This is a genomic window from Marinobacterium sedimentorum, from assembly GCF_024267675.1.
GTDB classification, from domain to species: Bacteria; Pseudomonadota; Gammaproteobacteria; order Pseudomonadales; family Balneatricaceae; genus Marinobacterium_A; species Marinobacterium_A sedimentorum.
The window spans coordinates 1-165,532 of record NZ_JALDYX010000009.1; the positions used below are offsets into that span (position 1 = coordinate 1).

The 165,532-nt window shown below is 60.2% G+C and carries 158 protein-coding genes and 2 pseudogenes; 92 read left to right on the top strand and 68 right to left on the bottom strand.

The window, feature by feature from the left end:
• Positions 1 to 196: 196 nt before the first annotated feature.
• Complete coding sequence (locus MRS74_RS09865) at positions 197 to 1,369, bottom strand: acetylornithine transaminase (protein WP_254580119.1); 1,173 nt, start codon at positions 1,367 to 1,369, stop codon at positions 197 to 199.
• 407 nt (positions 1,370 to 1,776) lie between these two features.
• Here MRS74_RS09865 and MRS74_RS09870 point away from each other — a divergent pair, with 407 nt between their 5' ends.
• Together MRS74_RS09870 and MRS74_RS09875 are read left to right on the top strand one after the other, a co-directional pair.
• On the top strand, positions 1,777 to 2,184 hold the full coding sequence (locus MRS74_RS09870) for a GNAT family N-acetyltransferase (protein WP_254580120.1): 408 nt from the start codon (positions 1,777 to 1,779) through the stop codon (positions 2,182 to 2,184).
• Positions 2,185 to 2,555: 371 nt separating this feature from the next.
• A complete protein-coding gene (locus MRS74_RS09875; protein ID WP_254580121.1) occupies positions 2,556 to 3,134 on the top strand; it encodes an HD domain-containing protein in 579 nt (192 codons plus the stop codon).
• Between the two features lie 146 nt (positions 3,135 to 3,280).
• On the opposite strand, the gene MRS74_RS09880 is transcribed toward MRS74_RS09875, so the two are convergent.
• The 4 genes from MRS74_RS09880 to MRS74_RS09895 form a co-directional block, all read right to left on the bottom strand.
• Positions 3,281 to 4,747 (bottom strand): alanine/glycine:cation symporter family protein, encoded by a 1,467-nt coding sequence (locus MRS74_RS09880; protein WP_254580122.1) that lies wholly within the window; start codon positions 4,745 to 4,747, stop codon positions 3,281 to 3,283.
• Between the two features lie 502 nt (positions 4,748 to 5,249).
• Complete coding sequence (locus MRS74_RS09885) at positions 5,250 to 6,272, bottom strand: XdhC family protein (protein ID WP_254580123.1); 1,023 nt, start codon at positions 6,270 to 6,272, stop codon at positions 5,250 to 5,252.
• Between the two features lie 73 nt (positions 6,273 to 6,345).
• On the bottom strand, positions 6,346 to 8,538 hold the full coding sequence (locus MRS74_RS09890) for a xanthine dehydrogenase family protein molybdopterin-binding subunit (RefSeq protein WP_254580124.1): 2,193 nt from the start codon (positions 8,536 to 8,538) through the stop codon (positions 6,346 to 6,348).
• Positions 8,539 to 8,551: 13 nt separating this feature from the next.
• Complete coding sequence (locus tag MRS74_RS09895; protein ID WP_438362327.1) at positions 8,552 to 8,890, bottom strand: (2Fe-2S)-binding protein; 339 nt, start codon at positions 8,888 to 8,890, stop codon at positions 8,552 to 8,554.
• Positions 8,891 to 9,392: 502 nt separating this feature from the next.
• On the opposite strand from MRS74_RS09895, the pseudogene MRS74_RS24220 reads away from it, so the two are divergent.
• A pseudogene (locus tag MRS74_RS24220) lies at positions 9,393 to 9,926 on the top strand (AraC family transcriptional regulator); the annotation flags it as partial.
• An 81-nt stretch (positions 9,927 to 10,007) separates the two neighbouring features.
• Here the strand turns inward: MRS74_RS24220 and MRS74_RS09905 are convergent.
• Positions 10,008 to 11,168 (bottom strand): acyl-CoA dehydrogenase family protein, encoded by a 1,161-nt coding sequence (locus MRS74_RS09905; RefSeq protein WP_254580126.1) that lies wholly within the window; start codon positions 11,166 to 11,168, stop codon positions 10,008 to 10,010.
• Between the two features lie 173 nt (positions 11,169 to 11,341).
• Between MRS74_RS09905 and MRS74_RS09910 the strand changes: the two genes are divergently transcribed.
• Positions 11,342 to 12,418, top strand: a complete 1,077-nt coding sequence (locus tag MRS74_RS09910) for a TIGR04552 family protein (RefSeq protein ID WP_254580127.1) — start codon at positions 11,342 to 11,344, stop codon at positions 12,416 to 12,418.
• Positions 12,419 to 12,549: 131 nt separating this feature from the next.
• A complete protein-coding gene (gene mobA, locus MRS74_RS09915; protein ID WP_254580128.1) occupies positions 12,550 to 13,146 on the top strand; it encodes a molybdenum cofactor guanylyltransferase in 597 nt (198 codons plus the stop codon).
• Between the two features lie 76 nt (positions 13,147 to 13,222).
• Here mobA and MRS74_RS09920 read toward each other — a convergent pair whose 3' ends face one another.
• The 4 genes from MRS74_RS09920 to MRS74_RS09935 all read right to left on the bottom strand — a co-directional run bounded on the left by MRS74_RS09920 (position 13,223) and on the right by MRS74_RS09935 (position 16,960).
• Positions 13,223 to 14,527 carry a TRAP transporter large permease gene (locus MRS74_RS09920; RefSeq protein WP_254580129.1) on the bottom strand — a complete coding sequence of 435 codons (1,305 nt, stop codon included), beginning with the start codon at positions 14,525 to 14,527 and terminating at the stop codon, positions 13,223 to 13,225.
• Positions 14,527 to 15,111 carry a TRAP transporter small permease subunit gene (locus tag MRS74_RS09925; RefSeq protein WP_438362328.1) on the bottom strand — a complete coding sequence of 195 codons (585 nt, stop codon included), beginning with the start codon at positions 15,109 to 15,111 and terminating at the stop codon, positions 14,527 to 14,529. The genes MRS74_RS09920 and MRS74_RS09925 overlap by 1 nt, the downstream gene beginning before the upstream one ends.
• A 236-nt stretch (positions 15,112 to 15,347) precedes the next feature.
• Complete coding sequence (locus tag MRS74_RS09930; protein WP_254580130.1) at positions 15,348 to 16,388, bottom strand: TRAP transporter substrate-binding protein; 1,041 nt, start codon at positions 16,386 to 16,388, stop codon at positions 15,348 to 15,350.
• An 80-nt stretch (positions 16,389 to 16,468) separates the two neighbouring features.
• A complete protein-coding gene (locus MRS74_RS09935) occupies positions 16,469 to 16,960 on the bottom strand; it encodes a gluconokinase (RefSeq protein WP_254580131.1) in 492 nt (163 codons plus the stop codon).
• Between the two features lie 205 nt (positions 16,961 to 17,165).
• Between MRS74_RS09935 and gntR the strand changes: the two genes are divergently transcribed.
• Positions 17,166 to 18,200 (top strand): HTH-type transcriptional regulator GntR, encoded by a 1,035-nt coding sequence (gntR, locus tag MRS74_RS09940; protein ID WP_254580132.1) that lies wholly within the window; start codon positions 17,166 to 17,168, stop codon positions 18,198 to 18,200.
• Between the two features lie 89 nt (positions 18,201 to 18,289).
• Positions 18,290 to 18,853, top strand: a complete 564-nt coding sequence (locus MRS74_RS09945; protein ID WP_254580133.1) for a PhnA domain-containing protein — start codon at positions 18,290 to 18,292, stop codon at positions 18,851 to 18,853.
• An 87-nt stretch (positions 18,854 to 18,940) separates the two neighbouring features.
• Here MRS74_RS09945 and MRS74_RS09950 read toward each other — a convergent pair whose 3' ends face one another.
• The 4 genes from MRS74_RS09950 to gatC all read right to left on the bottom strand — a co-directional run bounded on the left by MRS74_RS09950 (position 18,941) and on the right by gatC (position 22,931).
• Positions 18,941 to 19,444, bottom strand: a complete 504-nt coding sequence (locus MRS74_RS09950) for a DNA-deoxyinosine glycosylase (protein ID WP_254580134.1) — start codon at positions 19,442 to 19,444, stop codon at positions 18,941 to 18,943.
• Between the two features lie 240 nt (positions 19,445 to 19,684).
• Complete coding sequence (gatB, locus tag MRS74_RS09955; RefSeq protein WP_254580135.1) at positions 19,685 to 21,139, bottom strand: Asp-tRNA(Asn)/Glu-tRNA(Gln) amidotransferase subunit GatB; 1,455 nt, start codon at positions 21,137 to 21,139, stop codon at positions 19,685 to 19,687.
• Positions 21,140 to 21,145: 6 nt separating this feature from the next.
• On the bottom strand, positions 21,146 to 22,603 hold the full coding sequence (gene gatA, locus MRS74_RS09960) for an Asp-tRNA(Asn)/Glu-tRNA(Gln) amidotransferase subunit GatA (RefSeq protein WP_254580136.1): 1,458 nt from the start codon (positions 22,601 to 22,603) through the stop codon (positions 21,146 to 21,148).
• Positions 22,604 to 22,643: 40 nt separating this feature from the next.
• Complete coding sequence (gene gatC / locus MRS74_RS09965) at positions 22,644 to 22,931, bottom strand: Asp-tRNA(Asn)/Glu-tRNA(Gln) amidotransferase subunit GatC (protein ID WP_254580137.1); 288 nt, start codon at positions 22,929 to 22,931, stop codon at positions 22,644 to 22,646.
• 165 nt (positions 22,932 to 23,096) lie between these two features.
• Between gatC and MRS74_RS09970 the strand changes: the two genes are divergently transcribed.
• The 7 genes from MRS74_RS09970 to MRS74_RS10000 all read left to right on the top strand — a co-directional run bounded on the left by MRS74_RS09970 (position 23,097) and on the right by MRS74_RS10000 (position 32,567).
• A complete protein-coding gene (locus MRS74_RS09970; RefSeq protein WP_020683090.1) occupies positions 23,097 to 24,134 on the top strand; it encodes a rod shape-determining protein in 1,038 nt (345 codons plus the stop codon).
• A gap of 113 nt (positions 24,135 to 24,247) precedes the next feature.
• Positions 24,248 to 25,063 (top strand): rod shape-determining protein MreC, encoded by an 816-nt coding sequence (gene mreC, locus MRS74_RS09975; protein ID WP_368671261.1) that lies wholly within the window; start codon positions 24,248 to 24,250, stop codon positions 25,061 to 25,063.
• Positions 25,056 to 25,544, top strand: coding sequence for a rod shape-determining protein MreD (gene mreD, locus MRS74_RS09980; RefSeq protein WP_254580139.1), 489 nt, complete (start codon positions 25,056 to 25,058; stop codon positions 25,542 to 25,544). Before mreC ends, mreD begins: the two co-directional genes overlap by 8 nt.
• A gap of 65 nt (positions 25,545 to 25,609) precedes the next feature.
• Positions 25,610 to 26,194, top strand: coding sequence for a Maf family protein (locus MRS74_RS09985; RefSeq protein ID WP_254580140.1), 585 nt, complete (start codon positions 25,610 to 25,612; stop codon positions 26,192 to 26,194).
• Positions 26,195 to 26,327: 133 nt separating this feature from the next.
• Positions 26,328 to 27,797, top strand: coding sequence for a ribonuclease G (rng, locus tag MRS74_RS09990; RefSeq protein WP_254580141.1), 1,470 nt, complete (start codon positions 26,328 to 26,330; stop codon positions 27,795 to 27,797).
• Positions 27,798 to 27,809: 12 nt separating this feature from the next.
• Positions 27,810 to 31,652, top strand: coding sequence for a YhdP family protein (locus tag MRS74_RS09995; RefSeq protein WP_254580142.1), 3,843 nt, complete (start codon positions 27,810 to 27,812; stop codon positions 31,650 to 31,652).
• 81 nt (positions 31,653 to 31,733) lie between these two features.
• Positions 31,734 to 32,567 carry a carbon-nitrogen hydrolase family protein gene (locus tag MRS74_RS10000; RefSeq protein ID WP_254580143.1) on the top strand — a complete coding sequence of 278 codons (834 nt, stop codon included), beginning with the start codon at positions 31,734 to 31,736 and terminating at the stop codon, positions 32,565 to 32,567.
• Positions 32,568 to 32,652: 85 nt separating this feature from the next.
• On the opposite strand, the gene yjgA is transcribed toward MRS74_RS10000, so the two are convergent.
• From yjgA to MRS74_RS10060, 12 genes are all read right to left on the bottom strand, one after another.
• Complete coding sequence (gene yjgA / locus MRS74_RS10005; protein WP_254580144.1) at positions 32,653 to 33,186, bottom strand: ribosome biogenesis factor YjgA; 534 nt, start codon at positions 33,184 to 33,186, stop codon at positions 32,653 to 32,655.
• 11 nt (positions 33,187 to 33,197) lie between these two features.
• Positions 33,198 to 34,547 (bottom strand): magnesium transporter, encoded by a 1,350-nt coding sequence (gene mgtE, locus MRS74_RS10010; RefSeq protein WP_254580145.1) that lies wholly within the window; start codon positions 34,545 to 34,547, stop codon positions 33,198 to 33,200.
• Between the two features lie 174 nt (positions 34,548 to 34,721).
• Complete coding sequence (locus MRS74_RS10015) at positions 34,722 to 34,991, bottom strand: HPr family phosphocarrier protein (RefSeq protein WP_067379345.1); 270 nt, start codon at positions 34,989 to 34,991, stop codon at positions 34,722 to 34,724.
• A 42-nt stretch (positions 34,992 to 35,033) separates the two neighbouring features.
• Positions 35,034 to 35,894 (bottom strand): RNase adapter RapZ, encoded by an 861-nt coding sequence (gene rapZ / locus MRS74_RS10020; protein ID WP_254580146.1) that lies wholly within the window; start codon positions 35,892 to 35,894, stop codon positions 35,034 to 35,036.
• Positions 35,895 to 35,961: 67 nt separating this feature from the next.
• A complete protein-coding gene (ptsN, locus tag MRS74_RS10025; protein ID WP_067379348.1) occupies positions 35,962 to 36,420 on the bottom strand; it encodes a PTS IIA-like nitrogen regulatory protein PtsN in 459 nt (152 codons plus the stop codon).
• A gap of 18 nt (positions 36,421 to 36,438) precedes the next feature.
• Positions 36,439 to 36,729, bottom strand: a complete 291-nt coding sequence (hpf, locus tag MRS74_RS10030) for a ribosome hibernation promoting factor (protein ID WP_254580147.1) — start codon at positions 36,727 to 36,729, stop codon at positions 36,439 to 36,441.
• A 50-nt stretch (positions 36,730 to 36,779) separates the two neighbouring features.
• Positions 36,780 to 38,300, bottom strand: a complete 1,521-nt coding sequence (locus MRS74_RS10035; RefSeq protein WP_254580148.1) for an RNA polymerase factor sigma-54 — start codon at positions 38,298 to 38,300, stop codon at positions 36,780 to 36,782.
• A 153-nt stretch (positions 38,301 to 38,453) separates the two neighbouring features.
• A complete protein-coding gene (lptB, locus tag MRS74_RS10040) occupies positions 38,454 to 39,182 on the bottom strand; it encodes an LPS export ABC transporter ATP-binding protein (RefSeq protein WP_254580149.1) in 729 nt (242 codons plus the stop codon).
• On the bottom strand, positions 39,179 to 39,685 hold the full coding sequence (lptA, locus tag MRS74_RS10045; protein ID WP_254580150.1) for a lipopolysaccharide transport periplasmic protein LptA: 507 nt from the start codon (positions 39,683 to 39,685) through the stop codon (positions 39,179 to 39,181). Before lptA ends, lptB begins: the two co-directional genes overlap by 4 nt.
• The gene (lptC, locus tag MRS74_RS10050; protein ID WP_254580151.1) at positions 39,672 to 40,250 is read right to left on the bottom strand and encodes an LPS export ABC transporter periplasmic protein LptC; all 579 of its coding nucleotides are present in this window, start codon (positions 40,248 to 40,250) and stop codon (positions 39,672 to 39,674) included. Before lptC ends, lptA begins: the two co-directional genes overlap by 14 nt.
• 3 nt (positions 40,251 to 40,253) lie before the next feature.
• Entirely contained in the window at positions 40,254 to 40,805 is a 552-nt protein-coding gene (locus MRS74_RS10055) for a KdsC family phosphatase (protein ID WP_254580152.1), read from the bottom strand.
• The gene (locus tag MRS74_RS10060; protein WP_254580153.1) at positions 40,805 to 41,779 is read right to left on the bottom strand and encodes a KpsF/GutQ family sugar-phosphate isomerase; all 975 of its coding nucleotides are present in this window, start codon (positions 41,777 to 41,779) and stop codon (positions 40,805 to 40,807) included. Before MRS74_RS10060 ends, MRS74_RS10055 begins: the two co-directional genes overlap by 1 nt.
• 420 nt (positions 41,780 to 42,199) lie before the next feature.
• On the opposite strand from MRS74_RS10060, the gene MRS74_RS10065 reads away from it, so the two are divergent.
• From MRS74_RS10065 to hisD, 9 genes are all read left to right on the top strand, one after another.
• Positions 42,200 to 43,009, top strand: a complete 810-nt coding sequence (locus MRS74_RS10065; RefSeq protein WP_254580154.1) for an ATP-binding cassette domain-containing protein — start codon at positions 42,200 to 42,202, stop codon at positions 43,007 to 43,009.
• Between the two features lie 3 nt (positions 43,010 to 43,012).
• Positions 43,013 to 43,795, top strand: a complete 783-nt coding sequence (gene mlaE, locus MRS74_RS10070; RefSeq protein WP_254580155.1) for a lipid asymmetry maintenance ABC transporter permease subunit MlaE — start codon at positions 43,013 to 43,015, stop codon at positions 43,793 to 43,795.
• Position 43,796: 1 nt separating this feature from the next.
• On the top strand, positions 43,797 to 44,255 hold the full coding sequence (mlaD, locus tag MRS74_RS10075; RefSeq protein WP_254580156.1) for an outer membrane lipid asymmetry maintenance protein MlaD: 459 nt from the start codon (positions 43,797 to 43,799) through the stop codon (positions 44,253 to 44,255).
• A gap of 8 nt (positions 44,256 to 44,263) precedes the next feature.
• Positions 44,264 to 44,905: an MlaC/ttg2D family ABC transporter substrate-binding protein gene (locus tag MRS74_RS10080; RefSeq protein ID WP_254580157.1), complete on the top strand. Its 642-nt coding sequence runs from the start codon at positions 44,264 to 44,266 to the stop codon at positions 44,903 to 44,905.
• The gene (locus tag MRS74_RS10085; protein WP_254580158.1) at positions 44,905 to 45,219 is read left to right on the top strand and encodes an STAS domain-containing protein; all 315 of its coding nucleotides are present in this window, start codon (positions 44,905 to 44,907) and stop codon (positions 45,217 to 45,219) included. The genes MRS74_RS10080 and MRS74_RS10085 overlap by 1 nt, the downstream gene beginning before the upstream one ends.
• 108 nt (positions 45,220 to 45,327) lie before the next feature.
• Positions 45,328 to 45,570 carry a BolA family protein gene (locus MRS74_RS10090; RefSeq protein ID WP_254580159.1) on the top strand — a complete coding sequence of 81 codons (243 nt, stop codon included), beginning with the start codon at positions 45,328 to 45,330 and terminating at the stop codon, positions 45,568 to 45,570.
• A 25-nt stretch (positions 45,571 to 45,595) separates the two neighbouring features.
• Positions 45,596 to 46,858 carry a UDP-N-acetylglucosamine 1-carboxyvinyltransferase gene (gene murA / locus MRS74_RS10095; RefSeq protein ID WP_254580160.1) on the top strand — a complete coding sequence of 421 codons (1,263 nt, stop codon included), beginning with the start codon at positions 45,596 to 45,598 and terminating at the stop codon, positions 46,856 to 46,858.
• Between the two features lie 18 nt (positions 46,859 to 46,876).
• A complete protein-coding gene (hisG, locus tag MRS74_RS10100) occupies positions 46,877 to 47,521 on the top strand; it encodes an ATP phosphoribosyltransferase (protein WP_067298643.1) in 645 nt (214 codons plus the stop codon).
• Between the two features lie 3 nt (positions 47,522 to 47,524).
• Entirely contained in the window at positions 47,525 to 48,835 is a 1,311-nt protein-coding gene (hisD, locus tag MRS74_RS10105) for a histidinol dehydrogenase (protein ID WP_254580161.1), read from the top strand.
• Positions 48,836 to 49,187: 352 nt separating this feature from the next.
• On the opposite strand, the gene MRS74_RS10110 is transcribed toward hisD, so the two are convergent.
• The gene (locus tag MRS74_RS10110; protein ID WP_254580162.1) at positions 49,188 to 50,342 is read right to left on the bottom strand and encodes a Do family serine endopeptidase; all 1,155 of its coding nucleotides are present in this window, start codon (positions 50,340 to 50,342) and stop codon (positions 49,188 to 49,190) included.
• A gap of 247 nt (positions 50,343 to 50,589) precedes the next feature.
• Here MRS74_RS10110 and MRS74_RS10115 point away from each other — a divergent pair, with 247 nt between their 5' ends.
• Positions 50,590 to 51,351 carry a Nif3-like dinuclear metal center hexameric protein gene (locus MRS74_RS10115; protein ID WP_254580163.1) on the top strand — a complete coding sequence of 254 codons (762 nt, stop codon included), beginning with the start codon at positions 50,590 to 50,592 and terminating at the stop codon, positions 51,349 to 51,351.
• Positions 51,352 to 51,430: 79 nt separating this feature from the next.
• Here the strand turns inward: MRS74_RS10115 and MRS74_RS10120 are convergent, their stop codons facing one another.
• Positions 51,431 to 52,039, bottom strand: coding sequence for a Z-ring associated ZapG family protein (locus tag MRS74_RS10120; protein WP_254580164.1), 609 nt, complete (start codon positions 52,037 to 52,039; stop codon positions 51,431 to 51,433).
• A 116-nt stretch (positions 52,040 to 52,155) separates the two neighbouring features.
• The gene (locus tag MRS74_RS10125; RefSeq protein WP_254580165.1) at positions 52,156 to 52,875 is read right to left on the bottom strand and encodes a FadR/GntR family transcriptional regulator; all 720 of its coding nucleotides are present in this window, start codon (positions 52,873 to 52,875) and stop codon (positions 52,156 to 52,158) included.
• A gap of 126 nt (positions 52,876 to 53,001) precedes the next feature.
• Here MRS74_RS10125 and acuI point away from each other — a divergent pair, with 126 nt between their 5' ends.
• Complete coding sequence (gene acuI, locus MRS74_RS10130; RefSeq protein WP_254580166.1) at positions 53,002 to 53,985, top strand: acrylyl-CoA reductase (NADPH); 984 nt, start codon at positions 53,002 to 53,004, stop codon at positions 53,983 to 53,985.
• A gap of 5 nt (positions 53,986 to 53,990) precedes the next feature.
• Here acuI and MRS74_RS10135 read toward each other — a convergent pair whose 3' ends face one another.
• A complete protein-coding gene (locus tag MRS74_RS10135; RefSeq protein WP_254580167.1) occupies positions 53,991 to 55,166 on the bottom strand; it encodes an NnrS family protein in 1,176 nt (391 codons plus the stop codon).
• 53 nt (positions 55,167 to 55,219) lie between these two features.
• Between MRS74_RS10135 and MRS74_RS10140 the strand changes: the two genes are divergently transcribed.
• From MRS74_RS10140 to MRS74_RS10160, 5 genes are read left to right on the top strand one after another with little or no spacing between them, the layout of a single operon-like run.
• A complete protein-coding gene (locus tag MRS74_RS10140) occupies positions 55,220 to 56,116 on the top strand; it encodes a cobalamin-binding protein (RefSeq protein ID WP_254580168.1) in 897 nt (298 codons plus the stop codon).
• A gap of 18 nt (positions 56,117 to 56,134) precedes the next feature.
• On the top strand, positions 56,135 to 56,647 hold the full coding sequence (cobU, locus tag MRS74_RS10145; protein ID WP_254580169.1) for a bifunctional adenosylcobinamide kinase/adenosylcobinamide-phosphate guanylyltransferase: 513 nt from the start codon (positions 56,135 to 56,137) through the stop codon (positions 56,645 to 56,647).
• Entirely contained in the window at positions 56,647 to 57,714 is a 1,068-nt protein-coding gene (gene cobT, locus MRS74_RS10150; RefSeq protein WP_254580170.1) for a nicotinate-nucleotide--dimethylbenzimidazole phosphoribosyltransferase, read from the top strand. The genes cobU and cobT overlap by 1 nt, the downstream gene beginning before the upstream one ends.
• Entirely contained in the window at positions 57,711 to 58,343 is a 633-nt protein-coding gene (locus MRS74_RS10155) for a histidine phosphatase family protein (RefSeq protein ID WP_254580171.1), read from the top strand. The genes cobT and MRS74_RS10155 overlap by 4 nt, the downstream gene beginning before the upstream one ends.
• Positions 58,344 to 58,383: 40 nt before the next feature.
• Positions 58,384 to 59,934, top strand: a complete 1,551-nt coding sequence (locus MRS74_RS10160) for an HDOD domain-containing protein (RefSeq protein ID WP_254580172.1) — start codon at positions 58,384 to 58,386, stop codon at positions 59,932 to 59,934.
• Between the two features lie 15 nt (positions 59,935 to 59,949).
• On the opposite strand, the gene MRS74_RS10165 is transcribed toward MRS74_RS10160, so the two are convergent.
• The 3 genes from MRS74_RS10165 to MRS74_RS10175 form a co-directional block, all read right to left on the bottom strand.
• Positions 59,950 to 60,246: a hypothetical protein gene (locus tag MRS74_RS10165; protein WP_254580173.1), complete on the bottom strand. Its 297-nt coding sequence runs from the start codon at positions 60,244 to 60,246 to the stop codon at positions 59,950 to 59,952.
• 76 nt (positions 60,247 to 60,322) lie between these two features.
• Positions 60,323 to 60,883 carry a cob(I)yrinic acid a,c-diamide adenosyltransferase gene (locus tag MRS74_RS10170; protein WP_254580174.1) on the bottom strand — a complete coding sequence of 187 codons (561 nt, stop codon included), beginning with the start codon at positions 60,881 to 60,883 and terminating at the stop codon, positions 60,323 to 60,325.
• 34 nt (positions 60,884 to 60,917) lie between these two features.
• Complete coding sequence (locus tag MRS74_RS10175) at positions 60,918 to 61,868, bottom strand: ketopantoate reductase family protein (protein WP_254580175.1); 951 nt, start codon at positions 61,866 to 61,868, stop codon at positions 60,918 to 60,920.
• A 328-nt stretch (positions 61,869 to 62,196) separates the two neighbouring features.
• On the opposite strand from MRS74_RS10175, the gene MRS74_RS10180 reads away from it, so the two are divergent.
• On the top strand, positions 62,197 to 62,679 hold the full coding sequence (locus tag MRS74_RS10180; RefSeq protein WP_254580176.1) for a YajQ family cyclic di-GMP-binding protein: 483 nt from the start codon (positions 62,197 to 62,199) through the stop codon (positions 62,677 to 62,679).
• Positions 62,680 to 63,226: 547 nt separating this feature from the next.
• On the opposite strand, the gene MRS74_RS10185 is transcribed toward MRS74_RS10180, so the two are convergent.
• From MRS74_RS10185 to MRS74_RS10195, 3 genes are all read right to left on the bottom strand, one after another.
• Positions 63,227 to 63,481 carry a PA4570 family protein gene (locus MRS74_RS10185; RefSeq protein WP_254580177.1) on the bottom strand — a complete coding sequence of 85 codons (255 nt, stop codon included), beginning with the start codon at positions 63,479 to 63,481 and terminating at the stop codon, positions 63,227 to 63,229.
• Positions 63,482 to 63,551: 70 nt separating this feature from the next.
• The gene (locus tag MRS74_RS10190; protein ID WP_254580178.1) at positions 63,552 to 64,955 is read right to left on the bottom strand and encodes an AmpG family muropeptide MFS transporter; all 1,404 of its coding nucleotides are present in this window, start codon (positions 64,953 to 64,955) and stop codon (positions 63,552 to 63,554) included.
• Positions 64,956 to 65,154: 199 nt separating this feature from the next.
• Positions 65,155 to 65,916: an SDR family oxidoreductase gene (locus MRS74_RS10195; RefSeq protein ID WP_254580179.1), complete on the bottom strand. Its 762-nt coding sequence runs from the start codon at positions 65,914 to 65,916 to the stop codon at positions 65,155 to 65,157.
• A gap of 377 nt (positions 65,917 to 66,293) precedes the next feature.
• Here MRS74_RS10195 and MRS74_RS10200 point away from each other — a divergent pair, with 377 nt between their 5' ends.
• From MRS74_RS10200 to MRS74_RS10265, 14 genes are all read left to right on the top strand, one after another.
• The gene (locus MRS74_RS10200; protein ID WP_254580180.1) at positions 66,294 to 66,785 is read left to right on the top strand and encodes an FxsA family protein; all 492 of its coding nucleotides are present in this window, start codon (positions 66,294 to 66,296) and stop codon (positions 66,783 to 66,785) included.
• Positions 66,772 to 67,029 carry a hypothetical protein gene (locus MRS74_RS10205; protein WP_254580181.1) on the top strand — a complete coding sequence of 86 codons (258 nt, stop codon included), beginning with the start codon at positions 66,772 to 66,774 and terminating at the stop codon, positions 67,027 to 67,029. The genes MRS74_RS10200 and MRS74_RS10205 overlap by 14 nt, the downstream gene beginning before the upstream one ends.
• A gap of 22 nt (positions 67,030 to 67,051) precedes the next feature.
• Complete coding sequence (locus tag MRS74_RS10210; RefSeq protein WP_254580182.1) at positions 67,052 to 67,345, top strand: co-chaperone GroES; 294 nt, start codon at positions 67,052 to 67,054, stop codon at positions 67,343 to 67,345.
• Positions 67,346 to 67,404: 59 nt separating this feature from the next.
• Positions 67,405 to 69,048 carry a chaperonin GroEL gene (gene groL / locus MRS74_RS10215; RefSeq protein WP_254580183.1) on the top strand — a complete coding sequence of 548 codons (1,644 nt, stop codon included), beginning with the start codon at positions 67,405 to 67,407 and terminating at the stop codon, positions 69,046 to 69,048.
• Between the two features lie 256 nt (positions 69,049 to 69,304).
• Entirely contained in the window at positions 69,305 to 70,858 is a 1,554-nt protein-coding gene (locus MRS74_RS10220) for an ABC transporter substrate-binding protein (protein ID WP_254580184.1), read from the top strand.
• 147 nt (positions 70,859 to 71,005) lie between these two features.
• Positions 71,006 to 71,986 (top strand): ABC transporter permease, encoded by a 981-nt coding sequence (locus MRS74_RS10225; protein ID WP_254580185.1) that lies wholly within the window; start codon positions 71,006 to 71,008, stop codon positions 71,984 to 71,986.
• 103 nt (positions 71,987 to 72,089) lie between these two features.
• Positions 72,090 to 73,040 carry an ABC transporter permease gene (locus MRS74_RS10230; protein ID WP_254580186.1) on the top strand — a complete coding sequence of 317 codons (951 nt, stop codon included), beginning with the start codon at positions 72,090 to 72,092 and terminating at the stop codon, positions 73,038 to 73,040.
• Between the two features lie 4 nt (positions 73,041 to 73,044).
• Positions 73,045 to 74,049 carry an ABC transporter ATP-binding protein gene (locus tag MRS74_RS10235; RefSeq protein WP_254580187.1) on the top strand — a complete coding sequence of 335 codons (1,005 nt, stop codon included), beginning with the start codon at positions 73,045 to 73,047 and terminating at the stop codon, positions 74,047 to 74,049.
• 1 nt (position 74,050) lies between these two features.
• Complete coding sequence (locus MRS74_RS10240; RefSeq protein ID WP_254580188.1) at positions 74,051 to 75,070, top strand: ABC transporter ATP-binding protein; 1,020 nt, start codon at positions 74,051 to 74,053, stop codon at positions 75,068 to 75,070.
• A 1-nt stretch (position 75,071) separates the two neighbouring features.
• Positions 75,072 to 76,208, top strand: a complete 1,137-nt coding sequence (locus MRS74_RS10245; protein ID WP_254580189.1) for a M14 family metallopeptidase — start codon at positions 75,072 to 75,074, stop codon at positions 76,206 to 76,208.
• 10 nt (positions 76,209 to 76,218) lie between these two features.
• Complete coding sequence (locus MRS74_RS10250; RefSeq protein WP_254580190.1) at positions 76,219 to 77,160, top strand: LysR family transcriptional regulator; 942 nt, start codon at positions 76,219 to 76,221, stop codon at positions 77,158 to 77,160.
• A gap of 29 nt (positions 77,161 to 77,189) precedes the next feature.
• Positions 77,190 to 78,518: a Xaa-Pro dipeptidase gene (pepQ, locus tag MRS74_RS10255; protein WP_254580191.1), complete on the top strand. Its 1,329-nt coding sequence runs from the start codon at positions 77,190 to 77,192 to the stop codon at positions 78,516 to 78,518.
• A gap of 35 nt (positions 78,519 to 78,553) precedes the next feature.
• Positions 78,554 to 80,488: a RecQ family ATP-dependent DNA helicase gene (locus MRS74_RS10260; RefSeq protein ID WP_254580192.1), complete on the top strand. Its 1,935-nt coding sequence runs from the start codon at positions 78,554 to 78,556 to the stop codon at positions 80,486 to 80,488.
• Between the two features lie 298 nt (positions 80,489 to 80,786).
• Positions 80,787 to 81,425, top strand: coding sequence for an FMN-binding negative transcriptional regulator (locus tag MRS74_RS10265; protein ID WP_254580193.1), 639 nt, complete (start codon positions 80,787 to 80,789; stop codon positions 81,423 to 81,425).
• 41 nt (positions 81,426 to 81,466) lie between these two features.
• Here the strand turns inward: MRS74_RS10265 and MRS74_RS10270 are convergent, their stop codons facing one another.
• Together MRS74_RS10270 and MRS74_RS10275 are read right to left on the bottom strand one after the other, a co-directional pair.
• The gene (locus tag MRS74_RS10270; RefSeq protein WP_254580194.1) at positions 81,467 to 84,520 is read right to left on the bottom strand and encodes a transglycosylase domain-containing protein; all 3,054 of its coding nucleotides are present in this window, start codon (positions 84,518 to 84,520) and stop codon (positions 81,467 to 81,469) included.
• Between the two features lie 35 nt (positions 84,521 to 84,555).
• The gene (locus MRS74_RS10275) at positions 84,556 to 84,954 is read right to left on the bottom strand and encodes a hypothetical protein (RefSeq protein WP_254580195.1); all 399 of its coding nucleotides are present in this window, start codon (positions 84,952 to 84,954) and stop codon (positions 84,556 to 84,558) included.
• A gap of 35 nt (positions 84,955 to 84,989) precedes the next feature.
• Between MRS74_RS10275 and MRS74_RS10280 the strand changes: the two genes are divergently transcribed.
• From MRS74_RS10280 to MRS74_RS10320, 9 genes are all read left to right on the top strand, one after another.
• The gene (locus tag MRS74_RS10280; RefSeq protein ID WP_254580196.1) at positions 84,990 to 86,633 is read left to right on the top strand and encodes a fatty acid--CoA ligase; all 1,644 of its coding nucleotides are present in this window, start codon (positions 84,990 to 84,992) and stop codon (positions 86,631 to 86,633) included.
• A gap of 266 nt (positions 86,634 to 86,899) precedes the next feature.
• Complete coding sequence (locus MRS74_RS10285) at positions 86,900 to 88,306, top strand: sodium-dependent transporter (RefSeq protein ID WP_254580197.1); 1,407 nt, start codon at positions 86,900 to 86,902, stop codon at positions 88,304 to 88,306.
• 81 nt (positions 88,307 to 88,387) lie between these two features.
• Positions 88,388 to 89,413 carry a coiled-coil domain-containing protein gene (locus tag MRS74_RS10290; protein WP_254580198.1) on the top strand — a complete coding sequence of 342 codons (1,026 nt, stop codon included), beginning with the start codon at positions 88,388 to 88,390 and terminating at the stop codon, positions 89,411 to 89,413.
• 151 nt (positions 89,414 to 89,564) lie between these two features.
• Positions 89,565 to 90,146, top strand: coding sequence for an RNA 2',3'-cyclic phosphodiesterase (thpR, locus tag MRS74_RS10295; protein WP_254580199.1), 582 nt, complete (start codon positions 89,565 to 89,567; stop codon positions 90,144 to 90,146).
• A gap of 603 nt (positions 90,147 to 90,749) precedes the next feature.
• Entirely contained in the window at positions 90,750 to 92,021 is a 1,272-nt protein-coding gene (locus MRS74_RS10300; protein WP_254580200.1) for a M24 family metallopeptidase, read from the top strand.
• Positions 92,022 to 92,046: 25 nt separating this feature from the next.
• Positions 92,047 to 93,093, top strand: coding sequence for a threonine aldolase family protein (locus tag MRS74_RS10305; protein ID WP_254580201.1), 1,047 nt, complete (start codon positions 92,047 to 92,049; stop codon positions 93,091 to 93,093).
• Between the two features lie 174 nt (positions 93,094 to 93,267).
• Complete coding sequence (locus MRS74_RS10310; protein WP_254580202.1) at positions 93,268 to 94,695, top strand: aldehyde dehydrogenase family protein; 1,428 nt, start codon at positions 93,268 to 93,270, stop codon at positions 94,693 to 94,695.
• A 43-nt stretch (positions 94,696 to 94,738) separates the two neighbouring features.
• Positions 94,739 to 96,043 carry an amidohydrolase gene (locus tag MRS74_RS10315; protein WP_254580203.1) on the top strand — a complete coding sequence of 435 codons (1,305 nt, stop codon included), beginning with the start codon at positions 94,739 to 94,741 and terminating at the stop codon, positions 96,041 to 96,043.
• A 192-nt stretch (positions 96,044 to 96,235) separates the two neighbouring features.
• Positions 96,236 to 97,741 (top strand): fumarate hydratase, encoded by a 1,506-nt coding sequence (locus MRS74_RS10320; RefSeq protein ID WP_254580204.1) that lies wholly within the window; start codon positions 96,236 to 96,238, stop codon positions 97,739 to 97,741.
• 195 nt (positions 97,742 to 97,936) lie between these two features.
• On the opposite strand, the gene MRS74_RS10325 is transcribed toward MRS74_RS10320, so the two are convergent.
• Positions 97,937 to 98,266, bottom strand: a complete 330-nt coding sequence (locus MRS74_RS10325) for a hypothetical protein (protein ID WP_254580205.1) — start codon at positions 98,264 to 98,266, stop codon at positions 97,937 to 97,939.
• A 172-nt stretch (positions 98,267 to 98,438) separates the two neighbouring features.
• Between MRS74_RS10325 and MRS74_RS10330 the strand changes: the two genes are divergently transcribed.
• On the top strand, positions 98,439 to 98,885 hold the full coding sequence (locus tag MRS74_RS10330; RefSeq protein WP_254580206.1) for a flavodoxin domain-containing protein: 447 nt from the start codon (positions 98,439 to 98,441) through the stop codon (positions 98,883 to 98,885).
• A gap of 56 nt (positions 98,886 to 98,941) precedes the next feature.
• Here MRS74_RS10330 and nfsA read toward each other — a convergent pair whose 3' ends face one another.
• The 4 genes from nfsA to MRS74_RS10350 all read right to left on the bottom strand — a co-directional run bounded on the left by nfsA (position 98,942) and on the right by MRS74_RS10350 (position 102,765).
• Positions 98,942 to 99,679 (bottom strand): oxygen-insensitive NADPH nitroreductase, encoded by a 738-nt coding sequence (gene nfsA, locus MRS74_RS10335; RefSeq protein WP_254580207.1) that lies wholly within the window; start codon positions 99,677 to 99,679, stop codon positions 98,942 to 98,944.
• A gap of 82 nt (positions 99,680 to 99,761) precedes the next feature.
• A complete protein-coding gene (locus tag MRS74_RS10340; protein WP_254580208.1) occupies positions 99,762 to 100,352 on the bottom strand; it encodes an alpha-ketoglutarate-dependent dioxygenase AlkB family protein in 591 nt (196 codons plus the stop codon).
• Positions 100,352 to 101,236 carry a ribose-phosphate pyrophosphokinase gene (locus MRS74_RS10345; protein ID WP_254580209.1) on the bottom strand — a complete coding sequence of 295 codons (885 nt, stop codon included), beginning with the start codon at positions 101,234 to 101,236 and terminating at the stop codon, positions 100,352 to 100,354. The genes MRS74_RS10340 and MRS74_RS10345 overlap by 1 nt, the downstream gene beginning before the upstream one ends.
• On the bottom strand, positions 101,233 to 102,765 hold the full coding sequence (locus MRS74_RS10350; RefSeq protein ID WP_254580210.1) for a thymidine phosphorylase family protein: 1,533 nt from the start codon (positions 102,763 to 102,765) through the stop codon (positions 101,233 to 101,235). The genes MRS74_RS10345 and MRS74_RS10350 overlap by 4 nt, the downstream gene beginning before the upstream one ends.
• A gap of 271 nt (positions 102,766 to 103,036) precedes the next feature.
• Here MRS74_RS10350 and MRS74_RS10355 point away from each other — a divergent pair, with 271 nt between their 5' ends.
• The 3 genes from MRS74_RS10355 to MRS74_RS10365 all read left to right on the top strand — a co-directional run bounded on the left by MRS74_RS10355 (position 103,037) and on the right by MRS74_RS10365 (position 105,400).
• The gene (locus MRS74_RS10355; RefSeq protein ID WP_254580211.1) at positions 103,037 to 103,444 is read left to right on the top strand and encodes a CBS domain-containing protein; all 408 of its coding nucleotides are present in this window, start codon (positions 103,037 to 103,039) and stop codon (positions 103,442 to 103,444) included.
• Positions 103,445 to 103,530: 86 nt separating this feature from the next.
• Entirely contained in the window at positions 103,531 to 104,679 is a 1,149-nt protein-coding gene (locus MRS74_RS10360; RefSeq protein WP_254580212.1) for a DnaT-like ssDNA-binding domain-containing protein, read from the top strand.
• A gap of 31 nt (positions 104,680 to 104,710) precedes the next feature.
• Positions 104,711 to 105,400 (top strand): replication protein P, encoded by a 690-nt coding sequence (locus MRS74_RS10365; protein WP_254580213.1) that lies wholly within the window; start codon positions 104,711 to 104,713, stop codon positions 105,398 to 105,400.
• 41 nt (positions 105,401 to 105,441) lie between these two features.
• Here MRS74_RS10365 and MRS74_RS10370 read toward each other — a convergent pair whose 3' ends face one another.
• From MRS74_RS10370 to MRS74_RS10385, 4 genes are all read right to left on the bottom strand, one after another.
• Positions 105,442 to 106,485 (bottom strand): DUF3549 family protein, encoded by a 1,044-nt coding sequence (locus MRS74_RS10370; protein ID WP_254580214.1) that lies wholly within the window; start codon positions 106,483 to 106,485, stop codon positions 105,442 to 105,444.
• Between the two features lie 74 nt (positions 106,486 to 106,559).
• Positions 106,560 to 108,530 carry a monovalent cation:proton antiporter family protein gene (locus tag MRS74_RS10375; RefSeq protein ID WP_254580215.1) on the bottom strand — a complete coding sequence of 657 codons (1,971 nt, stop codon included), beginning with the start codon at positions 108,528 to 108,530 and terminating at the stop codon, positions 106,560 to 106,562.
• Between the two features lie 156 nt (positions 108,531 to 108,686).
• Positions 108,687 to 109,013, bottom strand: a complete 327-nt coding sequence (locus MRS74_RS10380) for a YqcC family protein (protein WP_254580216.1) — start codon at positions 109,011 to 109,013, stop codon at positions 108,687 to 108,689.
• Complete coding sequence (locus MRS74_RS10385) at positions 109,010 to 110,368, bottom strand: class II 3-deoxy-7-phosphoheptulonate synthase (RefSeq protein WP_254580217.1); 1,359 nt, start codon at positions 110,366 to 110,368, stop codon at positions 109,010 to 109,012. The genes MRS74_RS10380 and MRS74_RS10385 overlap by 4 nt, the downstream gene beginning before the upstream one ends.
• Before the next feature lie 264 nt (positions 110,369 to 110,632).
• Here MRS74_RS10385 and MRS74_RS10390 point away from each other — a divergent pair, with 264 nt between their 5' ends.
• Positions 110,633 to 111,022 (top strand): carboxymuconolactone decarboxylase family protein, encoded by a 390-nt coding sequence (locus MRS74_RS10390; protein ID WP_254580218.1) that lies wholly within the window; start codon positions 110,633 to 110,635, stop codon positions 111,020 to 111,022.
• A gap of 4 nt (positions 111,023 to 111,026) precedes the next feature.
• Here the strand turns inward: MRS74_RS10390 and MRS74_RS10395 are convergent, their stop codons facing one another.
• The 3 genes from MRS74_RS10395 to MRS74_RS10405 form a co-directional block, all read right to left on the bottom strand.
• The gene (locus MRS74_RS10395) at positions 111,027 to 111,941 is read right to left on the bottom strand and encodes a LysR family transcriptional regulator (protein ID WP_254580219.1); all 915 of its coding nucleotides are present in this window, start codon (positions 111,939 to 111,941) and stop codon (positions 111,027 to 111,029) included.
• Between the two features lie 158 nt (positions 111,942 to 112,099).
• On the bottom strand, positions 112,100 to 113,005 hold the full coding sequence (gene argF / locus MRS74_RS10400) for an ornithine carbamoyltransferase (RefSeq protein ID WP_254580220.1): 906 nt from the start codon (positions 113,003 to 113,005) through the stop codon (positions 112,100 to 112,102).
• A gap of 45 nt (positions 113,006 to 113,050) precedes the next feature.
• Positions 113,051 to 114,244, bottom strand: a complete 1,194-nt coding sequence (locus MRS74_RS10405) for an aspartate aminotransferase family protein (RefSeq protein WP_254580221.1) — start codon at positions 114,242 to 114,244, stop codon at positions 113,051 to 113,053.
• A 327-nt stretch (positions 114,245 to 114,571) separates the two neighbouring features.
• Here MRS74_RS10405 and grxD point away from each other — a divergent pair, with 327 nt between their 5' ends.
• Positions 114,572 to 114,910, top strand: a complete 339-nt coding sequence (grxD, locus tag MRS74_RS10410) for a Grx4 family monothiol glutaredoxin (RefSeq protein ID WP_254580222.1) — start codon at positions 114,572 to 114,574, stop codon at positions 114,908 to 114,910.
• 97 nt (positions 114,911 to 115,007) lie between these two features.
• Positions 115,008 to 115,610 (top strand): peroxiredoxin, encoded by a 603-nt coding sequence (locus MRS74_RS10415; protein ID WP_254580223.1) that lies wholly within the window; start codon positions 115,008 to 115,010, stop codon positions 115,608 to 115,610.
• Positions 115,611 to 115,875: 265 nt separating this feature from the next.
• Here MRS74_RS10415 and rnt read toward each other — a convergent pair whose 3' ends face one another.
• Entirely contained in the window at positions 115,876 to 116,532 is a 657-nt protein-coding gene (gene rnt / locus MRS74_RS10420; RefSeq protein WP_438362330.1) for a ribonuclease T, read from the bottom strand.
• A gap of 241 nt (positions 116,533 to 116,773) precedes the next feature.
• On the opposite strand from rnt, the gene MRS74_RS10425 reads away from it, so the two are divergent.
• Both MRS74_RS10425 and MRS74_RS10430 read left to right on the top strand, forming a co-directional pair.
• Positions 116,774 to 117,613 carry a flagellar protein MotY gene (locus MRS74_RS10425; protein WP_254580224.1) on the top strand — a complete coding sequence of 280 codons (840 nt, stop codon included), beginning with the start codon at positions 116,774 to 116,776 and terminating at the stop codon, positions 117,611 to 117,613.
• Positions 117,614 to 117,720: 107 nt separating this feature from the next.
• Positions 117,721 to 118,947: an argininosuccinate synthase gene (locus MRS74_RS10430; RefSeq protein WP_254580225.1), complete on the top strand. Its 1,227-nt coding sequence runs from the start codon at positions 117,721 to 117,723 to the stop codon at positions 118,945 to 118,947.
• Between the two features lie 324 nt (positions 118,948 to 119,271).
• Here the strand turns inward: MRS74_RS10430 and MRS74_RS10435 are convergent, their stop codons facing one another.
• Entirely contained in the window at positions 119,272 to 120,084 is an 813-nt protein-coding gene (locus tag MRS74_RS10435; RefSeq protein ID WP_254580226.1) for an inositol monophosphatase family protein, read from the bottom strand.
• Positions 120,085 to 120,216: 132 nt separating this feature from the next.
• Here MRS74_RS10435 and MRS74_RS10440 point away from each other — a divergent pair, with 132 nt between their 5' ends.
• From MRS74_RS10440 to iscX, 9 genes are all read left to right on the top strand, one after another.
• Complete coding sequence (locus MRS74_RS10440; RefSeq protein WP_254580227.1) at positions 120,217 to 120,954, top strand: RNA methyltransferase; 738 nt, start codon at positions 120,217 to 120,219, stop codon at positions 120,952 to 120,954.
• Between the two features lie 125 nt (positions 120,955 to 121,079).
• Positions 121,080 to 121,580: a Fe-S cluster assembly transcriptional regulator IscR gene (gene iscR / locus MRS74_RS10445; RefSeq protein WP_254580228.1), complete on the top strand. Its 501-nt coding sequence runs from the start codon at positions 121,080 to 121,082 to the stop codon at positions 121,578 to 121,580.
• Between the two features lie 23 nt (positions 121,581 to 121,603).
• Entirely contained in the window at positions 121,604 to 122,818 is a 1,215-nt protein-coding gene (locus MRS74_RS10450) for an IscS subfamily cysteine desulfurase (RefSeq protein ID WP_254580229.1), read from the top strand.
• Positions 122,819 to 122,849: 31 nt separating this feature from the next.
• Positions 122,850 to 123,233 carry a Fe-S cluster assembly scaffold IscU gene (iscU, locus tag MRS74_RS10455; protein ID WP_254580230.1) on the top strand — a complete coding sequence of 128 codons (384 nt, stop codon included), beginning with the start codon at positions 122,850 to 122,852 and terminating at the stop codon, positions 123,231 to 123,233.
• Positions 123,234 to 123,291: 58 nt separating this feature from the next.
• On the top strand, positions 123,292 to 123,615 hold the full coding sequence (gene iscA, locus MRS74_RS10460) for an iron-sulfur cluster assembly protein IscA (protein ID WP_254580231.1): 324 nt from the start codon (positions 123,292 to 123,294) through the stop codon (positions 123,613 to 123,615).
• Between the two features lie 20 nt (positions 123,616 to 123,635).
• The gene (gene hscB / locus MRS74_RS10465; protein ID WP_254580232.1) at positions 123,636 to 124,169 is read left to right on the top strand and encodes a Fe-S protein assembly co-chaperone HscB; all 534 of its coding nucleotides are present in this window, start codon (positions 123,636 to 123,638) and stop codon (positions 124,167 to 124,169) included.
• A gap of 15 nt (positions 124,170 to 124,184) precedes the next feature.
• Positions 124,185 to 126,065 (top strand): Fe-S protein assembly chaperone HscA, encoded by a 1,881-nt coding sequence (gene hscA, locus MRS74_RS10470; protein WP_254580233.1) that lies wholly within the window; start codon positions 124,185 to 124,187, stop codon positions 126,063 to 126,065.
• Entirely contained in the window at positions 126,065 to 126,403 is a 339-nt protein-coding gene (fdx, locus tag MRS74_RS10475) for an ISC system 2Fe-2S type ferredoxin (RefSeq protein ID WP_254580234.1), read from the top strand. Before hscA ends, fdx begins: the two co-directional genes overlap by 1 nt.
• A 14-nt stretch (positions 126,404 to 126,417) precedes the next feature.
• Complete coding sequence (iscX, locus tag MRS74_RS10480; RefSeq protein ID WP_254580235.1) at positions 126,418 to 126,618, top strand: Fe-S cluster assembly protein IscX; 201 nt, start codon at positions 126,418 to 126,420, stop codon at positions 126,616 to 126,618.
• Between the two features lie 256 nt (positions 126,619 to 126,874).
• Here iscX and MRS74_RS10485 read toward each other — a convergent pair whose 3' ends face one another.
• Positions 126,875 to 127,288, bottom strand: coding sequence for a hypothetical protein (locus tag MRS74_RS10485; RefSeq protein ID WP_254580236.1), 414 nt, complete (start codon positions 127,286 to 127,288; stop codon positions 126,875 to 126,877).
• Positions 127,289 to 127,325: 37 nt separating this feature from the next.
• Between MRS74_RS10485 and MRS74_RS10490 the strand changes: the two genes are divergently transcribed.
• The 11 genes from MRS74_RS10490 (at position 127,326) to MRS74_RS10540 (ending at position 141,561) form a co-directional block, all read left to right on the top strand.
• Complete coding sequence (locus tag MRS74_RS10490; RefSeq protein ID WP_254580237.1) at positions 127,326 to 129,446, top strand: type I secretion system permease/ATPase; 2,121 nt, start codon at positions 127,326 to 127,328, stop codon at positions 129,444 to 129,446.
• Positions 129,447 to 129,455: 9 nt separating this feature from the next.
• On the top strand, positions 129,456 to 130,781 hold the full coding sequence (locus MRS74_RS10495; RefSeq protein WP_254580238.1) for an HlyD family type I secretion periplasmic adaptor subunit: 1,326 nt from the start codon (positions 129,456 to 129,458) through the stop codon (positions 130,779 to 130,781).
• 1 nt (position 130,782) lies between these two features.
• A complete protein-coding gene (locus MRS74_RS10500; protein ID WP_254580239.1) occupies positions 130,783 to 131,415 on the top strand; it encodes a response regulator transcription factor in 633 nt (210 codons plus the stop codon).
• Positions 131,416 to 131,452: 37 nt separating this feature from the next.
• Positions 131,453 to 132,805 (top strand): TolC family outer membrane protein, encoded by a 1,353-nt coding sequence (locus MRS74_RS10505; RefSeq protein ID WP_254580240.1) that lies wholly within the window; start codon positions 131,453 to 131,455, stop codon positions 132,803 to 132,805.
• A 115-nt stretch (positions 132,806 to 132,920) separates the two neighbouring features.
• A complete protein-coding gene (locus tag MRS74_RS10510; protein WP_254580241.1) occupies positions 132,921 to 133,955 on the top strand; it encodes a hydroxymethylglutaryl-coenzyme A reductase family protein in 1,035 nt (344 codons plus the stop codon).
• Positions 133,955 to 134,986 (top strand): type 2 isopentenyl-diphosphate Delta-isomerase, encoded by a 1,032-nt coding sequence (gene fni / locus MRS74_RS10515; protein WP_254580242.1) that lies wholly within the window; start codon positions 133,955 to 133,957, stop codon positions 134,984 to 134,986. Before MRS74_RS10510 ends, fni begins: the two co-directional genes overlap by 1 nt.
• Positions 134,987 to 135,001: 15 nt before the next feature.
• The gene (locus tag MRS74_RS10520; protein WP_254580243.1) at positions 135,002 to 136,168 is read left to right on the top strand and encodes a hydroxymethylglutaryl-CoA synthase; all 1,167 of its coding nucleotides are present in this window, start codon (positions 135,002 to 135,004) and stop codon (positions 136,166 to 136,168) included.
• On the top strand, positions 136,162 to 137,166 hold the full coding sequence (locus MRS74_RS10525; protein WP_254580244.1) for a mevalonate kinase family protein: 1,005 nt from the start codon (positions 136,162 to 136,164) through the stop codon (positions 137,164 to 137,166). Before MRS74_RS10520 ends, MRS74_RS10525 begins: the two co-directional genes overlap by 7 nt.
• 49 nt (positions 137,167 to 137,215) lie before the next feature.
• A complete protein-coding gene (locus tag MRS74_RS10530) occupies positions 137,216 to 138,154 on the top strand; it encodes a mevalonate kinase family protein (RefSeq protein ID WP_254580245.1) in 939 nt (312 codons plus the stop codon).
• 54 nt (positions 138,155 to 138,208) lie between these two features.
• On the top strand, positions 138,209 to 139,219 hold the full coding sequence (gene mvaD, locus MRS74_RS10535) for a diphosphomevalonate decarboxylase (RefSeq protein WP_254580246.1): 1,011 nt from the start codon (positions 138,209 to 138,211) through the stop codon (positions 139,217 to 139,219).
• Entirely contained in the window at positions 139,216 to 141,561 is a 2,346-nt protein-coding gene (locus MRS74_RS10540; protein WP_254580247.1) for a DNA polymerase II, read from the top strand. The genes mvaD and MRS74_RS10540 overlap by 4 nt, the downstream gene beginning before the upstream one ends.
• A 51-nt stretch (positions 141,562 to 141,612) precedes the next feature.
• Here MRS74_RS10540 and MRS74_RS10545 read toward each other — a convergent pair whose 3' ends face one another.
• The 3 genes from MRS74_RS10545 to MRS74_RS10555 all read right to left on the bottom strand — a co-directional run bounded on the left by MRS74_RS10545 (position 141,613) and on the right by MRS74_RS10555 (position 144,795).
• Positions 141,613 to 142,623: an adenosine deaminase gene (locus MRS74_RS10545; protein ID WP_254580248.1), complete on the bottom strand. Its 1,011-nt coding sequence runs from the start codon at positions 142,621 to 142,623 to the stop codon at positions 141,613 to 141,615.
• A gap of 156 nt (positions 142,624 to 142,779) precedes the next feature.
• Positions 142,780 to 143,277, bottom strand: coding sequence for a xanthine phosphoribosyltransferase (gpt, locus tag MRS74_RS10550; protein WP_254580249.1), 498 nt, complete (start codon positions 143,275 to 143,277; stop codon positions 142,780 to 142,782).
• 150 nt (positions 143,278 to 143,427) lie between these two features.
• Entirely contained in the window at positions 143,428 to 144,795 is a 1,368-nt protein-coding gene (locus MRS74_RS10555) for an 8-oxoguanine deaminase (RefSeq protein WP_254580250.1), read from the bottom strand.
• 333 nt (positions 144,796 to 145,128) lie between these two features.
• Between MRS74_RS10555 and MRS74_RS10560 the strand changes: the two genes are divergently transcribed.
• A complete protein-coding gene (locus MRS74_RS10560) occupies positions 145,129 to 145,749 on the top strand; it encodes a hypothetical protein (protein WP_254580251.1) in 621 nt (206 codons plus the stop codon).
• A 135-nt stretch (positions 145,750 to 145,884) separates the two neighbouring features.
• Here the strand turns inward: MRS74_RS10560 and hmpA are convergent, their stop codons facing one another.
• Positions 145,885 to 147,090, bottom strand: a complete 1,206-nt coding sequence (gene hmpA, locus MRS74_RS10565) for an NO-inducible flavohemoprotein (protein ID WP_254580252.1) — start codon at positions 147,088 to 147,090, stop codon at positions 145,885 to 145,887.
• 235 nt (positions 147,091 to 147,325) lie between these two features.
• On the opposite strand from hmpA, the gene MRS74_RS10570 reads away from it, so the two are divergent.
• Positions 147,326 to 148,594 carry a GGDEF domain-containing protein gene (locus tag MRS74_RS10570; RefSeq protein WP_254580253.1) on the top strand — a complete coding sequence of 423 codons (1,269 nt, stop codon included), beginning with the start codon at positions 147,326 to 147,328 and terminating at the stop codon, positions 148,592 to 148,594.
• Positions 148,595 to 148,629: 35 nt separating this feature from the next.
• On the opposite strand, the gene MRS74_RS10575 is transcribed toward MRS74_RS10570, so the two are convergent.
• On the bottom strand, positions 148,630 to 149,280 hold the full coding sequence (locus MRS74_RS10575; protein WP_254580254.1) for a TetR/AcrR family transcriptional regulator: 651 nt from the start codon (positions 149,278 to 149,280) through the stop codon (positions 148,630 to 148,632).
• Between the two features lie 227 nt (positions 149,281 to 149,507).
• Between MRS74_RS10575 and MRS74_RS10580 the strand changes: the two genes are divergently transcribed.
• A complete protein-coding gene (locus tag MRS74_RS10580) occupies positions 149,508 to 150,380 on the top strand; it encodes a DMT family transporter (protein WP_254580255.1) in 873 nt (290 codons plus the stop codon).
• Positions 150,381 to 150,414: 34 nt separating this feature from the next.
• Here the strand turns inward: MRS74_RS10580 and MRS74_RS10585 are convergent, their stop codons facing one another.
• The 4 genes from MRS74_RS10585 to MRS74_RS10600 form a co-directional block, all read right to left on the bottom strand.
• Entirely contained in the window at positions 150,415 to 151,026 is a 612-nt protein-coding gene (locus MRS74_RS10585; protein ID WP_254580256.1) for a flavin reductase family protein, read from the bottom strand.
• A gap of 104 nt (positions 151,027 to 151,130) precedes the next feature.
• Positions 151,131 to 151,925 (bottom strand): anti-sigma factor family protein, encoded by a 795-nt coding sequence (locus tag MRS74_RS10590; RefSeq protein WP_254580257.1) that lies wholly within the window; start codon positions 151,923 to 151,925, stop codon positions 151,131 to 151,133.
• The gene (locus MRS74_RS10595; protein WP_254580258.1) at positions 151,922 to 152,419 is read right to left on the bottom strand and encodes an RNA polymerase sigma factor; all 498 of its coding nucleotides are present in this window, start codon (positions 152,417 to 152,419) and stop codon (positions 151,922 to 151,924) included. The genes MRS74_RS10590 and MRS74_RS10595 overlap by 4 nt, the downstream gene beginning before the upstream one ends.
• Before the next feature lie 239 nt (positions 152,420 to 152,658).
• Entirely contained in the window at positions 152,659 to 153,030 is a 372-nt protein-coding gene (locus MRS74_RS10600) for a COG4315 family predicted lipoprotein (protein ID WP_254580259.1), read from the bottom strand.
• Positions 153,031 to 153,210: 180 nt separating this feature from the next.
• Between MRS74_RS10600 and MRS74_RS10605 the strand changes: the two genes are divergently transcribed.
• From MRS74_RS10605 to MRS74_RS10630, 6 genes are all read left to right on the top strand, one after another.
• Positions 153,211 to 154,038 (top strand): sterol desaturase family protein, encoded by an 828-nt coding sequence (locus tag MRS74_RS10605; protein WP_254580260.1) that lies wholly within the window; start codon positions 153,211 to 153,213, stop codon positions 154,036 to 154,038.
• A gap of 521 nt (positions 154,039 to 154,559) precedes the next feature.
• Positions 154,560 to 156,821: a class 1a ribonucleoside-diphosphate reductase subunit alpha gene (gene nrdA, locus MRS74_RS10610; RefSeq protein WP_254580261.1), complete on the top strand. Its 2,262-nt coding sequence runs from the start codon at positions 154,560 to 154,562 to the stop codon at positions 156,819 to 156,821.
• Positions 156,822 to 156,915: 94 nt separating this feature from the next.
• Positions 156,916 to 158,046, top strand: coding sequence for a class Ia ribonucleoside-diphosphate reductase subunit beta (gene nrdB / locus MRS74_RS10615; RefSeq protein ID WP_254580262.1), 1,131 nt, complete (start codon positions 156,916 to 156,918; stop codon positions 158,044 to 158,046).
• 31 nt (positions 158,047 to 158,077) lie between these two features.
• Entirely contained in the window at positions 158,078 to 158,344 is a 267-nt protein-coding gene (gene yfaE / locus MRS74_RS10620) for a class I ribonucleotide reductase maintenance protein YfaE (protein ID WP_254580263.1), read from the top strand.
• Positions 158,345 to 158,533: a 2Fe-2S iron-sulfur cluster-binding family protein gene (locus tag MRS74_RS10625; protein WP_254580264.1), complete on the top strand. Its 189-nt coding sequence runs from the start codon at positions 158,345 to 158,347 to the stop codon at positions 158,531 to 158,533.
• Between the two features lie 740 nt (positions 158,534 to 159,273).
• The gene (locus MRS74_RS10630; RefSeq protein ID WP_254580265.1) at positions 159,274 to 160,284 is read left to right on the top strand and encodes a cysteine synthase A; all 1,011 of its coding nucleotides are present in this window, start codon (positions 159,274 to 159,276) and stop codon (positions 160,282 to 160,284) included.
• 1,121 nt (positions 160,285 to 161,405) lie between these two features.
• On the opposite strand, the gene MRS74_RS10635 is transcribed toward MRS74_RS10630, so the two are convergent.
• The 6 genes and pseudogenes from MRS74_RS10635 to MRS74_RS10660 form a co-directional block, all read right to left on the bottom strand.
• A complete protein-coding gene (locus MRS74_RS10635; RefSeq protein WP_254580266.1) occupies positions 161,406 to 161,858 on the bottom strand; it encodes a hypothetical protein in 453 nt (150 codons plus the stop codon).
• A 74-nt stretch (positions 161,859 to 161,932) separates the two neighbouring features.
• Positions 161,933 to 162,571 (bottom strand): endonuclease III, encoded by a 639-nt coding sequence (nth, locus tag MRS74_RS10640; RefSeq protein ID WP_254580267.1) that lies wholly within the window; start codon positions 162,569 to 162,571, stop codon positions 161,933 to 161,935.
• 15 nt (positions 162,572 to 162,586) lie between these two features.
• Positions 162,587 to 163,297 (bottom strand): electron transport complex subunit E, encoded by a 711-nt coding sequence (locus MRS74_RS10645; RefSeq protein ID WP_254580268.1) that lies wholly within the window; start codon positions 163,295 to 163,297, stop codon positions 162,587 to 162,589.
• The gene (rsxG, locus tag MRS74_RS10650) at positions 163,290 to 163,940 is read right to left on the bottom strand and encodes an electron transport complex subunit RsxG (RefSeq protein WP_254580269.1); all 651 of its coding nucleotides are present in this window, start codon (positions 163,938 to 163,940) and stop codon (positions 163,290 to 163,292) included. Before rsxG ends, MRS74_RS10645 begins: the two co-directional genes overlap by 8 nt.
• Positions 163,940 to 164,998, bottom strand: coding sequence for an electron transport complex subunit RsxD (rsxD, locus tag MRS74_RS10655; RefSeq protein WP_254580270.1), 1,059 nt, complete (start codon positions 164,996 to 164,998; stop codon positions 163,940 to 163,942). Before rsxD ends, rsxG begins: the two co-directional genes overlap by 1 nt.
• A gap of 13 nt (positions 164,999 to 165,011) precedes the next feature.
• Positions 165,012 to 165,532 (bottom strand): annotated as a pseudogene (locus MRS74_RS10660) (electron transport complex subunit RsxC); the annotation flags it as partial.

A 165,532-nucleotide genomic window follows, 5' to 3' on the forward strand; every position in this document is an offset into this window, starting at 1 on the left:
ATTGGCTTTACGAAAAAGGCTCGAAGTTGATAAAACTTCGAGCCTTTTTCGTGTTGGTACAGAAAAACCAAATCGTCGGGCTCGCTCTTTATAACCCCGGGCGAAGATCATAGGTTCAAACCCTGTCCCGATACCCTATTTAGCATGTAGGTTGGGTCGAGCCGCGTAGCGGCGGACCCAACACTCTCCGGTCAGGCTAGTGGTGGCTGCGCATCAGCAGCGCGCCAAGCAGGCTAAGCATCTCGTCGACTTCGGATGCGCTGACGTTCAGCGCCGGCATGAAGCGCAGCGTATGGAGCCGCGGCGCATTGAGCAGCAGACCCGTCTCGAACGCTGCCCCGACCAGGGCGGGGGCGTCGAGCGGTGCGATGTCCAGCGCGATCAGCAGGCCTTCGCCGCGCACCTCACCGAGCCCGTACCGTGCGGATAGCGCCTTGAGTCCGGTAACAAGTTGCTCGCTGCGCTCCATTACCCGGCCCAGAAACCCCGGCGCGGTCACAGCATCCAGCACCGCCAGCGCGGCGGCCGTGACCACAGGGTTGCCGTTGAAGGTGCCGCCCTGGTCGCCGTACTCGAAACAGCAGGCGTCGGCTTTGGCCAGCAGCGCCGCGATCGGCATGCCGCCGCCGAGTCCCTTGCCGAGCGTCACCACATCTGGTTCGATTCCGTGCCGCTGGTAGCAGAACGGGACGCCGGTTCGGCCGATGCCGGTCTGCACCTCGTCGAGCATCAGCAGCAGGCCGTGGCGGTCGGCCAGCTGCCGCAGGCCCTGCAGGAAGGCGCTGCCGGCCGGGATCACGCCGGCTTCGCCCTGGATCGGCTCCAGCAGAATCGCCACGGTCTCGTCATCGATTGCACTCGCGACTGCTGCCAGGTCGCCGTAGGGCACCTTGGTGAAGCCCGGCACCTTGGGGTTGAACAGCGGCTCGAACGCCGGCTTGCCGGTGGCGGACATCGTCGCCAGGGTGCGGCCGTGGAAACCGTTGTGGAAGCAGATGATCTTCCAGGCACCGCTGCGGTGCTTCTGGCCCCACTTTCTCGCCAGCTTGATGGCGCCCTCGTTGGCTTCGGCGCCGCTGTTGGCAAAGAACGTCTGGTCCAGCCCGCTTAGCGCGGCCAGCCGGTTCGCCAGCGCCAGCGCGGGTGCGTTGTAGAAGGCGGGACCGGGGTTGATCAGGCGCCGGCTTTGCGCGCAGATGGCGTCGCTGACGGCCTCGGGGCAGTGGCCGAGGGTGTTCACCGCCCAGCCCTGGACGAAGTCCAGCCAGACGTTGTCCTGCTGATCGTAGAGGCGGCTGCCCTGGCCGCGCACAAAGGTGACCTCGGGCCTTGCGGCGATCTGCATCAGGGCGCTGTATTCGGTATTCATCTTGTCTCCGGGATATTCATCAAGGGTTTTCGGGAGCCGCCGGCTGGCAATCCCCAGGAGCCCGGAATCCCGCGGTGAGCCTTGTCTGTACAGAACCGTACAAACGAAAAAGGCCACCGGGGATACCGGTGGCCTTCTGTCGACTCGGATTGCCTGAAATATCGGATCAGGCGCAGTTCGATGTCGCGGACGGACAGGGGCAGTCCCACAGCAAGCTGTGAAGGCGTCGTACCTGTCGTCGGATCGAAGTTAGAGTCATCATGGGCTGCAGTATCGCAGAGAACTGGGTGACTAAAAACAATTTTTTGCCCGCTCCCGATTGAGTGCATCCAGCCGGGTAGGGTAGCCTGACAGCAACCTGCCCGGCTTCATGCCGAAGCCCCAAACTCGCTATTCAGGGAAGAACCATGCCGCTCGAAATCCGCTTCGATGATCAGCTCCGGGACGACGAGGTGATCGAACTTTATCGCGCCAATGCATGGTCGTCGGCGGACAAGCCGCGACAACTGATCGCGGCGCTGCGTAACTCCCACAGCCTGGTCACCGCACGCCTGGACGACCGACTGGTGGGCCTTGGCAATGCCATCTCGGACGGCCATCTGGTCGTCTACTATCCGCATCTGCTGGTGCATCCGGACTGCCAGGGCCAGGGCATTGGCCGCCGCCTCGTGGAAGCGATGCTAAGCCGCTACGCCGGTTTCCATCAGCAGATGCTCACCGCCGACGGCGATGCGGTCGGTTTCTACCGCTCGGTTGGCTTCGAGCGAGCGGGCAAAACGGAGCCGATGTGGATCTACGCCGGCACGGATCACTGAAAATGTAATGGAGTCCGGGCTATGGATGTCAGCTTTACCAGGGCCGGGACAGGGCCGTCGCCGAGAGCCTGATCTGAACGAATATGCGACCGTACTGCGAAGGGCGTTCCATCCTGTGGGACAGCGCGGGGTTCGCGAAAGACGGGCAGGCGTAAGAGCGTTACGAAATTGTCCGCGCAGCGCTTGGCCGTGGCTTGCCCCGGCTGCGGCTCAAGGTGTTCCGCGACAATCCGGCTGTGAAGCTGTACCGCCGATGCGGTTTTGCAGTCGTCCGGGAGGATGCCGACTTTTACTGGATGGAATCCATACTGTCGCCCCGATGAAGGATAGGACCGATCGGTATTACCGCCATTTTTAACGAGAGAAGCATCGTGAAAGAGATCGCACAGATACTGGCGTTCGTCGTCGAGATTGAGAAACTCAAGGGCGTGCACCGCAAGACCCGCCCTGTGGGGCTCGAGCGCGTCGAGAATTCGGCCGAGCACAGCTGGCATGTCTGCCTGACGGCGCTGATGCTGAAGGAGTATGCCGATGAGCCGATCGATATCGATCGCGTCATCAGGATGCTGCTGATCCACGACCTCGGCGAGATCGATGCCGGTGACACCATTATCTACCAGAGCGAAACGGCCGAGAACAAGGCCGCGGAGGCGGCGGGTGTCGCTCGTGTCCTGCGGATGCTGCCGGACGGCCAGGGTGACGCCTACCTGGCGCTCTGGCACGAGTTCGAGGCCGGCGAGACCGCCGATTCCCGCTATGCCCGCGCCATCGACCGGGTGCCGCCGCTGCTGCACAACCTGCACAGCGAGGGGTACAGCTGGCGCGAAAACGGGGTGCCGAAAGACAAGGTCTTCGCGCTCAACGCGCGCATCGGCCAGGGCAGTCGTGCGCTCTGGGACGAAATCCGCATGCGGCTGGATGGTGCCGTGGACAAGGGCTGGCTCGAATAGGGGGCCACGATACGGTGATGTGAGAGGACGGAGGCCCTGAGGCCTCCTCCTGCTCGATTAGGCATTGTCTATCTGTGCGCCGGGTTGCCGCACTCGGGCAAGGCGACGCGCGAGTGCGTTGTCGGCGGACAGGTGCGCCATGGAACTTAGCGCTGCGTTTCGACGCCGTCTGGCAGGCTGTCCTGGGTCGCGGTGCCGGCCACGCGGTGCTTGTGTTCGTTCCAGATGTTCAGATCGATCTGGCTTGCCACCTCGGGGTAGTCGGCCGGGTCGAAGACGGGTGTCTGCTCGCGGCTTTGCGAGAAGTAGTCACGGGTCAGCTTGACCACCAGTCCCGACAGCATCAGGATCGCGATCAGGTTGATGGTGGCCATCAGACCCATGGCGGCATCGGCGGCATTGAACACGGTGGCTACGCTCTCGTAGGCGCCCCAGACCACCATCAGCAGTCCCAGGCTGCGCAGTACCGTCAGGCCGGCGCGATTGCCCAGTTTCAGGAAGACCATGGCGTTTTCGGCATAGGTATAGTTGCCGATGATCGAGGTGAAGGCGAAGAAGAAGATCGCGATGGCGATGAAATACTGCCCGGCAGCACCAATATGAACACTCATCGCGGTCTGCGTCAGCGGTATGCCGGACAACTCTGGATCGGCGCCCATGACGCCGGACAGCAGGATCATCAGGGCGGTAGCGGTGCAGATCAGCAGTGTATCGATGAACACCCCGAGTGCCTGCACCATGCCCTGGGACGACGGGTGGTGCGGGTTGGGGGTGGCGACAGCGGCAATGTTCGGGGCCGAGCCCATGCCGGCTTCATTGGAGAACAGGCCGCGCTTGATGCCGTTCAGCATGGCGCCGGCAATACCGCCTGCGGCCTGTTCCAGGCCAAAGGCACTCTTGACGATCAAGGCAAATACGGCGGGAACCTCGCTCAGGTTGAGCGCGATCACGTACAGTGCCACCAGCAGGTAGGCGCCGGCCATGAAGGGCACGACCAGTTCGGCACAGCGGGCAATTTTCTTGATGCCGCCAAAGATAACGACACCGGCGAGGATCGCGAGAATGACGCCCGTGCCGAGCTTCGGCATGCCGAAGGCGCCTTGCATGGCATCGGCGATGGAATTGGCCTGGACGGCATTGAAGATCAGGCCGAAGGTCAGAATCAGGGCGATGGAAAAAACCGCACCAGCCCAGGGGGCATTTAGTCCCCTGGCGATATAGAAGGCCGGCCCGCCGCGTAGCTGACCATTGTCGTCACGTACCTTGTACAACTGCGCCAGGGTGCTCTCGGCGTAGGCGGTGGCCATGCCGACCAGCGCCACCATCCACATCCAGAAGATAGCGCCGGGACCGCCAAGGGACAGGGCGACCGCGACCCCGGCCAGATTGCCGGTGCCGACGCGCGACGCCAGGCTGGTGCACAGTGCCTGGAACGGCGAGATGCCGCCGCGATCGCTCTGCGGTGCTTTCAGGACGGTGCGAATGAATTCGGGGAAATGGCGAAATTGCATAAAGCCCAGGCGCAACGTGAAGTAAATGCCGACCGCCAGCAGGCCGTAGATCAGTATGTAACCCCAGAAAACGGTGTTGAGAAAGTCGATAACAGTATTCATGCGGTGAGATCCTTGTGAAGCATGTCTTGTTATTTTCGCTGTGTGTTGGTGCATCCTGCCGGGATGCCTGAATGGCAAAAGTGCCGCGGCACCAGGGGTGAACACGCCTTTCCCGGTGTGTTCAGTAAACGATTACGTTGATGCCGCCAGGTATCATGCAGTTATTATGCCGGGGGGCTTCAGGCAAGCGGACAATCGGGGCCTTAAGCGTGCAAAGCGCCGGCAGGCGGCGGCGTGCTTGTACTGTCGGTCGCGGGACAAGCGCCAGATGAGACTGCCGCCGGATGGTCGAGCGGCGTTGCAACGGGCGATACGGTGCACCGGTCTGCGTCTGTGACCAAAGCGGTGCAGTCTGTTTCAGCGTCTGGTGCCGCAGAATGTGGTTTTTTCAGGCCATGACGGCACGGCCGTCCGCGGTGTTGCATTTCCTCGAAAATGCGCCGTGCGGCCAACCTCCTGGCGACTCGCTAAAAGCGCCTCTAAGAGCGAAGCAGTACACTAGCTATTCGGCAAGGATCTTGCTGAGCGAGCGGGCGCTGCGATGCTTGAGGGCAGCATGGCACTCGGCGAGGATGGCGAGTGCGATACCTTCTGGCAGCTCTGCACCCAGGTCCAGGCCGGCAGGTCCGGCCAGCGGGATCTGCAGGTCGGCCTGCGTCAGGCCGGCCTGCTGCAGCACCTGGATTCGGCGATTCTGTGGGCCGAGCAGGGCGCAATAGCGCAGCGATACTGCGTTCAGCGCCTGCAGGGCGGCGGCATCCAGTGAGATATTGTGGGTCATCAGGACAGCGGCGTCGATCTGCTGGGTCCTGGCATAGTCGGTCAGGCCGGTGGCCGGTCCCTTGAAAAGGCCGCTGGCGGTGGCGAAGTGTTCGCGCCGGGCATTGGCCGGGCGCGGGTCCCACAGGCTGACTTCCCAGCCCAGCTGGTGAGCCATCGATACCAGTGGCCGGGCGTCCAGGCCGCCACCGGCCACCAGCAGGTGAGGAGCGGGGCGAATACGGCTGACCAGCCATTGCTGGTCACCTTCGGTGATGAGGCTGGACGCGGGACTGCTGCCGTGGTCCGCAACCGGTTGTGCCGGCAGGAAGCGGTTTTGCACCTCGCCGGTCCCCTCCGGGATGCGCTGGTAATAGTAGCCGCCTGCACGGTTGTTGAGGGTCTGGTGCAGGGTGTCGAGCTGCAGGTACTGCTGCCGGGCCAGAATGGGCTGCGGCAGTATGTGCACAGTGCCGCCGCAGCCAATGCCCAGCTGATACGACAGGTCGTCCTCGTCGCTGCCATCGTAGCAGAGGGTTACGGCCCTGTGGCTGTGCATGACCTGGCGGGCATGGCGGTGGATATCGGATTCCAGGCAGCCGCCGCTGAGCAGCCCGAACTGCTGCCCCAGACTGTTGAACAGCATGCTGGCGCCGGGCTTGCGGTAGCAGGGGCCCTGGGTCTGGTAAACGGTGCCCAGCACCCAGTCCGCACTGTCCCGTTGCGGGTACCATTGCTGCAGCAGGTGTGGAAGGTCATTCGCCATGATCAAGGTGCTCGTAGCTTGAATAACGAAAGGATCCTGACCGGGCGCAGCTTTCGGGCGCCCGGTCAGGCGGTCAGACGGCGAGCTTGAGTGGCAGGCGCCGGAAGTGCTGGCCGGTGGCGGCGCTCAGTGCATTGGCCACGGCTGGCGCGATGGGCGGCGTGCCTGGTTCGCCAACGCCGGTGGGGGCTTCTGCCGAGGGCACTATATGCACTTCGATGGCTGGCATCTGGTTGATCCGCAGCACCTGGTAGTCGTGGAAGTTGGATTGCACGACCTGGCCGTCGTTGAGCGTGATTTCGCTCACCAGCGCAGGTGACAGGCCAAAACCGATGCCGCCTTCCATCTGGGCGCGGATCACATCGGGATTGATGGCCAGGCCACAATCCACCGCGCAGACAACGCGCTCCACCCTGAAGCTGCCATCATCCTGTACCGAGACCTCGGCGACCTGGGCGACGAAGCTGTTAAAGGATTCATGTACCGCAACGCCGCGACCCCAGCCCTTGGGCAGTTCCGATCCCCAGCCGGCCTTCTCGGCCGCCAGTTTCAAGACTCCAAGGTGGCGCGGGTGCCGGGCCAGCAGCTTGAGCCGGAACTCGACCGGGTCCTGCTTTGTCGCCCGTGCCAGCTCATCCACCATGACTTCCGTCGAGAAGGCGGTGTGGCTGTGGCCAACGGAGCGCCACCACTGCACCGGTACTGGGTGATCTACGCTATGCAGTTCCACCTGCAAATTCGGAATCTGGTAGGGCAGGCTGGATGCACCCTCGACCGAGGTGGAGTCGACGCCATCCTTGATCGCGAAGTTCTCGAAGGCCGTGCCCTTCATGATGGACTGACCGACAATGCGCTGCTCCCAGGCGAGGGGGTTGCCGCTGGCGTCCAGGCCTGCACGCACTTTATGCACGTACATCGGACGGTAATAGCCGGCGCGGGTGTCGTCTTCGCGGGTCCAGACCAGCTTCACCGGGGTGCCGCGTTTTGCCTGGGCGATCAAGGCGGCTTCGATCAGGTAGTCTGAATGCGGGTTGGCCCGGCGCCCGAAACTGCCGCCGGCAAACAGCATGTTGATCTTCACCTGTTCAGGTTTGAGGCCCAGGGCGGAGGCCACGGCCGACTGGTCGATGGTCTGGAACTGCTCACCGTTCCACATTTCACAGCCCTGGTCGTTCACCAGCGCCACGGCATTCATGGGCTCCATCGGAGCATGGGCCAGGTAGGGCACTTCGAATACGGCTTCGATCAGGGTCGTGGCATTGGCCAGCGCTGCAGTGGCGTCGCCATCGGCACGGGCCACCAGGCCGGGCTGTTCGGCCAGCGCCCTGTACTTGCGCAGCATGTCATCTCTGCTGCCGGTAAAGGCGGCGCTTTGGTCCCATTCAATGCTGAGCAGATCGCGGCCTTTCTTGGCGCTCCAGAAATCCTTTGCCAGTACGGCGATGCCATTGGGGATCTGCACCACCTCGACCACGCCCGGCGATGCCAGTGCCTTGCTGGCGTCAAACCGGCTGACCTTGCCACCAAAGCGTGGCGGATGGGCGACCAGGGCGGTGAGCATGCCGTCCAGTTGTATATCCTGGGTGAAGCGTGCACTGCCGTCGGTTTTGCCCCGGTCCAGACGAGGCAGTTTTTGACCAATGTAGGAAAAGTCGGCCGGATCTTTCAGACGCAGCGATTGCGGATCCGGAATGGCCTGCAGGGCGGCGAGCTCTGCCAGCTCGCCAAAGCCCGCGCTCTTGCCGGAGGCGACATGGCTGAGAATGCCCTGGCTGACCTGAATCTCGGCGGCGGGGACTTTCCAGAGCTTCGCTGCGGCGGCTACCAGCATGGCCCTGGCGGTGGCGCCGGCCGTGCGCATTTGCATAAAGGAGTTGGCCATGGCGGAGCTGCCGCCGGTGCCCTGCACCGGGCCCCAGCTGAGGTTGTTGTAACGTGAGGCATCGGCCGGTGCGCCTTCGCTGCGCAGCTGTGACCAGTCGGCATCCAGCTCTTCGGCGACCAGGGTGGCAAGGCCGGTAAAGCTGCCCTGACCCATTTCCAGGTGTTTCATGATCACCGTGACACTGTTGTCGGTGCCGATGCGGACGAAGGCATTGGGTGCGAAGACGCCAGCCTCGGTCGCTGCATTCGTGGTATCTGCGGCCAGAGCCACGGGCAGGTTCAGCGCCAGCGTCAGGCCGGCTCCGACGCTGGTGACCAGCTTGAGGAAATCCCGGCGACTGGACAGCGGGCCCTGATGATCGTTGGATAGGTTGCGGCGCATCTTGATCCTCTCCTTATGCGAGCTGTTCGGCGGCTTGCTTGATGGCGCTGCGGATTCGAGCGTAGGTAGCGCAGCGGCAGATATTGCCCGCCATGGCAGCGTCTATGTCGGCGTCGCTGGGCTGGCGGTGTTTTTCCAGCAGGGCGGTGGCGGACATGATCTGGCCCGACTGGCAGTAGCCGCACTGAGGTACTTCCAGCTCGGTCCAGGCCTGCTGTATTGTCTGGGCAACCACCGATTCGATACCCTCGATGGTCGTGATTGCCTTGCCCTGGACCGCCGAAATCGGGGTGACGCAGGAACGGGTCGGCTGGCCATCGATATGCAGGGTACAGGCACCGCACAGAGACATGCCGCAGCCAAATTTTGTGCCGGTCAGGCGGACTTGGTCGCGGATGGCCCAGAGCAGGGGGTGTCGGGTGTGGTGTCCAGCACATGGCTGACACCGTTTACCTGGATCGTAACGGGCATGGGATTCTCCTGATCAGTCGGTACTTTTACTCGGTGGCGGGCAGACCACCGCGCTCTATCTAATGTAGTTTTGATCGCGGGCCAGCCATTAGTGCAATCATCCGAACTACTTGCCCAAAACTCCAGAATGTCGATTAATACGTGGCAAGCGGCCAGCGCGCCGAGACATACTTTGAACAGGTACTGGAGCCTGTTTACGGGCGGTTTCGAGGGGTATAACACTGTTGCTGCAGATTCCCGGATAGACGGAGGCACAATTGACGTTCGAGTCTGAACTGGCGCATGCAGTCGCCGGGCTCTGTGAAACTGATGGCGCCCGTAGCACGGCCTTGGCGGGGCTCTCGTTGTATCGATCCGGTTTCGATTCGCCGCGCACACCGGTGGTGTATGAGCCGTCGATCTGCGTGATCGCCAGGGGCCGCAAACAGATTATTTATGGCGAACATTGCTGCAACTACGACCAGGACAACTACCTGATCAGTTCACTGACGCTGCCGGTGGACGTGCAGGTGCTGGATGCAACCGCGGATGCGCCTTTTCTGGGGCTATGCCTGGCGGTTGATCGGGATATTGTCGGTCAGCTGATGCTGGTGATGGAAGCGCTGGGGTGTCTGCCCCAGGCGGAGGAGTCGCTGCAGATCATCAGTTCCAGTGTACTGACCGAACGCTTGCGGCAGAGTTTCGTGCAGCTGCTCGCAACGCTCGCGGACCCGGTGGATCGGCAGGTGCTGGGCCCCGTACTGCAGCGGCAGATTTTCTACGAGGTCTTGAAGGGCCCCAGCGGACATTTGCTGCGCAACTGTGTGACCCGTCACGCCGGGGCCAACAGAATTGCGCCGGTGGTGCATTTTATCGAGGAGAACTTTCACCAGTCGCTGGATATCGATACCATCAGCCGCTTTGCCGGCATGAGTGCGTCGTCCCTGCATGAGCATTTCAAGCAGATCACCTCGATGTCGCCCATGCAGTTCGTCAAGAGCCTGCGTCTGCATCGCGCCTTAGTTACGGTACTGGCGCAGTATGTCCCTGGCGATCACGATGCGCTGCACTTCGCTGGTGCCCTCGTAAATACTGGTGATGCGCGCATCCCGTGTCATGCGCTCCAGCGGGTATTCGCACATGTAGCCGTAACCGCCGAGCAGTTGCAGCGCGCTGTAGCAGGCCTGATTGGCTTTTTCGCTGGCGAACAGCTTGGCCATGGAGGCCTCCCTGGCAAAGCTTTGCCCTTTTTCCTTGCGATCGGCCGCGCTCATCAACAGCAGGCGTGCGGCTTCAAGCTCAGTGGCACGATCGGCAATGATCCACTGCAGTCCCTGAAAGTCGGCGATGGCGTGGCCGAACTGCCTGCGTTCGGTGGCGTAGCGGGTGGCGTAGTCCATTGCTGCCAGACCAATCCCCAGCGCCAGCGAGCCAACGCCGATACGCCCGCCTGCCAGTTCTGCTACCGCAATGCGAAAGCCATCGTTGAGCTTGCCCAGAAGTGCGCCCTGGGGGATTTCTACGTCGTCAAAATGCACTTCGTTGGTGGCTGATCCGCACTGTCCCATCTTGTGTTCGGCCGGACCTATGCTGATGCCGGGCCTGTTCGCTTCCACCAGAAAGCAGCTGATGCCCTTGCCTTTGGCGGCCGCAGGGTCGGTGACCGCCCAGACTACAAAAACACCGGCAAATTCTGCGCTGGTAATCCACTGCTTGGTGCCGCTGATGCGCCAGCCGTCGGCGGTTTGCTCGGCGCGGGTGCGCATGGAGGCGGGGTCTGAGCCTGCGCCGGCTTCGGTCAGGCAGAAACTGCCACTGAGGTACTCACCACTGCAAAGCCTGGGCAGATAAGTTGCTCTCTGTGCGTCGTTCCCCACCGCCTGGATGACTTCGGCCACCATGTTGGTCACCGACATGGTGACGGCCGTGGCGGCGCAGGCCTTGGCGATTTCGGTAATGGCGAGGCTAAAGGCCACCACGCCGGCCTCGGTGCCGCCGTACTCGCTGTCGATGTTAAGGCCCATGAAACCGAGCTCTGCGAGTTTGGCGCAGTGTCCTTTGAGCAGTGCATGATTGGCGGTGCGATCAAGCTCGGCGGCGACGGGTGCCAGTTCTGCCTCTGCAAAACGGCGCGCCGTGTCCTGGATCAGGCGTTGTTCTTCGGTCAGTGACAGGTCCATGGCGGGCTCCGCAGTTTTATTGGGGGAGGGTAGTAAGGGAAAGTACCTATTTATACTTGAGCTTTACCTTAACGTAAAGTTTGCTGTTGCTGACGCTTCTGCAGGCTTGACAGTGTCTTTTATCGGCAGCATGGTGGGACAGAGCATTCCTAGGCTGTAAATGGAAAGACGCGATGGCAAAACGCGAAGAGAGGGCCGCCCTGGCGCCCCGACTCAGCAGTGCGGCGGAGCTTGATATTCCCTGGTCCACGCTTGAAACCCTGATCGGCGGCCGTTCAGTAGTGGATCTGCAACAATTGCCGGTGGCAGACGATCGCTCTGCCGCCCGTTTCCTGCAGGCTTATGGCTTCGATCCCAACGACCCTGGTGACTGCCGCGCCATGGAGCAGATTCATGCGCGCGCCATTCGCTATCTGGATGAAGTGGTGTTGCCCTGGCAGTGGCTCGGGGCTGTGCCTGAGCCCTGGCGCAGCATGCCGATCGAGGACCTGCTGGTCGCCGCTGCCAAGCCGCCGAGCGGTGAGTGGCCCAACTGGCCCTGTATCCTGCTCAAGGTGCTGCACTGTACCACCCATGCGCTCTTCAGCTTGGATGTCGAAGCGCACCAGGCCGCACTCGAAAGCGTGCGCGCACGCTTTCTGCCGTTTCTGTTCGAGCAGGCGGGTCAGCAGTGGATTGGCGATGAGAACTGCAAGATTCCGCTGGTGGATTTCCACATCAAGGAGGAAAAACCCTTCGACCGCTTTATGACCAAGCTGCTGCACAAGCCCGGCAACCTGGCGCTGGAGGTATTCGACCGCCTGGGGGTGCGGCTGGTGACGCACGATATCTTTTCAGCGGTGCTACTGATCAAGTTCCTGCGCAGCCGCAATATCATCATGTTTGCCAATCAGCTGCCCGAACGCAGCCGCAACTCCCTTGCCGAGCTCGATGAGATACATCGGCTCTACGGCGTCAGTGCGCCGCCCTTTATTCTTGAGCAGTCGGCGGGCGCCATGCTGCCATCACCGGAGCTGTCCGGTGACAATCCCTTCAGTGATCGCGCCTTTCGCATGTTCAAGTTTGTCGAACGGCTGATCGTGAAACTGCCGGATGGCCGGCGCAGCATCTACCCCTATGAAATCCAGCTGCTTGACTGCAATGCCTGGGAGTCGTCGCTCAGTGGTGATGCCACGCACTCAGCCTATGAAGCCCGACAGCTGAAACGGGTGCGTCAGCGCTTGTTCGGTCACCCGGCGCCGGGCGCCTAAGCCAATCGTTTGGGTGCCGGTGTCGCTTGAGTCGCGTCGGCGGCTGGTATAAGGTCGCGAATCTGCGCCGCTGGCAGCGGACTCTTCGGGCTCTGCCCGGGCACTTTCTTATCTGATGACAGGGGTTGGGCGTGAAGCTGGATGCGCTGATTCTGGCCGGTGGTGAAGGCCGGCGAATGGGGGGGAGCGACAAGGGGCTGCTCAGTCTGGCGGGGCGCCCCATGATCGATCATCTTGGGGCGCGGCTGCGGGGCTGTGCCGAGCATGTCTGGATCAGCTGTCGTGCCGATCAGGCGGCGGACTATACGGCTGTTGCCGATGGTCTGCTGCTGGACGAGGGCGACAGTCTTGGCCCCCTCAGTGGTATCAGCCGGGCGCTGCAGGAGCTGAGCTGCAGCCACCTGCTGATCACGCCCTGTGACACGCCGCTGGTGTCGCTGGCAAGCTTCAGGCAGATGATCGCCCACAGCCAGGCGGCGCCCGATCAGATCGTGGTGGTGCATGATGGTGACTATCTGCAGACCCTGCACCTGATCGTGCCGGTGGCGAAGGCCGCATCGCTGGACCGGTTTCGTGCCACAGGACGGCGGGCGGTACGGGGCTGGCTGGAGCAGGAGGGCTATGTTGAATGTCACTGCCAGCCTGCGCTGGAGTTCATGAATATCAATACGCTCGAGGCCCTGGCCGAGGCGCGCAGTCTGTTGCGGGAATCTGCCCATAAGGGGTGAGTGCGCCGCGACCTTGCTTGAAAAGTACGCAAAACGCCGGGGCTATCCCCGGCGTTTGTGCGAACCGGTACTCTTTTTAGTTGAGCATCCAGAGTGCAGTTTGCGGCCAGGCCAGCAGCAGGGCCAGTACGCACAGTTGTAGCGCGATAAAGGGCAGCACGGCCACAAAGATATCCTTGAGGCTGACTTCTGGCGGCGCCACGCCCTTGAGGTAAAATGCGGCCGGTCCGAAGGGCGGTGACAGGAAGGATACCTGCATGTTGACCGCGAACAGAATGCCGAACCAGATGGGATCGAAGCCCAGCTGCACCACTATGGGTACGAAGATGGGCAGGGCCAGCATGGCGATGCCGATCCAGTCCAGGAAGAGTCCCAGCACCAGCAGTATGGCCATCATCACCAGTATGATCACGATCGGCGCCACATCCAGCCCCTGAATCATGCCGGAGACAAAACGGTTGCCGCCCATCAGGTTGTAGACCCCAACCAGGGCTGCGGCACCGATGCCTATCCAGATAATCATGCCGCAGGTGATCATGGTCTGACCCAGGCTGATATGCATCACCTTGAGCGAAAACTCGCCGCGCAGCACTATGGCCAGCAAGACACCAAACACACCCATGGCAGCCGCTTCAGTGACCGAGGCAATGCCGCCGTAAATGGTGCCCAGTACCAGACCCGCGATCAGCCCCGGCACGAGAATGGCCTTGAGTGCCTCCTTCTTGCTGCTAAAAACGGTATTCGCATCTTCCGGGCGCAGCGGTGGACCCATGGCGGGGTTGCGCATGCAGCGTACCAGCACATAGGCGATGTAGGAGGCCATCAGAATAACCGCAGGCGTAATGGCGGCGGTGAACAGATCCGCGATCGAAACGCTGGCGATCATGCCGTAGATGATCAGCACGATGGAGGGCGGCATCATGGTGCCCAGGGCTCCGCCGGCGCAGACCACACCGATGGACAGATGCTTGTCATAGCCCAGGCGCAGCATCTGTGGCAGGGCAAGAATGCCGAGCAGCACAATTTCACCGCCAATAATGCCGGACAGTGCGGCGAGGAAAAAGGCCACGACTATGGTCTGTACCGCCACGCCACCGGGCAGGCGACCGGCAAACATGCGCATGGCATTGAACAGATCCTTGGCGATGCCGGAGCGATCCAGCAGGGACGCCATGAGCACGAACATGGGCACCGCGACCAGCGAGTATTCGGTAATAAAACCGTAGACCCGGCTGGTGACCAGTGGCAGGGCATTGCCGCCGAACCAGCCAAAGGTAAAGGCCATGGCAATCAGGCCCGTAATAAAGGCCAGTGGCAGGCCGGTGACCAGCAGGGCGAAAATCAGCCCGACCATCAAGAAGGTAGCGTTGGCGATATCCATTAGCGGGGCTCCTTGTTGCCTGGCGCGCGCTGGCAGGACTGGATCAGGTGTAATAGCGCCTGCAGTGTCATCAGGGCCAGGGCGAACAGGATCAGCCCCTTGGTCAGTGCGGGCATGGGCGGATTCCAGGACGTGCCCGAACGCTCCAGTTGCCATTCACCGAGCGGATTGTGGGATGCGCGCCAGAACATGTGGAAAGCCGCATAGGACATGGCGACACAAAAGCCCAGGGTCACCAGGTCATTGAAACGGTCAAACCAGATGCGAAACCCCGGTTTGACACTGTCGTACAGGACCCGTACCCGGATATGCCGGTTCTTGGCCAGGGTGGCCGGGCCGCCCAGGGCAAAGCTCACGGCGACCAGAAAGACCACGGATTCGTGTACCCAGGATGTGGGCGAATCGAAGGCATAGCGCATGATGACTTCAAACACGCTGATGGCCATGGCCAGAAAAACCAGCCAGGCTGCCAGGGCACCACCGCGGGAAATGATCCGGTCCAGGCCATTGCGCTCGCCACCGACCATGGAGTCGTGTGCCGGGTTGTCTTCGGCGGGTGTTGGGGTGTTGGAAAGGGTAGACATGAAGCCTCCGCACGGGCTGCAGTGCAGCCCGTCATTCGGATTGAGAACGAAGCGGGTGAAGGAGGTTGTCCGACAACACTCAACCGACTGCGAACCAGCTGAGTTTGGCTGCTTCCTGTGCTGTTTTGCGTTGAATAGAACCACTATTCGCCTTAAAACAGCACAACAAACCGCTCAAATCAGCCGTCTCTCGCTACGGCCAGCATTCTCGGACAGCCTCCTTGCGGCCCGCCGGTTTACATCAGGTTGCGATCGGACAGGAAGGCGACCACAGAGTCATAGATTTTCTGGTTCAGCGCGCTTTTCTCGGCCCAGACTTTCCACTCGTCCTTGGCGATATTGCGGAACTTGGCCCGTTCTTCCGGGGCCATGTCGATAATGGTGATGGAGGCATCTTCACGGGCCTTTTTCACCGCGACCAGATCGCGGGCTTTCAGCTTGGCGACCATTTCGTAGGCCATGGAGTCGACCGAGGTTTTCAGAATGGCTTGCAGATCCGCCGGCAGGCCATCCCAGATTTCCTTGTTCAGCGATACCGATACCATCGGCAGGGAATGGAAGCCCGGGTAGTTGGGGTACTTGGCGAAGCTGTGCAGGCCCTGGTCGTGGTTGGTGGAAAATACGGTGTAGTCGGCGGCATCGATTACGCCTTTCTCCAGCGCGGTATAGACCTCGGACCCCGGCAGGTTCACAGGCGTAGCGCCGGCTTTTTCGAAGATGTTGTAGACCATGCCCTCAGGTGCACGCAGTTTCAGGCCCTTCATGTCGGCCACGGTACGGATGGGTTTCTTGGAGACAAAGGCTTCCAGGCCAGTGGCCGCAGCGCCAATCAGGTGCACGCCATAGGGCTCGACCAGTTCGTTATAGAGTTCTTCGCCACCGTTGTATTTCATGTATTCGAGGAATTCCAGCGGATCACCCCAGGCACCGACCAGGTTACCGAGCATGCCGAAGGCTGGATCACGGCCGGAGAAATAGCTCGGATCGGTCAGGTGACCCTGCAGAATGCCGGAACTGACGGCGTCCAGGGTCTGGTTGGCCTGAACCACGGCATTGACCGGCAGGATTTCGATCTCGATACGTCCGCTGGACATGGTCTTGACGTTGTCGGCCCACTTTTTCTTTATTTCAAACTGCGGCTCACCGGTGTTTTCCGATGTCTGGAAGGTCCAGTTGAAGTCAGCTGCCTGGGCAGTGCCCAGCAGCAGGCCGGCGCTAATGATGGCGCCGGTCAGCAGGCGCTTGGAAGACGTTAGCAGGGGTGTTGTTATTTTCATGCTTCACCTATCAGTGGTTTTCAGATTACAAGTCCGTCCATCGACCCGGACAAGGTTAGTCGATGGCGGGCTCTGGGGGATTATCGGGGTAATTTTGCGAGAATTTCCTGCACGATCTGCGGCACGCTCTGCAGCACAGAGACGCGAACACAGGCTTCATCGGCGCCGGGTTCTTCCAGGGTTTCGAACTGGCTGTCCACCAGGGTGGCCACCATAAAATGATTCTGGCGCAGCGCCATGCGCCGCTCGATTTCACCGCGCTCCGCCTGCAGGTAGACAAAGATCAGCGGGCCACTGGCGGCCAGCGTCTGGCGGTAGCTTTGCTTCAGCGCCGAGCAGGACAGCACGGCCTGGCTGCCCTGAGCATGGGTGGCGCTCAGCTCATCGCGCAGCCGCTCCAGCCAGGGGCCGCGATCGGCGTCGGTGAGGGGAATGCCGGCGGACATGCGCTGCACGCTGTCTGGTGAGTGGAAGCTGTCGCCTTCGATAAAGCGCGCATCCAGTGCATCGGCCAGCAGTTTGCCGATGGTGCTTTTGCCGCAACCGCACACACCCATGATGACTAGATTCATATTGTTATATTCAATTCGGTAGTGAGTTTAGCGCTAACATTCCGCAGCTTAAAAAAACCGCCATGAAGCGGAACCTGTCTAGGTGTTTAAGACTATAGGAGTCATTTTCAGAGGTCAATAATTATTTTAGCGCTAACATGGGGCCGTATTGTCGCCGAAAGAATGCTGTTAGAATGGCGCCATGTTTCGTGCAGGAGCGATCAAGATGACGACCAGGCAAGGCCAGCCCGGCAGCCGCAGCAAGGGGCGCGTTACCCTCAATGACGTGGCCCGCATGTCGGGCGTCAGCGCCATGACGGTGTCGCGGGCACTGAACGAGCCGCAGCGGGTCTCCGAACAGGTGCGCGAACGGGTGGAGCAGGCCGTCGCAGCGCTGGGTTATATCCCTAACCGGGCCGCACGATCCCTGGCCGGTAGCCGCAGCCACACCATTGCTGTGGTAATTCCGTCGGTGTCCAATGCCGTGTTCAATAACGTCATCCGGGGTATCTATGACATCTGCGCCCCGGCCGGTTATGAAATGCTGATGGGTAATACCTATTACTCGGTGCAGCAGGAATCCAGCCTGATTTCCAAGTTTCTCACCCACCATCCCGATGGCATGATAGTCACCGGGCTGGATATGGCCGACAGCACGCGGCGTCAGCTGGAAGCCGCCGCCATTCCGCTGGTGCAGATCATGGAAGTCGGCACCTCGGCGCCGCTGGACATGAATGTCGGCATCTCCCACAGCGAAGCCGGCGCTGCCATGGCGCGCTACATGCTCAAGCGCGGTTACCGGCGTATCGGCGTGATCGGCGCCCAGATGGATTATCGCTCCCAGCGCCGCATTCAGGGCTTTATCGATGTGCTGGTGGAGGCAGGGCTGGCGGATGACAAGCGCTTCATGACGACATCGGAGCCGTCGACGGTACGCCTGGGGGGGCAGCTGCTGGCGGATCTGCTGGTCGTCAATCCGGATCTGGATGCCGTTTTCTGCTGTAACGATGACCTGGCCTATGGCGCCATTTACGAATGCCAGCGCCGCCATATCCGCATCCCGCAGCAGCTGGCGATCGCCGGCTTCAATGACCTGGAGGGGTCGGCCTGTATCAATCCGTCACTGACCTCCATCCAGACACCGCTGTACGATATCGGCAAAACCGCCGCCCAGATGCTGATGCGCCGTCTTGCCGGTGAAGTCTTGCAGCCGTCGGTGGTGGATCTTGGTTTTCGGCTGCAGGCACGGGACAGTGCCTGAGATTGTATGCAGCTTGAGAAGCCGGGCGTAACGCCCTGCGGTTTCCCGTGTTATAGTGCGCCGGAAATTTTTATACCCGGACAAAAAACATGACTATTGATCAGCAACTTTTGGAGCGCAGCGGCGGAAAATGCGAGCTGTGCGGCAGTGACCAGGCGCTGACGGCCTGCGAAGTTTCCCATGCGCCCAGTGGCGCCGATAACCAGGCGGTGCTCTGCGAAACCTGCAGCAGCCAGATTGATGAGCCGCAGGATGTGCACCACTGGCGCTGTCTGGGCGAGAGCATGTGGAGCCAGGTGCCCGCGGTGCAGGTGCTGGCCTGGCGCCAGCTCAAGCGGCTGTCCGTTGAGCCCTGGGCCCAGGATCTGCTGGACATGCTGTATCTGGATCCCGAGCTTGAAGCCTGGGCGCAGGCGGCGATCCCCGAAGAGGATGACGACAGTGAGCCGACCCTGGACAGCAACGGCACCCGCCTGCAGGAAGGCGATTCGGTGACGCTGATCAAGGATCTGGATGTAAAGGGTGCAGGCTTTACCGCCAAGCGCGGTACCGCGGTGCGGGATATTCGCCTGACGTCCAATCCCAAACACATAGAGGGCAAGGTCAACGGTGTGCAGATTGTGCTGGTGGCGGCTTACCTGAAGAAAGCCTGACGGCCAATCAACCCAGGCATATTGCAGGCAAGGTCAACGGTGTGCAGATGGTGCTGGTGGCGGCCTATCTCAAGAAAGCCTGACCTGTCACTTTAGAATCACCCGCCAGTGTTCAAGCTTCTGCTCCAGGCGCAGTCCGGCGTTGGCCGGGCTCGTCGAGGGCAGGCGGTTCATCCTGAGAGTAGCGGGCAGCGGGGTGCCGCCACGGATCACGTGGCGCTTGAACAGGGTCTCGGCGGTGCCGCCGTTGAAGAATACGGCCCGTACCTGCGGGTGTTCCCGAAAGAACGTTGCGAAATCATTGGCCTCGACGCTGTCGCCCGCGATGTTCTGGTCCAGGCTTCCGGGGCGGTGGCAGCGGTGCACCACGTCCCAGAGGGCAATGCCTGCCCGTTTCAAATGGTCCAGGCGTTCGGCGTAGGGTAGGGCCGGGGCGAAATCCAGCAGCTGAGCCATGATCGGCCAGAAGCTGTTGCGCGGGTGCGCGTAATATTGCACCTCCTGCAGTGATTTCACACCGGGGATCGAGCCCAGGATCAGGATCCGGGCGTCGGGTGCGGCGACGCAGTCGAAGCTTTGGATGTGGCTCATGGCGGCTGCTCCTGGAGCGCTGTCAGGGTGGTGAGGCCGGTGGGATCGGGAAAGGTCGTCAGGGGGGAGAGGCGCGTGACGGGTGCTCCCTGAGAGCGCAGGAGCGCTGCACCCAAAGGGTACGTCCCCGGTGCGAACGGGATGGGCACGGTGCCAAATCGTTCGCTGCGGGGCGCAGCTCCTACGTCCAGGTTACCTCCCCGGAGTATTCCGGGGAGGTAACCCCTTAGGCTTCACGCCTCAGTCGCAGAGCGCGTCGAGTTTCTGCTTCAGAATGCCGGTCACGGCGCCGGGATTGGCCTTGCCGCCGCTGGCTTTCATCACCTGGCCCATAAAGAAGCCCAGCATCTTGCCGCGCTTGTCGGGCTCGGCTGCCTTGTACTGTTCCACCTGCTTGTCGCTGCTGGCGATCACCTGATCGACGATGCCTTCGATGGCACCGCTGTCGGTCACCTGTTTCAGGCCCTTGGCCTCGATGATTTCGTCGGCCGTGCCGCCATCAAGCCACATGGCTTCGAACACCTTCTTGGCGATATTGCCGGAGATGGTATCGTCCTTGATGCGCTCCAGCAGGCCACCGAGCTGTTCGGCACTGACCGGCGACGCCTTGATATCGGTGTCGTGCTGGTTCAGGAGCCGGGCCAGCTCGCCCATGACCCAGTTGGCGGCCAGCTTGCCGTCACCGCAGCGCCTGGCGACCTGATCAAAGTAGGCGGCCTGGACATTGTTGGACGACAGTACGCTGGCGTCGTAGTCCGACAGGCCGTACTGTTCGATGAAGGTGGCTTTCCACTGTGCCGGCAGAATCGGCAGGGAGGCGCGCACGGCTTCGATATAGGCATCGTCGATAACGATGGGCAGCAGATCCGGGCAGGGGAAGTAGCGGTAGTCGTTGGCTTCTTCCTTGCTGCGCATGGCGCGGGCCACCTTGGTGTCGCCGTTGTACAGGCGGGTTTCCTGGCGGATTTCGCCGCCGCCTTCAATCACTTCGATCTGACGTTCGACTTCGAGCTCAATGGCTTCTTCCATAAAGCGGAAGGAGTTGAGGTTCTTGGTCTCGGTGCGGGTGCCCAGCGTCTCGGTGCCTTTGGGGCGTACCGATACGTTGACGTCGAAGCGCAGCGAGCCTTCGGCCATGTTGCCGTCGCAGATGCCCAGGGAGGTCACCAGCGAGTGCAGCTTGCGGGCAAAGGCCACGGCTTGCTCGGCAGTGCGCATGTCCGGCTCGGTGACGATTTCGATCAGGGGCGTGCCGGCACGGTTCAGGTCGATGCCGGTCATGCCGTGGAAGTCTTCATGCAGCGACTTGCCGGCGTCTTCTTCCAGGTGCGCATGGTGAATGCGTACCCGCTGGGTGCGGCCATCGGCCAGTTCGATATCCACATGGCCGCGGCCCACGACGGGTTCCGCCAGCTGGGTGGTCTGGTAGCCCTTGGGCAGGTCGGGATAGAAATAGTTCTTGCGCTCGAACACCGAGCGTTTGCCGATCTCGGCGTCGATGGCCAGGCCGAACATCACCGCCATGCGCAGGGCATTTTCATTGAAGACAGGCAGTGTCCCCGGCAGCGCCAGGTCGACGGCGCTGGCCTGGGTGTTGGGCTCGGCACCGAAGGCGGTACTGGAGCCGGAAAAGATTTTGGTCTTGGTGGCGAGCTGAACGTGAATTTCCAGCCCGATTACTGTTTCCCATTCCATCGTGCTTTACCCCTTGATGCTCGCAGGTGCCTGTGTGTGCCAGTCGGTCGCCTGCTGGAAGCGGTGCGCGACATTGAGTAATTTCGCTTCGGCAAAGTAGTTGCCGATAATCTGCAGGCCTACCGGCAGTCCCTGGACCTGGCCACAGGGTACGGACATGCCGGGCAGGCCCGCCAGGTTCAGTGCCAGGGTGTAGATGTCTTCCATGTACATCTGTACCGGATCCGAGGTCTTCTCGCCGATGCGAAAGGCCGGTTGCGGCGTGGTCGGGCCCATGATGACATCGACCTCGGACAGTGCCTGGATAAAGTCCTGCTGAATCAGGCGGCGTGCCTGCTGCGCCTTGCGGTAGTAGGCATCGTAGTAGCCGGCGGACAGGGCATAGGTGCCCACCATGATGCGGCGCTTGACCTCGTCGCCAAAGCCTTCGCCACGGCTGCGCTTGTACAGATCTTCCAGATCGACGGGGTTGTCGCAGCGATAGCCGTAGCGTACGCCATCAAAGCGGGACAGGTTGGTGGAGGCTTCGGCCGGGGCGATGATGTAGTAGGCCGGTACCGCCAGCGCCGTATTGGGCAGGCTGATTTCCTTTACGGTGGCGCCGAGTTTTTCAAATTCACGCACCGCGTTCTGTACCTGTTCGGCGATAGCCGGGTTCAGGTTGTCGGCGAAGTACTCCTTTGGCAGGCCGATGCGCAGGCCTTCGAGGCTGTCGTTCAGGCTGGCGCTGTAATCAGGTACATCCTGTTCGACGCATGTAGAGTCCATGGGATCGAAGCCGGCCATGACCTTGAGCATCAGGGCGGCATCTTCGGCGGTGCGGGCCATGGGGCCGGCCTGGTCCAGCGACGAGGCAAAGGCAATCATGCCGTAGCGCGACACCCGGCCATAGGTAGGCTTGAGACCGGTAATGCCGCACAGGGCCGCGGGCTGGCGGATGGAGCCGCCGGTGTCGGTGCCGGTGGCGGCCGGTACCAGGCGAGCGGCGATGGCTGCGGCCGAGCCGCCGGACGAGCCACCGGGTACGCGGTCGGTGTCCCAGGGATTGCGCGAGGGGCCATAGAAGCTCGATTCATTGGACGAGCCCATGGCGAATTCGTCCATGTTGGTCTTGCCCAGGGTGACGGCACCGGCTTCATTGAACTTGCGCACCAGGGTGGCGTCATAGGGAGCGATGAAGTTGTCGAGCATGCGTGAGGCGCAGCTGGTGCGAACGCCCTGGGTGCAGAAGATGTCCTTGTGGGCCAGCGGCAGGCCGGTGAACATGCCGGCCTTGCCGGCGGCGCGCAGGCTGTCCGCCGCCCGGGCCTGGCCCAGGGCCAGTTCTTCGGTGACGGTAATAAAGCTGTTGTAGGCGGCATCCTGGGACTTGATGCGGCTCAGGCAGGATTCGGTCAGCTCAAGGCTGCTGAAGTCGCCTGCGGCCAGTCCGCCGGCCAGTTCGGCCAGTGTCTTGTCAAACATGGGGTTGGGTATCCTTCACAAATTCGGAACGTGGCGGTATTTACTCGATAACCCTGGGGACCAGGAACAGGCCGTTCTCCACCGCCGGCGCCACGCTTTGCAGCTGCTCGCGCTGGTTGGTTTCGCTGACAACGTCGGCGCGCAGGCGCTGCACGGCATCCAGCGGGTGGGCCATGGGCTCCACATCGGTGGTGTCAGTGGCCTGCAGCTGATCGACCAGCGCAAGGATATCGGACAGCGTCTGGGTGTAGCCCGGGACTTCATCTTCACGGATTTGCAGCCGCGCCAGGTGGGCGATTTTTTCCACGTCGGAACGCTCTAGAGCCATGTTGCAATTCTCAATGATTTTTTTAAGGTTTTCGGCACTCGGCGGTGCTTGGGAAGACGGCTAAGTTAACATATTTGTTCCTTGCTCTAAATCCCTGCCATTGCTAGAGTTACGTGTTTTCAGAATCAGCGCGTCGCGCGGCATCTGTTTAGGTATCCCATCCCCATGTTCAAGAAAATCCGAGGTCTTTTTTCCAGCGATCTGTCCATAGACCTGGGCACGGCGAACACGCTTATTTATGTTCGTGATAAAGATATAGTGCTGAACGAACCTTCTGTTGTTGCCATTAGACATAACGGTAATCACAAGTCAGTCGCCGCAGTGGGGATGGATGCCAAGCGCATGCTGGGGAAAACTCCCGGTAACATCACCGCCATTCGTCCGATGAAAGACGGCGTTATTGCCGACTTCCACGTCACCGAAAAAATGCTGCAGTATTTTATCGCCAAGGTACATGAAGGCAACTTCCTGACGCCCAGCCCTCGTGTGCTGGTGTGTGTGCCCTGCAAGTCAACCCAGGTTGAGCGTCGCGCCATCAAGGAATCGGCGCTGGGCGCCGGTGCCCGCGAGGTGTACCTGATCGAAGAACCCATGGCCGCAGCCATAGGCGCCGGCCTGCCGGTGGACGAAGCGCGCGGCTCCATGGTGGTGGATATCGGTGGTGGTACCACTGAGATCGCCGTCATTTCGCTCAACGGTATCGTCTATGCCGAATCCGTGCGGGTTGGTGGTGACCGTTTCGACGAGGCCATCGTGACCTATGTGCGTCGCAACTACGGATCCCTCATCGGGGATGCCACGGCGGAGCGCATCAAGCAGGAAGTGGGTACAGCCTACCCGACCTCCGAAGTGCTCGAAATTGACGTGCGTGGCCGCAATCTGGCCGAGGGCATTCCGCGTCGCTTCACTCTCAACAGCAACGAGATTCTCGAAGCGCTGCAGGAGCCCCTGGCGGCGATCGTGCAGGCGGTGAAAAGCGCGCTGGAGCAGTGCCCGCCGGAGCTGGCGGCTGATATTGCCGAATTCGGTATCGTGATCACCGGTGGTGGCGCGCTGCTGCGTAACATCGACCGCCTGATCAGCGAAGAGTCTGGCCTGCCTGTGATCATTGCCGAGGATCCGCTGACCTGTGTTGCCCGTGGTGGTGGCAAGGCGCTGGAAATGCTCGACAATCGTGCTTTCGAGTTACTCTCCTACGAATAGTGGTTTGATGCTCTGCTCAGTCTTTTCAACCCGGCCGGGACGCTGCGGCAGCCGCCGAGAGGTGTCCCATTAAGCTGATCTTCAGGGGCGGGTCGCCCCGTGCCCTCTTTGTTGTGCTGGTGCTGATGGCCTTGCTGCTCATCATCGCCGACCTCAACTGGTCAAAAATGCGCGATACGCGTGGCTATCTGTCTCTGCTTATCACGCCCCTGCAATGGCTGGTCGACGTGCCCGGACGGGTGGCGGACGATCTGTCCGGCGTGCTGGTGGATCGCACCACCCTGCTGAAGGAAAACGAGCGCCTCAAGTCAGAGGCCTTGCTGCTGGAGCGCAAGGTGCAGCAGATCGCGGCCCTGACGGCCGAGAATCTGCGCCTGCGTGAACTGCTCGATGGCAAGGAAAGAGTCAAGGACGAGGTCATGCTGGCCGAGCTGATCGGCGTCAACCCCGACCCCTTCCTGCATCAGGTCATCATCAACCGGGGTGTCGAAGATCGTGCCTACATTGGGCAGGCCGTACTGGATGCCGGTGGCGTGATCGGTCAGGTGGTCGAAGCCAGTCACTATACCAGCCGCGTCATGATGATTACCGATGCCCGCCATGCCATTCCGGTGGAAATCAATCGCAACGGCCTGCGCGCCATTGCGCTGGGCAAGGGTGTCTACGATGAGATCGAACTTGAGCATGTGCCCGATACCGCCGATGTGCGCGAGGGCGATCTGCTGATCAGTTCGGGCCTGGGTGGGCGTTTCCCGCGGGGGTATCCGGTTGCGGTAGTGACAGGCGTTATTCGCGATCCGGGTCGACCCTTCTCGCTGGTAACGGCAAAGCCCACGGCGCGCCTGGACAAGAGCAGGCACCTGTTGCTGGTGCGCGGGCCCAGAGAGGTTCCACAGGAACCCCCGGCGGCCGGGGTGATTGATGAGTGAGGTGCGTCCTGGCGGTTTTCTGATTATCGTCGGAACCTTCCTCGTGGGGCTGACCCTGAGTCAGCTGCCGTTGCCGGTGCAGTTCGAGTGGGTGCGCCCGGAGTGGGTGCCCATGATCCTGATCTACTGGGTACTGGCATTGCCGCATCGGGTGAGCATAGGCACCGCCTGGATGCTTGGCCTGACGCTGGATCTGCTCAAGGGCAGCGCCCTGGGGCTCAATGCCCTGGCGCTGACCCTGATCGCCTTTCTGACCCTGCTGATTCACCAGCGCCTGCGCATGTTTCCATTATGGAAGCAGGCCATGATGGTGCTGGTGCTGGTGGGTATCAACCAACTGACCTTTCACTGGATGCAATCCATTGCCGGCAACACCCGGGACAGCCTGATGTTCATGCTGCCGTCCCTGGTGAGTGCGGCGCTCTGGCCCTGCGTCTTTGTACTGCTGCGTAGCATTCGGCGTACCTTCCGGGTAACCTGACGGCAGGCTCGTCCGGGCGCTTCAATCCTGCCTGGCGGCGCCACTCAAGGGAATTCAATAGCACCATGACAAGCCTGATTCTGGCCTCCGCATCGCCGCGGCGCAGCGAGCTGCTGACACAGATCGGCGTCGCCTTTGAGGTCTGTGCGCCCCATCTGCCCGAGCAGCTATTGCCGGGGGAAGCGCCGCAAAGCTATGTGCGCCGGCTGGCACTTGAAAAGGCGCAGGCCGGTTTTGAGCAGGGTGGCGCCCGGTGCCCGGCGCTGGGATCCGATACTGCAGTGGTCTGCGGCGATGAGATACTGGGCAAGCCCGGCGATGAAGAGGATGCGGTGCGCATGCTGCTGTTGCTGTCGGGCCGGCGCCACCAGGTCATGACCGGTGTTGCGCTGGTGGATGAGCACCGGGCCGAGGCGCGGGTTGTGACCACCGAAGTGGAGTTTCGGGTGCTGGACGAGGCGCAGTGTAGGCGTTACTGGGCCAGTGGCGAGCCGCTGGACAAGGCGGGTGCCTATGCCATTCAGGGGCTGGGCGCTGTTTTCGTGACGGCCATCAACGGCAGTTATTCGTCGGTGGTGGGTTTGCCGCTGGCGGAAACCGCACAGTTGCTGACGCAGTTTGGCGTGCCGCTCTGGTACAGTGCTGAATAATACAGAATATGCTTGCGCAGGTGAGGCTAGCTGTGCGCGACAAGGGTCATGGGGCCCGACCGGGCGGTAAACGGATCTGGAGATCGGTTTCACGGTCAGCTTAACTGAGAGTCGAAGGAGCAGGCGGTAAGCGATGGGCGAAGAAATTCTGATCAACTTTACGCCAATGGAGACCCGCGTAGCGGTGATCGAGAACGGTGTCCCGCAGGAAATCTACATTGAGCGGGCCAAGCGTCGCGGTCTTGTGGGTAACATCTATAACGGCAAGGTGGTACGCGTGCTGCCAGGCATGCAGGCGGCCTTTGTCGATATCGGACTTGAGCGTGCGGCCTTTATTCATGTCGAGGAAGTACTGGGCCAATCCGCCACGGCGGAGGAACGCAGCAATACCTCCATCGCCCAGGTACTGCGTGAGGGGCAGGGGCTGCTGGTGCAGGTGACCAAGGACCCGATCGGCACCAAGGGAGCGCGCCTGACGACCCATCTGTCCATTCCGTCCCGTTACCTGGTGTATATGCCGGGCAATGAGCACATAGGCGTGTCTCAGCGTATCGAGGACAATGAAGAGCGCGATCGTCTGCGCAGCCTGATTGAGTCGCTGGCCGAAGAGGCCGGTGAGGAAAGTCGTGGCGGCTTCATTTTGCGTACAGTGGCCGAGGGGGCCAACGAAACCGAGCTGCGCGCCGACCTGCTGTTCCTGTATCGCTTGTGGAAGGCCATACAGAGCAAGATCGAGGGGGCCGGCCTGCCGGAAATCGTCTACGAAGACCTGCCGCTGAACATGCGTGCGCTGCGGGACATGGCCCACGCCGGTGTCGAGCGCATTCGGATTGATTCGCGCGAAACCTACCAGAAGGCGCAGGAATTCGTGCAGGCGCTGGTGCCGGAAATCCGGGATAAGCTGGAGTACTATCCCGGTGAGCGGCCGATCTTCGACCTGTTCAATGTGGAAGAGGAAATCAAGCGGGGTCTGGGTCGCAAGGTCGAGCTCAAGTCCGGTGGTTATCTGATTTTTGATCAGACCGAAGCCATGACCACGGTGGATATCAACACCGGTGCCTTTGTCGGCCACCGCAATCTGGAAGAGACCATCTTCAAGACCAACCTGGAGGCGGCTACCGCCATCGGGCGTCAGCTGCGGCTGCGTAATCTGGGCGGCATCATCATTATCGACTTTATCGATATGGAAGATTCCGATCATCAGCGCCAGGTGCTGCGTACGCTGGAGCGGGTGCTGGAAAAGGACCACGCCAAGTGCAAGGTCACCGGCGTCTCGGAGCTGGGTCTGGTGGAAATGACCCGCAAGCGCACACGGGAGAGTCTCGAACAGGTGCTGTGTGATGCCTGCTCCCAGTGTCAGGGACGCGGCATGATAAAAACGCCGGAAACCGTCTGCTACGACATTTTCCGTGAAATCCTGCGCCAGCACCGTGCCTATGATACCGACTCCTATCTGGTACTCGGGGCCCAGTCGGTGGTGGATTATCTGCTGGACGATGCATCCGAGCATCTGGCGGAGCTTGAAGCCTTTATCGGCAAAACCATTCGTTTTCAGGTCGAAACGCTCTACAGTCCAGAGCAGTTCGATGTCGTGCTGCGCTAAGCGGAGCGCGGCGTGAACATCAGGCTGGGGCTTGTGCTGGGTAGGCTGGGCTGGTTCTGTGCCGGCCTGCTGTTGCTGATCGCCCTGCTGGTAACGCTGCTGCGCCAGTTTCTGCCGGCGGTGAGTGAATATCGCGAGGAACTGACCGTGCTGCTCAGTGAGCAGCTCGGCGTGCCGCTGGATATCGAACGCATTGATGCACACTGGAGCGGCCGCTGGCCACAGCTGTCGGTGACTGGTGTGCGTTTTTTTGCCGATACCGATTCAGGCCCCGAAGTGCGTGCCCGGTTTGACCATCTCAGTGTTGAACTCGACCTTCCTGCCTCACTTTTCAATTTCACTCCAGTCTTCCGTCAGGCACAGCTGAGCGGTTTGCAGCTGACCTGGCGCGAGCGCGACGGTCGCTGGATGCATCGCCCCGGCGAAGGTGACGGCGGCAGTGGTTTCAAGGCCGACGCCTGGAACCGCATACTGGGGCTGGCCATGATTCAGCCCAATGTCACCCTTTCCGATCTGGAGCTCACCCTGCTGCCAGAAGCAGGAGATCCCCGCGTGTTGCGCGCCCCCGAACTGCTGCTGCAGAACAGCAGTCGCGAGCACCAGTTGGGTGGCTCTCTGGTGCTGCCGGCGGCGGGCGACAAGGGAGCCGTACGTTTTGCCATCGAAACCCGCGGGGCCGGCGATAACCTGCTGCACGCACCCTATGATTTTTACCTGTCGCTGGATGAGCTGGGCCCGGATCTGCTGAACCTGGAGCTGTTGCCGTTTCAGATCGACAGCCTGCGTGCCAGCACTGAGTTTTGGGGCCATTTCTCCGAGGGTCGACTGGAGCGTCTGCAGGGATCTGTCGCGGTGGCGGAGTTCTCCGCTGCATCCCCTGATCTGCCGGATATCAGTGACGCCCGTACCGGTTTTGCGCTCCTGCGCAGCGGTGATCGTTACCAGCTGCAGCTCAACGAGCTGAGGCTGAACAGTGCCGGCGCCGGGCTTGCCGTGCCACAGTTGCTGCTGGAGGCGCTTTGGCAGGACGGACAGCTCAAGCCCGGCCAGATTGCCGGCTCAGGCATTGATCTGGCCCCGCTGGCGCACTGGCTGCAGCAGCAGCCCTTCCTGCCCCAGGGGCTGAAGGACGCGTTGCTGCCGCTGGCGCCTACCGGTGTGCTGACCCGTTTTCGCGCCAACTGGCCTGAAAATGACGACTGGAGCGCCTTCGAATTGCAGGCGGATCTCGATCGTCTGTCGAGCGAGGCGGCCTGGGGCGCGCCCCGTGTCAGTGGTGTCAGCGGCCGTCTGGATGCGAACCTGAGCGGCGGCCGTATTCACCTGGACACGACTGATTTTGAGCTGTTTTTTCCCGATCTCTACGACCGTGGCTGGGCGTATGACAAGGCCGACGGCATAGTGCGCTGGTCGCTGGAGCCGGATGCAGTGGTGATCGGCAGCGAACTGCTGCACCTGACCAACGCCTCGGTATCGGCGGCGGGGCGGTTCAGCATGCGCCTGCCCTATGTGCATGAGGAGCAGACCGAGCTGACCCTTATGATCGGCATGACCGACAGCGACGCCCTGCAAACGGCAAACTATGTGCCGCCGGATGAGGTCGGACGCAGCCTGTATGACTGGCTGGCCGGTGCCATTCAGGGGGGCAGGGTGCAGCAGGGCGGGTTTCTGCTGCACGGCGGAACCCGGCGGCTGGGCGGGGGCGTGGCGCCCACGGTGCAGATGTTCTTCGATGTGGAGCAGGCCGATATGACCTATCAGCCCGGCTGGCCGGCGGTAAAGGACGGCAAGGTTTTTGTCATGCTGCGTGACGGGGCACTGCTGGTGGAGGTGGAGCAGGGACAGCTGATGGACTCCCGGGTTGAGCGCGCCCGCGTCTATCTGCAGGGGCCGGATGCGCCTCTGCAGATAGACGGGCTGCTTGCGGGGGATGCCGCCGATATTCATCGCCTGCTGATGGAGTCGCCGCTGCGCCCGCTGGTGGGGGACGCGCTGGCACAGTGGAAGCTCAAGGGATCTGCAGATACTGCGCTGCGACTTAAAATCCCGCTCAATGGCAAGCTGCTGCCCAGTGTCGGGGTTGCGACGCGTCTGGCTAATGGCACCCTTGCGTCCGAGTCGCTGCGTCTGTCATTTTCCGACCTGCACGGCGATCTGCACTACAGCACAGAGAAGGGTCTGCGCACTGAACGGCTCGATGGCAAAATGCTCGGCCAGCCAGTGCGGGCCCAGATCAGCACCGCAGGCACCGAGCCCTGGCGTACCCGTGTCAGCCTGGCCGGTGAGCTGCCCATGACGCAGCTAGCCCAGTGGAGCGAGCTGAATATTCTGCAGGATCTCACCGGTAAAGCGGCCTATAACGCCCGCCTTGAGCTGTGCAGCGGTGCCGACGACTGCAATCGGCTGGTGATTGGCAGTGACCTTGCCGGCGTTGCGGTGCCCTGGCCCGGCTTTCTCGGCAAGCCGGCAGCAGAGCCGCGTGCCCTGTCGGTGGTGCTGGAGCTGAATGAGGGGGCGGTACGGCTGAACTACGACGAGCGTCTGCGGGCCGTGTTCGGGTTAGCGCCGCCGCTGCTGGGCCGTGGTCGGGTGACATTCGGCGGCGCCCGGCCCGAGCTGCCGTTGTCGGCCGGACTCTGGGTTGATGGGCGTGTCGAGTCTCTGAACACCGATCAGCTGGAGGCCTTCCTGCAGTCGCAGGGCTGGCTGGGTGACCTGGCTGGCGAGGCGGCGAGTTCGGCTGCAGATGTCGCCGATGAGACTCTGGCGCTGCGGGCGGTGGATGTGCAGGTCGGTCAGCTGGATGTGCGCGGCATGCCATTTAGCCAGGCCAGTGTGCACCTGGGCACGGCGCCCTGGCAGTTGTATGTGCAGAGTACGCAAATGGATGCCACCCTGGACTGGCCGGCGCAGTCAGGGCAGCCCTATCGACTGCAGGTCAAGGCGCTGAACCTGCCTGAGCCCGAGTCCAGCTCCACTGTGGCTCAGTCAGCAGCCGGGCAAGCGGGGTCCGCCCCGGAACCGATTGACCTCAGTGGCATGCCGGCGGTGGATGTCAGCATCAGTAGCCTGAGCCTGGGAGCGCGGAATCTCGGGCGCTGGCAGTTTGCGCTGCGCCCGCAAAGCGGACGTCTGGCGATTGAGGCGATTGAAGGGCGTATCGGCGGGCTGGATGTTCGCGGTGAGGGTAGCTGGCGCGAGCTGCCGGCTATCAGTACGGAGCTGACCCTCAAGCTGCAGGGGGGGGATATCGGTGCCCTGCTCGAGGTCTGGGGCAGCGGGCGGGTGCTCAGGTCCGACGCGACCGATGCCTATCTGCAGCTAGGCTGGCTAAGCCGGCCCTGGGATATATCGCTGGCCCAGGCGCAGGGCGAGCTGGCCTTCAGGCTTGAGGACGGGCGCATCATCGAAAGCGGGGGTGCCAGCAATATATTGCGCATTTTCGGTATTCTGAACCTCAACAGCCTGGCGCGGCGCTTCAAGCTGGATTTTTCCGACTTGCTGAAAAGCGGCCTGGCCTACGACAGCCTGTCGGGGCGTTATCGCTTTGAACGTGGCCTGGCCAGAACCCTTGAGCCGCTGCGCCTGCAGGGCCCTTCCGCCGACATGACCATGACCGGCAGCCTGAATCTGCTGAGTGAAACTGTGGAGCAGGAAATGGAAGTGACCCTGCCGCTGACCAGCAATATACCGCTGGCGGCGGTGCTGCTGGGGGCACCCCAGGTGGCCGGCGCAATGTTCCTGATCGACAAGCTCATTGGTGACAAGCTGGAAAAGGTGACCACGATTCGCTACCGCGTGTCCGGTGACTGGAATGATCCCGAGGTGTCGGTCATGCGATCAGGGTCGCCTTAGCAGGGGCCCTTGGGGGGCTGAGCGTTGGGGTCTGCCGCTCGACAGATCAGCGGTAAATCAAGTTTCAAACTGGAGGTGAAGATGTCGCGCTGCGCTCTAGTACAGATGGTGTCGGGGCCCGATTTTGAGGCTAATCTCAGCGCCGCCGAGCGGCTGGTGCGTGCGGCCGCCGCCGAAGGCGCTCGTCTGGTGCTGCTGCCGGAAAATTTCGCCCTGTTCGACTCATCCGGCTTGCGAGCCCTTGCCTGTGCCCAGGGTCAGGGCGAGCTGCAGCACCGCCTCAGTGCTTTGGCCAGGGATGCCGGTGTCTGGCTGGTCGCGGGTTCTGTGCCGCTCATGCGGCGCAAGGATGGCGGCGAGGTGGCCGATGGGCGGGTGCGTTCCGCCAGTCTCGTATTTGATGATCAGGGTCAGCAGCGGGCGCGTTACGACAAGCGGCACCTGTTTGATGTCGATGTGGCGGATGCCCAGCAGAGTTATCGCGAATCCGCCTATATCGAGCCTGGCAGTGAGATAGTGCTTGTAGACACGCCCTGTGGGCGCCTGGGGCTGAGTATCTGTTACGACCTGCGCTTTGCTGATCATTACCAGCGTTTGCGCGATGCTGGCGCCGAGTTGATCAGCGTGCCCTCGGCCTTTACGGCCGTCACTGGCGCTGCGCACTGGGAGTTGCTGTTGCGGGCCCGGGCGGTGGAGTTCCAGTGTTATGTGCTGGGGGCCAATCAGGGGGGCCAGCATGGCGGGGGGCGTGAAACCTGGGGGCATTCCATGATTGTCGATCCCTGGGGGGCGGTGAGCGCCTCACTGTCCCTGGGCGAGGGCTGGTGCAGTGCCGAGATCAATCTGGATGAGCTGCAACGCCTGCGCCAGCGCATGCCGGTGAGCGAGCATCGCCGCAGGGCGCTTATCGGATAACGCCTGAGCTGCACAGTAAAAAGCCGGAGCTGCACAGTGCAACTCCGGCTTTTTTGTCTGCGCTCCCGGCGAGGCCTGGTCCGATTCAGCTGGGTTCTTCAGCCAGTTCGCGCAGGTACTTGAACAGCTTGCGGGAGCTGGCCGGCGGCTTCTGCTGCTGGGCCTCGCGCTGTGCATTGCGTATCAGCTGGCGCAGATGCTGAATATCGGCGTGGGGAAAGGCGGCCACATAGTCGGTCAGATCGTCGGGCGTACCGTTGATCAGGCGGTCGCGCCAGCGCTCCAGGCGATGGAAGTGGGCGTCGTGGGCCTGCTTGCCAGCCTCGAAGCTATCCATCGTCTGGCTGATACCATCGGTATCGGCGAGGCGCATCAGGCGGCCGATGTATTGCAGCTGGCGGCGAATGGCCTCGCCCTTTTTCAGCCGGCGGCATTCGTCCACCGCTTCGCGCAGGGTCTCGTCCATCGGGACCTTGGCCAGCTGATCCTTGTTCAGCGCGACCAGCTTCTTGCCCAGTTCCTGCAGCGCGTGCATGTCGCGTTTGGCCTGGCTTTTACTGACCCACTCTTCGTCCTGGTCGGTGGGGTCTATGTGATCAAAATCTTCTTCGTTGGTCATAGGTCGGTTCTTTAGCTGTAAAAGTAGGTAGCCAGTCCGAGGAAGGCGAAGAAGCCTACAACATCGGTAATGGTGGTGAGCAGAACGCTGCCGGCCAGGGCCGGGTCTATGCCGGCGGCCTTGAGGCCGATGGGCAGCAGAGTGCCGGCAAGAGCGCCGGCAATCAGGTTGATAACGATGGCGGCGGCGATAATGCCACCGATATAGATATCCTGAAACCAGATAATGGCGACAGCGGCGACCACGGCGGCCCAGAGCAGGCCGTTGAGGGCGCCGGCGACCAGCTCGCGATTCAGCAGCCAGCCGATGTTGCTTCGCTCCACGTGGCCCAGCGCCTGGCCGCGAATCACCAGCGTCAGCGTCTGGCTGCCGGCGATACCGCCCATGGAGGCGACGATCGGCATCAGCACGGCCAGTGCAACGACTTTCTCGATGGTCGCTTCAAACACGCCGATCACGGCCGAGGCGATAAAAGCGGTGAGCAGGTTGATACCCAGCCAGATGGCGCGGTTGCGCGTCGTTCGCAGCAGCGGTGCAAAGGTGTCGGCGTCTTCCCCCAGACCCGCCATGCTCATCAGGGAGTGGTCGGCATCTTCACGGATAACGTCGACCACGTCATCGATGGTAATACGGCCGAGCAGTTTGCCGTCTTCGTCTATTACCGGCGCGGAAACCAGGTCGTGCTGCTCGAACAGCTGGGCGACTTCGCTGTCCGTCATGGTGGCTTCAATGGGCTCAATGTCGGTGCTCATGATTTCGCGCACCAGCATGTCGGGATCCGACACCAGCAGTTTGGTCAGGGGCAGGATGCCGATGTAGGCGTCTCTGCGGCTGACCACGAACAGACTGTCGGTCATGTCCGGTATTTCCTTGTGGCGGCGAATATAGCGCAGCGCCGTTTCAACCGTGATGTCCGGCCGGATCGTCACGGTGTCGGTGTTCATCAGCCCGCCGGCGGTGTCCTCGTCGTAGGACAGCACCTGCTCGACCCGGGCACGGTTTTGAATATCCATGGTCTGCAGCAGTTCGCGCATGATGCGCTCCGGCAGCTGCTGCAGCAGGTCGGCCATGTCGTCAATATCCAGGCCTTCAGTGATTTCCAGGACTTCCCGGGTTTCCATGCGGCTGAGGATTTCGGCCTGGACGTCATAGCCCAGGTGCTGCAGCACATCACCTTCCAGGTCCTTGTTGACCAGGCCCCAGAGCAGCTGGCGCTCTTTGGGCGGGGACTTGTCCAGCAGATGGGCGATCTCCACCGGGCGCATGCTGTTATTCAGCGTATAGCGCACCTGACGCAGTTCACCGCTGTCCATGGCGGCGTTCAGTCGTTCAATTGGGGAGAGAGGCTCTTTGCTGCTCATGACATCCTTGCGCTGTCCAGGGGCTGGTCGGGAAGGGAAACTCAACTGGCTTTGCCCCGGGTGCCGTGCTGGACGGCTCGGGCCTTTAGGCCGGTCCGGGGGGCACAGTATACCGGAATCAGGGGGCGGGTATCAGCGGAGGCGGGCGTCGGGCGGGGTGCAAAAACAGGTTTTTTATTCGCCTTCGCCAAAATAGTCATCGATGAGGGCGGTGACGGCATCAATGGCAGCCTGTTCGTCTTCTCCCTCGGCGCGAATCAGTAGTTCGGTGCCCTTGCTGGCGGCGAGCATCATGACGGACATGATGCTTTTTCCGTCGACTTCGCGGCCATCCTTGTTGATGCGGATCTGGCTGGAAAATTTCCCGGTGGTGCTGATGAGCTTGGCGGCAGCACGGGCATGGAGCCCGAGCTTATTTATAATTGTGACGTGCTTTTCGATCATGCCGGGGCTAGTCCTCGATCAATATATCCATTTGTCCCGCGGTTAATTCAGTTCGCGATGACGGACATGCACATTATCCACAGACCGCCGGAAATGACCAGCGAGTTGCTCTGCGATAAAGACCGAGCGGTGCTGCCCGCCGGTACAGCCGATGCCGACGGTGATATAGCTGCGGTTGTTGCTCTTGAAGCGGGGTAGCCATTTAGCGATGAAGTCGCGGATGTCGCCGGTCATTTCCGCCACTTCCGGTGCCTGTTCGAGAAAGCGGATGACGGGGTCATCAAGGCCGGTAAAGCCGCGCAGTTCCGGAATCCAGAAGGGGTTGGGCAGCACCCGCACGTCGAAGGTGAAATCGACATCCAGCGGCACGCCGTGCTTGAAGCCAAAGGATTCGAACTGAATCGAGAGCTGCTGCTCGGTGCGCTGGGACACGCGCAGCTTGATGCTGTCCCGCAGGTCATACAGCTTGAGGCGGGTGGTGTCGATGCGCAGGTCAGCCATGTTGGCAATGGGTTCGAGCAGTAACCGCTCGTTTTCAATCGCCTGCTGCAGACCGGTGTTATCGCCGGACAGTGGGTGTTTGCGCCGCGTGGCACTGTAGCGTTTGAGCAGCGTCGGGTCCGAGGCATCCAGGTAAAGGACCTCGGTATTGACCTCGCTATAGCGGGTGCGCATGTTCTTGAGCAGCTTGGGAAGCTGGCGCAGGTTGCTCAACAGGTTGCGGGCATCAATGCTGACCGCCAGTTTTTCCGGCGGCATCGGGTCCTTTAGCATCTGCTCGATCAGGCTGGGCAGCAGCAGGGCGGGAAGGTTGTCGATACAGTAGAAATCGACATCTTCCAGTGCCTGCAGCGCGGTGCTTTTGCCGGAGCCGGACAGGCCACTGATGACCACCAGCTTCATGCGGGTGCCATCCGGCGGGATACTGTGGGAAGTAATGCCTGCAAGGCCTGTGACATGGGATTTGTACTCAGTGCGATGCCAGACGCAGGGCAGTATCAAAGAGCTGCTGGTCAGAGGTGGTATCGCGAAGCGCCGTCAGTACTTCTGCGCGGCTGAAGAGTTCGGCCAGCATGGCCAGGGTTTGCAAATGCTCATCGCTGGCCTCGGAGGGCACCAGCAGTACAAAAAGCAGATCCACCGGCTGGTTGTCGATGGCGTCAAAGTCAATGGGTTCGGCGAGCTTGATCATCATGCCGCTGGCCTGGGTGGCGTTCTCAAGCCTGCAGTGCGGAATGGCGATGCCGCTGCCAATACCGGTGCTGCCAAGCCGTTCCCGGCCAATCAGGCCGCTGAAGATTTCTTCAGCGGCCAGCCCTTGTGCCTGCTCGGCGATCAGGTTACTGGCTGTTTCCAGTACACGTTTTTTGCTGCCCCCATCAAGGTTGCAGAATGTCAGGGCGGGGGTCAGCAGTTCATGCAGATACATGGGCGTATTTGTATACCGTTATTTGTGGTTTTTGATTTTTTCTTTGTGCTTGATGATTTGACGGTCAAGCTTGTCGGTCAGACCATCGATGGCGGCGTACATGTCCTGGTGTTCGTGAGTCGCAAACAACTTGCCTCCTGCAAGATGGACATCGGCTTCGGCCTGCTGGCGTAGCTTTTCTACACTCAGGGTAACCTGGACGTTGGTGATGTTATCAAAGTGCCGCTCAAGCTTGCCGAATTTACTATGTACATACTCGTGCAGTGCATCGGTGAGTTCGACGTGATGTCCTGTGATGTTGATCTGCATAGTCTTCTCCTAGTCAACAGCGGCGAAAGATCGCCTTGTTCGCATCTCAATTAAACCAGACGCTTGCGCTCATTAGAAGGTGCAATATTCATTGCTTCACGGTATTTCGCCACTGTACGCCTTGCGACCTGAAAACCCTGCTCGTCAAGCAGCTGGGCGATCTTGCTGTCGCTCAGTGGTTTGGTGGTACTTTCGGCTGCCACCAGGCGCTTTATCAGCGCCCGAATGGCGGTAGAGGAGGCGGCGCCGCCGTCGCTGGTGCCGACGTGGCTGGAGAAAAAATACTTCAGCTCGAAGATGCCCCGGGGCGTATGCATGTACTTCTGGGTTGTTACCCGGGAAATCGTGGACTCATGCATCTCGACCGCTTCGGCGATGTCGTGCAGAACCAGCGGCTGCATGGCTTCTTCGCCCTGCTCGAGAAAGCCCTCCTGGCGAGTGACGATCTCCCGTGACACCTTCAGCAGGGTTTCGTTGCGGCTTTGCAGGCTCTTGATGAACCAGCGTGCCTCCTGCAGATGGTTCTTCAGATAGGTGTTGTCGGAGCTGTTGTCGGCGCGCCGGATCAGATCCGAGTACTGGGTGTTGATGCGCAGGCGCGGCGCTGTGTCGGGGTTGAGCGCGACTGTCCAGAAGCCCTTGACCTTGGTGACCACGACATCGGGTATGACGTATTCGGCGGTACTGGCGGTGATGCTGGCGCCGGGCTGTGGATTCAGGCTCTGGATCAGCAGGATGACGTCCTGCAGCTGGTGTTCCTTCAGGCGGGTACGGCGCAGCAGCTGTTTGTAATCCCGGCTGCCGAGCAGCTGGATAAACTCGCTGACGACACGAATCGCTTCCTTGCGCCAGGGGGTCGATTCCGGCAGCTGGCGCAGCTGAATGGCCAGGCATTCGCCCAGATCCCGGCCGCCGACGCCGGCGGGGTCGAACTGCTGGATACGGTGCAGTACGGTTTCGATATCGTCGGAGTCGACGTCTTCGAAGTCTTCCGGGTTTTCCTGCTTGAAGTGTTCCAGCAGCTCATCCAGGGAAATGCGCAGATAGCCGTTGGCATCGATGCCATCGACAATGCCGGTGGCGATAAAGCGGTCCAGATCACTCATGGGGGTCAGATTAAGCTGCCACTCCAGGTGATCCTGCAGCGTTTCCTCGGCCGTATCGTTGGACTCCATGGTGCCGTCGTCATCGCGGGCAGGACCGCTGGGCTGGCTGCTCTGGAAGGTATCGTCCCAGGAACTGTCGGTGCCAAGCTCCTCGGGGATGTCGTCATTCCAGTTGTCTTCGGCCTGGGGGCTGTCGTCGCTGTCGGAGTTTTCCGCACTGGCGCGTTCGCCCTCGCTCTCGCTGGGCTTTTGTGGCGCCTCGGAGTTCTGGTGCTCGTTGTATTCGGCATCGGCTGCTTCGTCGTGATCCTCGTCGGAGGATTCGAGCATGGGATTGTTTTCGAGCGCTTCCTGAATTTCCTGCTGGAGGTCGAGTGTCGACAACTGAAGCAGGCGAATGGCCTGCTGCAATTGGGGCGTCATGGTCAGGTGCTGACCAATTTTTAGGTGGAGCCCTTGCTTCATAGAAAGACTGCGTTATCTGTGGGAGTGGGTCGAGTTGCTGTGCATTATATGCCTAACCGGGGCCGTGCGTCGTCTATCTGCCCGGCAGACTGAAGAATCACTGCCGCGGCATTCGTGTGGCGCCAAAGAAAAGATCGGTTACCCAGCCAGGCGTTAAAGTTTGAATTGTTCGCCCAGGTATGCCGCCTTGACCTGTTTGTTGGCGATGATGTCCGCCGGTGTGCCCTGGGCCAGAATGCCGCCTTCGCTGACGATATACGCATGTTCGCAGATGTCGAGGGTTTCACGCACATTGTGATCGGTGATCAGGATGCCGATGCCCTTGGCCTGCAGGTGACGGATGGTGTTCTTGATATCGTTGACCGAAATCGGATCCACCCCGGCAAAGGGCTCGTCGAGCAGAATAAAGGTCGGCTCGGTAGCCAGGCAGCGGGCGATCTCGACCCGGCGACGCTCGCCGCCGGACAGCGCCATGCCGAGGCTGTCGCGGATGTGCACAATGTGAAACTCTTCCAGCAACTGCTCAAGGCGTTTTTCGCGGCCGGCCCGATCAAGGTCGCGGCGGGTCTCGAGGATGGCCATCAGGTTGTCACGCACGCTGAGCTTGCGAAAAATGGACGCTTCCTGGGGCAGGTAGCCCAGTCCCTTGCGGGCTCGTCCGTGCATCGGCAGGGAGGTGATGTCCTGATCGTTCAGCAGGACCTGGCCCTTGTCGGCGTTGACGAGCCCGACAATCATGTAAAAGCAGGTGGTCTTGCCGGCCCCGTTGGGTCCCAGCAGTCCCGTGATCTGGCCGCTTTTCAGGCTCAGCGAAACATCCCGTACAACGGCCCGTCCCTTGTAGCTTTTGGCCAGTTGGCGGGCTTCCAGTGTGCTGGTCATTGAGCCGCCCCTTTGGGCTGGATGACCATCTGCACACGGCCCTGGCCGCCTTCGCCGCTGAAGGCGTTGACCAGCGATTTGTCGAGGTTGTAGACGATCTTCTGCCCGGTAAAGGTGTCTTTCTGCTGCACCACCCGGGCCTTGCCGGTGATGGTGATTTCCTGGCGATTGACCTGGTAGTCCATGCGTTCGCCATAGGCATTGGTCACCGGCTTGTCTTTGGCCGCCTGCTGCTCAAACTTGACATCACCGGTGGCCAGAATGCGGTTGACGCCGGATTCGCTGCGGTGCAGGTCGACATTGCGGGCGTTGATTTTCAGCGAGCCCTGAGCGATCTCGACATTGCCGCTATAGGTGGTGATACCGGTGTTGTCATCGATGGTGGCAGTGTCGGCGCTGACATGGATCGGCTGGTTGCGATCGGTCGGCAGGGCCAGGCTGGTGCCGGAAATGCTCAGGGACAGCAGGGCTGCCAGCCAGAGACGGGTATTATTTGGTTTCATAGCGTCCCTCGACATCGGACAGTAGCTCGACTTGGCGGCTATTCAGGTAAGCCTTCATGCCATTGGCCCGGGTTTCACCCCCCTGGCTGAACAGCGTGACGGCGGTGTCTGTTTCGATAAATTGCTCGGATGGCATCAGCGTCAGCGCCTCGGTTTCCAGTCGCAGCGGTGTGCTGCTGGCGCCTTTGCCACTGTTGCTCTGTACGCGCACGGCACCGTTGAGTCTGACCTGCTCGTCACTGTCCTGCATCCGGCCCTGCTGGGCGCTGATCAGCACCTCGTCCCGGGCATCGTTGCGAAACAGCACTATGTCCGGCGTCCGGGCTCGCAGTTCGCCGGGCTGCGGGTAGTGCTCGAGTTGCGGTGATCTGAGCTCCTGGTGCAGCTGCCCGCTGGTGTCGAACTGGCGAATGGTGGCATCGCGCAGATAGTAGTCCGTATCGGTGCCACCGGGCGTTAGCTCGGGCGCTGATGCCTCGGTGGGGGCGCGATCGGCCCCCCAGTACAGCAGTATCGGCGCCAGCAGGGCGGTGGCGAGGATAAGGCGCGTCCGGCTGCTCAGCATGATCTAGAGGTACTCGCTGACAAGGGACTCGAGCTGGCCGCGGGCGCTGAGTATCTGTTCGCAGAATTCGCGCCCGGCGCCGGCGCCGCCGGCCCGCTGGGTGCACCAGTGTGCATGTTCCAGCATCAGCGGATGGCCGTTGGGGACAGTGGCACCAAAGGCGACGGCGCGAATGGCGCCAAGGTCTGGCCAGTCATCGCCGATATAGGCGGTGGTGTCGCTGTCGTGCGCTGTCCGGGCCCAGATTTCCTTGAGTGCGACGAGCTTGTCTTCGCGCCCCTGCAGCAGGTGGGTAATGCCCAGCGCCTTGGCCCGCATTTCCACCTGGGGTGAGCGGCGCCCGGTAATGATGGCGGTTTCGATGCCGGCCTGCTGCAGCAGCTTGATGCCCAGGCCGTCCAGGGTATTGAAGCTTTTCACTTCGGTGCCATCGGGCAGGAAGTTAAGATGGCCATCGGTGAGGACGCCATCGACATCAAACACCGCCAGGGTAACCTTGCGCAGGCGCTCGACCAATTCGCCGGACAGGGGCGCGGATGTGCTGGAAAAACTCATCAGATGACTCCGGCTTTCAGCATGTCATGCATGTTCAGGGCGCCGACAGGGCGACGGTGCTCGTCCACGACCAGCAGGGCATTGATCTGGCGTGACTGCATCACCTGCAGCGCCTCGGCGGCCAGGATGCCGGCGGCGACAGTGGTGCAGTCCGGTGTCATGACCGCGCTGATGGGGGTGTTCTTCAAATCGATGTCGTGGTCCAGGGTACGGCGCAGGTCGCCATCGGTAAACAGGCCACAGAGGGCGCCGTTACTGTCGGTCACCGCGGTCATGCCCAGGCGCTTGCGGGTTACTTCCAGTAGCGCCTGATTAATCGAGGTATCGCTGCTGACGCAGGGGATGTCATCGCCGGTGTGCATCAGGTCGCTGACCTTGAGCAGCAGGCGGCGGCCCAGGCTGCCGCCGGGGTGGGAAAAGGCAAAGTCTTCGGCACTGAAACCGCGGGCTTCCAGCAGGGCGATGGCCAGGGCATCCCCCATCACCAGCTGGGCCGTGGTGCTGGACGTCGGCGCCAGGCCCAGCGGGCAGGCTTCGCGCTCGACGCCGATGTGCAGGCTGGCATCCGAGGCCTGGGCCATGGTGGAGTTCGGGTTGGCCGTGATGCTGATCAGGGGGGCATTCATGCGCTTGATCAGTGGCAAAATGGTCACGACTTCAGCGGTTTCGCCGGAGTTGGACAGCGCGATGACTACATCCTTGCCGGTAATCATGCCCATATCGCCGTGGCTGGCTTCACCCGGGTGTACGAAGAACGCCGGGGTGCCAGTGCTGGCGAGGGTTGCGGCTATCTTGTTGCCGATATGGCCGGACTTGCCCATGCCGGTCACGATCACGCGGCCCTCACAGGCAAGCATCAGGTCGCAGGCGCGGGTGAAGTCGCCGTTCAGGTGATTAAGCAGGTCGGATACAGCGTCACGCTCCAGCTCGATGGTGCGACGTGCGGTGCTGAGATAGTCGAAGGGTTCGCTCATCGAATTTGGCCTTGCGGGTTGTTAGATGGTCGTGGCTTTCAAAATACGCACAGTGTACAGCAGTGCCGGACAGAGCAGGGCCGGATTTTCGGCTCTGCAGGCGTGGCGGTTGCGGTTAGTATCCGCTCCCGGCAGCGGTCTGAATCTGGCTGCATACTAAGGCACAGGCCCCGTGGCAGGCTGCGCAGGGGGTCTATTAGAACAGAATGGCAAGTCGGTGCAAGCACGGAGCCGGAAATCAGGCTCTGTGGGTGCCGCAGCCTAAGGAACCTATGAACAAGTCCCAGAGACTCATTGGGACTTATTCATAGGCTCCCTAAGTAAAATTTCCGGTTTGTGCGCCGCAATGATATATTTCAGCCTTTTAATCTGCCAGGGCGAAGATCACGGCAGGCTCAAGGCTGACCTGCTGCTTCATATATGGAAAACATCGAAGATTTCACAATCAATATCAGTAACCTGAGCTTTTCCCGTGGTGAACGCAGTATCTTCCGCGATCTGAACATGCAGATCCCGCGCGGCAAGATCACTGCGATCATGGGGCCATCCGGGACGGGTAAAACCACCTTGCTGAAACTGATCGGCGGCCAGCTGCTGCCCGATGCCGGGCGCATTGAGCTTGAGGGTGACAATATCCCCACCCTGTCGCGGGCGGATTTGTTCGAGGTGCGCTCCCGCATGGGCATGCTGTTTCAGAGCGGTGCCCTGTTCACCGACATGACGGTGTTCGAGAATGTGGCCTTTCCGCTGCGGGTGCACACCGATCTGCCCCAGGACATGATCCGTGATGTGGTGCTGATGAAGCTGCAGGCCGTGGGTCTGCGCGGCGCCCAGGGCCTGATGCCCAGCGAACTGTCCGGTGGTATGGCACGGCGCGTGGCGCTGGCCCGGGCTATAGTGCTGGATCCGCATATCGTTATGTACGATGAACCCTTCACCGGGCAGGACCCCATTGCCATGGGGGTGCTGGTCAATCTGATCCGGCGCCTGAGCGAGGCGCTGGGGCATACCAGCATTATCGTTTCACACGACATTCAGGAAACCCTTGGTATAGCTGATTACATCTTTCTGGTATCGGGTGGCTCAGTGATTGCCAGCGGCACTCCGGCCGAACTGAGGGCGGATGAGTCCGAACAGGTGAAACAGTTTATGCATGGGCTGCCGGACGGTCCTGTCGCATTCCATTTTCCGGCCGGTGACTACCAGGCCGAATTGATGAAAGGGTTGTAAAGGATGCTGGATCGCCTTCAGACGCTGGGCCATATCGGACTGGAAGGGCTGTCTGCCCTGGGTCGCTCCGGGTCGTTGCTGGCGCACGCACTTATCGCGCGACCTCAGCCCATGGTGATGTTTCCGCTGTTGCTGAAACAGATCTACTTCGTGGGTGTGCTGTCGCTGGTTATCATTCTGGTGTCGGGCACCTTTATCGGCATGGTGCTCGGCTTGCAGGGGTACACCATCCTGGTCAGCTATGGCTCGGAGCAGGCCGTCGGTCAAATGGTGGCGCTGAGTCTGGTGCGTGAGCTCGGGCCCGTGGTGACAGCACTGCTGTTTGCCGGCCGTGCCGGCTCCGCGCTGACCGCTGAAATTGGCCTGATGAAGGCCACAGAGCAATTGTCCAGCATGGAAATGATCGGGGTTGACCCCTATAGGCGCATTATTGCACCGCGTTTCTGGGCCGGGTTTATCTGTCTGCCAATCCTGGCAGCCATTTTCTCAACGGTTGGTGTCTGGGGCGGAGCCCTGGTCAGCATTGACTGGCTGGGAATCTATGAGGGTTCTTTCTGGGCCAATATGCAGCACTCGGTGGACTTCTATGACGATGTCCTCAATGGCCTGATCAAGTCGGTGGTATTCGGTTTCGTGGTGACCTGGGTGGCGGTATACCAGGGCTATGACTGCGTGCCGACCTCCGAGGGGATCAGTCAGGCGACAACGCGTACCGTAGTGTATGCGTCGCTGTGGGTGCTGGGGCTCGATTTTATTCTCACTGCTTTGATGTTTGGAGATTTTTAGGATGCGTACGAGGGTGGTGGAGATCAGTGTTGGCGGTTTCATGCTGACAGGTATCCTGGCATTGATTCTGCTGGCACTGAATGTCAGCGGACTGAAAGTGTCTGATAGCGGGAGCAGCTATCGCGTGTTGGCGCGGTTCGAAAACATCGGTGGCCTGGCGCCCCGGGCCAAGGTGACGCTGTCCGGCGTCCAGATTGGCCAGGTGAGGTCAATTTCGATTGACGAGCGCCTGCTGATGGCGGTGGTTGAGCTGGATATCAATAGTTCGGTGAACTACCTGAGTCGCGACAGCTCGGCACAGATCCTGACGGCGGGCCTGCTGGGCGAGCAGTACATCGGCATTACGCCAGGTGCTGAAGATGAGATGCTCGAGGACGGCGATGTGCTGGAAAATACTCAGTCAGCACTGGTGCTGGAAAACCTGGTAAGCAAATTCCTTTTCAACAAGGTCAGTGAATGAGGTTTGTCATGAAACGATTGCTAACAAGCGTTGCGTTGATGTTGTCATTGCTGCTGCCGACGCTGCCGGCTCAGGCCAGCTGGGAAGCCGCCAGCGGTGTGGTTGAAAAAGTGACCCAGGACATGGTGACGTTGCTGGAAGAGGGCGTCGATATCAATGACGATGCCTCTCTCAATGACGCTATGGCACGGGTCGAGCAGCGCCTGGACGGTGTGATCGATTTTGGTTATATAGCGCAGCGCGTGATGGGCAAGTTCTACCGTCGTGCCAATGATGCCGAGCGTGCTCACTTTGCCGTCGTGTTCAAGCACACCATGGTGAAAACCTACACCAAGGCGCTGGCCGGGTTTGAAATCACCCGCGTGGAAGTGGCCGCCCAGGGGCCTGAAAGCCCTGAGCCCGACAAGCAGGTCGTGACCCTGGACGTCTTCTCCGGCGCTGGTACCAAGTACAGCCTGGTGAACTACATGCTGGAGCGCGACGGCCAGTGGCAGCTGGTAAACGTCATCCTGGATGGCATCAACCTGCGACTGACGTTCACCAATCAGTTTGCCGATCTGGCTGAACGCAACAATGGCAATATCCAGCAGGTTATCAACAGCTGGGAAAACCAGGTTGACAGCCAGGTGACCAAAACCGAGGGCAGCTGATGATGCAGGCTTCTGTCGAAGTACGCGCCGCCGACGAGGTGGCGCTGAGCGGTGACCTGCGTTTTGCAACCGTATCCGGAGTACGTGAGCGCCTCGAGCGGCTGATCGCCACCGGCGAGTCGCACTGTGTGGTGGATTTTTCCGCCGTCACCAGTGTCGACAGCGCTGCACTGTCGCTCTGGCTGTGCTGTCAGCGCGAAGCACTGGAGCGCAATATCGATCTGCAGGCCCACCATGTGCCGGAAGATTTGCTGTCTATTGCCGGCCTGGTCGGTCTTGAGCACCTGTTCCGTTCGGCGACCAGTGATCAGTGAGCGGTGCTCAGGCCCAAGGGCTGTCCCTGCAAGGCGTCGCGTTTTGGCCGTCATTCGGCTATGATTCGGCGCCTGTTTTGATTTGAAGAATGAGTGTTGGAGAGCGGTATGCAAGCGCAAGAAGTAAAGCAGATTATTGAATCTCAGCTTGATGGCTGCAGTGTTTACCCCGCTGGTGAAGGCTGTGATTTTCAGGTGACCGTAGTCGGTGACCTCTTTGCCGGTCTGACGCCGGTGAAAAAGCAGCAGCTCGTGTACCAGTGCCTGCAGCAGCATATCGCCAGCGGCGCCATTCATGCGCTGACCATCAAGACCTACACCCCGGAACAGTGGCAAGCGCTGCAATCCTAAGCCGTTTTTAACGACAGGACCCCTGATGGAAAAGTTCAAGATTGAAGGCGGCGTCATCCTTAACGGTGAAGTCCGCATTTCGGGTGCAAAAAATGCCGCGTTACCCATTCTGGCCTCGGCGCTGCTGGCCGACGGGCCTGTGCATATCAGCAACCTGCCGCATCTGAACGATGTAACTACCATGCTCGAGCTGCTGCGGCGCATGGGTGTGGAGGTGGTCGCTGACGAAAACCTGAATGTACAAATTGATGCCCGCACCATTCGTGAGTATCACGCGCCCTATGACCTGGTGAAAACCATGCGCGCCTCTATCCTCGTGCTGGGACCTATGCTGGCGCACTTTGGCGAGGCTCAGGTGTCCCTGCCGGGCGGTTGTGCCATTGGCAGCCGGCCAGTCGATCAGCATATTCGCGGTCTGCAGGCCATGGGTGCCGAAGTGCTGGTGGAAGAAGGTTATATTCATGCGCGCAGCAACGGCCGCCTGAAGGGTGCCCGGGTGTTTTTCGACATGGTTACCGTGACCGGCACCGAGAATATTCTGATGGCGGCGACCCTGGCTGAAGGCGAAACCATTCTTGAAAACGCCGCCCGTGAACCCGAAGTAGTGGATCTGGCCAACTGCCTGATCGCCATGGGTGCGAAGATCACAGGCCAGGGCACCGATACCATTCGGGTACAGGGCGTTGAATCCCTGGCCGGCGGCAGTTATTCGGTATTGCCCGATCGCATCGAAACCGGCACTTTCCTGGTGGCGGCGGCAGCGACCGGTGGCCGCGTGCGCTGCACTGACACCCGTCCGGATACGCTGGATGCCGTGCTGCAAAAGCTGACCGAGGCCGGTGCTGAAATCACCAGTGGCGACGACTGGATTGAACTCGACATGAAGGGGCGCAGGCCCAGGGCTGTGAGCATTACCACAGCGCCTTACCCGGCTTTTCCCACCGACATGCAGGCGCAGTTTGCGGCCATGAACGTGGTGGCTCAGGGTGTCAGTCAGATTCGCGAAACGGTGTTTGAAAACCGTTTCATGCACATGCAGGAAATGATCCGCATGGGCGCAAAGATTACCATTGATGGTCACAATGCGATGATCGAAGGTGTGGAAAAGCTGCAGGGCGCACCGGTTATGGCAACTGACCTGCGGGCTTCGGCCAGCCTGGTGATTGCCGCACTGACGGCGCGCGGTGACACCCTGATCGATCGTATTTACCATATTGACCGCGGTTACGAACATATCGAAGAAAAGATGCGCCAGCTGGGTGCGCACATCGTTCGGATTCCGGGTTGACAGGGACACACTAGACTTATGACTCAACCGTTGACCATTGCCCTCTCCAAGGGGCGCATTCTAAAGGAAACACTGCCGCTGCTTGAGGCGGCGGGCATAGTGCCGGCTGAGGATATTTTCAGCAGCCGAAAGCTGATTTTCGATACCAATCAGGATCACGTGAAGCTGGTGGTCATTCGTGCCACCGATGTGCCGACCTACGTGGAATATGGCGGTGCGGACATGGGAATCTCCGGCAAGGATGTGCTGCTGGAGCATGGCGGCGAAGGCCTCTATGAGCCGCTGGACCTGGAGATCGCCTGCTGCAAGCTGATGACGGCGGGTCTGGTCAAGGCTGCACCGGTCAAGGGGCGTCTGCGCATCGCCACCAAGTTCGTCAACCTGACCCGCGAATACTTTGCGCGCCAGGGGCTGCAGGTGGATATCATCAAGCTCTATGGCGCCATGGAGCTGGCCCCCATCATGGGGCTGGCCGATCAGATCGTTGATATCGTTGATACCGGCAATACGCTGCGGGCCAACGGCCTTGAGCCGCTGGAACTGATTGCACCGATCAGCTCCCGGCTGGTGGTGGGCCAGGCGTCGATGAAAATGAAATATGACCTGATACAGCCGATCGTCGACAGCATGGCACAGGCTGTTGTGGCGCGGCGTGGAGCCTGATCTATGTCAGAACTAAACATTCAGCGCCTGGATGCAGGCGCGGCGGATTTTGAAGCCTCGCTGCAGAAACTGCTGGCCTGGGAAGCGGTGTCCGATAGCGGTGTTAACGCCACTGTGGATGAGATCCTCGGGCGGGTGCGCACGGAGGGCGATGCGGCTGTGGTGGAATACAGCAACCGCTTCGATCGCGTGGGTGTTTCTTCCATGGCCGAGCTGGAGCTCAGCCGTGAGCGCCTGGAGCAGGCGCTGGAGCAGTTGCCCCAGGCACAGCGCAGTGCGCTGGAAGAGGCGGCTGTCCGTGTGCGCGACTACCACGAGCGGCAGAAAAGCGATTCATGGAGCTACACCGAGGCCGACGGCACCATGCTGGGTCAGAAGGTCACGCCCATGGATCGGGTGGGTATCTATGTGCCCGGCGGCAAGGCGTCCTATCCGTCATCGGTGCTGATGAATGCGCTGCCGGCCAAGGTCGCCGGTGTGGGCGAAATCATCATGGTCGTGCCCACCCCCGGTGGCGAACTGAACGAACTGGTACTGGCGGCCGCGGCTCTGGCCGGGGTTGACCGGGTCTTCTGTATCGGTGGTGCCCAGGCCGTTGCGGCCCTGGCCTATGGTACTGAAACCGTGCCGCGGGTCGACAAGATCGTGGGCCCTGGCAATATATTTGTCGCCACGGCCAAGCGCGCGGTCTTCGGTGTTGTCGGTATCGACATGATTGCCGGCCCGTCCGAAATTCTGGTGCTCTGCGATGGCAGTACCGATCCCGACTGGATCGCCATGGATCTGTTCTCCCAGGCCGAGCACGATGAAGATGCCCAGTCGATTCTGGTGAGCCCGGATGCCGACTACCTGGATCGGGTCGAGCAGAGCATACTGCGCCTGCTGCCCACCATGGAGCGGCGCGAGATTATTGAGGTTTCGCTGCGTAACCGCGCGGCCCTGGTTCATGTAAAGGATATGGCTCAGGCCGTCGATGTGGCCAACCGCATTGCACCGGAACACCTTGAGCTGGCGGTGGAAAACCCGGAAGCGCTGGTGCCCGATATTCGCCATGCAGGTGCTATTTTCATGGGGCACTACACGGCGGAAGCCCTGGGTGATTACTGCGCGGGACCGAACCACGTGCTGCCAACCTCCGGCACGGCACGTTTTTCGTCGCCTCTGGGTGTGTATGACTTTCAGAAACGCTCGTCGCTGATTCAGTTTTCGGCCGCTGGCGCCTCAAAACTGGGGTCAGTGGCATCCATCCTGGCGCGCGGAGAAGGCCTGACGGCCCACGCCCGTTCAGCCGAGTACCGTATCAAGCAAGAGTGATATAGCTGCAGCTGCAGTGCCCCAGGCGCTGCAGCTGTGCCTTTCTCCTGGTCTCTCCAGTGCTTTTCCTGGCCCAGCAGCCTGTCGGACTTGGCATGTCGTGGCGAGGGAAAGTCCGTTTTGTTCAGCACATCCATGTGCTTCACCCCTTCGGGGTTTGCACGCTCAATCGCTCCCGACGATTGAATGAGGTAGTTTTTGGGCTCTTTTGAGGCGAATAGTGGTTCTATTCAACGAGGAAGAGTGCAAGAAATGACCAAAATCGCCTTTTCCGCACGACTGCATGGATGCAGGAGGTAGGGCGAAGCAGGATGCCCGAGCCGAGTAGATCAGAGTTAAGTCCGACAGGCTGCTAGCGTTCGCTTTCCTGCGGGCGTTCTCCAATCTGAACCTCGAGCTGCATCGCAACCCCGTTGCGCAATAGGTCTATGCTGGCCGACTGGCCAGGCTTGAAGGTTGCGATACGGCTCATTGAGGCGCGGCTGTTGCTGATGGGATCACCGTTGATGGCGGTCATGATATCCCCCGGCTGCAGGCCCGCGAGGTGAGCGGGGCCATTGCGAAAGATACCCGCGATGATCAGTCCCTGGGCGTTTTCAAGGCCGAAGCTTTCGGCCAGACGCGGCGTGAGTTCCTGTACTTCCACGCCTATCCAGCCGCGAATAACCCGCTTGTGTTCGATCAGATCCTGCATGACCTGGCGTGCCAGATTGGAGGGAATGGCAAAGCCAATGCCCTGAGACCCGCCGGACTTCGAAAAGATTGCCGAGTTGATGCCAATCAGATTGCCGTAGGCGTCTATCAAGGCACCGCCGGAGTTGCCGGGGTTGATGGCGGCATCGGTCTGAATAAAGTCTTCATAGGTGTTGAGTCCCAGGCTGTTGCGCCCGGTTGCACTGATAATGCCCATGGTCACGGTCTGTCCGACACCAAAGGGATTGCCGATGGCGAGCACCACATCACCGACACGCAGGGCTTCGGATGAGGTGAGGGGGATGCTCGGCAGGTCCGGCAGCTGGATCTTGAGAATCGCCAGGTCGGTTTCTGGGTCTGTACCTATGACCTGGGCCTGGGTTTCGCGGCCATCACGCAGGGCGACCAGCACGCTGTCGGCATTGGCAATAACATGGTTGTTGGTGACGATATAGCCCTGGGCGCTGAGGATAACACCGGAGCCCAGGCTCGACTCGATACGCTCGCGCTGCGGACGGCTGCCCGAACCAAAAAAATTACGAAACAAAGGATCGTCACGCAGCGCATTTTCCTGCGGCTTGACCAGGGTGCGGGTGTAAATATTGACGACAGCCGGCGCTGCAGTTTCCACCGCGCTGGCATAGGACACAGGGCCGCTGTCGGATCCCGGGGACGCTGTCGTGCGGGGCAGGGCTTCACGGATTTCGACGGTCGTAACCTTGGGGTTCAGCAAATCGGGAAAGAGCTGCAGTATTACCAGCGCCGCCAGCACGCCGGTAATGATCGGCCAAATCAGATAGGAAGACTTTCGCATGGGCAGCTCGGATGATTGTGCTATGAAATCATGCAATTATACGGCTAGGAGGCCGTCCGACAACACTCAACCTACAGCGAACCACCTGAGGTCGACTGTTTTTTGTGCTGTTTTGCGTTAAATAGAACCACTATTCCCCTTAAAACACCGCAAAAACCCGCTCAAATCAGCCGGCTCTCGCTACGGCCAGCATTCTCGGGCAGCCTCCTGAGAGCCTTGCTGTTGTGAAATACGGAATCATAAGTCTATGTCTATCGAACTGAATGAACTGGTGCGTTACTGCGATACGTTGCTGCAAAGCAGCACTATTTCCGATTACTGCCCCAATGGGCTCCAGGTCGAGGGGCGTGGCCGGGTACAGCGGATTTTGTGTGGCGTTACGGCCAGTCAGGCGCTGCTGGATGAAGCCGTTGCCTGGCAGGCTGATCTTGTTCTGGTGCACCACGGCTATTTCTGGAAAGGGGAGGACAGCCGTATTCGCGGGATCAAGAAGCGCCGCCTTGCGACCCTGCTGCAGCATGATATCAGCCTGCTGGCCTATCATTTGCCGCTGGATGTGCATCCGGTGTACGGCAACAACGTGCAGCTGGCGGCACGCCTGGGGCTGGAAATCGAAGGTTCGCTGGAACCGGGTAACCCCCGCTCGGTGGGCCTGGCCGGGCGCCTGAAAACCCCAATGTCGCTGGCGGATTTTGCCGCCACTGTCGCCAGGGTGCTGGGTCGTGAGCCTTTGTGCATAGGGGGCGAACAGCAGCAGATTGAGCGCATTGGCTGGTGCACGGGTGCGGCCCAGGGCTATATCGAGCAGGCGGCGGAGCTGGGGCTGGATGCCTATCTGTCGGGGGAGATTTCAGAGCCTACGGTACACAGCGCCCGGGAATATGGTGTGCATTACATCGCCGCCGGCCATCACGCCACCGAACGTTACGGCGTGCAGTCGCTGGGGGAACATCTGGCGCAGCACTTCGGGCTGGAGTGGCGCTTTGCTGATATCGACAATCCGGTTTGACGGGTGTCTTTAGCATGCCTGGGGGCTGATTTAAAACTACCTGCTGCGCGGCATGGCGCCGCGCAGTCCGGTGCCAAATTCAGTCGTTGGCGTCTGCGGTTTTGGCTTTGGGGTTGTCCTGGGTTTTCTCGCCTTTGCTTGCCGGTTCTTTGCCTTTTTCCTTTTCCTTGGCTTTTAGCGCAGCAAGGTGGGCGGGGTCGGTGAGCCGTTCGTCCTCGTCGCCTTCGCTTTCAAGACCGTAGGCCTCGGACAGGGTGCCTTTTTCGTTGCTCGACTTGGCGGCGTAATCCCGCGGAGGCTCGGGCACCTTTTCGGCTTCTACGTTGGGCACAACATCTGTGACGACCGGAATGGGCGCTTCCGGTGCGGCCGTCAGTTTGGCCTGCATGCTTTCATTCAGTGCCAGGCTGGCGGCGTCGTCGTCGCAGAGTGTCTGGGCGCCGCTGGCCAGATGCTGGTGCACATCCTTGTAAGTGTTGGTGAGCTGGTTCACCAGTGTGGCGGTTTTCTCGAAGTGGTCGGTTACTTCCTGCTTGTAGGTCGCAAGTTCCGCCTTGGCCTCATCGAGCTGATTGTTCAGTGTCTGGCGCTGTCCTGCATCAGAACCCGAGCGCCCCAGCAGGTAACCGATCAGGCCGCCTACCGCCAGCGCCACTGCGCCAATGATCCATATGCTGTTCTGTTCCACAGTCAATCCTCACCTGGATGTCATACCGGTATTAAAGAATAAAACAATCGTTGGCCAAAGCCTACCGGCAGCGAGGCGTCGGATGCAAGGCTTCAGTCGCGCTCGGAGCGCACAGTTCAGCAATCGGCGCCAAGGTGCTGGCGCAGGTCCCTGATCTGTTCGGTGACGATGGCGCAGGCGCCGTCGGCATCCTGCTGTTCGAGCGCCTCGATCAGCCGCTGGTGCTGTGTGCTGACCAGGGCCCGATCGCGAAAGCGGTGCGCCACCATGTTGGTCACCGGCTGCAGCGCCTCGATGACGGAGAACATGACAAATCCCAGCAGTCGGTTGCCGCTGGCATCGGCCAGGGTGCGGTGCAGGGCGACATCGGAGGCGCAAAAATCTTCGGCGCTGAGGCTGCTGTCACGCTGGATGGCCAGTTGCTGGCGCATGCGCTCGAGGTGCGCTTCGGTTCTGTTGGGGGCCGCCAGCCGGCAGCATTGCAGCTCCAGCAGTTCGCGGGCCTGTAAAATCTCGTCCATATTGAAGGCGTCCATGCCGACCAGCAGGGTAGTGGCGCAGGTGAGGGACTCGCTCAGGTCGTTGACACTCGGGCAGTTGATAAAGGTGCCGCCGGTCGGGCCGCGTTTTGACCGGATCAGATTCTGGGCGGCAAGAATCTTCAGGGCTTCACGAATGGTCGGACGCGAAACGCTAAAACGCAGTGCCAGCTCGTCTTCGGTGGGCAGGCGGTCATCGGCGCGCAGCTCGCCGTCGACAATGGCACGGCGCAGCTGATCGGCGATCTGGCGCGAAAGGTTGTCCCGTTTTATCGGCTCGAAGGCTGAAGTTGTCATCTGTGCTCCCGGTTGTGGCGCTAGTATTTCACAGAATCGGCTATATGTTAATTTGCTTTACAAATAGTCGAATTACTCTTAATGTTAATTTGTCTTACAAATTAAAAACAGATAATTGGAGGCGACATGTTTAGAGCTCTGGTACTGGATCAGCAAGACGGCAAGACACAGGCTCAGGTAAAGACACTGCAGGAATCACAGCTTCCCCCGGGGGAGGTGCTGGTGGCGGTGGACTATTCGTCGCTTAACTTCAAGGACGGTCTGGCGGTTACCGGAACCGGCAAGATTGTCAGCCAGTTTCCCATGGTGCCGGGCATCGATCTCGCCGGTCGGGTGCTGGAATCGTCGGACGCAACCTTTGCGCCCGGCGATGAAGTGGTACTGACGGGCTGGGGTGTGGGAGAACGCTACTGGGGCGGCATGGCCGAGAAAGCCCGGCTGAAAGCCGAGTGGCTGGTGCCCATGCCCCAGGACATGGATGCCCGTACGGCGATGATGATTGGTACCGCAGGTCTAACCGCCATGCTCTGCGTCATGGCGCTGGAAGAAGGCGGTCTGACGCCTGCGGCCGGGCCCGTACTGGTGACCGGTGCTGCTGGTGGTGTGGGCAGCGTGGCGGTGGCGATTCTGGCCGGGCTCGGCTATGAGGTTCATGCCGTTACGGGGCGCCCGGAAACAGAAGCCTATCTCAAGGAGCTGGGGGCTCATGCGCTGGTGAGTCGTGAAAGCATGGCGTCCAAGCCGCGAGCGCTGGAAGGACAGCGCTGGGCCGGCGCCATTGATACCGTGGGCGATACCATTCTGGCGCGGGTGCTGGCGGAAACCTGTTATGGCGGCACAGTGGCGGCCTGCGGTCTGGCCGCGGGCATTAATCTGCCAACGACGGTGATGCCGTTTATTCTGCGCAATGTGCGTCTGCAGGGCGTGGATTCGGTCATGTGTCCGCTGTCACGACGCCAGCAGGCATGGCAGCGCCTGGCACGGGAGCTGCCTGTCACGGCCTTGGGTGAAATCGGTCACAGCATTGGGCTGGGAGAGGTGCCCGAGTACGCCCGGCGTATCCTGGACGGGCAGGTGCGCGGCCGCGTCATCGTTGATATGTCGCGCTGAATGCCTTAGCCGTAAAGCCCGTCAATCCGGGGCCGGATCAGGATGCGGCTGTAGTGCAGCACAAACAGCAGCCAGGCCAGTATCCAGAGGCCTCCGGCAACGTAAATGGCCACTGTATAGGGCAGGGGCGTCAGCGGTAACAATACCCGGGCCAGCCCGGCCAGCAGCATCAGGATGAAGGCCAGTCTGACAGAGGGCACAGTCTCCAGCGGGCGCCCGGTATGCCCCAGGGATACCCGGGCCATCATGCCCAGGGTCAGGCTGCCGATGGCACCGGCGGCAAAGGCGTGCAGCGCCAGGGACGGCGCCAGCCAGCCCAGCGCTGCCAGACACTGCAGGGCAAACCCAAAGGTTATGAACAGATAACCCAGATGCAAAATCCACAGCAGCGGTACCCTCAGAATGCGCGGGCTGAACCAGCCACCCTGGCGTACCAGATGAAGTCCGACGCTCAGTGCAGTAACGGGCAGGGCAATGCGATCCCATTGCAGTGTCCAGCTGAGCGCCCACAGCAGTGCCAGGGGTATGGTCAGGCGTTCGAGCCAGGGCCAGCGCCTGGCCGTGAATGCACCAAGACCGCGTTCGGTAAAGAACGGGATCACCCGTCCGCCCATCAGCAGCATCATCACCACCACCAGGAAGAGTGCGCCGTGCAGGCCATCAAGGGCTGTTGACCGGGTCAGTCCCAGCAGCTGCAGATGTACCAGCAGATTGGCGAGCATAAAGCCACCGAGCAGTACCAAAAAGCCGAGGTTGCGATAATTGCGTGCCCGTATCAGGGGCCAGGCCAGCGCCATGCCCAGCAGGGGTATAAAGAGCAGGTCGATGGCCGCAACCGCGACGCCGGGTATCGGCAACAGGGGCGCGATACGCCCGGCCAGCCAGACCAGAGTCAGCGCTGCCAGCCAGAAGCCGTGCAGGGTTTGTATGGACGTCCAGTTACGCACGGCTGTGAGCAGAAAGCCGGCAATGACCGCGATTGAAAAGCCAAACAGCATCTCATGACCGTGCCAGATCAGGCCTGTGTCATAGTAGGTCGTGGGGCTGGGGGCAGCATAGATGAACAGCCAGTATCCGATCAGCAACATGCCGGCGAGACCTGCCGCCAGGAAAAACGGCCGGAAGGCAAGATTGAACAGCGAAAACCCGGTTGGAACGAGCCTTTCCTGCAGCGGTATCATGTCCACCCCCTGGTGGTGACGTTATACTGGTCGCTTTGCGATTCCGATATATTATGTACAAAAAATACATTTTATTACAGCTGTTCTGTCTGGTGCTGGCAATGCCCGCCTGGGCATCGGTGACAGTGACCGACAATGCCGGTCGCAGCCTGATTCTGGAAGCGCCTGCGCGGCGCATTCTTGCCCTGGCGCCCCATATCACTGAAAACCTTTTCAGCATCGGTGCAGGTAGTCGCATCGTTGGCGCCGTGGCGTATAGCGATTATCCACTAGAGGCGCAGGCAATCCCCCGCGTGGGGAGCTATGGCCAGCTGAATCTGGAGCAGGTGCTGGCGTTGCAGCCGGATCTGGTCATTGCCTGGCCAGGCGGAAACCCGCCGGCACAGTTGGAGCGTCTGCGCCAGTTTGGCATTCCCATTTTTGAATCGGACCCGCACAGCTTTGCCGCCATCGCCGGCAATCTGCGCCTCTACGGCGAGCTGACGGGGCTGCAGACCCAGGCTGATACCGCAGCCGCTGAGCTGGAGTCGAGAGTGGAGCAGTTGCGCCTGAAACATCGGAATGCAGCGCCGGTACGGGTGTTTTATCAACTCTGGCATGACCCCCTGATGACGGTGAACCGCAGCCTGCTGGTGGATCAGATGTTGCGCCTGTGCGGTGGTGAAAACCCTTTCGCGGATCGGCCTGAGGCCGTGCCTCAGCTTGGTGTCGAATCGGTACTGGCGGTACGCCCCGAAGTCATACTGACCACCACCGAGGAAGCTCCGCACGACTGGATCGAACGCTGGCAGCGCTGGCCCGCATTGCCGGCGGTGCAGTACAAGCTGTTCTATCAGCTCAATGCCGACTGGATGCACCGTGCCACGCTGCGGGCGCTGTCTGGCGCCGAGCAGCTGTGTCTTCATCTGGACGACGCCCGGCACAAGCTTGGACGCGACGGGCGGTATTAACCGATAACGGAGAAATGCGTGAAACAACTGATACTTGGCGGTGCCCGTTCCGGCAAGAGCCGACTGGCGGAACAGCGCGCCCTGGCTACTGGCCTGCCGGTGGCGCTGGTGGTCACCATGGTACCGGGTGATGATGCGGAGCTTGCCGAGCGCATTCGCCGCCATCAGGCGGATCGCCCCGCCGACTGGCGCCTGGTGGAAGCGCCCACAGCACTCGCCGTTGCGCTCGAACCGCTGCTGCAAGCGGGCTATTGCGTGCTGGTGGACTGCCTGACGCTGTGGCTGACTAACTTGTTGCTGCTGGAGTGCGATACACGTTTGCAGGCCGAACTGGATGCGCTGGATGCGCTCTTGGCGCGCACTGATGGAAACCTGATTATGGTGAGCAATGAAGTAGGTCTGGGCATTGTGCCCATGGGGGCACTTAGCCGGCGCTTTCAGGATCAGGCCGGCTGGTTGCACCAGCGTACGGCGGCTGTCTGTGATCGCGTGACCCTGAGCGTGGCCGGGTTGCCGCTGGAGGTAAAGTAATGCCCTTTTCCCTGACCGCCAACTGGCTCGATGAGCCCATGCAGCACCCCAATAGTGACGCAGAGGACCGGGCCAGAGCGCATCAGCTGCAGCTGACCAAGCCCGCCGGGGCTCTGGGCGAACTTGAGCGGCTGGCGATTCACCTTGCCAGCTTGCAGGGGCGCATTTATCCCCGTGTCGATGCCTGCCATATCAGTTTGTTTGCCGCAGATCATGGTATCGCCGCTGCCGGCGTTTCGGCTTACCCCCAGGCGGTCACGGCACAGATGGTGGCCAACTTTGCCGCAGGTGGCGCAGCTGTTTCGGTATTGGCGAGACTTGCAGGTGCCCGTTTCGATGTGGTGAATCTGGGAACGCTGCAACGCCCTGAACCCGACCCCAGGGTGCTGGATCGCTGGCTGGGGCCGGGCACGGCGGATTTCACCCGGCAGGCCGCGATGACGGTCCCGCAGCGCGATGCTGCGTTGCTGGCCGGCGCCGAGCGTGTGGCCGAGGCTCAGAAGGCCGGTTGCGAGCTCTTTGTCGCCGGCGAGATGGGCATTGGCAATACCAGTGCTGCGACGGCGCTCGGAGCCGTGCTGCTTGAACTGGACCCAGAGCAGCTGGTGGGCCCCGGTACCGGTGTCGGGGCGGCGGTGCTGGCCCGCAAGGTGGCGCTGATTCGCCAGGGGCTTAGTCTGCATACCCGCGATAACCCCGCCGTGCTTGAGTTGCTGCGCCGGCTCGGTGGCTTCGAGATAGCCGCCATGGTGGGGGCCTATCTGCACGCCGGCCAGCGCGCGGTACCGGTGCTGGTGGATGGCTTTATCAGTACCCTGGCGGCACTGGTGGCGGTGCGTCTGGCGCCGGGGCTGGCGTCCTGGCTGATCTATGGCCACTGCTCGGCGGAACCCGGCCACCGGCTGCTGCTCGAAGCGCTGCATGCGAAGCCGCTGCTGACGCTGGATATGCGTCTGGGGGAAGGCAGTGGAGCAGCGCTGGCGCTGCAGATCGTACGCAGTGCCTGTGAGTTGCATGGCGGCATGGCGACCTTCGCCCAGGCCGGCGTGGCGGGCCCGGGGGCGTGACCATACTGACGCTGGATCTGCTGCGCCACGGTGATGCAGAAGCTGCAGGCTGCTACCGCGGTCGTACCGATGTACCCTTGACACCGCTGGGCTGGCAGCAGATGCAGGCCTACGCCACCCGGAACCCGGGCTGGCAGTGCATTTGGCATTCGCCCCTGCAGCGCTGCGCCGGGCCGGCCTTGCGCATCGCACAGACGCTGCAGCTGCAGTGCCAGGCAGATGATCGCCTGCGGGAGCTGGATTTCGGCGACTGGGATGGCCGGCCCTACGAGGAGGTCTGGCAACAGGAGCAGACGGCGGTGATGGCTTTCTGGCAGGATCCGGATGCCAGCCCGCCACCCGGTGGTGAAACCCTGGGGGCATTTTGTGCACGCTTACAGGCGCTTGAAAATCAATTGCTGACGCATCCCGGGCTGGCGCAGGACCCTGTGCATCTTTTGCTGCTGACGCACGGCGGCGTCATTCGGGGGCTGCTGGGCCGGCACCTTGGCCTGGCTGTCAGCAAGTGGTCGCAATTACGCATCGATACCGGCTCCCTGAGCCGATTGAAAATCGGTTATGATCGACAGCACCGCTGGTGCGAGCTGTCATTCATGAATTGGCAGCCCGGCCTTGAGAGCTTGGGTTGAATCGGTGGAACATTAAGGTCAAGGGAAGGAAGCGTTTGCCGTGAAGTATCAGCAGACCATCAACGCAGTCTATAGTCGGCTCGACCGACTCGGTGACCTTCCCATTTTCAGTGCGACGGTCAACCGGATTCAGCAGATCAGCAGTTCCCGGGAGTCCGATGCCATGGCGCTGGCAATGGCGGTGATGAAAGACGCCAACCTCTCGGCCAAATTGCTCAAGCTGGCCAATACACCGGGATACAACCGGGGGCAGGGGCCGATCAAGGTCGTTTCCAGAGCCGTGGTCCTGCTCGGCTTTGATCGTATCAAGAGCCTGACCGTCACCCTTAAGCTGATCGAAACACTGGGTCAGTGTCACCCCGACGTCGATATCGGCGCCTTGCAGATGCGCGCCTTTCTCAGTGGCGCCCTGGCCCGGGAGCTGGCGCAGCGCTGCGGGGGGCAGGATGTTGAACAGACCTACCTGTGCGGGCTCTTGCATAACCTGGGCGAGACGGTGCTGGCGTACACCCAGCCGGAGCTTTACAACAAGATGCTGCAGTTGCGTCAGCACAGTGGCGACGACTGGGAAAGCGTGCAATTGCGTGTCCTGGGCGGGCATTTCAGCGATATCGGACAGGACCTGGCAACCAGCTGGGGATTCCCCAAGGCCATGGTCATGACCATGGATGCGCTGACCGCCGAACAGCTCAGGGGAGCCGACCGTCAGGATCACCGCCTGGTGAGCCTGTCCAGTCAGTTGCTGGAGCTGCTGCATGCCAGGGGGGCCTATGGCGGGCCGGGTTATACGCGGCTGCTGAAGGATATCATGGCCGAAACCCGGATCGAACGGGATGCGATCGAGCAAAGTATCAGCCATGCCTACAAGCTGGTCTGTGATCTGGCACTGGAATATGCGGTGCCAACCCGGGCCCTGGTGCCGCCGCTGGACAGTACGGACCCTGAGGTGGCGGAGTTGAACCGGCGCACGGCCTACTATATTCATTCCCGACTCGAGTCGCGTGGCGAGCCGCCACCGGCAGAGCCGCCCGCGCGGATCAATTCCCAGGCTACCGTTGGCAGCGTCCAGTCCCTGCAACTCGATTATCTGCAGACGCTGGGTGAGCTGCTCGATGCGTCAGCGTCGCCACAAAAGGTATTGCAGACGGTTATCGAGGCCATTATCAAAAGCACCGGCTGCGACCGGGCGGCATTTTGCCTGCTGGATCGCGACGGTCGGCAGCTGGCAGTACGCCTGATTGGCGGTCCGAATCAGGCGTCGTTGCGTGATTACTTCAAGTTGAGTCGGGGACAGGGGGAAGGCGATTTCTTCTTTCGACTGCTGGGCCAGGGCGGCACGCTGCTGGTCTCGGATATCGACCAGGATGACTGGCGCACACGACTGCCCGCAGGCTTTCTGGCGACGGTGTTACCGCAGGGGTTCGTACTGTCGCCGCTGCTGGTCGGCAGCCGCTCGATCGGATTTCTTTACGCCGATCGCCTGCGCGGACAGGGGGCGATCAGCGTGGATGATTTTCGCGGATTTAACCGCTTTTTCCTGCAGTCCCGGCTGGCATTGGCCCACGGCGGGCCTAAAGGCAATCGCGCTTAGTGGGCGTGACCTGATTCAGGGCTCGCTGATGCCCTTGAAAAAGGACTTGGTGCCTTCCCAGGCATCCTTGCTGGCTTCCACCGCGGCGTCGGCACCTTCCTTGCCGAGCTCGACCGCGGTTTCGGCGCCCTTGCCGGTCGAACAGATGGCGCGCTGCACCGCGCAGCGAGCCTTGCAGCCGGTCACGGCGGCATCATCAGTAAAGTGTCTAACTTCACATTCGGTGCGGCAATACTGCTGATCCAGTGCGCAGTCGGCGAGCGCCAGTTGGGGCAGCCAGGCGAGTATCAGTGCGGGCAGTATTCTTTTCATTTTTATCCTCCTTGGCGCGAATAAAGTATAACTGATCCGCTGCTGGCGCCGGTGCTACAGCCGCGGATGGTGCTGTTCAGCGTTTGTTGCGCGCCTGCCAGTAAAGCTCCTGGCCACCGTCACGGCGTGCCAGTACCCTGGCGCAGACAAACAGCAGGTCGGACAGGCGGTTAATGTAGCCCAGGGCATGGGGGTTGACCGGCTCGGCCTGTGCCAGTTCCACCAGGCGTCGCTCGGCACGTCGGCACAGGCTGCGGCTTAGCTGGCACAGGGCGCTGGGGCGGTTGCCGCCGGGCAGGATAAATTCGCGCAGGCTCGGAAGTTCGGCGTTCAGGTTATCCAGCTGCTGCTCCAGCGTGCTGGCGGCGGCGGCGTCCAGCACCCAGTACTGGGCCTCGACCATGGCCAGCTCGCCGCCCAAATCAAACAGATCGTGCTGCAGGCCTGGCAGCAGGCTTTGCAGGGGATCATCGGCGGCCAGTTCTGCGATCAGTACGCCCAGGCTCGAGTTCAACTCATCGATATCGCCCAGGGCTTCGATACGCGGATGATATTTTTCGACCCGGCGACCGTCGGCAAGGCCGGTGGTCCCCTTGTCGCCGCTGCGGGTGTAAATGCGGTTAAGACGATCCGGCATTGCGCGGGCTCCCTGTCTTGGGTTGGTTCGGGGGTTAGTTTGAAAGTGACTTCGGGGATGCTGAGGTAGAGGGTGAGACAATACCTCTATTGTGCTGCAGCTGTCGTACCTGCTGCAGCGCTGCGCGGTTGTGGGGTACATCAATGCCGGCCAGGCGGGCTTCATTGCACAGGAAGCCGGTGATCTGTTCGATCTCGGTGGGGCGTTGATGGCGAATATCCTGCAGCATCGACGAATAGTTGTTTGCCGTTGTGCGCACCACCAGCAGGGCCTGATCCCGCAAGGGGCCGTCAAAGAGCGGGATGCCGCGCGCGCGGGCCACAGCCTCGAATTCTTCGCACAGGGCGTCGAGCGCGCGGCTGTAGGCCTGTACTGTTGCCAGCTCGCCGTTGCGACAACCGTAGAGCGCCGTCAGCGGATTAATGGCGCAGTTGATCGCCAGCTTGCGCCAGAGAGTGGTCTTGATAGCCGGGTCCTGGCGCAGCTGCAGCCCGAAGTGCGGGCCGCAATCCGGCAGGGTGGCAGCGGTACTGTCAAAGCGGCCAATGGCGGTTTCGCCATGGCCGGCATGAACGACTTCGAAGGGAGCGCGCAGATAGGCGCCGTCGGTGGTGGAGCCGATCAGTACGCGGTCATTGCCGGCACGCTCAATAGCCTGCTGCTGGCTGCCCATGCCGTTTTGCAGTACCAAAATGCGACTGTCGGCATTGAGGCGATGCCACACTGATTCCAGCGCCGCCTGGCTGTCATACGCCTTGGTGCAGAGCAGTAGCTGCTCAATGGGCCGGGGTGTCGCGGCCAGGGTGGCGCTCAGCGGGCAGAAGGTTTCGCCGCTATCGTCAATCAGGCTAACGCCGCCGCGAGACTGAAACTGTGCCAGGCGTTCAGGGCTACGCAGAACCAGGCCGACTGAAGCCCCGGCGCGCTGCAGTTGTGCGGCCCAGAGGCAGCCGATGGCGCCGGCTCCAAGGATTGTCCAGTGCATGAGAAGTCCGTCACTGCATATTGGTTACGTATTAATTATGCGAACAATCGGGGCAAAGCCTGGTTGTTCGCCCCTTGTTCTGCAGGCGAGCCTAAGTGCTGGCGCTTGCGAGACCCGTATTGGGGCATTGTTCCTGAGAAAGACCCGGTGATGAAGTCTCCGCGCTTTATGTAGAAACTTTGCCGGTAAATCGCAGGGCTTATGATAACCAGAGTGAGCAATGGGTGAAATGGCCACGGGCCTTCGTTAAAATGCCTCCACTTCGGCTCGACCCGGTGCTGTGCGCTGTGGAGTCTGCGGGCCGCTTCAATTTAGAGGAGATCGGGTAATGCCGTCATTTGACATAGTGTCCGAACTGGACATGCATGAAGTCACCAACGCAGTGGACCAGGCCAATCGTGAAATTCAGAACCGCTTCGACTTCAAGGGTATCGATGCGCGCTTCGAGCTGGGCGATGGTCATGTGGTGCTTTGGGCTGAGGTGGATTTTCAGCTGCAGCAGCTGCAGGAAGTGCTGCGTGCCAAGCTGACCAGCCGCAAGATCGATATCCGCTGCATGGAAGTTAAAGATGCGGAAAAGGCCAATATGCGCGCCCGCCAGCAGGTGGACCTCAAGCAGGGGCTGGATCAGGCGCTGGCCAAGAAAATTATCAAGCTGATCAAGGATGCCAAGCTTAAGGTGCAGACCCAGGTGCAGGGTGAGCAGGTGCGGGTAACGGGCAAGAAGCGTGACGATCTGCAGGGCGTGATGGCCATGCTGCGGGCGGCTGACCTGGAGCTGCCGCTGCAGTTCAACAACTTCCGCGACTGATGCTAGTGTACTGCTTCACTCTTAGAGGCGCTTTTAGCGAGTCGCCAGGAGGTTGACCGCACGGCGCATTTTCGAAGCCATAGTGGGCCTATTTCGAGGAAATGCAACACCGCGGGCGGCCTCCTGGCGGCTCTATAAGCACCCATTAGGGCGAAGCAGTACACTAGGAGGCTGTCCGACAACAGTCAACCTACTGCGAACCATCTGGCTCTCTAGCAATAGGAGGGGCTGTTTTTTGTGCTGTTTTTTACTCGTCGCAGGCTCCTCTGTTTGCGACCCCGCTAAAGCGGTTCTTTCCACTTCGTTTCAAGTGTTAAATAGAACCACTATTCACAAGCTACATCCCTGTAGCTTGCCCGGTGGGCAGCTAACGCTGTGTAGATCGGCAATCCTGCCGATTTATCGCCTTGAAGCACCGCAAACACCAGCTCAAATCAGCCGGCTCTCGCTACGGCCAGCATTATCGGACAGCCTCCCAGAGGGCGCCGGCCTGCAATGGGCCGGTGGCCTGTAACCGTCTGACGCTGTGGTTGGCGGCGCGGGCCCGTCAGTGCGGTGCGCCAGTTTCGTTCTGGCAGTCACAGCGGCCGCCTTCGAGGCAGGCCAGTACAAACAATTCCTGCACCAGTTCCTTGCTGCAGCATTGCGATTGCTGCAGATCCTGCGGGCAAATCACACCCTGTTCCAGCAGGGTGGTGATTTTCTCGTTGCGCCATTCGATAACGCGGATGCCTGTATGGCGATGGGTGATACGAAGGTATGGATCTGGCCGTTCCAGCCAGGCGTCGATGATATAGCTCATATGAGTCCCTTGCCTTGAGTGGTTTTTGGACTTTATGATATTGATTATCATTTGTAAATGATAATCGTTGTTATTTGTGGTGAGGTTCTGCCTGAACCGGTGCATGGCGCGCCGCCAGCCAGACAAGGATCAGTACCGGCAGACCAAGCACCGCAGTACCGGCGAAAAACAGCGGATAGCCCATCAGATTCACCGCGTCGCCGGAGAATCCCGCCAGAAACTTTGGCATCAGCAGCATAATGGAGCTGAAAAGCGCATATTGCGTTGCGGTATAACTGATGCTGGTCAGGCTCGACAGGTAGGCGATAAAGGCGGCGGTGGCGATGCCGGCGCTGAAGTTGTCCAGCGATACCGTCACTATCAGAAAACCGACGCTGTGGCCGGTCAGCGCCAGGGCGGAAAACAGCAGGTTGGTGGCGGCCGCGAGCACAGCGCCGATAAACAGAATCCGCATCACCCCAAAGCGGTATACCAGCAGCCCGCCCACCAGAGACCCCACAATCGTCATCAGGGTGCCGAACAGCTTGGTGATTTCAGCGACCTCGACCTTGGTGAAACCCATGTCGACGTAAAATACATTGGCGATGATGCCCATGACGACATCGGCGATACGATAGCTGCCGATCAGCGCCAGAATCAGTAGCGCAGGTTTGCCATAGCGGCTGATAAAGTCGGCAAAGGGGCAGTAGGCCGCGACGTAAAACCAGCCCAGCAGCCGTGCCAGCGCGTGCGGCAAATGCTGGCGCTGTTCCATAAAGACTTGGATTTCCTGTCTTTTCTGTTCGGCGGCGGCGCCATCGGGTATCGGCTCAGGCGCGCAGAGGGTGGTTACAATGCCGACGCTCATCAGGGCCGCCATGGCCCAGTACGCCATTTGCCAGGATTCGCGGTGATAGCTGTCGCCGGTCGGATCGTACCAGGCGGCGATCAGCAGTGCGCCTGTGGTAGCAAGGATCATGGCCAGGCGATAGCCCAGCATGTAGGTGGCCGCCATGGCAGCCTGAATGCGCGGCTCGGCCGACTCGATGCGGTAGGCGTCGATGGTGATGTCCTGGGTGGCGGAGCAAAAGGCGACCGCGAGGGCAAACCAGGCCATCAGTTCAAGGTTTTGCTGCGGATCGGAATCGGCCAGACCGAGCAGGCACAGGGCGATGAACAGTTGCGACGTCAGCATCCAGCTGCGCCGCCGTCCCAGCCAGGCGGAGAGCAGGGGAATGGGCATGCGGTCGATAATCGGCGACCACACCCATTTGAAGGCGTAGGCCAGGGCGACCCAGGAAAAATAGGTAATGGTGCCGCGGTCAATGCCCGCTTCGCGCAACCAGTAGGACAGGGTGGAAAAGACCAGCATAAGCGGCAGGCCGGCGGAGAATCCAAGGAATAACAAGGTGATGGGGCGGGGTTGCAGGTAGACACGGGCGCTGTGCAGCCACTCTTTCCAGCTCTGGGTGTGCTCGGCGTGTTCGATTTGCATGGTGGGGTTCAGTTTCCTGGAGGTCCGTGAACACGCATTGTGTCCATCAGCCGCAGGCTTGTAAACGCCCGCAGGGGTTGGGGTGGCGGATGTGCCACTCGGCCTGGGAGTGGTCAGGCTGGGTTGATCGAAAGCAAGGCATAAAAAAACCGGCTCAGGCGCCGGTTTTAAAGGTGAGTCAAGGCTTGTCCAAGGTAAATCAGATACGCAGTGCGCCGTCGACTTCGATGCAGCGGCCGCTGATATAGTCGTTCTCAAGAATAAAGGTTACGGTGCGGGCGATTTCTTCCGGCTGGCCAAGGCGCTTGGCAGGAATGCCAGCGGCCATTTTCTCCAGCGCTTCGGGTTTCATGGCCATGACCATGTCGGTGGCGATAAAGCCCGGCGCGATGGATGCGGCGCGGATGCCGTAGCGGGCCAGTTCCTTCGCCCAGGTCACGGCCATGGCCTGTGCACCAGCCTTGGTGGCGGTGTAGTTGGTCTGGCCCATGTTGCCGGAGCGGGAGATGGAGGAAATATTGATGATGCAACCGGTGCTGCCCAGCTCGATCATCTTGCACGCCGCTTCACGGGCGCATAGGAAAGTGCCGGTGAGGTTGACGTTCATGACCATGTTCCAGTTGTCCAGGGTCATCTTGGAGACAACCTTGCCGTCTTTGGCTTTCACCAGCAGCGCATCGCGGGTAACGCCTGCGTTGTTGACCAGGCCGTTGATGGCGCCAAAGTCCGTGGCGATATCAATGAAGAGTTGTTCGACCGCGGCTTCTTCGGTGACGTTGCAGATATAGGAGCGTGCTTCCACGCCTTTTTCCATGCACAGGCCGGAGGTTTCATCCAGATCCGGACCGTTCATGTCCACCAGGGCCAGGCGTGCGCCCTTGTCAGCCAGTTCCAGTGCCATGGCGCGACCCAGACCACGACCGCCACCCGTGATTACGATTACCTTGTCTTTGATATCCATTGTGTTCACCTAGTCCAAGTATGGTTCTTGTATGTTCTTATTCTGTGGTGCGTTTTGTATGGTGCGATGCAGTATGTTGCATCGCACAAAGCTATAACGCTTATGCACAAATGTCTACCGGGTTCATGCAACTGTCATCAAACTGTTGCCAACGGTTGTTATAAATCGGTGCAGATTTTCAATTTTTCCGATTTTAACTGTTTGAATTGTATATGTTTTATTTCTGGCTCCAAAAAGGGCAGAAAAACACTAATACTTTGGTCTAATACGGGTGCAGCATTTTGCCTTGCCGGCGGGAGTCGCCCGGGGGTGGCCATTTTGGTTGCGGATCGGCCGCTCATCTGGTGTCATTGGGGAAATCATTCCGGACTATGGCAATGCGGTTTCTCTTTCTGCTTTTTATCATCATCCCAATTATCGAAATTACCCTGCTGATCAACGTCGGCCAGGCCATTGGTGCCTGGTATACCGTTGGGCTGGTGCTTCTGTCGGCCTTTATCGGCGTTAACGTGCTGCGCTATCAGGGGCTGTCGACACTGGCGCGGGCACAGCAGCGTCTGAACGCCGGAGAAATGCCGGCCAGGGAAATGATCGAGGGGCTTGTACTGGCGGTGGGCGGGGCCCTGCTGATCACTCCGGGTTTTGTTACCGACGTTATCGGCTTTTGCTGCCTGATTCCCTTTACTCGCCAGCTGCTGGTGAAGATGCTGATCAGTCGTTTTACCCTGGTGGCCGCTTCGCACAGCCGTTCTGCGTTCGAAGATCCCGGCTTCCAGCAAGGACCTGAACCTGGACCGCGCAGGGTCGATCCACGCAGCAATGGCAAGGGCGAGACCATCGACGGCGAATACCGCCGTGAAGATGACTGACGGGCGGTTCTTGCTGCTTTATATATATCTTCTCACTTCATCCGCTGGCGCGCCGTTTTTTGTCGGGGGTGCCGCGTCGCCAAAACCGGGTCTCAGGGGCGTGCCAAACAAAGAGAATTATCAAAATTTTTTTGTTGGTGCTGTTGAAATGCATTTCCCCGCCCCCATTAACCTGAACATCCAGTACTTGGGGCAGCAGATGGCCTGTTGTCCTTTCTCTGTAAACAATAGCTTTGGATCCTAATAAGATCAGGAGAGTAGAACAGATGAAAATTCGTCCGCTTCACGATCGGGTTGTCGTTCGTCGCAGTGAAGAAGAAACCACCAGCGCTGGCGGCATCGTTCTGCCGGGTTCTGCTGCAGAAAAGCCGAACCGCGGAACTGTAATTGCAGTGGGTGAAGGGCGCACGCTGAACAACGGTGATGTGAAAGCACTGACCGTTAAAGAAGGTGACGTCGTTCTGTTTGGCCAGTACTCAGGTAGCAACGTTGTCAAGATTGACGGCGAAGAGCTGCTGATCATGAACGAAAGCGAAATTTTCGGTGTGGTTGAAGGCTGATCGGCTGTCCTGCCCCGCTAATTTCCGATTTAATACCATTTGTATAGGATTATCAGACAATGGCTGCAAAAGACGTACGTTTTGGTGATGATGCACGCAAGCGCATGCTCAAGGGTGTCAACATCCTGGCTGACGCTGTAAAAACTACTCTGGGCCCCAAAGGCCGTAACGTAGTACTGGAAAAATCCTTTGGTTCCCCGCTGGTAACCAAGGATGGCGTTTCCGTTGCCAAGGAAATCGAGCTGAAAGACCGCTTCGAAAACATGGGCGCGCAGATGGTCAAGGAAGTTGCTTCCCAGGCCAGCGACGTTGCTGGTGACGGTACTACCACTGCAACTGTTCTGGCTCAGGCGATCGTCAACGAAGGCCTGAAATCCGTTGCTGCCGGCATGAACCCGATGGATCTGAAACGCGGTATCGACAAGGCAACTATCGCCGTTGTTGAAGAGCTGCGCAAAATGGCTGTGCCTTGCACAGACTCCAAGGCCATCTCCCAGGTGGGTTCCATCTCTGCCAACTCCGACACCGATGTCGGTGAGCTGATTGCCAAGGCAATGGAGCGCGTTGGCAAGGAAGGCGTCATCACCGTTGAAGAAGGCACCGGCCTGCAGAACGAACTGGACGTTGTTGAAGGTATGCAGTTTGACCGCGGCTACCTGTCGCCGTACTTCATCAACAACCAGGAAAACATGTCGATCGACCTGGAACATCCTTACATCCTGCTGTTCGACAAGAAAATCTCCAACATCCGTGATCTGCTGCCGACCCTGGAGCAGGTTGCCAAGTCTTCCCGTCCGCTGCTGATCATCGCCGAAGATGTTGAAGGCGAAGCGCTGGCGACTCTGGTGGTCAACAACATGCGCGGTATCGTCAAGGTTGCTGCCGTCAAGGCACCGGGCTTCGGTGACCGTCGCAAGGCCATGCTGGAAGACATCGCTGTCCTGACCGGCGCGACCGTGATCGCGGAAGAAGTGGGTCTGAGCCTTGAAACCGCCACGCTGGAACAGCTGGGTCAGGCCAAGCGCATCAACATCACCAAGGAAAACACCGTTATCGTTGACGGTATCGGCCAAGCGACTGCGATCCAGGGCCGTGTTGCCCAGATCCGCGCTCAGATCGAAGAGACTTCTTCCGATTACGACCGTGAAAAACTGCAGGAACGCGTAGCCAAACTGGCTGGCGGCGTTGCGGTTATCAAGGTTGGCGCTGCCACTGAAACCGAAATGAAAGAGAAGAAAGCCCGCGTTGAAGACGCCCTGCACGCAACCCGTGCGGCTGTCGAAGAAGGCGTGGTGCCTGGCGGTGGTGTTGCACTGATCCGTGCTCTGTCCAACGTACAGGGCCTGGAAGGCATCAACCACGACCAGACCGTCGGTATCCAGCTGGCATTCCGTGCCATGGAAGCGCCGATGCGCCAGATCGTTGAGAACGCCGGTGAAGAAGGTTCCGTAGTGGTTTCCAAGGTTCGCGCAGGTACTGGCGCCTTCGGTTACAACGCAGGTACCGGCGAATACGGCGACATGCTGGAAATGGGTATCCTGGATCCGGCCAAGGTGACACGCTCTGCTCTGCAGGCGGCGGCATCCGTTGCCGGTCTGATGATCACCACCGAAGCCATGATCGCTGATCACCCGGAAGACAAGCCGTCCATGCCTGACATGGGCGGAATGGGTGGCATGGGTGGCATGGGCGGCATGATGTAACCAGCCTGCCCAGGCACCTTTGACCCTCCTTCGGGCGGGTCACTTCTGAAAACCCCGGCCTTGGCCGGGGTTTTTGCGTTTGGGAGACCATTAACGGTTTCCTTGAATGGGGTTCGGCTCAGGCCTATACGCCATACGCATCAGTATGCGTAAGGCGTATAGGCCTAGTCGGTATTTCGATTGGTCGCGCCGGGCCTATCGTCTAATCTTGGCGGCGTTAAAGGCTTACAACACAACAATAATTGCAGGACTTACGATGAAGAAGACCCTTTGCGTACTCGCCGGCGCCATGCTGAGCCTGGGCCTGATGAGTGCCCAGGCCGCCACACTGAAAATGGCTTACGATGCCGACCCGGTATCGCTGGATCCGCACGAACAGCTCTCCGGCGGCACCCTGCAGCTGTCCCACATGACGTTCGATCCGCTGGTGCGCTGGTCCAAGGATCTGGGCTTCGAGGCTCGCCTGGCGCAAAGCTGGGAGCGCCTGGACGACCTGACGATGCGCTTTCACCTGCGCCAGGGTGTGAAGTTCCACAGCGGCAACGAGATGACCGCCAAGGATGTGGTCTTTACCTTCAATCGCCTGAAAGAATCCGCCGACTTCAAGAGCATCTTTGGGCCCTTCAAGGAAGTGAAGGCGGTTGACGATTACACCATCGACCTGGTGACCAGCGAGCCTTTCCCGCTGGTGCTGAACAACGCCACCTACCTGTTCCCGATGGACAGTGTCTTTTACAGCGGTACCGACGCAAACGGCAAACCCAAGGATCTGCTGGTCAAGCACGGTGACTCCTTTGCCTCGAGCCACCTGTCCGGCACTGGTCCCTATACCGTCAGTAGCCGTGAGCAGGGCGTGAAGGTCGAGTTCAGCCGCAACCCGAATTATTGGGACACGCAGTCGCCGGGCAACGTTGACTCCATTGTGCTCACACCGATCAAGGAGGCGCCGACCCGTGTCGCCGCGCTGCTGTCCGGTGATGTCGACTTCATAGCGCCGGTACCGCCGACCGATCTGGATCGTATCGAAAAGAGCGACAGGACGCACCTGGTGACCATGGGGGGTACCCGTGTCATCACCTTCCAGCTGAACCAGGCGCGGGTTGAAGCCTTCAAGGATGTGCGTGTCCGTCAGGCGGTGAACTACGCCATTAACCAGCAGGGCATCGTCGACAAGATCATGAAAGGCTTCGCCACCACCGCGGCGCAGTTGAGCCCCGAAGGTTACCTGGGCCACAATCCGGCCCTGAAGCCACGCTATGATCTCGAGAAAGCCAAGCAGCTGATGCAGGAGGCGGGCTACGAAAAGGGCTTCAGCGTGACCATGATGGCGCCCAACAACCGTTACGTGAACGATGCCAAGATCGCCCAGGCTGTGGCCTCGATGCTGGCTCGCATCAATATCACGGTCGACCTCAAGACCGTGCCCAAGGCACAGTACTGGCCGGCCTTTGATGTCCGTGAAGCCGATATCATGATGATCGGCTGGCATGCCGATACCGAAGATTCCAACAACTTCTTCGAATTCCTGACCATGTGCCCGAACAAGGACAGCGGCGCGGGTCAGTACAACAGCGGCAACTACTGCAATCCTGAAGCGGACAAGCTGGTGCTGCAGGCGAATGTCGAGACCGATACCCAGAAACGCGCGCAGATCATGCAGCAAGTCGAGCAGATGCTTTACGACGATGCCGCCTTCGTACCGCTGCACTGGCAGAACCTGGCATGGGCCGCGAACAAGAACGTCGATATAGCGCCGGTACTCAACGTGATGGACTTCCCCTACCTGGGTGACCTGGTCATCAAGGAGTAATGCGGTCGGTGCCGGCGGCATTTGCGGCCGGCACCGCCTCAGTTAGCTCCGCTCTTTTCCAGATGGGCAGCCAGTCCGGCTGCCTGTTCCCGCTGTCAAACCGAAGTCTGCCCCAGGGATCAGGGCGAGACTCGAGGCTGTGAAACCATGATTGCTTTTTTGATCAAACGCGTCGTTCAGGCGATTATCGTGATGTTTGTCATCAGTCTGGTCAGCTTTTCGATACAGGACAATCTGGGCGATCCGCTGCGCGAGCTGGTGGGTCAGTCGGTATCGGAAGCGGAGCGCCAGGCGCTGCGCGATGAAATGGGGCTCAATGACCCCTTCCTGGTGCAGTACGCGCGCTTCGCCAAAAATGCCCTGCATGGCGACCTCGGCACCTCCTATTTCTTCAAGGAGCCGGCGCTGCAGGTGATTCTGAACAAGCTGCCGGCAACGCTGGAGCTGGTGCTCGGCTCCACCCTGATTATATTGCTGCTGTCGGTGCCGCTGGGGGTCTACTCGGCGATCAAACCCTACAGTCTGTTTTCCCGTGCCGTCATGGGTTTCAGTATCATCGGCATTTCAGTGCCCGTGTTCCTGACCGCGATTGGCCTGATCTATCTGTTTTCCATCGAGCTCGGCTGGATGCCATCGTTCGGCCGCGGAGAAACGACCCTGGTGTTCGGTTTCTGGGGCAGCGGTTTCTTTACCAGCGACGGCCTGGCGCACCTGGTACTGCCCTGTATTTCGCTGGCGTCGATCATGCTGCCGCTGTTCATTCGCCTCATCCGCGCTGAGATGATGGAAGTGCTGCAGTCCGAATACGTCAAGTTTGCCTGGGCCAAGGGCCTGGCGCCACGGCGTATCTATTTTCTCCATGCGCTGAAAAACACCATGCTGCCGGTCATTACCGTCGGTGGTGTGCAGATCGGCACCATGGTGGCCTACACCATACTGACTGAAACCGTATTCCAGTGGCCCGGTATGGGCTTCCTGTTCCTGGAGGCAGTCAACCGTGTCGATACGCCGCTGATCGTGGCCTATCTGATCGTCGTCGGTGCCATCTTCGTGGTGACCAATACCCTGGTCGACCTGATCTATGGCCTGGTGAATCCGACCGTGCAGCTGGCAGGTAAAAAGGCATGATTGCGCATATCGGAACAACTGACTCCCTCGCCAACCAGGCCGTAGAAAAGCACGGCCCGGTCAACCCCACCGTACGTTGTAAAAAAGCGGCAGGAAAGAAGTCATGAGCGAACAAATACAGCCCCTGGACGCGCCGCCGAGCGCCTGGCAGCGTTTCCTCGACAGCCACCTGTGGCACAGTTTCACCAAGGATCGGGTGGCGCAGTTCAGTCTGCTGATTTTCGCTGCCTATGCCATCATGGCGCTGCTGGCGCCGCTGATTGCGCCCTACAATCCCTACGACCCGGCCCAGATCGACATCCTCAATGCCGAGATGCCGCCCAGCTGGGAAGCGGGTTCGGACCCGGCCTTCTGGCTCGGCACCGATGCCCAGGGCCGCGACCTCTGGTCGACCATTCTCTACGGCACCCGGGTGTCGCTGACCATCGGCCTGTGCGCCGTGGTACTGCAGGCGCTGATCGGTATCGTCATTGGCCTGCTGGCCGGTTACCGGGGCGGGCGCATTGACAGTCTGCTGATGCGTTTTGCCGATGTGCAGCTGTCGTTCTCGACCATGATGGTGGCGATTGTGGTACTGGCGGTGTTCCAGGCGACCTTCGGCACCGAGCTCTACCAGGAGCTGGCCATGGTGATGCTGATCCTGGTGATCGGTATTGCCGAATGGCCCCAGTATGCCCGGACCATCCGCGCCTCTGTGCTGGCGGAGAAGAAGAAAGAGTATGTCGACGCGGCCCGGGTGATCGGCCTCAAGGCGCCGCGCATCATGTTTCGCCATATTCTGCCCAATACGCTGTCACCCATTCTGGTGATCTCGACGGTGCAGGTGGCCAACGCCATTATCGCCGAGGCCTCGCTGTCGTTCCTGGGCCTGGGCATGCCGGTGTCCGAGCCGTCGCTGGGCTCGCTGATCTCCAGCGGCTTCGAATATATCTTTTCCGGCTCCTGGTGGATCACCGTGATCCCGGGTGCGGTGCTGATCAGCCTGGTACTGGTGATGAACCTGCTGGGCGACTGGCTGCGCGACGTCCTCAACCCGAAACTCTACAAGGGATAAGCCGATGGCACTGTTGGAAGTCAATAACCTTGAAGTCCGTTTCGGCCTGCGCAGCGGCGAAGTGACGGCCCTGCGGGACATTAATTTCAGCCTGGAGCGGGGCGAACGGCTCGGTGTGGTGGGCGAGTCCGGTGCCGGCAAGTCGGTGCTCGGTTTCTCGATCCTCAACCTGCTGTCCAAACCCGGTTATATCGCCGGCGGCGAGATCCTGTTCGAGGGACAGAACCTTGCCGCGATGTCACCCAAACAGCTGCGCTCGATTCGCGGCAACCGTATCTCGATGATCTTCCAGGATCCGATGATGACGCTCAATCCGGTGCTGACCATCGGCCAGCAGATGGTTGAGTGCCTGCTCGCCCACCGCAGGATCAGCCGCACTGATGCCAGGCGTATTGCGGTGCAGAAGCTCAAGCAGGTGCAGATTCCGTCACCCGAGACGCGTATCGATCAGTACCCGCACGAACTGTCCGGCGGCATGCGCCAGCGCATCGTCATCGCCATCGGCCTGCTGATGGACCCGGACATCATCATTGCCGACGAGCCGACCACGGCGCTCGATGTGACCATTCAGGCCGAAATCATGGATCTGATGCTGGATCTGTGCGAGCGCAACAGCGTGGCGCTGATGCTGATCACCCATGATCTGGGCATAGTGTCCCAGATGACCCGCCAGGCGATGGTGATGTACGCCGGTCGCATCATCGAGCAGGGACCCACCAAGGAAATCATCAATGATGCCCAGCATCCTTACACCCAGGGGCTGATGAACGCGCTGCCGCAGATGGCGCTGCCGGGACAGCGTCTGAACCAGATTCGCGGTTCCATGCCGCCGCTGCAGAATATCCCCACCGGTTGTGCCTTTAATCCGCGCTGCGACTATGTGATGGATGCCTGTCGCCATGAGCTGCCAGGCTTCACCCGTTCCGGTGGCTGCAGGGTTGCCTGCCATATGGTGGCGCAGATGAAACTCGAGGAAGAGGCGGCCGCACGCGCCCTGGAGGTCAACTAAGATGAATGCCCAAGCCAAATCCCTGGTTCAGATCAGGGACCTGTACAAGCGCTTTTCCATCTCCGGCGATTTCCTCGATCAGCTGAAATTTCGCGGCGGCAAGCTCGTGCGCGAACAGCAGCATGTGCACGCGATCAACGGTGTGAACCTCGACGTGCAGCGCGGTGAGGCGCTCTGCGTGGTCGGCGAGTCCGGCTGCGGCAAGTCGACCATCGCCCGTACCGTGATGGGGCTGCTCAAGCCCAGCGCCGGCTCCATCAGCTATGGTGGCGAGCGTATCGATCATCTCAGTGACCGTCAGATACTGCCATACCGGCGCAAGATGCAGATGATCTTCCAGAACCCCTATGCGTCGCTGAATCCGCGCATGACCATCGCCCAGACGCTGGAAGAGCCGGTGCGCTTTCACAACCCCAAGGCGTCGGCCACCGAGGTGCGCGACAAGGTACACGAGGTGATGCAGTCGGTCGGTATAGACCCGAGCTGGGGCAAGCGTTTTTCCCACGAGTTTTCCGGCGGCCAGCGCCAGCGCATCAGCATCGCCCGGGCGCTGGCGGTAGATCCGGAATTCATCGTCGCGGACGAGCCGATCTCGGCCCTCGATGTCTCGATCCAGGCCCAGGTGCTGAACCTGATGATGGACGCCCAGGAAAGCCGCAACCTGACCTATCTGTTCATTACCCACGATCTGTCGGTGGTCGAGCATTTCGGCACCCGGGTGGCCGTCATGTACCTCGGCAGCCTGTGCGAGCTGGCCCCGACCAAGGCGCTGTTCGCAACGCCGCGTCACCCGTATTCCCAGGCGCTGCTGTCGGCGATCCCGCGTCTGGAAGACGGCAGGCCGGCCCATATCCGGTTGCAGGGCGAGGTGTCGACGCCGGTTAACCTGCCGTCGGGCTGCGTGTTCCATGGCCGCTGTCCCCATGCCAACGAGCGCTGCTCGCGGGAAATTCCCACACTGATTGCCACCAGTGAAGGTGGCCAGGTGGCCTGTCACGCGGTGCAAGAGGGCCGGTTCTGAGATGAGCAAACTACATATCAGTGCAAACTTCGACAGCGGCAATATTGACGTTCTAGACGCCAGCCGGGCGGACGATATACAGCTGAAAATCCGCAAGGACAGCGGCTCGGACTTCTACCAGTGGTTCCATTACCGCGTACAGGGCGGCCGCGGCCAGGCACTGCGCATGCGCCTGCTCAACGCCGCCGGTGCCTCCTACCCGGACGGCTGGGACGACTACCGGGCGGTGGCGTCCTACGATCGCAAGCACTGGTTCCGGGTGCCGACCTGCTACAGCGGCGGCGAACTGGTGATCGAACACGAGCCTGAGCAGGACAGCCTCTACTATGCTTATTTCGCGCCCTACAGCTTCGAGCAGCATCTGGACCTGATCGCCTGGGCCGGCCAGTCGGAGCGGGTGCGCATCGAACATCTGGGCACTACCCTGGACGGCCGCGACCTGGATCTGCTGCGCATCGGTACGCCGGCAGCGGGACGCAAAACAATCTGGATCACCGCGCGCCAGCATCCGGGCGAAACCATGGCCCAGTGGTGTGCCCAGGGGCTGATCGAGCGGCTGCTGGACAGGCACGATGCCCAGGCGGGCCGACTGCTGGAGGAGGCGGTTATCTACTTGGTGCCCAACATGAATCCCGATGGAGCGGTGCGCGGTCATCTGCGCACCAATGCGCTGGGCGTGAACCTGAACCGGGAATGGGATTCGCCCAGTCTCGTGCGCAGCCCCGAGGTCTTCCTGGTGCGGGCGCGGATGGAGCAGACCGGGGTCGATCTGCACCTCGACCTGCATGGCGATGAAGGCCTGCCGTGCAACTTCATCGACGGGCAGGATGGCTTGCCCTGGGCCGAGGCGTCGTTGCTGCAACAGGAACTGCAGTTCGAGCAGGACCTGGCGGCGGCCAATGCGGATTTTCAGCTCGAGCGCGGTTATCCGCCCGGCAAGTACGGGCCCGAGTCCATCACCATTGCCAGCAACTGGGTTGGCAAGCGCTTTCAGTGCCCGGCGATGACACTGGAGATGCCGTTCAAGGACTACGATCTGCGGCCAGACCCGCTGCAGGGCTGGTCGCCCGAGCGCTCGGCGCGCCTGGGCGCATCCCTACTGGACCCGCTGCTGGCCTGGCTCGCACGCCAGATCTGAGGAACGCTGGATGGAAGTCAGATGGCTGGATGATTTCATCGCACTGGCAAAGACGCGGCACTTTTCCCGTGCCGCTGACGAGCGCAACGTGACGCAACCGACCCTGAGCCGGCGTATCAAGCTGCTCGAGGACGAGATGGGGGTGACCCTGATCGACCGCAATACCCTGCCGCTGTCGCTGACGCCGGCAGGCGAAGTGTTTCTGGCCGGCGCAGAACAGATAGCCCGCATCGCCCGCGAGACCAAGGCGCGCTGCAACGAGATTCGTGTGCAGGAGAACAACCGGCTGCACTTTGCCACCACCCAGACGCTCTATCTCTGTTTCTACAACGACTGGATACAGCCGTTCTCGACCGAACAGGGCTTCGAGGTCGATCTGAACCTGAAGTCCACCGCCTGGGTCGGCGCCGACTTCGTCAACGCCCTGGCCCAGGGCGAGTGTGACCTGGTGCTCTGCTACTGGCACCCGGCGATCGAGTTCATGGGCGCGCTGGACGACGATCGCTTTGAGCACCTGAGGGTAACCGACGAAGTACTGGTGCCGATCACCGCGCTGGACGATCACCAGCAGCCCATCTATACCCTGCCGGGCAGCCGGCGTGAGCCGCTTCCCTACATCGGTTATCACGAGGGCGCCTTCGCACGGCCGGTGATTCAGCAGTTCATGCAGCAGCAGATGCAGCCGCCGCAGCTGGTGACCATGAACGAGAACGTCCATGCCATCAGCGTCAAGGCCATGGTCAAGGAAGGCTTTGGTCTGGGCTGGGTGCCGCGTCGGCTGATCGATGAGAGCCTGCGTTACGGCCAGTTGGGCCTGGCCGGCGACGAACACTGGCAGATCCCGTTGCAGATCCGCCTCTACCGTCGTCGCCATGATCACAATGCCAACCTCGAAGCGTTCTGGTCGCTGCTGGCCGAGCGCTTCGAGTGCACGCCTCAAGCCTTTCCCTGATTCAGGCCCCAGGGGCCGGAGTAGTATTTATGCACAGACTCTTTGAACACCATATCCAAACGCTCAGGGCACGCTTTGACCGGATACTGGCTGACGCCGGCTTAGACGCGCTGCTGCTCGGGTCCGGCACAGCGCCGCGGCGCTTCCTGGACGATACCCAGTATCCGTTTCGCGCCCATCCGCCTTTTGTACAGTGGCTGCCGCATCTGACCGAGCACCCCGGCAGCTGGCTGCTGCTGCGTCCGGGGCAGATGCCGGTGCTCTATCTGTATTGCCCTGACGACTTCTGGCACCAGACGCCCGAAGCCCCGAACGGTGACTGGACGACAGAGTTCGAAATCGAATGCTTCGCCGATACCGGCGCGTTGAATGCGCTCTTCCAGGGCCTGGGTCGCACGGCGCTGATCGCGGCGACACATCCGGCGTTCGCGCGCGATGACTGGGCGCACAATCCCGCCGAGCTGATGACCCGGCTCGATTTTGAGCGTGCGGCAAAGACCGGCTGGGAACTGCACTGCCTGCGCCGGGCCAACCAGATCGCGGTCCAGGGTCATATCGCCGCCGAGCAGCTGTTTATGGCCGGCGCCAGTGAATACGCTATCCACCAGGGTTACCTGGCCGCCACCGCGCACAACGAGCGGGATCTGCCCTACGACAATATTGTGGCGCTGAACCGCCATGCCGCGGTGCTGCACTACCAGTTCCAGCAGCGTCAGGTGCAGCCAGAGCGACACACGCTGCTGATCGATGCCGGTGCCGCTCACCACGGCTACGCCGCCGATATCACCCGCACCCATGCCGCTGATAAAGAATCCGCCTTCGCGGGCCTGATCTTTGCTCTTGATGAGGCGCAGCGGGCGCTGCTGCCGCAGGTCAGGGCGGGCGTCGATTTCGTCGACCTGCATCTGCAGATGCACAGATCGCTGGCGCAGATCCTGCGCGACAGTGGCCTGGTGAACGCCTCCGTCGAGGCCCAGCTGGAACAGGGCATTACCCGCACCTTCTTCCCCCATGGCCTCGGCCATCTGCTGGGCCTGCAGGTGCACGACGTGGGGGGCTGGCAGCAGGACGCCAGCGGCAGCCTGCGCCAACCGCCGGCGCAGCATCCCTTCCTGCGCCTGACCCGAACGCTGCAGCCGGGCTTCGTCGTCACCATTGAGCCCGGGCTCTATTTTATTCCGTCGCTGCTCGACAGGCTGCGCCAGAGTCATGGCGGCGAGGCCGTGAACTGGGGGCAGGTGGACGCCTTGATGCCGTACGGCGGCATCCGTATCGAGGACAATATCGCCGTGACCGATGAGGGCTGCGAGAACCTGACCCGCGATGCGTTTGCAGCGGCGGGGCGGGAAGGGTTCTAATACCGGTCTTCGAGCAGCCCTCAGGGAGACCGGCGATGACTACAGCACCTGTTACCACTGCATTAGAAACGCTTCAATCAACCTTTGGTCTGGCGGCCTTTCGCGATGGCCAGCAGGCCGCCATCGACAAGCTGCTGCAGGGTGAGTCGGTGCTCACCGTCTTTCCCACCGGTGGCGGCAAGAGCCTGTGTTATCAGCTGCCGGCACTGCTGATCGAGGGTCTGACGCTGGTGGTATCGCCGCTGATCGCGCTGATGCAGGACCAGGTGGCGGCCCTGCACGCCAGGGGGATTGCCGCGGCGCGGCTGGATTCCAGTCGCAGCGGTGACGAGGTGCGCGAGATCTACCGGCAGCTGCGCAGCGGTGAGCTAAAGCTGCTGTACGTGGCGCCGGAGCGGCTGCAGAATTCGCGTTTCCTGGCCCTGTTGCAGGGGCTGCACATCGGGCTGATGGCGGTGGACGAAGCCCACTGCATTTCCGAGTGGGGCCACAACTTTCGCCCCGACTATCTCAAGCTGGCGCAGCTGGCCCGGGATATAGGCGTGCAGCGGGTGCTGGCGCTGACCGCCACCGCCACCCCGTCCGTGGCTGCGGATATCTGCCGCCAGTTCGATATCCCGTCGGCCAACCATATCCACACCGGCTTCTACCGACCCAACCTGGCGCTGGGGGTAACCCCCTGTCGCGGCGACGAGAAACTGCCGCTGCTGCTGCGCGCCTTGCAGGCCGCGCCCGGGGAGGCGAGCATCGTCTACGTTACGCTGCAGCAGCAGGCCGAAACCCTGGCGGTGCAATTGCAAAGCGCCGGCATCCGCGCCCAGGCCTACCACGCCGGCATGAAACCCGAGGTGCGCGAGTCCATCCAGAACGCTTTTATGGCGGGGGAGGTCAGCACCGTGGTGGCGACCATCGCCTTTGGCATGGGCATCGACAAGGCCGATATCCGCGCCGTGTATCACTACAACCTGCCCAAGTCGCTGGAAAACTACATGCAGGAAATCGGCCGCGCCGGGCGCGATGGCGCGGCGTCGCGCTGCGAGCTGTTCGCCTGCCCGGACGATATTCGCGTGCTGGAAAATTTCACCTACGGCGATACGCCGGTGCTGGCGCATCTGGATGCACTGATCGGGCATCTGCTGTCACTTGGCAATGCCTTCGATATTGCGGTGTACGATCTGTCCAACCAGTTCGATATACGTCCGCTGGTGATCAACACGGTGCTCACCTACCTGGAACTCGAAGGCGTGATCGCCGGCACCGGGCCTTTCTACAGCACCTACCAGATCCGCTTCGAGGTGCCCCAGGCGCAGTTGCTGGCCGGTTTCGATGCCGCCCGCGCCGACTTTCTGCAGCGCATGTTCGCCGAGGGCAAGCAGGGGCGGATCTGGCTGACGCTGGATGTTACTCATGCCGCCGAAGCGCTGGGCGAACCGCGCGAACGCCTGCTCAAGGCGCTGCAGTACCTGGAAACACAAGGCAGCATCGGCACTCAGGTGAAGGGCGTGCGCCAGCAGTACCGCAGGCTGCAAACGCCGGAACTGGCGGAGCTTTGCGGGCGCCTGGGCCTGCTCTTTGCAAGGCGTGAAGAACAGAGCCTAGCCCGGCTGCAGCAGGTATTGGACTATGCCGAGGATTCCCATTGCCTGCCGGCCCAGCTGTGTGGCTACTTCGGCGACAACCTGACTGAGCCCTGTGGCCAGTGCAGCAGTTGCCTTGAGCATAGTGCGCGCACCCTGCCGACTCTCGCCGACGCGCCCATGAGCGCGGCGCAGCAACACAGCATCGATTCCCTGATCGCGCAGGGGCAGGAAGCGCTACGTCACCCGCGCCAGCTGGCCCGTTTCCTCTGCGGCCTGTCGAGCCCGGCGACCTTTCGGCTACGCAAGAATCCGGCCTACGGCAGCCTGTCGGGGCATGCCTTCGCGCCGCTACTGGCGTACCTGGAGCAGCGTCTGGGGGACGAAAACTGAAGCGGTGGCTCGACAGGTCTTTGAAACAGTTCAGGCCCGGGCGGGCAGGGTGATGGCAAGGCTGGATCGCAGGAGGAGTTGCCAGAACGGTAGTGTCTGGCATTTCCCGGTTGATTCCCGGTAACGGCACGGAGCGGGCATTGATGAGCTGGGAATAAGTATACAGTCCCCGGAATTCAGGGCTGGAAGCCGTCATTGCCGCGATAAACTACGTAGCTCCGGTGGGCGAGAAGGACATATATATTGAACGCATGGTGGGCAATATCGCCCCCTGTATCAGCAAAAGGGCAGTCTGAGCATGTTTACCCCCAACAGTTTTCGCGAGAATCGCAGCGAGCAGCTACAGGGGCTGATTCAGACTCAGCCGCTGGGCCTGCTGATCACCCATGGAGTGGATGGCCTGCAGACCAGCCTGTTGCCCTTCTTGCTATACCCCGATGAAGGGGTTTGTGGTGTGCTGCGTGCCCATCTGGCCCGGGCGAATCCGCAATGGCGGGCGCTGGATGGCACGGCGGATTGCCTGGTGGTGTTTCAGGGGGAAAATGGCTACGTCACGCCCGACTGGTATCCCAGCAAAGCCGCGACGCAACGGGCGGTACCTACCTGGAATTACATCGCCGTCGAGGCGCGGGGTCCGGCAGCGGCGGTGCAGGACCCGGCCTGGCTACGGCGGCAGCTGGAGGATCTGACCCACCTTCAGGAGGGGCGGCGGCAGCAGCCCTGGTCACTGGATGAGGCCCCGGCCGATTTCATTGCTGCCCAGATGAAGGCCATCGTTGGTATCGAGATTCCAATCACGCACCTGGATGGAAAATGGAAACTGAGCCAGAATCGAAACGCCGCTGACCGCTCAGGAGTTATCCAAGGACTGCGGGATGAGCGCGACCCTCATAGTAACCCTGCGCTGGCCGAGCAGGTGGCGCAGCAACAGGAATAGCCCTGTGCAATCCTGTTGCGTGTATTCCCATGGCGGATGCCTCAGGACGACGTCGTCTGCAGTGGCAGCGGTGCGCCGCACTGGCTGCCGGGCTGCAGGTAGGGTTGCAGTATGGGTGCCATGCCCTTGAGCACCTGTACCGGCAGTGCCGAGGTGAACCTGAAGTCCTTGGCATCAGTGCCCGGCACGAAGGCGGTGAGGGTGCCGAAGTGATTGGGGCCCAGGTAGAACACAAAGGTGGCGGTGCGGTTCAGGACTCTTGAGTTCAGAATCTGGCCGCCGCGCCCGGTCTGCTCGATGCGGTTGTCACCGGTGCCGGTTTTCCCGCCCATCACCAGGGGAGCACCCTGGTTGTCCGTGAAGGTGCCCTGCAGACGCCGCGCGGTGCCGCCCTCGACCACAGTGTTGAGCGCTGCGCGCAGTACCCTGGCGACCTCCGGTTGCATCACCCGCACGCCGCCGCTGGCGCGTTGGCCCAGGCGAGTCTCATAGGGTGTATCGGTGGCAAAGTCGAGCTGCTCGATGCGCAGGCTCGGCAGGCGCAGGCCATCGTTCATGATGATGCCCATGAGTTCCGCCAGCGCTGCCGGGCGATCGCCGGAGCTGCCCAGCGCCGTGGCCAGCGATGGCACCAGGTGCTCGAACGGATAGCCCAGGCGCTGCCAGCGCTCATGGATGTCGAGGAAGGCTTCGACCTCCAGCATGGTGCGGATACGACTGTCGCGGGCGCTTTTGTGACGGGTGCGGAACAGCCAGCGATAGACATCCTGGCGCTGGGTTTCGCTGGCGCTGACGGCGTCGCTGAAGGTGGCGATGGAGTGTTCCAGCCGGTAGCGCAGCAGCCAGAGTTCCAGCGGGTGTACGCGGGCGATATAGCCCTGGTCGGTGAGGTTGAAGGCGCCGGGGCCGTATTTGCCGTAGAGGCCGCTGAGTTCCTTATCGGTCAGTTTTTCACCGGGCAGGCGTTCGCGCAAAAAGGCATCGAAGCTGGCCTGATCGCCATCCGGCATCAGGTAGCGATGCACAGCCGCCAGGCGCACCGGGGTCTGACGCAGGCCGTCGAGAAAGATATCCAGCTGCTCCTGGGGCGTTTTGTTGTTGTATTTACGCCAGAAGCGCAGCAGAAATACCTTGCCTTCCTTGTCGGCGAAGCGACGCAGGTAATCCTCGCGTCGAGGGTCCTGGTCGTCTTTCAGCAGTTCGCCGGTATTGCCCGGTGCCTGATAGATGCTGTAACGCACCAGGTCACGCAACAGGCGCACGAAGGGCAGGTTGAGGGATTCGCGCACGGCATCGCTCACAGTGGCCTGGCGGCCGTTGTCTTCGGCGCGAAAGTTGCTGAAGGTATGAATCCCGCCGCCGGTGAAAAAGCGCTCGAAGGGGCTGGCGGAGTAGCGCCGCTCCATGGCCGCCTGAAGCATGGTTTCAAGATCGGGGTCAAAGCCCCGGGCCAGGTAGTCCCGCACCCAGCGGGTCAGGTAATCGTCCGCGGCAATGTCCACCGCCAGCAGTTCGGTGCGGCTGAGGCCGGCAAAGCGCTGATGCAGTTCGGCGATAACACCCAGATAATGCGCCAGCACCCGCAGCTTGGCGGTGGAGCCGAGCTCAAGTTTGCTGCCCTCGTTGATGTCGAATGGCTGGTCGGTGTTGTCGGTCTGCACCCGCACGCGGTTGCCATCCGAGCTGCGCTCGAACAGGGTGAAACTGTAGCGCACCTGGTCGGTGTTGCTGACAGACAGCAGCCGCTCGCCCAGCAGGCCGGTTTCGGTAGCAAAGTCCGGATCTGCAAGGCGACGCAGGTACTGGCTGACATCACGCTGCAATGGGCCTGACAGGGTGCTGCCGGCATCCAGATCGAGCCGGTCAAGGTCGTAGAGCGGCAGCCCCAGCAGGCTGGAGAGGCGGCTGCGGGCAACATTGATGCCTTTGCTGCTGTCGACCTGATGCTGAATCGGGGTATTGATCCAGTCGCGGAATTCGACCTGCTGTTCCAGTGCGGCATCGCGCAGTGCATCGTTGATCATGCCGCCCCGCGCCAGCAGGCGCACATGGCTATCAGTGAGCTCGGCCAGATCCGCGCGGCCACGGTTGAGATAATAGGAGGGTCTGCGCTGGGCGATCAGCAGCGACAGTACCTGGCGCAGCGCCTGGCCACGGGCCGCCAGGGTGGCGGCATCGGCCGGCTGGGCATCGTTGGCGGCGCCAAGCAACTGGTTCAGCTGGTCGAAGTCGGCGCTGAACCAGACCTTCAGACCCGCCGCCAGTCCATGGACTTCACCGTGACCCGGTGCTGCGGCCAGAGGCACGGTGTTCAGATAATCGCGCACCACCCGCTGGCGCCACTCCAGTGTATCGGGCCCCTGCTGATAGGCGCGCACGCTGGCTGAAAACATCTGCCGCAGCTTTTCATCGGGCGAGTCGGTCAGGCCCCTGGGGGAGTGGCGGTATTTTTCCAGCTGGGTCGCAAGGGTACTGCCGCCCGCTGAGTCACTGGCCAGGTCGAGGCGCTTGCCCAGCTGCGACAGCGCGGCCTTGACGAAGCGCGGCCAGTCCACGGCAGGGTTGGCGCGGGGCTGCGCCGGATCCAGCAGGTCACGGTTCTCGATAAACAGCAGACTCTGCACCACCAGCGGGGGGATCACGGAAAAGCTCGAATAATACTGTTGCGGGTAGGCAAAGTTGTACAGCGGCTCCTTGCGACAGTCATAGATGGCCAGACCCGCCTGGGATTTTTCCGGGAAGGGTACCGGCAGGCCGCGCTGGCCGTAACTGAGCAGTGGCTCGGAAAAGCGCGCCTGTTGCAGAATATCAAAGTTCTGGCCCTGGGCACGCCCAAGCAATGCGGGCAGGCGGGCATACCCCAGGCGCAGATCGAATGGGCCGTGCAAGGGATAGAGGATGGCGTCGCTGGGGCCGGGCTGCAGCGTATATTGCAGTGTCTGGGCGTACCGGCTTAACTCCCGGGATTGCAGTTCAGCGGTGCGGATCTCGTGGGTCGCCAGCAGGCCGGCCACCGCAGCGATGGTGACCAGCGGGGAAACCCAGAACAGCAATATTGATCGCCAGCGATGGGGCTTGCGCTTGGCCAGTATCACGGGGCTAATCCCCTTTTTCGCGCTGGCAGTCCCGCCTACATCAGATTGCAAATACGCCCCCATTCAAGTGATCCTGATTCATACATGATGACTACCAGTGTCAGTATAGACATCACTGACGTGCTCCATGTCTCGCGGCGGGCCTGCCGGACCCTGATGTCGGCGGTAAAAACGATTCCCAGGAACGAATGCATCGGGCGGGTACTGGCTATTATCAATAGCACTGGCTGACGCCTGTCCGCCAGTGCCTGACCAGAAATAATTGTGCGCTGCAGCCAGACCTGCAAGTTTTTAGACATTTTGCGTTGCACCAGAGACATGCTGGCGCTGGACGCGGATATACCATTGCGGCGCGGTTCGGGAGCATGTCCGGCGGAGTCAACTTTATGACCGATGCCGTTATGGTGCTCGGCGCTCAGGCTTCCATAATGCATCTGCTGTACACCTTAACCCACCCTGGGATCGAGCCATGAATACAAAAATAATCAGCCCTTGTGCCGGCGCCTATCAATATCCGTTACTGATCAAGAGTTTGCTGCTGTCGGGACGACGCTATGCGCCGGATCGCGAGATTGTGCATGGCGACAGGCGTTACAACTATCAGGAACTCAATGCGCGCATCTGTCGCCTGGCCAATGTGCTGACCGCCGCCGGGATCAGTGCCGGGGATACCGTGGCGGTGATGGACTGGGACAGCCATCGCTATCTGGAGGCCTATTTTGCCGTGCCCATGATCGGCGCAGTGCTGCATCACGTGAATGTGCGCCTGAGCAGCGATCAGATCGGTTACACCATGCGCCATGCTGAGGACAACCTGGTTCTTGTCCATGATGACTTCCTGCCGCTGGTCGAGGTGCTGGCACCGACGCTTCCCAGCGTGCGCGGCTACATTCAATTGACGGATGCAGGCTCTGCAGCAGACACCGGACTTGAGCCGCTGGGCGAATATGAGGCGCTGCTGGCCGGCGCCGATTCCGCATACGATTTCCCCGATTTCGATGAAAACTCGGTGGCCACCACCTTCTACACCACGGGTACCACCGGAAACCCCAAGGGCGTCTTTTTCAGCCACCGGCAGCTGGTGCTGCACACGCTGAACATGGCAACGACGCTGGCGGCCCATGAGGGCCTGCCGCTGCTGCGCTCGGAAGATGTCTATATGCCGATGACGCCGATGTTTCACGTCCATGCCTGGGGCGTGCCTTATGTCGCCACCCTGATCGGCGCCAAGCAGGTCTATCCCGGTCGCTATGATCCGAACCGGCTGGTGCGGCTGTTTCGGGAAGAGGGCGTTACCTTTTCCCACGGCGTACCGACCGTGCTGCAGATGATCCTGAACTGCGACGAGGCCAGGACAACCGACTTGCGTGGCTGGAAGCTGCTCACAGGCGGCGCCGCCCCGACCGAGGGCATGGTCAGGCAAATGGCCGAGCGCGGCATCCTGTTCTACACCGGCTACGGCCTGTCAGAGACCTGTCCGCTGCTGAGCACCACCTATCTGGGTCCGGATCAGACGGCATTGCCGATGGAGGAGCAGATCCCGCTGCGCATGAAGACCGGCGTTCCGGTGGGGCTGGTGGACCTGCGCCTGCTGGATACTGAAGGCCGGCAGGTGCCCTGCGACGGCGTCAGTGTGGGTGAGGTTGTGGTACGTGCCCCCTGGCTCACCCAGGGCTACTACCTGGATGAGGACAAGGGTGCCGAGCTCTGGGATGGCGGCTGGCTGCACACCGGCGATGTGGCCTCAATGGATCCTTGTGGGGTGTTGCAGATCCGGGATCGCATCAAGGATGTGATCAAGACTGGCGGGGAGTGGATTTCGTCGCTGCTGCTGGAAAGCCTGATCAGCAAGCATCCGGCTGTCGCCGAGGTCGCAGTAGTGGGCGTACCGGATGCACGCTGGGACGAGCGCCCGCTGGCGCTGGTGGTTCCGGTTTCCGGCACGCAGCTTGAGCCCGCCAGCGTGCAGCGGCATCTGGCCCAGTTTGTCGAATCCGGGGCGATCAACAAATGGGCGGTGCCCGAACAGATCCGTATCGTTGACGAGATTCCCAAGACCAGCGTCGGCAAGGTCAACAAGAAGCAGATTCGCGAGCAGCTGCCAGACGCCTGAAACGACTGTGCTGGCGGCTGTTCAGGCAGGTCCGAAGCTGCGCAGAGGATAGCGGCGAAGCCCATGTTTTTTATGCTATTCTTGCCGCCGAAATTTTGCGGATCAAGGCCACAAGCCCTCCGCATCCGTAGCCAGTGACGGCGGCGCCGGCAAGTCCGGTGCCCGTCGTCTTTGTGTGCGCAATTCAAATGGCTGCAGCCTATCGGTTCTGGCCCGACACACCGGCGTTATCCCGCCAGGTGCGTTGCAGATTCAGGAGACGTTTGATGTCCAGGGTTGATTCGGTTTCGAGCTCTGATGCCGCCAGCAGCGCTGCGGTGACGCACCCCCAGTGGTCCTCCAGGCTGGCCTTTATTCTTGCCGCCACGGGCTCCGCCGTCGGGTTGGGCAATATCTGGAAATTCCCCTATATCACCGGTGAGAACGGCGGCGGCGCCTTTGTGCTGGTGTACCTGCTTTGTATCCTGGTCGTGGGTCTGCCGATTCTGGCCGCCGAAATTCTGCTGGGGCGGCGCAGTGGCTGCAGCCCCATTCAGGGCATGGCGCAACTGGCCAGGCGAGATGGCGTATCGGCGCGCTGGGGCTGGATGGCCTGGATCGGCTTCGTGGCGGCCTTTGTGCTGTTGTCGTTTTATTCCGTTGTGGGCGGCTGGTCCCTGGCCTATGTCGGCCTTGCCGCCGAAGGGGCGTTCAGCGGTGCCGACGCCGCCACCATCGGCGGGATCTTTGGCCAGTTGCTGGAAGACCCCGCATCGCTGCTGCTGTGGCACAGCCTGTTTATGTTGCTGGTGGTGCTGATTGCCGGTAGCGGTGTCCGCGCCGGTATGGAGCGCAGTATCAAGCTGCTGATGCCGCTGCTGTTCGTGTTGCTGCTGGTGCTGGTGGGTTACGCGGCGCTGCGCGGCAACTTTGCCCAGGCGCTGGGTTTCCTGTTTACACCGGACTTCAGCAAGCTGACCACCGAAGGCGTTCTGACCGCGCTGGGGCATGCCTTCTTTACCTTGAGCACCGGTATCTGCGTGATGATGGCCTATGGCTCTTACCTGCCCAAAGACGTCAATATCGCCCGTACCGTGGTCTCCATCGGCCTGCTGGATACGCTGGTGGCTTTGCTGGCGGGGCTGGCGATCTTCCCGCTGGTGTTCGCCAACGGTCTTGAACCGGGCGCGGGCCCTGGGCTGATTTTCGTGACCCTGCCGCTGGCCTTTGGGCAGATGACCGGCGGGGTGGTGTTTGGCACCCTCTTCTTTGTACTGCTGCTGGTGGCCGCGGTGACCTCGGCCATTTCCATGATTGAGCCGGTGGTTGAATGGCTGGAAGACAGGGGTATTGGCCGCATGCTGGGGGCGCTTGTGTCCGGTGCCATGATCTGGCTGCTGGGCCTCTGTACGGTGCTGTCCTTCAATATCTGGGCGCAATTTCATCCGCTGGACTTCCTCGCCCGCTTTGAGGGCAAGACGCTGTTCGACCTGTTCGATTTCCTGGTGTCGAATCTGGCGTTGCCGCTGGGGGGGCTGGCGATTGCAGTTTACGCCGGCTGGGCCATGAAGCCGCAAACGCTGCGCGAGGGGATCGGGCTGGGGGAAGGCATCAGTTTCCGGGTATTTCATTTCGTGCTGCGTTTTTTGAGCCCCGCGGCGGTGCTGGTGGTGTTTGTCTACAACCTTGGCTGAGCATGGCGGGCGCGCTTTTGCGGGGGATATAAAACTGCTAGGGTGACCTTCTTTTGGCGCTGAACAGGTTGAACCGCGACTATGAGTCGTTCGCAAGAGTTTGATATTCCGGATCTGGGGCCTGCACGGGACGGTGGTCGACAGGACGCCGCCCCTGGGCGCGGTCATGCCGAGCCGCCACCTCGCCGCGCGGCTCCGGTACCGCCGCCACCGGCAAAGGGCGGCAATCTGTTGCACAGCCTGGTGCTGGTACTGCTGACCGCAGCCGCCAGCGGCCTGGGCTACTGGGGCTACGGCCTGCAGCAGCAGCTGGAAGACAGCCTGGAGCAACAGGCGCAGGCGGCACAGCGACTGACTGATCTGGAGCAACTGCTTGAGGTCACCAGTGACAGCGCCAGCCAGTCGGGCCAGACGCTCAGCGGCCGGCTGGAACAGCAGGGCAAAACGGCGGCCGAGAAATATCAGCATTTCGATTCCGAAATCGCCAAGCTCTGGACCATCGCCTATCAGAGCAACAAGCCCAAGCTTGAAGCGCAGGAAAAACTGCTGGCTAGCCAAACGGAATTACAGACACAGCAGGGCAAGCAACTTGAGGTGCAGGCGGCGCAACTGGCTCAGCTTTTGCCACTGGCGGAGCAGCTCAAGGCCCAGGCCTCCCAACAGCAGTCTCAGGCCGCACAGCTGCAGTCCCAGGCGACTGAGGTCAAATCCCTGCAGGCGGCAATTGCGGCCAGCGACAAGGCGCGTGCTGCACTCGAAAAGCAGCTGCTAGCACTGGCGGGGCTGGAAAAGGGGCAGGCCAGTCTCAAGGGCGATCTGGATAAAACCGTGCAGGAACTCAAGCGCTCCCTCGCGACCCTGGAAACCCAGGTGCGCATCAGCGAAGAGGTGCAAACGGAGAAGGTGGTTGCCCAGCAGCAGGCGTTGCGCAAGCTGAGTGACAAGCTGGCGATGCTGGAAGCCAGTGCCGGCAATACCGATGTGAGCCGTCGAGTGCATGTCAACGAGCAGGCGATTCAGGCCATAGACGGCAGTCGGCGGCAGCTGAATCAGGAGTTGCTGCAACTGCGTCAGCAGCTTAACAATTTGCAGTTGCGGCTGCAGTAAGTGTTTGATTCGACTCAGCCGCGCATTTGCAGCAGTTGAGCCTCTGCCCCACGGGCGGCGGGCTCTGCTGTACGAATGCTGAATCAGGCATTGCGTCGCCGGCGCCGGCAAGGCAGAATGACCCGTCTATCTATAAGGCTAATAGCTCCTAGTGAAGAAATTACGTGCATTTTTTGCACTCAAGCTGAACGATCAGATGGTGCGTAGATTGTCTGATCATGCTGATACCCTGTGCGCCTACGACCGCCACATGGAAGTGAACTGGGTCGATTCCGAAAGTTATCACCTGACGCTCTGTTTTCTGGGCGATATCGGGATTTCCCAGGTCGATACGCTTGAGCGCCTGACCCGCGAACAGCTGGCGCAGGTAGATCCTTTCCATGTCCGTCTCAATGCCGTCGACTACTATCCGGTCAGTCGCAGGCTTGCGCTGGTCGCTGCACTGAGCGAGGGCAGTGAAGAGCTGCAGGCCCTGCATCAGCAGATGGTGCAGGTGGCTGTCGCGGCGGGTCTTGACTATGACGACACCGACTTCAAGCCCCACGTGACCCTCGGACGCCTGCCGGCGGACAACACCTTTGAGCCGCCCGCCGCCTGGCCCGAGATGGACCTGCAAAGCCCGGCCTCATCCGTGGTGCTCTATCTGAGCAAGTCCGGTGAGCGTGGTCAGCACTATACCCCGCTGTTCGAAGTGCCGCTGCACTACGCCATGCCGCGCGTTCGTTCCGCCTGAGTTCCCCCAGTTGATTCCTGATTCCAGTCTGGGCGTGGCGCGGGCTGGAGCTATGGCGAGCGCCTGTGCCTCGCATCTGTGATCCCTGTTCCTCGCGCTTGACGGCGCACCTGGCCCGGTTTTTCAGGGTGCCCCTGGCAAGCCTGAGTCCCGCGTTCCGCGCTCTTTTCTGCTGCCTCGCCGGTGTAGACAAAACCCGTATCGGTGCAGGATTGGCCGCGCCCTCGTTGATGCCGTGGCAGGAATCGATCCCTGTTCCCACCCTTGTCAGCGATCCCGGCTTGGCCTTGAACTCAAGCTCGGACTAATCATGATATTTATTCATAATCATATTAATCCGCGTCTATGTCTCGTAGGCTGGATTGAACCTTGCGGCCTGTCGGGCTTAACACTGATCTACTGCGGCTAAGCCCCGCAGGCTGCTTGAATTGCCCCTGTGGTGTGAAAACAGAGCGGACGCCGTTCTTCTTGCCGCTGTCTGCAACTGTGTTGGCGTGCAGGGCCTGGGGCACAGAATTTGATCAAGGGTTTTCGAAGTGGTCATACCGTTTTGCGAAGCGGATGAGTTGCCGGTCAGGCCCTCAAGCAACGGGAGACACAAGGATGAACGATATCAGTGGCCGTTATTTTGATGATGCTGAATATGAACGACGTCGTCGCCAGGTCCGGGACGGAATGTCCAGTCGCGGGCTGGATGCCTGCCTGATCGCAAGCCCGGAAAATATTTACTACCTCACCGGGCTTGATCACCAGGGGTATTTTGCCTGCCAGCTGCTGATCCTGCCGGCCAGTGGTCAGCCGGTTCTGATCACCCGGGCGATGGAGAAGGCCACCGTGCGCGACCAGGCACCGGATGTGCTGCATGTCGGCTATACCGATGGCACCGAGCCGCCGCCGGGTGACAGCACCGCCGATGAGCTGATCGACAAGACCTGGTTGCTGACCATGGGGACGCCGACACGGGAGCCAAGGCGCCGGCCCTACCTGATGCCCAGTGCAGCGGTGCGCGAAACGGTGCGGGCGCTCTGTGATGCGGGGCTTTCGAAAGCGGTGATCGGCATCGATATGAACAGCACCTTCCTGCCCTACTCGATTGCCGAAGGGATCATGAATGGTGTGCCAGATGCCGACTGGCAGCAACTCGAGAGTCTGGTCGACGATGTCCGCATCGTACAGTCGCCGGCGGAACTGGAGCTTACGCGTCAGGCCGCCGCTATTTCGGACTCCATGATACTGTCGGCCATTGCCGCGGCCGGCCCAGGCGTCAATGCCCGCGAGGTCATGGCGGCGATCTATGACGCCATGTTCAGGCGCGGCGGTACTTATCCAGGCTTCGTGCCGCTGGTGCGTTCGACCCGTAACCTGGCCCACGAGCACGGCACCTGGGAGGATATGACTCTGGTGTCGGGTGACCTGCTGTTTCTCGAAATGGCCGGCTGTGCGCGACGCTACCATGCGCCGGTCGGTCGCTTTGTCTTTATCGGCGAAGCACCGGCGCAGGCACAGAAAGTCAATGCTGTCTGCCAGGAGGCAATGATGGCGGCCGCCGATATTATAAGGCCCGGCGCCCTGGCCGGTGATGTCTACGAAGCCTGGCAGGCGGTGCTCGATCGCCATGACCTGTCGCACTATTCACGCCATCACTGTGGTTACTCTATTGGTATCGGCTACCCGCCGAGCTGGTCCGGCAGCGGTGTGCCTGTCGGGCTGCGGCGCAATTCTCAGATGCGCCTGCGCGAAGGCATGACCTTCCACCTGATGAGCTGGCTGCTGAATTCCGGCATCGGCGATGCTTTTCTGTCCGATACGGTGGAGGTGACCGCTGACGGCTGCACCTTCCTCACGCTGGCGAATCGGGACGTGCTGGTTCGATAACAGCCATGCATATCTGGAGGTACCCATGGACGCAGTGCTAGGGCATCTGCTGGTCAGCGACAATGCCTCGGGGGTTCATCCCGAGGTGATGGCCAAGCTGGCCGAAGTGAATGACGGTCATGTGCCGGGCTACGGCGCCGATGAGGTGACACAGCAGGCACTGGCGCGTTTCAAGGCTCTGTTCGGTGAGCAGAGCGAAACCCATCTGCTGTTCAATGGCACCGCTGCCAACGTACTGGCCCTCAAGGGCATGGTGCAGAGCCATGAAGCGGTCTTTTGCAGCGAGGAGGCGCACCTGCAGGTCGATGAATGCGGGGCTCCCGAGCATTTTGTCGGCTGCAAGTTGCTAGCGGTACCGAGCCTGGGGGGCAAGCTGACCCTGGCCAAAATAGAACAGCGGATGGCGGCGGATCGGGATCTGGTGCACCGCAGTCAGCCGCGGGTGATCTCGCTGGCTCAGGCCACCGAGCGCGGGTCCGTCTACAGCCTGGAGGAGCTGCGGGCCATCACGGCGTTTGCCCGGGAACAACAGCTGCTGGTGCATATGGACGGGGCGCGGATTGCCAATGCCGCGGTGTCACTTGGCGTCGGCTTCGCCGAGATGACGGCGGATCTTGGAGTCGATGTGCTGTCGTTCGGTGGCACCAAGAATGGTCTGATGATGGCCGAAGCGCTGGTGGTGCTGAACCCTGAACTGCAGCGTTCCTATCCCTATATCCGCAAACAGGGCATGCAGCTGGCTTCGAAACAGCGCTTTCTGGCGGCCCAGTTTCTGGCCTATTTCGACAACCGGCTGTGGCAGCGCAATGCCGCTAACGCCAATGCGATGGCGACCTACCTGGCCGACCAGCTGGCGCAATTCGAACAGGTCCGCCTGAGTGGACCGGTCGAGATCAATATGGTGTTTGCGCAGTTGCCGACCGCCTGGCTTGAGCCGCTGCTGCAACATACGCCACTGCTGGTGTGGCCGGGCGAGGCCTTCTCCGAAGTGCGCCTGGTGACCTCCTTCGATACCCGCCCCGAGGATATCGATCAATTTGTAAACCAGATCAGCCGCTTGTCCCATCGTTAAGCGGTCATGTCGCACTACTGACAGGCGCAGTGATCTGCCGACGCGGCTTTTCAGGCGTGGCAGGTCAGGGTGCAGCGAACCGCGGTTCCCGGCTTTGCCAGCTTCGCCGCAGATCCCGTCAGATCAGGCAATCTTTAGCCGCAAAGGATTCATAGCAGACCAGGAGGCACGTCCATGAGCCAGATCGAAGTCCATAACCCCTTTACCGGGGAGCAGGTGTTCTCGCAGCCATCGGAAAACGTCGAGGTTATCAACAGGCGTATCGATGCAGCCCAGCAGGCGTCCCGAGCCTGGCGGGCCATCAGTCCGGCCGAGCGGGCACGGCATCTGCTCGCAGCGCTGGATTATTTTCGTGGCCACGGCGATGCGATCGCTGAAGGCATCACGCGGGAAGTGGGCAAGCCGCTGGCGGCGGCGAAGGAGGAGCTGACCTTCATGCTGGAGCGGGCCGAGTACCTGTGCCGGTTTGCGGCCGACGGCGCGCTCGAGGCCAGGCGGCATCCAGAGTACGAGGACGAGGGGTTCGAAGGGCGCATCGAGTGCCGGGCCAAGGGGGTGGTCTATATCATCACGCCCTGGAACTACCCGCTATTCTGTGCCATCAACGGCACCGTCTGCGCCTTGCTCAGTGGCAATGCGGTGGTGCTCAAGCACAGCACCGCACCCTCGGTCGGCGGCCATTTCGAGCAGGCTTTCGGATCTATGGCCGGGATCGATCATCTGCTGACCCACGCGGTGGTGGATTATGAGGTCTCGGCACGCATTATCGAAGAAACCGATATCAACCATGTGGTCTTTACCGGCTCGGTGCAGGGCGGCCGCGTGGTGCAGCAGAGCGTTGCCAAGCGAGCCTTCAATGCGGTGCCGGAGCCTTTTATCCAGTGCTCGCTGGAGCTGGGTGGCAGTGATGCCGCCTATATCGCCGAGGATGCCGATCTCGAACAGGCGGCTTTCTGGGCCGTGAAGATCGGCCGGCTGCATAACTCCGGGCAGTCCTGCTGTGCCGTAAAGCGGGTGTTTGTCCACGCCAGCCGTTACGACGATTTTCTGGCCCGGGCCCAGGCGATCATGGAAAGTGAAAAAAGCGGTGATCCGATGGCGCCCGAAACGACCCTGGGGCCGCTGCATGGCGGCGAGCGGGCGGTCACAGGACTGCTCGAGATGGTGCGCCAGGCACAGGACGGCGGCGCCCGGGTCTGCACCGGCGGCGAGACCGAGCAGATCGGCGGCGTGACTTTCCTGAAGCCGACGCTGCTGGCCGAGGTGACGCCGACCATGCAGGTGCTGCAGGAGGAAACCTTCGGACCGGTACTGCCGGTCATGCAGGTGGCCAATGACGACGAGGCGGTGCAGCAGGTGCGCAACAGCCGCTATGGCCTGACGGCATCGATTTTCACCCGGTCGCGGGAGCGGGTCGAACGTTTTGTGGCGCAAGTCGATACCGGTACGGTGTATGTCAATCGCTGCAATTTTGTCGATGCCAGGCTTTGCTGGATCGGTCAGCGCGCCTCCGGCAACGGGTCACTGGCGCTGGCGCCCGAGGGGCTACAGGCCTTGAGTGCGCGCAAATCGGTGAATTTGGATCCCAGCCTACTGAAGTAGATCTGATAACGGGCCCAGCGGATGCTGCCCCAAGGAGCCTGTCATGGCACTGCTACCCCCCTGCCCGGATACCGCGCTGATGCGGGAACTGAGCGAAACGCGGCGCTGTTTTCACCGCATTCCAGAGCTGTCCTGGACCGAGTACCTGACCTCGGCGCGGCTCTGTGCCGAGCTCGAAGCCCTGGGCTTTGCTGTTGCGTGGGGCCAGGCGCTGTACGGCACGCAAAAGCCCCCCAATCCGCCGGACAGCGAAACAGATCGTATCGCCTACGAGCGGGCGGAGCAGCTGCTGGGCGCCGGCAACCGCTACCTGCCGTCGATGCAGGGCAATCGCACCGGACTTGTCGCAACGCTGGAAGGCAGCTTGCCGGCAGCACAGCCTGGGCCTGTGTTCGGCTTTCGCTTCGATATCGATGCGCTGCCGGTCACGGAGAGTCAGGACGCCAATCATGTGCCGGCGGCCGAGGGCTTTGCCTCCGAACATGCCGGCATCATGCATGCCTGTGGTCACGACGGTCACCTGACCATCGGTCTCGGGCTGGCGCGTCGGCTGGCGGCCGGCCGCGCGCGCTGGGCTGGCAAGGTGCATTTCTTTTTCCAACCGGCCGAAGAAGTGGCCGGCGGTGGCGTGCTGTTCGCCGGACTGCCACAGATGGCCGAGGTGGAGCGTTTCCTGACACTGCACCTGGGGATTGTCGATCGCTATCGGATTATCTTCGATGCCACCTGGATCGCGGCGCGAATCTACGATGTCGTATTTCATGGCCGCGCCAGCCATGCCGGCAATGCGCCCCAGAATGGGCGTAATGCGCTGCTAGCGGCCTGCCAGGCGGTGCAGGGCCTCTATGCGCTGCCGCGCCACAGCGCCGGCATGTCGCGGGTCAATGTCGGGCGCTTTGCCTCCGATAATGCCCACAATGTGATAGCCGATGAGGTGCGTTTTCGCTACGAGGTGCGTGGCGCCGACAATGACATCTGCGAATTTATGGCCGCGGCGGCCGAGCAGGTGCTCGAGGGCGCGGCGCGCATGAACGGCGTGACCTGGGAACGCCGGGTGTTCGCCGAATTCTCCAGCTACCCCAACAGCCTGGAGCTGGCCGAACGGGTCGCGGCGACGGCGCTGGAAATCGGTTTGCCCGAGGCACTGCTGCAGGACAGTTTTCTGGTTTCGGCCAGTGAGGATGCAGGTTTTCTCATCCAGAAGGTGCGCGAGCAGGGCGGCGAGGCGACCCATCTGATCCTGGGTTCGCCGGTCGGTGGCGGCCACCACTGCGGGACCTTTGACTTCGACGAACAGATGCTGGGCTGGGGTGTGCTGCTGTTCGAGCGTCTGGTGATGGACGGCTGACGGCGATCCGGCAGGGGCGGCGGCCGTGCGGTTCCACCCGGGTCCTGGCAACGCGCTCGGCGATTTCGTGTATAATCGCGCCGCGATATCTAAACCGCCCGGGGGCTAGATCCCTGAGAGCCAAGCAGCCACGGGGGATAATCCCTAAAATAGAGCTGCAAACCAATAGCCTGAGCCAGACGGAGAGTCTCAATGAGCGTGATTCGCCAAGACGATTTCATCAGCAGCGTCGCAGACGCGCTGCAATTCATCTCCTACTACCACCCGATCGACTTTGTTCAGGGTGTGCATGAGGCCTATCTGAAGGAACAAAACCCGGCCGCCAAGGATGCCATGGCGCAGATTCTGATCAACTCCCGCATGAGTGCGGAAGGTCGCCGGCCGATCTGCCAGGACACCGGTATTGTGACCGTGTTCGTCAAGGTGGGCATGAACGTGACCTGGGACGCGACCATGAGCGTCACTGACATGATCAACGAAGGCGTGCGCCGCGCTTACACTCACCCCGATAACGTGCTGCGTGCTTCCATCCTGGCGGACCCCGCCGGCAAGCGTCAGAACACCAAGGACAACACGCCGGCGGTGATTCACTACGAAATCGTCGAGGGTGATGAAGTCGATGTGCAGATCGCTGCCAAAGGCGGTGGTTCCGAGAACAAGTCCAAGATGGTGATGCTCAACCCGTCCGACAGCATTGTCGACTGGGTTGTCAAAACCGTACCGACCATGGGGGCCGGCTGGTGCCCGCCGGGCATGCTGGGTCTGGGTATTGGCGGCACGGCCGAGAAGGCCGCGGTGCTGGCCAAGGAGTCGCTGATGGACTCCATCGATATCCACGAACTGCGCGAGCGCGGTCCGCAGAACCGGGTTGAAGAGCTGCGCCTCGAAATCATGGATGCGGTTAACGCGCTGGGCATCGGTGCCCAGGGGCTGGGTGGCCTGACCACGGTGCTGGACGTCAAGATCAAGGACTACCCGACCCATGCAGCATCCCTGCCGGTGTGCATGATCCCCAACTGCGCCGCCACGCGCCACACCCACTTCACGCTCAACGGCAATGGCCCGGCCATACTGACGCCGCCAAGCCTGGAAGACTGGCCGCAGGTTACCGCCGAAGTCGGTGCCAACACGCGCCGGGTCAACCTCGACGGTATTACGCCGGAAGAAGTTGCCACCTGGAAAGTGGGCGAAACCGTACTGCTCAACGGCAAGATGCTGACCGGGCGCGATGCCGCGCACAAGCGCATGATCGAGATGCTCAACAGGGGCGAGGATCTGCCGGTCGATCTCAAGGGTCGCTTTATCTACTACGTCGGCCCTGTTGATCCGGTACGTGACGAAGTGGTGGGACCGGCAGGGCCCACCACGGCCACGCGGATGGACAAGTTTACCCGTCAGATCCTGGATCAGACCGGCCTGCTGGGCATGATCGGCAAGTCCGAGCGTGGCCCTGTGGCCATCGAAGCGATCCGCGATTACAAAGCCGTTTACCTGATGGCCGTCGGCGGTGCCGCCTACCTTGTGTCCAAGGCGATTGTCGGTGCCAAGGTGCTGGCGTTCGAGGAAATGGGTATGGAGGCCATCTACGAGTTTGAGGTCAAGGACATGCCGGTAACAGTGGCTGTGGATGTTAACGGCGAGTCGGTGCACAACACCGGGCCTGCCAAGTGGAAAGAGATCATCGCCCGTTCCGCCTGATCCTGGCGGCACAGGTCAGGCTGATCAGCACCGAACTGTGCTGACTCGCTGATCAGACCACAAAAAAATCCGGAGTCCTGTTGAGGGGCTCCGGATTTTTTGCATCTGCCTTGTTATATCTGTCTGTTGTAATTGCCCTTTGAGTCAGCCTTTACGCCTGCGATCTTTGCCGTGCATGTTCGTGCTGGGTGCGGCTCAGGCGCAATCGAGCTCCTTTTCAATTTTGCGCTTGGCATCAAGATAGCGGGGCATGGGGCCGACATCCTCGTAAATCGGGTCGCCGTCTTCAATGCGGATGATCTTGGGGCCGGGCCTATAGGGCATTTTTTCTTCCACTTCCATCAGAATGGTATGCAGAAGCGATGTGCAGACGTCTTCCCGGGTCAGGCCGAATGCGCTGGCCATGGCTTCTATTTTAACGAGGTCCTCGCGGGCAAGGGTGACATTGAGATCGGTCAGGCTGCTTTCATGCAGGGCTTTGCGTTCAAGCTCTTCTAGCAGACGGGATACATGACTGACAGGCATGGGGCATCTCCTTTGGTGACGACAGTATAAAAGCTAGTCCAGTCGCGGGGATTTGGCGAGGGATTTTGTGCCGTCTGCAGGCTCGCTGGGCGGCAATATGCATGGTTTATATCACCCCGGCTTTTCTCTAGAATGTTGCACTTGCGAAATATTAACGGGGACCTTGCGGGTTATGGCGAATATCAAGATTCTGGTGGGAACAACTTTCGGCGCAACCCAGGAGATAGCCGAGGATTGCGCGGCGCAACTCAAGGCGCTGGGTCATGTTGCCAGGGTGCTGCGTCAGGCGCAGTTTGACGATGTGGTCGCCGAGGATACCGAGGTGTTGCTGGTGTGTTCGGCCACTATTGGCCAGGGCGAGGTGCCGGAAAATCTGTTGCCGCTGTACCTGGAACTGCGTGATCGTTTTCCGTTGCTGCCCAAGGTGGGTTTTGCCGTGATTGCCCGGGGTGACAGTTCCTACGATGACTTTGCCGAGGGCGGTCGTCAGGTGGCTGACCTGCTACGCGAGTTGCAGTTGCGTGAGCTGGTATCGCCGCTGTTTCTGGATGCCTGCGAAACCATGGATCCGGAAGCCGAGGTGGATGCCTGGATTCAGGGCCTGGCTGCGAAAATCTGACCTGGCCGCCAGCGGGAACCGATGCCAAGGCGCCTGTTCCCGCTAAAACGGTTGTGCTACTTCTTCAGGAAGCCGCAGCGCTGCAGAAACGCCAGCATGTGCGGGCGCGCTTCCTTGATCAGCATGCCGGAAATCTGTTCGCTCCAGCTCATCACCTTGGTCGCCCCGGTACGGGTACGGTAGTACTCGCGCACTTCCTCATCGTACTGTGCAATGACCGCTCTATCCTGACTGTCGTCGTAGCGATCCTGTTTCAGTACCACCGACAGCGGCAGCCGTGGCTTGGTTTCCGGATCCTGGTCGGGAAAGCCCAGGCACATGCCAAACACCGGATAGACCAGTTCCGGCAGTTCCAGCAATTCTGCGACTTCGGCGATTTCGTTGCGCAGGCCCCCTATATAGACAATCCCCAGCCCCAGTGACTCGGCGGCGATGGCCACGTTCTGTGCAAACAGGGCGCAGTCGGCAGTGGCGGTGATGAACTGCTCGGTGTAGCCGGCCTGCATCTGGGCCTGGTGCATGTCACAGGCCAGCTGGTGGCGCTTCATGTCGGCGCAAAACACCAGAAAGATCGGCGCCGCGACAATATAGGCCTGGTTGCCGGCGCAGGCGGCGAGACGCTCACGCTTGGCCTGGTCCTGTACCTGAATCAGGGTGCAGGCCTGCAGGAAGCTTGAGGTGGCGGCAGCCTGGCCGGCGCGTACCAGTTCATCGACGGTGTTCTGGTCGATCGGCTCGGCGGTAAATTTGCGGATGGACCTGTGGGACTTGAGTAGTTCGATAACCTGATTCATGTACGCGGATCTCCTTTGCAGCGGGCATTTTAGCGTTTCAAGCCCGGTGATGTCAGGGCGCGGCGCAGGAATGTGCAGGGTTTCAGTCGCTGATGCAGCGGAATGTCAGGTTAAGGCGCGGCCTGCAGATACTGCGGGTGCGTGGCAGGGCATGCTGCCAGTGATGCTGGGTGCTGCCGCGCATCAGCAGCAGTGAACCATCGTCCAGCAGCAGCTCTATCTTGGGCTGCTGCCGATCCTGGCGGTGGCGCAGTACAAAGCGCCGTGGCTGGCCCAGGCTGAGGGACGCAATAACCGGATTGGGTCCGAGCTCCGGCTCATCATCGCTGTGCCAGCCCATGCTATCGTTGCCGTCGCGGTAGAGGTTGAGCAGAACACAGTTGAAGGGGGCGGGCTCTAGCGCCTTGATGCGCCGGCGCAGCTGTTCTATCAGTGGGTGCCAGGGTTTCGTTTCCAGCAGCAGGCCGGAATAGCGGTAGTGCAGGCCCGGCTCGCCCTGAAATTGCTGCAGTCGCGGAATGGCATGCTCACGGCCGAAAAGCCGGATGCGGTCCTGGCGCCACTGGATCCCCGCGTCCAGGGCTGCCAGCAGCCGGGCGCTGTCCGGGGGGGCGATGAAGCGGCGGTACAGTACCAGTTCGGCATCGGCTGCCCTGATGTGCTCAGGTTGCATCAGGGGTGCAGCCAGCGGCGGCAGGCGTCTGCCAGGGCCGGGATCATGCTGATGGCATTGCTGGGGTGCGGGATGCAGTCGGTCGAGACGACATCGGCGCTGGCCTGCAGTCTCTGGTAGGCATCGCCCGCAAAAATGCCGTGCACGCCGATACAGGTTGCACGGGGCAGGCCTGCCTGCTGCAAGTGGTTGAGGGTTTCCAGCATGGTACGGCCGCTGGAGATGATATCGTCGACCAGTACGGGACTGTGTTCATGCCAGCGTTCGACATCGGGCAGGGACACCTCCACCGCATAGTCGCCATGACGCTCCTTGTGCAGGATCTGCCAGGGTGCCCCGGCCAGCTGTGCGACTTCGCTGACCCACTGTTCGCTCTCGGCATCCGGGCCGATCAGCAGAGGCTGCGCTATCTGCTGGCGTATCCAGTGTGCAATCAGCGGTGCCGCGGGCACCCGGATACTTTTCAGGCTGTAGATTTCATCGAGGGATGCGTAGCGGTGCAGATGGGGGTCAACCGTGATCAGGCCATCGAACAGGCCGGACAGTTGCTGTGCAAAGATGCGTGAACTGATGCACTCACCCGGCTTGAAACGCTTGTCCTGGCGCATGTAGGCCAGGTAAGGGCTGATCAGCAGCAGGCGGCGCGCGCCGAGTTCACGCAGGGTCGTGGCGGCAAACAGTAGCGGCAGCAGCTTTTCGTCGGGATGAAACAGATTGCAGAACAGCAGGCAATCACGTCCCTGACAGTCACTGTGGATTCGCAGATAGCTTTCCCCGTCAGGAAATTGGTGCAGTTCCAGTTCGCCGGTTTCGGCTGGCAGAAGCTGTTCTAGTTGCGTCACCAGTGCGGGACTTGAGGCCAGGTTAAACAGCAGAGGGGTCATGGGTGTTGCTCCTCTATGGCTGCCAATTCGACCACTTCCAGATGGTTCTCCAGATAGTCGACGGCATAGTTAAGCTCGCCCGAGCTTTCAGCGTGGATGCTTAGCAGGATAGCGTTGGGCTCAACCTGGTCGCCGAGCTTGATCGGAATCTCGACGCCGGCCGCAGGGTCCGCCGGTGCGCCGGCCAGTTTGGCAATCTTCGACAGCAGGCGGTTATCGATCGCCTGGACGATGCCCGCGTGACGTGCGGTCAGTGTGTAGCGATAGGGCGCGACCGGCGGCTGTTTCAGGCCGCCCTGGGCCATGCAGATGGCCTTAAACTGGCGCCAGGCCTCGCCTGTGTCAATTTTATTCCGTGCCATTGCCTGCCCCTGTCCAGGTGCTGTGACGGCGGCCATCTCCAGCATGGCGCCGGCAAGCAGGCAGGCGCGGTCTTTCAAATCCTGTGGTGCATCTGGCTTGCCCTGCAGTACGGCCAGTATATCCCTGGCTTCCAGTGCCGGGCCGATACCGCAGCCAATGGGCTGGCTGCCGTCGGTGCAGAGGATGCTCACATTGAGCCCCAGCTCGGCGGCGACCCTGCGAAAGGTGTCGGCCAGCTTAGCCGCGGCTTCCTGGCTGCGAACCTTGGCGCTGGGGCCGACCGGGATATCAATCAGTACATGGGTGGCCCCGGCGGCGATCTTCTTCGACAGTACCGAGGCGATCAGTTGGCCCTCGCTGTCTATGTCCAGCGCGCGCTCCACCTGGATCAGCAGATCATCCGCAGGGCTCAGGCGTACCGATCCCCCCCAGGCCAGGCAGCCGCCGACCTTATTGACAACATCCTTCATTTGCGTCTGGCTCAGGCAGACATTGGTCAGTACTTCCATGGTATCGGCGGTGCCCGCCGGGGAAGTGATGGCCCTGGATGAGGTTTTGGGAACTGTCAGGCCAGATGCCGTCAGGATGGAAACCAGTATGGGGGTTGTGCGGTTGCCGGGCAGGCCGCCGACACAGTGCTTGTCAATCACCATGGGCAGGTGCCAGTCGATGGTGTCCCCGGCGTTGACCATGGCGCGGGTCAGTGCCGATATTTCCTGCAGGCTGAGATTGTCGGCGCCGCAGGCCGTGATGAAAGCGGCGACATGCACGTCGGCATAGCGGCCATCGACAATATCATCAATGATATCTTGCAGCTGCTGCTGGTCGAGCGTGTGGCCGAATACCTTGGCCCGTACATAGGACAGCGATTGGACCGGCGCGGGGTGGGAAACCCGAATCGGGGCGCCCTCGCTAAGGCCAAGTCGTTTCCAGGCTGGCTCCGAAAAGCCGATCTGGCCGTTAGCCACTAGATCGCCGGTGATGATGTTGAGGGTTGCGATAATATGCTGGCCATCACTCGAAACCAGTACCCGTGACAGGGCGGCAAAGCCTTCTGACCGGCAGACCGGACTATCGGCGTGCAGATAAATGATGGGTTCGTGGTGTGTATCGATGCCTAGTCGCAGCGCTTCGAGCGGGGCCATTCGTTCAGTGGTACAAATCATGGGCTGGCTCTCCGGTGATGCGGACGCTATTGCTGTTGCCGCCTCCAATGTAGCAGTTTCCCCTGATCGGGGCAGGATCTGGATCAAGGGCCGTTCAGACAGTGGTGTCCGCGGCCTACTCTATGTCGCAAGTGTTGCCGCTCAGGGGGGCCGTGGATCTTCTGCGCTTGCGGTCTGCCCGTTGCGACGGCCTGAACTACTATTCAAGAGGCGGCTGTGTCTGGAGTGAATGACGGCAACAGCCTTGGCTTCTCGTACGGGAGACATGCTTATGCTCAGATCCGTCAAGGCATCGGACTACATGGCCCGGGATCTGGTAACCTTCACGCCGGACACCGATCTGTTTCAGGCTATACGCCAGCTGTTAGCGCGCAAGATCAGCGGTGCTCCGGTGGTGGGTGCTGACGGTGCGCTGGTGGGCGTGCTGTCGGAGGTCGACTGCCTGCGGGCGATCCTGACCCTGACCTATCATGAAGAGGAGTTTGGCGGTAAGGTCTCGCAGTACATGTCGCAGGATATCTGTACCATCGAGTACGATGCCGATATCATCAAGGTCGCCGAGACCTTTATCAAAAATGGCATGCGCCGCCTGCCGGTGGTTCAGCGCGGCAAACTGATCGGACAGATCAGCCGGCGCGATGTATTGCGCGCCGTGGAGGTATTTGCCCAGGATGGCTGAGCGGCGCTGTGCGCCGCATGGATGTCGGGACGGCAGCTGTCAACGGGTGGGCTCACGCCTGCCCTCCTTTATTACACTGGAGTCTCATGGGTTATCGCTTCCCGGAACAACCGATTCTGTTCTATCCCTCTCTTGCAAGGCGCATCGGCAGTGATGAGGCCTTGCTGCTGGCTATTTATCACGACCGGGCCCGCAATGGCGGGCGTGCCGAGCCCTCTGAGCTGGTGCTTAGCCGTGCCCACTGGCTGAAAATCGCCGACTTCTGGGATGAGGACTACCTGCGCAGCGTCACCGACAGTCTGGTGCGACAGGGCTGCATCCGGGCTTCGGTCGACAGTGCGCTGGTGCGGCTCAGCCTGGAGCCCCAGGGTGTTTCCCCGTCACCCGAGGGTGCTATGCCTGAGGCTGACGAGTCAGCCGAGTCTGTGGCCTCCAGGGCCGCGCCTATGGCAGAGATGCCCCAGGTTGCAGACCTGGCGGATGCGGATTCTGTACATGACAGGCATCCTGGGGATCCGGCCCCGTCGCAGCGGCCTGAGTCCGCCCCGCAATACGCGCCAGTAGCCCCAGCGCTGCCCCGTCGTCATCCTGAGCCGACGCGACGCTTGGATGTTTCTGCTCAGGCTGCTGAGCCGGTTAGAGAGCAGGCTGCAGCGTCCTATGCCGAGCGGCATCCAGAATCGAGCCGGCAGATCCCGCCCCGCCACCAGGCAGACACGCTCAGCCGACTGGATGTGCACGATACGCCGCCCCGTCCTCTGACACGCCAGGCGTTGCGCGCGACGCCGCAAACCATTCAGGCGCGCGGGCCTGCCCCGACCTTTGGTGGTGCCAGCGGCTGGCGGCGGCACAAGGATGAACTGCAGGTGCTGTTCGAGCAGCACGAAGAACGCAATCAGCAGCTTAAACCCATGCAGCTTGGCTGGCGGCCCTCCGAAACTTTCTTTGCCCTGCTGCCAAGACACAATATTACCGTTGAGTACGCCGAAGGTTTGCTGGATGAGTTCGTGCTCTACTGGCTCGACAAGGACCGCAAGGAAACCAACTGGGATCAGAAGTTCCTCGCCTGGGTGAAACGGGAATGGGTGCGCAAGCAGACCCGTGATGGCCGGGATACCGGCGCCGACAAAGAGCGACAGACAGGTTTTAATAATGAAAACACCCGCCGAGATACTCGGGAAAAACGCAAACAGGTTACCGCAGCAATCATGGACATCCGCGACACCGACTGGTAATCGCGGTACCGGTAATAGCGATGCAGGCCCTTTGCCGCTGGAAACCAAGGCGCTGGTGAACATGCTGTTTGCGCGCTTCATGGCGATCTACGGCCACAAGTTCAAGAGCTGCTTCGAAACCCAGGATGAGATTCGCATCGCCAAGCGCGAGTGGGCCCTGAGCCTGCGTGGTTATGGCGAGCGCGAGCTGGTGTCGGCCATCGATCACTGCAAGGAACAGCTGGCCTGGATGCCCACCATCTCGGAATTTCTCAAGATTCTGCATGAGCAGGAAGGGAATTTCGGCCTGCCCGGCGTGTTGCGGGCCTATGAAGAGGCGTGCATGCATGCCGATCGACCGACGCGCCACCCGTGGTCCCATCCGGCGGTGTACCAGGCCGGGCGTGCGACCGGCTGGTTCCGGCTGCGTTCCGAGGAGCAGCGCCGGGTACTGCCCGACTTTCGCTACAACTACGAAGTGATGTCGCGCCGGGTGCGCGAGGGTGAAGACCTGAGCGTGCCGGTGGCGGTGGGTCTGCCCGATGGGCGCAGCAATACGCTGGTGGCCTTTATTCAGCGCTGGGGCGAGGAGCAGGCGCTGGCGCCTGAGGTGGCCGCGTCACTGTTGTACTACCTTACCAAACCCAAAGGCTCGCGCGTACGAGACCTGTACCGCGGTGCGTCCGAGAAGAAGGTGCAGCAGCTGGGCCTCAGCCTCGAGCTGCCGCTGGATTACCAGTAACGCCTTGAGCCTGGCCGCTCCGGCGCCAGGCCTGCGCAGGCTTAGTGGCTGGAAAAGTTGCTACCAAACATGGCGCCGATCGCCGCCGACAGGGTCTCGCTGCGCTCGGGATTGCGAAACGCCTGCATGATGGGGCGGCGCAGTGCCGGCATGAACATCAGATCGGCCAGAATGCGTGAAAATCCGTTCTGACCGGTTTCCCCCGTTGCCAGGCGTTCCAGAAAAACCTGCAGCAGTGCAGGGTCCTTGAGGCTCTCGCAGCAGCGGGTTGCCATCGCCACCAGTACTTCCGTTTCCTGTGACCGATCACTGGCCAGTATCCGGCTCAGCCAGGCCTGCCTGTGGGTGTCGCTGGGGCTATTGGACACCGCGCGTACCAGCGCCGCCAGCATCCCCTGATCATTCCCGTGCTGTGCCAGGCACTGGTCCAGGCGTGGTTGCAGTGCCTGAATCAGGCGGTGGCTCGGTTCAACATGCTCCAGTGCGCAGCACAGCGCCCGCAGGGGTTCGTCGGGCAGCTGCGCCAGGGCACCGATCAGCAGGGCCTCGTTATTGCCCTGTTCAAGGCGCACGGCCATGTCGGCGATGCCCTGCAGACCCAGATTAGGCCACTGATCAAATCCGAGCTGGCCGGCAAAGTAGTGTTGTGCATACTCGTAGTGCGGCGAAGCGGGCAGCCCCAGCACGCTGTTGGCATGGGCATGGAAGATGGCCATCTTTTCGGCGTCGGGCTTGAATGAAAAGGGATTGTCCTTGAGGGCGTCTGGGCCGCCATCGAGCAGACCGCTGATGTTCTTCAGCAGGCGCTGCAGTAAATCGTCCCGCACGGCCTGAATCAGGAAGCCCTGCTCATCCAGCGGCAATTTGAGAAACCAGACGGCATTGCGCTGGGGTTCTTTGGGATGCCACAACAGCAGGCTGACCCAGGCGTGGTGCATATACGGCTGCGGGTAGGCGATCTGCCCCTGCTCAACACGGCCGAAGACCTCGGCCGACACCTTGCTGACCCGTCGGCCCATGTCAAACAGGCGACAGCGCGCGCCTGTCTGGTGAATCAGGTCCAGTAACGATTGAATAGGGTCCACAGTGCTGTCCTCGTGTCCAGTGTATCAAGGGGGCGGATTTTACCAGCCCCGGACGAACGAGGACAGCCGGCCTGTCAGCCTGCCAGCAGTATGGCCTCGGCTCGTTCCACCAGACTGACGCTTCCGCGCAGAATCACTATGTCGTTGTCCTGCAGCTGGGTGTCCATGTCGACGGCGCTGAGCAGCGCGTCGCCCCGGCGTATGGATTCCACCTCGGCCTTGATCTGCAGCTCACGCAGGCTGTGGCCGGCACCGTGGCAACCGGGTGACAGTACCACCGGGTGCAGCACTTTGGCCTGGGCGCCCCGGCGATCCAGCTTGCGGGACTGGCCACCATGGTAGTAGCCATGCAGCAGACGGTAGCGCTCCTCGCGCACGCGGCTGATGCGCGATTCTATGGCATCGCGGGGAATATCCAGCAGCGTCAGTACGTGGGACACCAGCATCAGACTGCCCTCCAGGGCTTCGGGAATGACTTCGGTGGCGCCGGCATCCTGCAGCTCCTGCAGACGACTGTCATCCTGGGTGCGCACCAGCACCGGCAAGTCCGGGAAATGGTGTTTGAGGCCGTGCAGAGCGGTCAGGGCATCGCTGTCGCTGGGGAAGGTGAGAATCAGCAGCCGGGCCCGGCTTGAACCCAGGGTCTTCAGCAGGTCGGTACGCCTGGCATCGCCGTAATAGATGCGCTCGCCCGCAGCCGCGGCCTCCTGCACGCGCACGGGGTCGCTGTCGATGGTGATGTAGGGGATCTGCAGCGGTTGCAGGAAGCGGGTGATGACCTGGCCGACTCGCCCATAGCCGCAGAGAATAACGTGGTCGGACAGCTCTTCGAGGTCCTCCGGCAGCGGCGCGTTCAGGGCCGGCACTCTGGAGTCCTTGGCGGGCCTGTGGATGCCTCGGCTCAGGGTGGCGCTAAAGCGAATCAGCAGGGGCGTGCACAGCATGCTGAGGATGATAATGGCCACCACCAGGGCGTTCAGTTCGCTGCTGATCAGCTGGTGGCTTGAGGCGAGGGTGAGCAGCGCGAAGCCGAATTCTCCGCCCTGAGCCAGGCAGATACCGGCGCGCAGCGCATTGCCCATGTCCCGCTGCAGCAGCCAGGCGGCCAGTGCAATCAGGCTGGCTTTGAGCAGCAGAAGGCCCAGCGTCAGCAGCAGTACCCAGTGTCCGTTGTGCGCCAGTGCTGCCAGATTCAGCTGCATGCCCACTGATACGAAGAAGAGCCCGAGCAGAACGTCGCGAAAGGGGCGGATATCGGCTTCGAGCTGATGACGGTAGCGGCTTTCGCCCAGCATCATGCCGGCCAGGAAACCGCCCAGAGCCATCGACAGGCCGGCGGCATGGGTGAGCCAGGCGGCGGTCAGGGCTGCGACCAGGGTGGTCAGCACAAACAGCTCGTCCGAGCGGGACTTGGCGACCTCGTTCAGCAGGCGCGGCAGCAGGGTGCGGCCAAACATGAGCAGGGCGGCCAGGATCGCCCCTCCCTGCAGTAGCGTGGGAATCAGGCTATGGAGATTGATGGAGGTGCGATCGCTGGCCAGTGTCGGAACCAGAATGAGGAAGAAGACCGCGGCCAGATCCTGGAAGATGAGTATGGCTACCGACAGGCGGCCGTGGGGCGCATTGATCTCGCTGTGCCGGATCAGTTCACGGGTGACGATGGCGGTGGATGACAGCGCCAGGGCACCTGCAACGACCAGGCTGGCGGTGAAGGTCAGGCCGGCGAGCATGGCCAGTCCCATGAGCAGCGCACTGGTCGCCAGCACCTGGATGGAGCCCAGGCCGAATACAGTGCGGCGCATGGCAATCATGCGGGGCAGGGAAAATTCCAGCCCGAGCATGAACAGCAGAAAGACGACGCCCAGCTCACTGAGCAGCGCAATGCTTTTGTCGTTGCTGACCAGCCCCAGGGCATAGGGACCCAGCAGGCTGCCGACGCTGAGGTACGCCAGTATGGGGGGCAGGCCGATGCGGCGAAACAGGCTGATGACCACTACTGCGGCGGCAATGATGGTCAGAAACTGATGGAAAAAACCCTGTTCCATGGTAGTCAGTTCCGTCATTGGAAACTAAGGGGCCGCCAAATCAGGCCCGGGGCGGGCCTGATTTGGCGGAGGTCTGATGGCGCAGCAAAGCCCGGGGGCTGGCAGTCTGTCGGGCTTTTCCGCAGTAGATCAGTGGCAAGTCCGACAGGCTGCTGTCTAGTGCACCAGGCGCAGGGTGCTATCGATCTGACGGATCAGGTCGAGCAGCGCTGTGGTATCGGCATTGACGCCCTTGAAGGCTTCTTCAGCCATGGTTGCGATGTCACTGTTACCGGGCAGTGCATGCTGCTGCTGAATCATCGCGTCGAAACGCGGAATCATGATCCACTGCAGCCACTCGCTGAATGTCAGGGTATCAATACAGAACGGTTCTATGCTGTTCAGTGCCTCGGCGCCGGGGGCGCTCTGCTGCCAGAGCTGCAGAGCCTGCAGCTCCTGTTCAAGCTGGCGCAGCAGCAGGTTTAGTTGCTGCTGGCGTGTCACCGGTTTGAGCTCCGGGCGTGCTTGAGGGTATCGGCAATCAGGAAAGCCAGCTCCAGCGCCTGTTCGCCATTGAGGCGCGGGTCGCACTGGGTCTGGTAGCGATCCGCCAGGCCTTCTTCGGTGATCTGGAAGGCGCCGCCAACACACTCGGTAACGTTCTGCCCGGTCATCTCGAAATGCACGCCACCGGCGTGGGTACCCTCGGCGTTGTGCACCTCGAAGAACCCCTTGATTTCGCGCAGGATGGCCTCGACGCTGCGGGTCTTGTAACCGCTCGATGCCGTGGTGGTGTTGCCGTGCATCGGATCAGAGCTCCAGATCACGTAGCGGCCGGCCAGCTTTACGGCGCGTACCAGCGGCGGCAGCTTTTCGGTGATCTTGTCCGCACCCATGCGGGCGATCAGCGTGATGCGTCCTGGCAGGTTTTGCGGGTTGAGCGTATCCAGCAGGTGCAGCAGGTCATCGGTATTGGTGCTGGGACCAACCTTGATGCCGATCGGATTTTTCACGCCGCGCAGGAATTCCACATGGGCATGGTCCGGCTGACGGGTGCGATCGCCGATCCACAGCATATGAGCGGAACAGTCGTACCAGTCGTTGGTCTGGCTGTCGCGCCGGGTGAGAGCCTGCTCGTAACCCAGCAACAACGCCTCGTGGGAGGTGTAGAGCGAGGTTTCCTTGATCTGTGGGGTGTTCTGGGCATGCACGCCGCAGGCTTCCATAAAGGCCAGTGTCTGGTCGATCTGATTGGCCAGGTGCTGGTACTTTTCTCCCAGCGGGCTTTTTTCCACGAAGCCCAGGTTCCAGCGATGCACCTGATGCAGATCGGCAAAGCCGCCCTGGGCGAAGGCGCGCAGCAGGTTCAGTGTGGACGACGACTGGTGATAGGCGCGCAGCAGGCGTTGTGGGTCGGGGATGCGGGCCTCTGCGGTGAACTCGATATCATTGATGATATCGCCGCGATAGCTCGGCAGTTCGATGCCGCCCCGCGTTTCCATATCGGTAGAGCGGGGCTTGGCAAACTGGCCCGCCATGCGCCCGATCTTGACCACCGGGCAGCTGCCGGCAAAGGTCAGTACCACGGCCATTTGCAGCAGCAGCTGGAAGGTATCCCGAATCTTGTTGGCGTTGAACTCGGAAAAGCTTTCGGCACAGTCGCCGCCCTGCAGCAAAAAGGCACGGCCTTCGGCAACATTGGCCAGCTGTGCGTGCAGTGAGCGGATTTCACCGGCAAAAACCAGCGGTGGCAACGCGCTCAGTTCGGCTTCCACGGCGCTAACGGCGTGCGGATCGGTGTAGGTCGGTTGCTGCACGATGGGCTTTTCGCGCCAGCTGCTGGGGCTCCAGTCTTGCATGGTATTGGATTCTGTCTGATGTCAATTTAGAGGAAGGCAACAGTGTACGGGATCATCGACAAGAAACAAGGCCCGCCGTGGCCTAGGGGCCAGCTCTGGCGCTGGTTTTGGGGGCGTTACTGGTGTGTTTTCGGGCTTGAATCAGTCGCAGGTGCGAGGCTGTTTAACGGGTATGAAGGGCTGCCGGGCTTGAGTTGGTCCGTCGCGAAGCCTATCTTCAGACGTTTGCCATGCGGTGTTAATAACAGTCTGGAGAGAACCACTGTGTCTAAGGATGATTGGGAAAATGGTTTGCGGGTACGCACCGAAGTCATGGGCGAAGAATTTGTCAGCCGGGCGCTGACTGGTGCCAGTGATTTCACCATGCCGATGCAGGACTGGCTGAACGAGCATGCCTGGGGCTCGACCTGGCAGCGCGAGGGTTTGCCGCGCCAGACCCGTAGCCTGGTGACGATTGCGATGCTGGCGGCATTGAAGGCACCCACCGAGCTGAAGGGGCATGTGCGGGGCGCGCTGCGCAATGGCTGCAGTGTGGCGCAGATTCAGGAAGTGCTGCTGCAATCCCTGATTTATTGCGGCGCGCCGGCGGCGCAGGAGGCCTTTCGGGCGGCTCGTGAGGCGATTGAAGACTGGGAGTCGAGCGGCGGCAATTAGGCCCTCAGGCGGTTTTGATACCGCTGAGGTTGCGGAACGAGACTTCCTTGGCGGTGTTAAGGAAGTCCACCATGAACTCGGATGATTTCTGGTCTTCACGGATGGCGGCATAGAGGGTGCACCAGACGCCCTTGTCACCCAGCGGGCGGGCGGCGATGTAGTCACGTTCCAGATATTCGTGTATCGCCCAGTTTGGCAATGCCGATACGCCACGACCGCTGGCGACCAGCTGCAGGATCATCACGGTCAGCTCGGCGGTGCGAATTTCAGCCGGGTCAACGCCGGCCGGATCCAGAAAATGGTTGAAGATGTCCAGCTTGCCGTGATCCACCGGATAGGTGATCAGGGTTTCCTGGCTCAGGTCCTCGGCGTGGATATAGCGCCGCGCCACCAGGCGATGCTGCTTGGCGATGGCCAGCACGGATTCGTAGCTGAACAGTGGAATGTAGATAATGCCGTTGCGGGTTTCGGGATCCGAGGTGATGACCAGGTCGAGGTCGCCGCGGGCCAGTGCCGGCAGCGGCTGGAAGCTGAAGCCGCTCGACAGGTCCATTTCGACTTCAGGCCAGTGCTGGCGAAAGTGGTCGATGGTGGGCATGAGCCATTCAAAACAGCTGTGACACTCGATACAGATATTCAGTCGCCCGGCCTCACCACCCGCCAGGCGGGCAATATCCCGCTCGGCATTGCGAATCATGGGCAGCACATCATCGGCCAGGGCCAGCAGGCGCTGGCCCGACGAGGTAAAGCAGATGGGCTTGGTTTTGCGGATGAACAGCGAACAGTTCAGCCGCTCTTCAAGATCCTTGATCTGATGGGAAAGGGCGGATTGGGTCAGGTGCACCCGCTCAGCGGCTTCAACCAGGCTGCCGGCATCGCGCAGGGCTGCCAGAGTCTTGAGATGCCTTAGTTCCACCATGCCTGGTACCCATCCTGAATGAAATAAACGAAATTATAGCGGTAAACGCGACGGCCCGTCGGATCGCTGTGGCGAACCTGAGCCAAGTTGGAGGTAACGGTTGCGAAATTCGGCATCGGCGGGTGCAGAGTACAGCTGCCCGCCGATGCGTTTGAAGCTTAGTTGACCAGCAGGAATTCCAGCAGCGCCTTTTGGGCATGCAGGCGGTTTTCTGCTTCGTCGAACACGATGGAGCGGGGATCATCCAGCATGTCTTCGCTTATTTCCTCGCCCCGGTGGGCCGGCAGGCAGTGCAGGAAGACGGCGTCCGGGTTGGCCAGATCCATCAGTGCGGGGCTCACCTGGAAACCGACAAACTTGCGCTCGCGCATCCGCTGCTCATCTTCCTGGCCCATGGATGCCCAGACGTCGGTTGCGATCAGGTCGCTGCCGCGCACCGCTTCCTGAGGATCGCGGAACAGCTGAATGCGATCGCCATGCTCCTCCAGCAGTGACTGCATGGGTTCAAAGCCTTCCGGACAGCAGATGTGCAGGCGGAAATCCAGCAATGCCGCGGCATTGATATAGGAGTTGCACATGTTGTTGCCGTCGCCGATCCAGACCGCCGTCTTGCCCTGAATCGAGCCGCGATGCTCGTGGTAGGCCTGCATGTCGGCCAGCAGCTGGCAGGGGTGATAGTCATCCGTCAGTGCGTTGATGACCGGTACCCTGGAGTACTGGGCGAAGGTTTCCACGGTTTCATGACTGAAGGTGCGGATCATGACCACGTCGACCATGCTGGAGATGACCCTTGCGCTGTCTTCAACCGGCTCGCCACGTCCCAGCTGGGTGTCCCGCGAGGACAGGAACATGGCGTGGCCGCCCAGCTGCGCCATGCCGGCTTCGAAGGATACGCGCGTGCGCGTCGAGGCCTTTTCGAAAATCATGGCCATGACGTGGTTCTGCAAAGGCTCGTAGACGACGCCGTCATTGCGCATTTGCTTCAGTTCGCCGGCCCGCACGATGAGCTGTTTCAGCTCATCGGAGGACAGGTCTTTGAGTGTTAAAAAATGTCTCGTGCTCATAGGTAGTATCTGCTTAAGCAGGTCCTCTGAGAGCGGTGATCGAGGTTAGATTTCCCGCTCGTCAGCCGCATATATCTGGATCAGTTTTGACAGCGTGTTAACCATCAGGTCTGCTTCGCTATCGCTCATAATCAGGGGGGGCAGCAGTCGTACAACGCGGCCACCACCGGTTACATTCAGCAGGATGCCCTTGACCTTGGCCAGTACGGCAAGCTCGCTGCCCGCTTCTGTCAGCTCGATGCCGATCATCAGGCCCTTGTTGCGGATTTCCCGAATGTAGTTCGAATCGCCCAGCTGGGCGCGAAAACCGTCGCAGATGCGCTTGCCCAGTTGCTCGGCGCGCTGGCAGAGATTTTCGTCCTGAATGGTATCAACCACGGCCAGAGCCGCAGCGCAGGCCAGCGGGTTACCGCCGTAGGTCGAGCCGTGGGTGCCCGGAGACAGAATAGTGGCAGCTTTGCCTGCGGCCAGACAAGCACCAATTGGCACGCCATTGCCCAGACCTTTGGCTGTAGTTACCACATCGGGCAGGATTGCGTTGTGCTGATACGCAAAGTACTCGCCGGTACGGCCGTTGCCGGTTTGAACTTCGTCCAGCATCAGCAGCCATTCGTGCTCATCGCAGATGCTGCGCAGCTGGTTGAGGTAGTTGTCGGCCGGAATGCGGATGCCGGCTTCGCCCTGTACCGGTTCCACCAGGATGGCAACCACGTTGGGGTTGTTGGCGGCGATGGTGCGAATGGCGTCGACGTCATCGTAGGGCGCACGGACAAAACCGCTGACCAGGGGCTCAAAGCCCACCTGTACAGCCCGGTTGCCTGTGGCGCTCAGGGTGGCAAGGGTACGGCCGTGGAAGGCGTTTTCCATGACAATGATGGCCGGGTTATCGATGCCTTTCTGGTGGCCGTAGCGGCGTGCCAGTTTGATAGCGGCTTCGTTTGCCTCTGCGCCCGAGTTGCCAAAGAATACGCTGTCCATGCCGGAAATGGCGCACAGGCGCTCGGCCAGGCGCTCCTGCAGCGGAATGGTGTACAGATTCGAGGTGTGAATCAGACGGGAGGCCTGTTCGCTGATGGCGTGGGTGACGGCCGGGTGGCTGTGGCCCAGACCGCACACGGCGATGCCGGACAGCGCATCCAGATACTTGTTGCCGTCCGTGTCATACAGCCAGGCGCCTGCGCCGTGGTCGAAGGCAACCGAGAGCCTGTTGTATGTATTCATGATAGGCGTAGCTGCCATGTTCGTGCTCCCAACAACGCAAAAAGGCAGCCCTGGCTGCCAAACGAAAGAAAGGCATTCTATTGACTGGTATTCATTTTGGCAATGGAAGTCGTGCGGGCAGGCGTTCGTGGCTGTGGCAGACGAGGGCTAATGCGTAAAAAAACGACTATGCCCGGGGTTGAAGTGGTGAGCCTTTGGCGCAATATACTGGTCTGTGTCAGGAGGATAGAAGCCGGCGTGCGGGTGTTTTTTTGCCTGACTCTTTTGCTCGGATATATGGTAGGCTGATACGAGGCGTTCGCGCACGGCGGACTAGAGTTTCACCGTAGTTTTAAAGGTGTATCAATGAGTGTGATCGATACTATCAAAGAGCAGGTCGAGAAAAATACCATCCTGCTTTACATGAAAGGCACGCCGCGTTTCCCGCAATGTGGTTTTTCATCCCGTACAGTAGAAGCTGTGATGAATTGTGGCGAGCGCTTCGCGTTCGTGAACATTCTGGAAAACCCTGAAATTCGTGCAGAGCTGCCCAAGTATGCGAACTGGCCGACCTTCCCGCAGTTGTGGGTCAATGGTGAGCTGGTGGGCGGTTGCGATATCGTCTGCGAGATGGCTGCCACTGGTGAGCTGGAAACGCTGATCAAGCAGGCCGCGGCGAACCAGGCTCCTGAAGAAGAAGCCTGAGTTAATACAGCATTTATTCTTTCGGCGTGATCACGCACAGTGGTCGCGCCGAAGTTTTTAAGCGTTGAAATACGACGACAAACGGAGAAAAGAAGTAATGGGCGTACTAGTTGGCAAGCAAGCACCGGACTTTACCGCAGCAGCTGTTCTGGGCACTGGCGAAATCGTTGATTCCTACAACCTGAAAGAAGCCATCAAGGGCAAATACGGCCTGGTTTTCTTCTACCCGCTGGATTTCACTTTCGTTTGCCCGTCTGAGCTGATCGCGCTGGATCACCGCGTTGCTGCATTCAAAGAGCGTAACGTTGAGGTTATCGGTGTTTCCATCGATTCCCAGTTCTCACACAACGCATGGCGCAACACCCCTGTTAATCAGGGTGGTATCGGTCCTGTGAAATACACTCTGGTGGCTGACATCAAGCACGAAATCTGCCAGGCGTACGATGTTGAGCACGCTGACGGTGTTGCATTCCGCGGCGCTTTCCTGATCGACCAGGAAGGCAACGTGCGTGCACAGATCGTCAATGACCTGCCGCTGGGCCGCAACATTGACGAGCTGATCCGTCTGGTTGATGCGCTGCAGTTCCATGAAGAGCACGGCGAAGTTTGCCCGGCTGGCTGGAACAAGGGTGACAAGGGCATGAACGCTTCTCCGGAAGGCGTTGCTGCTTACCTGGCTGAAGAGTCCGGCAAGCTGTAAGCCTGTCTGCTGTGCGGGCCGACTCTCCGGAGTTGGCCCTTGCAGATATGAAAAACCCGTCTTCGTGACGGGTTTTTTGTGTTTGGGGGCGGGGTCTTCTAGCAGCCTGTCGGGCGTGGCCGGTCGTAGCGAGGGAAAGTCCGTTTTGAGGCAGTTTTTGAGCTCTTTTGAGGCAAATAGTGGTTCTATTTTACAAAAAAAAGAGAGCGAAAAATGACCAAAGTCGGCTTTTTCGCAGTAGATCAGTGTTAAGTCCGACAGGCTGCTAGTCGTCGTACTGGCGGCTTTCCAGGACCATGTCCCAGCCGCCCAGATCCTTCCAGCGGTTGACGATGGCGCAGAACAGTTCGGCGGTCTTGAGGGTGTCATAGAGTGCTGAGTGGGCTTTCTTGCCATCGAAATCAATGCCCGCCACGTCGCAGGCCCGTGCCAGGACTGTCTGTCCATAGGCCAGCCCAGCCAGGGTGGCAGTATCGAAGGTGGAGAACGGGTGGAAGGGGTTGCGTTTGGCGTCGGTGCGACTGGCCGCAGCCTGAATAAAGCTGTGGTCAAAGGCGGCGTTATGGCCAACCAGAACTGCGCGCTTGCAGTTGTGCGCCTTGATCGACTTGCGGATGGGCTTGAATATGTTTTCCAGCGCCAGGGTTTCGGGGATGGCGTTGCGTTCAGGATCAAAGGGGTCGATGCCGGTGAAATCCAGTGCGGATTGTTCCAGGTTGGCGCCCTCAAATGGGTCAACCGCCTCGTCGAAGCTTTGGTCGATCATCAGGTAGCCGTTTTCGTCCATCGTCAGGGTGACGGCAGCGACTTCCAGAAGGGCGTCGGTACGGGAGTTGAAACCCGCCGTTTCAACGTCAATAACGACGGGCAGAAAGCCGCGAAAGCGGTCTGCCATCAGTTGCGGAATGGTGCTGTTGCTCAAGAGGAGTCCTTAATTGCCGCGCGTGCAGTCGGTGAGTAAGGCGCTATTCTAGCAACCCAGGCGCGCGGCCTCCATTACTGAACGTATATTCCCGTAGAGTCGAGGCTGTTTAGAGTATATGTTTGTATCGCCGCAGGCCTTTGTCAGGCGTGGCGTGCTAAAGAAAATGGGGTTCGGGTCGATACATCTGGGTATGTCCTGGTTCGCGGTTAGGGTGACAAATTTGCTGTGCAGACTTTCATTGCTGTTGCTCGTCTGGCTGGGTGCCGAGACTGCCCTGGCGGTCACCTATCGGGCCGCGATTGATGATTCGCGCTGGGAATTGGAGTCCTCCAGGTTCAGTTGTCGTCTGAGTCAGGCTGTGCCGGCGTACGGGCGGGCGCTGTTTGAGCGCGAGGCGGGGGAGGATGTGCGTTTCAGTCTGCGGGCGGTTGAGCAGGTGCATGCTTCGGCGCAGGCACTGCTGGTGGCTGAGGCACCGCCGTGGCGGCCGGGCGCGGCGCCGCAGATGATTGCGACGCTCAAGGTGGATGCCGCCAGTGGTGATATTGATGTCGCCTCAAATTACGCCCGTCAGATGCTGGCGTTTCTGTACAGGGGGCTGGTGCCCACCTTTACTCGAACCGACTGGCAGGGGACCGCGGAGGCGCTGCGGGTTGGGGTGTCGGCGGCGAATTTTGGTTCGGCCTATCAGGACTACAGCGGCTGCGTTGCGGGCTTGCTGCCGGTGAATTACCGTCAGGTGGCACGCACGGCGGTGCTGTTTCCGCCTGCGACCCATGTGCTGTCTGATTCGGCCCGGGCGCGACTCGATCTGATCGCGCTCTATGTCAAGCATGATGACAGCGTGCAGTCAGTCTACGTGGATGGCCATTCCGATAACCTGGGTCGGCGCCTGTTGAACCGGGATCTGTCGAAGAAGCGGGCCGAGGCTGTGACCGAGTACCTGAAATCCAAGGGCATGGATGAGTCCATGATCACCATGCGCTTTCATGGTGAGCGTTATCCAGTGGTGCCGAATAATTCGGCGGCGAACCGGGATCGCAACCGTCGCGTCACTATCCGTCTTGAGCGTGAATAGCCTTCTGAGTCAGGTGCTTTCCTGATATACTGCCGCGTTTTTCGCGAATAGATTCTTTTCCCGGAGGCTGATTCCAGCCTCCGGGCGATCTCATGTGGAGCTGAGACATGTCCGATATTAAAAAGGTTGTGCTGGCCTACTCCGGCGGACTTGATACTTCTGTCATCGTCCGCTGGTTGCAGGATACTTATAATTGCGAAGTGGTCACTTTTACTGCCGATCTGGGGCAGGGTGAGGAGGTTGAGCCTGCGCGTGCCAAGGCTGAGGCTCTGGGTGTAAAAGAAATTTACATCGAAGACCTGCGTGAAGAGTTTGTGCGTGACTTCGTATTCCCGATGTTCCGTGCCAATACCGTGTACGAGGGTGAGTATCTGCTGGGTACGTCCATCGCGCGTCCGCTGATTGCCAAGCGACTGATTGAAATTGCCAACTCAACCGGCGCCGATGCCATTTCCCATGGCGCGACCGGCAAGGGGAACGATCAGGTGCGTTTTGAATTGGGTGCCTATGCACTCAAGCCGGGCGTCAAGGTAATCGCCCCTTGGCGCGAGTGGGATCTGACGTCCCGTGAAACGCTGATGAAATATTGTGAAGACCGCAATATTCCCGTTGATTTCGCTGGCAAGAAGAAAAAGTCTCCGTACTCCATGGACGCCAATCTGCTGCACATCTCTTATGAAGGTGGCGTGCTGGAAGATCCCTGGGCGGAGGCGGAAGATGATATGTGGCGCTGGTCGGTATCGCCTGAGCAGGCGCCGAATGAGGCGACCTACCTTGAGCTGACCTACGCCAAGGGTGATATCGTTGCCATCAACGGTGAGGCTATGTCTCCGGCGACCGTGCTGGAAACGCTGAACCGGATCGGTGGTGCCAACGGTATTGGTCGGCTCGATATAGTCGAGAACCGCTTTGTCGGCATGAAGTCCCGTGGTTGCTACGAGACTCCGGGTGGCACCATCATGCTGCGTGCGCACCGTGCCATTGAGTCCATTACGCTGGATCGTGAGGCTGCGCACCTCAAAGACGAGCTGATGCCGCGTTATGCTGAAACCATCTATAACGGTTTCTGGTGGTCTGAAGAGCGCAAGATGATGCAGCAGCTGATCGATTACAGCCAGCGCCACGTTAACGGCGATGTGCGTCTGAAGCTGTACAAGGGCAATGTCGAGGTTGTTGGTCGTCGTTCTGCCGGCAGTCTGTTTGATGAAAGCATCGCGACCTTCGAGGACGATGCCGGGTCCTATGATCAGAAGGATGCGGAGGGCTTTATCAAGCTGAATGCGCTGCGCATGCGTATTGCAGCAAGCAAGGGTCGTAACCTGCTGGAAGACTGATCAGTTTCTGATGCCTGGATAAGCCTGAGGCCGTGTTCTGGTAGTCATTATCTGAGATCTGTCAGTCGCCTGGGGATGTAACAGAATCCGGAATTCACTAAGTGGGTTCCGGATTTTTTATGCGTATCGTTCGGACGTCGGGTGTTTTGTCTCGATTGGTTGGGGGGGGGGGTTGGTTTGTCTTGTCAGTGGTGTCGGTATTGTGAAAGGGTATTTTTTGGGGAGGAGGGTGTTGCTAGGGCGTCTGAAATAAAAAATGCCAGCCTGTGGTGTCACTGGCTGGCATTTTTTGCAGGTGCGGGCTTTAAGTGTTGGCGGGTGCCGTTACTTCAGTGATTCGTTCAGGGTTGGGCGAATGCTTTGCAGCAGGGCCTTGAACATTTTTGGGTTGCCCGCCACCAGGTTGCCGCTGGTGCGATAGCCGGTACCGCCGGTGAAGTCGCCTACCAGGCCGCCGGCTTCTTGCAGTAGCAGCATGCCTGCTTCAATTTCATTCTGCTGCAGGCCGATCTGGAAGAATCCGTCCAGGCGTCCTGCGGCGGTATAGGCCAGGTTCAGGGCGGGGGAGCCGCCGTTGAAGGTCTTGCCGTCTGCCAGGATGATGTTACGGAACATCTCCTGGAATTCGTTCAGGTAGGGCTTGTCGCTGGTGCGGCCGATAAAGCCGGTGCCGATCAGTGAGCCCTGAATGGTTTTGCGGTTGCTGACGCGCAGGCGCTTGCCGTTGAAGTGGGCGCCGTAACCGCGGCTGCAGGTGAATTCCTCACCGGCCATGGGGTTCAGGACAATGGCGTGCTCGATCTTATTGTTGCAGTGACCGGACATGCTGATGGCAAAGACGGGCAGGCCATTGGCGAAGTTGGTGATGCTGTCGATCGGGTTGATATTCCAGATGAAGGCCAGGCCATCCTGCAGCGGTGCGTGTTCGCCTGAGTATTCACCGACGATGGTGTGGCTCGGGTAAGCTTTCTGAATCGTGTGCACGATGGTTCGCTCGGCCTGTACACAGGTCTCGTTCAGGAATTCAGCGACGCCTTGCTGCTCGGATTTGATCAAATCAAGGCGCTCCACGGCACGTGCGATTTGCTCTCCTGCAAGACGCGCAGCGCGCAGGGCAATGTTTACCATCGGTTGCATCAGTAGGGACCTAATATGTAGCGAGCCAAAACCCGGTATTATACAAAATCTGTGGCGCTGGAATAACACTAATTCACCTAAAACGGCCTGTTCTGTTAAAATATCGCCCCCTTGAACCTACAGGCGCGAAAAATGCTCGAGAATATCCGCATTGTGCTGGTCAATACCTCCCATCCGGGTAACGTTGGCGGCGTGGCGAGGGCGATGAAGAACATGGGGTTGTCTGACCTCTGTCTGGTTGCCCCCAATGACTTTCCCAGCGAGGCGGCGGTGGTGCGTGCGTCCGGCGCAACCGATCTGCTGGATAACGCCGGCATAGTGCCTGAGCTCGCCGATGCCGTGGCGGACTGCCATCTTGTGATCGGAGCCAGTGCCCGTGGTCGTCATATCCCCTGGCCCGTAATTGATCCGCGGGAAATGGCGGCAATCGTCTCTGAGGTGCGTCCTGAGCTGCGTGTTGCGATCGTTTTCGGGCGCGAAGACCGGGGGCTGACCAACGAAGAGCTGCATTGCTGTCACCAGCACGTGCATATCCCATCGGTTGAGGGTTTCAGTTCGCTTAATCTGGCGGCGGCGGTGCAGGTTATCGCTTATGAGTTACGCATGATGGCGCTGGCCGGCAGCGCGGTCGAGAAGCCGCGCTGGGGTACGCCCTGGGATATCGACCTGGCCGACAGTGGCGAGATTGAGCGGATGTTTGAGCATCTGGAGAGTACTTTAGTTGATATCGAGTTCCTGAATCCGGACAATCCCCGTCAGTTGATGCCCCGGCTGCGTCGTCTTTTGCTGCGTGCCGTGCCGGACAAGGTTGAAGTTAATGTGCTGCGTGGCATTCTGACGGCGGTGAACAAGAAGGTCGGCGGCGGCTGAGGCGTAGCGCTGGTGTTGGCGCTGGGGTCTTATTAGCCGACTATTTTAGTAGGTTAAATAGTTGATCGTTTTTGTAGGCTATTGCATAATGCTTGCACGAGTCGCCCGGTGTCGAGAGGAAGCTTATGCGATTGACCACCAAAGGCCGTTATGCCGTTACAGCGATGCTTGATTTGGCGTTGCATGCAGGAAAAGGCCCGATCAGTCTGGCTGATATTTCCGAGCGTCAGGGTATCTCGCTGTCCTATCTGGAGCAGTTGTTTGCCAAGCTCAGACGCAGTGAGCTGGTGCGCAGTGTGCGAGGCCCCGGCGGTGGTTATCAGCTGAGTCGTGATCAGGTAAACATCAATGTGGCCGAAGTGATTGATGCGGTGAATGAGTCCGTTGATGCCACGGGTTGTCATGGCAGTGGTGACTGTCAGTCGGGTCAGACCTGTCTGACGCACCATTTGTGGTGCGATCTGAGCGAGCAGATTCATGCCTTCCTGAGCAGTATCAGTTTGCTGGATCTGGTCCAGCGTAAAGACGTACAGCAGGTTGCCAAGCGGCAGGATCGTCGCTATGTGGATCAGCTGATCATGAGTACGGGTGAAAAAGCGCCTGCCGATCGCAAGGCGGCGGTGTAACCGATTTGTACCGGAGATAGAGAATGAAGTTGCCGATTTATCTGGATTATTCTGCCACCACCCCGGTTGATCCGCGGGTTGCGGAAAAGATGATTGAGTGCCTGACGATGGAGGGTAACTTCGGTAACCCGGCATCGCGCTCTCATCTGTTTGGCTGGAAGGCCGAAGAAGCGGTTGAAAATGCCCGCCGCCAGGTGGCTGAGCTGATTAACGCCGATCCGCGTGAGATCGTCTGGACCTCCGGTGCGACCGAGTCCGACAACCTGGCTATCAAGGGTGCGGCGCATTTCTACCAGAAGAAAGGCAAGCACATCATCACCTCGCGCATCGAGCACAAGGCGGTACTGGATACAGCCCGTCAACTGGAGCGTGAAGGTTTCGAAGTGACCTACCTGGATCCCAACAAGGAAGGCATTATTGAGCCTTCGGTTGTTGCAGGTGCCATCCGTGAAGACACCATTCTGGTGTCCCTGATGCACGTGAATAATGAAGTCGGCACCCTGACTGATATCGCCGCTATCGGTGAAATTACCCGTGCCAAGGGCATCATTTTCCATGTTGATGCCGCTCAGAGCGCCGGCAAGGTCGATATCGACATGAGCAAGCTGAAGGTCGATCTGATGTCCTTCTCGGCGCACAAGGTATACGGCCCCAAGGGCATAGGTGCACTTTATGTAAGCCGCAAGCCGCGTGTTCGCATTGAGGCTCAGATGCACGGTGGCGGACATGAGCGCGGCATGCGCTCCGGTACTCTGGCAACGCATCAGATCGTCGGCATGGGTGAGGCGTTTCGTATCGCCAAGCTGGAAATGGTGGCTGAAAACGAACGCCTGATCACGCTGCGTGATCGCCTGCTGGCGGGCGTCAAGGATATGGAAGAGGTCTATGTAAACGGGTCTCTGACCCAGCGCGTACCGGGTAACCTGAACATCAGCTTCGCCTTCGTTGAAGGCGAGTCTCTGCTGATGTCGCTGAAGGATCTGGCGGTGTCGTCAGGATCTGCCTGCACCTCGGCGAGCCTGGAGCCTTCCTACGTACTGCGTGCTTTGGGTCTCAACGACGAAATGGCACACAGCTCAATCCGTTTCTCCATCGGTCGCTTTACCACCGAAGAGGATGTTGATCACGTGATCCAGGACATCCGTGGTGCGGTAGGTAAGCTGCGGGAGCTGTCACCACTGTGGGACATGTTTAAAGATGGTGTTGATTTGAGCAAGGTCGAGTGGGTTCACCACTAAGGCGGCTGCGGACGAATAAGAGGATATAGTCATGGCTTACAGCGAAAAAGTTATAGATCACTACGAAAATCCACGCAATGTCGGCAAAATGGACGCTGCGGATCACAGTGTGGGTACCGGCATGGTCGGCGCACCGGCCTGTGGCGATGTAATGCGCCTGCAGATCAAGGTCAGTGATACCGGTGTTATCGAAGATGCCAAGTTCAAGACCTACGGTTGCGGTTCTGCAATCGCGTCCAGTTCTCTGGTGACCGAATGGGTCAAGGGTATGACGCTGGATCAGGCGGCTGAGCTGAAAAATACCCAGATTGCTGATGAACTGGCGTTGCCGCCAGTGAAAATTCACTGCTCGGTTCTGGCTGAAGATGCCATCAAGGCTGCGGTCGCCGACTACAAGCAGAAGCAGGGCCGGTAAGGCTTCATCTATTCAGCTGTGGCGTCGCGAATCACGCGGCGCGGGGAAGTATTGACCTATGGCTATTACCATGACACCGGCCGCTGTCAAACACGTGGTCGGCTATCTTGAAAAACGCGGGCACGGTGAAGGCATCCGTCTGGCCGTCCGTACGACGGGGTGTTCGGGCATGGCATACGTGCTTGAATTTTTCGATGACGTCGAGGCGCAGGATATGGTGTTCGAGGCCAGCGGTGTCAAGGTTGTAGTGGATCCAAAGAGTCTGATTTATCTGGACGGTACAGAGCTGGATTATGTGCGTGAAGGGTTGAACGAAGGTTTTCAGTTCAATAACCCGAATGTGCGTAACGAATGCGGTTGCGGCGAAAGCTTTAACGTCTGATCCAGTTCGTCCGGAGTCGCATGGATATCAAGCAAAACTTCTTTGAGTTTTACGGCTTGCCCGAGGTCTTTGATATAGATCTTGGGCTGCTGTCGCAGCGTCACCTTGAGCTGCAAAAGAAACTCCATCCCGATCGCTTCGCTCACCTTTCCGACCAGGAACGCCGACTGTCTGCGCAGTACACAGCCTATCTGAATGAAGGCTATGCCACGTTGCGCGCGTCCTTGTTGCGGGCTCAGTACCTGCTCAAGCTGCAGGGTATTGATACCCATAACGAGAGCAGCGCACCTATGGATCCTGCGTTTCTAATGCAGCAGATGGAATTGCGCGAACGGCTCGAAGATGCGCCGCAGCATGCAGACCCGGAAGCTGAACTGGCGGCACTGGGGGAGGATGTCGAACAGATGATGGCGCCCTTGCAGGCTGAATTTTGCAGCCAGATTACTGTGCCCGCTGAAGCCTCGCTCCATGCTGCTGCTGCGGCCGTCAGGAAGATGCAGTTCCTGGATAAGCTGAGGCGTGAAATAGAGCGTCTCGAAGACGACTTGTACTGATTCTGAGTTGAACAAATGGCCTTGTTGCAAATAGCTGAACCCGGACAGAGCCCGGATCCCCACAAGCGCAAGCTCGCGGTGGGTATTGATCTGGGTACCACAAATTCACTGGTCGCGACGGTTCGCAGTGGCGAATCGGTGACTCTGCCGGATGAGCAGGGGCGACATACGCTGCCATCCGTCGTGCGTTATCTTGCCGAAGGCGGGCCTGAAGTGGGCCATGACGCCTATGCCCAGGCGGTTGCTGATCCCTTCAACACCATTCAGTCCGTCAAGCGCCTTATGGGGCGCGGTGTTGCCGATATTAAGAAGCTGGGTGACGAGCTGCCCTACCGCTTTGAGCGTCTGGATGAGGGCATGCCCTACCTGTCGACTGCCGCCGGAGTGAAGAGCCCGGTGGAGATATCCGCGGATATTCTGCGCACGCTGCAGCGCCGCGCCGAAGATTCCCTGGGTGGTGAACTGACGGGTGCCGTGATTACGGTGCCGGCCTATTTCGATGATGCCCAGCGTCAGGCCACCAAGGATGCGGCGACCCTGGCGGGGCTCAAGGTGCTGCGTCTGCTGAGCGAGCCAACCGCCGCGGCTGTGGCCTATGGCCTTGATGAGGCCGCCGAAGGCGTGATCGCTGTGTATGATCTGGGCGGCGGTACCTTCGATATTTCCATTCTGCGTCTCAGCAAGGGTGTGTTCGAGGTCATGGCGACCGGTGGCGACAGTGCCCTGGGGGGCGACGATCTGGATCTGGCGCTGGCCAACTGGCTGGTGGATCAGCTTGGCATCGCGGCCGGGCTGGGTTCGGCGGATGCGCGCTACCTGACCGAACAGGCGCGCAGTATCAAGGAGCGTCTGACTGACGAGCCTGTCGTTGAGACGCTGCTTGCCGTCGCGGGTGTCGAGAAGCGCGTCTGTATAGACAGTGACCAGTTTGGCGAGCTTATCCATGATCTGGTGGCGCGCACCATTCGTGCCTGTCGTCGTGCGCTGAAAGACGCCGGTGTAAGCGTGGCGCAGGTGCAGGATATCGTCATGGTGGGGGGCTCGACGCGCGTGCCTCAGGTACGCGAGGCCGTGCAGCAGTTTTTTGGCAAGGCGCTGCGAATCGATATAGATCCGGACCGCGTGGTGGCGCTTGGTGCGGCACTGCAGGCCGATGTGCTGGCAGGTAACAAGCCGGACAGCGACATGCTGCTGCTGGACGTTATTCCGCTGTCTTTGGGGCTTGAAATCATGGGTGGGCTGGTTGAAAAGCTGGTGCCCCGCAATACCGCGATTCCGGTCGCCAAGGCCCAGGAGTTCACCACCTATCAGGATGGTCAGACGGCCATGGCGATTCACGTGCTGCAGGGTGAGCGGGAGCTGGTTGATGACTGTCGCTCGCTGGCGCGTTTTGAGCTGCGTGGTATTCCGCCAATGGCTGCCGGTGCCGCCAAAATCCGCGTGACCTTTCAGGTGGACGCCGATGGCCTGTTGAATGTTGAGGCCAAAGAGCTTTCCACCGGTGTCGAAAGCCGGATTCAGGTCAAGCCTTCCTATGGTCTGAGCGATACCGAAATCGAGCGCATGCTGAAGGAATCCTACAGCTTTGCACAGGAAGATCTGGTGTTGCGAAATCTGCGTGAACAGCAGGTGGATGCAGACCGCTTGCTGCACTCGCTGGAGCAGGCGCTGATCGAAGACGGTGCGGCTTTGCTGACGCCGGCGGAGCGTGAAGTTCTGCAGGCCGCGATGATGCAGCTGCAGGAATTGCGTGCCGGGTCTGATCACCGTGCTATCGAAAGTGGTGTAAAAGCGTTGGCGGCCGCCAGTGACGAGTTCGCCTCGCGCCGGATGGATGCCAGTATTCAGCGTGCTCTGCAGGGGCACAATATTGATGAAATCGAGGAGGGTCGTTAATGCCGCAGATAATATTCCTGCCCCACGCGGATCTGTGCCCGCAAGGCAAGGTTATTCAGGTGGAACCGGGTGTAACCGTCTGTGATGCGGCTCTGGCCAATGGCTTGGAGATTGAGCATGCGTGCGAGAAATCCTGCGCCTGCACCACTTGCCATATTATTGTGCGAGAAGGTTTTGTCTCTCTGGATGAAGCGGATGAGCTCGAGGAAGATATGCTCGACAAGGCCTGGGGGCTGGAGCCGGAGTCGCGGTTGAGCTGTCAGGCGCTGGTGGGGGATGAAGACCTGGTCGTCGAAATTCCCAAATACACCATCAATCAGGTTTCTGAACGGCACTGATGTAGGGGGCTAGCGTGGGCATAAAGTGGGTAGATGTAAACGATATCGCGATTGAACTCTGTGAGCGGTTCCCCGATGTAGATCCCATTACGGTCAGCTTTCCGGATTTGTATCGCTGGGTCATGGAGCTCGAAGAGTTCGATGATGACCCGAATCATTGCGGCGAGAAGATCCTCGAAGCCATACAGATGGCCTGGATAGAAGAGCAGGACTGAGTCAGTCTGGCGTCGGCGGCTTTACAGAATCCGGTATCCCTTGGGGGTGCCGGATTTTTTTTGCCCGTTTGGCAGCCCCATGCTCGGCCTCATGCGCGATCGGAGTGCCTTATCTGTGTGTATGGCAGCAGTGCCCGTCGTGGCTGTCGGCGCCCAGGGCGTTACAGTTGCCGGGTTAGACGGTAATGTACCCGGTTCTGCCCAAACCTTCGTACAGAGCCCGTGCCAAGGAGTGGCTGAAAAAGTCGGCGCAGTCTCAGAGCCAGGACTCGTCGTCCTCAATGAGAATTGAGGGGGTCTTTTGGGAATCCGTCGTCTGGGACGCGGGCTCCGGCGACTCTGCCTGGATAATGCTGCGTGCGAGCTTGCGGCTGAGTAGCTTTTTCTGCGATGCGAGCGGGAAATCCGTAAACAGGACCAGGTTTTTTGCGATCAGGATGTCGATTATGTCCTCAATGATGCGAACTGTGCCGACATCGGACTGGTCGAGAAAGTCTTCGGCCGAGAAGTCGTCATCGTTGATCGACAGGAACTCAAGAACGTCCCTGTTTTTAACGTCTACGGCCTGTAAACCGGGCTGGGCTGATTCGGTCAGGCCAATAATTCGGCCCTCCGGGTTCCTTATCGCATAGAGCATCAGAGTCAGGGATTTCAGGTAGTTAGGTTGCATGCTAGTATGTAGGCCGCGTTCCGAGCAGGTCAAGGACATGGATGAAATTCAAGACCCCCTCCTGAGTTGTCTGGTAGAACTTAGCAAGCAAAATCACAATCCGTTGTCGGCTGCTGTGCTCAGTGCAGGGCTGCCGCTCGAGGATAATCGGCTGACGCCCAGGCTGTTTGTACAGGCCGCCAAACGTGCAGGTCTTGCGGCGCGGGTATTAGGTCGCCCATTGGCTGAGATCACGCCACTGGTGCTGCCTGTGGTGCTGATACTGGACGACGGCAAAGCCTGTATTCTGCAGGAACTGGATGCTGAGGATAGCTCGGCCTTTATCATTCAGCCTGAAAGCGGTGGCAAACATCGCATCGGTTTGAGCGAACTTGACCAGCACTACAGCGGCTTTGCCATTTTCGTGCGGCTGGAATATCGCTACAGCGAACGTGTTTCCAAGGTGCTGGCGGATCGGGAAGGGCACTGGTTCTGGGGTACGCTGAAGCGTTCAGTGGCCATATATCGGGATGTGCTGCTGGCGTCCCTGATGATAAACCTGTTTGTACTGGCCAGTCCGCTGTTCGTGATGAACGTTTATGACCGGGTAGTGCCGAACGCTGCGATTGAAACCCTCTGGGTGCTGGCGATCGGTCTGTTCGTGGTATATATCTTCGATTTTGGCCTTAAAATGCTGCGCGCCTACTTTATCGAAGTGGCGGGCAAGAAAACCGATATTCTGTTGTCGGCACTGCTGTTTGAAAAGGTGCAGGCCATCAAGTATGGCGCCATGCCGCGCTCTGTTGGCTCCTTTGCTAATAATCTGCGTGAGTTTGAAAGCATTCGTTCAATGCTCAGTTCCACCGTGAATACGGTGCTGATCGATATTCCCTTTGCGCTTATATTTCTTGCGGTCATTGGCCTTATAGGTGGTCCTCTGGTTATTGTGCCGGTGGTGGCCATCCCGGTTATTTATCTTTTTTCGCTGATTGTGCGCCCACGTCTGCGGGAGTCCGTTGAAAAGACCTTTGAATCGGCATCCCAGAAGAACTCAATTCTGATCGAAACCCTGACGGCCATGGAAACCGTAAAGACACAGCGTGCCGCATCACCGTTGCAGCTGCGCTGGGAGCAGGCAGGCGGTTATATCGCGCGCTGGGGGTTGCGTTCTCGCATGCTGTCGTCGTCGGTGGTCAATTTTGCCGGGCTTGTGCAGCAGTTGACCTCCACCGCACTGGTGATTTTCGGCGTCTACCTGATCAGTGAAAACGAGTTGACCCTCGGTGCCCTTATTGCCAGTGTCATTCTGGCCGGCCGGGTTATCGCGCCCATGGGGCAGCTGGCGGGGCTGATCACTAATTTCCACCAGGCCTCCACGGCGCTTAAAACACTGAACCAGATCATGGCTATGCCGGAGGAGCGTGAGAATGACCGGCATTTCGTGCATCGCCCCGTACTCAAGGGTGCGATCGAATTCAATCAGGTGTCTTTTGCCTACCCGGGTGAGCAGCAAAAAGTGCTGGATCAGGTGTCTTTTCGCCTGCAGGCGGGCGAAAAGGTCGCGCTGATCGGTCGCATCGGCTCCGGCAAGTCCACCATCGAGAAGCTGCTGATGGGACTTTACAGTCCGACCGAAGGCGCCATCCGCATCGACGGTATCGACATCAGTCAGATTGATCCGGTCGATCTGCGCCGTCATCTGGGCTATGTACCACAGGACATCATGCTGTTTGCCGGCACGCTGCGGGAAAATATTACCCTGGGCTCGCCCCATGCGACCGACGAGCAGGTGTTACGAGTGGCAGAACTGTCGGGCGCAGATCATTTTATCAATCGCCATCCGCTGGGCTTTGACATGCAGGTGGGGGAGCGCGGTGCGGCCCTGTCCGGCGGTCAGCGTCAGTCCGTGGCCGTCGCGCGGGCGCTGATCCATGACCCCCGTTTGCTGGTGCTTGATGAACCATCCAACGCCATGGATAACGCCTCTGAAGAGTATCTGAAGAAACAGCTGGCCAGCTATGCCAGCGAACGTACCCTGTTGCTGGTCACGCACAAGATGTCCCTGCTGACGCTGGTGGACAGGTTGATCGTGATTGACGGTGGCAAGGTGGTGGCAGACGGGCCCAAGCAGGCCGTGCTGGATGCGCTGAAGCAGGGCCGCCTGCAGATCCGGACCTAGGGAACTGACATGAATAGGATCGCTAAACAGCAAGATACCCAGTTCATGACCAGCATCAGCGAGGCCATGCTGGAGCAGACGCCGCGCAGTGCCCGGGTACTGCTCTGGGTGATGGCTCTGTTCGTACTGCTTGCGGTGCTCTGGGCCAACTGGGCCAAGCTCGATGAGATCAGTCGGGGAGAGGGCGAAATTATCCCGTCGCGCCAGCTGCAGGTGATACAGAACCTGGAAGGCGGCATTGTATCCGAAATTCTGGTGCGTGAAGGCGACCTGGTAGAGCGTGGGCAGATACTGCTGCGTATCGATGATACACGCTTTGCCAGTTCCTTTAACGAGAGTCAGGTGCGGGAATTCGAACTGGTTGCCAAAGTGGTGCGGCTGCAGGCCGAAGCGGACGGGGCGCCCTTTGTTGCGCCCGAGAACTATCCGGTGCAGTTCACGCTGCAGCTGGAGCGCGAGCGCAATCTGTATAACGCGCGGGAACAGGAGCTGCGTGCGAACCTCGCGGTGACGCAGCGCCAGCTCGAGCAGCGACAGCAGGAACTGCGTGAGGCCAGATCCAAGGAGGAGCAGATCCGCAGTAGCTACAACCTTATGCTGCAAGAGCTTGATATCATGCAGCCGCTGGTGGGTGAGGGTGTGATTTCTGAAGTGGAATACCTTCGTCTGCGTCGTCAGGTCAATGACATGAAGGGCGAGCTGGCCGGTATTCGCCTCAGCGTGCCTCGTATCGAAGCGGCCATTTCCGAGCATCGCAGCCGTTTGAATGAAGGCGAGTTGCAGTTTCGTTCCAAGGCCCGCGCCGAGCTGAATGAGATGAGCGGTGAATTGGCCCGTCTCAGGGAAACGCTGCAGGGCATGCAGGATCGAATTACCCGAACCGAGGTGCGCTCACCGGTCAAGGGTACGGTCAAGCAGTTGCTGGTCAATACCGTCGAGGGTGTGGTTCAGCCCGGTGATCAGTTGCTGAATATAGTGCCCTGGGAGGATCGTCTGCTGGTTGAAGCACGGGTGCGTCCGGCCGATATTGCCCAGATCCGCGTCGGACTGCCGGCAACGGTCAAGGTTTCGGCCTATGATTTCTCCATTTATGGTGGACTGGAAGCCACCGTGGAGTTTGTTTCACCGAGCACTATACTCGATGAGGAAAAACGGGCGTATTATCTGGTGCGTCTTGAAACAAAACAGCCCTATCTGGGGCCTGTGGACAAGAAACTTCCGCTTATTGCCGGCATGACCGTGAGCGTTGATATTCTGACAGGGAAAAAAACGGTAATGGATTACATTTTGAAGCCGATACTTAAAGCCCGGGATCGGGCCTTTACGGAACGCTGACATGGATCTTGGCTTTTTTTCAGTACAGGCGAATGTCGCGAGTCGGTGGGCGCGCCTGCTGTCGGAGTATCAGGTACGCCAACTGCAGGCTAAAGAACTGGCAGAAGGGCTGTCGGGCGGTTTGATATTGTTGCATCTGGATTCGGTGGCGCCGGAAATGCGCCGTGAGCTGATACAGGGGCTGGAGTCCAAACAGCAGCTGTTCGTGATTATGGCGGACCGTCCGCAGAATGATGAAGGTATTCGGTTGCTGGCGCAGGGCGCCCGCGGCTACGCCAGTACATTTATTACCGGCTCCCTTTTGCAGCAGTTGCTTGAAACTGTATGGCGTGGTGATATCTGGGCCACGCCTTCTGTGATGCAGCAATTGGTTAAACGCCTGTTAAATGGTCACCCTTCGGCCTTATTGTCAGTGCAGTCTGAAAAGGTGGGCCTGGCCGCTAATTTGAGTGAGCGGGAGCAGCAGGTGTTGGATATACTGATGGCGGGTGCGTCTAACAAGCAGATCGCCAGGGAATTACAGATCACGGAGCGAACTGTAAAAGCGCATATAAGCGCCATATTAAGGAAGACTGGAGCCGGAGATCGGGTTTCTCTGATTCTGATGGCGCAGGAACGACATGCAATTCATTGAACGCTAGGCGTAAGTCGCTGCTAGGGAGATTCGCAAGATGATAAAAAAGACAGGTGTATTGTTGAGTCTGGTAATTGCCTCGGCAATTCAGGTGGCCCAGGCGGCTCCGCTGGAGCAGGTGGTGGCTGAGGCCATGCTACAGAATCCGGAAGTGGCGGCGGCAATCAATGCCAAGCGCGCAGTCGCCGAAGAAGTGCGTGAAGCTGTGGGGGGGCGTTACCCGGATATCGACCTGTTGCTGGGTGTGGGCTATGAGTGGACCGACAGTCCGACGACCCGTAGTGCCGAAGGCGCGGCGGGTGACGGCGACAAGGACATGTGGCGTAAAGAGGCGACGCTGAATTTCCGCCACATGCTGTTTGATGGTCTGGCTACTGAGAGCGAAGTGCAGCGTCAGGAAGCGAGACTGCGTTCGGCCGACGCCCGCGTGCGTGAAGTGGCTGAACAGTTTGCGCTGGATACGACCCGTACCTATCTTGAGCTGATTCGGCGCCAGGAGCTGTTGCGCCTGTCCAAGGAAACGCTGTATAACCATGTCCGGATCTATGGTCAGATCCGCAAGCGTTCCGAGTCGGGCCTTGGCAGCCTGTCATCGAACCAGCAGGCTGAAAGCCGTCTGGCACTGGCCGAAGTCAACGTGCTGGCCGCGGACAACAACCTGCGTGACGCCAAGGCCAACTACATCCGCGTGGTGGGTGCTGAGCCGCCGGCGCAGTTTGAAGTTCCGATGGGGCTGAATATGCCGGCGAGCCTCGATCAGGCGTTGGAACAGGCGGCGGCGAATCAGCCCACGCTGCAACTGGCGGCATCCGATATCGAAGCGGCCAGGGCACAGTATGAAGCGGCTTACAGCCGTCGTTTGCCGACCTTCCATTTTGAAATGGAGCGCACCTTCTACAACGACATCGACGGTGTTGGCGGCGACAACGAAGACTTCACCGCCATGCTGCGTCTGCGCTACAACCTCTATAACGGTGGTTCAGACGACGCCCGTCTGCGCAAAACCCAGTATCAGATCCACGAAGCTGAAGAGATCCGCAACAGTGCCGATCGTCAGGTGGTGCAGAGTCTCGGCCTGTCCTGGAACGCCTATGAGATTCTGGGTCAGCAGGTGAAATTCCTCGAGCAGTACGTGGCCTCAGCGGAGAAAACCCGCGATTCGTACCAGAAGCAGTTTGATATCGGCCAGCGTTCCCTGCTCGATTTGCTGGATACCGAAAATGAGGTTTTCTCGGCCAAGAATACCCTCACAGACTCCACGTTCGATTACCTGATTGCTCAGTATCGGGTCATCAATGGTACCGGTCAGTTGCTCAGTGCGCTTGATGTATCCCTGCCGCAGGACGGGGCCATGATGGACTCAACCGAGATGGCGGGCACCAATCCTTAACCGGGCGGGTTTGCATCTGTTCAGGTGGCTGGATAAAATCCGCGCTGCCTGAACATTCTTAGAGCTCAAGGGTTGCATGGCGCAACCCTTTTTAATTGGTGCGGCATCCTCCTTTATGAAAGCACACAAGATCCAACAGGCCCCCATACCGATGCGTTCGGTGGGGCCCATTCGGCTCACGGGCCATCTGCTTGACGAGAAAGTGTGGGTGCCGCTGGCGACCTACGAAACGCCGCTGTGGCACTCCGTAGGGCGCGGTGCGCGTATTTCAGTGTTGGCTGGTGGCATCAAGACGTCGGTGATTGATGAGCGCATGAGCCGCTCCATCTTGCTGGAAGCGGATGATGCCTGGGCCGCGCACCAGGCGTTGCTGTCGATCAAGAGCCGGCGCGATGCCATGAATGAGGTGGTTGGCCTCTCCAGCCGTTTTGCACAGCTGATCGACATGCATTCCCAGATTGTCGCCAATCTGATCTACCTGCGCCTCGAGTTCACCACCGGTGACGCTTCGGGTCACAATATGGTCACCAATGCCGCCGACAAGCTGATTCCCTGGATCCTGTCTGAGTATCCGGAGTTGCGTTACTCCTCGATCTCGGCCAATTACTGCTCCGACAAGAAGGCTACGGCGGTCAATGGCATTCTGGGTCGCGGCAAGTATGTGGTGACTGAAATCCTGATCCCGCGGGACCTGTGCGAGCGCAAGCTGCACACCACGCCGGAAAAGGTGGTCGATCTTAATATCAAGAAAAATCTGATCGGCACCCTGATCGCGGGTGGTTTGCGCAGTGCCAATGCGCACTACGCCAATATGCTGCTGGCGTTCTACCTGGCCACCGGTCAGGACGCCGCCAATATCATCGAGGGCTCTCAGGGGGTGGTGCACGCCGAGGTGCGCGATGGTGACCTGTATTTCTCCTGTACTCTGCCCAATCTGATCGTCGGTACCGTGGGTAATGGCAAGGGGCTCGATTTTGTCGAGGAAAACCTGCGCCTGCTCGGCTGCAAGGAAGACCGCGACCCGGGTGCCAATGCCCGCCGGCTTGCGGCCATCTGTGGCGCGACCGTGCTCTGTGGCGAGCTGTCCCTGCTGGCGGCACAAACCAACCCGGGTGAGCTGATGGCCGCTCATCTCAAGCTGGAGCGATAATGTCGGACCCGACAAACGAGCGCAAGATAGAGCATATCAGGGCCATCGAAAAGGACCCGGCGATCGAGCGGGGAGGGGCCTGGTTTGATCGCATTCACCTGCGCCACCGGGCGCTGCCGAACCTGGATCTGGCGGCAATCGACAGCTCCACCACCCTGCTTGGCAAGACTCTCAGCTTTCCACTGCTGATTTCCTCCATGACCGGCGGTGATCATGCGCTGGTACGCACCATCAATCACAACCTGGCCGAAGCGGCTGAGCGCTGCCAGGTTGCGCTGGCGGTGGGATCACAGCGGGTTATGTTCACCCAGCCTGAAGCGCGTTCCAGCTTTGAGTTGCGCCACCTGGCGCCGACCACGCTGCTGATGGGCAATGTCGGTGCTGTGCAGCTGAACTACGGCTTTGATCAGCGCCAGTGTCAGCAAGCCGTGGACTGTCTGGAGGCCGACGCGCTCTATCTGCATCTGAACCCGCTGCAGGAAGCCATTCAGCCCGAAGGTGATACCAACTTTGCCGGCCTCAGTGAGCGTATTGCCGCACTGGCGGGCTCACTGTCGGTGCCGCTGATTCTCAAGGAAGTGGGCTGTGGCCTGGCGCCGGAGGATATCGCGGCGGGTCTGGCCTGCGGCATCACCCTGTTTGATGTGGCCGGCAGTGGCGGTACCTCATGGAGCCGGATCGAGTACCATCGCTGCACGGGTGGGGAAGATCCCACCGGGCTGCGTTTTCAGGACTGGGGGACGCCCACGCCGCTGGCATTGCAGCTTGCCCAACCCTATGCAGACCGCGCCACCCTGATCGCCAGTGGCGGTCTTAGAGATGGGATTGATATGGTGAAATCTGTTATACTCGGCGGCTCTTTGTGCGGCCTGGCCGCGCCCTTTCTGCGCCCTGCGATGGAGTCTGCGGATGCCGTGGTTGCCGTTATCGAACAGCTGCGCAGAGAGTTTAGAATTGCCATGTTTCTGCTGGGAACTCCGGATATCGCGTCGTTGTTCAGGAACCAGAATCTGCTTCTTGAAGAACGTTGAGGAACACAACCACTTATGTCAGTCGGTATTGATGAAATCAGTTTCTATACCTCGAACTATTTCCTGGATCTGCGCACTCTGGCCGAGGCCCAGCAGACAGATCCGGAGAAGTACTACGTTGGTATAGGACAGGAAAAAATGGCCATGGCCGCGCCGGACGAAGACATCGTCACCATGGCGGCCAATGCGGCAATGCCCCTGGTGGCAGAAGGCGCCGGTGAGAGCGTAACAACGCTGCTGTTTGCGACCGAAACCGGTATCGACCAGTCCAAGGCCGCGGGGGTCTATGTACACCGCCTGCTGGGGCTGTCGTCGAACTGTCGCGTGGTTGAGCTGAAACAGGCCTGCTACAGCGCCACGGCTGCAATCCAGATGGCCTGTGCCCTGGTGGCACGCCGGCCTGACACCAAGGTGCTGGTGGTAGCGTCCGATGTTGCGCGTTACGACCTGAATACACCGGGTGAGGCAACTCAGGGCTGCGGCGCCGTTGCCATGATGGTCAGTGCCAATCCGCGGCTGGTGGAAATTGACCCGGAAGTCGGCAATTACACCGAGGATGTGATGGACTTCTGGCGGCCCAACTACCGCAGTACGGCGCTGGTCGATGGCAAGTATTCGACCAAGATCTATCTCAAATCGCTGAAAAAGGCCTGGGAGAATTTCCGCACTGCCAGCTCACTGGTGTTCACTGACTTCGGTCATTTCTGTTACCACCTGCCGTTTGGACGCATGGCGCAGAAGGCGCATCAGCATCTGGCCAAACTGAACAAGTGCGCGCTCAATGCAGAAGAGCTGGACGGGCAGATCGAGGACACGCTGCTGTATAACCGTGCCATCGGCAACAGCTATACCGCCTCCATGTACATTGGTCTGGCATCGCTGCTGGAAAACTGCCAGCAGAATCTGGCGGGTCAGCGCATCGGTTTTTTCAGTTACGGCTCTGGCTGTGTGGCGGAATTTTTCTCCGGCCGGGTGATGGAAGGGTATGAGCGCTGGTTGCACCGCGATCAGCACCGCCAGTTGCTGGATGCGCGCCAGGAACTCAGCTACGAAGAATACCTGCAGCTGTATCGTTATCCCGATCCCCGTGACGGTGAGCACCACGATATCCCGGCGACCACCACCGGGCGCTTCCGTCTGGCGGCCATTTCTCACCACAAGCGCGAATACGTTGTGTGCTAAAGCAGGTTTGCGCCCCCGGCAAGATCATCATCAGTGGTGAGCACTCTGTCGTATACGGGGCGCCGGCGCTGGCGCTGGCGGTGGATCGCCAGATGCGCGTCAGTTTTGAACCCGACCGACTGCCCAGGTTAAGCTGGCAGACCCATGAGAAGACCCATGTTCTGGGCTTCGACAAGTTCCATTCCCTGCGTACCCGGCTGGACTCCTACTTCGAGCGCTATCTGCGCGGCGAACTGTCCATCGGTCAGATCCTGAAAAAACCCGCCGAGCTCGTATTCTACGCCGTGGACATGGCGCGCCTGCTGTCGGGCCTGGAGCATCTGCATGGCGGGCGGGTGAAGATCGATTCCGATATTCCCATTGGCGCCGGCATGGGCTCATCCGCGGCCTTGATCGCCTCGCTGTTAAAACTCTTTGGCGAGTTCGACGATATTGAGGCGCTGGTGCAGCAGGTGCGTCACTGCGAGCGCCTGCAGCATGGTCAGGGCAGTGCCATTGATGCGGCGGCGGTCTGCCACGGCGGGCTGGTGAAGGTACGCGAGGGTACAGTCAGCCGCCTGCCGCTGGCTGAGCAGGGTCTGGGGGAGGGCTGGTTCTGGCTGTTTACCGGCACGCCGGCTGCAAGTACCGGTGCCTGCGTTGATCGCGTGCGCCGCAACTTTGCAGGCTCCGCCATCTGGCATGATTTTGCCGCTGTGACCGATCATGTAGAGCAGGCCCTGCTGCGCGGTGAGTCGCTGGTCGATCCGGTGCGGGAGAATCACCGATTGCTGACACGTATTGGCGTAGTGCCGGCACCCCTGGTGCGACTCGCCGAGCAGGTGGAGCAGTGCGGCGGGGCGGCCAAGGTGTGTGGTGCCGGTTCCGTATCAGGGGATCAGGGCGGGCTCATGCTGCTGTGGTTGCCAGAGGGGTCGCCGGACAGGCTGAATCTGGCACCGGACTGGCGCTGGGGCAAACTGAAGGAAGATCGCCAGGGCGTGCGCTGGCTGTCCTGAACTTGAATGCATGATCGGGCTAGCGCCGCAGAGGAACAGGGGGACGGACATGAGTGAATGGACAACGATCAAGGTCTGCGCGCCCGGCAGCATTATGGTCATGGGCGAGCACGCGGTACTGTTCGGCCACAGGGCGATCGCCTGTGCGGTGAACCGCTTTATGCACCTGCAACTGGTGCGGCGCAAGGATCGCCAGGTGCATGTGCGCTCCGCGCTGGGCACTGTGAGCGGTACTCTGGATGCACTGCCCCTGGATGAAAACCTCAGCTTTGTACTGGCCACCATTGGCCTGTTCGCCGAGCGCCTGCCGTGCGGCTTCGAGCTTGATATCCAATCCGAATTTTCCCATACCGTGGGCCTTGGCTCCTCGGCGGCGGTCACCGCAGCGCTGGTGGCGGCATTGCTGGCCTGTTGCGACCAGAGCACTGAGCCGGACTATGTGTTTGATCAAGCGCTGGCGATAATTCACCAGGTACAGGGGCGAGGTTCAGGTACCGATCTTGCCGCCAGCGTTTATGGCGGACTGATTGGCTACACTGTGTCACCACGCAGGGTTGACCGCTTGCCGGGCCTGCCACCGATCAGCCTGTACTACGCCGGCTACAAGACCCGTACGCCCGACGTTCTGGCGTTCGTGGCGCAACAGGCAGCCAGCGGTCTTGAGCCATTGCATACTGGACTCTACGAGCTGATGCACCGCAGCACTGTGGCGGCAGAAGTGGCCGTGCGGCAACAGGACTGGCCGCAGCTGGGCAAGCTGATGAATATTTATCAGGGCCTGATGGACGCGCTGGGGGTTAACGACCCGACACTGGCGCAGATGATCTATCGTCTGCGCGCCAACCCTGCCGTCCTGGGGGCCAAGATATCCGGTTCAGGGCTTGGTGACTGTGTACTGGCGCTGGGCGAGGATACTGCGCTGGCGGCGGATTTTCAGCCTATCGAGGTGGCGGTCAGCGCTCAGGGCCTGCGGCTGGAGCGCTACTGAGGCGGTCCGTGGGCGGCATAATTTTTATCGATAGCGGCAGGAGACGTGCGGCAGATGAGCGGCAAACAGATGATCAGTAAACAACAGGTCGTACAGGCACATCTTGCGGCTACGCTGACGCCAGGGCCCGAAGCGGAGGCCTTTGCACCGAGCAATATTGCGCTGTGCAAATACTGGGGCAAGCGCGACGCCGAACTGAACCTGCCGATCAATGCGAGTCTCTCGGTATCACTGGCACACCTGGGAAGCCGCACTCGTCTGATTCTTGCCCCCGATGGCTGCGACCGGGTCTGGCTCAACGATGCCGAGCAGCCGCTGGACGCTGTTTTTACCCGCAAGCTGCTGGCGTTTGTCGATCTGTTTCGCGCAGGCAGGCCCCTGCCGGTGCATGTGCATACCCGCAACAATATCCCCACAGCGGCGGGGCTGGCGTCGTCGGCCTCGGGCTTTGCTGCCCTGACGCTGGCACTGGATCAGTGGCTGGATCTGCAGCTGGAACCGGCGGTGCTGTCGGCCTTTGCCCGCATGGGCAGTGGCAGTGCCTGCCGTTCGCTGTTCGAGGGCTTTGTGCAGTGGGACGATGGCGTCCGTGATGATGGCATGGACTCCCACGGTGTACAGCTCCAGGCAAGCTGGCCTGAGTTGCGTATTGGTCTTGTGAAGGTCGCGACCGGTGAAAAGGCCGTCGACAGCCGCGCCGGCATGAAGCGTACCATCGAAACGGCCCATCTTTATCAGAGCTGGCCGTTACAGGCTGCCGCCGATCTGACCCGACTGCACCAGGCCATTGGCGAGAAGGACTTTGCGCTGCTGGGCCAGACGGCCGAGCAGAACGCGCTGTCGATGCATGCCACCATGATCGCATCCTGGCCGCCGCTGCTGTATTGGACGCCGGACTCGGTGGCCGCCATGCAGCAAGTCTGGCAGTTGCGCCAGCAAGGCCTGGCGGTCTATTTCACCATGGATGCAGGCCCCAACCTCAAGCTGCTGTTCGAGGCCGCCGATCAGGCGCCAATCGAGCAGGCATTCCCGGGGCTGGAAGTTGTGGCGCCTTTTCGCGCTTGAGTGCAGCACCTGAGCTGACGGGCTTTGTGCTGAGCCGGCAGCAGCGTGACACCCGCGAGGGTATCGAACTGAGTTACTGGCTCAGCACCGATACGGGGGCGCAGGAGGTGCGCATTGGCGGCCAGAAAGCCGTCTTCTTTGTCCGCCGCAGTCAGTCCGATCAGGTAGAGCAGCTGCTGCAGGATCTGTCGGGCTGGACGCTGACCGAGCTTGAGCTGCAGGACCTTACCGGTGAGGCGGTGTCGGCGCTCTACAGCCCAAGCCTGAAGCTGCAGCGCAGTCTGATAGAGCGCCTGACCCTGGGGGGCGTTGCGCTGCTGGAGGAGGATATCCGCCCGGTTGATCGCTACCTCATGGAGCGCTTCATTCAGGGCGGTGTCAGCGTGGTCAGCCGCAGCGACGGTACGCCGCTGCTGCGCCCGGCCGACTACAGTACGCAGCTGCGCATGTTGTCCATCGATCTGGAAACGACCCTTAACGCCGACCGCATCCACTCCATCGGGCTCTATGGCGAGGGTTTTCGCCGGGTACTGATGCGCGGCCAGGGCGTGGATTCCGACTGGCTCGAGTATCTGCCCGATGAGTGTGCCCTGCTGCAACGGCTGATGGAGCTGGTACGGGCGTTCGACCCCGATATCTTTATCGGCTGGAATGTTATCGACTTCGATTTTCGGGTGCTGTTGCAGCGCGCCCGGGCGCTGGGTGTCAGGCTCTGTCTGGGGCGGGATGCCCGAGCGCTAAAGCTGATTGATTCCGCCGCAGGCAAGGGGTTTGTGCGCCTCACCGGTCGGCTGGTAATCGATGGCATCGATACCCTGCGTGGTGCCACCTTCAGTTTCGAGAGCTTTTCGCTGGAGCATGTGGCGCGGGTGTTTCTGCAGCGCGGCAAGCTGGTCGACAAGGTGGATACGCGGGGGGAGGAAATCCAGCGCCTGTTCCGGGATGATCCGCAGGCGCTGGCGCGCTATAACCTGGAAGACTGCGTGCTGGTGTGGGATATCTTCGCCAAGGCGCAGCTGCTGCATTATCTGGTCGAGCGGGCCCGCCTGACAGGCCTGCCACTGGACAAGATCGGCGGCTCGGCGGCGGCCTTTGACAATCAGTATCTGCCGCAGCTGCACCGCCGCGGCTATGTTGCCTCCGAATACGCATCGGGCCAGTCGGGTCTGTCGATTCCCGGCGGTTTTGTGATGGAGTCGGTGCCGGGGCTCTATCGCCAGGTGCTGGTACTGGACTTCAAGAGTCTGTATCCCAGTATCATCCGTACCTTCTGTGTAGATCCCTACGGCATGGCCCGCGGGCTGCGCGAGGGCGCTGAGCCTGATGACCTGGTACCGGGCTTTAACGGTGCCATTTTCTCCCGCAGCGATACCATACTGCCGCGCATTATCGAGCGGCTGTGGCAGGCCCGCGACCAGGCCAAGCAGGCGCGCAATACGCCGCTGTCCCAGGCCATCAAGATCATCATGAATTCCTTCTACGGCGTGCTGGGGTCCAATGTCTGTCGCTTTTTTGATCAGCGCCTGGCAGGTTCCATTACGTTGCGCGGTCACGAAATTCTTAACCGCACCCGGGATGAAATCGAGCAGCGTTTTGGCTACAAGGTGATCTACGGCGATACCGATTCGGTGTTTGTCTGGCTCGGTGACAGCTGCAGCGATGCAGACGCCCAGCGCAGTGGCGAGGCTCTGGCCTTGCACCTGAATCGCTGGTGGCAGGATCAGCTGGTGCAGCGTTTTGGTCTTGAGTGCCACCTGGAAATTGAATACGAAACCCATTACCACCGCTTTCTGATGCCGCGCATGCGCCATTCCGACAAGGGCAGCAAGAAGCGTTATGCCGGCCTCAAGCGCCTGGCGGATGGTGGTGAGGAGCTGGTCTTCAAGGGGCTGGAAAATGTGCGCACCGACTGGACACCGCTGGCGCGGCGTCTGCAGCTGGAGCTGTATGAGCGAGTCTTCCACGATCAGCCCTACGAGGCGCTGATACGCGATACCGTGGCCAGGGTGCTGGCCGGTGAGCTGGATGAGGAGCTGGTGTATCGCAAGCGGCTGCGTCGGCCGCTGGATCAGTATCAGCGCAACCGGCCGCCCCACGTGCAGGCGGCGCTGAAGGTGGAGCAGCAAATGCAGCGCCAGGGGCGGCGCAGCCCGTTTCGCCCCGGCAGCCATGTGGAGTATCTGATTACGGTGAGCGGCCCGGAGCCAGTGGGCTGGGTGCGCTCACCGCTGGATTATCAGCACTATATCGATCGTCAGCTCAAGCCAGTGGTCGATACCCTGCTGCCTTTTCTGGGGCAGGACTTTGATGGCCTGGTGGCGCCCCAGTTCGGGCTCTTCTGAAGCGCAAGCTGCCTGTACCCAATAAAGCTCCTGTCGCTGGCAAATGGCTGGCTAATCGCGGTACTGGCTGACGAAACTATCGAGCCGTGCCTGGAGCGCGGCTTTTTCGTCATCACTGACGAAGGCGCTGTCAAAGGCATTGCGGCTGAGCCGGATCGCCTGGGCGCGGGTCAGCGAAAGGGCCTTGTGCAGCGCCTGGAAGTTCTCCCCCATATAGCCGCCAAAATAGGCCGGATCATCGGAGTTGATGGTGATGCGCAGCCCCTGACGCAGCAGCTCCAGTACATTGTGGTCCGACATGCTGTCGAACACCCGCAGACGCACATTGGACAGTGGGCAGACGGTAAGGGGAATCTGCTCGCGCACCAGGCGCTCGATCAGGGCCGGGTCTTCGCTGGCCCTTACGCCATGGTCGATGCGTGCAACCTGCAGCAGGTCCAATGCCTGCCAGATGTACTCCGGCGGGCCTTCCTCGCCGGCGTGGGCCACTGTGAGCAGCCCCAGGCGGCGGGCCTGGTCAAACACGCGCTGAAACTTGGCCGGCGGATGGCCGGCTTCCGAGCTGTCCAGACCGACGGCGACGAAGTGCTGGCGATAGGGCAGCGCCTGCTCCAGGGTGCGGGCGGCATCGTCTTCACTCAGGTGACGCAGGAAGCACAGGATGAGCCGGCTGCTGATGCCCAGCTGCTCATGTCCGTGCTGCAGCGCCCGGTCTATGCCGCGGATAACAGTACCTATATCGATGCCGCGGGCGCTGTGGGTCTGAGGATCAAAAAAGGGCTCGGTGTGGATTACATTCTGGGCTTCGCATTGCTTCAGATAAGCCCAGGTCAGGTCGTAGAAGTCCTGTTCGGTTTGCAGGACTGCGGCGCCCTGGTAATAGAGGTCTAGAAAGTCCTGCAGATTGCCAAAATTGTAGGCTGCGCGGATCTGGTCAACGGTGTCGTAGGGCAGCTCAATGTTGTTGCGCCGCGCCAGTTCGAACATGAGTTCGGGCTCGAGGCTGCCTTCGAGGTGCATGTGCAGTTCGGCTTTGGGCAGGTTGTTGAGAAAGTGTTCCATGGCCGTGATCTCCTGTGCGCAGGTCTGGTTATCCGCCGCCATGAGCGGGCGGATCACTTCCAGAGTTAAACCGAAAAGAAGTCAGGATGCCAGTGTGGCGACGCCGGGCGATGTCGCCACGCGGGCGCTGCAGCAAAATGCGCGAAGGAGCTCGGCTTAGCGGTCGGCCAGGGGAGGTGCGAAGGCGTAGTCCATGTCCCAGGGGAAACGGATCCAGGTGTCCTGGCTGACTTCGGTAATAAAGGTATCTACCAGTGGCTTGCCGGCGGGCTTGGCGTAGATGGTGGCGAAATGGGCCTTGGGCAGCAGGTCGCGCACGCACTGGGCGGTTTTGCCGGTATCCACCAGGTCGTCGATCAGGATCATGCCCTCGCCATCGCCCTCAACACTTTTGAGGATATTCAATTCACCGCGCACCATGGCGGCGCCGTCCTTGTCCTCGCCCCTGGCATAGCTGGTGACGCAGATGGTATCAATCAGGCGTATATCGAGTTCGCGCGCCAGAATGGCCGCCGGCACCATGCCACCGCGGGTAATGGCAATAATGCCTTTCCAGGGGCCCAGTTCAAGCAGGCGCCAGGACAGTGCGCGGGCATTGCGATGCAACTCCTCCCAGGAAACCGGAAAGTCTTTGCGATAGGGCATTGAGGCCATGGGTCTGTTCTCCTGATCGATTGGGGCTGCGTAAACGCGGCGATGCGGAATCATAACCGATTAGTCAGACTTTGCTAAGTCGGGAGCGGCACCGCCGCTCCCACAGTGCCCACAGCAGGCTACAGGCAATATCGCAGGACCGGGTGCGGTTTAGCGACCGGCCATGGCCTTTGCTGCCAGTCGCATGGCGGCTTGGCGATGCTCGGCCATGAGTTGCTGCAGGTCCTGGCCCGGCAGAGTGCCGTCGATCACTTTCCACTCGCCCGCCACCATCACGCGATCGGCCTGATGTGCGCCGCACAGCAGCAGCGCTGCCAGTGGATCATGGCTGCCGGAAAAACGCAGCTCGTCGAGCCGGAACAGGGCAATATCGGCCTGCTTGCCGATAGCCAGGGTGCCAATATCATCACGTCCCAGTACCCGGGCCGAACCTGCGGTAGCCCAGCGGTAGGCATCAAAGTGGGTCACCTTGGATGCGCCGTAGCGCAGGCGCTGCAGATAGAGGGCCTGGCGGACTTCGTTGATCATATTGGAGCCATCGTTGGAGGCCGAGCCATCGACGCCCAGGCCAATGGGAGAGCCTGCCGCTTCCAGCTCGCGATTGCGGCAGATACCCGAGGCCAGCATCATGTTGGAGCTGGGACAGTGGCAGATGCCAACGCCAGCGTCGCCCAGGCGCTGGATTTCCTGGTCATCGAAATGAATGCCGTGGGCCAGCCAGGTGCGCGGTGACAACCAGCCGACGCTTTCGAGGTAATCCACGGTGCGCATGCCAAAGTGCTGCTGGCAGAAGGCTTCCTCGTCCAGCGTCTCGGCCAGGTGGGTGTGTAGCCGTACATCGAGGCGCTCGGCCAGGGCTGCGCTCTGGCGCATGATGTTGGTCGTGACCGAAAAGGGCGAACAGGGCGCCAGGGCGATCTGTATTTTGGCGCCCTCGCCACGCTCGTGGTAGCGGTTTATCAGACGTTCGCTGTCGAGCAGAATCTGCTCTTCGGTTTGTACCGTACTCTGGGGCGGCAGGCCGCCGTCGTTTTCGCCCAGGCTCATGGAGCCGCGGGTCAGTACGGCGCGGATGCCCAGGGCACGGGCTTCCTCCACCTGAATATCGATGGCCTGCTCCATGCCGGCGGGAAACAGATAATGGTGATCGGCGGCGGTGGTGCAGCCGGACAGCAGCAGTTCGGTGAGGGCCAGCCGGGTGGCCAGGGCGTGCATCTCCGGCTCCAGGTGCGCCCAGACGCCGTACAGGCTCTTGAGCCAGGGAAACAGCTCCTTGTTAAGGGCGTCGGGATAGGCGCGGGTCAGCGTCTGGTAAAAGTGGTGGTGGCAGTTGATCAGCCCGGGTATGACGACATGCTCGCGGGCGTCATAGGTGTTTTGGCAGGGCTGGGCCGGTTGCTGTCCGGCGGCCAGTATTTCAACGATACGGTTGCCTTGGACGACGATGCCGCCGCGGGCATCCTTGTCGGTGCCGGTGTAGATGGCCAGCGGGGATTTTATCCAGAGACGCGGGTTCATGGTGACTTCCTCAAACAGTTAGATCGTCGACAGAACGCATCGGTTGCGCTGTCGGTCCGGTCGGGTTGTTTTAGGCGTGAACCCTTCGCCAGCGCCTCTGAACCGGCGCCAGGCGCTGCTCGGAGACGTTGCAGTACATAGAATGTCTGTATACAAAAATAAGCTTGATAGTACGCATTATGCGATGCCGGGCGCCGGTCGGCAAGTCGGCGGTGCGCGTTGGCAGACAGGCCGATTTTCCACTGGCTCTGGGCAAACTGTCTGTACAGATGGCTCAGGCGCCATTCATACTGGGGCCCCGATACTGCTGATTTTCTGCCGGAGTTGCATTCTATGTTGAGCCGATTTTCATTCAAGGGTTTCACCGGGCTTGGGTCCCTTGCGCTGGGCCTGCTCTGGTTGCTGAGTTCATCTGCCCAGGCGCAGGATCTGTCGACGCAGCAGGTCGAGGCCTATATCGCCCTTATGCCTGAGGTTAAGACCTTCGCCAACCAGATCGACCCTGCCCTGGGACAGCGCTTGCGCTCAGAGTTGCAGCCTGTGGCCGGTGAGGCTTTCCGGCCCCATGCTCGAGGGCTGACTATTCTGCAGCATCAGCAGCCGGGCCAGCTGCAGCAACTGGATCAGCTGGCGCGCGGCGGTCGTTTCGTTGATGCCCAGTCCTGGGCCTGGGTGGGGGATCGGGTTCTGCTTGGTTACGCTGCGCTCAAGGCCGAGGCCGCCTATCCGCAGATCCTGGAGCTGGCTCGCAGCATGCAAACGATGGATCCTGCCCTGCAGGCCATGATGCCGCCGCAGTTTCAGAGCCGGGTCGCCCAGATTGGCGTGATGGCGCAGGAAGTTGCCAAGGTTTCCGAGGCCGACAAGCAGGTGCTGCGGCCGTTTCTGGGGCCGCTGGATGAACACTGGAAAAACGAATGGCAGGCATATCAGTCCAGTACCACGGCGCGCTAACAGCGTGTGGCTTGTCGAATATTTGCCTGAACAGGCCTTTCTCTTAAGATCCGCGACTCAGAGTGCTGAGCAACTCATACCGCTGAAAAGCCCGGCCGCTCGGCCGGGCCTGTCTAGTCGAATGCTGCTGCGCTATCAGAGCGTCTGGTGCGGGCCAAAGAGTTCGTAGTGCAGGCGACTGTCGGCCACACCCCAGGCTTTCAGCTGGCGGTGGATTGATTGCATAAAGGGCAGGGGGCCACAAAAGTAATATTCCGTGTTATCCCGCTCAATGGCTGCACGCAGCGGTGCCAAATCCATCATGCCGGTGGCCTGATAGTCCTGGTCAGCAGTATCGGTTGCCAGCGGAGCCTGGTACCAGCAGAAACTGTGCAACAGCTCATGGCTGGCACAGAGTTCTGCCACCTGCCCTGCAAAGGCGTGCTGGCGACCATTCTCGCAGCCATGCAGATAGTACACAGGTGCGCGGTGGCAGGCCTCTGCCAGGCTGTTGAACATGCTGAGCATGGGCGTCAGGCCCACACCGCCACTGAGCAGTACTACTGGCGTATCGGGGGTTACATCCAGGTAGAAGTCCCCGGAAGGCGGCAACAGGTCAATTTCATCGCCAACCTGCAACTCATCGTGCAGATAGGTGGAAACCTGTCCGGGGACGGGGGCTGCTTCACGTTTGACGCTGATGCGGTAGCTGCGGCCATTGGGGGCATCGGATAGCGAATACTGTCGATACTCATGCTGTGCCAGGCTCGGGTGGCTGATGGAGACTGTCAGATACTGGCCGGGCTTGAACAGGCTGACTGGCGCACCGTCCAGTGGCTCAAATTCAAATGAACTGATCAGGTCGGTTTCCTGAATCTTGCTGGCCAGGCGAAAACGCCGCTTGCCACGCCATCCTCCATTCGCATTCGCGGCCTGATCATAGATTTCAGCCTCGCGCCCGATGAATATCTCGGCCAGCTGCCCGTAAGCGAGTTCCCAGGCTTCGAGCACTTCAGCGGTGGCGGCATCGGGCGCGAGCTCACGGATGGTTTCGAGCAGGTGATGGCCGACAATACTGTACTGTTCTGGGCGGATCAGGAAGCTGGTATGCTTCTGGGCAATGCGCTCAACGGCCTGGCTCAAGACTGCCGGGTTGTTCAGATAGCGCGCATAGGCAAGGATGGCGTTGAACAGCGCGACGGGCTGGGCGCCTGATGTCTGGTGGGCGAGGTTGAATACGTCCTTGAGTTCCGGGTTGTCGCGGAACATGCGGGCATAAAAGTGTTCGGTGAGGGCAGGGCCCGCCGACTCCAGCAATGGCAGAGTGGCTTGAACGGTCTTGATGTGATGGGGTTGCAGCATGGGGGTTCCTTAAGGTGTTATTTGAGTGCATCTTTAAAAATGTATTATCTATATATGTATGTGGAAGTCAACAGAGATGGCAGGTCTGAGTGCTTGTCGCTCTATTTGTCGCAATTTGCTGACGGTTGTATAAAAAAAGGTCTATGGTCAACAGAGCGCTGGGTCCCCGAAGATCATCTATTGTTAGATTTTGGTTTGGGGACTTTGCCCGTACCCATCCGGAGGCCTATACCCGATGAGTCCGCTGGACGCCCGCTATCTGCGCAGGAAGCTACTGGAGGCTCAGCATGAGCAAACACCGGTTGCACTGTGTGGGGGGGCCTTTGTGTCAGCCTGTGCTGGCGGTTACTACTGGTGGTTAACGCAGCAGGCGTTCTATGTCTATTGGTTGCTGGCCGCCGCCCTGGTGATCCTGTCGCGTCTGTCGCTGTATCTGTGCTTTGCGGCCTGGCGCCGGGATCAGAACGGCAAGGCGCTCGAATCAGCCAGCTGGCGGCACCTGCATGTCGCAGGCTTCGTTGCGGCAGCCCTGAGCTGGGCGATAATCGGCCTCTATGTTGAATACAGCCTGCCCTTTGCTGATGCGGCCTTTATCTATGTGTGCCTGGCCGGAATGGTGGCGGGCAGCGTAGTGAGTACCGCTTCGGTATCGCCACGCATGTTTCTGATCTTCTCTGCGATTACGTTGCTGCCGGTGGCGCTGGTACTGCTGATGTCGCTTGAGCCACAGAAGATGGCGATGGGGCTGGTCAGCGCGGGTTTTTTCGTATTTTCATTGCGCTCGATTTACCGTATCGCGGATATTTTTGAGGGCTTCGTGGCCAGTGGTGTGGTCAATGAGCAGTTGTTGCGTGAACTGCGTCAGGAGCAGCGTCAGGTGCTCAAGCTGAATGAGCAGCTGCGTGAGGACATCGAGATGCGCTCCCGGACCGAGCTGCAGCTGAGGGCACAAAAACAGCGCGCCGAGTCCCTGGCTGAAAAGCTGTACGCGCTTTCGTCGATCGACGGTCTGACGGAAATCCCGAATCGGCGCTATTTTGATGAACACTTTGCCGAAGAGTGGAGCCGCGCCCTGCGTGCGCAATCGGTGCTGTCGCTGATCATATGTGACATCGACTATTTCAAGGATTTTAATGACCACTACGGTCACCTGATGGGCGACGACTGCCTGCGGGCGGTCGCCAGCACCCTGGATCTGCATGCGCGGCGGGCCGGGGATGCCGTGACACGGTTTGGTGGCGAGGAGTTTGCGATCATTCTGCCCGGCATCGGACTGCAGGAGGCGTGCCTGCTGGCCGAGCAGATGCGCGAGGCGGTGTTGGCGCTGGGCATTATGCATGCCGCGTCAAAAGTCAGTGAGCGGGTGACTATCAGTATGGGGGTGGCCTGTACCATCCCGAGCCAGGAGGCTCTGGCCGAGGGGTTGCTGCGCCGCGCGGATGAAGCGCTTTATCGCGCCAAACACCGGGGGCGCAACCAGGTGGTCAGCGCCGGTGCCGTTTAATATCTGGCTGCTGGCTGAGCCGGGGTCACGCGGGGCTACTTGATGGCTATGCCACAGCCGCGCAGGATAATCTCGGTCAGCGTTCGGGTTGCCGTTTCGTACACCTCTGGCCCCAGTGACTCTTCTCCCAGGGCGGCCTCAATCTGAACGGCGAAGTCGGCATAGTGCTGGGTGGAGCCCCAGAGCAGGAATATCAGATGGGCCGGGTCTACGGCTTTCATCTTGCCGTCGGCAATCCAGTGCTCGAACACCGCCGCCCTTTGCTTGAACCAGCTGCGATAATCCTGTTTGAAAAACTTGCTCAGATGAGGGCCGCCGCTCAGTATCTCCATGGCAAAGATACGTGAGGCCAGGGGATACTGACGGGAAAACTCGATTTTGGCGGCGATATAGCGCGGCAATACGATAGCCGGGTCATCTTGGGGGCTCAGCTCATTGAAGGTACTGTCCCAGAGGTCGATAATGTTCGCCAGCACCGCGTAGTAAAGCCCAAGCTTGTTGCTGAAGTAATAGTGGATATTGGCTTTGGGCAGGCCGGCGCGATCGGCCACCCGCTGCATGCTGGTACCCTTGAAGCCATGACAGGAAAATTCCTGCTCAGCCGCGCTGATAATCAGCTTTTCGTTTTGTTGCCGAATGCGACCGGCGGGTTTGTCTGCGCTGTGAGCATTGACTTCAAACTGCATGCCTGCGAACTCTTTTGACCTGAACGATGGCCCATTATAAGGGATCCGGTGCTGTTGCGGGCCACTCCTTTGGGTTATGGCCAGAGGACGCAGAAAGGGTGTGCGAGCCTGTGAGAGACAAGATCTTGTGCTGACGAGGCTGAGCTTGTGATGGCTGCCGGCACTATCGGGGCTGGCAGGATTTTTAACGATGTTTCATTAGGGTGGTGGTCAGGGATGGGCATTCAATGATGGCGAAGAGCTTGCAGGCCGACCTGCTGATGCTGCTGGTAACCTTGCTGGCAGCCATGGGTTGGATGTTTTCTCACGAGGCGCTGAACGAGATGCCTCCGCTGGGTTTTATCGGCGTGCGATTTTTACTGGCGGGTTTGCTGGTGGGGTTTCTGGGCTGGCATCAGGTGCGGCTTTTGCAATGGCAGGCCTGGCGACGCGCCGGTGCCACCGGTGTGGTCATGGGACTCGCCATGCTGTGCTGGATACTGGGGCTGGCCAAGGCCACTCAACTGGGGGTTGGTGCCTTTATTTCCAGTTTGAGTGTTGTGCTGGTACCGGTGGTCGGCTGGCTGTTTTTTCGCCAGACACCATCGGCCAGCACCTGGGTCGCCCTGCTGGTGGCGACGCTTGGGCTTGGAAGCCTGTCGCTGGAGGCGGGACTGAGCTTTGCGCCCTCCGATGGCTACTTTGCGGCGGCGGCGGTGATACTGGCGCTGCATTTCAACCTTAACAGCCGATATGCGCTGAGTATTCCGCCGGTGGCGCTGACCGGGATTCAGCTCGGCGTCGTTGGCCTGATCGCGTTATTGGCGTCCGGCCTGACCGAGACCTGGGCTCTGCCTATCAGCGGGGTCGGTATTGGCTGGCTGCTGGCGAGTATTCTGATCGCGACCAGCCTGCGTTTTTTCCTGCAGATCAAGGCCCAGGGCATGGCGTCCGCCAGCCATGCCGCCATTATCATGACACTGGAGCCTGTATGGACGGCGCTGCTGGCCATGCTCTGGCTGCACGAACAGATGAGCCTGCAGCAGCTGATTGGTTGCTCGCTGATTTTTCTGTCGCTGCTGATCAACCGTTGGCGCTGGTTGTTGCACCGGCCTAGTTAGGGACTTGGCCGGCCCCGGCGTCGGACGTGCCCGATCAGGACGGTCGGGCGATGGAAAAAAGCTCACCCAGGCTTGCGTACTGAGCCCCGCCCAGGCGGGCCAGTGGTTCCAGTGCGGCGGCATCGATGCTGTGGCGACCGTTGTTCTCGCTCAGAATGTCGTCACTGACGTAGAACTGGCGCACGCGGACGTAGACGATTGCCTGCTCGGCCGGGCCCAGATAATGCACCTCGTGGAATTCACAGTGCATGGCAATGCCAGTGTCGCTGATGCGTGGCACGCTGCAGCCGGGAAAGTCCGCCAGCTCCAGTTTCAGCGATGCCAGTTCCGACTCGCCGTACTCGAGGCTGGCGGCGCTGGCGGTCACGGCTGCGGCGTGGTGGCGGGATGGTATCTGGATCACGAAGTCACGCTTGCTGAGAATATTGCGGCGCGAGTCCTTGATCTCGCCGCCGTCCTTGCGCCCGATCGACAGCATCAGCAGCGGTGGATCGGAGCAGACGGCATTGAAAAACGAAAACGGGGCCAGGTTCAGGCTGTCGTTGTCGTTGCGGCTCAGAATCCAGGCGATGGGGCGCGGTACCAGGCCCTGTGTGATCAGGTGATAACGGCGGTTGGGCGACAGGGTGTCGAAGTCAAAGATCATGGGGCGACTCGGTGCTGTTGGACGTTGGGGTGCCGGGCGCAATGGCGGCTGTGTACGGCACAGGCCAGCGTCAGCTTAGGGGCTTTGAGCGGTGTCGGCAACCGCTAGAGCACCAGCGCCCGGTATACCTGGTTCGACAGCTGTGACAGGCGGGCCTGATCGATGCGCCCGCTCAGGCTGTAGCCCCAGTGTCCGTCAACCCAGTAGAAAGTCGAGACGCCCCTGTGCTCACTGAACAGGAAGCTGCTGGGCTGACTGTCGGCCGCCGCGGCAATGTACAGGGTGATACGTTCGCCACCGGCATCCTGATACATCAGTTGGGCTGCAGGGCCGTCTGGGGCCGGCAGCAGGCGCCCGCCGAGTAACTGGAAGCCAAGTCCGCTGAGATCGGGTGCTGCCAGCGGGCGGTCCAGTCGTTTGGATAGCCATTTCAGCAGGTGCGCCTGCTCCTGCTCGCCAACCTCGACGGGGTGGCGCACCTCCACGCTGTAAAGCGCATGGGCCTGGAGGGCGCTCTGGACAAAGGCGGGCCGGCTTGCAGGCTGCGTGGGAACTGTGGCCCAGAAGGGGATCAGCAGCGCGCTGCAGACTGAACCCAGGGCAAAAGCTGTCAGGGTTGGCAGTACTGGCCAGCGCCGCCAGGGCCGGGCAGGCGGCGCCTGACGGGGCCTCAGCGCGTAGTCGTCCAGGCTGCGCTGATGATGTACCGGATCGAGCTGCGCCAGCAGCCGTTGATCCTGTTGCAGTGGGTGCCAGTAGGCCGCCTGCTGCGGATGCTGGCTCAGCCAGTCATCGATCCTGCGCTGCTGTGTATCTGGCAGGCGTGCCGTCAGCCACAGCTCCATCTGGTCGGCATCGAAGGGCTGGCCTGTGCGCGGGCTTTCATTTGAGGTACTCATTGCTGTTCCCGGTAGCGGTGGTCGTCGGCCTGCTCGAGCAGTTTCCGCAGTTTTTGGCGTGCCCGGTGCAGCCGGGACATCACTGTACCCAGCGGTAGATCCAGAATATGGGCAACCTGTTCGTAACTGAAGCCCGCCTGGGCCACGAGCAGCAGCAGTGAACGGTCATCCACCGACAGGTATTGCAATGCCCGGTGCAGGCCGGCGCAGGGCCCGTCAGGGGGCTGCTCCACCGGGTCGCCATAGAGCGAAACCAGGCTTGGAAAGTGCTTCTCGCGGGTTTTGCCCTGCTGCACCAGGTTAATGAAATTGTTGTGCATAATGCTGAAAAGCCAGGGGCGGCGTTTGCTGCGTCGCAGCCACAGCGGCATGTTCGCCAGTGCGGACAGCAGGGTTTCCTGCACCAGGTCCTCCGCATCATTTGGGGCGTAGAGCAGCGAGCGGGCGTAGCGGCGCAGATCTGGCAAATGTTCTACAAGGTCATTCTTGTTCACGCTGTGCAGTCCTTGGAGCGGCAGGCTAGCAGCCTGTCGGGCTTGGCCGGTCGTAGCGAGGGAAAATCCGTTTTGAGGCAGTTTTTGAGCTATTTTGAGGCGAATAGTGGTTCTATTTAACAAAAAAGAGAACGAAAAATGACCAAAGGCGGCTTTCCCGCAGTAGATCAGTGTTAAGTCCGACAGGCTGCTAGGGCCCTGCCGCTGGCGTGATCAGTCAGGCACTGTCGGCCGACGGATCAGGGGCGAGCCAGGTGCCAGACATCCTTGAGGCCGTCACCGGTGATGTCGCCTGCGTGCTGGTCCTTGACGAAACCATAGAGTGGTGCGCCTTTGTAGGTCCACTGCAGGCTGCCGTCGCTACGCTCGCTAATGCTGAAGTCGCCGTCAGCTTCGGCGCCGGCTTCAGCCAGCAGCGGCGGCCAGTTCTGGGCGCAGGCGTCATAGCAGGCTGACAGGCCGTTAGTGTCCTTGTCAAAGGTATAGAGGCTCATGCCCTGAGCGTCGGTGAGGATCTCGCCCTTGGTGCTGTCGCCGGTCATGGCAGGAGCGGCGAACAGCGGGGCGCTGATGAGCAGGGACAGTGCGGTAGCCAGGGTGAGTTTACGCATGTTGAACGATTCCTTCAGTAGTTGGGTCTTCACACTCATAAACAGTTGAAAGATGTTTTTATTCCCAGGGGCTGCAAATATTTTTCAAGACGTTGCGCAGTCGCGCTTGTGTTTGCGAGACTGGCGCCGTTCAGTGACAGGCGCAGCGGTGCTGCGCATCACTCTAAAGGGAGAAACCCCATGTCCGAGTCAGCGCTGCGTCTGCTGATTTTTGTGGCTGTCTTTGCGCTGGTGGCGCTCTGTGAGCATGCCTGGCCCAGGCGCGCCCGTCGACAGTCCAGAGGTACACGCTGGGGCATCAATCTGGGCCTGCTGGGCATCGATATACTGGCGCAGCGCCTTACTCTGGGGGCGGCAGCCCTGGGAATGGCCGTTTACGCCCAGGCGCAGGGCTGGGGGCTGTTCAATCTGCAGGCATGGTCCGCGTGGCTGAGCGCGGTGGCGGGTTTCCTGTTGCTGGATCTGGCGATCTACCTGCAGCACCGGCTGTTTCATGCTGTGCCTCTGTTCTGGCGCCTGCATCGGGTGCACCACACGGATCTGGATCTTGATCTGTCCAGCGGTTTTCGGTTTCACCCGCTGGAGATTCTGCTGTCGCTGCTGTACAAGGTCGCGCTGGTGGCGGTGTTGGGCATCAGCCCGGTCGTGGTGCTGGTGTTCGAGGCGACGCTCAGTGCCGCGGCGCTGTTTAATCATGCCAACCTGCGTTTGCCCGCTAAACTGGATGCGGGCCTGCGCTGGCTGATCGTGACACCGGACATGCATCGGGTACACCACTCGGTGATTGCGGCAGAAACCAACAGCAACTACGGCTTCTTTATGTCGCTGTGGGATCGTCTGCTGGGCAGCTACTGCGCCCAGCCGTCTGCCGGGCACCTGGGCATGACGATAGGTCTGCGTGAATATCAGCGCGAAGACAGGCTCGGTCTGATGCAGCTGGTGCTTATTCCGTTCAGAACGCCTGGAGCTGAGAGCTCGCATTCGGCTGGCAAGGTGGATACGCGCTAACCGCCTCAGGCTGTATTTTTGTACAGAGGGCGCGGCGAACAGTTGTGCCTGCGGCGGAGTTTAAGTGACAGCTATTGGTTGCTATTTGTACAGTCAGCGCCGCGGCGCGCATTGTGCAAATGCGTAATTATAGAGTGTTATTTGTACAGTCGTTCCCTGGGCTGGCGAGCTGCATATCTGGCCGTATTGTAAAGCAGTTTTTTTATATAAATTTACCGGCGCGGCAATTTGAACACAGCTCCCGGAGTAGCGGCTTTTGGGGCCTTTAACGGCCCCGGCTACACAGAATACTTGGCTAAATCAAGAGTTGAAAAAAAACGGTTTGTATCTATATTTAGTGCCAATTAATCCAGCGTCCACTATATGTAGTGTTTCATCTGCGGCGATCCCACAGTTGAAACTGGCTTTGCTGTTGCCTGAATTCACCTTTGAGGCTTGCCCTCTATGTTGTATTGGCAGTGGCTTTTGTGCGACGAACTGGCGCTCAAACGACAGACATAACATCCAGGAGTAGGCGACGGATGCAGCAAGATTTGATGGTTACAAAACGGGATGGTCGACGGGAAACAATCGATCTTGAGAAAATTCACCGTGTCGTAATCTGGGCTGCCCAGGGCCTGGACAATGTGTCCCCGTCCGAAGTCGAGCTCAAGGCCCATCTGCAGTTTTATGATGGCATCAAAACCTCCGATATCCACGAGACGCTGATCAAGTCGGCGGCTGACCTTATTTCGGAAACGGCGCCGGACTATCAGTACCTGGCGGCACGCCTGGCCATCTTCCATCTGCGCAAGCGCGCCTTTGGCGTCTTCGAGCCGCCGCACCTGCAGGAACATGTCGCCCGCATGGTGGAGAGCAAACGCTACGACCGTCACCTGCTGGAAGACTACAGCGCGCAGGACTGGGATGAGCTGAACAGCTACCTGGTGCACGATCGCGACATGAATTTCAGCTACGTGGCCGTGAAGCAGCTGGAAGGCAAATACCTGGTGCAGAACCGGGTTACCGGTGATATCTACGAAAGCCCGCAGATCCTTTATATGCTGGTGGCTGCCTGCCTGTTTGCCAACTACCCGGCGGAGACACGACTGGATTACGTGCGTCGTTTCTATGATGCCACCTCGCTGTTCAAGCTTTCACTGCCGACGCCGATCATGGCCGGTGTGCGTACCCCCACGCGCCAGTTCAGCTCCTGCGTGCTGATCGAGTGCGATGACAGCCTGGACTCGATCAACGCCACCGCCGGTGCCATCGTCAAGTATGTGTCCCAGCGCGCCGGTATCGGCATCAACGCCGGCCAGATCCGCGCCATCGGCAGCCCGATTCGTAACGGTGAAGCCTTTCACACCGGTTGCATTCCGTTCTACAAGCATTTCCAGACCGCGGTGAAGTCCTGCTCCCAGGGCGGCGTACGCGGCGGCGCGGCGACACTGTTCTACCCGCTGTGGCACCTGGAAGTGGAGTCGCTGCTGGTACTCAAGAACAACCGCGGCGTTGAAGAGAACCGGGTGCGCCATATCGACTACGGCGTGCAGCTCAACAAGCTGATGTATCAGCGCCTGATCAAGGGTGAAAACCTGACCCTGTTCAGCCCGCACGAAGTGCCGGGCCTGTACGATGCCTTCTTTGCCGACCAGGTCGAATTCGAGCGTCTGTATGTGCAGTACGAACAGGATCCGTCGATCCGCAAGAAGACCATCAAGGCGGTCGAGCTGTTTGGTCTGCTGGCATCGGAGCGTGCCTCCACTGGCCGTATCTACATCCAGAACGTCGATCACTGCAATACCCACAGCCCGTTCGATCCCAAGGTTGCACCGGTAAAACAGTCCAACCTCTGTCTGGAAATTGCACTGCCTACCAAGCCGCTGCGTGATGTGAACGATCCGAACGGCGAGATTGCCCTCTGTACCCTGTCGGCCTTCAACCTGGGTGCGCTGGCCAACCTCGACGAGCTGGAAAACCTGTCCGACCTGATCGTGCGGGCACTGGATAACCTGCTGGATTACCAGGACTACCCGATTCTGGCGGCCCACAATGCCACCAACTGGCGTCGTACCCTGGGCGTGGGCGTCACCAACTTTGCCTACTATCTGGCCAAGAACGGCGTGCGCTATTCCGATGGCTCGGCCAATGGTCTGGTGCACCGCACTTTCGAGGCGATCCAGTACTACCTGCTCAAGGCCTCTAACCAGCTGGCCAAGGAGCGTGGCGCCTGCCCGAAATTTGATGAGACGACCTACGCCAAGGGTCTGCTGCCGATCGATACCTACAAGCGCGAGATCGACGAGTTCTGCGACGAGCCACTGCATTACTTCTGGGAGACGCTGCGTGAAGACATCAAGGAATTCGGCCTGCGCAACAGCACCCTGACCGCGCTGATGCCCTGCGAAACCTCGTCGCAGATCACCAACTCCACCAACGGTATTGAGCCGCCCCGCGGCTTTGTATCGGTGAAGGCGAGCAAGGACGGCATCATGAAACAGGTGGTGCCGGAGTATCTGGAGCTCAAGCAGCACTATGAGCTGCTCTGGACCATCCCGAACAATGAAGGCTACCTGCAGCTGGTGGGTATCATGCAGAAGTTTGTCGATCAGGCGATTTCTTCCAACACCAACTACGATCCCAGCAAGTTCCCGGGTGACAAGGTGCCGATGAAGCAGCTGCTTAAAGACCTGCTCACCGCCTACAAATACGGCGTCAAGACGCTGTACTACCACAATACCCGCGATGGTGCTTCCGATGGCCAGGATGACGGCTGTGAAGGCGGCGCCTGCAAGCTGTAATACCTGCGTTCAGAAATATCGGGCGCGGCCGCTGTCATCCTGATGGCGGCCGCGGCCTGTCCGGTTGTCGCTCTTTCGGAGTTTTAAGGACTTAATGGCTTACTCCACGTTTAATACGTCTTCCCACGATGCTACGCTCGAACCGATGTTTTTCGGTCGCAGTGTCAATGTTGCCCGCTATGACAAGCAGAAATTCCCGATCTTCGAAAAGCTGATCGAGAAGCAGTTGTCGTTTTTCTGGCGTCCCGAGGAGGTCGACCTGTCGACCGACCGCAAGGACTTCATGGCGATGCCAGAACATGAGAAGCATATCTTCCTCAGCAATCTGAAATACCAGACATTGCTGGATTCAGTGCAGGGGCGTTCGCCCAATATCGCCTTTTTGCCGGTGGTGTCCTTGCCCGAGCTGGAAACCTGGTTTGAAACCTGGGCCTTCAGCGAAACCATTCACAGCCGTTCCTACACCCATATCATCCGCAATATCATTACCGAGCCTTCGCTGGTGTTCGATCAGATCGTCACCAACCAGGAAATCGTCAAGCGCGCTGAGTCTGTTACGCGGCTGTACGACAGGTTCATTGCGCTGGTGCAGGTCTATGGCATTTATGGCGCGGGCGTGCACGAGATCAAGGGCAAGCAGGTGGATGCCACACTGCGCAATCTCAAGCGCACCTTGTACCTGACGCTGGTGTCGGTCAACGTGCTGGAAGCCATTCGCTTCTACGTCAGCTTTGCCTGTTCCTTTGCGTTTGCCGAGCGGGCCATCATGGAAGGCAACGCCAAGATCATCAAACTGATCGCACGGGATGAGGCCCTGCACCTGACCGGCACTCAGCACATGCTGAACCTGATGGCCAGCGGTGCCGATGACCCTGAGATGAAGGAAGTGGCCGTAGAGTGCCGCGAAGAGGCGCTGAAAATTTTCGCCGAAGCGGCGCAGCAGGAAAAGGACTGGGCACAGTACCTGTTCCGTGACGGCTCCATGATTGGTCTGAACGCCAAGATTCTCAGCGACTATGTCGAGTACATCACCAATGTGCGGATGAAAGCGCTGGGCTTTGAGGAAATGTTCAAGACGCAGCAGAACCCGTTGCCCTGGATGAATGCCTGGCTGGTGAGTGACAACGTCCAGGTAGCGCCTCAGGAGTCGGAAATCAGCTCTTACCTGGTCGGGCAGATTGACAATGAGGTGGGAGACGGCGATTTCGACGACTTTGACTTCTAACCGCGTTATGCCTGCAGACAAGGAGCGAGCCATGGCCGGGATTCCGCGTATCAAGGTCAGCAACTATCCCACCTTCTATTACCAGTACGAGTTTTCGCTGCTGGATGCACTGGAGGCGCAGGAGATTCCGGCGCCCTATAGCTGTAGAGGCGGGTACTGCGGAACCTGCAAGGTGCGTCTGCTCGATGGTGAGGTGGAAACCGTACAGGATTGTCTGGTCGACCTGCACGACGATGAAATCCTCACCTGCTGCTGCAAACCCAAAACGCATATCGAGATAGAGCTTCCGTCGGAATAAGTGAGGGCTACAGGGGCGCAGGAGGTAGAAGCATCCGGCGCCACTCTTTATATCGACATGCTCGATGGTGAGGTGGAAACCGTACAGCTGTCCACAGGGAGCGGTCTGGTCGACCTGCACGACGATGAAATCCTCACCTGCTGCTGCAAACCCAAAACGCATATCGAGATAGAGCTTCCGTCGGAATAAGTGAGGGCTACAGGGGCGCAGGAGGTAGAAGCATCCGGCGCCACTCTTTATATCGACATGCTCGATGGTGAGGTGGAAACCGTACAGCTGTCCACAGGGAGCGGTCTGGTCGACCTGCACGACGATGGAATCCTCACCTGCTGCTGCAAACCCAAAACGCATATCGAGATAGAGCTTGCGTCGGAATAGTCAGGGCTACAGGGGCGCAGGAGGTAGAAGCATCCGGCGCCACTCCTTGTATCGACAGTTGCGGCGGGTACTGCGGAAGCTGCAAGCTGCGTCTGCTCGATGATGAGGTGGAAAGGGTGCCGCTGTTACAGAGAGCGGCACCGTCTCCACTGCGGACCTTCGTTTTCTTTCTGCTTGCTCCTTTCACCTCGCCGCTTTTTACCGCCTCTTAATCTGCCTTTTAGATCCCTCAATTCGGCGCCATAAAAATCTTTTGCACAGCTGAAGATAGCCCACTGTCAATATTGACTTTGGCTGCTAAATCTAAAGTTTATGATTTTATGTGTTGCGTAACCTGCTGAAATATAAAGCTTATCCTGATTTGTTCGAATATTGCGCGATTTTCCGAAAGCCGCGTAGCCGCTGCTTTTCAGCGACATACGCAATAGTTATGCAGTAACTTATACACAGAATGTGTGAGTAAGCCCGCAAGCGATTCATGCGCCCGTATCAGCGCCAGTCTGGGGACGGAACTGCCATACTTTTGGCAGTAACGGATTCGGAGAATCGTCATGTTTGAGTATCAACCTGCGCTGGTCTCCCTGATAGGCAACACGCCGCTGATCGAGTTGCGTCAGGTGTCGGAGCTGACCGGCTGTACCATTCTCGGCAAGGCCGAGTTTCTCAACCCCGGCGGTTCAGTGAAAGATCGCACAGCGCTGGGCATTATTCGGGATGCTGAACGCAGAGGCCTGCTCGAACCCGGCGGTACCGTCGTGGAGGGCACCGCCGGCAATACCGGTATAGGTCTCTGTCTGGTGGCCAATGCGCTGGGTTATCGTACCGTTATCGTTATGCCGGAAACCCAGAGCCAGGAGAAGAAGGATCTTCTGCGCCTCTATGGTGCCGATTTGCGCCTGGTGCCCGCGGTGCCCTACGTCGATGAAAATCATTATACCCGCGTCTCTGGCCGCATCGCCGAGCAGATGCAACAGCAGGGTGTCAGCGCCATCTGGGCCAATCAGTTCGACAATACCGCTAATCGCGAGATTCATTATCAGACGACAGGGCCTGAAATCTGGCGCCAGTGTGGCGGACAGCTTGATGCTTTCTGCTGTGCGGTTGGCACGGGCGGTACTTTGGCAGGCGTCGCCAGAGCGCTGCGCGAGCAGGATAAAAGCGTGAGCATCGTGCTGTCGGACGCCGAGGGGGCTTCCTTGTGCAGTTATTATCGCGGGGGTGAGCTGCGCTCCCAGGGATCCTCGGTGATGGAGGGTATCGGGCAGAGCCGCATTACCGCCAATCTGGAAGGGCTGAAGGTGGATGATGCGCTGGAGATCAGCGATTGCGAAGCCTTGCCCTATCTGTATGACCTCTTGCAGTACGAGGGACTGTGCCTCGGAGGCTCCAGCGCCATCAATGTGGCGGGTGCGGTACAGATTGCCCGCACCCTGGGGCCAGGTCATACGGTGGTGACGATTCTGTGTGATGTCGGCTCGCGCTATCAAAGCAAGCTGTTCAATCCGGTTTTCCTGCGGGCAAAGGGTTTACCTCTGCCCGCCTGGCTGCCGGCGTCCTCCTGAAGGAATAAAGCAGTATATGTGCTGCATGATTGGGGCAGGGTGCTGATCCGGTTAGCGCGAGTTACCCACAGGCCTGGGGGTATTTTCAGGCCTGTGTACAGCTAGGTGTGTCCTTTGCTGTCTTTTCAGAAAGATGAATAAAGAACAAGTAGCAGACATGAAAAAGAGCAGTGAAATCGGTCTTGACAGCCTCCCTCTCTGTTGATAATCCACACCTCTTGGATGCATCTTTGGCGTTGTTGAAGCGACGCCGATAATTCGTTAATAAACTCTGTTGACTTATATAAGTATATGTTTTTAATGAATAAAATTGACGTGGTTATATTTTGACCAATCCAAGGTGAGCCCTTGAATGGTGGGGGCTGGGGGCATCTGCCCAAACTTTACCAACAGTTTTATCCACAGAAAGTGGGGGTAACTGAATTATCAACATTCTTCAATCAAACGGACATAAACTGACCAACTGATCAAGAGTTTCAGCGGTCATATTCAGTGTAATTTCAAGCGTTGCTGTATGTTTTTTGTTCGACAGGTCGGCTGCCTGTGTTGCAGTGCTGATGCACTCTGGGCGCTAGTGTACTGCTTAGCCCTAATGGGGGCTTATAGAGCCCGCCAATTCGTGTCCGGCAAGGCGCCGTTCGCAGGTATAAGTGGGGCTCTTGCCAAGAGCGGCAACGCAGCAGGGCGCGAATTGGCGAACTCCCTGCGGGCGAGCCGCCAGGAGGCCGTCCGCGGTGTTGCATTTCCTCGAAATAGGCCCACTATGGCTTCGAAAATGCGCTGTGCGGCCAACCTCCTGGCGACTCGCTAAAAGCGCCTCTAAGAGCGAAGCAGTACACTAGTGCACCGTTGCACGCTATATGAAGCTTATAAGGGCCCCTATTTCCGCCATCCTGCGTTTTTCGTTGTCGCCATAGCCTCCCCAGTAGGACTCCGCCTCCCGCACTGGTTGTCGAAAAATGAGCGTGCTCCAAAGCATCATCAAGAAGGTCCCCGTACACTCTTAAGCCGCCTGGTTAATAGCGGCCATCTTCCCGGCGTAATCCTGTTTGGGGACCGCTTTGGCGCTGGCCCTGTTTCCAGCTGGGCGAGGGGGTCATAACTCTGGCCAGAGTTTTGTGTCAGGTTGCGCTGATGGCGGCGGGTATCCATACCTGCCAGAGCACGTAGAGATTGCTCAGGCCCAGTACGCAGAGGGCACCCAGGTAGAGATAGACGAAGCGGTCAAAGCCGAACCCCGTGCGGTGTTCAATGCCCAGCAGTGCGCTTTGCTCGGCGCGAAAGCGCGCCTTGATCTGACTGAAAAGCAGCAGTTCTTCGCGCAGCAGCAGGGTGCCGAATAGCAGCAGGAAGATGCCGAGTATGGGCAGTGCCAGTACCCAGTAGGACACCACCCGGGTGATCTGGGTTTGTATATAGGGGGCGATGGCCAGCAGTACGGTGGCGGCGGTGAGCTGGAACAGTACCTTCCAGATATGGTCATGGCGGTAGCGGTATTCAGACCAGAGCAGTTCGGCGTGCAGGGTGCGTACTTCGGGGGTGATGGCTGCGAGGCCGTGCTGCTGCTCACTCATTGCTGGTTCCTGCCCGCGCTGGTGATTTGAATGTCTGTGCCTACACGATAGCAGAGTCCCGCGCCGGGACTCAGTCAGGGGCTGTCAGTCTTGTCTCTGTAGTCGCACAGGTCTTCAATCAGGCAGGACATGCAGCGCGGCTTGCGGGCAATGCAGACATAGCGCCCGTGCAGAATCAGCCAGTGGTGGGCATCCTGCAGGAACTCCCTGGGGATAAAACGCAGCAGCTTCTTCTCCACCTCCAGTACCGTCTTGCCGGGTGCGATACCGGTACGGTTGGAGACGCGGAAAATATGGGTGTCTACCGCCATGGTGGGCTGACCAAAGGCGGTATTGAGCACCACATTAGCGGTTTTGCGGCCCACACCCGGCAGCGCTTCGAGCGCCTCGCGGGTCTGGGGGACTTCAGCGTCGTGCAGCTCGATGAGCATGCGGCAGGCCTTGATAACGTTCTCGGCCTTGCTGTTATAAAGCCCGATGGTCTTGATGTAGCCCTTGAGCCCGTCGACCCCCAGCGCCAGTATGGCTTGGGGGGTATTGGCGACTGGAAACAGTTTGCGGGTCGCCTTGTTGACGCCCACATCGGTCGCCTGGGCCGACAGGGTCACCGCCACCAGCAACTCGAACGGCGAGCTGTATTCCAGCTCGGTGGTGGGGTGCGGGTTTTCGTCACGCAGACGTGTAAATATCTGCAGTCGCTTTGCCGCGTTCATGGGCAGAACTCCAGTCTAGTTGATGGTGCCGGTGACGCGCACGCGCCGGCTACCACCGCCGTCAGACTTGGGCTTGCGTGCCTTGCGTCGCTCTTCCAGCCTGGCATCGACAATATTTTTAACGGCGATAAGCAGCCCCATACCGACGAAGGCGCCGGGGGGCAGGATCGCAAACAGAAAGCCCGAGTAGTCGTCTATAAGGGTAATCTTCCAGCTCTGTGCCACCGGGCCGAACAGCAGCTGCATGTCGGCAAAGAGCGTGCCCAGGCCCAGCACTTCGCGCATGGCGCCGAGGATCATCAGCACTATGGTAAAGCCCAGGCCCATCATCAGGCCATCCAGTACCGAGGCGCCCACCGGGTTCTTGCAGGCGAAGGCGTCGGCGCGTCCCATGATGGCGCAGTTGGTTACGATCAGCGGGATAAAGATGCCCAGAATCTGGTACAGCTCATAGGTGAAAGCCTGCATCAGCAGCTCGATCGAGGTCACGAAGGAGGCGATGATCATGACGAAGATTGGCAGGCGCACGGATTCCGGCACAAAATGGCGAAACAGTGACACAGTGAGGTTGGAGCCGGTCAGCACCAGGGTGCTGGCAACGCCCAGGCCAATGGCATTGACCACCGAGCCTGTAACGGCCAGCAGCGGGCACAGGCCCAGCAGCTGCACCAGTGCCGGGTTGTTGTGCCAGAGGCCATCGAGGGTGATCTTTCTGTAATCAGCCATTATCGCGAGTCTCCTGTTGCGCGTCGTCGCTCAGGCCGAGCAGCTCGCCGCGGTGCAGACGAAAATAATCTAGTGTGCGTCCGACAGCATTAACGACTGCGCGGGGGGTGATGGTCGCACCGGTGAACTGGTCGAAGCGCCCGCCATCCTTTCTAACGCCCCAGCTGGGGTCTATTTCGGTTTTGCTCTGGTTGGCAAAGCCCAGCACCCAGCTGGATTTTTTGATATCCACCTTGTCGCCCAGGCCCGGTGTTTCCTTGTGGGCCAGCACGCGCACGCCGGCAACGCTGGCGTCGCTGTTGATGCCGACGATCATGCTGATCTCGCCGGTATAACCATCGGGTGCCACCACCGGCAGTATGACCATCACGGCCTCGCCGTTGCGCATGGCGCGGTAGGCGGTTTCGGGGCGGTTGTGGCCGAGCAGGTCGGGGGCGACAAACTCGATACCATTCTCCAGCAGATCGCTGTCCAGCCCCTCGCGGGGGATGATTTCGTAGAGTGCCCGGGCCTGTTGCTCGCGCTCATTTTGCTTGATGCGATCGGCCGTACCGACCTGGGTAATGGCAATCAGGCCGGCGGTGACCACGGCGAAGATGGCAATGCCGGTGGTGCTGCGGCTGATGGCGCTGAGCATGTGCATCAGGTGCTCTCCTTCTGGCCGCGCTTGGGTCTTGCGTGGCCGTAGGTGCGTGGTTGGGTGTACTGATCGATAAAGGGTGCGCACAGGTTCATCAGCAGCACGGCGAAGGCCACGGCATCGGGGTAGCTGCCCCAGGTGCGGATAATGAAAATCAGCAGGCCTATGCCGATACCGTAATAGATCTTGCCACGGTTGCTGGTAGCGGCGGTGACGGGATCCGTGGCAATAAAGAAGGCACCGAGCATGGTGGCACCCATGGTCAGGTGAAAGAACGGATCGGCATAGGTATCGGGTGAGAAAATGTAGAACAGCGTCGACAATACCGTCAGGCTGCCAAGCACCGCTACGGGTGTATGCCAGGTGAAAACCTTGCGGTACAGCAGGAAGACGCCACCCATAAAGTAGGCGGCGCTGACTGCATGCCAGGCGCCCACGCCGTTGGACAGCACGGTTGAGTTGCGAAAGGCCTCTTCCGTGGTCAGGCCGCCGCGGTGGCGTAGTTCATCCAGCGGCGTGGCTGAGGTGAAAGCATCCACGGCGCTGTGCTCGATGGCGCCGAACATCAGCTTGAAGGTGTCCATAAAACCGAGGATATGCCAGCCGTCCTCACCCTGCAGCACAAAGGGGGCTGTCCAGCGCGTCATCTCGACGGGAAAGGATATCAGCAGCAGGGCATAGGCGACCATCGCCGGGTTGAACGGGTTGTTGCCCATGCCGCCATACAGGTGCTTGGCGATCACAATGGCGACGAAGATGCCGACGACCATCAACCACCAGGGCGCGAAGGGTGGCAAAGCCAGCCCCAGCAGCACGGCGGTTACCAGTGCGCTGTAGTCGCGCAGGTAAAAGCCGATGGGGCGGCCACGCAGTTTCATGACCGCCGCTTCGAAACCCAGCGCCAGCAGCATGGCCCAGCCGATCTGCAGCAGGGTGCCCCAGCCGAAAAAGAACGTCATGGCGGCCATGCCCGGCAAGGTTGCGAACATCAGCAGGCGCATCAGGTGGGCAGAGCTGCCTGCCCGGCGCAGGTGGGGTGAACTCGAGCGAATCAGTGCCATCTTCGGTCAATCCTTATTCAAAACGGCTCAGCGTCTTGCTGAATTCGTCGGCGCGGCTGCGGGCCTGAAGCAGAGCCTGCTCCAGATCTGCAGCGGCGGCGCTGTCGGCGGTGCCCAGGGCGCGCTCGGCTTTGGTGACTTGGGCGCGGGCCATGGCGGTATCGATCTGCAGCTGCCTGAGATCGACACCGGCGGCGGCGGCAATCTCGATGCGTGCCTGTTCGGCCGTACTGAGCTCGGTTTTGGCGCGCTCAAGGCGACGGCTCAGCTGCTGTACTGCTGCGCTGAGGCTTTCGCGGCTATCGGCATCGGCGTCCTGCAGGGCCTTCTCGGCCTTCTTTAGCTTGGTGCGCATAATGGACAGCTGCTGTTTCAGGGCCTTGATATCCGCGACCGTCTCGGCTGCAGTGGCGGTTTCTGGTGCGCCGTCCTGTGCGGCTTTCGGTGCAGTGCCGCCGGCCTCTTCAAAGGCCGCTTTAGCTTCGAGGTACTTGCCTCGCAGTTTCTCGACGCCGGCGGTCATTTTCTCTACCG

Coding starts and splice junctions, on each gene's coding strand:
- MRS74_RS09865 (WP_254580119.1), bottom strand. CDS start 1,369: ATGAATACCGAATACAGCGCCCTGATGCAGATCGCCGCAAGGCCCGAG.
- MRS74_RS09870 (WP_254580120.1), top strand. CDS start 1,777: ATGCCGCTCGAAATCCGCTTCGATGATCAGCTCCGGGACGACGAGGTG.
- MRS74_RS09880 (WP_254580122.1), bottom strand. CDS start 4,747: ATGAATACTGTTATCGACTTTCTCAACACCGTTTTCTGGGGTTACATA.
- MRS74_RS09885 (WP_254580123.1), bottom strand. CDS start 6,272: ATGGCGAATGACCTTCCACACCTGCTGCAGCAATGGTACCCGCAACGG.
- MRS74_RS09890 (WP_254580124.1), bottom strand. CDS start 8,538: ATGCGCCGCAACCTATCCAACGATCATCAGGGCCCGCTGTCCAGTCGC.
- MRS74_RS09895 (WP_438362327.1), bottom strand. CDS start 8,890: ATGTCTCTGTGCGGTGCCTGTACCCTGCATATCGATGGCCAGCCGACC.
- MRS74_RS09905 (WP_254580126.1), bottom strand. CDS start 11,168: ATGGACCTGTCACTGACCGAAGAACAACGCCTGATCCAGGACACGGCG.
- MRS74_RS09910 (WP_254580127.1), top strand. CDS start 11,342: ATGGCAAAACGCGAAGAGAGGGCCGCCCTGGCGCCCCGACTCAGCAGT.
- MRS74_RS09920 (WP_254580129.1), bottom strand. CDS start 14,527: ATGGATATCGCCAACGCTACCTTCTTGATGGTCGGGCTGATTTTCGCC.
- MRS74_RS09925 (WP_438362328.1), bottom strand. CDS start 15,111: ATGTCTACCCTTTCCAACACCCCAACACCCGCCGAAGACAACCCGGCA.
- MRS74_RS09930 (WP_254580130.1), bottom strand. CDS start 16,388: ATGAAAATAACAACACCCCTGCTAACGTCTTCCAAGCGCCTGCTGACC.
- MRS74_RS09935 (WP_254580131.1), bottom strand. CDS start 16,960: ATGAATCTAGTCATCATGGGTGTGTGCGGTTGCGGCAAAAGCACCATC.
- gntR (WP_254580132.1), top strand. CDS start 17,166: ATGACGACCAGGCAAGGCCAGCCCGGCAGCCGCAGCAAGGGGCGCGTT.
- MRS74_RS09945 (WP_254580133.1), top strand. CDS start 18,290: ATGACTATTGATCAGCAACTTTTGGAGCGCAGCGGCGGAAAATGCGAG.
- MRS74_RS09950 (WP_254580134.1), bottom strand. CDS start 19,444: ATGAGCCACATCCAAAGCTTCGACTGCGTCGCCGCACCCGACGCCCGG.
- gatB (WP_254580135.1), bottom strand. CDS start 21,139: ATGGAATGGGAAACAGTAATCGGGCTGGAAATTCACGTTCAGCTCGCC.
- gatA (WP_254580136.1), bottom strand. CDS start 22,603: ATGTTTGACAAGACACTGGCCGAACTGGCCGGCGGACTGGCCGCAGGC.
- gatC (WP_254580137.1), bottom strand. CDS start 22,931: ATGGCTCTAGAGCGTTCCGACGTGGAAAAAATCGCCCACCTGGCGCGG.
- MRS74_RS09970 (WP_020683090.1), top strand. CDS start 23,097: ATGTTCAAGAAAATCCGAGGTCTTTTTTCCAGCGATCTGTCCATAGAC.
- mreD (WP_254580139.1), top strand. CDS start 25,056: ATGAGTGAGGTGCGTCCTGGCGGTTTTCTGATTATCGTCGGAACCTTC.
- MRS74_RS09985 (WP_254580140.1), top strand. CDS start 25,610: ATGACAAGCCTGATTCTGGCCTCCGCATCGCCGCGGCGCAGCGAGCTG.
- rng (WP_254580141.1), top strand. CDS start 26,328: ATGGGCGAAGAAATTCTGATCAACTTTACGCCAATGGAGACCCGCGTA.
- MRS74_RS10000 (WP_254580143.1), top strand. CDS start 31,734: ATGTCGCGCTGCGCTCTAGTACAGATGGTGTCGGGGCCCGATTTTGAG.
- yjgA (WP_254580144.1), bottom strand. CDS start 33,186: ATGACCAACGAAGAAGATTTTGATCACATAGACCCCACCGACCAGGAC.
- mgtE (WP_254580145.1), bottom strand. CDS start 34,547: ATGAGCAGCAAAGAGCCTCTCTCCCCAATTGAACGACTGAACGCCGCC.
- MRS74_RS10015 (WP_067379345.1), bottom strand. CDS start 34,991: ATGATCGAAAAGCACGTCACAATTATAAATAAGCTCGGGCTCCATGCC.
- rapZ (WP_254580146.1), bottom strand. CDS start 35,894: ATGAAGCTGGTGGTCATCAGTGGCCTGTCCGGCTCCGGCAAAAGCACC.
- ptsN (WP_067379348.1), bottom strand. CDS start 36,420: ATGTATCTGCATGAACTGCTGACCCCCGCCCTGACATTCTGCAACCTT.
- hpf (WP_254580147.1), bottom strand. CDS start 36,729: ATGCAGATCAACATCACAGGACATCACGTCGAACTCACCGATGCACTG.
- MRS74_RS10035 (WP_254580148.1), bottom strand. CDS start 38,300: ATGAAGCAAGGGCTCCACCTAAAAATTGGTCAGCACCTGACCATGACG.
- lptB (WP_254580149.1), bottom strand. CDS start 39,182: ATGACCAGCACACTGGAAGCCCGCCAACTGGCCAAAAGCTACAAGGGA.
- lptA (WP_254580150.1), bottom strand. CDS start 39,685: ATGAAACCAAATAATACCCGTCTCTGGCTGGCAGCCCTGCTGTCCCTG.
- lptC (WP_254580151.1), bottom strand. CDS start 40,250: ATGCTGAGCAGCCGGACGCGCCTTATCCTCGCCACCGCCCTGCTGGCG.
- MRS74_RS10055 (WP_254580152.1), bottom strand. CDS start 40,805: ATGAGTTTTTCCAGCACATCCGCGCCCCTGTCCGGCGAATTGGTCGAG.
- MRS74_RS10060 (WP_254580153.1), bottom strand. CDS start 41,779: ATGAGCGAACCCTTCGACTATCTCAGCACCGCACGTCGCACCATCGAG.
- MRS74_RS10065 (WP_254580154.1), top strand. CDS start 42,200: ATGGAAAACATCGAAGATTTCACAATCAATATCAGTAACCTGAGCTTT.
- mlaE (WP_254580155.1), top strand. CDS start 43,013: ATGCTGGATCGCCTTCAGACGCTGGGCCATATCGGACTGGAAGGGCTG.
- mlaD (WP_254580156.1), top strand. CDS start 43,797: ATGCGTACGAGGGTGGTGGAGATCAGTGTTGGCGGTTTCATGCTGACA.
- MRS74_RS10080 (WP_254580157.1), top strand. CDS start 44,264: ATGAAACGATTGCTAACAAGCGTTGCGTTGATGTTGTCATTGCTGCTG.
- MRS74_RS10085 (WP_254580158.1), top strand. CDS start 44,905: ATGATGCAGGCTTCTGTCGAAGTACGCGCCGCCGACGAGGTGGCGCTG.
- MRS74_RS10090 (WP_254580159.1), top strand. CDS start 45,328: ATGCAAGCGCAAGAAGTAAAGCAGATTATTGAATCTCAGCTTGATGGC.
- murA (WP_254580160.1), top strand. CDS start 45,596: ATGGAAAAGTTCAAGATTGAAGGCGGCGTCATCCTTAACGGTGAAGTC.
- hisG (WP_067298643.1), top strand. CDS start 46,877: ATGACTCAACCGTTGACCATTGCCCTCTCCAAGGGGCGCATTCTAAAG.
- hisD (WP_254580161.1), top strand. CDS start 47,525: ATGTCAGAACTAAACATTCAGCGCCTGGATGCAGGCGCGGCGGATTTT.
- MRS74_RS10110 (WP_254580162.1), bottom strand. CDS start 50,342: ATGCGAAAGTCTTCCTATCTGATTTGGCCGATCATTACCGGCGTGCTG.
- MRS74_RS10115 (WP_254580163.1), top strand. CDS start 50,590: ATGTCTATCGAACTGAATGAACTGGTGCGTTACTGCGATACGTTGCTG.
- MRS74_RS10125 (WP_254580165.1), bottom strand. CDS start 52,875: ATGACAACTTCAGCCTTCGAGCCGATAAAACGGGACAACCTTTCGCGC.
- acuI (WP_254580166.1), top strand. CDS start 53,002: ATGTTTAGAGCTCTGGTACTGGATCAGCAAGACGGCAAGACACAGGCT.
- MRS74_RS10135 (WP_254580167.1), bottom strand. CDS start 55,166: ATGATACCGCTGCAGGAAAGGCTCGTTCCAACCGGGTTTTCGCTGTTC.
- MRS74_RS10140 (WP_254580168.1), top strand. CDS start 55,220: ATGTACAAAAAATACATTTTATTACAGCTGTTCTGTCTGGTGCTGGCA.
- cobT (WP_254580170.1), top strand. CDS start 56,647: ATGCCCTTTTCCCTGACCGCCAACTGGCTCGATGAGCCCATGCAGCAC.
- MRS74_RS10165 (WP_254580173.1), bottom strand. CDS start 60,246: ATGAAAAGAATACTGCCCGCACTGATACTCGCCTGGCTGCCCCAACTG.
- MRS74_RS10170 (WP_254580174.1), bottom strand. CDS start 60,883: ATGCCGGATCGTCTTAACCGCATTTACACCCGCAGCGGCGACAAGGGG.
- MRS74_RS10175 (WP_254580175.1), bottom strand. CDS start 61,868: ATGCACTGGACAATCCTTGGAGCCGGCGCCATCGGCTGCCTCTGGGCC.
- MRS74_RS10180 (WP_254580176.1), top strand. CDS start 62,197: ATGCCGTCATTTGACATAGTGTCCGAACTGGACATGCATGAAGTCACC.
- MRS74_RS10185 (WP_254580177.1), bottom strand. CDS start 63,481: ATGAGCTATATCATCGACGCCTGGCTGGAACGGCCAGATCCATACCTT.
- MRS74_RS10190 (WP_254580178.1), bottom strand. CDS start 64,955: ATGCAAATCGAACACGCCGAGCACACCCAGAGCTGGAAAGAGTGGCTG.
- MRS74_RS10195 (WP_254580179.1), bottom strand. CDS start 65,916: ATGGATATCAAAGACAAGGTAATCGTAATCACGGGTGGCGGTCGTGGT.
- MRS74_RS10200 (WP_254580180.1), top strand. CDS start 66,294: ATGCGGTTTCTCTTTCTGCTTTTTATCATCATCCCAATTATCGAAATT.
- MRS74_RS10210 (WP_254580182.1), top strand. CDS start 67,052: ATGAAAATTCGTCCGCTTCACGATCGGGTTGTCGTTCGTCGCAGTGAA.
- groL (WP_254580183.1), top strand. CDS start 67,405: ATGGCTGCAAAAGACGTACGTTTTGGTGATGATGCACGCAAGCGCATG.
- MRS74_RS10220 (WP_254580184.1), top strand. CDS start 69,305: ATGAAGAAGACCCTTTGCGTACTCGCCGGCGCCATGCTGAGCCTGGGC.
- MRS74_RS10225 (WP_254580185.1), top strand. CDS start 71,006: ATGATTGCTTTTTTGATCAAACGCGTCGTTCAGGCGATTATCGTGATG.
- MRS74_RS10230 (WP_254580186.1), top strand. CDS start 72,090: ATGAGCGAACAAATACAGCCCCTGGACGCGCCGCCGAGCGCCTGGCAG.
- MRS74_RS10235 (WP_254580187.1), top strand. CDS start 73,045: ATGGCACTGTTGGAAGTCAATAACCTTGAAGTCCGTTTCGGCCTGCGC.
- MRS74_RS10240 (WP_254580188.1), top strand. CDS start 74,051: ATGAATGCCCAAGCCAAATCCCTGGTTCAGATCAGGGACCTGTACAAG.
- MRS74_RS10245 (WP_254580189.1), top strand. CDS start 75,072: ATGAGCAAACTACATATCAGTGCAAACTTCGACAGCGGCAATATTGAC.
- MRS74_RS10250 (WP_254580190.1), top strand. CDS start 76,219: ATGGAAGTCAGATGGCTGGATGATTTCATCGCACTGGCAAAGACGCGG.
- pepQ (WP_254580191.1), top strand. CDS start 77,190: ATGCACAGACTCTTTGAACACCATATCCAAACGCTCAGGGCACGCTTT.
- MRS74_RS10260 (WP_254580192.1), top strand. CDS start 78,554: ATGACTACAGCACCTGTTACCACTGCATTAGAAACGCTTCAATCAACC.
- MRS74_RS10265 (WP_254580193.1), top strand. CDS start 80,787: ATGTTTACCCCCAACAGTTTTCGCGAGAATCGCAGCGAGCAGCTACAG.
- MRS74_RS10275 (WP_254580195.1), bottom strand. CDS start 84,954: ATGCATTATGGAAGCCTGAGCGCCGAGCACCATAACGGCATCGGTCAT.
- MRS74_RS10280 (WP_254580196.1), top strand. CDS start 84,990: ATGAATACAAAAATAATCAGCCCTTGTGCCGGCGCCTATCAATATCCG.
- MRS74_RS10285 (WP_254580197.1), top strand. CDS start 86,900: ATGTCCAGGGTTGATTCGGTTTCGAGCTCTGATGCCGCCAGCAGCGCT.
- MRS74_RS10290 (WP_254580198.1), top strand. CDS start 88,388: ATGAGTCGTTCGCAAGAGTTTGATATTCCGGATCTGGGGCCTGCACGG.
- MRS74_RS10300 (WP_254580200.1), top strand. CDS start 90,750: ATGAACGATATCAGTGGCCGTTATTTTGATGATGCTGAATATGAACGA.
- MRS74_RS10305 (WP_254580201.1), top strand. CDS start 92,047: ATGGACGCAGTGCTAGGGCATCTGCTGGTCAGCGACAATGCCTCGGGG.
- MRS74_RS10310 (WP_254580202.1), top strand. CDS start 93,268: ATGAGCCAGATCGAAGTCCATAACCCCTTTACCGGGGAGCAGGTGTTC.
- MRS74_RS10315 (WP_254580203.1), top strand. CDS start 94,739: ATGGCACTGCTACCCCCCTGCCCGGATACCGCGCTGATGCGGGAACTG.
- MRS74_RS10320 (WP_254580204.1), top strand. CDS start 96,236: ATGAGCGTGATTCGCCAAGACGATTTCATCAGCAGCGTCGCAGACGCG.
- MRS74_RS10325 (WP_254580205.1), bottom strand. CDS start 98,266: ATGCCTGTCAGTCATGTATCCCGTCTGCTAGAAGAGCTTGAACGCAAA.
- MRS74_RS10330 (WP_254580206.1), top strand. CDS start 98,439: ATGGCGAATATCAAGATTCTGGTGGGAACAACTTTCGGCGCAACCCAG.
- nfsA (WP_254580207.1), bottom strand. CDS start 99,679: ATGAATCAGGTTATCGAACTACTCAAGTCCCACAGGTCCATCCGCAAA.
- MRS74_RS10340 (WP_254580208.1), bottom strand. CDS start 100,352: ATGCAACCTGAGCACATCAGGGCAGCCGATGCCGAACTGGTACTGTAC.
- MRS74_RS10345 (WP_254580209.1), bottom strand. CDS start 101,236: ATGACCCCTCTGCTGTTTAACCTGGCCTCAAGTCCCGCACTGGTGACG.
- MRS74_RS10350 (WP_254580210.1), bottom strand. CDS start 102,765: ATGATTTGTACCACTGAACGAATGGCCCCGCTCGAAGCGCTGCGACTA.
- MRS74_RS10355 (WP_254580211.1), top strand. CDS start 103,037: ATGCTCAGATCCGTCAAGGCATCGGACTACATGGCCCGGGATCTGGTA.
- MRS74_RS10360 (WP_254580212.1), top strand. CDS start 103,531: ATGGGTTATCGCTTCCCGGAACAACCGATTCTGTTCTATCCCTCTCTT.
- MRS74_RS10375 (WP_254580215.1), bottom strand. CDS start 108,530: ATGGAACAGGGTTTTTTCCATCAGTTTCTGACCATCATTGCCGCCGCA.
- MRS74_RS10385 (WP_254580217.1), bottom strand. CDS start 110,368: ATGCAAGACTGGAGCCCCAGCAGCTGGCGCGAAAAGCCCATCGTGCAG.
- MRS74_RS10395 (WP_254580219.1), bottom strand. CDS start 111,941: ATGGTGGAACTAAGGCATCTCAAGACTCTGGCAGCCCTGCGCGATGCC.
- argF (WP_254580220.1), bottom strand. CDS start 113,005: ATGAGCACGAGACATTTTTTAACACTCAAAGACCTGTCCTCCGATGAG.
- MRS74_RS10405 (WP_254580221.1), bottom strand. CDS start 114,244: ATGGCAGCTACGCCTATCATGAATACATACAACAGGCTCTCGGTTGCC.
- grxD (WP_254580222.1), top strand. CDS start 114,572: ATGAGTGTGATCGATACTATCAAAGAGCAGGTCGAGAAAAATACCATC.
- MRS74_RS10415 (WP_254580223.1), top strand. CDS start 115,008: ATGGGCGTACTAGTTGGCAAGCAAGCACCGGACTTTACCGCAGCAGCT.
- MRS74_RS10430 (WP_254580225.1), top strand. CDS start 117,721: ATGTCCGATATTAAAAAGGTTGTGCTGGCCTACTCCGGCGGACTTGAT.
- MRS74_RS10435 (WP_254580226.1), bottom strand. CDS start 120,084: ATGCAACCGATGGTAAACATTGCCCTGCGCGCTGCGCGTCTTGCAGGA.
- MRS74_RS10440 (WP_254580227.1), top strand. CDS start 120,217: ATGCTCGAGAATATCCGCATTGTGCTGGTCAATACCTCCCATCCGGGT.
- iscR (WP_254580228.1), top strand. CDS start 121,080: ATGCGATTGACCACCAAAGGCCGTTATGCCGTTACAGCGATGCTTGAT.
- MRS74_RS10450 (WP_254580229.1), top strand. CDS start 121,604: ATGAAGTTGCCGATTTATCTGGATTATTCTGCCACCACCCCGGTTGAT.
- iscU (WP_254580230.1), top strand. CDS start 122,850: ATGGCTTACAGCGAAAAAGTTATAGATCACTACGAAAATCCACGCAAT.
- iscA (WP_254580231.1), top strand. CDS start 123,292: ATGGCTATTACCATGACACCGGCCGCTGTCAAACACGTGGTCGGCTAT.
- hscB (WP_254580232.1), top strand. CDS start 123,636: ATGGATATCAAGCAAAACTTCTTTGAGTTTTACGGCTTGCCCGAGGTC.
- hscA (WP_254580233.1), top strand. CDS start 124,185: ATGGCCTTGTTGCAAATAGCTGAACCCGGACAGAGCCCGGATCCCCAC.
- fdx (WP_254580234.1), top strand. CDS start 126,065: ATGCCGCAGATAATATTCCTGCCCCACGCGGATCTGTGCCCGCAAGGC.
- MRS74_RS10485 (WP_254580236.1), bottom strand. CDS start 127,288: ATGCAACCTAACTACCTGAAATCCCTGACTCTGATGCTCTATGCGATA.
- MRS74_RS10490 (WP_254580237.1), top strand. CDS start 127,326: ATGGATGAAATTCAAGACCCCCTCCTGAGTTGTCTGGTAGAACTTAGC.
- MRS74_RS10495 (WP_254580238.1), top strand. CDS start 129,456: ATGAATAGGATCGCTAAACAGCAAGATACCCAGTTCATGACCAGCATC.
- MRS74_RS10500 (WP_254580239.1), top strand. CDS start 130,783: ATGGATCTTGGCTTTTTTTCAGTACAGGCGAATGTCGCGAGTCGGTGG.
- MRS74_RS10505 (WP_254580240.1), top strand. CDS start 131,453: ATGATAAAAAAGACAGGTGTATTGTTGAGTCTGGTAATTGCCTCGGCA.
- MRS74_RS10510 (WP_254580241.1), top strand. CDS start 132,921: ATGAAAGCACACAAGATCCAACAGGCCCCCATACCGATGCGTTCGGTG.
- fni (WP_254580242.1), top strand. CDS start 133,955: ATGTCGGACCCGACAAACGAGCGCAAGATAGAGCATATCAGGGCCATC.
- MRS74_RS10520 (WP_254580243.1), top strand. CDS start 135,002: ATGTCAGTCGGTATTGATGAAATCAGTTTCTATACCTCGAACTATTTC.
- MRS74_RS10530 (WP_254580245.1), top strand. CDS start 137,216: ATGAGTGAATGGACAACGATCAAGGTCTGCGCGCCCGGCAGCATTATG.
- mvaD (WP_254580246.1), top strand. CDS start 138,209: ATGAGCGGCAAACAGATGATCAGTAAACAACAGGTCGTACAGGCACAT.
- MRS74_RS10545 (WP_254580248.1), bottom strand. CDS start 142,623: ATGGAACACTTTCTCAACAACCTGCCCAAAGCCGAACTGCACATGCAC.
- gpt (WP_254580249.1), bottom strand. CDS start 143,277: ATGGCCTCAATGCCCTATCGCAAAGACTTTCCGGTTTCCTGGGAGGAG.
- MRS74_RS10555 (WP_254580250.1), bottom strand. CDS start 144,795: ATGAACCCGCGTCTCTGGATAAAATCCCCGCTGGCCATCTACACCGGC.
- MRS74_RS10560 (WP_254580251.1), top strand. CDS start 145,129: ATGTTGAGCCGATTTTCATTCAAGGGTTTCACCGGGCTTGGGTCCCTT.
- hmpA (WP_254580252.1), bottom strand. CDS start 147,090: ATGCTGCAACCCCATCACATCAAGACCGTTCAAGCCACTCTGCCATTG.
- MRS74_RS10570 (WP_254580253.1), top strand. CDS start 147,326: ATGAGTCCGCTGGACGCCCGCTATCTGCGCAGGAAGCTACTGGAGGCT.
- MRS74_RS10575 (WP_254580254.1), bottom strand. CDS start 149,280: ATGCAGTTTGAAGTCAATGCTCACAGCGCAGACAAACCCGCCGGTCGC.
- MRS74_RS10580 (WP_254580255.1), top strand. CDS start 149,508: ATGATGGCGAAGAGCTTGCAGGCCGACCTGCTGATGCTGCTGGTAACC.
- MRS74_RS10585 (WP_254580256.1), bottom strand. CDS start 151,026: ATGATCTTTGACTTCGACACCCTGTCGCCCAACCGCCGTTATCACCTG.
- MRS74_RS10590 (WP_254580257.1), bottom strand. CDS start 151,925: ATGAGTACCTCAAATGAAAGCCCGCGCACAGGCCAGCCCTTCGATGCC.
- MRS74_RS10600 (WP_254580259.1), bottom strand. CDS start 153,030: ATGCGTAAACTCACCCTGGCTACCGCACTGTCCCTGCTCATCAGCGCC.
- MRS74_RS10605 (WP_254580260.1), top strand. CDS start 153,211: ATGTCCGAGTCAGCGCTGCGTCTGCTGATTTTTGTGGCTGTCTTTGCG.
- nrdA (WP_254580261.1), top strand. CDS start 154,560: ATGCAGCAAGATTTGATGGTTACAAAACGGGATGGTCGACGGGAAACA.
- nrdB (WP_254580262.1), top strand. CDS start 156,916: ATGGCTTACTCCACGTTTAATACGTCTTCCCACGATGCTACGCTCGAA.
- yfaE (WP_254580263.1), top strand. CDS start 158,078: ATGGCCGGGATTCCGCGTATCAAGGTCAGCAACTATCCCACCTTCTAT.
- MRS74_RS10630 (WP_254580265.1), top strand. CDS start 159,274: ATGTTTGAGTATCAACCTGCGCTGGTCTCCCTGATAGGCAACACGCCG.
- MRS74_RS10635 (WP_254580266.1), bottom strand. CDS start 161,858: ATGAGTGAGCAGCAGCACGGCCTCGCAGCCATCACCCCCGAAGTACGC.
- nth (WP_254580267.1), bottom strand. CDS start 162,571: ATGAACGCGGCAAAGCGACTGCAGATATTTACACGTCTGCGTGACGAA.
- MRS74_RS10645 (WP_254580268.1), bottom strand. CDS start 163,297: ATGGCTGATTACAGAAAGATCACCCTCGATGGCCTCTGGCACAACAAC.
- rsxG (WP_254580269.1), bottom strand. CDS start 163,940: ATGCACATGCTCAGCGCCATCAGCCGCAGCACCACCGGCATTGCCATC.
- rsxD (WP_254580270.1), bottom strand. CDS start 164,998: ATGGCACTGATTCGCTCGAGTTCACCCCACCTGCGCCGGGCAGGCAGC.